This window comes from Pseudonocardia yunnanensis, assembly GCF_039534065.1.
Taxonomy (GTDB): domain Bacteria; phylum Actinomycetota; class Actinomycetes; order Mycobacteriales; family Pseudonocardiaceae; genus Pseudonocardia; species Pseudonocardia yunnanensis.
The window spans coordinates 174,283-402,370 of record NZ_BAAAUS010000006.1 but is presented as its reverse complement, the minus strand read 5'-3'; the positions used below and the strand labels follow the sequence as shown (position 1 = coordinate 402,370).

The 228,088-nt window shown below is 70.8% G+C and carries 211 protein-coding genes, 2 tRNA genes and 1 riboswitch (2 of these 214 running past the window's edge); of the genes, 115 read left to right on the top strand and 98 right to left on the bottom strand.

The features are described 5' to 3' along the window. On the top strand, positions 1–1,118 hold the 3' portion of the coding sequence (dnaB, locus tag ABD743_RS08120; RefSeq protein ID WP_344720749.1) for a replicative DNA helicase. 292 nt of this gene lie to the left of the window's left edge; the window shows 1,118 of its 1,410 coding nt (coding positions 293–1,410); its start codon lies beyond the left edge, outside the window; it ends in the stop codon at positions 1,116–1,118. 45 nt (positions 1,119–1,163) lie between these two features. On the opposite strand, the gene ABD743_RS08115 is transcribed toward dnaB, so the two are convergent. The 5 genes from ABD743_RS08115 to ABD743_RS08095 all read right to left on the bottom strand — a co-directional run bounded on the left by ABD743_RS08115 (position 1,164) and on the right by ABD743_RS08095 (position 5,715). Beyond that, a complete protein-coding gene (locus tag ABD743_RS08115) occupies positions 1,164–2,375 on the bottom strand; it encodes a cytochrome P450 (protein WP_344720350.1) in 1,212 nt (403 codons plus the stop codon). A gap of 80 nt (positions 2,376–2,455) precedes the next feature. After that, the gene (locus tag ABD743_RS08110) at positions 2,456–3,286 is read right to left on the bottom strand and encodes an ABC transporter permease (protein WP_344720348.1); all 831 of its coding nucleotides are present in this window, start codon (positions 3,284–3,286) and stop codon (positions 2,456–2,458) included. Next, complete coding sequence (locus ABD743_RS08105) at positions 3,283–4,242, bottom strand: ATP-binding cassette domain-containing protein (RefSeq protein WP_344720346.1); 960 nt, start codon at positions 4,240–4,242, stop codon at positions 3,283–3,285. The genes ABD743_RS08110 and ABD743_RS08105 overlap by 4 nt, the downstream gene beginning before the upstream one ends. Positions 4,243–4,271: 29 nt before the next feature. Then, positions 4,272–5,114, bottom strand: coding sequence for a DUF4097 family beta strand repeat-containing protein (locus ABD743_RS08100; protein WP_344720344.1), 843 nt, complete (start codon positions 5,112–5,114; stop codon positions 4,272–4,274). A gap of 70 nt (positions 5,115–5,184) precedes the next feature. After that, positions 5,185–5,715, bottom strand: coding sequence for a YlcI/YnfO family protein (locus ABD743_RS08095; protein WP_344720342.1), 531 nt, complete (start codon positions 5,713–5,715; stop codon positions 5,185–5,187). 208 nt (positions 5,716–5,923) lie between these two features. On the opposite strand from ABD743_RS08095, the gene ABD743_RS08090 reads away from it, so the two are divergent. Together ABD743_RS08090 and ABD743_RS08085 are read left to right on the top strand one after the other, a co-directional pair. Beyond that, positions 5,924–6,541 (top strand): TetR/AcrR family transcriptional regulator, encoded by a 618-nt coding sequence (locus ABD743_RS08090; protein WP_344720340.1) that lies wholly within the window; start codon positions 5,924–5,926, stop codon positions 6,539–6,541. Positions 6,542–6,617: 76 nt separating this feature from the next. Continuing rightward, positions 6,618–7,286, top strand: coding sequence for a biliverdin-producing heme oxygenase (locus tag ABD743_RS08085; RefSeq protein WP_344720338.1), 669 nt, complete (start codon positions 6,618–6,620; stop codon positions 7,284–7,286). 56 nt (positions 7,287–7,342) lie between these two features. Here ABD743_RS08085 and ABD743_RS08080 read toward each other — a convergent pair whose 3' ends face one another. Further along, positions 7,343–8,017, bottom strand: a complete 675-nt coding sequence (locus ABD743_RS08080; RefSeq protein WP_344720336.1) for a TetR/AcrR family transcriptional regulator C-terminal domain-containing protein — start codon at positions 8,015–8,017, stop codon at positions 7,343–7,345. Between the two features lie 93 nt (positions 8,018–8,110). Here ABD743_RS08080 and ABD743_RS08075 point away from each other — a divergent pair, with 93 nt between their 5' ends. The 3 genes from ABD743_RS08075 (at position 8,111) to ABD743_RS44405 (ending at position 9,386) form a co-directional block, all read left to right on the top strand. Next, positions 8,111–8,848, top strand: coding sequence for an NAD(P)-dependent oxidoreductase (locus ABD743_RS08075; RefSeq protein WP_344720334.1), 738 nt, complete (start codon positions 8,111–8,113; stop codon positions 8,846–8,848). A gap of 65 nt (positions 8,849–8,913) precedes the next feature. After that, positions 8,914–9,261 (top strand): DUF418 domain-containing protein, encoded by a 348-nt coding sequence (locus tag ABD743_RS08070; protein WP_344720332.1) that lies wholly within the window; start codon positions 8,914–8,916, stop codon positions 9,259–9,261. Beyond that, the gene (locus tag ABD743_RS44405; protein ID WP_379659029.1) at positions 9,189–9,386 is read left to right on the top strand and encodes a DUF418 domain-containing protein; all 198 of its coding nucleotides are present in this window, start codon (positions 9,189–9,191) and stop codon (positions 9,384–9,386) included. The genes ABD743_RS08070 and ABD743_RS44405 overlap by 73 nt, the downstream gene beginning before the upstream one ends. 170 nt (positions 9,387–9,556) lie before the next feature. On the opposite strand, the gene ABD743_RS08065 is transcribed toward ABD743_RS44405, so the two are convergent. From ABD743_RS08065 to ABD743_RS08050, 4 genes are all read right to left on the bottom strand, one after another. Next, on the bottom strand, positions 9,557–11,803 hold the full coding sequence (locus ABD743_RS08065) for a UvrD-helicase domain-containing protein (protein ID WP_344720330.1): 2,247 nt from the start codon (positions 11,801–11,803) through the stop codon (positions 9,557–9,559). Between the two features lie 410 nt (positions 11,804–12,213). Then, on the bottom strand, positions 12,214–12,987 hold the full coding sequence (gene pcaD, locus ABD743_RS08060) for a 3-oxoadipate enol-lactonase (protein ID WP_344720328.1): 774 nt from the start codon (positions 12,985–12,987) through the stop codon (positions 12,214–12,216). Beyond that, positions 12,984–13,784, bottom strand: coding sequence for a CoA-transferase subunit beta (locus ABD743_RS08055; protein ID WP_344720326.1), 801 nt, complete (start codon positions 13,782–13,784; stop codon positions 12,984–12,986). Before ABD743_RS08055 ends, pcaD begins: the two co-directional genes overlap by 4 nt. After that, complete coding sequence (locus ABD743_RS08050; protein ID WP_344720325.1) at positions 13,781–14,590, bottom strand: CoA transferase subunit A; 810 nt, start codon at positions 14,588–14,590, stop codon at positions 13,781–13,783. The genes ABD743_RS08055 and ABD743_RS08050 overlap by 4 nt, the downstream gene beginning before the upstream one ends. 146 nt (positions 14,591–14,736) lie before the next feature. Between ABD743_RS08050 and ABD743_RS08045 the strand changes: the two genes are divergently transcribed. From ABD743_RS08045 to ABD743_RS08035, 3 genes are all read left to right on the top strand, one after another. Further along, positions 14,737–15,108, top strand: a complete 372-nt coding sequence (locus tag ABD743_RS08045; RefSeq protein ID WP_344720323.1) for a BlaI/MecI/CopY family transcriptional regulator — start codon at positions 14,737–14,739, stop codon at positions 15,106–15,108. Beyond that, on the top strand, positions 15,105–16,067 hold the full coding sequence (locus ABD743_RS08040) for a M56 family metallopeptidase (RefSeq protein ID WP_344720321.1): 963 nt from the start codon (positions 15,105–15,107) through the stop codon (positions 16,065–16,067). The genes ABD743_RS08045 and ABD743_RS08040 overlap by 4 nt, the downstream gene beginning before the upstream one ends. A gap of 74 nt (positions 16,068–16,141) precedes the next feature. Then, a complete protein-coding gene (locus ABD743_RS08035) occupies positions 16,142–17,005 on the top strand; it encodes an aldo/keto reductase (RefSeq protein WP_344720319.1) in 864 nt (287 codons plus the stop codon). Positions 17,006–17,221: 216 nt separating this feature from the next. Here ABD743_RS08035 and ABD743_RS08030 read toward each other — a convergent pair whose 3' ends face one another. Further along, positions 17,222–18,715, bottom strand: coding sequence for an SDR family oxidoreductase (locus tag ABD743_RS08030; RefSeq protein WP_344720317.1), 1,494 nt, complete (start codon positions 18,713–18,715; stop codon positions 17,222–17,224). Between the two features lie 128 nt (positions 18,716–18,843). Here ABD743_RS08030 and ABD743_RS08025 point away from each other — a divergent pair, with 128 nt between their 5' ends. From ABD743_RS08025 to ABD743_RS08010, 4 genes are all read left to right on the top strand, one after another. Next, positions 18,844–19,542 carry a hypothetical protein gene (locus tag ABD743_RS08025; RefSeq protein WP_344720315.1) on the top strand — a complete coding sequence of 233 codons (699 nt, stop codon included), beginning with the start codon at positions 18,844–18,846 and terminating at the stop codon, positions 19,540–19,542. A gap of 485 nt (positions 19,543–20,027) precedes the next feature. Continuing rightward, positions 20,028–20,993, top strand: a complete 966-nt coding sequence (locus ABD743_RS08020) for a hypothetical protein (RefSeq protein ID WP_344720313.1) — start codon at positions 20,028–20,030, stop codon at positions 20,991–20,993. A 165-nt stretch (positions 20,994–21,158) separates the two neighbouring features. After that, on the top strand, positions 21,159–21,518 hold the full coding sequence (locus ABD743_RS08015) for a hypothetical protein (RefSeq protein ID WP_241036589.1): 360 nt from the start codon (positions 21,159–21,161) through the stop codon (positions 21,516–21,518). A gap of 304 nt (positions 21,519–21,822) precedes the next feature. Next, on the top strand, positions 21,823–23,241 hold the full coding sequence (locus ABD743_RS08010; RefSeq protein ID WP_344720311.1) for an MFS transporter: 1,419 nt from the start codon (positions 21,823–21,825) through the stop codon (positions 23,239–23,241). Positions 23,242–23,488: 247 nt separating this feature from the next. Here the strand turns inward: ABD743_RS08010 and ABD743_RS08005 are convergent, their stop codons facing one another. Together ABD743_RS08005 and ABD743_RS08000 are read right to left on the bottom strand one after the other, a co-directional pair. Further along, on the bottom strand, positions 23,489–24,814 hold the full coding sequence (locus ABD743_RS08005; protein ID WP_344720309.1) for an amidohydrolase family protein: 1,326 nt from the start codon (positions 24,812–24,814) through the stop codon (positions 23,489–23,491). Further along, the gene (locus ABD743_RS08000) at positions 24,811–25,419 is read right to left on the bottom strand and encodes an NYN domain-containing protein (protein WP_344720307.1); all 609 of its coding nucleotides are present in this window, start codon (positions 25,417–25,419) and stop codon (positions 24,811–24,813) included. The genes ABD743_RS08005 and ABD743_RS08000 overlap by 4 nt, the downstream gene beginning before the upstream one ends. Before the next feature lie 189 nt (positions 25,420–25,608). Between ABD743_RS08000 and paaI the strand changes: the two genes are divergently transcribed. Then, positions 25,609–26,040 (top strand): hydroxyphenylacetyl-CoA thioesterase PaaI, encoded by a 432-nt coding sequence (gene paaI, locus ABD743_RS07995; protein ID WP_417715879.1) that lies wholly within the window; start codon positions 25,609–25,611, stop codon positions 26,038–26,040. Positions 26,041–26,055: 15 nt separating this feature from the next. Here the strand turns inward: paaI and ABD743_RS07990 are convergent, their stop codons facing one another. The 4 genes from ABD743_RS07990 to ABD743_RS07975 all read right to left on the bottom strand — a co-directional run bounded on the left by ABD743_RS07990 (position 26,056) and on the right by ABD743_RS07975 (position 29,860). Continuing rightward, positions 26,056–27,129 (bottom strand): nitric oxide synthase oxygenase, encoded by a 1,074-nt coding sequence (locus ABD743_RS07990; RefSeq protein WP_344720305.1) that lies wholly within the window; start codon positions 27,127–27,129, stop codon positions 26,056–26,058. A 153-nt stretch (positions 27,130–27,282) separates the two neighbouring features. Then, on the bottom strand, positions 27,283–28,032 hold the full coding sequence (gene trmB / locus ABD743_RS07985; protein WP_379659008.1) for a tRNA (guanosine(46)-N7)-methyltransferase TrmB: 750 nt from the start codon (positions 28,030–28,032) through the stop codon (positions 27,283–27,285). Further along, a complete protein-coding gene (locus ABD743_RS07980) occupies positions 28,025–29,095 on the bottom strand; it encodes a glycosyltransferase family 2 protein (RefSeq protein ID WP_344720303.1) in 1,071 nt (356 codons plus the stop codon). The genes trmB and ABD743_RS07980 overlap by 8 nt, the downstream gene beginning before the upstream one ends. A gap of 36 nt (positions 29,096–29,131) precedes the next feature. Next, positions 29,132–29,860: a glycosyltransferase family 2 protein gene (locus ABD743_RS07975; RefSeq protein WP_344720301.1), complete on the bottom strand. Its 729-nt coding sequence runs from the start codon at positions 29,858–29,860 to the stop codon at positions 29,132–29,134. A 314-nt stretch (positions 29,861–30,174) separates the two neighbouring features. On the opposite strand from ABD743_RS07975, the gene ABD743_RS07970 reads away from it, so the two are divergent. The 6 genes from ABD743_RS07970 to ABD743_RS07945 all read left to right on the top strand — a co-directional run bounded on the left by ABD743_RS07970 (position 30,175) and on the right by ABD743_RS07945 (position 36,688). Next, a complete protein-coding gene (locus ABD743_RS07970) occupies positions 30,175–32,085 on the top strand; it encodes a DUF2339 domain-containing protein (protein WP_344720299.1) in 1,911 nt (636 codons plus the stop codon). A 76-nt stretch (positions 32,086–32,161) separates the two neighbouring features. After that, on the top strand, positions 32,162–32,956 hold the full coding sequence (locus tag ABD743_RS07965) for a hypothetical protein (RefSeq protein ID WP_344720298.1): 795 nt from the start codon (positions 32,162–32,164) through the stop codon (positions 32,954–32,956). Beyond that, positions 32,949–33,287, top strand: coding sequence for a hypothetical protein (locus ABD743_RS07960; RefSeq protein ID WP_344720296.1), 339 nt, complete (start codon positions 32,949–32,951; stop codon positions 33,285–33,287). The genes ABD743_RS07965 and ABD743_RS07960 overlap by 8 nt, the downstream gene beginning before the upstream one ends. A 44-nt stretch (positions 33,288–33,331) precedes the next feature. After that, positions 33,332–34,843, top strand: a complete 1,512-nt coding sequence (locus tag ABD743_RS07955) for a TldD/PmbA family protein (protein ID WP_344720295.1) — start codon at positions 33,332–33,334, stop codon at positions 34,841–34,843. Further along, complete coding sequence (locus tag ABD743_RS07950) at positions 34,840–36,255, top strand: metallopeptidase TldD-related protein (protein ID WP_344720293.1); 1,416 nt, start codon at positions 34,840–34,842, stop codon at positions 36,253–36,255. Before ABD743_RS07955 ends, ABD743_RS07950 begins: the two co-directional genes overlap by 4 nt. Before the next feature lie 136 nt (positions 36,256–36,391). Continuing rightward, positions 36,392–36,688, top strand: a complete 297-nt coding sequence (locus ABD743_RS07945; protein WP_344720291.1) for a hypothetical protein — start codon at positions 36,392–36,394, stop codon at positions 36,686–36,688. A gap of 121 nt (positions 36,689–36,809) precedes the next feature. Here ABD743_RS07945 and ABD743_RS07940 read toward each other — a convergent pair whose 3' ends face one another. Further along, complete coding sequence (locus ABD743_RS07940) at positions 36,810–37,355, bottom strand: TetR/AcrR family transcriptional regulator (RefSeq protein ID WP_344720290.1); 546 nt, start codon at positions 37,353–37,355, stop codon at positions 36,810–36,812. Between the two features lie 146 nt (positions 37,356–37,501). Between ABD743_RS07940 and ABD743_RS07935 the strand changes: the two genes are divergently transcribed. Beyond that, positions 37,502–39,043 carry an MFS transporter gene (locus ABD743_RS07935; protein ID WP_344720288.1) on the top strand — a complete coding sequence of 514 codons (1,542 nt, stop codon included), beginning with the start codon at positions 37,502–37,504 and terminating at the stop codon, positions 39,041–39,043. An 18-nt stretch (positions 39,044–39,061) separates the two neighbouring features. Here ABD743_RS07935 and ABD743_RS07930 read toward each other — a convergent pair whose 3' ends face one another. Further along, positions 39,062–39,511 (bottom strand): hypothetical protein, encoded by a 450-nt coding sequence (locus tag ABD743_RS07930; protein WP_344720286.1) that lies wholly within the window; start codon positions 39,509–39,511, stop codon positions 39,062–39,064. A 444-nt stretch (positions 39,512–39,955) separates the two neighbouring features. Between ABD743_RS07930 and ABD743_RS07925 the strand changes: the two genes are divergently transcribed. The 4 genes from ABD743_RS07925 (at position 39,956) to ABD743_RS07910 (ending at position 45,964) form a co-directional block, all read left to right on the top strand. Then, positions 39,956–41,782 (top strand): phosphoenolpyruvate carboxykinase (GTP), encoded by a 1,827-nt coding sequence (locus ABD743_RS07925; protein ID WP_344720284.1) that lies wholly within the window; start codon positions 39,956–39,958, stop codon positions 41,780–41,782. Between the two features lie 96 nt (positions 41,783–41,878). Beyond that, positions 41,879–42,169 (top strand): DUF3311 domain-containing protein, encoded by a 291-nt coding sequence (locus ABD743_RS07920; protein WP_344720282.1) that lies wholly within the window; start codon positions 41,879–41,881, stop codon positions 42,167–42,169. After that, entirely contained in the window at positions 42,169–43,824 is a 1,656-nt protein-coding gene (gene mctP, locus ABD743_RS07915) for a monocarboxylate uptake permease MctP (protein WP_344720744.1), read from the top strand. The genes ABD743_RS07920 and mctP overlap by 1 nt, the downstream gene beginning before the upstream one ends. A gap of 262 nt (positions 43,825–44,086) precedes the next feature. After that, positions 44,087–45,964, top strand: coding sequence for a hypothetical protein (locus ABD743_RS07910; RefSeq protein ID WP_344720280.1), 1,878 nt, complete (start codon positions 44,087–44,089; stop codon positions 45,962–45,964). Positions 45,965–45,998: 34 nt separating this feature from the next. Here the strand turns inward: ABD743_RS07910 and ABD743_RS07905 are convergent, their stop codons facing one another. Next, positions 45,999–46,304, bottom strand: coding sequence for a DUF3024 domain-containing protein (locus ABD743_RS07905; protein WP_344720278.1), 306 nt, complete (start codon positions 46,302–46,304; stop codon positions 45,999–46,001). 40 nt (positions 46,305–46,344) lie between these two features. Here ABD743_RS07905 and ABD743_RS07900 point away from each other — a divergent pair, with 40 nt between their 5' ends. The 4 genes from ABD743_RS07900 (at position 46,345) to ABD743_RS07885 (ending at position 49,089) form a co-directional block, all read left to right on the top strand. After that, complete coding sequence (locus tag ABD743_RS07900; RefSeq protein WP_344720276.1) at positions 46,345–46,932, top strand: peroxidase-related enzyme; 588 nt, start codon at positions 46,345–46,347, stop codon at positions 46,930–46,932. A 71-nt stretch (positions 46,933–47,003) separates the two neighbouring features. Further along, complete coding sequence (locus ABD743_RS07895; RefSeq protein WP_344720274.1) at positions 47,004–48,110, top strand: glycosyltransferase; 1,107 nt, start codon at positions 47,004–47,006, stop codon at positions 48,108–48,110. Further along, positions 48,089–48,586 (top strand): acyltransferase, encoded by a 498-nt coding sequence (locus tag ABD743_RS07890; RefSeq protein WP_344720272.1) that lies wholly within the window; start codon positions 48,089–48,091, stop codon positions 48,584–48,586. Before ABD743_RS07895 ends, ABD743_RS07890 begins: the two co-directional genes overlap by 22 nt. Beyond that, a complete protein-coding gene (locus ABD743_RS07885) occupies positions 48,583–49,089 on the top strand; it encodes a class I SAM-dependent methyltransferase (RefSeq protein WP_344720270.1) in 507 nt (168 codons plus the stop codon). The genes ABD743_RS07890 and ABD743_RS07885 overlap by 4 nt, the downstream gene beginning before the upstream one ends. 10 nt (positions 49,090–49,099) lie before the next feature. Here the strand turns inward: ABD743_RS07885 and ABD743_RS07880 are convergent, their stop codons facing one another. Further along, positions 49,100–49,615: a hypothetical protein gene (locus tag ABD743_RS07880; RefSeq protein WP_344720268.1), complete on the bottom strand. Its 516-nt coding sequence runs from the start codon at positions 49,613–49,615 to the stop codon at positions 49,100–49,102. Between the two features lie 138 nt (positions 49,616–49,753). Here ABD743_RS07880 and ABD743_RS07875 point away from each other — a divergent pair, with 138 nt between their 5' ends. The 3 genes from ABD743_RS07875 to ABD743_RS07865 all read left to right on the top strand — a co-directional run bounded on the left by ABD743_RS07875 (position 49,754) and on the right by ABD743_RS07865 (position 56,147). Beyond that, on the top strand, positions 49,754–51,328 hold the full coding sequence (locus ABD743_RS07875; RefSeq protein ID WP_344720266.1) for a helix-turn-helix transcriptional regulator: 1,575 nt from the start codon (positions 49,754–49,756) through the stop codon (positions 51,326–51,328). 147 nt (positions 51,329–51,475) lie between these two features. Further along, the gene (locus ABD743_RS07870) at positions 51,476–53,788 is read left to right on the top strand and encodes an ATP-binding protein (protein WP_344720264.1); all 2,313 of its coding nucleotides are present in this window, start codon (positions 51,476–51,478) and stop codon (positions 53,786–53,788) included. Between the two features lie 79 nt (positions 53,789–53,867). Then, positions 53,868–56,147, top strand: coding sequence for a helix-turn-helix transcriptional regulator (locus ABD743_RS07865; protein ID WP_344720263.1), 2,280 nt, complete (start codon positions 53,868–53,870; stop codon positions 56,145–56,147). Between the two features lie 164 nt (positions 56,148–56,311). Here the strand turns inward: ABD743_RS07865 and ABD743_RS07860 are convergent, their stop codons facing one another. From ABD743_RS07860 to ABD743_RS07845, 4 genes are all read right to left on the bottom strand, one after another. Further along, positions 56,312–57,076: an amino acid ABC transporter ATP-binding protein gene (locus tag ABD743_RS07860; RefSeq protein ID WP_344720261.1), complete on the bottom strand. Its 765-nt coding sequence runs from the start codon at positions 57,074–57,076 to the stop codon at positions 56,312–56,314. 4 nt (positions 57,077–57,080) lie between these two features. Next, complete coding sequence (locus tag ABD743_RS07855; protein WP_344720259.1) at positions 57,081–57,995, bottom strand: amino acid ABC transporter permease; 915 nt, start codon at positions 57,993–57,995, stop codon at positions 57,081–57,083. A gap of 7 nt (positions 57,996–58,002) precedes the next feature. Then, positions 58,003–58,182 carry a hypothetical protein gene (locus ABD743_RS07850; protein WP_344720257.1) on the bottom strand — a complete coding sequence of 60 codons (180 nt, stop codon included), beginning with the start codon at positions 58,180–58,182 and terminating at the stop codon, positions 58,003–58,005. Between the two features lie 104 nt (positions 58,183–58,286). Next, positions 58,287–59,201, bottom strand: a complete 915-nt coding sequence (locus tag ABD743_RS07845; RefSeq protein WP_344720255.1) for an ABC transporter substrate-binding protein — start codon at positions 59,199–59,201, stop codon at positions 58,287–58,289. Positions 59,202–59,412: 211 nt separating this feature from the next. Here ABD743_RS07845 and ABD743_RS07840 point away from each other — a divergent pair, with 211 nt between their 5' ends. The 5 genes from ABD743_RS07840 (at position 59,413) to ABD743_RS07820 (ending at position 64,115) form a co-directional block, all read left to right on the top strand. Beyond that, positions 59,413–59,733: an antitoxin gene (locus ABD743_RS07840; RefSeq protein ID WP_344720253.1), complete on the top strand. Its 321-nt coding sequence runs from the start codon at positions 59,413–59,415 to the stop codon at positions 59,731–59,733. A gap of 208 nt (positions 59,734–59,941) precedes the next feature. Beyond that, positions 59,942–61,189 carry a pyruvate dehydrogenase (acetyl-transferring) E1 component subunit alpha gene (pdhA, locus tag ABD743_RS07835; protein ID WP_344720251.1) on the top strand — a complete coding sequence of 416 codons (1,248 nt, stop codon included), beginning with the start codon at positions 59,942–59,944 and terminating at the stop codon, positions 61,187–61,189. 1 nt (position 61,190) lies between these two features. Beyond that, positions 61,191–62,165 carry an alpha-ketoacid dehydrogenase subunit beta gene (locus tag ABD743_RS07830; protein WP_344720249.1) on the top strand — a complete coding sequence of 325 codons (975 nt, stop codon included), beginning with the start codon at positions 61,191–61,193 and terminating at the stop codon, positions 62,163–62,165. 5 nt (positions 62,166–62,170) lie between these two features. Further along, positions 62,171–63,538 carry a dihydrolipoamide acetyltransferase family protein gene (locus ABD743_RS07825; protein ID WP_344720743.1) on the top strand — a complete coding sequence of 456 codons (1,368 nt, stop codon included), beginning with the start codon at positions 62,171–62,173 and terminating at the stop codon, positions 63,536–63,538. Positions 63,539–63,617: 79 nt separating this feature from the next. Next, positions 63,618–64,115, top strand: coding sequence for an FxsA family protein (locus ABD743_RS07820; protein WP_344720247.1), 498 nt, complete (start codon positions 63,618–63,620; stop codon positions 64,113–64,115). Here the strand turns inward: ABD743_RS07820 and ABD743_RS07815 are convergent. Both ABD743_RS07815 and ABD743_RS07810 read right to left on the bottom strand, forming a co-directional pair. Beyond that, positions 64,112–64,675: an Rv1733c family protein gene (locus ABD743_RS07815; protein WP_344720245.1), complete on the bottom strand. Its 564-nt coding sequence runs from the start codon at positions 64,673–64,675 to the stop codon at positions 64,112–64,114. The genes ABD743_RS07820 and ABD743_RS07815 overlap by 4 nt on opposite strands. 79 nt (positions 64,676–64,754) lie before the next feature. Further along, complete coding sequence (locus ABD743_RS07810; RefSeq protein WP_344720243.1) at positions 64,755–65,384, bottom strand: SIMPL domain-containing protein; 630 nt, start codon at positions 65,382–65,384, stop codon at positions 64,755–64,757. A gap of 99 nt (positions 65,385–65,483) precedes the next feature. On the opposite strand from ABD743_RS07810, the gene ABD743_RS07805 reads away from it, so the two are divergent. The 5 genes from ABD743_RS07805 to ABD743_RS07785 all read left to right on the top strand — a co-directional run bounded on the left by ABD743_RS07805 (position 65,484) and on the right by ABD743_RS07785 (position 71,366). After that, positions 65,484–66,317: a DUF1206 domain-containing protein gene (locus ABD743_RS07805; RefSeq protein ID WP_344720241.1), complete on the top strand. Its 834-nt coding sequence runs from the start codon at positions 65,484–65,486 to the stop codon at positions 66,315–66,317. Positions 66,318–66,442: 125 nt separating this feature from the next. Next, positions 66,443–67,633, top strand: a complete 1,191-nt coding sequence (locus ABD743_RS07800; RefSeq protein ID WP_344720239.1) for an AAA family ATPase — start codon at positions 66,443–66,445, stop codon at positions 67,631–67,633. Positions 67,634–67,841: 208 nt separating this feature from the next. Further along, entirely contained in the window at positions 67,842–68,159 is a 318-nt protein-coding gene (locus ABD743_RS07795; RefSeq protein ID WP_344720237.1) for a GroES family chaperonin, read from the top strand. Between the two features lie 51 nt (positions 68,160–68,210). Continuing rightward, entirely contained in the window at positions 68,211–70,838 is a 2,628-nt protein-coding gene (locus ABD743_RS07790; protein ID WP_344720235.1) for a VanW family protein, read from the top strand. 99 nt (positions 70,839–70,937) lie between these two features. Then, complete coding sequence (locus ABD743_RS07785; RefSeq protein ID WP_344720233.1) at positions 70,938–71,366, top strand: CBS domain-containing protein; 429 nt, start codon at positions 70,938–70,940, stop codon at positions 71,364–71,366. Positions 71,367–71,438: 72 nt separating this feature from the next. Here the strand turns inward: ABD743_RS07785 and ABD743_RS07780 are convergent, their stop codons facing one another. Further along, positions 71,439–73,289 (bottom strand): acyl-CoA dehydrogenase, encoded by a 1,851-nt coding sequence (locus tag ABD743_RS07780; RefSeq protein ID WP_344720231.1) that lies wholly within the window; start codon positions 73,287–73,289, stop codon positions 71,439–71,441. 192 nt (positions 73,290–73,481) lie between these two features. Here ABD743_RS07780 and ABD743_RS07775 point away from each other — a divergent pair, with 192 nt between their 5' ends. Continuing rightward, positions 73,482–74,519 carry a peptidoglycan recognition protein family protein gene (locus ABD743_RS07775; protein WP_344720229.1) on the top strand — a complete coding sequence of 346 codons (1,038 nt, stop codon included), beginning with the start codon at positions 73,482–73,484 and terminating at the stop codon, positions 74,517–74,519. A 30-nt stretch (positions 74,520–74,549) separates the two neighbouring features. On the opposite strand, the gene ABD743_RS07770 is transcribed toward ABD743_RS07775, so the two are convergent. After that, positions 74,550–75,437 carry a sugar phosphate nucleotidyltransferase gene (locus ABD743_RS07770; protein WP_344720227.1) on the bottom strand — a complete coding sequence of 296 codons (888 nt, stop codon included), beginning with the start codon at positions 75,435–75,437 and terminating at the stop codon, positions 74,550–74,552. A 217-nt stretch (positions 75,438–75,654) separates the two neighbouring features. On the opposite strand from ABD743_RS07770, the gene ABD743_RS07765 reads away from it, so the two are divergent. Beyond that, entirely contained in the window at positions 75,655–78,360 is a 2,706-nt protein-coding gene (locus ABD743_RS07765; protein WP_344720225.1) for a helix-turn-helix transcriptional regulator, read from the top strand. A 22-nt stretch (positions 78,361–78,382) separates the two neighbouring features. Here ABD743_RS07765 and ABD743_RS07760 read toward each other — a convergent pair whose 3' ends face one another. From ABD743_RS07760 to ABD743_RS07745, 4 genes are all read right to left on the bottom strand, one after another. After that, on the bottom strand, positions 78,383–79,870 hold the full coding sequence (locus ABD743_RS07760) for a dynamin family protein (RefSeq protein WP_344720223.1): 1,488 nt from the start codon (positions 79,868–79,870) through the stop codon (positions 78,383–78,385). Next, positions 79,867–81,714 (bottom strand): dynamin family protein, encoded by a 1,848-nt coding sequence (locus ABD743_RS07755; RefSeq protein WP_344720221.1) that lies wholly within the window; start codon positions 81,712–81,714, stop codon positions 79,867–79,869. The genes ABD743_RS07760 and ABD743_RS07755 overlap by 4 nt, the downstream gene beginning before the upstream one ends. Before the next feature lie 168 nt (positions 81,715–81,882). Then, positions 81,883–82,746, bottom strand: a complete 864-nt coding sequence (locus ABD743_RS07750) for an IniB N-terminal domain-containing protein (protein WP_344720220.1) — start codon at positions 82,744–82,746, stop codon at positions 81,883–81,885. Positions 82,747–83,251: 505 nt separating this feature from the next. Then, complete coding sequence (locus ABD743_RS07745; RefSeq protein ID WP_344720219.1) at positions 83,252–84,184, bottom strand: IniB N-terminal domain-containing protein; 933 nt, start codon at positions 84,182–84,184, stop codon at positions 83,252–83,254. Positions 84,185–84,477: 293 nt separating this feature from the next. Here ABD743_RS07745 and ABD743_RS07740 point away from each other — a divergent pair, with 293 nt between their 5' ends. The 6 genes from ABD743_RS07740 (at position 84,478) to ABD743_RS07715 (ending at position 89,408) form a co-directional block, all read left to right on the top strand. After that, positions 84,478–86,529, top strand: a complete 2,052-nt coding sequence (locus ABD743_RS07740) for an Hsp70 family protein (protein WP_344720217.1) — start codon at positions 84,478–84,480, stop codon at positions 86,527–86,529. A 187-nt stretch (positions 86,530–86,716) separates the two neighbouring features. Next, positions 86,717–86,989, top strand: a complete 273-nt coding sequence (locus tag ABD743_RS07735) for a hypothetical protein (protein WP_344720215.1) — start codon at positions 86,717–86,719, stop codon at positions 86,987–86,989. 33 nt (positions 86,990–87,022) lie between these two features. Next, on the top strand, positions 87,023–87,502 hold the full coding sequence (locus tag ABD743_RS07730) for a GNAT family N-acetyltransferase (protein WP_344720213.1): 480 nt from the start codon (positions 87,023–87,025) through the stop codon (positions 87,500–87,502). 48 nt (positions 87,503–87,550) lie between these two features. Then, positions 87,551–88,369: a hypothetical protein gene (locus tag ABD743_RS07725; RefSeq protein WP_344720212.1), complete on the top strand. Its 819-nt coding sequence runs from the start codon at positions 87,551–87,553 to the stop codon at positions 88,367–88,369. Between the two features lie 28 nt (positions 88,370–88,397). Next, the gene (locus ABD743_RS07720) at positions 88,398–88,781 is read left to right on the top strand and encodes an MmcQ/YjbR family DNA-binding protein (protein WP_379659003.1); all 384 of its coding nucleotides are present in this window, start codon (positions 88,398–88,400) and stop codon (positions 88,779–88,781) included. 387 nt (positions 88,782–89,168) lie between these two features. Further along, a complete protein-coding gene (locus ABD743_RS07715; protein WP_344720210.1) occupies positions 89,169–89,408 on the top strand; it encodes a hypothetical protein in 240 nt (79 codons plus the stop codon). A gap of 85 nt (positions 89,409–89,493) precedes the next feature. Here ABD743_RS07715 and ABD743_RS07710 read toward each other — a convergent pair whose 3' ends face one another. Further along, complete coding sequence (locus tag ABD743_RS07710) at positions 89,494–90,402, bottom strand: LysR family transcriptional regulator (protein WP_344720207.1); 909 nt, start codon at positions 90,400–90,402, stop codon at positions 89,494–89,496. 71 nt (positions 90,403–90,473) lie between these two features. Here ABD743_RS07710 and ABD743_RS07705 point away from each other — a divergent pair, with 71 nt between their 5' ends. Then, complete coding sequence (locus ABD743_RS07705) at positions 90,474–90,968, top strand: cupin domain-containing protein (RefSeq protein WP_344720205.1); 495 nt, start codon at positions 90,474–90,476, stop codon at positions 90,966–90,968. A gap of 43 nt (positions 90,969–91,011) precedes the next feature. Next, positions 91,012–92,214 (top strand): DNA polymerase IV, encoded by a 1,203-nt coding sequence (gene dinB, locus ABD743_RS07700; RefSeq protein ID WP_344720203.1) that lies wholly within the window; start codon positions 91,012–91,014, stop codon positions 92,212–92,214. Positions 92,215–92,238: 24 nt separating this feature from the next. On the opposite strand, the gene ABD743_RS07695 is transcribed toward dinB, so the two are convergent. From ABD743_RS07695 to ABD743_RS07680, 4 genes are all read right to left on the bottom strand, one after another. Beyond that, complete coding sequence (locus tag ABD743_RS07695; protein ID WP_344720201.1) at positions 92,239–92,625, bottom strand: hypothetical protein; 387 nt, start codon at positions 92,623–92,625, stop codon at positions 92,239–92,241. Positions 92,626–92,812: 187 nt separating this feature from the next. Beyond that, on the bottom strand, positions 92,813–93,379 hold the full coding sequence (locus ABD743_RS07690) for a dienelactone hydrolase family protein (RefSeq protein WP_344720199.1): 567 nt from the start codon (positions 93,377–93,379) through the stop codon (positions 92,813–92,815). A 106-nt stretch (positions 93,380–93,485) separates the two neighbouring features. Then, a complete protein-coding gene (locus ABD743_RS07685; RefSeq protein ID WP_344720197.1) occupies positions 93,486–93,770 on the bottom strand; it encodes a phosphoribosyltransferase family protein in 285 nt (94 codons plus the stop codon). 259 nt (positions 93,771–94,029) lie between these two features. Continuing rightward, a tRNA-Gly gene (locus ABD743_RS07680) sits at positions 94,030–94,103 on the bottom strand. 185 nt (positions 94,104–94,288) lie between these two features. On the opposite strand from ABD743_RS07680, the gene ABD743_RS07675 reads away from it, so the two are divergent. Next, a complete protein-coding gene (locus ABD743_RS07675) occupies positions 94,289–95,437 on the top strand; it encodes a UDP-N-acetylglucosamine 2-epimerase (RefSeq protein ID WP_344720195.1) in 1,149 nt (382 codons plus the stop codon). Positions 95,438–95,460: 23 nt separating this feature from the next. Beyond that, the gene (gene dcd / locus ABD743_RS07670) at positions 95,461–96,042 is read left to right on the top strand and encodes a dCTP deaminase (protein ID WP_344720193.1); all 582 of its coding nucleotides are present in this window, start codon (positions 95,461–95,463) and stop codon (positions 96,040–96,042) included. A gap of 19 nt (positions 96,043–96,061) precedes the next feature. Here dcd and ABD743_RS07665 read toward each other — a convergent pair whose 3' ends face one another. Together ABD743_RS07665 and ABD743_RS07660 are read right to left on the bottom strand one after the other, a co-directional pair. Next, complete coding sequence (locus ABD743_RS07665) at positions 96,062–96,847, bottom strand: ABC transporter permease (protein ID WP_344720191.1); 786 nt, start codon at positions 96,845–96,847, stop codon at positions 96,062–96,064. Continuing rightward, complete coding sequence (locus ABD743_RS07660) at positions 96,844–97,794, bottom strand: ABC transporter ATP-binding protein (RefSeq protein WP_344720189.1); 951 nt, start codon at positions 97,792–97,794, stop codon at positions 96,844–96,846. The genes ABD743_RS07665 and ABD743_RS07660 overlap by 4 nt, the downstream gene beginning before the upstream one ends. Positions 97,795–97,932: 138 nt before the next feature. On the opposite strand from ABD743_RS07660, the gene ABD743_RS07655 reads away from it, so the two are divergent. Both ABD743_RS07655 and ABD743_RS07650 read left to right on the top strand, forming a co-directional pair. Continuing rightward, positions 97,933–99,129 carry a sensor histidine kinase gene (locus tag ABD743_RS07655; RefSeq protein WP_344720187.1) on the top strand — a complete coding sequence of 399 codons (1,197 nt, stop codon included), beginning with the start codon at positions 97,933–97,935 and terminating at the stop codon, positions 99,127–99,129. Continuing rightward, positions 99,126–99,773: a response regulator gene (locus tag ABD743_RS07650; protein ID WP_344720185.1), complete on the top strand. Its 648-nt coding sequence runs from the start codon at positions 99,126–99,128 to the stop codon at positions 99,771–99,773. The genes ABD743_RS07655 and ABD743_RS07650 overlap by 4 nt, the downstream gene beginning before the upstream one ends. A 4-nt stretch (positions 99,774–99,777) precedes the next feature. Here the strand turns inward: ABD743_RS07650 and ABD743_RS07645 are convergent, their stop codons facing one another. Next, on the bottom strand, positions 99,778–100,422 hold the full coding sequence (locus ABD743_RS07645; protein ID WP_344720183.1) for a class I SAM-dependent methyltransferase: 645 nt from the start codon (positions 100,420–100,422) through the stop codon (positions 99,778–99,780). A gap of 124 nt (positions 100,423–100,546) precedes the next feature. Here ABD743_RS07645 and ABD743_RS07640 point away from each other — a divergent pair, with 124 nt between their 5' ends. Together ABD743_RS07640 and ABD743_RS07635 are read left to right on the top strand one after the other, a co-directional pair. Next, positions 100,547–101,455, top strand: coding sequence for a helix-turn-helix transcriptional regulator (locus ABD743_RS07640; RefSeq protein WP_344720182.1), 909 nt, complete (start codon positions 100,547–100,549; stop codon positions 101,453–101,455). Positions 101,456–101,507: 52 nt separating this feature from the next. Further along, positions 101,508–102,410, top strand: a complete 903-nt coding sequence (locus ABD743_RS07635; RefSeq protein ID WP_344720180.1) for a hypothetical protein — start codon at positions 101,508–101,510, stop codon at positions 102,408–102,410. 24 nt (positions 102,411–102,434) lie between these two features. On the opposite strand, the gene ABD743_RS07630 is transcribed toward ABD743_RS07635, so the two are convergent. Beyond that, the gene (locus tag ABD743_RS07630) at positions 102,435–104,762 is read right to left on the bottom strand and encodes a (Fe-S)-binding protein (RefSeq protein WP_344720178.1); all 2,328 of its coding nucleotides are present in this window, start codon (positions 104,760–104,762) and stop codon (positions 102,435–102,437) included. A gap of 432 nt (positions 104,763–105,194) precedes the next feature. Between ABD743_RS07630 and ABD743_RS07625 the strand changes: the two genes are divergently transcribed. From ABD743_RS07625 to ABD743_RS07575, 11 genes are all read left to right on the top strand, one after another. After that, positions 105,195–105,458, top strand: coding sequence for a hypothetical protein (locus ABD743_RS07625; protein WP_241036657.1), 264 nt, complete (start codon positions 105,195–105,197; stop codon positions 105,456–105,458). Between the two features lie 4 nt (positions 105,459–105,462). Further along, positions 105,463–105,948 carry a hypothetical protein gene (locus ABD743_RS07620; RefSeq protein WP_344720176.1) on the top strand — a complete coding sequence of 162 codons (486 nt, stop codon included), beginning with the start codon at positions 105,463–105,465 and terminating at the stop codon, positions 105,946–105,948. Next, positions 105,935–108,952, top strand: a complete 3,018-nt coding sequence (locus ABD743_RS07615; RefSeq protein WP_344720174.1) for an ATP-binding protein — start codon at positions 105,935–105,937, stop codon at positions 108,950–108,952. The genes ABD743_RS07620 and ABD743_RS07615 overlap by 14 nt, the downstream gene beginning before the upstream one ends. Continuing rightward, positions 108,952–110,871: a hypothetical protein gene (locus tag ABD743_RS07610; RefSeq protein WP_344720172.1), complete on the top strand. Its 1,920-nt coding sequence runs from the start codon at positions 108,952–108,954 to the stop codon at positions 110,869–110,871. The genes ABD743_RS07615 and ABD743_RS07610 overlap by 1 nt, the downstream gene beginning before the upstream one ends. After that, positions 110,861–111,481: a hypothetical protein gene (locus ABD743_RS07605; RefSeq protein WP_344720171.1), complete on the top strand. Its 621-nt coding sequence runs from the start codon at positions 110,861–110,863 to the stop codon at positions 111,479–111,481. Before ABD743_RS07610 ends, ABD743_RS07605 begins: the two co-directional genes overlap by 11 nt. A 16-nt stretch (positions 111,482–111,497) precedes the next feature. Beyond that, the gene (locus tag ABD743_RS07600; RefSeq protein WP_344720170.1) at positions 111,498–112,490 is read left to right on the top strand and encodes a C40 family peptidase; all 993 of its coding nucleotides are present in this window, start codon (positions 111,498–111,500) and stop codon (positions 112,488–112,490) included. Positions 112,491–112,527: 37 nt separating this feature from the next. After that, complete coding sequence (locus ABD743_RS07595) at positions 112,528–112,956, top strand: hypothetical protein (RefSeq protein ID WP_344720169.1); 429 nt, start codon at positions 112,528–112,530, stop codon at positions 112,954–112,956. A 167-nt stretch (positions 112,957–113,123) separates the two neighbouring features. Beyond that, positions 113,124–114,983, top strand: coding sequence for a molecular chaperone DnaK (dnaK, locus tag ABD743_RS07590; RefSeq protein ID WP_344720740.1), 1,860 nt, complete (start codon positions 113,124–113,126; stop codon positions 114,981–114,983). Continuing rightward, positions 114,980–115,654 (top strand): nucleotide exchange factor GrpE, encoded by a 675-nt coding sequence (gene grpE, locus ABD743_RS07585; RefSeq protein WP_344720168.1) that lies wholly within the window; start codon positions 114,980–114,982, stop codon positions 115,652–115,654. Before dnaK ends, grpE begins: the two co-directional genes overlap by 4 nt. 19 nt (positions 115,655–115,673) lie before the next feature. Continuing rightward, entirely contained in the window at positions 115,674–116,879 is a 1,206-nt protein-coding gene (locus ABD743_RS07580) for a DnaJ C-terminal domain-containing protein (RefSeq protein WP_344720167.1), read from the top strand. After that, a complete protein-coding gene (locus ABD743_RS07575; RefSeq protein WP_344720166.1) occupies positions 116,876–117,334 on the top strand; it encodes a heat shock protein transcriptional repressor HspR in 459 nt (152 codons plus the stop codon). Before ABD743_RS07580 ends, ABD743_RS07575 begins: the two co-directional genes overlap by 4 nt. 77 nt (positions 117,335–117,411) lie before the next feature. Here the strand turns inward: ABD743_RS07575 and ABD743_RS07570 are convergent, their stop codons facing one another. The 3 genes from ABD743_RS07570 to ABD743_RS07560 form a co-directional block, all read right to left on the bottom strand. Next, complete coding sequence (locus ABD743_RS07570) at positions 117,412–118,584, bottom strand: globin domain-containing protein (RefSeq protein ID WP_344720165.1); 1,173 nt, start codon at positions 118,582–118,584, stop codon at positions 117,412–117,414. Between the two features lie 231 nt (positions 118,585–118,815). Then, the gene (locus tag ABD743_RS07565) at positions 118,816–119,838 is read right to left on the bottom strand and encodes a tetratricopeptide repeat protein (protein ID WP_344720164.1); all 1,023 of its coding nucleotides are present in this window, start codon (positions 119,836–119,838) and stop codon (positions 118,816–118,818) included. Next, entirely contained in the window at positions 119,835–121,103 is a 1,269-nt protein-coding gene (locus ABD743_RS07560) for an AAA family ATPase (RefSeq protein WP_344720163.1), read from the bottom strand. Before ABD743_RS07560 ends, ABD743_RS07565 begins: the two co-directional genes overlap by 4 nt. A 125-nt stretch (positions 121,104–121,228) precedes the next feature. Here ABD743_RS07560 and clpB point away from each other — a divergent pair, with 125 nt between their 5' ends. Both clpB and ABD743_RS07550 read left to right on the top strand, forming a co-directional pair. Next, complete coding sequence (gene clpB / locus ABD743_RS07555) at positions 121,229–123,841, top strand: ATP-dependent chaperone ClpB (RefSeq protein WP_344720162.1); 2,613 nt, start codon at positions 121,229–121,231, stop codon at positions 123,839–123,841. 173 nt (positions 123,842–124,014) lie between these two features. Then, positions 124,015–124,491, top strand: coding sequence for a cupin domain-containing protein (locus ABD743_RS07550; protein WP_344720161.1), 477 nt, complete (start codon positions 124,015–124,017; stop codon positions 124,489–124,491). Positions 124,492–124,503: 12 nt separating this feature from the next. On the opposite strand, the gene ABD743_RS07545 is transcribed toward ABD743_RS07550, so the two are convergent. Further along, complete coding sequence (locus ABD743_RS07545) at positions 124,504–125,748, bottom strand: flavin-dependent oxidoreductase (RefSeq protein ID WP_344720160.1); 1,245 nt, start codon at positions 125,746–125,748, stop codon at positions 124,504–124,506. 193 nt (positions 125,749–125,941) lie between these two features. On the opposite strand from ABD743_RS07545, the gene ABD743_RS07540 reads away from it, so the two are divergent. From ABD743_RS07540 to pyrE, 3 genes are read left to right on the top strand one after another with little or no spacing between them, the layout of a single operon-like run. Next, positions 125,942–126,592 carry a type III secretion system chaperone family protein gene (locus ABD743_RS07540; RefSeq protein WP_344720159.1) on the top strand — a complete coding sequence of 217 codons (651 nt, stop codon included), beginning with the start codon at positions 125,942–125,944 and terminating at the stop codon, positions 126,590–126,592. Between the two features lie 54 nt (positions 126,593–126,646). After that, positions 126,647–127,414 (top strand): SDR family NAD(P)-dependent oxidoreductase, encoded by a 768-nt coding sequence (locus tag ABD743_RS07535; protein ID WP_344720158.1) that lies wholly within the window; start codon positions 126,647–126,649, stop codon positions 127,412–127,414. Positions 127,415–127,446: 32 nt separating this feature from the next. Beyond that, positions 127,447–128,016 (top strand): orotate phosphoribosyltransferase, encoded by a 570-nt coding sequence (gene pyrE / locus ABD743_RS07530; protein WP_344720157.1) that lies wholly within the window; start codon positions 127,447–127,449, stop codon positions 128,014–128,016. 92 nt (positions 128,017–128,108) lie between these two features. On the opposite strand, the gene ABD743_RS07525 is transcribed toward pyrE, so the two are convergent. From ABD743_RS07525 to ABD743_RS07515, 3 genes are all read right to left on the bottom strand, one after another. Continuing rightward, a complete protein-coding gene (locus tag ABD743_RS07525) occupies positions 128,109–129,113 on the bottom strand; it encodes a hypothetical protein (RefSeq protein ID WP_344720156.1) in 1,005 nt (334 codons plus the stop codon). A 120-nt stretch (positions 129,114–129,233) separates the two neighbouring features. Beyond that, a complete protein-coding gene (locus ABD743_RS07520; protein ID WP_344720155.1) occupies positions 129,234–130,436 on the bottom strand; it encodes a DUF4142 domain-containing protein in 1,203 nt (400 codons plus the stop codon). An 18-nt stretch (positions 130,437–130,454) separates the two neighbouring features. Next, a complete protein-coding gene (locus ABD743_RS07515) occupies positions 130,455–131,783 on the bottom strand; it encodes a ferredoxin reductase family protein (RefSeq protein ID WP_344720154.1) in 1,329 nt (442 codons plus the stop codon). Positions 131,784–132,473: 690 nt separating this feature from the next. On the opposite strand from ABD743_RS07515, the gene ABD743_RS07510 reads away from it, so the two are divergent. Further along, positions 132,474–133,163: a TrmH family RNA methyltransferase gene (locus tag ABD743_RS07510; RefSeq protein ID WP_379659028.1), complete on the top strand. Its 690-nt coding sequence runs from the start codon at positions 132,474–132,476 to the stop codon at positions 133,161–133,163. 76 nt (positions 133,164–133,239) lie between these two features. After that, positions 133,240–133,929: an HAD family hydrolase gene (locus ABD743_RS07505; RefSeq protein ID WP_344720153.1), complete on the top strand. Its 690-nt coding sequence runs from the start codon at positions 133,240–133,242 to the stop codon at positions 133,927–133,929. A gap of 12 nt (positions 133,930–133,941) precedes the next feature. On the opposite strand, the gene ABD743_RS07500 is transcribed toward ABD743_RS07505, so the two are convergent. From ABD743_RS07500 to ABD743_RS07490, 3 genes are read right to left on the bottom strand one after another with little or no spacing between them, the layout of a single operon-like run. Next, positions 133,942–134,328, bottom strand: coding sequence for a hypothetical protein (locus ABD743_RS07500; RefSeq protein WP_344720152.1), 387 nt, complete (start codon positions 134,326–134,328; stop codon positions 133,942–133,944). Continuing rightward, entirely contained in the window at positions 134,325–134,963 is a 639-nt protein-coding gene (locus ABD743_RS07495; protein WP_344720151.1) for a DJ-1/PfpI family protein, read from the bottom strand. The genes ABD743_RS07500 and ABD743_RS07495 overlap by 4 nt, the downstream gene beginning before the upstream one ends. A 2-nt stretch (positions 134,964–134,965) precedes the next feature. Continuing rightward, complete coding sequence (locus tag ABD743_RS07490) at positions 134,966–135,961, bottom strand: GlxA family transcriptional regulator (protein ID WP_344720150.1); 996 nt, start codon at positions 135,959–135,961, stop codon at positions 134,966–134,968. A gap of 78 nt (positions 135,962–136,039) precedes the next feature. Here ABD743_RS07490 and ABD743_RS07485 point away from each other — a divergent pair, with 78 nt between their 5' ends. Continuing rightward, positions 136,040–137,107, top strand: coding sequence for a glycoside hydrolase family 76 protein (locus ABD743_RS07485; protein WP_344720149.1), 1,068 nt, complete (start codon positions 136,040–136,042; stop codon positions 137,105–137,107). Positions 137,108–137,128: 21 nt separating this feature from the next. Here the strand turns inward: ABD743_RS07485 and ABD743_RS07480 are convergent, their stop codons facing one another. The 4 genes from ABD743_RS07480 to ABD743_RS07465 form a co-directional block, all read right to left on the bottom strand. Continuing rightward, positions 137,129–137,842: a DedA family protein gene (locus ABD743_RS07480; RefSeq protein WP_344720148.1), complete on the bottom strand. Its 714-nt coding sequence runs from the start codon at positions 137,840–137,842 to the stop codon at positions 137,129–137,131. Positions 137,843–137,933: 91 nt separating this feature from the next. Then, complete coding sequence (locus ABD743_RS07475) at positions 137,934–138,578, bottom strand: DedA family protein (RefSeq protein WP_344720147.1); 645 nt, start codon at positions 138,576–138,578, stop codon at positions 137,934–137,936. Between the two features lie 28 nt (positions 138,579–138,606). Continuing rightward, the gene (locus ABD743_RS07470; protein ID WP_344720146.1) at positions 138,607–138,831 is read right to left on the bottom strand and encodes a hypothetical protein; all 225 of its coding nucleotides are present in this window, start codon (positions 138,829–138,831) and stop codon (positions 138,607–138,609) included. Positions 138,832–138,836: 5 nt separating this feature from the next. After that, on the bottom strand, positions 138,837–139,421 hold the full coding sequence (locus ABD743_RS07465) for an RNA polymerase sigma factor (protein WP_344720145.1): 585 nt from the start codon (positions 139,419–139,421) through the stop codon (positions 138,837–138,839). Positions 139,422–139,526: 105 nt separating this feature from the next. On the opposite strand from ABD743_RS07465, the gene fbaA reads away from it, so the two are divergent. From fbaA to ABD743_RS07445, 4 genes are all read left to right on the top strand, one after another. Next, the gene (gene fbaA / locus ABD743_RS07460; protein WP_344720144.1) at positions 139,527–140,558 is read left to right on the top strand and encodes a class II fructose-bisphosphate aldolase; all 1,032 of its coding nucleotides are present in this window, start codon (positions 139,527–139,529) and stop codon (positions 140,556–140,558) included. A gap of 80 nt (positions 140,559–140,638) precedes the next feature. After that, a complete protein-coding gene (locus ABD743_RS07455) occupies positions 140,639–141,052 on the top strand; it encodes a DUF3151 domain-containing protein (protein WP_344720143.1) in 414 nt (137 codons plus the stop codon). Positions 141,053–141,055: 3 nt separating this feature from the next. Continuing rightward, positions 141,056–142,159, top strand: a complete 1,104-nt coding sequence (locus tag ABD743_RS07450; RefSeq protein WP_344720142.1) for an FUSC family protein — start codon at positions 141,056–141,058, stop codon at positions 142,157–142,159. A 217-nt stretch (positions 142,160–142,376) separates the two neighbouring features. Further along, the gene (locus ABD743_RS07445) at positions 142,377–143,039 is read left to right on the top strand and encodes a lysophospholipid acyltransferase family protein (RefSeq protein ID WP_344720141.1); all 663 of its coding nucleotides are present in this window, start codon (positions 142,377–142,379) and stop codon (positions 143,037–143,039) included. On the opposite strand, the gene ABD743_RS07440 is transcribed toward ABD743_RS07445, so the two are convergent. The 7 genes from ABD743_RS07440 to ABD743_RS07410 are packed head-to-tail and all read right to left on the bottom strand — an operon-like array spanning position 143,015 to position 148,442. Then, positions 143,015–143,845, bottom strand: a complete 831-nt coding sequence (locus tag ABD743_RS07440; protein WP_344720140.1) for an urease accessory protein UreD — start codon at positions 143,843–143,845, stop codon at positions 143,015–143,017. The genes ABD743_RS07445 and ABD743_RS07440 overlap by 25 nt on opposite strands. A gap of 4 nt (positions 143,846–143,849) precedes the next feature. Continuing rightward, positions 143,850–144,557 (bottom strand): urease accessory protein UreG, encoded by a 708-nt coding sequence (gene ureG / locus ABD743_RS07435; RefSeq protein WP_344720139.1) that lies wholly within the window; start codon positions 144,555–144,557, stop codon positions 143,850–143,852. 20 nt (positions 144,558–144,577) lie between these two features. After that, a complete protein-coding gene (locus ABD743_RS07430; RefSeq protein ID WP_344720138.1) occupies positions 144,578–145,261 on the bottom strand; it encodes an urease accessory protein UreF in 684 nt (227 codons plus the stop codon). Further along, entirely contained in the window at positions 145,261–146,979 is a 1,719-nt protein-coding gene (locus ABD743_RS07425) for an urease subunit alpha (protein ID WP_344720136.1), read from the bottom strand. The genes ABD743_RS07430 and ABD743_RS07425 overlap by 1 nt, the downstream gene beginning before the upstream one ends. Further along, entirely contained in the window at positions 146,976–147,350 is a 375-nt protein-coding gene (locus ABD743_RS07420; protein WP_344720134.1) for an urease subunit beta, read from the bottom strand. The genes ABD743_RS07425 and ABD743_RS07420 overlap by 4 nt, the downstream gene beginning before the upstream one ends. Position 147,351: 1 nt before the next feature. Further along, entirely contained in the window at positions 147,352–147,654 is a 303-nt protein-coding gene (locus tag ABD743_RS07415; protein WP_241036697.1) for an urease subunit gamma, read from the bottom strand. Positions 147,655–147,677: 23 nt separating this feature from the next. Next, on the bottom strand, positions 147,678–148,442 hold the full coding sequence (locus ABD743_RS07410; protein ID WP_344720132.1) for a hypothetical protein: 765 nt from the start codon (positions 148,440–148,442) through the stop codon (positions 147,678–147,680). Positions 148,443–148,495: 53 nt separating this feature from the next. On the opposite strand from ABD743_RS07410, the gene ABD743_RS07405 reads away from it, so the two are divergent. Further along, positions 148,496–149,776: an adenylosuccinate synthase gene (locus ABD743_RS07405; protein WP_344720130.1), complete on the top strand. Its 1,281-nt coding sequence runs from the start codon at positions 148,496–148,498 to the stop codon at positions 149,774–149,776. A gap of 305 nt (positions 149,777–150,081) precedes the next feature. Here ABD743_RS07405 and ABD743_RS07400 read toward each other — a convergent pair whose 3' ends face one another. From ABD743_RS07400 to nth, 5 genes are all read right to left on the bottom strand, one after another. After that, the gene (locus ABD743_RS07400) at positions 150,082–150,576 is read right to left on the bottom strand and encodes a universal stress protein (RefSeq protein WP_344720128.1); all 495 of its coding nucleotides are present in this window, start codon (positions 150,574–150,576) and stop codon (positions 150,082–150,084) included. 242 nt (positions 150,577–150,818) lie between these two features. After that, a riboswitch (Fluoride riboswitch) is annotated at positions 150,819–150,881 on the bottom strand. Between the two features lie 94 nt (positions 150,882–150,975). Continuing rightward, positions 150,976–152,172, bottom strand: a complete 1,197-nt coding sequence (locus ABD743_RS07395; protein ID WP_344720126.1) for a MarP family serine protease — start codon at positions 152,170–152,172, stop codon at positions 150,976–150,978. Positions 152,173–152,370: 198 nt separating this feature from the next. Next, complete coding sequence (locus ABD743_RS07390) at positions 152,371–153,069, bottom strand: NUDIX hydrolase (protein ID WP_344720738.1); 699 nt, start codon at positions 153,067–153,069, stop codon at positions 152,371–152,373. Beyond that, positions 153,060–153,722: a TlpA family protein disulfide reductase gene (locus tag ABD743_RS07385; RefSeq protein ID WP_344720124.1), complete on the bottom strand. Its 663-nt coding sequence runs from the start codon at positions 153,720–153,722 to the stop codon at positions 153,060–153,062. The genes ABD743_RS07390 and ABD743_RS07385 overlap by 10 nt, the downstream gene beginning before the upstream one ends. Before the next feature lie 49 nt (positions 153,723–153,771). Beyond that, positions 153,772–154,596 (bottom strand): endonuclease III, encoded by an 825-nt coding sequence (gene nth / locus ABD743_RS07380; RefSeq protein WP_379659002.1) that lies wholly within the window; start codon positions 154,594–154,596, stop codon positions 153,772–153,774. A gap of 164 nt (positions 154,597–154,760) precedes the next feature. On the opposite strand from nth, the gene ABD743_RS07375 reads away from it, so the two are divergent. From ABD743_RS07375 to ABD743_RS07365, 3 genes are all read left to right on the top strand, one after another. Next, a complete protein-coding gene (locus tag ABD743_RS07375) occupies positions 154,761–155,012 on the top strand; it encodes a hypothetical protein (protein ID WP_241036703.1) in 252 nt (83 codons plus the stop codon). Positions 155,013–155,193: 181 nt separating this feature from the next. Then, entirely contained in the window at positions 155,194–155,868 is a 675-nt protein-coding gene (locus ABD743_RS07370) for a Crp/Fnr family transcriptional regulator (RefSeq protein ID WP_241036704.1), read from the top strand. A gap of 105 nt (positions 155,869–155,973) precedes the next feature. Further along, on the top strand, positions 155,974–157,254 hold the full coding sequence (locus ABD743_RS07365; protein ID WP_344720122.1) for an MFS transporter: 1,281 nt from the start codon (positions 155,974–155,976) through the stop codon (positions 157,252–157,254). 8 nt (positions 157,255–157,262) lie between these two features. Here ABD743_RS07365 and ABD743_RS07360 read toward each other — a convergent pair whose 3' ends face one another. Both ABD743_RS07360 and ABD743_RS07355 read right to left on the bottom strand, forming a co-directional pair. Next, positions 157,263–158,054 (bottom strand): MBL fold metallo-hydrolase, encoded by a 792-nt coding sequence (locus ABD743_RS07360; protein ID WP_344720120.1) that lies wholly within the window; start codon positions 158,052–158,054, stop codon positions 157,263–157,265. After that, a complete protein-coding gene (locus tag ABD743_RS07355; protein ID WP_344720118.1) occupies positions 158,051–158,860 on the bottom strand; it encodes an NUDIX hydrolase in 810 nt (269 codons plus the stop codon). Before ABD743_RS07355 ends, ABD743_RS07360 begins: the two co-directional genes overlap by 4 nt. 29 nt (positions 158,861–158,889) lie before the next feature. On the opposite strand from ABD743_RS07355, the gene ABD743_RS07350 reads away from it, so the two are divergent. Beyond that, positions 158,890–159,789: a Gfo/Idh/MocA family protein gene (locus ABD743_RS07350; RefSeq protein ID WP_379659001.1), complete on the top strand. Its 900-nt coding sequence runs from the start codon at positions 158,890–158,892 to the stop codon at positions 159,787–159,789. Positions 159,790–159,798: 9 nt separating this feature from the next. On the opposite strand, the gene ABD743_RS07345 is transcribed toward ABD743_RS07350, so the two are convergent. The 4 genes from ABD743_RS07345 to sp36 form a co-directional block, all read right to left on the bottom strand. After that, the gene (locus tag ABD743_RS07345) at positions 159,799–163,185 is read right to left on the bottom strand and encodes a hypothetical protein (RefSeq protein WP_344720114.1); all 3,387 of its coding nucleotides are present in this window, start codon (positions 163,183–163,185) and stop codon (positions 159,799–159,801) included. A 93-nt stretch (positions 163,186–163,278) separates the two neighbouring features. Then, on the bottom strand, positions 163,279–163,866 hold the full coding sequence (locus ABD743_RS07340) for a hypothetical protein (protein WP_344720113.1): 588 nt from the start codon (positions 163,864–163,866) through the stop codon (positions 163,279–163,281). After that, a complete protein-coding gene (locus tag ABD743_RS07335) occupies positions 163,863–164,327 on the bottom strand; it encodes a RidA family protein (protein WP_344720111.1) in 465 nt (154 codons plus the stop codon). Before ABD743_RS07335 ends, ABD743_RS07340 begins: the two co-directional genes overlap by 4 nt. Before the next feature lie 4 nt (positions 164,328–164,331). Beyond that, positions 164,332–164,511, bottom strand: coding sequence for a Sp36 family protein (gene sp36, locus ABD743_RS07330; RefSeq protein WP_241036712.1), 180 nt, complete (start codon positions 164,509–164,511; stop codon positions 164,332–164,334). A gap of 73 nt (positions 164,512–164,584) precedes the next feature. On the opposite strand from sp36, the gene bagA reads away from it, so the two are divergent. After that, on the top strand, positions 164,585–165,613 hold the full coding sequence (bagA, locus tag ABD743_RS07325; protein ID WP_344720109.1) for an ATPase BagA: 1,029 nt from the start codon (positions 164,585–164,587) through the stop codon (positions 165,611–165,613). Beyond that, complete coding sequence (gene bagB, locus ABD743_RS07320; RefSeq protein WP_344720107.1) at positions 165,610–166,782, top strand: ATPase BagB; 1,173 nt, start codon at positions 165,610–165,612, stop codon at positions 166,780–166,782. Before bagA ends, bagB begins: the two co-directional genes overlap by 4 nt. A gap of 7 nt (positions 166,783–166,789) precedes the next feature. Here the strand turns inward: bagB and ABD743_RS07315 are convergent, their stop codons facing one another. Continuing rightward, complete coding sequence (locus ABD743_RS07315; protein WP_344720106.1) at positions 166,790–167,140, bottom strand: WhiB family transcriptional regulator; 351 nt, start codon at positions 167,138–167,140, stop codon at positions 166,790–166,792. 150 nt (positions 167,141–167,290) lie between these two features. Between ABD743_RS07315 and ABD743_RS07310 the strand changes: the two genes are divergently transcribed. The 5 genes from ABD743_RS07310 to ABD743_RS07290 all read left to right on the top strand — a co-directional run bounded on the left by ABD743_RS07310 (position 167,291) and on the right by ABD743_RS07290 (position 176,386). Continuing rightward, positions 167,291–169,729: a penicillin-binding protein gene (locus ABD743_RS07310; protein ID WP_379659000.1), complete on the top strand. Its 2,439-nt coding sequence runs from the start codon at positions 167,291–167,293 to the stop codon at positions 169,727–169,729. 93 nt (positions 169,730–169,822) lie between these two features. Then, positions 169,823–170,146: a hypothetical protein gene (locus tag ABD743_RS07305; protein ID WP_344720102.1), complete on the top strand. Its 324-nt coding sequence runs from the start codon at positions 169,823–169,825 to the stop codon at positions 170,144–170,146. A gap of 205 nt (positions 170,147–170,351) precedes the next feature. Then, complete coding sequence (locus ABD743_RS07300; RefSeq protein WP_344720100.1) at positions 170,352–172,379, top strand: bifunctional MFS transporter/dTMP kinase; 2,028 nt, start codon at positions 170,352–170,354, stop codon at positions 172,377–172,379. Positions 172,380–172,389: 10 nt separating this feature from the next. Continuing rightward, positions 172,390–173,541 (top strand): DNA polymerase III subunit delta', encoded by a 1,152-nt coding sequence (locus ABD743_RS07295; RefSeq protein ID WP_344720098.1) that lies wholly within the window; start codon positions 172,390–172,392, stop codon positions 173,539–173,541. Positions 173,542–173,575: 34 nt separating this feature from the next. After that, on the top strand, positions 173,576–176,386 hold the full coding sequence (locus ABD743_RS07290; RefSeq protein ID WP_344720096.1) for a LuxR C-terminal-related transcriptional regulator: 2,811 nt from the start codon (positions 173,576–173,578) through the stop codon (positions 176,384–176,386). A gap of 379 nt (positions 176,387–176,765) precedes the next feature. On the opposite strand, the gene ABD743_RS07285 is transcribed toward ABD743_RS07290, so the two are convergent. Further along, the gene (locus ABD743_RS07285) at positions 176,766–177,494 is read right to left on the bottom strand and encodes a class I SAM-dependent methyltransferase (protein WP_344720094.1); all 729 of its coding nucleotides are present in this window, start codon (positions 177,492–177,494) and stop codon (positions 176,766–176,768) included. Between the two features lie 132 nt (positions 177,495–177,626). Between ABD743_RS07285 and ABD743_RS07280 the strand changes: the two genes are divergently transcribed. Beyond that, positions 177,627–177,703, top strand: a tRNA-Thr gene (locus ABD743_RS07280). A 303-nt stretch (positions 177,704–178,006) separates the two neighbouring features. Here ABD743_RS07280 and ABD743_RS07275 read toward each other — a convergent pair. Next, on the bottom strand, positions 178,007–178,270 hold the full coding sequence (locus tag ABD743_RS07275) for a hypothetical protein (RefSeq protein WP_344720092.1): 264 nt from the start codon (positions 178,268–178,270) through the stop codon (positions 178,007–178,009). Between the two features lie 223 nt (positions 178,271–178,493). On the opposite strand from ABD743_RS07275, the gene ABD743_RS07270 reads away from it, so the two are divergent. Beyond that, positions 178,494–179,240 (top strand): bestrophin-like domain, encoded by a 747-nt coding sequence (locus ABD743_RS07270; protein WP_344720090.1) that lies wholly within the window; start codon positions 178,494–178,496, stop codon positions 179,238–179,240. Here the strand turns inward: ABD743_RS07270 and ABD743_RS07265 are convergent. Further along, positions 179,222–179,869: a TetR/AcrR family transcriptional regulator gene (locus tag ABD743_RS07265; protein WP_344720088.1), complete on the bottom strand. Its 648-nt coding sequence runs from the start codon at positions 179,867–179,869 to the stop codon at positions 179,222–179,224. The two genes, ABD743_RS07270 and ABD743_RS07265, sit on opposite strands and share 19 nt — an antisense overlap. A gap of 80 nt (positions 179,870–179,949) precedes the next feature. On the opposite strand from ABD743_RS07265, the gene ABD743_RS07260 reads away from it, so the two are divergent. Then, the gene (locus ABD743_RS07260) at positions 179,950–180,414 is read left to right on the top strand and encodes a nuclear transport factor 2 family protein (protein ID WP_344720086.1); all 465 of its coding nucleotides are present in this window, start codon (positions 179,950–179,952) and stop codon (positions 180,412–180,414) included. Here the strand turns inward: ABD743_RS07260 and ABD743_RS07255 are convergent. Together ABD743_RS07255 and ABD743_RS07250 are read right to left on the bottom strand one after the other, a co-directional pair. After that, on the bottom strand, positions 180,411–182,105 hold the full coding sequence (locus ABD743_RS07255) for an esterase-like activity of phytase family protein (RefSeq protein ID WP_344720084.1): 1,695 nt from the start codon (positions 182,103–182,105) through the stop codon (positions 180,411–180,413). The two genes, ABD743_RS07260 and ABD743_RS07255, sit on opposite strands and share 4 nt — an antisense overlap. Positions 182,106–182,563: 458 nt before the next feature. Continuing rightward, positions 182,564–183,238: a PhzF family phenazine biosynthesis protein gene (locus tag ABD743_RS07250; protein ID WP_344720082.1), complete on the bottom strand. Its 675-nt coding sequence runs from the start codon at positions 183,236–183,238 to the stop codon at positions 182,564–182,566. A gap of 128 nt (positions 183,239–183,366) precedes the next feature. Between ABD743_RS07250 and ABD743_RS07245 the strand changes: the two genes are divergently transcribed. Next, positions 183,367–185,400 (top strand): sensor histidine kinase, encoded by a 2,034-nt coding sequence (locus ABD743_RS07245; RefSeq protein WP_344720080.1) that lies wholly within the window; start codon positions 183,367–183,369, stop codon positions 185,398–185,400. Here ABD743_RS07245 and ABD743_RS07240 read toward each other — a convergent pair. Next, positions 185,344–186,939 (bottom strand): FAD-dependent monooxygenase, encoded by a 1,596-nt coding sequence (locus ABD743_RS07240; protein ID WP_344720078.1) that lies wholly within the window; start codon positions 186,937–186,939, stop codon positions 185,344–185,346. The genes ABD743_RS07245 and ABD743_RS07240 overlap by 57 nt on opposite strands. Before the next feature lie 81 nt (positions 186,940–187,020). Further along, positions 187,021–187,647 (bottom strand): acyl-CoA-like ligand-binding transcription factor, encoded by a 627-nt coding sequence (locus ABD743_RS07235; RefSeq protein WP_344720075.1) that lies wholly within the window; start codon positions 187,645–187,647, stop codon positions 187,021–187,023. 220 nt (positions 187,648–187,867) lie between these two features. Between ABD743_RS07235 and ABD743_RS07230 the strand changes: the two genes are divergently transcribed. From ABD743_RS07230 to ABD743_RS07205, 6 genes are all read left to right on the top strand, one after another. Continuing rightward, positions 187,868–189,163, top strand: a complete 1,296-nt coding sequence (locus ABD743_RS07230; RefSeq protein ID WP_344720073.1) for an MFS transporter — start codon at positions 187,868–187,870, stop codon at positions 189,161–189,163. Between the two features lie 60 nt (positions 189,164–189,223). Next, on the top strand, positions 189,224–191,581 hold the full coding sequence (locus ABD743_RS07225; protein ID WP_344720071.1) for a xanthine dehydrogenase family protein molybdopterin-binding subunit: 2,358 nt from the start codon (positions 189,224–189,226) through the stop codon (positions 191,579–191,581). After that, the gene (locus ABD743_RS07220) at positions 191,578–192,489 is read left to right on the top strand and encodes an FAD binding domain-containing protein (RefSeq protein WP_344720069.1); all 912 of its coding nucleotides are present in this window, start codon (positions 191,578–191,580) and stop codon (positions 192,487–192,489) included. Before ABD743_RS07225 ends, ABD743_RS07220 begins: the two co-directional genes overlap by 4 nt. Beyond that, positions 192,486–192,983, top strand: coding sequence for a (2Fe-2S)-binding protein (locus ABD743_RS07215; protein ID WP_344720067.1), 498 nt, complete (start codon positions 192,486–192,488; stop codon positions 192,981–192,983). Before ABD743_RS07220 ends, ABD743_RS07215 begins: the two co-directional genes overlap by 4 nt. A gap of 279 nt (positions 192,984–193,262) precedes the next feature. Next, a complete protein-coding gene (locus tag ABD743_RS07210; RefSeq protein ID WP_344720065.1) occupies positions 193,263–194,714 on the top strand; it encodes an MFS transporter in 1,452 nt (483 codons plus the stop codon). 1,016 nt (positions 194,715–195,730) lie between these two features. Next, positions 195,731–198,481 carry a Pls/PosA family non-ribosomal peptide synthetase gene (locus ABD743_RS07205; RefSeq protein ID WP_344720063.1) on the top strand — a complete coding sequence of 917 codons (2,751 nt, stop codon included), beginning with the start codon at positions 195,731–195,733 and terminating at the stop codon, positions 198,479–198,481. A 6-nt stretch (positions 198,482–198,487) separates the two neighbouring features. Here ABD743_RS07205 and ABD743_RS07200 read toward each other — a convergent pair whose 3' ends face one another. Beyond that, entirely contained in the window at positions 198,488–199,762 is a 1,275-nt protein-coding gene (locus tag ABD743_RS07200) for an MFS transporter (RefSeq protein WP_344720061.1), read from the bottom strand. 416 nt (positions 199,763–200,178) lie between these two features. Here ABD743_RS07200 and ABD743_RS07195 point away from each other — a divergent pair, with 416 nt between their 5' ends. Then, positions 200,179–201,105 carry a LysR family transcriptional regulator gene (locus tag ABD743_RS07195; RefSeq protein ID WP_344720059.1) on the top strand — a complete coding sequence of 309 codons (927 nt, stop codon included), beginning with the start codon at positions 200,179–200,181 and terminating at the stop codon, positions 201,103–201,105. 474 nt (positions 201,106–201,579) lie between these two features. Here the strand turns inward: ABD743_RS07195 and ABD743_RS07190 are convergent, their stop codons facing one another. Together ABD743_RS07190 and ABD743_RS07185 are read right to left on the bottom strand one after the other, a co-directional pair. Beyond that, positions 201,580–202,758, bottom strand: coding sequence for a serine hydrolase domain-containing protein (locus ABD743_RS07190; RefSeq protein ID WP_344720058.1), 1,179 nt, complete (start codon positions 202,756–202,758; stop codon positions 201,580–201,582). Between the two features lie 40 nt (positions 202,759–202,798). After that, complete coding sequence (locus ABD743_RS07185; protein WP_344720056.1) at positions 202,799–203,176, bottom strand: hypothetical protein; 378 nt, start codon at positions 203,174–203,176, stop codon at positions 202,799–202,801. A 223-nt stretch (positions 203,177–203,399) separates the two neighbouring features. On the opposite strand from ABD743_RS07185, the gene ABD743_RS07180 reads away from it, so the two are divergent. Further along, on the top strand, positions 203,400–204,020 hold the full coding sequence (locus ABD743_RS07180) for a hypothetical protein (RefSeq protein WP_344720054.1): 621 nt from the start codon (positions 203,400–203,402) through the stop codon (positions 204,018–204,020). Between the two features lie 12 nt (positions 204,021–204,032). On the opposite strand, the gene ABD743_RS07175 is transcribed toward ABD743_RS07180, so the two are convergent. Then, a complete protein-coding gene (locus ABD743_RS07175; RefSeq protein WP_344720052.1) occupies positions 204,033–204,863 on the bottom strand; it encodes an MBL fold metallo-hydrolase in 831 nt (276 codons plus the stop codon). A gap of 98 nt (positions 204,864–204,961) precedes the next feature. Between ABD743_RS07175 and ABD743_RS07170 the strand changes: the two genes are divergently transcribed. Further along, positions 204,962–206,404 carry a carboxylesterase/lipase family protein gene (locus ABD743_RS07170; protein ID WP_344720050.1) on the top strand — a complete coding sequence of 481 codons (1,443 nt, stop codon included), beginning with the start codon at positions 204,962–204,964 and terminating at the stop codon, positions 206,402–206,404. 94 nt (positions 206,405–206,498) lie between these two features. Here the strand turns inward: ABD743_RS07170 and ABD743_RS07165 are convergent, their stop codons facing one another. The 3 genes from ABD743_RS07165 to ABD743_RS07155 all read right to left on the bottom strand — a co-directional run bounded on the left by ABD743_RS07165 (position 206,499) and on the right by ABD743_RS07155 (position 208,740). After that, positions 206,499–207,176: a cysteine hydrolase family protein gene (locus tag ABD743_RS07165; RefSeq protein WP_344720049.1), complete on the bottom strand. Its 678-nt coding sequence runs from the start codon at positions 207,174–207,176 to the stop codon at positions 206,499–206,501. A 105-nt stretch (positions 207,177–207,281) separates the two neighbouring features. Further along, positions 207,282–208,064 carry a class I SAM-dependent methyltransferase gene (locus tag ABD743_RS07160; RefSeq protein ID WP_344720047.1) on the bottom strand — a complete coding sequence of 261 codons (783 nt, stop codon included), beginning with the start codon at positions 208,062–208,064 and terminating at the stop codon, positions 207,282–207,284. A 25-nt stretch (positions 208,065–208,089) separates the two neighbouring features. Next, positions 208,090–208,740, bottom strand: coding sequence for a TetR/AcrR family transcriptional regulator (locus tag ABD743_RS07155; RefSeq protein ID WP_344720045.1), 651 nt, complete (start codon positions 208,738–208,740; stop codon positions 208,090–208,092). A 98-nt stretch (positions 208,741–208,838) separates the two neighbouring features. Here ABD743_RS07155 and ABD743_RS07150 point away from each other — a divergent pair, with 98 nt between their 5' ends. The 3 genes from ABD743_RS07150 to ABD743_RS07140 all read left to right on the top strand — a co-directional run bounded on the left by ABD743_RS07150 (position 208,839) and on the right by ABD743_RS07140 (position 211,899). Next, positions 208,839–210,044: a cytochrome P450 gene (locus tag ABD743_RS07150; RefSeq protein ID WP_344720043.1), complete on the top strand. Its 1,206-nt coding sequence runs from the start codon at positions 208,839–208,841 to the stop codon at positions 210,042–210,044. A 104-nt stretch (positions 210,045–210,148) separates the two neighbouring features. Beyond that, positions 210,149–211,111, top strand: coding sequence for an ATP-binding cassette domain-containing protein (locus ABD743_RS07145; RefSeq protein WP_344720041.1), 963 nt, complete (start codon positions 210,149–210,151; stop codon positions 211,109–211,111). After that, entirely contained in the window at positions 211,108–211,899 is a 792-nt protein-coding gene (locus tag ABD743_RS07140; RefSeq protein WP_344720039.1) for an ABC transporter permease, read from the top strand. The genes ABD743_RS07145 and ABD743_RS07140 overlap by 4 nt, the downstream gene beginning before the upstream one ends. A gap of 7 nt (positions 211,900–211,906) precedes the next feature. Here ABD743_RS07140 and ABD743_RS07135 read toward each other — a convergent pair whose 3' ends face one another. Continuing rightward, complete coding sequence (locus tag ABD743_RS07135; protein WP_344720037.1) at positions 211,907–212,827, bottom strand: SDR family NAD(P)-dependent oxidoreductase; 921 nt, start codon at positions 212,825–212,827, stop codon at positions 211,907–211,909. Positions 212,828–212,936: 109 nt separating this feature from the next. Here ABD743_RS07135 and ABD743_RS07130 point away from each other — a divergent pair, with 109 nt between their 5' ends. Further along, entirely contained in the window at positions 212,937–213,803 is an 867-nt protein-coding gene (locus tag ABD743_RS07130; RefSeq protein WP_344720035.1) for a helix-turn-helix domain-containing protein, read from the top strand. A gap of 5 nt (positions 213,804–213,808) precedes the next feature. On the opposite strand, the gene ABD743_RS07125 is transcribed toward ABD743_RS07130, so the two are convergent. Both ABD743_RS07125 and ABD743_RS07120 read right to left on the bottom strand, forming a co-directional pair. After that, complete coding sequence (locus ABD743_RS07125; protein ID WP_344720735.1) at positions 213,809–216,943, bottom strand: ATP-binding protein; 3,135 nt, start codon at positions 216,941–216,943, stop codon at positions 213,809–213,811. Positions 216,944–216,975: 32 nt separating this feature from the next. Further along, complete coding sequence (locus ABD743_RS07120; protein WP_344720033.1) at positions 216,976–217,737, bottom strand: MerR family DNA-binding transcriptional regulator; 762 nt, start codon at positions 217,735–217,737, stop codon at positions 216,976–216,978. A 144-nt stretch (positions 217,738–217,881) separates the two neighbouring features. Here ABD743_RS07120 and ABD743_RS07115 point away from each other — a divergent pair, with 144 nt between their 5' ends. Then, positions 217,882–218,340 carry a DUF6194 family protein gene (locus ABD743_RS07115; RefSeq protein WP_344720031.1) on the top strand — a complete coding sequence of 153 codons (459 nt, stop codon included), beginning with the start codon at positions 217,882–217,884 and terminating at the stop codon, positions 218,338–218,340. Positions 218,341–218,368: 28 nt separating this feature from the next. Here ABD743_RS07115 and ABD743_RS07110 read toward each other — a convergent pair whose 3' ends face one another. After that, a complete protein-coding gene (locus tag ABD743_RS07110; RefSeq protein ID WP_344720029.1) occupies positions 218,369–219,256 on the bottom strand; it encodes an AraC family transcriptional regulator in 888 nt (295 codons plus the stop codon). A 197-nt stretch (positions 219,257–219,453) separates the two neighbouring features. Here ABD743_RS07110 and ABD743_RS07105 point away from each other — a divergent pair, with 197 nt between their 5' ends. Further along, complete coding sequence (locus tag ABD743_RS07105) at positions 219,454–220,212, top strand: SDR family NAD(P)-dependent oxidoreductase (RefSeq protein ID WP_344720027.1); 759 nt, start codon at positions 219,454–219,456, stop codon at positions 220,210–220,212. A 21-nt stretch (positions 220,213–220,233) separates the two neighbouring features. Here the strand turns inward: ABD743_RS07105 and ABD743_RS07100 are convergent, their stop codons facing one another. The 3 genes from ABD743_RS07100 to ABD743_RS07090 form a co-directional block, all read right to left on the bottom strand. Beyond that, entirely contained in the window at positions 220,234–220,512 is a 279-nt protein-coding gene (locus ABD743_RS07100; protein ID WP_344720026.1) for a hypothetical protein, read from the bottom strand. 90 nt (positions 220,513–220,602) lie between these two features. Beyond that, on the bottom strand, positions 220,603–221,244 hold the full coding sequence (locus tag ABD743_RS07095; protein WP_344720025.1) for a class F sortase: 642 nt from the start codon (positions 221,242–221,244) through the stop codon (positions 220,603–220,605). 3 nt (positions 221,245–221,247) lie between these two features. After that, a complete protein-coding gene (locus ABD743_RS07090; RefSeq protein ID WP_344720023.1) occupies positions 221,248–221,706 on the bottom strand; it encodes an excalibur calcium-binding domain-containing protein in 459 nt (152 codons plus the stop codon). Positions 221,707–221,929: 223 nt separating this feature from the next. Here ABD743_RS07090 and ABD743_RS07085 point away from each other — a divergent pair, with 223 nt between their 5' ends. After that, a complete protein-coding gene (locus ABD743_RS07085) occupies positions 221,930–222,937 on the top strand; it encodes an alpha/beta hydrolase (RefSeq protein ID WP_344720021.1) in 1,008 nt (335 codons plus the stop codon). Here the strand turns inward: ABD743_RS07085 and ABD743_RS07080 are convergent. Continuing rightward, positions 222,930–223,691 (bottom strand): class I SAM-dependent methyltransferase, encoded by a 762-nt coding sequence (locus ABD743_RS07080; RefSeq protein ID WP_344720019.1) that lies wholly within the window; start codon positions 223,689–223,691, stop codon positions 222,930–222,932. The two genes, ABD743_RS07085 and ABD743_RS07080, sit on opposite strands and share 8 nt — an antisense overlap. 43 nt (positions 223,692–223,734) lie before the next feature. Here ABD743_RS07080 and ABD743_RS07075 point away from each other — a divergent pair, with 43 nt between their 5' ends. Beyond that, a complete protein-coding gene (locus tag ABD743_RS07075) occupies positions 223,735–224,121 on the top strand; it encodes a YybH family protein (protein WP_344720017.1) in 387 nt (128 codons plus the stop codon). 17 nt (positions 224,122–224,138) lie between these two features. On the opposite strand, the gene ABD743_RS07070 is transcribed toward ABD743_RS07075, so the two are convergent. Further along, complete coding sequence (locus ABD743_RS07070; protein WP_344720015.1) at positions 224,139–227,567, bottom strand: ATP-binding cassette domain-containing protein; 3,429 nt, start codon at positions 227,565–227,567, stop codon at positions 224,139–224,141. 117 nt (positions 227,568–227,684) lie between these two features. Between ABD743_RS07070 and ABD743_RS07065 the strand changes: the two genes are divergently transcribed. Beyond that, positions 227,685–228,088 carry the start of an alpha/beta fold hydrolase gene (locus tag ABD743_RS07065; RefSeq protein WP_344720013.1) on the top strand. The gene runs 643 nt beyond the window's last position, so only the first 404 of its 1,047 coding nucleotides appear in the window; the start codon lies at positions 227,685–227,687; its stop codon lies beyond the right edge, outside the window.

The window sequence follows — 228,088 nt, the reverse complement described above, 5'->3', positions numbered from 1 at the left end:
TGCAGCGCCGGGGCGAGCTGATCCGTCTCGGCGGCGCCCCGTATCTCCACACGCTGATCGCCACGGTGCCCACCGCAGCCAACGCCGCGTACTACGCCGAGATCGTCGCCGAGAAGGCCATCCTGCGGCGCCTCGTGGAGGCGGGCACACGCATCGTGCAGCTCGGCTACCACGGCGCCGACGGAGCCGAGGTCAACGAGGTCGTCGACCGCGCCCAGGCGGCCATCTACGAGGTCACCGAGCGCAGCACCAGCGAGGACTACGTGGCGCTGGAGGAGCTCCTCCAGCCCACGATGGACGAGATCGACGCCATCGCCTCCCGAGGCGGCGTCGCTCTCGGTGTGCCCACGGGGTTCGCCGACCTCGACGCAGCCACCAACGGGCTCCACCCCGGGCAGATGATCGTGGTGGCCGCGCGGCCCGGTCTCGGGAAGTCGACGCTCGGCCTCGACTTCGCGCGCTCCTGCTCGGTCGCGCACGGCCTCACCAGCGCGGTGTTCTCGCTGGAGATGAGCAAGTCCGAGATCGTCATGCGGCTGCTGTCGGCAGAGGCCCGCATCCGGCTCGCCGACATGCGCGCCGGGCGGATGAGCGACGACGACTGGACGCGCATGGCTCGGCGGATGAGCGAGATCAGCGAGGCGCCGATCTTCATCGACGACTCGCCCAACCTCACGCTGATGGAGATCCGTGCCAAGGCGCGCCGTCTCAAGCAGCGCAACGACCTCAAGCTCGTGATTCTCGACTACCTGCAGCTCATGACATCGGGCCGCAAGGTCGAGTCGCGCCAGCAGGAGGTGTCGGAGTTCTCCCGGCAGATCAAGCTGCTGGCCAAGGAGCTCGAGGTGCCGGTGGTGGCGATCAGTCAGCTGAACCGTGGTCCCGAGCAGCGCACCGACAAGCGCCCCATGCTGTCCGACCTGCGTGAGTCGGGCTCGATCGAGCAGGACGCCGACATGGTCATCCTGCTCCACCGCCCCGACGCGTTCGAGCGCGACGACCCCCGGGCCGGCGAGGCCGACCTGATCCTCGCCAAGCACCGTAACGGCCCCACGAGCACGATCACCGTGGCCCACCAGCTCCACTACAGCCGTTTCGCCGACCTGGCCCACGGCTGAGTCCCGAGAAATCGGCTGTAGGTCTGGCCCGTCACTGGCTCGCGGTCACACGTCCCAGGTGACCGGGAGGCTCTTCACCCCGTAGATGTCCGCGGTCTCCGGGCGCAGGCCGACCTCTTCAGCCGGTACGGCCAGGCGCAGCGTGGGGAAGCGGTTGACCAGTGCGGGGAACGCGACCTGCATCTCGACGCGGGCCAGTTGCTGACCCAGGCACTGGTGGATGCCGTGGCCGAAGGCCAGGTGCCCGCCGCCCTGCCTGTGGAGGTCGAGCACGTGGGGATCGTCGAAACGCTCGGGGTCGCGGTTGGCCGTGTTGATCGACAGGATGACCGTCGTGCCGGATTCGATGGTCTGGCCGCCCAACTCGACGTCCTCCAGTGCTGTCCGCATGAACGTCTTCGCGACGCTCAGGTACCGCAGCAGCTCCTCCACGGCCCGGTCGGCGAGCGCGGGATCGGCGCGCAGCGCGGCCAGCTGCGCCGGGTTGCGCAGTAGCGCAAAGGTGCCCAGCGCCAGCATGTTCGCGGTGGTATCGAGCCCGGCCGCCAGCAGGGTCAGGCTGATCCCCCTCAGCTCGTCATCGGTCAGATCGCTGCCCGTGAGGTCGCTGAGCACGTCGTCGGTGGGGTGCGCGCGCTTGCTGGCCACCAGTTCCGCGAGGTACTGCTGGGTCGCGGTGTAGGCCGCGATCAGGTCCTCGTCGCTCGTCTCCCCGTTCATGAACTTGTCGATGTTCTCCTGGAAGGAGTCCCGTTCCTGGTACGGCACCCCCAGCAGCTCACAGATCATGATCGCGGGGATGGGCTTGGCGAATGCGGTCACCAGGTCCGCCGGCGGCCCGGCCTTCTCCATGGCGTCCAGGTGGTCGGCGGTGATCTGCTCGACGCGCTCGGTGAGCAGGCGCATCCGCCGGACGGTGAACTTGCCCACCAGCGGTTTGCGATAGCGGCTGTGCTGCGGCTCGTCCGTGAGAAGGAACTCGCCGGGCGACGCCGGAGGGACCTCGATGAGGTCGCCGTAGTCGATGAGCGGGTGGTGGCGCATGAGCTCTTTGCGCGAGCTGAACCGCGAGTCGGCCAGGACCGACCGGACCAGGTCGTATCCGGTGATCAGCCAGCCCTGGTGCCCGTCAGGGAAGGGGTAGCGGCTGATGGGGCCGTGCCGGTGGGCGTCGATCAGCTCTGTCGGCGGGTCGAAGGGGCAGCCGGACTGACGCGCCGCCGGCAGCGTCGTGACGGTGTGGAGGGATTTACTCATGGCCATTCCTCGTCTCGCGATAGTTCGTTCAGAATTTCTGTCTTTGATGGCAGGCCGGACCGGGAATTTGGTTCATGCTGCTAGCGCGAGTACTCGCGGTTGAACAGCTTCTTCGACCAGAGGTAGCCGCCCAGGGCGATCAGCGCGCACCAGACGAGCGCGATCCAGGCGTTGTTCCCGATCGGCTTGGCCATCAGCAGGCCGCGCAGGGTTTCGATGATCGGCGTGAACGGCTGGTACTCGGCGAACCAGCGCAGCCCGTCGGGCATGGAGTCGGTGGGGACGAACCCGCTGCCGAGGAAGGGAAGCAGAACCAGCGGCATGGGCAGATTGCTCGCGGTCTCGACGCTTTTGCTGACCTGGCCGAGCGCGACGGACAACCAGACGAGCGCGAACGTCACCACCACGAGGAAACCGGCCGTGGCCAGCCACGCGCCCAGCCCCGCGGCGGGCCGGAATCCGACCAGCAATGCCACGCCGATCACGATCGCCAGGCTGAGCATCGCTTGGATCACGCTGCCGAGAACGTGCCCGGTCAATACCGAGACACGGGCGATGTGCATGGTGCGGAACCGGGCGATGATGCCTTCGGTCATGTCCATGGCGATCGAGATCGCGGTGCCCTGGACCGTGGCCGTCACGGTCATCAGGATGATCGCGGGCACCACGTAGTTGACGTACTCGGACCGCCCTCCCGTGCCACCGCCGAGACCGGCGCCCAGCGTGCCGCCGAATACGTAGACGAACAGCAGCAGGAAGATGATCGGCATCCCGATGAGCGTCACGGTCATCGACGGATACCGCAGCATGTGGGTGAGGTTGCGGCGCAACATCGTCATCGAGTCGCGCAGCGGGTAGGAACGCATACTCGCCGCGGCGGGGCGCGTGAGGGCGTGGGCCGGGGCGCTCATCGGGTGGCCACCTTCTCCTTGTTCGGGTTGCCGGTGAGGGCGAGGAAGACGTCGTCGAGATCAGGGGTGTGCACGGACAGCTCGGCGACCTCGATACCCCGGTGGTCGAGCCGATCGAGCAGGGTCTTGAGTGAGCGGACTCCGCCGTCGCTCGGCACCCGCAGGGCGAGCGCGTCGTTGTCGCGTGAGGCATGGTCCAGCAGGTGTACGGCCGAATCGAGGCTGTGCTGGTCGGTGAACCGTAGGCGGATGTGGCCGCCGGGGATGCGGCGCTTGAGTTCGTCCGCGGTTCCCTCGGCGACCAGCCGGCCGTGGTCGAGGACCGCGATCCGGTCGGCCAGCTCGTCGGCCTCGTCCAGGTACTGCGTGGTCAGGAAGATGGTGACGCCGCCGGCTACCAGGTCGCGGACGATCTGCCACATGGCCCGGCGGCTGCGTGGGTCCAGTCCGGTGGTCGGCTCGTCGAGGAAGATCACCTGCGGGCTCCCGACCAGGGTCATCGCGAGGTCGAGCCGCCGCCGCATACCCCCGGAATAGGTGGATGCCGGTTTCCTGCCTGCCTCGACCAGGTCGAACTGGTCGAGGAGCTGGGCGGCGCGGCGCCGGCCCTCGCCTCGGGGCAGGTGGTGCAGATCCGCCATCAGCAGCAGGTTCTCCTCGCCGGTGAGCAGGTTGTCCACCGCCGAGAACTGACCGGTGACACCGATCGCGGCGCGCACCGCGTCGGATTCGGTCGCCAGATCGTGGCCGGCGACTCGGACGGCACCGGCGTCGGCACTGATCAAAGTGGACAGAATCTTGACCGTGGTGGTCTTCCCGGCGCCGTTCGCGCCCAGCAGTGAGAAGACCGTTCCCCTCGGCACGTCGAGGTCGAGACCGTCGAGCACGACGTGGTCGCCGAACGACTTGCGCAGCCCGGTCACGGCGATCGCCGACTGGAATTGCGTGCTGGTCATGGATTTCCGTTCGCAAAGGTCGGAGGCGGTCAGGAGCGGCGGATCGTGACGTCGCCGTAGGACGTGCGTGCGCGCACCTCGACGGTCTCGTCGGACTCTCCCGGCCGGCCGGCGGTTTCCAGTTGGTTGCGCACATGCCCGAACCCGGTGTTCACGTCGAGCCAAGCGGCGGTGCCCTCGGCGATGCCGATCTCGACGTCGCCCGCGGCAGTGCCGAGGGCGACCGTGCCGCGGACCACTTCGCCGATGCGGATACCGCCGTTGGCCGTTTTCGCTTCGACACCGGCGCCGGCCCGGTCGATGGAGATCTCGCCGTTGGCCGTACGCACCCGCACGTCGGCGGCAACCGCGTCGATCACGATGTCGCCGTTGGAGCTCTTGACGACCGCAGTTCCCTCGATGTTGCCGAGCCGGACCTTGCCGGTTCCGGTGGAGAGCTCAGCGTTGCCCGCGACGCCGTCCACGGTGAGGTGACCGGCGCCCGTGTTCAGGCGCAGCGGGCCGGTCCGCTCCAGCTGGGCGTTCCCGGCACCGGTCTTGAACCGGCACTCGCCGAGCCGGCCCGCGCTGTGGAAGTCACCCGCCTGAATCTCGGCGGACACCTGGGAACCGGTGGGCAGTTCGATGGACACGTCGACCGATCTGGTCTTGCGGGAGAAGTCGAAAACGCGCTTGGGACCGGTGACCTGGAGAGTGCCGTTGGTGTAGTCGACGCGGACTTGCTGCGCGGCCTTGACGTCGGACTCGTCGGACTTGTCACTGGGCCGCACCTCGACGAGCGTGTCGGTCCGGTCGCTCGCGGTGATCTGCACGTCGGCGACGCCGAGTTCGATCGTGACGGAAATCGGTTCGGGCGTCTCGAAATTGGGCATGGTTGTCCCCTCATCATGAGTCGGTAGGGCGTCCCTGCAGGTCAGGGACGTGTGATGGAAAGCGGTGCGGCTAGCGCACCCAGCCGGTGAAGCGCTGCTGGCTGCGTTTGCCGCCGTGTGGCTCGGGGTGTTCGTCGCGGCCGGTCGGCCGCAGTGCCGCGGCGGCGGCCCGGACCAGCCAGGCGTTGACCGAGCGCCCCTCCTTGGCGGCGGCCTCTTCGACCGCTGCCTTGAGCTGCTCCGGCAGGCGCACGTTGATCCGTGTGGTGGGGCCGTCCTCGGCGATCGGTGGACCGCTGTCCGCCCCGCCGTCCACCGCTGCCGGGCCATCATCGGTCGCGTCCTGGAGTGGCTGCGCGGCCGGCGAGGTCACGACGAAGTCCGGATCACGCCCGCGCAGGCGCAGCTCCACCGAACCTGGGGCCAGGTCACGGGTGATCTCGTCCGTGGCGGCCGAGAGCGCTTCCAGCAGTGTCATCCGGATCGCGGACTCGAGTGAGCCGGTGAGGCGCTCGACCACCGCACGTGCCTCGTCACCGCCGGCTTCGGCAAGCGTGGCGAACTCACGTCCGAGGTTGCCCACATACGAGGTCAAGTCCATGGCATCACTGTGGCACACAGTTGGCACCATCGGCAAGCCAACTTGGCTCAGATCGAGCGTCGGGTGGCACCACCTGGCACTCTTGGAGGAAGACGCAGCCATGATGAACCGACGGCGTGGCGGCACTCCTGAGTTGCCTTCGTCAGGGTCTGATCGAGGCGCGTCCCCTAAGTTGGCTTTCACCGGCACGGGCGGAGGGAGGTGCGCGATGCCGAAGATCATCGGCGGCTCGCTGCATGCCCACCGCCAGCAGGTGCGGGCACGGGTCTTCGAGGTGCTGCGCACCCAGCTCTACGAGCGGGGGTTCGACGCGGTCACCCTCGCCGGGGTGGCGGCGGAGGCCGGCCTCGGACGTACCGCGATGTACAACCACTTCCCCGACAAGGAAAGCCTGCTCGTCGCCTTCGTCGAGGCCGAGGCGACCCGCTACGTCGACTGGCTGCGCGAGGCCGTCGACGCGGTTCCCGACCCGGTTGCCAAGCTCGCCACGTTCGTGCGGCTGCAGTTGCGCGTGCTCGCCGAGTACCACCTCCCGCCGGGCACCGCGCTGGCGTCCGCGCTCGCCCCGGCCGCGTACCGGCGGATCAGTGCGCACGCCGACCCGATCACAGAGCAGCTACGCGAGATCCTCGACGCCGGCCGGCGCGCGGGGCGGCTGCCCGACGAGGATCCGGACATCCTGCTCCCGATGATCACTGCGGCGCTGGCCAGTCGTCAGGTCGTCGACGTGCCGCCTGAGCAGCTGGATCAGGCCATCGAAGCCGCCGTCCGGTTCGTGCTGCGAGCAGTCGGAGCGAGCGAGGTCGAGGAGGGGACAGCGAAATAAGGGTCGCCTTACTCGCGGTGATGACCTAAGCTCTTTCTGACAAGGTGTCAGATCGTTGCCCCGAGGAGACGCCCCTATGCCGGTGACCACGGACCTCGTCGCGGCCCCGTTCTCCGCGACGCTGCGCGCCTCCACCAGGATCGTCCACGAGCGCGCCAACCACTCCGGCTACATGAACGCGCTGTTGGGCAAGGAGCTCACGCTGGCCGGCTACACCCAGCTCGCGATCCAGTACTACTTCGTCTACCAGGCGATCGAGCACGTCAGCGACACCATGGCCGGCGACGACATCGGTCGCGAGTTCGTCTTCGACGAGCTGCGCAGGCTGCCGAAGCTCGAGGCCGACATGGCGTTTCTCGTCGGGCCGGACTGGCGCGAAACGATCCGCCCGCTCCCCGCCACCGAGTCGTACGTGCGACGCATTCACGAGGCGTCGGGGTGGGCAGGCGGCTATGTCGCCCACCACTACACCCGCTATCTCGGCGACATCGCGGGCGGCCAGATCATCCGCCGGTTGCTGGCCACGACCTACGGCGTCGTCGACGAGGGCGCGCGGTTCTACCACTTCGACGAGATCGGCAGTGCCCCCGCGTTCCGCGACCGCTACCGCGCCAAGCTCGACGCCGCCCCGTGGAACGAGGCCGACCGAACCAGGGTCGTCGACGAGACGCTCGTCGCGTTCGAGTGCAACGTCGCGATGTTCGCCGAGCTCGCCGAGGACATGCATCGGTACCAGGCGGCGTAAGCCTGGCTCCCCACTGCGCGAGTCGAAACGAAACGGCGGGGCTTGTCCACGATCCGCTACGCCTCGTCGGGCTGCAACGCGTTGAGGATCATGGATAGGCCGAGATCGAACTCGCTCGCGTAGTCATAGTCCGGTCGACGGGTGTACTCGGTCAAGACCTCCGTGAGGTTCGGGTAGGCGTCGGCCGGCAGGTCCCGCGCGATCCCCTCCGCAACTTCGCCGAATTCGACAGGCCCCGTGAACGGCAGGCTCAGCTCCTGAAGGACGAATCCGTACAGGTAACTGTCGATCACCGTGAATGCATGCACGGCCATCGCGACCGAGAAGCCGCCCGCCCGCAGGGCGCCCAGCACGGCGTCGTGGTGGCGCAAGGTCGCAGGGCCGGGCCGCCTGCGTGAGTCCATCAGGCCGACCGCCCAGTGATGGCGTTGAAGCGCCGCGCGCACTGAAGCGGCACGGTCGCGCATGGCCTCTCTCCAGTCAGTGGTCGAGGCGGGCAGGTCGATCTCGCCGAACACCGAGTCGACCATCCCGTCGAGGACGTCCTCACGGCTGCTCACGTGGTTGTAGAGCGACATCGCCTGGACGCCGAGCCGGGCGGCGATCGCCCGCATCGACACCCCGGTCTCACCCGCCTCGTCGGCCAGCGCGATCGCCGCGGCGACGACCATGTCCCGGCTGAGCGGTGGCCGCTTCGCTCTCGTGTGGCGGCCGATGTTGCGCTCACCCAACGGATGCCTCCCCCGACTGCTACTTGACCGACTTACGCCGTAAGTCTAACTTACTTACGCTGTAAGTCTGGTTGACGACGCAGGAGTGCGAACATGTGCAGCAACAGAATGCGACCCGCAAAGATTTGCATCATCGGCGCCTCGGGAAAGCTCGGGCAGTACATGGTCGGCCACGCTCTCGAGCGCGGCTACGAAGTCGTCGGCGTCTGTCGCGAACGCAGCGTCGGCAAGCTCGCTGCGTTCGCGGACCGGATCACGATCGTCCCCGGCCGCACGAACGATCCGGAGGTGATCCGTGCGGCGGTCGCGGGCTGCGACGGCGTGCTGACCGTGCTGGTCCCGTGGGGCGTGCAGCAGTACTCGTCGGGCACCGCGCAGGCGGTACTCGACCACGCCGAGCCCGACGCGCGCCTGGTCTTCTCGTGCGGCTGGCACATCACCCGCGACGGCAAGGACCGGTACTCCTGGAGGTTCACGACGACCGTCCGGATCGTCAGCCTGCTCGCGCGCCTCGTGCGCGCGGTCGAGATCGACGACCAGGTCGAAGCATGCCGGCGGATCTTCGCCAGCGACCGGCGGTGGACCGTCGTTCGCGGTAGCGACCTCGAGGAGGGCGAGAGCCAGGGCCTTCCCGTGTGGAGCCGCCACGTCGGCGACCCAATCCTGAAGAGCAACCTGACACGGCGCGTGGACTTCGCGCTGTTCATGGTGGAGGCGCTCACCGACGACACCCTTGTCCGTGAGGCACCGGCAATCGTCGGGCGCCTATCGCCCAGCGCTCTGGTCCGCGCCGGCGATGGTCCTTCCCCCGAGGCCGGGACAACGCAGTGACGACGCTCGGCCATTCGTCTCTCTTAGAGAGTCGCGCCATCGCACCGGACCTCGCGCGTGGGCTCATGCTGCTGCTCATCGCCCTGGCGAACGTGTCCTGGTTCCTTTACGGAACACCCACCACCGGCGTCACCGCTCTCCGTCCTGATGCGACCGATCTCGATGCGGCATGGCAGATCATCGCGATGATCGCGATCGACGGACGTAGCTACCCGCTCTTCGCGTTCCTCTTCGGATACGGCATCTGGCAGCTCTACGTACGGCAGCAGATGGCCGGCCGCGACGAGAGGACTGCGCGGCGCCTGATCCGGTCACGGCACCACTCCTCTGTGCCTGGGGAATCGGCCTCGGCGGCATTCGGGACCAGTGGCAGGCCGCGCTCCTGGCGGCAGCGACGTGGCTCGTGTCGATAGGTTTCGCCGTGGTCTTCGACCGCGCCGGCAAGCGTGGCCCGGCAGAACAATTGCTTCGTGCCCTCGCCTATCGCGGCGGGAGCCCGCCCGCGTCTCGCGCCGCTTCCTCCAGTCTGGGTCGTTGAGCAGGCCAGGCGCTCAGCGTCGAGGCATTCCTCCGCCGAGGTGGCGAGACTTCGACCGTAAGCGCACCTGGTTCGCTTTCCTGTGGGCTGGATATCGGAAGGGGCCGGAATCCGCTCTCCGCGGCGGGATCCGGCCCCTTTCGCGTATCCGCGCCGGGCTTCACAACCGATCAGACGTGCAGCAGCCCCAGCCGTCGGGTGGCGCGGGTGATGGAGACGTACAGGTCGGCGGGGTTCTGCGCGCGGATCCGTTCCGGATCGACGATGACGACGGCGTCGAACTCGAGGCCTTTCGCCGACACCGGTGTGTGCGCAATGGCCTGCATGTCGCCGAGGTCGGGGAGGCCTGCGAGATCGGCGGCGATCACCGCCAGAGTTCCCCGACCCAGCTCCGCGGCCTCCTCCTCGACGGCCGCACGCACCTCGGCGGCGAGGTCGGCGGCCGGCACGGTGCGCTGCCACGGCTTCTCGCCCGTCGACCGAACCGATTCGGGCGCCTGGCGTTCAGGGGCGAACTCCGCCAGCACGCCGGCTGCCAGTTCCATGATCTCGGACGGGGTCCGGTAGTTGACCGTGAGCGTCCGGTAGATCCACCGGGAGTCGAGGTGCGGACCGAGCACGTCGGCCCACGCCTGCGCTCCCGCCGGGGCGCTGCGCTGTGCGAGGTCACCGACGGCGGTGATCGAACGGGAGGGGCATCGGCGCAGCAGTACGTGCCAGTCCATGGCGGAGAGCTCCTGCGCCTCGTCCACGACGATGTGCCCGAACCGCCAGTCGCGGTCGGCCGCAGCCCGCTCGGCGACGCTCATGAGGTGCTCCGGCACATGACGGGCGGCGAGCACGTCCGCGGTGACGAAGTCGGTGGGGCGCAGCTCGTCGGGGTCCTCTCCGGCGATCTGGCGGTCGGCCGACTCGAGGATGGTCAGCACCTCCGCGGCGTATGCGCTGTCCGGTTCGCCCCGCTGCTCCTGCGGTTCCTGCGACGGTCCGAGCAGCTCGGCAAGCTCGTCGAGCAGCGGGGCGTCCGCCACGGTCCAGCTGCCGCCTTCGCGGTACAGCTCGGAGACGTCGATGTCACCACCGGCGGCGGCCAGCCGTCCCCGTGACGCGTAGAGATCGGTGAGTACCTGCTCCGGGGTGAGCGCCGGCCAGAGCCGCTCGACCGCCGCATGGAAGTCGAGGTGCGCGCGCAGGTCGTCGCGTAGCTCTTGGCGCAACTCGGCCGTCACCTGCGCCGCACTGGCAGGCGCCAGCTCCGGGAGATCGCCGAGCTCACGCAGGATCTCGGCGAGCTCCGGTGGGTCTTCGAGGTCCTGGTTCAGACGCTCGACGCCCTGCTGGACGAGCAAGCTGCCGAGCGTGTCGCGGAACGTCGTCCGCGCCGCGTTGTGTGGCAGCCCGGTCGCACGAGCGCGCGCCCGGGCCTCTGCCGCCGTCGCATCGTCGATCTCGACGGTCACGTCCTCGAGATCGATCGCGATCGGCGCTCCGGGTAGTTCCTGTCTGTCGGCGGCGGCGCGGCGCATCACGTCCACCATCACGAGATCGCCTTTGAGGCAAGCCACGCCGTCCGGGTCGACGGCGGTCGCCACGACACCGTGGCGCAGCCGGCCCGGCGTCGTGAACACGACCGCGGACTCGCCCAGCGCAGGCAGCACACCCCCGACGTAGCGGATGAAACCTGCGCTCGGGCCGACCACCAGCACGCCGCTGCGTGCCAGCCGCTCGCGGTGCGTGTAGAGCAGGTAGGCGGCCCTGTGCAGCGCGACCGCCGTCTTCCCGGTTCCCGGTCCGCCCTCGATGACGACGGTGCCGGAGAGCGGCAGCCGGATGATCGCGTCCTGCTCGGCCTGGATCGTCGTCACGATGTCGCGCATCGTCGAACCGCGAGGCGCCTTCAGAGCGGCGAGCAGTGCCGGATCGGAGGCAGACCCCGAATCGGCTTCGGTCGCCGCGCGACCGTCCAACACGTCGTCGTGGAAATCCGCGACACGCTCGCGCGGCGCCGTGCCGGCGAGCTGGAAATGGCGCCGTCTGGTCACGCCGAGCGGTGTGGCCAACGTGGCGCAGTAGAACGGCTGCGCGGCAGGAGCGCGCCAGTCGATGAGTGCGCTTTCGCCGTCACTCGGGTCGGTGAGCCCTATCCGGCCGATGTAGCTCGTCGACCCTCCGGTGTGGTCGAGCCGGCCGAAGCACAATCCGGAACGGGCGGCTGTCAGCGTGGTCACCCGCTCCGACCAGCGATGTACGGAGACATCCCGCTCCCAGCGGGCGCTGAACTCGTCGCCCGTCGGCGCGGCGAGCATGCCTTTCGCCTGTTCACTAGCCGCTTCGAGCTCGGTGGCCAGCAGCGCATGCAGCGTGCGTAGTCGGGCGGTCTCCGCCTCGAGCTCGCGTTCGAAAGAGGGTCTTCCCACGGCTTCCCCGCCCATGATAGAATTAAGTTGTAGAGGAGCGTTCTTATTCTCGAATGGCACCCTTGAGAATAACCTTTTCGCACGTTTCCGTGCAAAGCCGCTCGTCCGGTCCGGTCCGTGCAAGGACTACATCGCCGTTTCCCACGACGCCGTTGCCCGACGTACGCCGCTGACCTGACCCCGCTACCTCAGGCCGAGCCGATCGACGCACGCCGGCAGATCACCGCGGTCGAACATCTCTCGGGCACCCCTGCGACGCGCCGCGGCAGCCACGTACGCCCCGGCGCGTTCGCGCAAGGTGCCCGCCCGCTACTTCCCCGCTCTCACACCAGAGACAGCGTCCTGCGAGAGCGAGCGCCTCGCGACCAGCGTCGTGAAAAACCTGTGTGCTGGTCGCGAGGTCGGGCCCGTCAGCGTCCCGCGTTCTCGGCGATCAGCGGTGTGGCCTCGTCGGCCCGCTCGATGGTTGCGAGGTGTCCACCCTCCAGCACCTCCAGCCGCGCGCCGGGTATGCCGTCGACGATCGTGCGGGCATGCGGTTCGACGGGGGTGGACAGGTCTGCCGAGCCGGCGATCACCAGCGTGGGCACGGAGATCGCGGGGAGCCGGTCGCGGTGGTCCCACACCTCGAGCGCCTGGCAGCTGGCCAGGTAGCCCTCGTCGGACGTGCCCGCAACCATGGCAACCGCCTCCGCGACGGCGTCGGGGTGCTCGGCCGCCCACCCCGGCGTGAACCAGCGGGAGACCACGGTCTCGGCGATCGGGGCCGTGCCCCCGTCGGCGACCGCCTTGATCCGGTCGGCCCAGATCGACGAGTCCGGGAAGTTCGACGACGTGCAGCACAGGGTGAGGCTGGTGAGCCGCTGCGGCGCCTCGGAGCCGAGGTACATCCCGACCATGCCGCCCATCGACAGACCGCACCACGCCACCTGCTCGAGGCCCAGGTCGTCGAGCAGGGCGATCACGTCGCCTGCGAGGTCGGCGATCCGGTAGGGCCCGGGAGGCACGGGCGACCCGCCGTGACCCCGGTGGTCGATGCGGATCACCCGGAAGCGCTCCGTCAGCGGCCCGACCTGCGGACGCCACATCTCCAATGTCGAGCCGAGCGACCCCGACAGCACGATGACCGGCGCGTCGCGCGGTCCTTCGTCGACGTGGTGCAGCCGTACCGGACTTTCCGTCATGACTCTCCCGATCCCACCGTGCGCAACGAGCGCAACGTCGTCAATTCCGTGTCGCTGGGCGGCGCCGTGATCATCAGATCCGCCGACACCTGTAGTGGCCAACCCGTCTCCGACCGCACCTGCTCGACGGTGATGCCGTGATGGAGGGCCGCGAGCACCAGCTCTGCGGTGTCCGGGTCGGGTTCGAGGACGCCGAGGTCGGTGATCACCCGGACGGGCCCCGCTCCGCGCAGTCCCAGGATCTGGCGGTCGAGTGGACCACTCCCGTACCCGACGGACGTCACGAAGTCCACCTGCTCGACGAAGGCGCGCAGGCGGTGGCGCATCACGACGATCACCTCGCGGCAGGACGCTGCGATCTCGGGTGCGCCACCTGATCCGGGCAGCCGCACGTCCGGCTCGTCGTACTCGCCGATCACCGTGGTGTTGATGTTGCCGAAGCGGTCGAGCTGGGCGCCGGAGAGGAACCCGACGTCGATCCGCCCGGGCTGCAGCCAGTAGTTGAAGATCTCGGGCACGCTGACGACGGACAGCGCCGACTCGGCGAGGATGCCGTCGCCGATCGAGAGCGGCAGCTCGTCGGGCCGGGTGTCGAGGGTGCCCGACTCGTAGATCAGCACGAGGTTGGGTGCGTGGAGGCGGCGCGCCAGGTTGGCCGCCGTGGACGGCAGGCCGATCCCCACGAAGCACGCCTGCCCGTCTCGCAGGGATCGGGCGGCGGCGATGCTCATCATCTCGTCGGCGGACCACGTGACGGTGGTGCTCGGCTCCGTCACCCGGTCGGTCGTGCCGGTCATGCCGCCTCCTCCTCCAGCGTGCGCAGCCAGCGGGTGAACGCCTCGCGATCGCGACTGATCGCGTCCCAGTTGCGGTAGGCGGCGTTGTCGCGGTCGTAGTAGCCGTACGCGTACGACGGCGCGGCGCCTCCCGGCGCCACCGCCACCGCATCGAGCACCCAGTGCGGGAGGATCACCGCCCCGGGAATCGGCGTCAGCTCGTCGACGATCTCCTCGACGGTGGCCAGGGAGCGCTTCGCGGCGAGGACCGCCTCCTTCTGCACCCCGGTGATGCCCCACAGCTGGACGTTGCCGGCCTGGTCGGCGCGCTGGGCGTGCACCACCGTGACGTCCGGGTTGAGCGCGGCCACGGCGGCCAGACGCTCGCCCGTGAAGGGGCACTCCACAGTGGAGATGGTCTCGGTGTGGGTGGGCAGGTCGGTGCCGGCGTAGCCGCGCAGCACGGCGAACGGCAGACCCGATGCGCCGGCGACGTAGCGGTTGGCCATTCCGGCGTGGCTGTGCTCCTCGATCTGAAGGGGCGCGGGCCAACCGGTGGCGAGGGCGTCGCGCATCCTGTGCAACGAGCCGACGCCGGGGTTGCCGCCCCAGGAGAACACCAGCTTGGCCGCGCAGCCTGCGCCGATGAGCTGGTCGTAGATCAGGTCCGGAGTCATCCGGACGAGGGTGAGGTCTCGGCGTCCTTGCCGGATGATCTCGTGTCCGGCGGCGAACGGGATGAGATGTGTGAAGCCCTCGAGCGCGACGGTGTCCCCGTCGTGCACAAGTTCGGACACAGCCTGCGGCAATGACACGATCTTGGCCACGTGGAAACGCTAGTGCGCACAGCCGGGCCGGGCAATCGAAGACCGGGTGGCCGGCGTCCCCCCGTCGGGTGGCCAAAGGTGCGGCGTTCCGCCGGGGGCCGCATCGGGCCCCGAGACCCTTATGCTGCTGCTCGGGGGGAGGACACGTGCGAGGTCTCGGTGAGCTCGAAGCTGCGGTCATGGACGTCCTCTGGTCGTCGCCCGAATCGCACCGGGTACGCGACGTCCTCGAGGAGCTGGCCCCGCAGCGCAAGCTCGCCTACACCACCGTCATGACCGTGTTGGACAACCTGCACCGCAAGGGTTGGGTCCAGCGCGAGATGGACGGTCGCGCCTACCGCTACCGGCCCAGTGCCACCCGCGAGGAGGTCACCGCCCGCGCGCTGCGTGATCTGCTGGATGCGTCCAACGACGTCGAGACGGTGTTGCTGCATTTCGCACGTTCGGTCTCCGAGAGGGAGTCCGCGGTCCTGCGCGACGCGCTCGGTGAGGCGCCCGACGGCGCTGACGGGCGATGACGATAGCCCTCGCGCTGCTCCTCGGTTCCGCGATCGTCGCACTGACCGCACCGGTGTTGCTGCGTCATCTCGGAGCCCGAGCGGTCGACCCGGTGGCCGTCATCGTCTGCTGGGTGCTCGCGGTGCTCGGCGTCTCGATCACCGTGTGCGTCGGCCTGGCGATCATGGCGATGCCGGGGTACGCGGCCGACACCCCGTTCGTGTACCTCGTGGGGCGGCGCTGGTGGTCGGCCGTGCAGGACGCCCCCCACTTCGCCGCCTACAACGCCGCGGCATGGGCCGCCGTCGTGGTCCTGGCTGTGGCCGGGCTGCGGCTCACCTGGGTGGCGGTGCGGCACGGACGGGCAAGGCGCGCCCTGGTCCGTGACCGGCTCGACGTGCTGCGCATGCTCGGCACCACCGTCCCCTGTCGCGAGGGTGGTCCGACCACGTTGTGGGTGCGTTCGGAGCGCGGCCTCGCGTTCAGCCTCGCCGGCAGGCCGGGCACGATCGTGGTCACCGACGGGTTGCACAGGCAGCTCTCGCCCGACGGCATCGCTGCCGTCCTCGCCCATGAGCGGGCCCATCTGCGCGGGCGGCACCACATGATCACCGCCTGGGCCGAGGTGGTCTCCGTCGCGTTCCCGTTCGTCGTGCTGTTCCGGGCCGCCTCGCCGGCGCTCCGGGATCAGGTCGAGATCGCTGCCGACATCGCCGCCGCACGCTCGTCGGGACGCGAGGCGTTGCGCGCCGCGCTGCTGGACGTCACCGGATCCGGGACGCCGGGAGTCGCGCTCGCGATGGCTCGCGACGCGGTCGCCCTGCGGCTGCGCTACCTGGCCGTCGTCGCCGAACCGCCCTCCCTCCTCGGCACGCTCTCGCGCTGCGGGACGCTCGGCGTGCTGTTCGCGGTCACTCCGCTGCTGGCCGCCGCGGTGCTGCTGTGGGTCACGTCCGCCCTGGCCACCGCATTGCCGTGAGATCCCGGTGACATCGGGCGAGGCGCCGGTCACGAACTGCGGCGCCCGGTTCGTCACGGTGCGATCGTGACGACGTGGTCACTCTTCATGACATCGGTCCCGAACTCAGTACGCGCTTCATGCTGCCGACCGGGCCGGTGGAGCGCCTCGGCTACGGCACCATGAGCCTCACCGGTCCCGGCGTCTGGGGGCCTCCGGCCGACCCGGACGCCGCCATTGCCGTGCTCCGCAGAGCGGCCGAGCTCGGCGTCGATTTCTTCGACTCCGCCGACTCCTACGGTCCCGAGGTCACCGATGACCTCGTGCGCCGAGCGTTGCATCCCTACGAGGGCATCACGGTCGCCACCAAGGCCGGCTTCCTGCGGACCGGCCCGAACAAGTGGCACCCTTGCGGCCGCCCGGAGTACCTGCGCCAGCAGTGCGAACTGAGTCTGCGCAGGCTCGGTGTCGAGCGGATCGACCTGTTCCAGCTGCACCGGATCGACCCGTGGGTGCCTGCTGACGAGCAGTTCGGCGTGCTCGCCGACCTGCAGGCGGAGGGCAAGATCGCCGCAGTCGGGCTGTCCGCGGTCGACGTCGAGCAGATCGAACGCGCCACAGCCGTGGTGGATGTGGCGACCGTGCAGAACCACTACAACCTGCTCGACCGCTCGAGCGACGCCGTCCTGCGGTACTGCACCGAGCTCGGCATCGGCTTCATCCCGTACGGCCCGATCAGCAAGGGCGAACTGGCCGCGTCCGACAGCCCGGTGACCGAGATCGCCCGCCGCCTCGGCGCCACCGCGTCGCAGGTGTCGCTGGCGTGGCTGCTGCAGCGGTCCTCGGTGATGCTCCCGATTCCCGGCACGAGCAGCGTGCAGCACCTGGAGGAGAACGTCGGGGCGCGAAGCCTGCAGCTCGACCAGGAGTCGGTCCAGAAGCTGGACGACGCCGCCTGACACCCACCCCCGCGAGTCGCCCGGAACCTCCGCGCGAGTCGCTCCGATCCGGAGCCCGAGTCGCCCGGATCCGGCCCGTGAGTTGCCCAGCGTTGTGCCCAGGTCCGCCTCGAAGAACCCGCGAGTCGCCCGAAATCCGGCCGCGAGTCGCCGGAGAGCAGACCGCGAATCTCCAGGCTCTGCCTGATCCATCCCCGAGTCCGTGCCGATCGATCGCTACGCGATGTCGGCCGCTTTGTCGTGACGATTCTGCTGCCCGAGGCGCTCGGCGGTACGGGTGATGTTGCGGACCATGCCGCCGAACACGATGCCGTGGAACGGTGCCACCGACCACCAGTAGAGGTGGCCGGTCAACCCGCGCGGGATGAACACCGCCCGCTGCCCGTACGAGGAGCCGCCCGGCACCGGACGCACGACCATCTCGAGCCACGCGCGCCCCGGCACCTTCATCTCGGCACGCAGCCGCAGCATCCGGCCGTCGGCGCCGTCACGGAGCTGCTCGACCCGCCACCAGTCCAGGGCGTCGCCGGTCTGCAGACGGTCGGGATCACGCCTGCCGCGGCGTAGCCCGACGCCGCCGACGATGCGGTCCATCCACCCCCGCACGGCCCAGGCCAGCGGGAACGAGTACCAGCCACGCTCACCGCCGATACCGGTGACCACCTCCCACAGTGCATCGGGATCGGCGGTGCCGGCGTGCTCGCGCTCGTCGAGATAGACGGTGCCGCCGGACCACCGCGGATCGGTCGGCAACGGGTCCGACGGCATGTCGCCCACCGCCGCGCCCGACCACCTGGTCTCGACGTCCCCACCGGAGATCTTCGCCAGCGCCAGCTGGACGGCCCGGTCGTAGCCGGTGCGGCCCTCCGGAGGATCGGGCACGTACTCGCGAATGTCCTGCTCGGAACACACCACCTCGTGCACGAGCGACTCGATGAGCGGCCCCGCGATGCTCTTCGGCACCGGCGTCACGACGTTCACCCAGTGCGCCGAAAGGTGTGGAGTCAGCACCGGCACGGGGACGATGCGCCGCGACGGCAGCCCGGCCACCGCGGCGTAGCGCTGCATCATGTCGAGGTAGGTGAGCACCTCGGGGCCGCCGATGTCGAAGATCCGGTTGACCTCAGGCGGGAGCGTGGCCGCTCCGATGAGGTAGCGCAGCACATCCCGTACCGCAATGGGCTGGATCCGGTTGTGCACCCAGCGCGGCGTCACCATCACCGGCAGGCGCTCGGTCAGGTAGCGCAGCATCTCGAAGCTCGCGGAACCCGATCCGAGGATCACCGCCGCCTGCAGCACCGCGGTCGGCACGCCGCTGCGCAGGAGGATCTCGCCCACCTCGGCGCGCGACGCGAGGTGCTCCGACAGCGGGCCGTCGGGATGCAGCCCGCCGAGATAGACGATCCGGCGTACGCCGGCGTCCCTCGCGGCCTGCGCGGTGATGAGAGCAGCGCGGCGGTCGGTGGCGGCGAACTCACGGTCCGAGAGCGAGTGCACCAGGTAGTAGAGGACGTCCACCCCCTCACACGCTGCACGGATGCTCGCAGGGTCCAGCAGGTCCCCGCTCACGATCTCGGCGCGCTGTGCCCACGGCACGTCCCGCAGCTTGTCCGGATCGCGCACCAGGCACCGCACGGGGCCGGCATCGACCAATCGCGCGGCGAGCCGGCCGCCGATGTACCCGGTCGCCCCGGTGACGAGGTAGCGCATCCCCCGATGCTCCCGGCCCGCCCCGGATCTCGCGACTCGACCAGTCGCCGTCGCTCGTCCATCCCGCTCGTTCACTCCATCGTGATAGACATCCCCGCGAATACGACGATCATGGGGAGGCCGCCGCGGTGGTAGAGGATGCGGCGGCGCTGCTCGTCGATGCGCTGGCAGCCGGGCGCGAGCTCGATCTCGCCGGAGCGGCCCTGCCGGCAACGACCCTGGCGGCCGTGCTCACGGACACGCCGCCACCGGGAGCCCCGGCGTTGCGGCTGCGGCGGGCCCACATCACCGGCCTCCTGCGGCTCACCGGCGCCGAGGTCACGATGCCCGTCGAGCTGCGGGGGTGCGTTTTCGCCCAGACTCCCGACCTGCGGATGGCACGCTTCGCCGGTCTCGCGCTCACGGGGTGCCGGCTGCCCGGGCTCCGAGCGGGCAACGTGCGAGTGGCCGCCGACCTGCTGCTCGACGACGGGTTCACTGCAGCCGGACCGGTGCATCTCACCGACGCGCAGATCGGCGGGTCGCTCCGGTTGTCGGCAGGCCGCCTGCGGGGCGCCGGTGGCCGTGCGCTGATCGCCGACCGGATCGTGGTCGAAGGCACCTTCTACGCGCGGCGGCTGCGCAGCAGCGGCGAGCTCCGGCTGCCCGGAGCGCGGATCACCGGCAACCTCGACTTCGGCGGCGCCGACCTCAGCAGCCCCACCGGGGACGCGTTGGACGCCACAGGCATCACGGTGGGCGGCAGTCTCCTCGCCGGTCGTCACAACGCCGGGCCGGATGTGGCGTTCTGCGCGTCGGGTCGGGTCCTGCTCCCGGGTGGGCGGTGATCTGGTGTTCTCCGGGGCTCGGATCGAGCGTGGCGCCGCGGCCGCGGTCGCCGACCTGGTGCCGGCGCCGGGGGAGAGCCGGATGCCGGTCGTCCCCGGCGGGATCGTCGACGGCGCGGCCTGCCTGGTGGCCGACCGCATCCGGGTGGAGGGGAACCTCGAGCTCGACGACGGGAGCCGCACCGACGGCACGGTGCGGCTGCCCAACGCCGTCGTCGGGGGATACCTGCGGCTCTCGGGTGCCCGGCTGGCCGGGCCGGCGGGCGCGTCGGAGTTCGGGATCGCGCTGCTCGGCGACGGGATGGACGTCGGCGGTGACCTCGAGGGACGTGACAACGGGCGCGGTCCGCTCATCTGTGCCGGGCAGCTGCGGCTGGTGGACGCCCACGTGCGGGGAAGCGCGAGCCTGTCCGGGATCGAGCTGGCCGCCCCGGGGCGGGTATGCGCTGCTCGCCGATCGGCTGCGGATCGGCGGCGAGCTCTACATGCGCCGGCTGCACTGCGCGGGCACCGTCCGGCTGCAGAACGCCGAGATCGGAGCCACCCTCGACTGCACGGCCGCGCGGCTCGAGCAGCCCCGGCTGCGGCCCGACGGCACCGCACGTCCGTCCCTCGACGCCCGTGCCGCGACCGTCGGCAAGGACATGGTCTGTTCCGAGGGATTCCTGGCCGCAGGTGGCGTTCGGCTGCGGCGCATGGAAGTGGGCAAGTCGGTGCAGTTCGTCGACGCCACCTTGGGAACTCTGCCGTCCACCGTCATTCCCTATGCCCTCAACGCCTATGGGTTGGTGACCGGCGAGCTCATCGTCCGACCGGCCGCGCCGCCCAGTGGAAGAGTGCGCCTGACCCAGGCTCAGGTCGGCACCTTCACCGATTCCGCTCCGTTATGGGCGGCCGTTGGTGGCATCGATCTGGACGATTTCGATTACCAGAAAATGAATGACACACGTGTGATTGACATCCGTACGCGGCTACGCTGGCTCAAACAGGTGATGCCCGACTACGCTCCGGGACCATACGAGCAGTTGGCGGCCGCGTACCGGCGCGCGGGCGACGAGGAGCTCTCCGAGCGAGTGCTCATGGAAAGGCAGAGCCGGCGTTCCGCAGAGGCCGGCGTCGCCGGGCGGATCTGGGGCGTGCTCCAGCGCTGGACGGTCGGATTCGGCTATCAGCCCTGGTTGGCGGTCTGCTGGCTCGTCCTGTTCGCGGTTCTCGGCGGCACCTGGTTCGCGATGCACCCGCCGCCTCCGGTCGACGAGGGACAAAACCCCGTTTTCAATCCCTGGCTCTTCGCCGCCGACACGCTCCTCCCGATCGTGAACCTCGGGCAGGACGGGTACTGGCGGTTGGACGGGGCATCCCAGTGGATAGCGAGTTCATTGGTGGCCGCGGGGTGGATCCTCGCCACAACGGCTGCAGCGGGCGCAGCACGAATACTCAAGCGAGTGTGAGCGGGGGCAAAGACCACCCGAACGAGCGGAACCGGGCCGCGGAGCTGTAACGGTCGCTCCGAACCCGTTTCCACGCCCGAGTGTCCCCGTTGTGGGTGTTAGTACGCCGAAAGCCGCACCAAGGCAGCACCATGGTGGCGCACAGGATCATGACGGAGGTGACGCGTGTCCCCAGCGACCCGCTACTCGACGACCGACGACGACTGGAGCCCGGCAACGGGTAGGCATGCCTTCGACGAGGACGCGGAGCTGACGCCGATCTTCCATGCGCTCACGCGTGGCGGCTGGCGAGCCCGCCAGCACGAGCCCGCTGCTCCGACCCCGCCGCCCCGTGTCCCCGACCCCGTCGAAGCTTTTCGCCGGGATCCGCTGACCGCGCCGATTCCCGTCGTGAAGGACGTCGCTCCCGCGATCCCGGCCTCGCGGGTCGGCCCGGGAGCACATTCGGTGCCGGCGGCGCGACACGAACTGACCGACGAGGGTCGGCACCACCGCAGGCGTAAGGCGATCAGCTCGCACTGGTGAGATCTGTGCGCCTCGAGCGCATGGACCAGCGGCCGCTGGGGAGTGGCCGTGCACGACGGCAGTAACTGCACTACTGCCTCTGACGAGGGCCGGGGTCACGTTGGGACCTCGGCACCGGGATCCCGGCCCTCAGCAGCACTACCCCGATTCCGCCTGACGGTCGGGTGTCAACGCATGACCCGATGACACAATGCGCTATGGGGCGGGCGATATTCAGGGCCGGCCTTGGTGGGCATCGTGATCTCGGCGCCGGGCGCGCCGGGTTTCGGAGTGCGCCCGATGGAGCCGAGACAATGGGGCGGCGATGGATCGCCACACAACTCCTCATAGCAAGTTCCAGCGACACAAGGAGGCCGCTGCGGAACGCGCCGGCCGGAAAGACGCGACCGTCGGGTTCGCGGCGATCTGCTTCGCCTATTTCGCGATCATCCTCGACGGCAGCGTCCTCAACGTCGCCATCCCGTCGATCCGGAACAGCCTGAACGGCTCCATGGCCGAGGCCCAGTGGGTGCTCAACGGCTACACGCTCGCCCTTGCCGCGCTGCTCCTGACCGGGGGCGTGATGGGCGACAGGATCGGCCTGCGCCGCAGCCTGCTGTGGGGAACGGCGGTGTTCACGCTGGCCTCGGCCGCCTGCGCCGTGGCCCCGACCGTCGAACTGCTCATCGTGGCTCGAGTCGTGCAGGGCATCGGCGCCGCGGCACTGCTGCCCGCCACGCTGGCGCTGGTCCCCCACCTGTTCACGGAGCCCACCGAACGATCGCGCGCCACGATCGTCTGGGTCGCTACCGGCGGGATCGCCGTGGCCGTCGGTCCGCTGGTCGGAGGGCTACTGATCGACGCACTCGGTTGGCGAAGCGTGTTTCTGATCAACGTTCCGGTCGGCATCATCAGCATGGCGCTCGTGCTGTGGCGCGTCACCGCCCCACCGCCCCACGTGAGCAGGATCGATCACGCCGGTCAGCTCGCAGCCGCGGCCGCGCTGGCTCTGCTGACGGCCGGACTGATCCTGGGCGGATCGGCCGGTTGGTCGTCACCGGCGACGATCGGCCTGCTGCTGGGCGGGATCGCAGCCGGCGCGGGATTCTGGGTGGTGGAGTGTCACTCGACCCACCCCATGCTGCCGCCGGCGTTCGTCAAGAATCAGATCCGCTCCACGGCGTTGGCCAGCGCCGCTCTGATGGGCTTCCTCTTCTACGGAACGTTGTTCGTCATGTCGCTCTACTTCCAGGACGTTCGCCTCTGGCCTGCAGGCCAAGCGGGTGTGGCGCTGATCCCGCTGACAGTGGGCACGTGCATCGGGCCGCTGATCCTGTACCGGCCGCTGGCCAACCGCTTCGGCCATCGGGTGATGCTTCTCGCCGGTTTCTGCTGCTGTTTGCTGGGCGTCCTGGCACTCGGCCGGGCACAGCCGAGCACCTCCTACCCGACCCTGGCCGTCGGCCTGTTCCTGGTCGGCATCGCGAGCACGATCGCCTTCTCGGCCCTGACCTCGCTGCTGCTCTCGAACATCGCGGACCACCAGAGCGGTCTCGCTTCCGGCGCCCAGAACACCACTCGCCAGACGGGCGCCCTCATCGCGGTGTCGATCCTGGGTTCCGTCCTGAACGCACCGGACATGGCGGCTCGTGTCTGGCCGGCGTTCGCCGTGCTGGCCGGAGCGAACCTCGTGGCCATCCTGATGAGCGCGGCTGCCCTTCGCGCACGGCAGCCTGCCGGATGAACTCCCGGGACGCGAGCACCGCGACTCGCCGTCCGCAGTCGGCCAGTCGCCCGTATTGCGTGCGAGTCGTCCCATCTTCAGGGCGAGTCGACTCCGGGAGCCGCCGCCATGCTGTGGAGAGTCGTGGGAACTGTTTGTCCTGACGACAGCCCCGAGCTCGAAAGTTATCCACAAGGAAGCCCAGTTATCCACAGCTAGCCGTCAGCTCGCCGACTGTGCTCACACCCCGGCACGCGGGGTGTTCGGGTCAGGCGTGCAGGCGGGCTGCCACTGTGCGCAGTTCGGCTGTGGCAGCGGCCCGGTCCACGCGCGTCGGCTCCCGGTCGGAGAGCACCTGCTCCCCTGCAACCCAGACATCCCGGACGAGTCGGGAGCCCCCGGCCCACACCAGGTTCGACAGCAGCTGGGCGTCGTCCTCGGGGCTGACGAACGTGGAGTCGCTGAGGTCGACGTGCACCAGGTCGGCCCATCGGCCCGGTTCCAGCGCGCCGAGGTCGTCGCGCCCGATCGCGGCCGCGCCGTCCCGCGTGGCCATGAGCAGCAGCTCAGCTGCAGTGAGCGCAGCTGCGTCGCCGCTGCTGACGCGGGCGAGCAGTCCGGCGAGCCGGGCCTCGGCCCACAGATCGAGATCGTCGCCGGACGCCGGCCCGTCGGTGCCGAGCCCCACGCGGATGCCGGCGCGTCGCAGCAACGACACGCGCGCGATCCCGGCGGCGAGCTTGGCGTTGGAGCCGGGGCAGTGGGCGACGGCCGTGCCGCGCGCGGCCAACAGCTCGACGTCCTGGTCGGAGAGTTGCACGGCGTGGGCGGCCAGCACCCGGCCGTCGAGCATGCCGACGCGGTCGAGCAGCGCGGGCACCGAGCCGTACGCCTCGCGCTGGGCGAGGTCCTCCTCGGCGGCCTCCGCCACGTGGATGTGCACGAGCGCTCCACGCTCGCGCGCATGCTCACCCACCGACTCGAGCGCCTCGGGCGGCAGGGTGTAGGCGGCGTGTGGTCCGTAGCCGAGCTCGACGCGCTCACCGGGGCCTGACCGCAACCCGTCGGCGTCGATCCGCGCCGACACCTCGTCGCGCATCTCCTCCCACGAACCCAGCCGGTCCCAGCCCGGCGCGGCGATGATGCCAGGGGTGAGGACGACGCGGGATCCCACCGTGGTGACGGCGTCGATCACCGCGTCGGTGAAGAAGTACATCTCGACGCTGGTGGTGCAGCCGGTGCGGAGCAGCTCGACGCAGCCCGCGGTCATCCCCACCCGAACGTCGGACGCCTCGAGCTTGCCCTCGGCAGGCCACATCACCTCCTGCAACCAGCGCATCAGCGGCAGGTCGCCACCCATCCCCCGCAGCAGCGACATCGGGGTGTGGGCGTGGGTGTTGACGAGCCCGGGGAGGAGAGCGCCGGGCAGGGCGCGCACCGGTGCGTCGGTGGGCGGGGCCGAGGACCGTGGACCGACGTGGGTGATCCGCCCCGTGGCGTCGATGTCGACGACACCGTCACGAAGCACGGTGCAGGCGGGGTCGCACGGCAGCACGACCGGCGCGGTGAACCGTGCTGCGAGTGCCGTGGTCATCGTCGCGCCTCCAGCAGCGAGCGCAGTGAACGGAACGGCGGCAGCCAAGCACCGCCCTCCGGCAGCGAGTCGAGCGTGATGCGCGGCAGGGGCTCGCGGAACACGCCCTCGATGTCTTCCAGGTCGATGAACTCGATGACTTCCGAGGTGAGTGCGAAACTCGCGTGCTCGCGGAACCCGATGACCGTGACGTTGGTGCCGAGCTTCTCGAGATCCTCGAGCGGCTCCCGGAACGCCCTTCCGTCGCCGGACGCCACGACGACGTGGCGGAGCGCGCCCTCCTCGGCCCGGAGCCGGATGTGGGCGAGCATGTCTTCGTCGACGTCGGAATCTTCCGTGACCTTCGGCTTTGCGAACACGGCGAAGCCCACGTTGCGCAATGCCTCGACCCACGGCCGGACGACCTCGGTGCTCCCCGGTACCACGTTGGTGAAGACGGTGGCTTCGGCGATCGCATCCGGTCCGGCCAGATCCAGCAGCCAGCGGCCCACCGCGTCGAAACGCGGCCGGAAGGTCGCCGTCGGTCGCGCGCCGAGCAACGAGCCGAGGCTCATATCCATGTTGGGCGCGTCCCAGACCAGCATCACGCGCGGGGCCGAACCCATGGGGATAGCCGCCGTCACGAGCGTCGGGCCGGGGAGCAGAGCGGGGTCATGACCCGACCCTAGCCCTGTGTGAGCGATAGCATTCGCGGCGATGGACGAGAGCCGGGACGCCCTGATCCTGCGACATGGCGCCCACCGGCGACGCCGACTTGTCCGGGTCGCGGCTCGGCCGACCGGCGGATCGTCGCGGTGACAGACGACACATCCGAGGCGGTCGCTGCTCGCGCCGCCGAGGCGATGCATCGGGCCGACGCGGCCGGCCGTGAGGCCGGGATAAGTCTGCTGGACGTGGGGCCTGGCCGTGCTGTGGTCGGCATGACGGTGCAGGCTCGCCACGTGAACGGCCACGGCATCTGCCACGGCGGATACCTGTTCTTCCTCGCCGACGCAGCCCTCGCATACGCGTCGAACAGCTACGGCGTCTCGGCCGTCGCCTCGGGTGCCGACATCGCGTTCCTGCGGCCGGTGCCCCTCGGAGCAGAGCTCGTGGCCGAAGCGATGGAACGTGCGCGCACCGGCCGGTCCGGCCTCTACGACGTCACCGTGCGTCACGGGGAACTGGCGGTGGCGGAGTTCCGTGGCCGCACCCGGCAGGTGCCGGGTCTGCCTCCGCCGAGCTGAGCGGGTGCGCGCGCCTCAGGGCTGGAGAAAGGCCGGGCGCGTGGTGGGGTCGGGCTCGTCGTAGTAGCGGTGGTAGACGGGGGTGAGCCCACCCGAGACGGGAGGCACGATCCAGCTCCAGTCGGCAGGGCAACGCCGCCCGGCGCTCTCCTCGCGGGCCACGTGGGTGAGGAAGCGTCGTGACTCGGAGTGGTGGTCGGCCATCGTCACCCCGGCCTCGTCGAAGGAATGCTGCACCGCCCGCACCATCTCGACCAGCGCGCGGTCGCGCCACAGGGTGCGTTCGGAGCTGGTGTCCAGGCCGAGGCGTTCCGCGATGACCGGCAGCAGGTTGTAGCGGTCGGCGTCGACGAGGTTGCGGGCACCGATCTCGGTGCCGAGGTACCAGCCGTTGAATGGAGCGGCCGGGTAGGTCACGCCGCCGATGTCGAGCGGCATGTTGCTGATCGCGGGCACCGCGTGCCAACGCAGCCGAAGGTCGGCCAGCCACTCGTGGTCGGGGTGGGAGAGCGGCACCTCCAGCACGGCGTCGGCCGGGAGGTCGAAGATCTCCGGCTCGGTGTCGCCACCCGAGATGACCAGCGGTAGCACGTCGAATCGCCCGGGTGGCTCCGGGCGCTGCCATCCCAGGGCGACCGCGTGGTCGGTGAAGTCGGCGTACCGACCGTCGCCACGGACCTCCCCGTTGGGTAGGCGGTGGCCGGCATAGCGCACGAGTTGGTCGTTATGGATGCGCGGTCCGGGCTGGTCCGGCCGGTCGGGGGCGAAGACGGTGATCGTGGAACGAATCCGGCCGCCACGGGTGGCCTCGTGCAGGTGCTCGACGCACTGCGCGGCAACGTCGGCCGGTTTGGTGACGTCCCGCCGGTCACGGACGCGCAGGCTGTTCCAGTACAGCCGACCGATGCAGCGCGCCGAGTTGCGCCAGGCCACGCGTGCGCCGAACGTCAACTCCTCGACGGTGTGGGTGTAGCTGCCGGTTGTCTCGATCTCGTGGCGGATCTGCCACAACCGATGATCGAACCTGGTGGTGGGCGAGGTCTCGGCATAGAACTGGTCGAGGAACTCCTGCGCCTCCGCGAGGTCCACGGAACCCCTCGCCGGTCGGCGGTTGGCGCGGGAGCTCTGTGGCTCGCGGGGAGCAGGAACAGCAGCGTTCGTTGCAACGAGCGATGACACTCGGCGTCTGGCCTTTCACTCGCCCGACACCCCTGGGGAGCGGGGTGCGTCCTTCCTACCCGGTCACGCTCTGTGGCCAGAGGGTGGCTCGGTGGAGAGGCGACGGTACACGAGGTCGTGAACGGCGCGACCTTCGTGAACGGCGCGTTGCTCGAATTTCGTGACGGGTCGCCATTCCGGTCGTGGTGTCCATCCGTCGGGCTCCCCGGACGCGGTGTTCTCGAGGAGGGGCTCGCCGTCGCAGACCTCGCGCATCTGGACGGCGTAGTCGTCCCAGTCGGTGGCCATGTGGAGCGTGCCGCCCGGCTCGAGCCGCGAGGCCGCCAGAGCAGCGAAGTCCGGTTGCACGAGCCGCCGCTTGCGATGCCTGCGCTTCGGCCAGGGATCCGGGAAGAAGACCCGGATCGCGATCAGCGAGGCAGGTGGCACGCACTGGCGCAACAGCGCAACGGCGTCCCCGCGCAGCAGAGCGACGTTCGTCAGATCGGCCTCGGCGAGCCGCATCAGCAGCTGCGCGAGGCCGGGCTCGAACACCTCGACCGCCAGGTGGTCGACGTCGGGAGCGGCTGCAGCGAGTGCCGCCGTCGACTCCCCCATTCCGGACCCGATCTCCAGCACCAGCGGGGCGGTCCGGCCGAACCAGGCAGGTGGATCGAACGGCTCGGCCCCGCTCAGCAGATCCTCGACGTCCCGGCCGCGGGTCTGCCACCACCGCTCCCAGGCGTGCTGCTGACCTTCGGTGAGGCGGCTGCGGTGGTGGACGAAACTGTGGATCGGCGGGTGCTGCACCCCGGCGGTCCCGACCTCAGCCACCCGCGTTCGGGTGGGTGGCGGGCGCAACCGCTCCGTCGCCCTGCGCGGCGGGCAGCCGCACACCGTCGGTGGCACCGGGCAGCTTGCCCCGCATGTAGCCGGCACCGGTCCAGGCGAGCGCGGCGACGACGGCCGCGGCCGAGGTGATGTTCCGCTGCCGTAGCTCCCGCAACACGGCCCCGGGCAGCACCTTGGCGACGTAGCTGCGCTCGGTGGAGAGAGCGTCGTCGCTGCCCACGAGCTTGGAGACGGCCGCCTTGGACAGCCCCTCAGCCCAGCTGCGCCTGCGCAGGTAGGCCCACTCGACGCGGTCCTCGCTCACCCGGTGGTCGACGATCGCGCGCGGCTCGAAGACGATCCGGATCTTCTCGCCTGCCCGCTGGTAGGCCTGTCGGGCACGGATGCAGAGCTCGGTCTCCTCGCAGCCGAGCGGGTTCTTGCCGATCCGCCCGATGTCCTCCGCGAATCCCCCGACGCGCTCGAACACCTCCCGGCGGAACGACATGTTGCAGCCCATCAGGTTGCGCACCTCGGCCTGCTCGGTGGGCTGGCCGGTGTACGTGCAGCCGACGATCCAGTCGAGCTCGCCGGTCGCGTCGCCGTTCCACGGCTCGGCACCGGGCAGGACGGTCGGACGCGCAGTGCGGACGAAGGCCCGCCCAGCCGGCCAGCGTGGGTGGGCGACCCCGCCCACCGCGACGACCGTGGGATCGCTGTAGGGCGCGAGCAGCGCGGCGAGCCACCCCGGCCGGGCCGCGGCGTCGTCGTCGAGGAAGACGATCACGCTGCCGGTGGCCTCGGCGATCGCGGTGTTGCGGGCGCCGGACAGGCCCTGCTTGTGCGCGTTCGGCAGAACCCGCACCCCGCGAGGGGCGAAGGCCTGCTGAGCCCGCGACAGGAGCGCAGCGTTGTGGTCGACGATCACCACTGTCTCGACCGCGCTGATCTCCTGCGCGCTGATCTCCTGCGCAGCGACCGATTCGACAGCGGCGACGATGTCGTCCCAGCGTTTCTCGGTGTACACGCAGATCACGACGGATGCCGTGACGGCGGTCGTACTCACGGGGCGGTCTCCTTCACGAATGGTGACCGCTCGTGTCTAGCGGCGGTCGAACTTGCGTCGGTCGGCACGCCGGTGCTCGGCCAGCAGCGTACGCAACACCCGCGTGCCATCGGCCCACGTGCGGAGGTTGGTCTCGCCGAACATCCGCTGCCGCTCGATCGAGGGCACCTCGGTGATCTTCAGCCCGGCTGCGGCGATCCGGCAGTTGAGCACCGTCTCGATCTCGAAACCGTCGCCCCACAGCATTCCGTCCGGCGGCGGCGGAGCGTCCACCGGGGGGAGCTCGAGGACCGGCAGCAGGTCGGCCCAGAAGGCGTTGTAGCCGTAGCAGAGGTCGGTGTACGTGGTGCCGAAGAGCGCGTTCGCGACCCCGTTGAGCCCTGCGTTCCCGGTCTTACGCAGCAGGGTGATGTCGTCGCTGCCGCCGCCGGTGGTGAACCGGCTGCCCTTGGCGAAGTCGGCGCCCGCGACCAGGGCCGAGACGAAGGCAGGGATCTCGGCGGGATCGGCGGAGCCGTCGGCGTCGAACATCACGATGATGTCGCCGGTGGCCGCCCCGAACCCGCAGGCCATCGCGTTGCCCTTGCCCTTGCGGGTCTGGGTGATCGTGCGTACCGACGGCAGGACGCGCTTGGCGGCCTCGATGGAGCCGTCGGTGGAGTTGCCGTCGACGACGATGATCTCGTGGACCGCAGGGCGGACCGCGGCGATCACCGGCAGGATGATCTCCAGGTTGCGCGCCTCGTTGCGCGTCGGCACCACCACGGAGACGGACGGGAACCGCGAGCGGTTCGGTTGAGGACGAGGCCGGGGTCGGCGCAGCGCTCGCGGCCGACGAGCCGTCTCGTGGAGTGGCGTATGCGGCGCCGCCCCAGCGGGGACGGCTGGGCGGGCAGGTGAAACGGCGCTCACACAACCTCCAGACAAGTCCGCTCGATCCGGTTAACGAGACCGGGTCGAGTGGGTTGCGGGTGATCGGACACGAACCCCCCGGATGGGGGAACGTGATGAACTTGTGACCGGAACCTGGTAGTGGTACGGACCCCGTTACGCACGGTGTGCCTCCATCCTTTCTCGGCATGAGCACCGAAACCAGGGATCCCTACATCGCTCTGTCGAGGGAACTTGCCTGGTTGGGACGCAGGATCGATGCGATCGGCACGGAGCTGCTGCAGCTGCGCGCTGCTGCCGCTCCGGTCGGTTCCGGAGCGGCGCCGGCCGTGGAGGCGCCACAATCGTCACAATCAGGAGACGTGCGTTCGGTGGAGCAGGTTGCGTCGAATGTCGACCCTGTCACTCCTGCGATACCGGATTCGCCCTTCGACAGTGTCGTTCTGCCACCCCGCGAGACCGGTCCGGCCGCATCTACCGGCCCGTTCTCACAGCCGGTAGCACCGCCCCGGCCGCGATGGTCGATCTCCGGGGCGCGGCTGCTCGCGTGGGTCGGCAGCGGCGTCACCCTGCTCGGGATCGTCATGCTGCTCGTGCTGGCCGCGTCCCGCGGCTGGTTCTCACCGCCCGCGCGGGTCGCCGCGGGCGCGGTGCTCGGCGTGGCGCTGGTCGCCATCGCGCTGCGGCTGCACCGCCGCGAAAGCGCCCGAACGGGTGCCCTCGCGCTGGCGGCGACGGGCTTCGCGACTCTCTACCTGGTGGTCGCTGCGGCGACGGCGCTGTACGGCTACCTCCCGGACGTGCCGGCGCTGCTGGTCGAGCTGGTGGTGGCCGCCGCCGGACTCGGCCTTGCCGATCGGTGGCGGTCACAGCTGCTCGCCGTCGGGGTGGTCGTCGGGGCAGCCCTGCTGGCACCGGTGATCGTCAGGGACTGGCTGCTGGTGGCACTCGTGCTGGCCCTGCAGCTGACCGCGCTGCGGATCGTGGTGCGCAGGCAGTGGTCCGTGCTCATGCTCGTTGCAGCGGCCGGACCGGTGCTCTTCGGATCGGGGGTGGGCGCCCTGGTCGCCGTGAACGGGGAGGACGCCGCCACGGTCGCGGTCGTACTCGCCTGCCTTGCCGTCGGCCTCGGCACCGCGGTACCCGCCGCGCAGCGGCTCCCGCGCGAGCCGGTTGCCGGACTGGTCGCGGCCACGCCCGTCCCGGTGCTCGCCACGGGAGCCGCCCTCGGTGACTGGGGCGGTGCCGCTGTCGCCGCCGTGGCCGCGCTGGCCCTGGCCGGGTTCGCCGTGGTGCCCGGCCTGGACCGGCTGTTGCGGACGGTGGCGGTCACCGCGGCGACCGTCGCTCTCTTCCAGGCGACGCTGGTGGCGATGGAGGGGGCCGCTGCCACCACGGCGCTGCTCGGCCAGGCGGTGGTGGCAGCCGTGGTGGCGGCCGTGCTGCGCACGCGGACGCCACTGATCATCGCGATGGCCTACGGGACGGTCGGGGCGCTGATGGCGCTCGCGCAGGACGCTCCCCTCGTAGCGGTCGTGCGGTTCCCGGCATCCCCGTACGACGAGGCGGGCACGAGCTCTCTCCTCGTCGGTGCCGGGGTCTCGGCCCTCGTGCTGGTGCTCGCGGTGGCGCTGCTCGTGGCGGGCGGGAGGGTCGGCCTGATCCGGCCCGATCCGGAGTCGGCACCGATGTGGGTACCGATCGGGCTCGTCGGCCTGTACGGCGCGACGTCGCTGGTGGTCACCGTCGCGCTGCTGGCGTCGTACGACCGGGCCGGTTTCACCGCGGGCCACGCCGTCGTCACGGTGTCCTGGACGGTCGCCGCACTCGTGCTGCTGGCCCGCGGGATCAGCAGGTCGGCGCTGCGGATCACCGGACTCGTGCTGGTCGTCGCGGCGGTCGCGAAGCTGGTGCTGTTCGACCTCGTGGCGCTCGACGGGCTGGCCAGGGTGGCCGCCTTCCTCGGCGCGGGTCTCGTCCTGCTGGCGGCGGGCACCCGCTACGCAAGGCTCGTGGCGGAGGCCGAGACGAGGCCCGGCCGGCAACCGGAGCAGGGAGACGACCAGACGGTCGGGGACGTCCCGGCGGATCCACGCTGACGCCCGCCCGTTCGCGATCGCACACCGCTGGGCCCGTTCGGGCCCGCCGCGGGGGAGGCGCTGCGACCCTGGCGAAATGCCCGATCGGTACGTCGACGCCGTCCGAGCCCGCCGCGCCGAGCTGCGCGCAGAGCGCAGCCTGCTCACCGGCGACCACCGGGCCGAGCTGCGCAGCTGCCTCGCCCTGAGCCGGATCGCCGCATCCGCCCGGTCCGGAGAGGCGTTCGCCTGCCTCGCACGGGAGGCAGCCGATCACGTCGAGGCCGCCGACCGCACCGCGAGGCAACGGCTCCCCGCGCTCCTCGCCGCGGCCGTCCACACGCTCGCGGTGGAGGTCCACGACGGTTGGGCGAGCGCTCTGCGTCCGGCGCTGCGCCGGATCGCGGCGGAGCGCGAACTCTCGGTGGATCTGCACTGGCCCCGGCTGCCGGCACCGCTGCTCCCGGTCGTGCCGACGGTGGCCCCGATCCCGGCTGTCCGTCCCAGGTCGCTGCTCGCGGGCGCGGCCGCCGGGGCGGCGGTCTGGCGGCTCGCGCTGTTTCCGCTGGCCGTGCTCCCGCTGCTCGGGTTGCCCGCACTGGCCGGGCCGGCGCTGGCCCCGGTCGCGATCGCCGCGGGAGTGGCGGCCCTGGTGGCCACGGCTCGGGCCCGGCGCACGGCCATCGAACGTGCCCGGCTGCGCCGCCACATCGATCAGTCGCTCGCCACGGCGGCCCTTGCGGTCGACGCCGACCTCGGACGGCGGCTCGTCGAGCTCGAGCGTGCCGTGGTCCCGGTTCTCGACGCCGCGGTGCTCCGGCGCCGCGCAGCGGTCGACGCCGAGCTGGCCCTGCTGGCTCCTGCGCCCGCCGAGGGGGCGTCTCGTGGCTGAGAACCTGATGCCCCGGCCCCGTCATCCCGCGCTCGTGCCCGACGACGACCCTGTCGACGCTGGCGCCGGCCCCGCTCTCTCCACCAGCCGTTTCGACGTCTCCCACGGGATCGACACCGACGGCGACAGCCGCGCCGACACGGTGGCCACCAGCGACGGTGTCGATCTCGTCCTGCTCACCGATCTCGACGGCGACGGTTTCGCCGACCGGATCCTGCGGATCGGACCGGACGCCGTGGTGCGGGAGCAGGCACCGGGCCCGGCGTCGGGGGCGGCCTCCGCGGTCGCCGACGGTCTGCGCAACGGAGCCGAGGTGGGGTACGAACCGTGAGGTCGATACGGCGGGCTTCACCGAGGGGCAAGTAGGTTTCCGACATGCCCGTTGATCGCATCGACCCGGAGTTCCGGGCCCTGCCGCTGGCTGCTCTGGCCGACGCCGCGCTGAGCAGAGGGCGTGAGCTGGGTGCGCAGCACACCGACCTGCGGGTCGAGCGGATCGTGTCGCAGTCGATCGACCTGCGCGACGGCACGGTCACCGGCGTCGTCGACAGCACCACCGTGGGGCTCGCGGTGCGCGTCATCGTCGACGGGGTGTGGGGCTTCGCGTCCCACGTCGAGCTCACGCCGGAGCGGGCCGCCGCCACTGCCGAACGCGCGGTGGCCGTGGCACGCACGCTCGCCCCGGTGGCGATCGAGAGGGTCGAGCGGGCCGACGAGCCGGCCTACCCCGACGCCGTCTGGGTGTCGGACTACGGCGTCGACCCGTTCACCGTGCCCACGCGGGAGAAAATGGAGCTACTCACCGAGTGGTCGCAGCGGTTGCTCGCCTCCGACGGCGTCGACCACGTGCAGGCCGCGGTCGCACAGGTGCGGGAGAACAAGTTCTACGCCGACACCGCGGGCACCACGACCATCCAGCAGCGGGTCCGGATCGGCCCGTCGGTCACGGCCACCGCCGTGGACCGCGCGGCGGGTGGCTTCGAGACGATGAGCGCCCTCGCACCCCCGGCCGGCCGGGGCTGGGAGTACCTCACCGGCGACGGCTGGGACTGGGACGGTGAGATCGGTCGGATCCCCGAGCTGCTCGCGGAGAAGACCAAGGCGCCGTCGGTACAGGCCGGCGCCTACGACCTCGTGATCGACCCGACGAACCTGTGGCTCACGATCCACGAGTCCGTCGGGCACGCCACGGAGTACGACAGGGCGATCGGCTACGAGGCCGCCTACGCCGGCACCAGCTTCGCCACCCCCGACCAGCTCGGAAGCCTCCGCTACGGCTCCGAGCACATGCACGTCACCGGCGACCGCACCGTGCCGCACGGCTTGGCCACGATCGGCTTCGACGACGACGGGGTCGCCACCGGCGAGTGGGATCTCGTGCGCGACGGCGTCCTCGTCGGCTACCAGCTCGACCGGACGTTCGCGCCCCGGCTGGGGCTCGCCCGATCGAACGGCTGTGCCTTCGCCGACTCCCCGCACCACGTGCCGATCCAGCGCATGGCCAATGTGTCGCTGCGCCCCGACCCGGCCCGCGACACCACCACCGACGAGCTGATCGCCGGCGTCGACCGCGGTATCTACGTCGTCGGCGACAAGTCCTGGTCGATCGACATGCAGCGGTACAACTTCCAGTTCACCGGCCAGCGCTTCTACCGGATCGAGGGCGGGAAGCTCGCGGGCCAGCTGCGCGACGTGGCCTACCAGGCCACCACCACCGACTTCTGGGGTTCGCTCGATGCGGTTGGCGGCCCTTCCACATGGCTGCTGCACGGCGCGATGAACTGCGGCAAGGCCCAGCCCGGTCAGATAGCGGCGGTCAGTCACGGCTGCCCGTCGGCGCGGTTCCGTGGCGTCACCGTGCTCAACACCCAGGAGGAGGGCCAGTGATCCCGACGAGGCCGAGCGGCGTCACGGCATCGGTGCTCGCGCCGCAGGAGGTCGTGGAACGGGCGCTGGCCGCAGGCGCACATCTACCCGGCTGCGCCGTGCTGGTGCAGGAGACGAGCGAGGCGGTGCTGCGCTGGGCCAACTCCACGATGACCACCAACGGGCACACCACGTCGGGCCAGGTCACGGTGATCGCGTTCGTCGCGGTCGAGGGCGGCACGGCGGCCGGTGTCGTCAGCTCCAGCGCCGCCGTCACCGATGCCGCCCAGCTCGAGGAGCTGGTGCGCGGGGCGGAGGCCGCGGCCCGCGACGCCGGAGCGGCGCGCGACGCCATGCCCCTCGTCGAACCGAACAGCCACGATCCGGCCTGGGACGAGCCCGCCGCCGAGACGTCGATCGGGGTGTTCGGGTCGTTCGTCGAGGGTCTGTCGGAGGTCCTGGCGGGGCCGCTGCGCCAATACGGCTTCGCCAGCCACGAGCTGACCACGATCTGGCTCGGCACCTCCACCGGAGTACGTCGGCGCTGGGTGCAGCCCACCGGGTCGGTCGAGCTCAACGCGAAGACGCCGGACCTCACGGGGTCGGCCTGGACGGGTGCTTCCACAGCCGACTTCACCGACGTCGACGTGGTGGATCTCGCCGCCGCGGCGGCCCGCAGGCTGGAGTGGGGGAAGCGGCGCGTCACGCTGACGGCGGGTCGGTACGAGACGCTGCTGCCGCCGTCGGCGGTCTCCGACCTGATGATCTACCTCGCGTGGTCGATGGAGGGGCGCCCCGCGCAGGAGGGCCGCAGCGCCCTCGCCGGGCCGGACGGACCCCGGGTCGGTGAACGGTTGACCGACCTGCCGCTCACCCTGTTCAGCGACCCGGTGTCGCCAGGGCTGGAGTACGAGCCGTTCCTGACCGCCACCCGCTCCGGTGAGGGGATCAGCGTCTTCGACAACGGCGCTCCCACCCGGCGGGTGGACTGGGTCGACCGGGGTGCGATCCGCGAACTGAGCTACTCGCGCGCCGAGGCCGCCGAGTTCGGCACGACGTTCACCCCGGCCGGGGGCAACCTCCTGCTCCACGGCGGCTCGGAGGCATCGATCACGGACATGGTCGGGCGCACCGGGCGGGGCCTGCTGCTCACCTGCCTCTGGTACATCCGCGAGGTCGACCCCACCACGCTGCTGCTCACCGGCCTCACCCGCGACGGCGTCTACCTGGTGGAGGACGGCGAGGTGGTGGGCGAGGTGGACCACAACTTCCGGTTCAACTACTCGCCGCTCGACGTGCTGCGCCGCACGTCCGAGGTCGGGGCCACAGAGCGCACGCTGCCCCGGGAGTGGAAGGACTGGTTCACCCGTGCGGCGATGCCGCCGGTACGGGTTCCCGAGTTCAACATGTCCTCTGTTTCGCTGGGCCGGTGAGGGTGTCATCTGACCTCGACGGGCGACCGGAGGACGCTCCACGGGGTGGCCCCTCGAACCTCCGGGTGCTGGATGCCGTTGACTCAGAGGTGCGCCGAGGTCGTCGCTTTGTCATTGCTGCAAGGGGGGCCTACGGATGTCTTTCGAGGTGGTGAGCGTGTACACGCTGCTCGTCGGGGATGCTGGAGGCCCTCCGACGGTCAGCGTGCACACCACGGCCGACGACGCTTGGCGGGCGCTGGACGCGGAGGTGCGCAGGCGGTGCCGGATGCGCCCGCGGCCGCGGCGCAGGATGGACGCCGATGCAGCCACCCGGCTCGCCGACGCCTGGCGGGCCGGTGAGCCCGATTCACGGTTTTGGAACGTGGCCGTGCACCGGTTGCCGGTCCCGTTGCCCGAGATCGCGCGCTCGGCGGTTCCCGCATCGCGGTGACGCACCGGCAGGATGAGGCCCCGCGGCCTCAGGAGTGCCTGGAGGGGCGGTGGCTGCGCCCGGTGGTCACCGAGCTCCCGCCGGCCTGATCACCGAGCCGGCTCCCGAGCGGTAGCCCTGGTCAGCCGTTGCCGGCGGCGAGGAAGCGGCGCATCCGCTCCAGCAGATCCTCCACGCCCAGCCCGCTCGGTAACGGGGTGCCGGTGAGCGTGCGCAGGTAGAGCCCGTCGCCCACGAGCTGGGCCAGCCATGCGAGCAACGGGTCGTCGAGCTCGTCGCGCAGCGCCGCGTAGGCGTCGGCATCCACCGCGGCCAACGTGTCGCGGGCGGCCTGGCCGGAGACGGTGTTGTCGGCGAGCCGCAGCACGGCGAGGTAGGTGCGTGTCATGCCGCCCTGCACGCCGCCGCCAGGCGCGGACGTGCGCACGTAGTACGCGACAGCACCGTCGGGGGCGGTGCGGATGGCCTGCGCGTCGGCCGCGCTGCGCTCCCGGAGCCGGTCGAGGAGCCCGCCGGCGAGCGCGTCCTTCGACGCGAAGTGGTAGAGCAACCCGCCCTTGGACACCGAGGCCGCCGCGGCCACGGCGTCGAGCGTGACGGCCGCGGCGCCGTGCTCGATCAGCAACGTCTCGTACGCGTCCAGCACACGATCGCGGGCGCTCGCCATCGACCGAGTGTAGAAGGCGGGGTGGTCTTGGCCACGTCGCCCACGGCAAGGGAACAACCAGGGGAACTGTACCGTCTAGACGGTATATTAACGCGTAGCCCCCCGATCATCGCGCCCCACTGACGGGCCCTTCCCCCGAGGACCACGTGACTGTTCTTGCCCCTGCCCGCCTCCCGCTCGCCCCGACCCGTGCAGGTCGCCGCGCGTGGGTCGGCCTGGCCGTCCTGCTCCTGCCCACCCTGCTGGTGTCCCTCGACAACACGGTGCTGGGCTTCGCCCTGCCCGCGATCAGCGCTGCGCTGACCCCGTCGGCGTCGCAGCTGCTGTGGGTCGTCGACATCTATCCCTTGGTGCTAGCGGGTCTGCTCGTCACGATGGGCACGCTCGGCGACCGGATCGGGCACCGCCGGATGCTCATGCTCGGCGTCGCGGGGTTCGGCAGCGTCTCCGTGGTGGCTGCGTTCGCACCCGACGCCATGTATCTCGTCGGAGCCCGCGCTCTGCTCGGGTTCTTCGGCGCCATGCTGATGCCGGCCTCGCTCGCCCTGCTCCGCGAGCTGTTCACCGACCGGGCGGAGCGGCGGCTGGCCGTCGCGATCTGGGCCACCGGTTTCGCAGCAGGCGCGGCACTCGGCCCGATCCTGGGCGGGTTGCTGCTCCAGCACTTCTGGTGGGGCGCGGTGTTCCTCGTGAACGTGCCGCCGATGATGCTGTTGCTCGGGCTCGCCGCCCTGATGCTGCCCGAGTCCAGGGCGCAGGCCCCCGGACGGCTCGACCTGCTGGGCGTGCTGCTGTCGCTGCTGACCATGGTGCCGGGCGTGCTGGCGATCACGCTCCTCACCGAGGAGGGCTTCAGCGCGACGATGCTGCTCTTCCTGGCGGTCGGCGTGGGGTCGGGGATCCTGTTCGTGCGGCGGGCCCGCGCGCGGCTCGCGGCGGGCGAGGAGCCGCTGCTCGACGTCTCGCTGTTCGCGTCGCCCGTGCTGCGGGCGTCCGCCCTGGCCAACGCGACCACGATGTTCGCCCTGACCGGCCTGCTCTTCTTCGCCGCCCAGTTCCTGCTGCTCGTGCGCGGACTCTCGCCGATCGACGCAGGGCTGGTGCTGCTGCCAGGGTTCCTCGTGACGATCATCGCGGGGCTGTTGGCCGCGCGACTCGGCCGCGTCTTCCCGCTGCGAGTGCTCGTGCCGACCGGGCTCGGGCTCGCCGCGATCGGGTTCCTCCTGTGCACCCTCCTCGGCGGCCCCACGTCGGTCGGCCTGCTGGTCGTGGCGTCCGTGCTGATCGGAGGCGGGATCGGACTCTCGGAGACGATCACCAACGACGCGATCCTCTCGGCGGCCCCTCCCGAGCGCGCAGGCTCGGCGTCCGCGGTGTCGGAGACGGCCTACGAGATCGGGGCCGTGCTCGGCACCGCCGTGCTCGGTGGCGTGCTCACGGCCGTGTACCGCGCGGTCGTGCAGGTGCCCTTCGGCGCCTCACCGGCCGACGCGCACGCGGCGGGGGAGACCCTCGGCGGTGCAGTGGCCACGGCGGCGAGGCTCCCCGGCGCCGAAGGCATTGCGTTGCTGGCATCGGCACGTGCGGCGTTCGTGACCGCGATCGACGTCACGGCGCTGGTCGGGGCCGGCACGCTCGTGGCGGTGGCGCTGGTCGTGCTTCTCGGCCTGCGCAACCGGATGCGCTGAGGGCCGGCTGCCCGCGTGTCACTGACTCGGCGTTGCGGGGGGCGCAGGCGGGGCCTGTGCAGCGGCGCCCTGTGCCGGGGCGGAGCCCATGCTCCGCTCGGCCAGCCGCTCCTGGACGTGCTCGGAGATCTGGTCGGCCCGCCGCCGCTCCCGGACGCGGATGAGGACCAGCATGGAGACGCCGTACGCGATGCCGAGGACCAGCAGCACCACGCCGAGCCGCGCGACCAGCGTCTGGAAGGGGTCGTCGTTACCGACGATGTTCACGACGGAGATGATCGCCAGCACACCGAGCGTGATGAGGTGGAACAGCACCGAGAGCAGCAGGTTGACCGAGCGCGTGACCTTCTCGTCCTGGAAGACCTCTTGCAGGAACGGCTCCCCGGCCGTCACCAGGAGCCGCCCGACGCCGAACGTCAGAGCGATCGACACTACGAGCAGGGTGATGTACATGCCGGTGTCGGTCATCGGGTCCTCCCCCTCGGACGGTGACCGGAACCTTACGCGGAGTACGCAGGCCCGACCACCGGAAGCGTGCCACGAACATGGAGTGCCCAGAGGCCGTTCAGGTGATGCGGAGCACTGGGAAGTGGGGGATGTGGCGGTCGTCTCGGTGATCGTCGGAGTGACCGGCGAAAGCCGTCACGCCCTGTCGACAACTCACTGGTCACCAGGGCCAGTAGCAGGCGCAACGCAGGCGTCGCTCATTACCGCTGGAAAGCGTTTCCTGGTCTTCTGAATCGATTACATGATCGGTCCTGTGAGTCAATCGACAGCTGCTAGCGGTGGGGGAAACCGGACACCGGCGGTACCGTCACTTTCTATCTTTGACCTGCACACCCGGCCGAGCAACGGATCGGGTGCGCGCAGCATTCCCGGGGACCGGGCGTCCCGGCGAGGAGCGAGGAAAACATGACAGCGATGACCGTGTCAGGGATCGACGAAGCGCCGACCGACAACGCGCGCCTGCTGTCGTGGGTACGTGAGGTCGCCGAACTCACCAACCCGGACCGCGTCGTCTGGTGTGACGGCTCGGACGAGGAGTGGGACCGCATGACTGCGCGCCTCGTCGAGGCCGGGACGTTCGTGAAGCTCAACGAGGAGAAGAAACCGAACTCCTACTGGGCCGCGTCCGACCCGGACGACGTGGCCCGTGTCGAGGAGCGCACCTTCATCTGCTCGGCGCGTGAGGTCGACGCCGGTCCCACCAACAACTGGATGGACCCGGCCGAGATGAAGGCCACGATGACCGAGCTCTACCGCGGTTGCATGCGCGGTCGAACGATGTACGTCATCCCGTTCTGCATGGGTCCCCTCGACGCCGACGAGCCGTTCCTCGGTGTGGAGATCACCGACTCCGAGTACGTCGTGGTCTCGATGCGCATCATGACGCGCATGGGCAGCGCAGTGCTGCCGCTGTTCGACGGCCCGGCCGGCGACAAGTTCGTTCCGGCGCTGCACTCGGTGGGTGCGCCTCTCGAGCCCGGCCAGAAGGACGTTGCGTGGCCGTGTAACGAGACCAAGTACATCACCCACTTCCCGGAGACCCGTGAGATCTGGAGCTACGGCTCCGGATACGGCGGTAACGCGCTGCTGGGCAAGAAGTGCTACGCGCTGCGGATCGCCTCGGTCATGGCCCGTGATGAGGGCTGGATGGCCGAGCACATGCTGATCCTCAAGCTCATCAGCCCCGAGGACAAGGCGTACTACGTGGCGGCGGCATTCCCGTCGGCATGCGGAAAGACGAACCTCGCGATGCTGCAGCCGACCGTGCCCGGATGGCGTGCCGAGACCGTCGGCGACGACATCGCATGGATGCGTTTCGGCGAGGACGGCCGCCTCTACGCGGTGAACCCCGAGTTCGGATTCTTCGGTGTGGCGCCGGGCACCAACTGGAAGACCAACCCCAACGCGATGCGCACCATCGAGAAGGGGAACTCGCTGTTCACCAACGTCGCTCGCACCGATGACGGAGACGTCTGGTGGGAGGGGCTCGAGGGCGACCCGCAGCATCTGACGTCGTGGCTCGGTGAGGACTGGACGCCTGACTCGGACAAGCCGGCTGCCCACCCGAACTCCCGCTACACCACGCCGATCTCGCAGTGCCCCGTCGTTGCGCCGGAGTGGCAGGACCCGAAGGGTGTGCCGATCTCGGCCATCCTGTTCGGTGGCCGCCGCAAGACCACCGTCCCGCTCGTCACGGAGGCGCGTGACTGGCAGCACGGCACGTTCATGGGCGCCACGATGTCGAGTGAGAAGACCGCAGCCGCCAAGGGCGGTCTCGGCCAGGTCCGCCGCGACCCGATGGCGATGCTGCCGTTCCTCGGCTACAACGTCGGCAACTACTTCCAGCACTGGGTGAACATCGGCAAGGGTGCCGACGCCGACAAGCTGCCGCGGATCTTCTACGTCAACTGGTTCCGTCGCGGTGAGGACGGCCAGTTCCTGTGGCCGGGCTTCGGGGAGAACTCCCGCGTCCTCAAGTGGGCGATCGAGCGCATCACCGGCACTGCGGCGGCCACCGAGACGGCGATCGGCTACGTGCCCACCGCCGACCAGCTCGACCTCGAGGGCCTCGACGCCCCGCTGGCCGACATCGAGGCGGCGCTGGCCGTCGACCCCGAGGACTGGAAGGCCGAGATCCCGCTCATCGAGGAGTGGTTCGAGGTGATCGGGGACAAGCTCCCGAGCTCGATGCGTGACGAGCTCGAGGCCCTGAAGCTGCGCCTGGGCATGTGAGGCGTCCGGCGGGCCGCGGGTTTGTGAGTATCGCCATGCGGCCCGCCGGATCAGGCACTCATACGATCGCGGGATATCTGCGATCGGGGGGCTTGTGTGCCTATTTCGAAATATTCGAAAGTCAATAGTGGTGGTTCGTACGGTTTGCGCTGGAACGCCTGGAACCTCTTGTTGGTGGTGCCGTTCCTGATCCTGGTCACGCCGTGGATCAACAGCGTGGAGCCGCGGTTTCTCGGGTTGCCGTTCTTCTACTGGATCCAGCTGGCCTGGGTGCCGGTGAGCGTGGCAATGGTCGCGATCGTGCATGTACGCACCCGTGGCGGCCGTGCGCCGAGCGTCCCCGCTGCGAATGACGTGGATGTGCTGGATGCGGGGTCCGGCCGGTGATCCGGGTGCCCGAGCTGATCGTGTTCGCGGTGTTGTTCGTGGCGGTGTCGGCGCTGGGGTTCGTCGCCGCCGGGTGGCGGCGCGGGCCGACGCTGGATCATCTGGAGGAGTGGGGGCTGGGCGGGCGCCGGTTCGGCTCCTGGATCACCTGGTTCCTCATCGGCGGTGACCTCTACACCGCCTACACCTTCGTCGCGGTGCCCGCGTTGCTGTTCGGCGCAGGCGCCGCAGGGTTCTTCGCACTCCCGTACGCCGTGATCGCCTACCCGCTGGTGTTCCTGCCGCTGCTGCGGATGTGGTCGGTGTCGCGGGTCAACGGCTACCTCACCCCCGCCGACTTCGTCCGCGGTCGCTACTCCAGCCCACTGCTGGCCCTGTTGGTGGCCATCACCGGGCTGGTCGCGACGATGCCCTACATCGCGCTGCAACTGGCCGGGCTGGAAGCCGTGTTGCGCACGATGGGCCTCAATGCCGGCGGGTTGCTCGGGCACCTGCCGCTGCTGGTGGCGTTCCTGATCCTGGCCGCCTACACCAACCAGTCCGGGCTGCGTGCCCCTGCCCTCATCGCCTTCGTCAAGGACATCCTGATCTACATCGTGGTGCTGGTCGCCGTGGTCTACCTGCCGCTGCGGCTGGGCGGCTGGGCGGCCATCTTCGACGCCGCGGACGCCAAGTTCACGGCCACCCCCAGCCCCGCCGACGGGATCGTCCTGGGCGCGAACAACCAACTGCAGTACGTCACCCTCGCGCTCGGCTCCGCGCTGGCCCTGTTCCTCTATCCCCACGCCATGACCGGGGTGCTGGCCTCCCGCGGCCGCGACGTGATCCGCCGCAACATGGTGGCCCTGCCCGCCTACTCGTTCGTGCTGGGCCTGATCATGCTGCTGGGCTTCGTCGCGATCGCCGCCCACGTACAGCCCATCACCAACGCCGCCACCGGCCGCCCTGACACCAACACCATCATCCCGATGCTGTTCGCCGACCAGTTCGGCCCCGTGTTCACCGGCGTGGCCTTCGCCGCGATCGGCATCGGTGCCCTGGTGCCCGCCGCGATCATGTCCATCGCCGCGGCCAACCTGTGGACCCGCAACATCTACAAGGAGTACCTGCGCCGCGACGCCACTCCGCACCAGGAGGCCAAGCAGGCCAAGCTCGCGTCGCTCGTGGTCAAGGTCGGCGCCGTGCTGTGCATCGTGCTCATCGACCCGCAGTTCTCCGTCGACCTGCAACTCATCGGCGGCGTGATCATCCTGCAGACCCTGCCCGCCGTCGCGATCGCGCTCTACACCCGCTGGCTGCACCGCTGGGCACTGGTGACCGGCTGGGTCATCGGCATGGCCTACGCCCTCTACCTGCTCTGGATCATCCCCAACCCGGCCACCGGCAGCGCCCACTTCGGCGGCTCCGCCCTCCCGCTCGACCGACTGCCGGTGTTCGGCTGGCACCCCTTCGCCGGCTCGCAGCTGCAGATCTTCGTCGGGTTCGTCGCCCTGGCCGTCAACGTCGTGGTCTCCGTAGTGGCGACGCTCGTGCTGCGGGCCGCCCACGTCCCCGAAGGCGAGGACCGCACCACCGACGCCGACTACCACGCCGACTCCGACTCCGACGATCTCCCGGAGCTGGTGCCGACACCGGCCGCAGTGGCCGGCCGATGAACGTCAGGCGGCTGCCGATCGACGGGTCATGACCGTTCGGCCGCGAAAAGTGGCCGTTCCTCGGCCGTGGGAGCGGACAGGACGCCACTTACCGGACGCTCGGCATATTTCACTCGACCGGGTGACCGGACACCGCCCAGGGTGAACCGTTCGGTTGCCCACCGATTGCTCCGCGTGCCCTGTGAGGTGCAACATCCCTCACGGCGCTCGCGATACGAGGGGTGACCGTCGCTGCTCGGCGCCGGCAGTCGGAGGTGACCACGTGCTGGATGTCGGACCGGCGAACCCGAACGGCGAGGATCACGACCTCGCCGTCTTCGTCGATCGCCTGGCCGCAGCGGGGTCGGATCCGGCCACTGCGTCGGCCAAGGAACAGATTCGCCGAACCATCGAGGCGGGCGCGTCCCCACCCGGGCTGCGCAGGCTCGCCGAGGCCCTCGCGGCGTCCGTCGGGGAGCTTCCACCTCCGCAGCGCCACCCCGCAGAGGATTCGCGGTCGATCGTCGCGGCGATGCGGGACAACACCCTCGTGATCCTCGAGGAGTTCGACCCCGCTGCTGTGGCGGGCGCTGTCGCGGCCCTGCTCGCCGACGGCAGGCGCGTGGTCGTCACAGCCACCGACGCCATCGAGCTCGGAGCGGTTCGCACCGCGATGCCTGCGGATGCCGCGTCGCGGGCTCTCGACGGGCTGCCCCCGCTCACCCCGGCCGAGATGCGTGAGCTACGCAGGTTGCTGGCCACCTCCACCCCCGAGCGACGCGCCCGGGCCGCCCAGGAGCTCCCGGACGACGGGCTGCTGCCCGCGCCGCACGAGGTCGCGGCGCTGTGTGCGCAGGCCGACTGGAACAACTCGGTCAGCAACCGGGCGTCCATGGTCCCCGCGCTGCTGTCGAACCTCGACCCCGAGCGGCGCAACGCCGTCACGTCGGTGGCTCGCTGCGTGAGCCGGTCGCTCGGTGCCCTGCCGCCCCGCACCGAGCAGACCTGGCTGCGGGGGTTGCTGTCGCATCTCATCTACGGCCAGAACCGCGCGCCGTTCGACCGGATGCTGGAGGACACCGCCCAGGCCGTCGCGGTCCTGGACCGGGCCCGCTACCTGCCGCCCGTGTCGTTCTCCGCCACGCCGCCGCCCGGGGCGTTGGACGTACTACGCCGGTATCGGGAGTACCTCGAGTCCGGAGGCCGGGCCCGCTCCTATTTCCGCAACTCGGTGCAGCGGGAGGTGCGGGCGGTCCTCGCGCCGGCCCGGGTGGGCCCGCGTGCCCCGGAGACCGCCGACGACGTCCAGCGCGTCATCGAGCACCTCGAGCTCGGAGAACGGCGTCATCGCATCCACCTCGGGTGCATGGAGCTGGGCCTGCCCACGCCACGCAACGAGAGCGAGCTGTCCGAGCTGGCCGAGGGACTGGTGAAGGTGGCGGCGGCCGCCCGTTCGGTCGGGGCCCTGCGCCACGACGTGCTGTTCCTCGCGCCCGACTCGCCGCTGTCGGTGCCCGACGTCGAGAGCGCCGAGGAGATCGCCGGCGCGATCCTCGAGTACGCCGACCACGGCGGGGCCATCATGGCCGAGCGCCGGCTGGACTCCATCGCCGGCGAGCTGGCCGCCCGGGGCGGCCCCGACCAGCCACCCGAGTACGAGCACGCCGTCGTCGCATTGCGCAAGCGCGACGCCAACGCGTATGCAGCAGCCTTCGACGCTCTCGCGGGCGCCCGCCGCGATGTGCACGACGAGAACCTCCAGGCGACGCTGCTCCAGCGGCTGGGTGCCGGTGCGCCGGAGCTCGCCGAGGCCTGGACGGCGCTGGCCCAGGACGACCCTGCGACGCTCGGCGTGGCCTCGTTCCTTCCGGTGGAGGCGCTGCTGTCGGCGGTCCCGCCCGCCGACAGCGCCGATGTCGTGCTGGTGCTGGACGCGGCGGAGCTCGGGGTCGAGCGGTTGCTGCTCACTGCGGTAGCCCCCCGGATGGTCGCGGTGGTCGCACCGGACGAGCAGCCGAGCGACACCCCTTCGCTGCTCAGCGTGCTGCGGCGGGCGTCGGCATTGGTGATCCGCCGCGAGAGCAACGGTGGTGGAGGCCGGGTCGTTCCCTTGAACGGCGGGAACCGCAAGACGGCTCCGGCCAGTTGGGCCGCGACCTGAGCTCGAACGTCGGCCGGAGCGGCGCTGCCTGCACTCAGCCGCGCACCTGCTCCAGAAGTGCGATCGGATCGTCGCCTGCCGTCTCGCGTTGCCAGCCGTCGGCGATCGGCCGATAGAGCACCCAGCCGCCGGGTTCCTCGTCGTTCACGCGCAGCAGGGCGATCGGCGTGGCCGACCAGGCGGCGGTGAGCTCAGGGTAGGCGGGCGGTCGACGATCGAGGATCGTGATCTCGTCGCCCTGGATCGTGTAGCCGATCTGCCACTGCTCGCGCTCGGCCTCGGGCACACGGTCGGCGCACCAATGGGACAGGAGGGTGCGGATCTCCTCGGACACGGGCATGAGCGCATCGTGGCGGTTCCGGGGGCTACCGTCGAGGGCTATGGATGCTGCGCCGCACCCCGTGAGCCGGTTCGGCCACGTCGAGCTCGAGGACATGCCCGCCGACCTGCGCCGACGCATCGAGGTGATCACCGAGAAGTCCGGGTTCGTGCCGAACGTCTTCCGGGCGCTCGCCCGCAGACCGGCCGAGCTTCGCGCGTTCCTCGACTACCACGACGCCCTGATGGACTCCGACGACGGGCTGAGCAGGGCGGAGCGCGAACTGGTGGTGGTGGCCACCTCGGGTGCCAACCACTGCACCTACTGCGTGGTCGCGCACGGCGCCATCCTCCGGGTGCGGGCGAAGGACGCGGAGATCGCCGACCGCGTGGCCACGAACCCCTGGGGGGTCGAGCTGAGCCCGCGCGAACGCGCCATCGTGGACCTGGCGCTGCTGATCGCCACCGACTCCGCGTCGCTCACCGACGCCGAGCTCGACGACGCCCGGATGGCAGGCCTTTCCGAGGACGAGATCTGGGACGTCGGGGCGATCACGGCGCTGTTCGCGATGTCCAACCGGCTGGCCCATCTCACGGCCCTTCGACCGAACCCCGAGTTCTACCTCATGGGCAGGCTGCCGAGATCGTAGAACGCCTCCGTGCAGTCTTCGTGCAACCAGCAGGTCATGCGGTGGTGATGCAACCCAGGGACGATGCGCGAATGTCGAACCTCGTCGGGAAGCGGGTGGCGATCGTCTCCTACCGCCTCGGAATGGCCGATGGCGTGTCGGTCACGGCGAGCCAGTGGGCTGCGGGTTTCCGGCGTATCGGGATGCGGGTGCGGCTGGTCGCCGGGGACGGGTGCCCCGACGTGCTCGTGCCCGGCCTCGCGCTGGATGCCGCGAAACCGCCGTCGCGACGGTCGCTGGACGCGGCGTTGCAGGACGCCGACGTGGTCGTGGCCGACAACGTGTGCTCGCTGCCGGTGAACCAGGCGGCGGGTGAGGCGGTGGCCGAGTACCTGCGGGGCCGCCGGGCCATCCTGCGTCACCACGACCTGCCGTGGGAGCGCGAACGGTTCGCCTCGGTGACGACGTGGCCCCCGGACGACCCGTCGTGGCGCCACGTCACGGTCAACGAGATGGCTCGCCTCTCCCTGGCCGACCGGCGCAGCATCTCGGCCACCACCGTCTACCACGGGTTCGACGAGGTGCCTCGACCCGAGGAGCGCGACGCCGTGCGGGCCCGGCTCGAAGTCGGCGCAGGCCCGCTGGTGCTGCAGCCGACCCGCGCGATCGCCCGTAAGAACGTCGACGTCGGGCTGGCGCTCGCCGAGTCGCTCGGCGGCACCTTCTGGCTCACCGGCCCGGCCGAGGACGGGTTCGCGGACGAGCTCGCCCGGCTCTTGCGGAGGGCCCGGATCCCCGTGCGGCGCGGGCTCCCGCCGGGTGCCGACATGGCCGCGGCCTACGCGGCGTGCGACGCCGTGGTGCTCCCGTCGTCGTGGGAGGGCTTCGGGCTGCCGCTGATCGAGTCGGCGCTGCACCGAAAGCCGCTCGCGGTGGGCGACTTCCCGGTGGCCGAGGAGCTCGCCGCGTTCGGGTTCCGCTGGTTCCGGGCCGCTGACCCCGAGCCGCTGCGCGCCTGGTTGGCCGACCCGGACCTATCGCTTCTCGACCACAACGAGGCCGTCGCGAGCAAGCACTTCGGGCTCGACGCACTCTCCACGAGACTCGAACTGCTGCTGTCCGGTGCGCCCGTGTGCCACCATTCCGACACCGACGAGGATGCCGGAGGGCAAATCGCATGCGACTGCTTGACCGCCTGATCACCCGCGCCCTGCGCGGTCCGCTGGATGCACTGGTTGCGGAACAGGTGGCCCGACAGGTCCAGGAACTGAAGCTGGACGCGCTGTACTCCTGCCGCTGGCACGGCGACCGCTCGCGGCTGCACATCCCGGACACCGCGGTGGTCAACAACGCGCTGTTCAACATGTCCGGAGGCACGATCACGATCGGCGAGTACGCCTTCTTCGGCCACGACGTCGCGGTCCTCACCGGCACCCACGACATCGAGCAGTTCGGCCGCGCCAGGCAGTTGGCCTTCCCCCGGTCCGGCCGCGACGTGGTGATCGGTGACGGGGTCTGGCTCGCCAGCGACGTCCTCGTGCTCGGTCCGGTCACCATCGGCGAGCACGCCGTTGTGGCGGGCGGGTCGCTGGTGCGTGAGGACGTCGAGCCCTACACGGTTGTGGCGGGGCGCCCGGCGAAGGTCATCAAGAAGATCACCCCGCCCACCGCATGAGGCTGGAGATCGGCGCAGGGGAGAAGCCGCACCCCGATTACGACCTGCACGTCGACCTGCTCGCGCTCCCGGACATCGAGGTCCGCTGCGCGATCGACCGCCTGCCGTTCGCGTCGGGCTCGCTCGACGCACTGCGTGCCAACCACGTGCTCGAGCACCAGAGCTACGAGCTCATCCCCGAGACGGTGCGGGAGTGGGCTCGCGTACTGCGCCCCGGCGCGAAGATCGACATCGGCGTCCCGGACGCGCGGTTCATCGCCACCCAGTGGGTCGAGGGCACGATCGACACCGCGGAGGCGAACTACTGGATGCTCGGCGGCCACTCCGAGCGCGAGGCCCACAAGGGCGTGGACGAACGCGGCGTCCCGCTGTGGATCTGGAACGCCCACCACACCATGTTCGACGCCGATTCGCTGCGGGCGGCCGTCGCCCCGTTCTTCGTCGTCGAGGAGCTGTTCACCTACGACATCCGCAACCTGAGGTTGTACGCACGCAAGCCCTGACCGGCACCTACTACGTCGACTTCGTCGAGTCCGCGCCCTCCTGCTCCGGGGCGCGCTCGGCGACCGCGAGCCAGACTCCACAGAGGCCGGAGACGAACAGCAGGCCGGTGACGATGCCCTCGATCTGCAGCGGCGTGAGCCGGGTGGCGCCGGGCGGGACGAACGCGGCGGCCACCACGAGGGCATAGAGCAGCGGGTCCACCACCGAGAGCTTCCGGACGGTGATGCGCCCGGCCTGGCCCCCGCCGCGCTGCAGGTAGCGCACCGACTCGACCAGTCCGATCAATCCACCCAGCACGAACGTGATCCGCCAGATGAGCCCGCCGTCGTTCACCGACGCCAGCAGCGAGGCGAGGCCCATCACGCCGGGCAGGAAGAACTTCAGAGTCACGTGCAGGGTGGTGGAGTGCCGCTCCGGGTCGGTGCGCCACCCACCGTGAGCGAACTGCATGACTGCGAACCAGATCGCGAGCAGCGTGAGGCTCATGCTGCTGAGGGTCTGGTAGAACGTGGTCGCCGGGTCCATGTCAGCCCTTTCGGGAGGGTGCGGCGGCGTCGATGCTGTGTGGCCCAGCAGGGTGAGCGGTATCGGGGAGACCCCGCGACCTCGCGGTATTTGGGTACCGTCGCCCCACGAGCGGGGGTTCCTGACCAGGGGTGACGCATGCCGAGGTCGGAAGGGGAGCTCGCCGGGCGGGCGCTGGAGCTGACCCGGCTCGACCACGCGTGGGGCAGAGCTGTGCGTGGCGGCGTCGTCGTGGAGCTGGTCGGCGAGCCGGGGATCGGCAAGAGCGCCCTGCTCGGCGTCCACACCGAGCGGGTGCGCGCCGACGGCGGGCTCGTGCTCGTCGGTCGCGGCGCCGAGTGCGCGCAGAAGAGCCCGTACGCACCGCTCGCCGAGGCGCTGGGCGCCCACCTGCCCTCGGCAGGCCTGGCGCCGTTCCCGCGTCCGCACGCGGTCGTCGGGTCGCTGCTCGAGCGGCTCGCCGCGAGGCGGCCCGCGGTGCTCGCGCTCGACGACCTCCAGTGGGCGGATCGGGCGTCCGTCGAGTTGCTGGGGCATCTGCTCCGCGCGCCGCCCCGCGCGCCCGTGCTGCTCGTGCTCGCCCGCCGGCCGCTCCCCCGGCAGGAGCGGCTCGCCGCCGCGCTGGCCGAAGCAACGGCATCCGGGCTCGTCGAACGGGTCGAGCTCGGTCCGCTCGACGACCGGGCGGCCACGCGGCTCGTCGCCCCGTCGGCCCGGCTGATGGCGCGGCGTGACGCGCTGGTGCGCCGATGCGGTGGTAACCCGTTCCTCCTGCTCCACGTGGCGCGCCACGGCGGAGGCGTCCCGGGGGCGGTGGTGGACCTGGTGGTCGAGGAGATCGAGCAGCTCGGTCAGGAGGCTCGATGCCTGCTGCAGGGCGCGGCTGTCGTGGGTGACCCGTTCGACCTCGACCTGGCGGCCGTGGCGGCGGGCAGCCCCGTGCGGCCCCCGATCGACGAGCTCGTCGATGCCGGCCTCGTCCGTCCGGCCGACGCGAGCCGTGCGTTCCGGTTCCGGCACCCGCTGCTGCACCGGATCGTCCGCGACCACACCGGGCCCGGGTGGAGCGCCGGCGCGCACGCGAGAGCCGCCGGTGCGCTGGCACGTGCCGGGGCGCCGCCGGTCGCGCTGGCCCCGCATGTCGCACAGTCGGCCCGGCCGGGTGACCGCACGTCCGCCGGGCTGCTCATCCGCGCCGCCGACGGCATCGCGGCGCGTGTGCCCGGCGATGCCGCACAGTGGTACGCCGATGCGCTGCGCCTGTTGCCCCAGGTCACCACCGCCGAGCGGGTCGTTCTGCTCACGCGGCGGGCCTTCGCCCTCGAGAGCGCCGGCCGGCCGGGCGCCGCCCGGGCCACCGTCCAGGATGTCCTCGGCCTGGCGGCTACCGGCAGGAGCGCTGCTGGAACCCCTCCCACGACCCACCGCGGGACCGCGCCGGGCTGCCGGGGCTCCGTCCACGCTCCCGAGGGCGCCAGGATCGTCGTGCGTCGCGTGCTGGGGCCGCAGGCGCGCCGGCGAGTACGGGACGAGTTGACCGACCGGGAGCAGGTGGTAGCCGCGCTCGTCTCCGAGGGCCGGACGAACCGGGAGATCGGCGAGGCACTGCATCTGGCCGAGAAGACCGTGGAGCGCTACGTCTCCCGGGTGCTCGGGAAGCTCGGTGCCCGCACCCGCGCCGCCGTCGGCGGTCTCCTCGTCCCGTTGCGGTGAGGGGGTGCGGTCGTGTCGGAGTCGCAGGGGTACCGCGTAGGGGTTATCCCGGATGGTCCCGCGAGTGCGGTCGGGACAGGCTGCAGGTGGCCCGCTCCGAGGGGGTGTGCGGGCCGTTCGGAACCACGACGGGGAGGACCCGCCACGATGGTCGGGCGTGAGGTCGAACAGGCTTTCGCCGACGTCGTCGTGGCTGAGGTCGCTGCCGGCTCGTCGCATGCCCTCGTGGTGTGCGGCGAGCCCGGCATCGGCAAGACCCTGCTGCTGGAGCATCTGGCGGGGAGCGCCGAGGCTGCGGGTTTCCTCGTGGTGGTCGGTCGGGTCGGCCGGGACGGGCCGGCGCCGTACTTTGCGGCGCCGTCCGCCAGCGGGGCACCGCTGCTCGTCGTCGTGGACGACGTTCACCGGGCCGACCCGGCCGCCGTCGAGCTCGTCGACCGCATGCTGCGCCACCCGCCCGGTGACCGGGTGCTCTTCGGTATGGGGCTGCGGCCGCAGTACGCCCCGCGCGGGCTGTTGCGGGCACTACGGGCCGCCGAACGGGCAGGCACGCTGTCGACGGTCGAGCTCGGGCCCCTGCCCGCCGACCAGGCCGATGCATTGCTCGATGGCCGTCTCCCCGATCCCGAACGGGCCCGCATCCGCGAGGAGAGCGGAGGCAACCCGTTCTATCTGCACGAGCTCGCACGCTCGGCGGCTGCGCCGTCCGACGGACCGGACGGTGCCGGGCCGGGAGTGCCGAGCGGCATCGTCGCGTCCTTGCGCGAGGAGCTGGGCGCGCTGCCGGCCTCCGCAACGCGGCTGCTCTCCGCTGCTGCCGCCGTCGGGGATCCGTTCGAGATCGGACGGGCCGCGGCCGCTGCCGCACTGCCGGAGGGGGAGGCGCTCGACCTGCTCGACGAGCTGTGCAGCCGCGACCTCGTGCGTGCGACCGGGGTACCACGGTGCTTCACGTTCCGGCGCCCGGTGTTGCGGCGTGCGGCGTACAGGTCGACCGGCCCGGGACGGTGTGCCGACGCACGCGCCCGTATCTCTCCCGCTGAGCCGGAATCCGCGGGCGTCGGCGGGCACACGTGCCAGGGACCGGAGGCGGTGCGGCTGCTCACCGCGGCTCTGGACGCCGTTCCCGACACCGACTCGGCCACCGCCACCCTGCTGCGGCTGGCGATCGGTACGGCTCACCTCCGGGCTGCCGATCACGAGCAGGCACGGAGCTGGGCGAGCCGGGCCCGCGGCGCGACCGGCACGGACCCGATACTGCAGGGGGCGGCGGCTGCGCTGCTGGCCGGAGCGGCCGGCCGGGCAGGCTCCGTTGCCGAGACCGGCGCGGCCGCCGACGAGGCGGCCGCACTGCTCGATCCTCTCCCGGACGACGTCCTCACCACCCAAATCGATGCCTTGCTCCTGCTCGGCTGGAGCGAGACCACGATCGAGCGGCCCGACCCCGCATGCGTTCACCTGCGCCGGGCGATCGCCCTCGCCGAGCAGACCGGCCAGGTCCACCTGCTGCCTGAGGCGCGCTCCGCCCTCGCCGTTGCATTGACCTGGACGGGCGCGCTGGCCGAGGCAGCGCGCAGCGGTGACGCGGCCATCGCCGGTTCGCGGTCGACGGGTGCACCCGAGAGCCGCCTGCGCGCGCTGTGGAGCCGCTGCGCCACCGCGATCGTCGCCGGGGACCTGCCCGGGGCGGCGCGGCTGTGCCGGCGAGCGCGCGGTCTGCCCGGGACCACCGCCGAGATCGCTGCCACCACCGCGGAGGTGCGGCTCGTGGCAGGCGACCACGACGCGGGGCTCGCGGCGTTGCGGGAGGCCGGAGGCGGGGCGGAGCTCCCGCGGATCGCCCGGAGCCGGCGGCCTTACTGGTTCGCGCTGCTCACCGAAGCCGAGATCCGCTCGGGGCGCCGGGCCGACGCCACGGTCTGGGCCGAGCGGGCCGAGGAGGCGGCGGCCGGTCTCGGTCTCGCCGGCCGCACCGGGTGGGCGCTGCGTGCGGCAGCGGCCGTCCGCAACGCCCACCGCGAGCACGCGCGGGCGGCCTGCCTGGCACTGCGGTCCGCCGAGCTGCTCGACGGCGCGGGCAACCCGGTCGAGGCTGCTCGCTCCCGCACGCTCGCCGGCATCGCGCTGGGGGCCGCCGGGCAGAGGTCCCGCGCGACGGCCGAGCTGGGCGAGGCGGCCGATGTGCTGGCTCGATGCGGGGCCGCCGGGCTCGGTGCACAGGCAACCGCCCTGCTGCGGGGGATCCGCAGCGGTGGAAACGGAAGCACCGCCCGCGACGTGCTGAGCCCCCGCGAGCACCAGATCGCCCTGATGGTCGCGACCGGCCGCACCAACCGTGAGATCGCCGAGGAGCTGATGCTCTCGGTCAAGACCGTCGAGACACATCTCGGGCGGGCTTTCGGCAAGTTGGGTGTCCCGACCCGGGCGGCTCTCGCCGCGCAGGTCAGGGCCGGGACCTGAACGGTCGGGGATTCCACCGAGCGGGTCACGGGGCCTGCGTCACATGGTCCGGGCCGGGCCGCTGTGGAAGCATCCGGCCGTGGCCAGGACGACCGGGGCCGCCTCCGCGTGGCAGGTCGTGCCCGAGGACGGCGTCCACAACCTGCCCTTCGACCTCACGCGCTTCGTCGGGCGCGGCGCGGAGGTTGCCGCAGTCACCGCTGCGCTCGCCGAGCAGCGGTTGATCACGCTGACCGGGCCCGGCGGCTGTGGCAAGACGCGGCTCGCCACCCGTGTCGCCGCGGAGACGCTCGGCCGGTTCCCGGAGGGTTGCTGGTTCGTCGACCTGGCCGCAACGGGCGACGCCGACCTCGTCCCGCAGCTCGTCGCGCAGGCCCTCGCCGTGCGCGAGCAGCCCGGCGTCCCACTGCCGGACGTGTTCACGGGTGCCCTGCGCGAGCGCACACTGCTCCTCCTGCTGGACAACTGCGAGCACGTTGTCGAAGCCGCCGCGGCGCTGGTCCACGGGCTGCTGGCCGGGTGCCCGCACGTGCGTGTGCTCGCGACCAGCAGGCGGTCGCTCGGCCTGCCGGGTGAGATCGTCTGGCGGGTGCCGCCGTTGGTGCACGGCGACGCGGTGCGGCTGTTCATCGAGCGAGCCCGCAACCGGTTGCCCACCTTCTCGCTGACACCCACCACGTCACAGGCGATCGGCGAGATCTGCCGGGGACTCGACGGTCTCCCGCTGGCCATCGAGCTCGCCACCGCCAGGATCACCGTCCTCGCCGCTCCGGAGATCGCCGCGATGCTGTCCGACCAGCTCGAACTCCTCGCGGGCGGCGATCGCGGCGTCGAGCCTCGCCACCGCAGCCTGGAGGCGGCGCTGCGCTGGAGCCACGACCTGCTCGACGATCCACAACGGCTGTTCTTCGCGCGGCTGTCGGTGTTCTCGGGCTGGTGGGGGTTGGACGCCGCAGCGGCCGCCGCCCCGGCCGACCAGCGCCCGCTCGACCTGCTGACCGTGCTGGTGGACCAGTCACTGGTGGTGGCGGAGGCAGGCGCTGGGGCCAGCGGGACCACCCGGTATCGGATGCTCGAGCCGGTCCGCCAGTTCGGGCTCGCGCTCCTGGACGAGCAGGACGCGCTGGCCGCTGCGCTGGCCGCGCACGCCGCGTGCGTCCTCGCCCTCACCGGGCAGGCGGCTGCGGGCCTCCAGGGCCCCGAGCAGCTGGACTGGTTGCGCCGCCTCGACGACGCCGAGCCGGACCTGCGCGGAGCGGCCACGACGCTGGCGCAGACCGGCGACGGGGAGCGCCTCGCGCGGCTCGGCTGGAACGTGTGGCTGTTCTGGTGGTTGCGCGGCCGTTTCAGTGAGGGGCGCCAGGCGATGGAGCAGGCCCTCGCCGTTCCGTTGTCGCCGCAGGCCCGGGCGCGAGCGACGTACGTGGCCGGCACGATGGCCTGCGGGCAGGCCGACTACCGGACGGCCGCAGACCTGCTCGAATCCAGTATCCGGTTCGCCCACGGTGTGGGCGACACCGCTGTCGAGACCTACGCGCTGAGCAGCGCCGGGTTCGCCGCGATCGGCCTCGAGGAGCAGGAGCGGGGCGTCGAGCTGCTCGAGCGGGGGGTCGGGCTGGCGCTGTCCTGCGGGCAGCAATGGGCGGCGTCGTTCATGTCGTGCTTCCTCGGCACGGTCGCCCGGCGCGAGGGCAGGCTCGACCGGGCGGAGGAGCAGGGGCGCAGGGCACTCGACCTGGCCGGGTCGGTGGGTGACCGGGAGGGCGCGGCGATGGCGTCGCACCTGCTCGCGGGCGTGGCCATGGACGCCGGGCGCGATGCCGACGCCGCCGCCCACTTCCGGGAGGGGCTGCGACTGGCCGCCGAGGTGGGTGACGCGCCGAACGTGGCCTTCTGCCTGCAAGGGCTCGCCACGGTGGACGCCGACGTGCCGCGCGCGGTCCGGCTCTTCTCGGCCGCGGAGGCGCTGCTGTCGCGCGTCGACGCGGGTGGTTACGTCTCCGCACCCGACCAGGAGGGGATGCGCCAAGCGGTCGCCTCGGCGAGGGCCGGACTCGGCGAGGCGGCGTTCGCTTCGGCCTGGGCGAGCGGCCAGGACCTGTCCCCCGGGGAGGTGCTGGCGCTGGCGCTCGACCGCGGCCCCGCGCAGGAAGGCACGGATCCCGACGGGCTCACCGCACGCGAGGCCGAGGTGCTCGACCTCATCGCAGGCGGCCGGGCGAACAAGCAGATCGCGTCCGAACTGTCGATCAGCGTGTCCACGGTGGAGCAGCATGTCACGCGGATCTACTCCAAGATCGGCGCCAGGGGCCGGGCCGACGCCACCGTGCACGCGCTGCGCCGCAGCGCCCGCCGCTGATTAGGAGCGCGCTGAACAACTCGGCCCTACTGCGCGGCGCCCAGGCGGCGCCCTCGCGGCGTTGTCGTCGGGCCCGATACAACAGCGGTATCGGCCCCTCCTCCGCCTTGCGATGCCACCACCTGGATCACCGCTCGCTACGGGCGGAGTTGCTCAGCACCCTCCTACAGCACCTTCGACAGGAACGCCTGCGTGCGCTGGTGCCGTGGGTTGGTGAGTACCTGGCGCGGATCGCCTGCCTCGACGATGCGGCCCTCGTCCATGAACACCAGTGTGTCGCCGACCTCGCGGGCGAACCCCATCTCGTGGGTCACCACGACCATCGTCATGCCCTCGCGGGCGAGACCGCGCATCACGTCGAGCACCTCGCCGACGAGCTCGGGGTCCAGCGCCGAGGTGGGCTCGTCGAACAGCATGAGCCGCGGGCTCATCGCCAGCGCCCGTGCGATCGCCACCCGCTGCTGTTGCCCTCCGGAGAGCTGGGAGGGGTAGGAGTCGTACTTCTCCGAGAGCCCGACGCGGTCCAGCAGCGCCATCGCGCGCTCCCGGGCCTGCCGCTTCGGCTCCCGGCGGACGGTGCGCGGCGCCTCCATGACGTTCTCGGCTGCGGTCTTGTGCGGGAACAGGTTGAACCGCTGGAACACCATGCCGATGTCGCGCCGCTGCCGCGCCACCTCCGACTCGCGCAGCTCGTGGAGCTTGCCGCCGGACTCGCGGTAGCCGATGAGCTGGCCGCTCACCCGCATGGCGCCGGCGTCGATGCGTTCGAGGTGGTTGATGCAGCGCAGGAACGTGGACTTGCCCGATCCGGACGGGCCGATGACGCAGGCGACCTCGCCGGGCATGACGGTCATGTCGATGCCGCGGAGCACCTCGACGTGTCCGAAGCTCTTGTGGACCTCGATCGCTTCGACCATGGGTGTGGTCATGTCGTCACCGTGCCTGCTCGGGGGCCCGCCACGACAACAGCCGTGAGCCCGTGGGACCGCGACTCGTGCCCCGCCCGTAGTGGCGCTCGATGAAGCCCTGCCCGATCGAGAGCAGCGACGTCAGTGCCAGGTACCAGGCGGCGGCCACGATGAGCAGCGGGATCGTCTGGAAGTTGGTGGAGTAGATCCGCTGCACCGAGGTGAGCAGCTCGAAGTAGCCGATCACGACCACCAGCGAGGTGGTCTTCAGCATCGAGATGGTCTCGTTGCCGGTGGGCGGGATGATCACCCTCATGGCCTGGGGCAGCACGATCCGCCGCAGCGTCTGGGCCCGGGACATGCCCAGCGCGCCCGCCGCCTCCGACTGGCCATGGTCCACCGACTGCAGCCCGCCGCGCACGATCTCGGCCATGTAGGCCGCCTCGTTGAGGCCGAGGCCGAGCAGGCATGCCGCGAACTGGTTGATCAGCTGGTTCGTGTCGAACGAGATGAACTCCGGGCCGAACGGGATGCCCAGCGCGAGCCGCGGGTAGAGCGCGGCCAGGAAGTTCCAGAACAGCAGCTGCGCGATCAGCGGTGTGCCGCGGAACAGCCAGATGTAGACGGCCGAGACGCTGGAGAGCACCGGGTTCGGCGACAGCCGCATGATCGCGAGCGCGATGCCGCCGACGATGCCGATCGCCATCGACAGAACGGTCAGCACGAGCGTGTTGCTCAGGCCGTTCAGCACCGGTGGGGAGAAGAGGTACTCCCCGACCACCGGCCAGCGGAAGCCAGGGTTGGTGAGGATCGTGTTGACGAGCATCGCCGCCAGCACGGCCAGCACGGCGACCGCGAGCCAGCGGCCGGGGTGCCGGACGGGCACGGCCTTGATCGGCGGCGGCCGCCGCGTCGTCTCGACGGGCGAAGAGGTGGTCACTGCGAGATCAGCTCCGGATCTCGGAAGTGGGTATCGCGCCGTTGGACACGTTCCACTTCTCGAGGATCGTCTTGTAGGTTCCGTCGGTCATCACGGACTTCACAGCACCCCGCACGGCTTGTGCGGACTGCCCGTGGTTCTCGGCCAGGATGATGCCGTACCGCGCTGTGTCCCTCGGGTCCCCCACCACTCCGACGGTTCGCGGACGGAACCGTGACGAATACAGCCGGTAACGAACAGGTGGCGTACACGGTGACCTCCGGTACCTGACGGAGCACGGCCGCGGCGTGATCAGCTGCTGATCTCGGAAGTGGGTATCGCGCCGTTGGACACGTTCCACTTCTCGAGGATCGTCTTGTAGGTCCCGTCGGCGATCAGGGACTGCAGGGCACCCTGCACGGCCCGGGCGAACTGCCCCTGGTTCTTGCCCAGGATGATGCCGTAGGGCGCTGTGTCCCACGGTTCCCCGATCACCTCGACGGCTCCGCTGGTGGTGGTGACGGCGTAGGAGGCGACCGGCGAGTCGGCCAGCATCGCGGCGATGCGGTTCGACGTCAGCGCGAGTGTCACGTCGGTCTGCTGTTGCAGCTCGGTGACCTGGATCGCCGCCTTGCCGGCATCGGTGCAGGCCTTGCTGCGCGCAGCGATGTCGTCAACCTGCACGGTGCCTGCCTGCACGCCGACCCCGCGGCCGCACAGGTTGTCGGCCGTGATGCCGTCCGGGTTGCCGGCCTTCACCGCCAGGCTGGTGCCTGCCGAGAAGTAGCTGACCATGTCCACGGTCTGGACGCGCTCGTCGTTGATCGTGAACGAGGAGATGCCCAGCTCGTAGCGGGCACCTTCGATGCCCGGGATGATCCCGGAGAACGCGCTGTTCTGGAACTCCGGAGTGAGCCCCAGCTTCTGGGCCACGGCCGTGCCGAGGTCCACGTCCATCCCGATGATGGTGGTGCCGTCCTGGGCGGTGAACTCGTTGGGGGGATACGACGCATCCGTGCCGAACACGAGCCGGCCGTCGCTCGCGACCGAGGCGGGCACCATCGCCGCGAGCGCGTTGTCCTTCGGCGCGGCCGGGAGAGCGCCTGCGGTCACCGAGTCGGCGGATGTGCCACCGCTGCCGTCCCCGCTGGCGCCGCAGCCGGCGAGGACCACGGTCAGCGCAGCAGCGGCGAGCACAGTCGGTAACGAACGAGTGGTGGCGTGCACGATGACCTCCGATACCTGACGGGGAGCTACGCCGGGATGCTGCCATTTCACCCACGTATGGGCACTCACGGATTGGTCACTGTTGTGTGACGTCACGCTCCGTGACGCCTTGCGGATGCCAGGTGAGCGACGGCGCTAGGCTGGGTACAAGGACAACAGGGACAGCGTCGACGCGCTGTCCGCGGTCGCACCACAACCACGGAGGAGCGCAATGCCGCTGTTCAGAAAGCTGGCCACGCTGGCCACGGTCGCGGAGGTCGCGCGCCGCTACGCCAAGAGCAACCCGGAACAGGCGGCCAAGTTCGTCGACCAGGCTGCCCAGTTCGTCGACAAGCAGACGAAGGGCAAGTACTCGGGCCAGATCAGCGGCGTCGCCCAGAAGGCGAAGGGCCTTGCCGGCATCCGGCAGACCCCCGGTGCCGGCGGCAACGGGTACAACCCCGCTTACGAGCGCCCTGCGAACTTCAACCGGCCCCCCGGCAGCACCACGCCGCAGCCCGGCCAGTCGTACCCGGGAACACCGGAGCGCTGACAGCCGACTGCAGGTCCGACAACGGCACGTCCCCGGCCGGGGGACGTGCCGTTTGTGCATGCGGACGTTGCTCCCGCTCGCCGGGGCGATCGTGCCAGGATTGCGCCAGCGCCCGGATGCGGCGCCCTCACCCGGGCGTCGGGTTCGAACACGCGCCCGCCCCGTGCCGCCACGAGCGGTTGCGGGTCCCGAGCACGAGGAGGCAACCGTGACCGTCCCGCATGAGTGGGTACCGCCCGCCACCCTGAGCGCCGAGCAGCACCCGAGCCGCGAGCAGGTGCTGGCCGGCCTGAAGGGCACCGACGAGGGCGACCCCGATCTCGTCCAACTCCTGACGCCCGAGGGCGAGCGGGTGCCCGACCCCCGCTTCGACCGCTACGCCACCGACCTCGACGTCGCCGCCCTGCGCGGGCTCTACCGCGACATGGTGCTGGTGCGCCGCTTCGACCGCGAGGCCAACGCGCTGCAGCGACAGGGCCAGCTCGGCATCTGGGTGCCGCTGCTCGGGCAGGAGGCCGCGCAGATCGGCGCGGGCCGCGCACTGCAGCCCCAGGACATGGCGTTCCCGTCCTACCGGGAGCACGGGGTGGCCTGGACCAGGGGAATCGATCCCACCGAGCTGCTCGGGATCTTCCGCGGCACCGACCATGGCGGCTGGGACCCGAAGGCCACCCGGTTCCACCTCTACACGATCGTCATCGGCAACCAGTGCCTCAACGCCGCCGGCTACGCGATGGGCCAGCGGTTCGAGGGCCGGGTCGGCAACGCGGTCGGCGAGGGGACCGACGTCGGATCGGTCAACGAGGCCACGATCTGCTTCTTCGGCGACGGCGCCACGAGCCAGGGCGACGTCCACGAGGGCTTCGTGTGGGCCGCGGTCTACGACGCCCCGGTGGTCTTCTACTGCCAGAACAACCAGTGGGCGATCTCGGAGCCCACCGAGCGTCAGTCCAGGGTGCCGCTCTACAAGCGGGCCGGTGGATACGGCTTCCCCGGTATCAGGGTCGACGGCAACGACGTGCTCGCCTGCCTGGCCGTCACCCGCTGGGCGCTGGAGGAGTGCCGCAGCGGCAACGGGCCGGTGCTCATCGAGGCGTTCACCTACCGCATGGACGCGCACACCACGTCGGACGATCCATCGCGCTACCGGTTGGCCGACGAGCTGGAGCTGTGGAAGCTCAAGGACCCGATCGAGCGGGTGCGGGTCAACCTGGTCCGCGAGCACGGTGTCGGGCAGGAGTTCTTCGCCGAGGTGCAGGCCGAGTCCGACGAGCTGGCCGCCCGGTTCCGCGAGTTCTGCCTGCAGATGCCCCCGCCCGCTCCTGACCGGATGTTCTCGGAGGTCTACGCGGGAGGCTCCCCCACGATCGACGCCCAGCGGGAGGAGTTCCTCGCCTACCACGAGTCGTTCGAGCCCGAGGGATCCCTCTCCGGCGCGAGCGGGGAAGGGGCCTGAGATGACCGTTCTCACGTTGGCCAAGGCGCTGAACGACGGTCTACGCGCGGCGATGGAGCGCGACCCGAAGGTTCTCGTGATGGGCGAGGACGTCGGCAAGCTGGGCGGCGTCTTCCGGGTCACCGACGGGCTGCAGAAGGACTTCGGCGAGCAGCGCGTACTCGACACGCCGCTGGCGGAGTCGGGGATCATCGGCACCGCCGTCGGCCTCGCGATCCGGGGCTTCCGGCCGGTGTGCGAGATCCAGTTCGACGGGTTCGTCTTCCCCGGGTTCGACCAGATCAGCTCCCAGCTCGCGAAGCTGCACTTCCGTTCGCAGGGCAAGGTGCGGATGCCGGTGGTGGTGCGCATCCCGTTCGGCGGAGGCATCGGTGCGGTCGAGCACCACAGTGAGTCGCCGGAGTCGTTCTTCGCCCACATCGCGGGGCTGAAGGTCGTGGCGTGCTCCAACCCGGTGGACGCCTACTGGATGATCCAGCAGGCCATCGCCTCCGACGACCCCATCATCTTCTTCGAGCCGAAGCGGCGGTACTGGGAGAAGGCCGAGGTCGACCTCGACGCCACGCCGCTACCGCTCTTCGCCTCACGGGTGGCCCGATCCGGTTCGACGCTGACGCTCGCGGGTTACGGCCCGGTGATGCGCACGTGCCTGGAGGCCGCCACGGCTGCCGAGGCAGATGGCCATGACATCGAGGTGATCGACCTGCGCACGCTGTCGCCGTTGGATCTCGGTCCTGTCGTCGAGTCCGTCCGCCGTACCGGGCGGCTGGTCGTCGTCTCGGAGGCTCCGTCGGAATCCTCGATCACCGCAGAGGTGGCAGCGAGGGTGCAGGAGTTGTGCTTCCACTCCCTGGAGGCGCCGGTCATCCGGGTCGCGGGATTCGACACCCCCTACCCACCGTCGAAGTGCGAGGAGGACTACCTCCCCGATCTCGACCGGGTTCTGGACGCCGTCGACCGCTCATTGGCCTGGTGACGGGGATGCGTCGTGAGTTCGCCATGCCGGACGTCGGCGAGGGGCTGACCGAGGCCGAGGTCGTCACCTGGCACGTCGCCCCCGGCGACACCGTCTCCGTCAACCAGGTCATCGTGGAGATCGAGACGGCCAAGGCCGCGGTCGAGCTGCCGAGCCCGTACGCGGGCACGGTGGGCGCGCTGCTGGTCGAGCCGGGGCAGACCGTCCCCGTCGGGGCTCCGATCATCGCGATCGAGACCGCCGAGGCAGGCGCCCCCGCCGCCGCACCGCCGGCCGCCGACACCGAGGAGGCAGGCGCGAAGATCGGAGAGGCGGGAGCGGACGGCCGTATCGCCACGCTCGTCGGCTACGGCCCCCGGCCGGGCTCGGTCCAGCGCCGTCCCCGCCGCGCCCCCGCCTCCGCACCCCCCGCACCCCCGAAGCCGGACGAGCGGCGCGCTGGTCCGGACCTGCCGGGCGAGAGTGCCGTCGGTACGAAGGAGGGTGCGCGGAACGGGACGAGCGCGGGGCCGGTTCCGCTCGCCAAGCCCCCGGTCCGCAAGCTCGCGAAGGACCTCGGCGTGGACCTACGGTCCCTCGCCGGTTCCGGTGCCGGTGGCGTGATCACGCGGGAGGACGTCACGGCCGCCGCTGCCGCGCCCGCCGCGCCCGTGTCCGCCCCCACACCCTCGGCCGGTGGGGTGCGGCGCGAGCCGATCCGTGGGGTCCGCAAGGCCACCGCGGCGGCGATGGTGAGCAGCGCATTCACCGCACCCCACGTCACCGAGTTCCTGGCCGTCGACATCACCGAGACCATGGCGCTGCGCGACCGGCTGCGTGGCACGCGGGAGTACGCCGAGGTCAAGCTGACGCCGCTGGCGTTCGTCGCCAAGGCGGTGTGCCTCGCGGCCCGGCGCACCCCGGAGGTCAACGCGTCCTGGGACGAAGCGGCGGGCGAGATCGTCTACTACGACCGGGTGCAGCTCGGGATCGCGGCGGCCACTCCGCGGGGGCTGATCGTCCCCAAGATGCGCGACGCCGACACGCTCACCCTGCGGGAGCTTGCCGCGGCGCTGGGCGAGCTCACCGCCACGGCACGGGCCGGCCGGACACTCCCGGCCGACCTCGTCGGTGGCACCTTCACGATCACGAACGTGGGGGTCTTCGGCGTCGACACGGGCACCCCGATCCTGAACCCGGGTGAGGCGGCGATCCTCGCCGTGGGGGCCATCAAGCCGATGCCGTGGGTGGTCGAGGGCGAACTGGCGGTCCGTACGGTCTGCCAGCTCGCGCTGTCGTTCGACCACCGGCTGGTCGACGGCGAGCAGGGGTCGCGGTTCCTCGCCGACGTCGGCGCTCTGCTCACCGATCCGTCGCTCGCTCTCACCTGGTGAACGGCCCCCCGGCCAGGGCGGATGTTTCACTCGGGTGACCGATCCGTGACCACGAGGTCGGGAGCACGGAGGCCATCTCGTGCGTTACTACGGTATGGCGTTCGTCCTCCTGTACCTCGTCGTCGAGATCGTTGCGCTCATCGCGCTGTGGTCGGTGATCGGGTTGGGCTGGACGCTGCTCGTCCTGGTGGTCGGATCGATCCTCGGTCTGTGGCTCGCCCGCCGGGAGGGACTGCGTGCGGCGCAGGCGATCGGTGATGCGATGGCCAACCGCAAGGTGCCCACAGCGGAAGTCACCGACGGGATGCTCATCGCCGCGGGTGGCGTGCTGCTCTTCGTCCCGGGCCTGGTCACCGACGTGGCGGGGCTGCTGCTCCTGCTTCCGCCCACCAGGTCACTCGTGCGCCGCCGGCTCGTGAAGGCCGCGGAGCGGCGCTCGCCGGGGTTGAAGACAGCCCGCATCCGCTCGCAGGGCACGGTCGTGGACGGCGACGTGGTCGAGGAGCCGCGCCCGTCCGACGGGCCGTTGGTGATCGAGGGCGGCACGGTGCCGTCGCCGGGCGAGCCGCGGAGCTAGGCGCGGCCGCTCCACTCCGGCTCGACCCTGGCCCAGCCGGTCTCCCAGTCCTCGGCGTCGATGGCGTCGAGCCGCGACCGGCACAGCGACACCGCCAGCGCGAGCACCGCCCAGCAGGCGAGCAGGGTGCTGAGCCCGGCCACCAGCCCGGCACGGAGTGGGTCGGCGGTGCCGACGCGGGCATCGACCACGGCGCCACCGGCGTCCACCGCGACGGGCACGTGATCGCCCTTGGCGAGCCCGGCCACCACCGGCAGCTGACCGGTGTGCTGCGCGCCGCCCGGCGCCGTCCAGCGCGCTCGTGTGGTCAGGGTGGAGTTCAGCATCGCCACCTCGGGCAGCGGCGACGGTTCGAGTAGTTCGGCCGCCACGAGCGTGGTGCCCGGCGGGGGCGCAGGCACCACCTGTTGCGCTGCAGCGGCTCCGCCGACCAGCACGGCCACAGCGATCGCCAGCAGCCCCAGCACGATCTGTGCGTGGCGCAGCGCCCGGCGTCCGCGGTCGGTTACACGAAAGAGTGATGGTTCTTGATCGTCGTCACGCGGAGTGGGGACATCCACGGGCGACATTGTCGGGTATGCACCCGATCAGCCGCGGGCGCCACCCCGTCGTGTCGCGCCGACCGGTCGAACGGGCACGTCAGGTGACGAGTGTCCAGCTGATCGTGCAGTGCGCCGTGACCCGTACCGGCTCCGGTTCGAGCCCGAGCTCCCGGACGTCGGGGCCACCCATCGAGTCACGCGCCGCCAGCGCGACGGGACCGCCGTGGGTGGGTGCGTCCGACAGCCGGCGCAGTGCACCCAGTCGGCCGCCGAGGGCCTCCGCGTAACCCTCCGCTCGCTGTCGTGCGTCCTCGACCGCCCGGCGCTGGGCCTCCCGCTGCGCGACGGCCGGGTCGGCGAGGATCCATCGCGGGCCGTGCACGCCGGTCGGCTCGGCGCCGACGATCGCCGAGAGCACTCCCTCCAACCCGGCGGGGTCGGTCAGCGTCAGGTCGAGGTCCTCCCCGGCCCGGCAGCCGATCACGCGGTCGGTCTGCCATTCGTCGTGCACCCAGAACCGGCGGTTGCGGACGATGAGCCCTGGCAGCCCCAGCGCGGGTTCCGCGGCCGCCATCCGGCGGCCGAGCTCGCGGACGGCGTCGCTGCGGCTCTCGGCGAAGCCGGTGAAGGTCACGTTCAGCTCGGCCCGGTCGCCGAGCTGCTCGAACCAGCCGGTGCCCTCGGTCACGATCTCGGGGCCGTTCGGGTCGATCGGCGTTTCGGTCACAACGACAGGAAACCAGATCGCCTTCTCTTCGCCTATCTAGCGATGATTCAAGAATCCCGAAGAGTATGAGATCGAGTGCGGCTGGATAATCGACGGCCCATGGCCCCTCCCCTCACGCGCTTGCGCAGCCTCGTGCGCGAAGGCCGGTCCGACGCACCGGGCCACCTCGTGGACGTTCTCGGGCGGATCGGGCTCGTCGGGTACGGGGTGGTGCACCTGTTCGTGGCGTGGCTCGCGCTGCAGGTCGCCTTCGGTGTGCCGGACGCCCCGGCCGACGCCGAGGGAGCCGTCGGCACGATCGCCCGCACGCCGGGAGGGCTGGTCGCACTCGCGGTGGCCGCTGTCGGGCTGGTGGCGTTCGCGCTGTGGCAGGTCACCGCGGCTGCGATCGGCTTCAGATGGGTCGACGGGGGCGAGCGCGTACGCAAGCGCGTCGGGGCCGTGGCGAAGGCGATCGCGATGTCGGCGCTCGCCGTCGTCATCGCCGACTACCTGCTGGACCTCGGCTCCGCCGGGGGGACGACCGCGCAGGCGGTGGCGGCAGGCGTGCTCGGGCTACCGGCGGGGCGGGTGCTGCTGGGGCTCGGTGCCGGCACGATCCTGGTGATCGCGGGGGCCATGGCCTACACGGGGCTCCGACGAACGTTCATGGGCGACCTCGACGTGCGCCGCCTCGGCCCGATCGCGCGGCAGACGATCGAGTTGCTCGGTGCGGTCGGTCATCTCGCACGTGCGCTCGCCCTCGGCGTGGTCGGCGTGCTGGCCGGCAGCGCCGCGCTGTTCGCCGACCCCGGGAGGGCCGGTGGGCTCGACGCGGCCCTGCGCACGCTGAGCGCCACGGCATCGGGCTCGTCGTTGCTGGTGGTGGTGGCCGTCGGGTTCGCCGCGTTCGGGCTGTTCTGCCTGGCCGACGCGGGCACCCGACGAGCTTGATCGGCTTCTCTATCGCTTTCTAGCGATCCACGGAGAGAGCTATATACGAACCGATTCGCGACACGCCATCGGGTTCGATAGCCGCTTCTAGGATCCGGGCAAGATTCGTGGATACCGTCCGATGCGTGGATCCCGTGCGCAACCCGTTCGCTCCTGGCGCCGGCCAGCGCCCGCCCGAGCTCGCCGGGCGCGACCGTGAGGTCGACGCGTTCGAGATCGTGCTCGAACGGGTGTCCCGCGGACGCCCCGAGCGCAGCCTGGTGCTCACCGGACTGCGCGGGGTCGGGAAGACCGTTCTACTCGGTGAGCTGCGTTCGATGGCGGTGCGTGCCGGATGGGGCGCCGGAAAGATCGAGGCCCGCCCCGACGCAGACCTGCGCAGGCCGCTGTCCGCCGCGCTGCACCGGGCGATCCGGGATCTCGCCATGCGGCACAGCGCCCCCGACCGCGTGGACGAGGTGCTGGGCGTCCTCAAGGCGTTCGCCATGCGTTCCGCGCCGGACGGGGCGAAGCTGCGCGACCGGTGGCAGCCCGGCATCGACGTGCCCGTGAAGGCGGGACGCGCCGACTCCGGGGACATCGAGATCGACCTCGTCGAACTGTTCACCGAGGTGGCGGAGCTGGCCGCGGACGTCGAGACCGGTGTCGCGATCCTCATCGACGAGATGCAGGACCTGCGACCCGACGACGTGTCGGCGCTCTGCGCCGCCTGTCATGAGCTGTCCCAGTCGCGGGCACCGCTCGTGGTGGTGGGCGCCGGGCTGCCGCACCTGCCCGCGGTGCTCTCGGCGTCCAAGTCCTACTCGGAGCGGCTGTTCAAGTACGTGCGGATCGGCCAGCTCGACCGTCCGGACGCCGACTTCGCCCTGCTCGCGCCCGCCGAGCGAGAGGACGCCTCCTTCGACACCGACGCCCTCGACGCCCTGTTCGAGGCCTCCAGCGGCTACCCCTACTTCGTGCAGGCCTACGGCAAGGCCGCGTGGGACGCCGCGACGCGCAGCCCGATCAGCGCGGCCGACGTGAAGCTGGCGGCTCCGGAGGCCGAGGCGGAGCTCGCCGTCGGGTTCTTCGGCTCGCGCTACGAGCGCGCCACGCCCGCCGAGCGGGAGTACCTGCGGGCCATGGCCGACATCACGGAGGGCCGGGACGACCCGGTGCCCACCGCCCGGATCGCCGAACACCTCGCCCGACGGGCCTCGTCGCTGTCGCCCGCCCGGGACAGCCTGCTGAAGAAGGGGCTCGTCTTCTCCGCCCAGCGCGGCCAGATCGCGTTCACCGTGCCGCACTTCGGGCGTTTCCTCCTCACTCAGGCGTGAGCTGGTGACCCGAACGGGTGAAAGGCGAGGATTACGAGGAGTGAAGTAACGCCCCGCCCTTCCGGTTCGATTCCCAGTACGACCCCGCGGTGCTGTCGGACCCCCGACCTGACAGCACTGCGGGGTCTTCTCGTTCCAGTGCGGTGCGCGTGCCCGATCTGCGAGGTCAGCGACGGCCACGCCGGGCAGAGGTCGTAGCATCTGGCCGGTGCAGGACCCGAAGCTCGAGATCCAGATGCTGCACGACCGTGTGATGGTCAAGCCGGAGACGAACGGTGAACGGCGCAGTGGCGCCGGCATCGTGATTCCGGCAACCGCCGAGGTCGCCAAACGTCTGGTGTGGGGAGAGGTGTTCGGCGTGGGGGCGAATGTCCGCACCGTCAAGGTCGGTGATCGGGTGCTGTTCGCCCGTGACGACCAGTACGAGGTCGACGTGCAGGGGACGACGTACCTGGTGCTGCGGGAACGTGAGTTGCACGCCGTCGCGACCGAGCGCACCGAGCACGGTACGGGGCTCTACCTGTGACGAACCGGGCCTCGTGAGGTTCGGTCCGAGTTTCGAGGGGAAAAGGACTTCATGCCCGAGCGGCAGTCCTCGCCCGGCGAGGTGACGTCCCGTCCCGACATGGACGGGACGGAGAACGAGAACGGCCAGGTGCCGGAGGCGCAGGAGCGCGCGTCCGGCACCAACGGGGGAACGGAAAGCGCAGTCACCGTGGGCGAGCAGGTGGCCGGACAGATCGACGCATCGCCGCCGGCGACCGAGCCCGGTCCCGTCGAGCCCACGGCCGACGCGCCGACCGGTGCCGAGCCCGTACTGGACGCCACCGCCGCTGTCGAGATCGCCCAGCCCGCAACCGAGGCCACCGGCGGCGCAGTTGTGCCGCCCGCGCAGAATCCCGCCGCCCGCCCCGCGGAGCAGACGCCGTCCGGCCCGCCCGCCGAGGGCACCCGGGCCGCGCCGCGCCCCAGGCCGCGCCCGCACCAGGAGCCCGACGGTCCCGACGCCGACGAGAGCCCGACCGTCCGCACTGCCGTCGGCGGCTCCGCGCCCGGTGACGACGAGGCTCCTACCGACCGCACGCCGCTCGCCGCTGCCAACGCTCCCGCCACCGCACCCACGCGCGACCAGCCCCGAGCGGGCGCTCCGGCTCTCGCCGGGCGGAATGCGGGAGGCCCGGCGCAGGGCGAGGCGCCGACCACGGCCGTCCGCGCCGGGGGCACCGCTCCGGCCACCGCCGGCCGCTCCGCGTCGACCGCCTGGTTCAACCCGGTCGACCAGGAAGCCACCCAGATGATCCCGCGGGCCGTCGCGCCGGCCGCTCCCGCGCCGATCCCTCCTGCGCCGGCCCCTGCAGCGCCCCCACAGCCGGCGGAGCCCGCCACCGAGCGCATTCCGCTCGTGCCCCCGGTCGGTAGCGCCACCGCCTTCCTGGCCCCCTCCGTCGACGCCACCACCACCTCGATCGCGTCCCCTCCGATGCCCCCGCCCACCGGCGGTCCGGGCCCGCAGGCGGCCGCCCCCGGCGAGCCTCCCGTGCGCAAGCGCAAGCGCCGGATCCTTCTGCTCACCGGCATGGTCGGCGCGCTGGCCCTGCTCTACGTCGGTGACCTGGTGATCAACTCCGGATCGATGCCCCGTGGGGTCACGGTCGCGGGCGTGCGGGTGGGCGGCCTCGGTCTCGACGAGGCCGAGCAGCGGCTGCACAGCGAGATCGATCCCCGCACGCAGCAACCGATCCAGGTCAGCGTCGGGGAGGCCCGCAGCGAGATCGATCCTGCCGCTGCCGGCCTGGCCATCGACTGGGACGCCACGCTGGCCGAGGCCGAGTCGCAGCCGCTCAACCCGATCACCCGCATCACGTCGTTCTTCAGCGAGCGCGAGGTCGGTGTCGTCACGAGGAGCGACGGCGAGGCGCTCAACGCGGCGCTGGAGGAGCTGTCGCCGATCGTCGACAAGGCGCCGGTCGAGGGCTCGGTGCGGTTCGACGGCACCGAGCCGGTCCCGGTCGACCCGGTGCCGGGCCAGAAGCTCGACGTGCCCGCGGCGGCCGGCGTGCTGCAGAACGAATGGGCCGTAGGCCTGCCGGTGGCCCTTCCGCTCACCGTGCTCCCGCCGTCCACCAGCCCCGAGGACGTCGTCGCCGCGATCGACCAGGTCGCCCGCCCCGCCGTGTCGGGACCGGTCGAGATGATCGGAGAGGGCGGCACCACCGGCACCGTCACGCCGGAGGTCATCGCGTCGGCCCTGACGTTCCGCGCTGATGCTGGCAACCTCGTGCCGGAGATCAACGCCGCTGCCATCACCGATGCGCTCAAGCCGCAGCTGGCGGAGTCGGAGCGTCCGGGTCGCGATGCGTCGCTCGACTTCTCCTCCGGCAGGCCGGTCGTCGTCCCCTCGCAGGACGGTCGCGGGGTCGACTACGAGGCCAGCCTCGCGCCCCTGCTCGACGTGCTCACCGGCACGGGTGAGCGCGAGATCACCGCTGTCTACGGCGACCAGCCGGCCGAGCTCACCACCGAGGAACTGAACGCGCTCGGCATCACCGGTGTGATCGGCGAGTTCACCACCGGCGGTTTCGCCGCCGACTCCGGGCGCAACATCAAGCGGGCTGCGGAGCAGATCAACGGGATGATCGTGAAGCCCGGGGAGACGTTCAGCCTCAACCAGGCCACGGAGCCGCGCGACGCGAGCCACGGTTACGTCGAGGCAGGCATCATCTCCGACGGCCACGCCTCGCGCGGCATCGGCGGCGGTGTCTCCCAGGTGGCCACCACGCTCTACAACGCGTCGTACTTCGCGGGCATGGCCAACGTGGCGCACAAGGAACACAGCTTCTACATCAGCCGCTACCCCGCCGGTCGCGAGGCCACCGTCTTCGAGGGCTCCATCGACCTGAAGTTCCGCAACGACAACCCGACCGGTGTGATGATCCAGACGGTGTGGACGCCGAGCTCGCTCACCGTTCGGCTCTACGGCACGAAGGTCTACGAGGTGACGTCCACTCCGGGTCCGCGCACCAACCCGACGGCCCCCACCACCGTGACGATCCCGGCCGGCGAACCGTGCAGCCCGAGCCAGGGCGCGCCCGGGTTCACCATCACCGACACCCGCACACTGCGCAACATCAGCACGGGCGAGGCACGCCACGAGACCCGCACGGTGCGGTACAACCCGTCGCCGATCGTCGTCTGTGGGCCGTGAGCCGAGGGGTGCTCAGCGATCTTTCTCGGGCGTCAGGTCTTTCGCGATCCAGCTCACATTCGTACCCTCGGTCAAAGCCGAAGGGAACGGAGGCTCGACATGCGTATCGCGGACGTGCTGCGGAGCAAGGGCAGTGACGTGGCGACGGTCGACCCGAGCGTCACTGTCGCCGAGCTGATCTCCCAACTGGCCACCCACAACGTGGGGGCGCTGCCCGTCGTCGACGGCGGGGAGCTGGTCGGAATCGTCTCCGAGCGTGATGTCGTGCGCAGGCTCGACGTCGCCGGGCCGGGGCTGCTGGAGGTCAGGGTCGGCGACATCATGATCACCGGGGTCACCACCTGTGCTCCCGGCGACAGCGTGGCGGACATCGCGGCCGTGATGACCAACCGCCGGTTCCGGCACCTACCGGTGGTGGTCGAGGGTCAGTTGGCCGGGATCGTGAGCATCGGCGACCTGGTCAAGGCGCGGATCGACCTGCTCGAGTCCGAACGCGAACAGCTGCAGAGCTACATCGCGGCCGGATAGCCGGCGGGCGTACTCAACGGGCAGGGCCGAGGGCGAATGCCGCCCCCGGCCCTGCCGTCACTGCTCCTGGGTTCAGAAGCCTGCTTCGGACAGCTCCATCAGCGAGTTGTCGGCCGTCTCGACCACCACGCGCTGGGCCGTGAGCAGCGGGAGCACGGTCTTGGCGAAGAACCGGGCCACAGCCACCTTCCCCTCGTAGAAGGCGGCGTCCTTGACCGGACCGGCCCCGTCCTGACTCAGCGCCGTGAGCGCAACCTCGGCCTGGCGCAACAGCAGCCAGCCGATGAGCAGGTCGCCCACGGCCATCAGCAGCCGGACGGTGTGCTGCCCGACCTTGTAGGTGCTCGACGGGTCCTGCGCGGAGGCCATCAGGTATCCCGTCAGGGCCGCGAGCATGCCCTGGACGTCGGCGAGGGCCACACCGAGCAGCGCCCGCTCCTCCTTGAGCCTCCCGTTGCCCGCCTCCGCGTCGAGGAAGGCCTGGATCTCGCCGGCGACGTGCCCGATCGCCTGCCCGTTGTCCCGCACGATCTTGCGGAAGAGGAAGTCGAGCGACTGGATCGCGGTTGTGCCCTCGTACAGCGAGTCGATCTTGGCGTCGCGGATGTACTGCTCGATGGGGTAGTCCTGCAGGTAACCCGAGCCGCCCAGCGTCTGCAGTGAAAGCAGCAGCTGTTCGGTGGCGCGCTCCGACCCGACCCCCTTGACGATCGGGAGCAGCAGGTCGTTCACCTTCTCGGCGAGCGTGACGTCCTCGCCAGCGGCCTGCCCGATGCGGATACGGTCCTGGTAGGTGGCCGTGTAGGTGTACACGGCGCGCAGCCCCTCGGCGTACGCCTTCTGCAGCATGAGGATGCGGCGGACGTCCGGGTGGTGGGTGATCGTGACGCGCGGGGCGGCCTTGTCGAGCATCCTCGGCAGGTCGGCACCCTGGACGCGTTCCTTCGCGTACTCCAGCGCGGCGAGGTAGCCCGCCGACAGCGTGCCGATGGCCTTGGTGCCCACCATCATCCGCGCGTACTCGATCACCTCGAACATCTGCGCGATGCCGTCGTGCACGTCGCCGAGCAGCCAGCCCTTCGCGGGGACGCCGTGCTGGCCGAACGTGAGCTCGCAGGTGGTGGAGGCCTTGAGGCCCATCTTGTGCTCGACGTTCGTGACGAAGGCGCCGTTGCGCTCGCCGGGCTCACCGGTCTCGGAGTCGAAGAGGAACTTCGGCACGAGGAAGAGCGACAGGCCCTTCGTGCCGGCTCGTGGCGCGATCCCCGGACCCTCGGGGCGGGCCAGCACGAGATGCATGATGTTCTCGGTGAGGTCGTGCTCCGCCGAGGTGATGAAGCGCTTCACGCCCTCGACGTGCCAGCTCCCGTCGGCCTGCTGCACCGCCTTGGTGCGCCCGGCGCCCACGTCGGATCCCGCGTCGGGCTCGGTCAGCACCATCGTGGCGCCCCAGCCGCGGTCGATCATCAGCTCGGCCCAGCGCTTCTGCTCGTCGGTGCCGTTGCGGTGGACCACGGCCGCGAAGCTGGGGCCGGCCAGGTACATGAACGCCGCGGCGTTCGAGCCGAGGATGAGCTCGGCCGCGGCCCACTGCACGGTGGGCGGGATGCCGTAGCCGCCGAGCTCGGTGGGCAGGCCCAGCCGCCACCACTCGCCGTCCCAGAGCACCTTGTAGGCGTCCCTGAGCGACTGCGGCAGCGTGACGGTGTGGGTAGCCGGGTCGAAGACGGGCGGGTTGCGGTCGGCGTCGGCGAACGACTCGGCCAGCGGCCCCGTGGCCACGGCGTTCAGCTCCTTGAGCACCCCTCGGACGGTGTCGATGTCGACCCCGTCGAACGGCGCGGTGTCCAGCCGGTCCTGCACTCGGAACACCTCGAACAGGTTGAACTCGAGATCGCGCAGGTTGCTCCTGAAGTGGCCCATGTCCGGGACTCCTCACCACTGACTACTCGCCGGTAACAACGAGCATATTACCCACGGGTAACAGGGACAAGGCACCCAGAGGCCCCAGCCCGCTTCACACCTTCGAGTCCATCGGTTGTGCCTTCCGCGCGCTGTGACGCATGGTCTCGGTGAGGCGAATGAGAACAATGCGACGGTCGTGACGGAGGCGATGTGGCTCGGGATTACGTGTCCCGCCGGGGATTCATCATCGGTGGGCTGGCCGTTGTCGCCACTACCGGCGCCCTGGTGACCACCGGCAACGCCTGGGCCGGCGAGCCGGAGATCATCGACTGCGACGGATGGGGGGCCCGTCCGAACAGCGACATCGTGCCGATCTGGAACCAGCGACCGGTCAAGATTCTCGTTCATCACACGGCCACCCCCAACCAGGCCGACGTGAGCCGCGAAGCGGCCGACCGGCTCGCCCGCGGTATCCAGAACTTCCACATGGACAACCGCGGATGGCTCGACACCGGACAGCACTTCACGATCAGCCGCGGCGGTTACGTGCTCGAGGGCAGGCACCGCAGCCTCGAGGTGCTGGAGCGAGGCGAGCGCCAGGTCGAGGGGGCGCACTGCACGGGGCAGAACGTCGTGGCCATCGGCATCGAGAACGAGGGCACCTACACCGCGGTCGGTCCGCCGACCGTGCTCTGGAACCGGTTGCGTGACATGTGCGCCTACATCTGCAACCAGTACGACATCGAGCCGACCGAGATCTTCGGGCACCGCGACTTCAAGGACACGGCCTGCCCGGGTGACGTCCTCTACGGCATGTTGCCGCAACTGCGCAGCGAGGTCGCGGGCGTGCTCGGGCAGCATCTCACCACCCGGGTCGCGATGAAGGAGTCGTGGCCGTTGCTGCGGGTGGCCGACCAAGGGCCTGCGGTGGCCGCCGCACAGCATCTTCTACGGGACGCGGGCATGACCGACGTGCAGCCGAGCGGGAGCTTCGACCGCACGACCTCCGATGCCGTGCGTCAGTTCCAGACGGTCCACCGCACGGAGGAGGTCAACGGCATGATCGGCGGCGAGTCCTGGCCGCTGCTCGTGCGCGCCGTGGCGCCGGGTGAGGACGGGGAGGCGGCCCGGGCGGCGCGCGTCCTGGTCGAGGCCCAGGCCGATCCCGTCGGCCCCGGTGCTGTGTCCCTCGTCGGAGCCGAGGACTGGCGCAGGCTCCTCTCGACTCCCACGTCGCTGGTGCGTTGACGCGCTGCGCGCGTCAACGCCGCCGGGGCGTCACCAGCCGCGGGATCCTTCCTCCCACAGTTTCCAGGGGGCCTTGCCCGTGGCCCAGTGCTTGTTGAGCCATTCGTAGTCCTTGTAGGTGTCCATCGCGGCCCAGAAGCCTTCGTGTTTGTTCACCGTGAGCTGCTGGTTGCGGGCGAGTTTCTGCAGCGGTGAGGCTTCGAGGAACAGATCCTCGTCGTCGTCGAGATAGTCGTCGAGGAAAGATCTCTCGAACACGAAGTACCCGCCGCTGACCCAGCCGTCGACATGCGTGGGCTTCTCGTTGAACTCCGAGACGACGTTCCCCACGACCTGCATCTCGCCGAACTTCGATGTCGGGTGCACCCCCGTGACCGTGCCGACGCGGCCACCTTTCGCATGAACAGCTGCCAGATTCGCGATGTCCACGGCGCTCACGCCGTCTCCGTAGGTCACCATGAATCGAGGCGTGTCGATGTAGTGGCGAATGCGACGCAATCGGGCGCCGGTTCCGGCCGCGAGTCCGGTCTCGGCAAAAGTGATCTCCCAGTTCTCGTCGGCAACGCCGTTGCGAAACTGCGGCTGATGGTCGCCCGTGGACAGCGACAGCGTGAAGTCGGACATGTGGGCGCGATAGTCGAGGAAGAACCGCTTGATCTCCCAGCCCTTGTAGCCGAGGCACAGCACGAAGCGGCGGTAGCCGTAGTGGCTGTAGAGCTTCATGATGTGCCAGAGGATCGGGCGGCCGCCGATCTCGACCATGCCCTTCGGTAGCCGTTCGCTGGCTTCGCGAATACGTGTGCCCTGCCCTCCGCAGAGTACGACGACCGGAATGTCCGTTTCTTCGTGCACTGCGTGCTTCCCTCCGCCGCGCCGGCCGCCGATGTCCGTTTTGGGGACGTCGCCGAGAACGACCACTTGATAGTGCAGAGATCATGATTGGGCAACAGCTGCCCTTGTGACCATCTCCACCCCTCGATCGTGGGTCGAGGACTTGCCTGACTCCGGATGGCGGCACCCGCTGACCCGATCGGCGGACATTCCTCCTGTTCACGGCGGTGGCCCGTGGAGACGCTCGCCACTCTCGGTAGGCTCCCGGGCGCCCATCGAACAGACGCACGACGGGGGTCAGCTGGTGTCGACGCGAACTCAGCCGGTCCAGGGGCTCGCGTCGGAGGGTGCGGTGGCAGGCGCACCGGTGGCCCGGCGGCTCGTGCGCGAGGCGGCCGCCGCGGGCGCAGGGGTGCGCAGGGTGGACATCATCGCCACGGGCGGCCACGGCAAGACCGTGCTCCTCGAGGCGATGTCAGGAGCCTTCCGGGACGCCGGCGTCGCCGTCCGGCACGACGTGCCGGCGCCCGGTGACCCTCTCGCGCCCGACACGGCACTACTGGTGGACGACACCCATCTGCTGAGCCCGGCCGAGCTGGACCGACTCGCTGAGGTGGCTGCGGCTCCGCACGGCTACGTCGTGGTCGCCCACCGGCCGTGGCCGCGCCCCGCGGGCACCGCTGCCCTCGGCGCGACGCTGGCCGTGAGCCGGCCCCCGGTGGTGCTCGACGCGCTCGACCGCGCCGGCGTGTCCGTCCGGGCCGGTCTGCTCCTCGGCAGCCGGCCCGGCACGCCCGAGCACGCGCCCGCAGAGCTCGTCGACCAGGTACTCGTCCAGACGGCCGGGTCACCGGCGCTGGTCGATCGGCTGCTGACCGCCCTCGTCGAGCAGGCCGGTCCGGACCGCACCCGGATCGGCACGCCGAGCCGGCCGCCCGCGGGGCTGCTGGCGCAGCTCGGCTACGCGGTGCAGAGCCTCGGGCCAGGGGTTCGCGGGCTCCTGCTGGCCCGCGCGCTCGGTGCGTCCCTGGAGGCCGAGGTCCTCGTCCCGCTCCTCGGCCTGCCGGACGGTGACGGCGCGGCGCAGCTCGACGAGTTCGTGGAGGCCGCGCGCGCAGCCGGCCTGCTGACCGCCGACGGCATGGCGGTGCCGCTGGTCTCGGCGGCGGTGTTGGCGCATACGCCACAGGCGTCGCACGTGGAGATGCGGCGGGCGCTGGCCGAGATCGAGCTGAACCGCGGGGGCAACGTCCTCGCCGCCGCCCGTGGGCTCCTCGCCGCGGGTGCGAGCGGAGCGAGGGTGGCGGCGGTGTTCACCGCAGCCGCGGAGGAGGCATTGCGGACGGGCGCCCCTGCAGCCGGCGAGTACTTCGAAGCCGCGGTCCGTGCGGGCTCGCCCGCTCTGGAGCTCGCGGCGCGCCGGGCCGAGGCGGCGATGCTGGCCGGTGATCTCGACCTGGCCCTCGCCCAGGCCGACCAGGTGCTCTCGGACCCTGGCCAGGCGCCACCGGCGGACGCCGTCCGGGCCGGCACTGTGGCAGCGGCCGTTCTCGCCCGCCGGGGCATGCTCGCTCGCAGCGCGGAGCTGTACCGCTGGATGGGCAGCGCCTCGATGGGCAGCGCAGCCGTGCTGTCGGTGCCGGCGTTGATCGGCACCGGCGCGCTCGACGAGGCGCGCGAGGTGCTGCGCGGCCCGGCCCGGGCACCCGGCGCCCCGCCCCGTCCGCCGACGCTGCTCGCCGGCGCCGAGGAGCTGATGGCCAAGGGCGTGTACGACTCGGTCGCCGGTTCGCCGACCGCGGCGTTGTCCCAGCTGACCCGCGCGGCGTCGCTGTTGGAGTCGTCGAACCGCGCGGCGCTGCTTCCCGACACCCCGGCAGCGCTGGCCGCGCTCGTCGCGGTGCACTGCGGGGAGCTCGACGTCGCGCAGTCGGTACTGGAGCGGGCGGTGCGGGTGGGTCTGGGCGGCCGCAGCGCAGCCACCCGTCACCGGTTACTGCTCGGCTGGATCGCGCTCTTCCGCGGTGCCACCACGGCCGCGAGGTCGGCGCTCACCGCGGTGTCGCCACCCGGCGCTCAGCTCGAGCCTCGCGACGAGTTCCTCGCCGCTGCCCTGGAGGTGGCGCTGACCCGCCGCACCGGCGACCTCGCGTCGCTGATGCCCGCGTGGGGGCGCGCTCGCGAGGCGATCGTGCGTCACCCCGTCGACCTGTTCGTGCTGCAGCAGCTCGGCGAGCTGTCGATCGCCGCCACGCGGCTGCGTGAGCCGAGCTGGGTACGTCCTCACCTCGACGAAGCGGCGGAGCTGCTCGCAAGCCTGGGGGATCCCGGGTTGTGGGCGGCGCCGCTGGCATGGTCGGGCCTGCAGGCGGCGATCCTCGCCGAGAGCCGTGAGGCCGCGATGCGGCACGCCGCTGCGCTGGAGGCAGCGGCGGGTGCGAGTAGGTACACCGCGGCGATGGCGACCGCCGCCCCGCACTGGGTGCGGCTGCTGGACTCAGAGGTGGACGCCACAGCGGTCGAGGCAGCGGCCCGCGGTCTGCACGCCGTGGGGCTCGCCTGGGAGGGCGGAAAGCTGGCGGGGCAGGCTGCGATCCGCACGCGCGACCGTAAGGCGATGAGCACGCTGCTCAGCTGCGCCCGCGCGCTGCAGAGCAGCGGATCCGCCGGCCGAGCAGGGGCGGAGCCGGACATCGTTGTGGATGCCGACACCGACACAGGTCCGGCCGGCATCCCGGTGACGGTGCTGACGACCCGGAGCGGATCGCACCCGGCCGATGCCGACGCCTCGTCCAGCCCTGGAGACGACGGCCCGTTGAGCGAGCGCGAGCGGGAGGTCGCCGCGCTCGTGCTCGAAGGGCTGACCTACAAGGAGATCGGCGAGCAGCTCTTCATCTCGGCGAAGACCGTGGAGCACCACGTGGCCCGGATGCGCCAGCGGCTCGGCTCAGGGAGCAGGGGGGAGCTGTTCGCCCACCTGCGCCAGATCGTCGGCACGCCCGAGACCTGACCCGCGCTGCGGTTGGTCCTCCTCAGCGGCGCAGGCCGGCGAGGATTCCCTCGCAGCTGCGGACCACCAGCCGTGCCATGTCCGACACGGCGCGGCCTGACATCGGACTCTCGGCCCGCCGTTGCCAGCGGGCCACGGCGTCCAGCGCGGCACTCCACAGCTCGTCAGGCCCGGCGTCGGGTTCGAGCCCGAGACGGGCTGCGGCCGACCCGCCGTCCCCGCCGAGCAGTCGCTCGGCCTCCTGCAGGGCCTCGGTGGGCATCTTTATCGCACCGGAGCGCAGCGTGGACAGCAGCCGCAGCTCGGCGAACTCGTGTGCGCCCGCGAGGATCCTTTCCACCTCCGCCACCAGCGGCGCCGCTGCCGGGCGCGGCTCCCTGGTCAGCACGAGATCCACGGCCAGCAGCGCAGAGCGGGCCTTGAGCAGGTCGCGGCGCTCGCTGAACTGGGTGGTGAGCACGCTGCGCAGCTCGTCGAGGCCGCTGCGCTTGACCAGCTCGGAGGCGATGGCGTTGGGGTCGGTCACGCCCTGCCGGATCAGCGTGGTGGACAGCCGCACGCCGAACAGCCCGAAGCGCTCCATGAGCCGGGCGCGCGCGTCGGCGTCGGGCCCGGTCGTCCCGTCGGGGAGGTCGGTGCGGGAGAACCGGTCGACCGAGAGCAGCATCCCGTCGAGGTCGGATCGGGGGAGCTCGGCGAGGGCCGTGAGCGCGGCGAACTCGTCCTGGCGCATGGTGCGGCCGGTCTGGGCGAGCAGCCCCGCCACCGCGACGACGGTCTGGCACAGCCCGCGGATCTTCTCGTCGGCCCGGTAGCGTCGCGCGATCCGCCGCGCGGAGCTCAGTGCGTCCAGTCGCCCGACGCCGATCTCGTCGGCCCGGGACAGGACGCCGATCGTGTTGATCGGCGTTGCCTTGGCCACGCCCTGGTCGAAGAACGACTCGAGGAACCGCACGTCGGTGGCGTGCAGGTGCCGCATCAGGTAGATCACCGCGTCGGCCTGGCTGGGCGAGTCGTCGGGCGTGAGGAAGGCACCAGCCCGAGCCGAGGTATCGCTGGAGAGCGACGCGATACCGGGCGTGTCGATGAGGGTGTGGGTGCGCAGGCTCTGCGACGGCCACTGCACCTCGAGCTTGTCCACATCCTCGACACGCGTGCCCTGCAGGTCGAACTTCAGGGCACCGCTGGCCCGGCTGATCGTCAGCTGCCGTGGTGGCGTGTCGCGCGGGAACATCGTCACCTTCGGGATCTGGGCGTCCAGGTACCAGGTGACGATGCGCGTGCACTCGCCCGCGTCGGTGGGGGCGATCTCCTCGCCGACGAGTGCGTTGAGCAGTGTGGACTTTCCGGCCTTGACCTTGCCGGCGATCGCGACCCGCAGCGGTTCGTCGAAGCGGTTCAGGTTGTACTGCAGCCAGCCGACGGCCTGCGGGCTGTCGTGGTACGCGTCGATCGTGCGCCGCAGCAGCACCCGGACGACGGACCCGAGATGGGGAGCGGGAGCGGTCACGACGAGGTCCCCGAGCCCGTCCGCGCCTTGACCGAGGCCTTTGCAGGGGCGGACACGTTCTTCGCCAGCGAGCGCGCTCTGGTGGCGAGACCGTCGATGCGTTCCAGCTCGGCCTTCAGGTCGCGGATCCGCCGCTCGCGCTCGGAGCTGGTGGTCTTCACGGCGTTCTGAGCCGCCATCACGGACGCGGCCAGCGATGTACTCATCTCCTCGGCGATGGCGCTGAAGTGGTCGCGCAGCTGGCGCTGGGTGCGCCGCAGCATGTCGCGGGAGTCCTTGCCGACCTGGAAGGTCACCTCGTCGATGTGCTTGCGCACGGCCTGCTTCCCGTCCGACCGCCGCTTCAGCAGCTGCCGCTTGCCTTCGTCACGCACGGTCTTGAGGCCAAGCGCGATGCCCGCCGGCGCCCCCGCGAAGATGGGTAGGCCCATGAATGCGCCGAGCATGCCGAACATCAGCATTCCGCTGTAGCCGCCCCGCAGACCGGTCAGAAGCTTCTGGCCGACACCGAACTTCTCCACCTCCGGCTGCACGAGCGGGTTGACCTTCCCGGCCATCCCCTCGTCGTCGAACCGCAGCTCGGGCATGGCGATGTCGGCGCCGGCGGCGAAGTGGTCGGCCACCTGACCGGAGAGCCAGCGGGCGCGCTCGGCGGCCCAGACGAAGTTCGCCGACGCCGCGGAGGACACCTGCTGGTGGAACCACTCGGAGAACTGCTCCCAGATCACAGCGGGGTCGGCGTCGTCGATGAGCTGCTCGGCCTCGCGCGTGATCGTGCGCAGGCGGTCGCGCAGGTCGTAGTCGATGTCGGACTGCAGGTCGGCGACCCCGTCGTTCAGCGTGATCTGCCAGCGCGACGAGCGCTGCTTGAGCTCGTCGGCGTGGGCCTTCGCGCGGGTCAGCTGGCCGACGAGGGACTCCATCCGCTCGGGATCCTGCTGGACCTCGAGCTCGGCCTTCATCCCCGCCGAGAGCTGCTCGGAGACGGACAGCACGTCGTGGCTGGTGGAGCGCCGGTCCAGGTCGTCGGACTGGGCGACGACCTTGTTGAGCAGGAAGTCCACCAGCTGCCGGAACCCCGACTCGTCCATGAGCGCGGCGTCCTGCGTCTTGGCGGCGTGCAGCCGCAGCATGGACGACACGGGGAACATCTCGGCCTGGATCCCGGCGTTCCCGAGGTGGCCGCGGTCGAGCTCCATGATGCGGCGCCAGTGCGGGTAGAGATCCGTCTTGGTGAGCACGCACGCGACGTTGGGGCACAGCTTCATCGCGGCTTCCAAGAACTCCAGCTCCGGACCGGTGTACTCCTGGGCCGCGTCGGAGACCAGCAGCACCGCGTCGGCGCTCGGCAGCGCCGACATCGTGGCGGCGCCGTGCGCGGAACCCAGGCCGCCGACACCAGGGGTGTCGACGAGCACGAGCCCACCGGCCAGCAGCTTGCGCGGCAGTCCGACCTCGGCGTAGCTCAGCATCGCCTTGTTGCCCGGGTTGCCGGCTTCGGAGACGTATTCGGCGAGCCGGGCGGCCGGCACCTCCATGCGCTCCGGTGGCCTGTCGTCGCCGCTCTCCCGGACCAGTGCGGCGGTGGTGGTCTCCGCGTGCTTCACGACGGTTGGCACGGCCGTGGCGATGTCGTCGTCGACGGGGCACACGGGAGCGTTGACGAGCGCGTTGACCAGCTGGCTCTTGCCCTGCTTGAACTCTCCGACGATGAGCACGCGCACGTCGGGGTCGACGAGCCGCTGTCGCGTCTGGAGTAACCGGCCACCGAGGTCGGGGCGGTCGTAGGCGGTGGTCGCCTTCAGAGCGAGGTCGACCAGTTCGACCGCTGCGGGTACCGCCACGGCGTCCCTGCCTCCTCAATGCTGCACGTGCAGGCCAGAGCCTGCTTCGTCTCCAGGACGACACCGGCCCCGCCACCTCGGAGAATCCCGTGGAGTGGCGGGGCCGGTGGTCACATCACCTGGAGATTACCCCGGCAGGGGACAGCCTCCGGCGGCCGGTGAACCTCGTCAGTGGTCGACCGCGACGTCGTTGTGGCTCTGGACGTCGTTGTGCGTGGTGTCGTGCGAGTCGGTGTCGACATTGGTGTCGGTCTCGTTGAAGGAACCCGACGTGGCGTCGTTGTCCTGGTTGAACGAGTCGTCGAACTCGGTGTTGGTCTCGGTGGTCGTGGTGGTGTCGTTGAACGAGCCGTCGATGTCCTGCTCGCCGGTGGCGTCGCCGCCGACGGCGAGCGCGCCGCCGTCGCTGACGTTCACGTCCTCGAGGGAGGTGCTGTTGGCGTCACCGTCGCCGAAGGACGTGGTGTTGTCGTCGCCGTTGACGACGTCGTTGCCGTCGCCCACCACGTTGCCGTCGCCGCTGACGTTGCCGTCGCCGACCTGGTTGTCGTCGCCGGTGACGATGTTGGAGTCCTCGATGTCGTCGCCGGCCGCGACGGCGCCGTCGCCGGTGGCGGCGGTGGAGTCGATGTCGATCTCCTGGTCGAAGTCGCCGCCGCCGGTGTCGATCTGCTGGTTCACCGAGTTGTCGATGATCGTGTCGCGGTCGTCGACGTAGTTGTTGGTGATGTAGGTGTTCAGGTAGCGGACCGTGGCCTCGTGGTCGCTCTCACCCTCGTGCTTCTCGGGCGCGGGCGGCGGGGGAACGTGGACGTGGTTGCCGCCGGAGTGGTTGGAGCCGGTGTTGTACTCCCGGTCGAAGTCCGCGTCCTGGTTGTCGTTGAGCAGCATGAGCGCGTCGCGGACGTCGTCGGGCGAGATGTCGCCGCAGGGGGCGAGGTAGCCGTTGGGGTCATCCTTGAAGGCGGCCATGGCCTCGGGGTCGCGGAAGAGGTTGAGCAGCAGATCGAGCAGCGAGGTCGAGGTGGTCATCTCGGATCATCTCCCAAGTGGTTCGGCGGGTTGCCGGTCGTCCCGGCGTTGCGGAGAAAGTTAGGGCGCTGCGCCGTTCGGGCCATCGGGGATCGTCCAGGGTCCTGATCCCCCATCCGTGCGGGGATCCGAGGCGCGGGTGCTAGGGGATCGGGGGATTAGGGGATCGTCCCCCTGGGCGGGGAGGGGAAGCTTCTCATGCGTGCGCTCGGTAGCGGGGACTAGTCGAAGCCGGCTCGGGGATGCGCGAACGGCGTAAGCGATACCGGCGAACGGGCTACACCGCGTAGCGCCATCGGTGGGACTCCCCCGACGGCCATCTGCGAGCCGCTAGGGAATTGCTTCGGGGTCCCCCCACGGTTCGCGCTGCACCCGAGAACTTGACCGGTTCGGACGCTGCGGGGCGATCCGCAGAGCCGGAAGACGGGAACGGCCCCGCCCCTGCAGGTGCAGGAGCGGGGCCGCCTCGCCGATCGGGGGAGTCGATCGGGATTGAGGAGAGAGCTCAGTGCTCGATGTCCACGGTGTTGTGGCTGTTCGAGTCGTTGTGCGTGGTGTCGTGCGAGTCCGAGTCGATGTCCGTGTCGGTGTCGTTGTGCGAGTTCGACGTGGCGTCGTTGTCCTCGTTGAACGAGTCCTCGAAGTGGGTGTTGTTCGTGGTCGTCGTCTCGGTCTCGTTGAACGAGTCCTCGGCGTTGTACGAGCCGTCGGCGTCGCCGCCGACCGAGATCGCGCCGCCGCCGCCGACCTGGACGTCCTCGAAGGAGGCGTTGTTGGCGTCGCCGTCACCGAAGGCCGTGGTGTTGTTGTCGCCGTTGACGACGTTGTTGTCGTCGCCCGCCACGTTGTTGTCGCCACGGACGTTGCCGTCGCCGACCTGGTTGTCGTCGCCGGACACGATGTTGGAGTCCTCGATGTCCCCGCCGGCGGCCACGGCGCCGTCGCCGGTGGCGACCACCGAGTCGACGTCGATGTCCTGGTCGAAGTCGCCGCCGTGCGTGTCGATCTGCTGGTTCGTCGAGTTGTCGACGATCGTGTCGCGGTCGTTGACGAAGTTGTTGGTGATGTAGCGGTTGATGGTCTCGACCGCGGCCCGGTGGTCGTCGCTGCCGTGGTCGTCGTCGTGGTCACGGCCGCCGTCACGGCCGCCGTCGCGGTCGTCGTCGCGGTCGTTGTCACGGCCGTGGTCACGGTCGTTGTCGTCGTCGTTACGCGACGAGTGGCTCGGGCCGTCCCAGCCGGTGTTGTGGTCCCGGTCGAAGTCGGCGGTCTGGTTGTCCTCGAGCAGAACGAGGGCGTCCCGCACGTCCGCGGGGCTCAGGTCGTCGAGTCCGTAGTACTTGAGGGCGGCGTTGGGGTCCTCGGCGTACCAGTCGCGGGCCTGCTCGTTGGTCAGCAGCTCGCGCAGGAACTCCAGCAGCGACATGTGCTCAGCCATGGTGATCGTCTCCGATGTTCGTGTGCGGATCGTCGAGTCGGTCGGGGCCGACCGGCGTTGACGCAGAAGTTAGGAGCGGGGTGCCGCCGGGCCATCGGGGATCAGCCAGAGTTCGCCGACCCCTCCGGTAGGGGGTAGTTCGGTTGGCTGTGGGGGGTTTCGGTAAACACACATGGGATCCGGTCCGTTTCGATACGTGACACGATCAGGAGCTAACGGACCAGCTTGTTACTGCGATTGCGAGAGGTGAGGACCGATCCGGCTACTGCCGGACCGGCTGTGAGGGGAGCACGATGAGCTACCAGCTCGGTATCGATCTCGGGACGACGTACACCGCTGCTGCCGTGTGCCGTTCCCAGGATCGGGGCTGGGTCGAGCCGGAGGTCGTCACCCTCGGCACCAGGAGCGCCATCGTCCCTTCGGTGATGTTCGTTGCCCCCGACGGCTCGGTCGTGGTGGGTGAGGCCGCGGAGCGCCGCGCCCTGACCGACCCCGCCCGCGTCGTGCGCGAGTTCAAGCGCCGGATCGGCGACCCCACGCCGATCGTCGTGGCCGGGCAGGCCTGGGCCCCCGAGGAGCTGGCCGCTCGGCTGGTGCGGTGGGTCGTCGACCGCGTCGCCGAACGCGAGGGCGGCCCCGCCGACCGTATCGCCGTCACCCACCCCGCGTCGTGGGGTGCGCACAAGCTGGATCTGTTCACTGCCGCGCTCGCCGTCGAGGGCGTCACGGCCACGTTCCTGGCAGAGCCACAGGCCGCTGCCCTGCACTACGCCGCTGCCGAGCGGGTCCCCGCCGGCGCAGCGATCGCCGTGTACGACCTGGGCGGTGGCACGTTCGACGCCGCGGTCGTCCGCAAGGGCGACCCCGCGATCGCTCCGACCACGGCGGGATTCGGGCTGCTCGGCCGTCCGGAGGGCCTGGAGCGGCTCGGCGGCGTCGACTTCGACGATGCCGTCTTCGAACACGTCTACTCGGGCCTCCCGGAGGCGTTCGCCGACCTGGACGAGACCGATCCGGCGGTGCTGGCCGCCGTGGCGCGGGTCCGGCGCGAGTGCACGGAGGCCAAGGAGGCCCTGAGCAGCGACACGGACGTCTCCATCCCGGTGCTCATGCCCGCCGGGCGTGGTTCGGTACGGCTGCACCGCAGCGAGTTCGAGGCCATGATCCGGCCGCAGGTCGAGGAGACGGTCTCCGCATTGCGCGCGGCGGTGGCCTCCGCGGGCCTTTCTCCCGAAGAGCTCTCGGCCGTGTTGCTGGTGGGCGGTTCGTCGCGGGTCCCGCTGGTCGCGCAGCTGGTGTCCGAGCAGCTCGGCAGGCCGGTCGCCGTCGACGCCGACCCGAAGAACGCCATCGCCAAGGGCGCCGCATTGGCGATCTCCCCCACCCCCACGGCGTCCTGGCCGGGTGTCGCGATCGAGCCCGTTCCCCCGGGCTTCGTGCCGTCGCCGAGGCCACCGGCGTTCGCGGAGGGCACCACAGGCACCTCGGACCGGATCCCGGTGCTGGCGTCGGCGGGGGGCGCACTTGCGGCCCCACCTGCGAGGCCCGCGCTGCGGTCTCTCGCGCCGTCGTACGAGGTCGGCCCCGACGGTGTGCCGCGCGAGTCCGCCGTGTCCCTGCTCCCGGACACCGGCAGGCAGCTGCTGGCCCCGCCGGCCTGGCAGCATCAGAAGAAGGCGGAGCGCCCGGTCGGGCTGCTGGTCGGGATCGGTGGGTTGCTGGCTTCCGCTGCCGTCATTGCCGCGGTCATGTTGTGGCCCACCACGCCCTCCGCCGCCGAGGTCGGCGCGAACAAGCCGAGCGACGCCGTGTCCACCCTCGCGCCCATCCCCGGCTCCGTGCCGGCGGCGCCCGAGCCCGCCCCCGATGATTCCGGCGCCAGGAACGGCGACGGAGGCGGTGGCGCGGCCCCCGATGGAGCGCCGGCGCGCGGTGGCGCCGCCCCCGGTGGAGCGCCGGCACGCGGTGGCGCGGCGCCGACGCCGTCCGCCGTCACCGGCCCACCACCGGGCAGCGGCACGACCACGGATCCGTCGCCGGTGACCACCACGACGGGGAACGCGACCAGCACCACCACGCGCGCCACCACCACGACCAACAGCACGCCGACCACTACCAACACGACCCCGACCACCACCACCACGACCCGGACCACCACCACCAACACGACGCCGACCACCACCACCACCACCAACACCAACACGAACCAGGGCGGTGGCACCCCGGGTGGCAACACGGCGCCGGGCGGAAGTTCGGTGGCGACCCTCGGTTCCGCCCCTCCCGCCGGCCCCGGTCCGGCTTTCTCCCCGGCAGGGTCGATCACAGAGGGATCCCCGACGGTCTGACCAGGCCGGCCGGGCTTTCGCCCGGGCCTCGCGCCGGTCGTCGATCCGCCGGGCGAGCGGCTGTGCTCGCTCGCCCGCCTTCACTCGTGTCGCTGTGGCACAGCCCCGTCACATATGAGCAGGCTTCGGCGATGTAGGTGGGGTGTGGCGCCGACAGTGGGCGCCGGGGGGAATAGGGAGATCTGTCGTGGTGAGGTTGGGCGGGGCGGTCATCGCCATGGAACTGGCGGCTTTGGGCGTCGCGTACGTGGGGTTCGGCTGGCTGGTGCTGCTGGTGGGTGTCCCGGTGGTGCTGGGGACGGTGTTGGTACTGGCGTTCGTCGGGATGTCGGAGAAGCCTCGGCAGTTGCTGCACGAGCACCGCGCGCAGCGGTGGGATCCGCGTCAGGCGGTGGCGGGTGGCCTCATGAGCGGGTTCTTCACACCGGTGCCCAGTGGGGAGGACCGCTCGGGGCGTTGACCGGGTTCCGGTCGCGGGCGGCAGACTGACGGTGTGTTCATCCGGCCCGCCCGTGCGGAGGAGGCCGGCGCCCTTGCGGCGCTGGCCGTCCGTTCCAAGGGGTACTGGCCGTACCCGGCGGCGTTCCTGAAGCGCTTCGAGCGCACGCTTGCGCTCACGCCCGAGGTGGTGGCGGCGAACGACGTGTTCGTGGCCGAACGTGACGGTGTGGTCAGCGGGTTCTACGTCCTGCTGCACCGCGATGATCTGGCCGTGCTCGACGACCTGTGGCTCGAGCCGGTCGAGATCGGCCGCGGCTGCGGGCGGGCACTCTTCGAGCACGCGGCGGCCCGGGCGGCTGCGCGGGGCGCGCGTGTCCTCGAGTGGGAGGCCGAGCCGTACGCCGTGGGGTTCTACGAGCGCATGGGCGGCGAGACGGTCGCCTGGGTGGACTCGCCGCTCGGCCGGCGGCTCCCGGTGATGCGCCTGGGGCTGGCGGAATGCGCGCCGGAAGGCGGCGCAACCACCCCCTAGTGGCGGGTCGGACGAGCGTCGGCCCTGCGGGGGCGGCATGCTGGCAACGTGCTGGTCGGGATCCTGCTCGCGACGGCCGCGATGGTCCTGAACAGTTTCGGCGCGCTACTCCAGGCCGAGGGCGCCCGGCGGGCCACCCGCAAGCGGCCCGCTTTCCTCCAGCCTCGGTTCGTCGCCGGGGTCGCGGTGGACTTCGTCGCGTGGGGGTGCGCCGTGCTGGCGCTCAGGGTGCTGCCGGTGTTCGCGGTGCAGGCCATCATCGGTGGCACCATCGCCATGACCGCCGTCATCAATGCCCGGATGATCGGGGTGCGGCTGCCCCTCGATATCCGGGTGGCCGTCGGGGTGTGTCTCACGGGTCTGGTGCTGGTGGCCGCCAGCGCGGGCACCGAGCAGCCGCCGCTCCGCCCGCGTGGGGTGGACGTCGTCCTGCTCGTCTCGCTGCTGCTGCTGGCCGTCGCCGTGCTGGTGCTGCGGCAGGGCAAGCACGCGTGGCCGCTCGCCCTGCTCTCGGGCCTCGGGTTCGGCGGCACGGCACTGTCGGTGCGGGCAGCCCACGTCCAGACCGGGGAGGGGCTCGACCTGGCGCTGCTGCTCGGCCAACCGGCCACCTACCTGGTGGCCGGGTTCTGGCTGGTCGGGATGACCGGCTACACCGCCGCGCTGTCACGGGGTGACGTCGGTGCGGTCACCGCCGTGTTCACGGTGACCGAGGTGCTCGTACCGGGGATGGTCGGGATCTGGCTGCTGGGAGACCCTGTTCGTCCCGGCTGGGCGTGGGTGCTCGCGGTGGGTCTGGCGATGGCGCTGGCCGGCACCGTGGTGATCGCGAAGGCACCACCGCTGCGGCCGCCCCGCGTCCGCTGAGCGTCACCCGCCCGGTTCCGATTCGTCCATGACGGGAGGGTGCGCGGCACGCCAGGATGTGCCCGTGCTGAGCTGGGACGACGTCGTGACGATCGCGAGTGGGCTGCCGGAGGTCGAGCAGTCGACCTCCTACGGCACGCCATCCCTCAAAGTGAAGGGCAAGTCGTTCGCACGCCTCCGCACGGAGGCCGAGGGCGGGCTGACGCTGATGTGTCAGCTCGACGAGAAAGAAGCGCTGCTCGCTTCCGGCGACCCCGCGTTCTACACGACCCCGCACTACGACGGGTACGGCTCGATCCTCGTCGACCTGGAGAAGGTGTCCCGCCAGCAGCTGACCGAGCTGATCGAGGACGCATGGCGCGAGCGGGCTCCGGTGCGTCTGCGCAATGCGTTCGACGCCGAGCGCCGCTGACGGGTTCGGCAGGCACGGCTCGGACCGCCCGCCGAGCCACCCTGGACCGTCTTCCGGCACCACGGCGCACCGATGAGGACCTCGAGCGACGACTTGTCGAGCAGAGCCTCGGCGAGTTCGGCGAGCTCCTCGTCGTCGATCAGGCCCGCTCCTACCACCTGGGTGACAGGCTGGACCTTGGGGAGGCGATCGCCGACGCGATCGCCGACGTCGTCCAAGACGGCGTGGTCGATGTGGAGGAAATCCATCGAGGCCACCGTTGGGGTGCCCTCATCTGCACCATCTGCGGCGACCAGCTGCACTCTGGTCCACACCACGGGTGTCCGAGAACCTCGCCCGCCAGATCTACCGGTTCGCCGACCGCCACCTGCATGAGGAGAAGATGGGATGAGCAACCAGGAGATCACGCTGGTCGTCGACCACCGCCTCACCGATGCCGAGCTCGACGCCCTGTTCGAAGCGGGCGCCGACGACACCGCACCGGAGCTGCGAGCCGACCGGACCGCCATCCACTTCGACCGTGAGGCCGAGATGCTTGCTGACGCGCTCCAGAGCGCGCTCGCCGACGTCACCCGCGCAGGCCTGAAGGTCATTGCTGTCCAGGCGGGGGACGTCGCCGCCGCCTGAACCGGCACGTGCAAGTCCGAAGGCCCTGGACCACCAGGTCAAAGGCCCTCCGTACGTGACGTCGCGAGAACACGGGCAGGACGCGCTACCCCCGAGCGGGGCCGCTGGACGGGCCGGCCTGCGTCCGGGCGCGCTCGGCGAACTCGCGCACCCGTGCCGTCCGCCCCGTGCGACGCCACACCAGGGCCCACCGCACGTCCGGCGCGTTCCGGAACGGCACGAACGCGATGGTCGGCCGCGCGAAGTACTGCCTCGCGTGCGCCGCGAGCGGGCAGACTCCCTCGCCGGCGGCGATCACCGCGAGCAGTTCCTGGAACGTCGCGAGCGGGCGCCCGCGCCGCACCGGCTGTCCGCTCGGCGTCGTCCACGGTTCCGGCGGCTCCACCCAGTAGGGCGGTGCCGGGCGCGCTGCCCGGAACACCGTGTCGCGCGCGAGGTCGTCGAGCGTCACGGAGTCGAGCCGGGCGAACGGATGCCGCGCCGGCACCGCCAGCACCATCGGTTCGGTGAGGACGACCGGGCCGGTGGCGAGATCCGGCTCGGCGACGGGCAGGAGCGTGACCAGCACGTCCACCTCGCCCGCGCGGAGCAGACCGAAGGGGTCGCCGAAGTCGGCCTCCCGGATCTCCACCTCGCCTTCGGCGGCACCGGAGCGGTAGGTGTCGAGCACGCCGGCGATGAGGTCGGCCACGCCCGGTGCCTCGAACCCCACCCGCAGGACCCCGCCCGTGCCGCGGCCGGCGTCGGTCGCCCTGTCCACGGCGTCGACGATCTGCCGGTACGCGGGCGCGAGGTCGTCGCGCAACCGGGCGCCGATCGGGGTGGGTGCCACGCGGCGGCTGGTCCGGTCGAAGAGCGGGGCGCCCACCTGCCGCTCCAGCTTCTTGATCGTCTGACTGATGCGGGCCTGGGAAACGTGCAACCGCTCGGCGGTGCGGCCGAAGTGGAGTTCCTCGGCGAGCGCGAGGAAGATCTCGATCTCCCGGAGCTCCATAACGTCGAGGTTATCGTTCGAGGTCACTTCCGTCGTTGTGCGCGGCGTCGCCGACGGCGATCGTCGTTGACATGAACACCGACACCACCACGAACGCTTCGCTGCTCGTCCGGGCCTCCGAGGCCGAGACGCTCACCGGCGACCCCGGCGGCACGATCGCCCTGCTCGCCGACTCCGCCACCACGGGTGGGGCGATCACCTGCAACAGATCGACCTTCAGGGCAGGCGCCGACGGCGCTCCGCCGCATTTCCACACCCGCGCCTCCGAGCTGTTCGTCGTGCTCAGCGGGAGTCTCCAGGTGCTCGTCGACGACCGCGTCCACGTCCTCGGCCAGGGCGACGCCCTGCTCGTCCCGCCGCGCGTGCCGCACGCCTTCGGCGCCGTGGCCGGTGTCGACGCGGACGTGTTGTTCGTCTTCACCCCTGGCATGGACCGGTTCGACTACTACCGCCTGCTCGACCGCGTCCACCGCGGCGAAGCCGACCCGCGGGAGATCGGAGAGTCGCAGGAACGTTTCGACAACCACTACGTGGACAGCCCCCTCTGGCGTGAAACCCGCTCCTGAACGGGTGCGGTCGTTCGCTCCGGCCGGACATCGATGCGAACATATGTTCGTGTCCGGCGAGGGGACGATCCTGCATGCCGATCTGGACGCGTTCTATGCGTCGGTCGAACAACGTGACGATCCCCGGCTGCGTGGGCGGCCGGTGATCGTCGGCGGCGGTGTGGTGCTGGCCGCGAGCTACGAGGCCAAGGCCCACGGAGTCCGCACGGCGATGGGTGGCGCCCAGGCCCGGTCGTTGTGCCCGCAGGCCATCGTCGTGCCGCCCCGGATGTCGGCCTACTCCGCTGCGAGCAAGGCGGTGTTCGAGGTCTTTCGCAGCACCACTCCGCTGGTGGAGGGGCTCTCGATCGACGAGGCGTTCCTCGACGTCGGCGGTCTCCGGCGGATCGCGGGGTCGCCGAGCGGGATCGCGGCACGGCTGCGCGCAGAGGTACGCGAGCGAGTCGGACTGCCCATCACCGTGGGGGTGGCGAGGACGAAGTTCCTCGCCAAGGTGGCGAGCGGGGTGGCCAAGCCCGACGGCCTGCTCGTCGTGCCGATCGGCGACGAGCTCGGGTTCCTGCACCCGCTCGCGGTGGAGCGGCTGTGGGGCGTGGGCAAGGTGACGGCCGCCAAGCTGCACGAACACGGCATCACCACGGTCGGGGAGGTCGCCGAGATCCCCGAGCGGATCCTGGTGTCGCTGCTCGGTCCGGCGCTCGGTCGCCATCTGCACGCCCTTGCCCACAACCGCGACCCGCGGCCGGTGCAGGTCGGGCGCAGGCGTCGGTCGATCGGTGCGCAACGCGCGATGGGGCGTCGCGCACCGAACACCCCGGAGGCTGTCGACGCTGTGGTCGTCGCGCTGGTGGACCGGATCGCGCGGCGGCTGCGGTCGGCCGAGCGGGTCGGCCGCACGGTCATGCTCCGCCTGCGATTCGCCGACTACTCCCGGGCCTCGCGATCCCACACCCTGTCCCAGGCGACGTGCTCCACCGACGCGATTCTCACTGCGGTGCGGGCGGTCACGGCCCGGGCCATGCCGGTGATCGAGGAACGAGGCCTGACCCTGGTCGGGGTGGCGATCGGCAACCTCGACGACGATGACGCCGTGCAGCTCGTGCTGCCGTTCGACGAGGTGGCCGGCACCGCGCTCGACGCCGTGCTCGACACCGTCCACGATCGCTTCGGATCGACGGCGGTCACCCGCGCGGTGCTGCTCGGCCGCGATCCGGGCCTGACCGTTCCGATCCCCCCGGACTCGTGAGACCCGGCCGCGGGCCGGCGTGTGTCAGCGACGGTGGTTGTCGCCGATGAAGATCGACTTGGTCTTTCCGAAACCGAGCTTGGTCAGGTTGGCCTCGTTCTTGTCGACCACGAGGGACTTGCCCCTCTTGCAGTCGGACCCGGTCCAGAACGTCAGGGTGCCGTCGAAGTGCTGGAGGGACCCGGTGGTCGGCAGCGTCACGGTGATGCATTCCCCGCCGTCGCCGCCGATGCCCTGTGAGCCCTTGGGCTCGGAGAAGTTGATGCCGGAGTCGAGGATCCCGCCGGCAGGGGCGGCTACGGGGTGGGCGACGGGGGTGGCCGGCGCTGCCTGGGCGACACCGACCCCGCCGAGGGCTGCGGCGCCGACGGCACCGAGTGCAGCAAGGGACAGAGCGAATTTGCGCAGCATGGTTCCCCCATGTTTTGTGTGGTTCCCGGCACTCTCGGAGCCGGGCATCGCACACACGGATTCGGGGGTTTGCTCGGTTCGACAGCGAGATGCAACGGCCGTCACAGTCGCACGGTTTCCGTAGAACTACTGGGACACAGGGTGTATGGGCCGGAATCGAACCCGCGTATTCGGCGCGGCAACCACATCAGCCACTGGGTGCTGCGGCGGGGACGAGGTGCTCGGTGAACCAGGCGAGTGCGGCCGTGGCGGCCGCCTCGAGCGTGCCCGGTTCTCCGAACAGGTGGGTGGCGCCCGGGATGACGACGAGCCGGCTCTCACAGCGCATCGAGGTCTCCGCCCGCCGGTTGCGTTCGAGCGTCTTCGTGTCCTGCCCGCCGACGATCAGCAGCGTCGGTGCTCGCACCTCGCCCAGCCGCGGCTCGGCCAGGTCCGGCCGTCCGCCACGGGACACCACCGCCGCGATGTCCGCGTCTGCCGCGGCGGCCCACAGCGCTGCCGCGGCACCCGTGCTCGCGCCGACGTAGCCCACGGGAAGGCCGGCGAACTCGGGTCGGCGCTGCACCCAGCCGGTCACCTCGGCGAGCCTGCCGGCCAGCAGTTCGACGTCGAACACCTTGGCCCGGCGCGGCTCCTCCTGCGTGGTCAGCAGATCGAACAGCAGCGTCGCCAGTCGGGCCCGCTGCAGGACCCCGGCCACGTACCCGTTGCGCGGGCTGTGCCGGCTGCTGCCGCTGCCGTGCGCGAACACCACGACGCCGGCGGCCCCCTCCGGAACGGTGAGGCACCCTTGAGCCGAACCTCCCCCACGGGAATCTCGACCTCGTCGTCGCTCAGCGGCTCGTCATCGCCGGCCGCGCTCACCGCGGCTGGTTCCTCGCGCGCCGCACTCCGTAACAAGTCCACGACCTGCTCGTCGGAGATCTGACGGACGTCGTCGTACGTTCGCGTCGATCGGGCCGGACCGGCATGCCCAACTTGCCGACGATGATCACATCCAGCGGCGCATCGAGCGCCTTGGCCACCTCGAACGCGACCGGCACCCCACCCCTCGGCAGGCCCAGCACAACAACGTCCTCGCCCCGCAGGTGACGCAACCTGCCGGCCAGCCGACGCCCCGCATCCATGCGATCGGTGAACGGCATGGCGCCCTCCCTGGAGATCGAGTCTTCGGGCGGCGACCTGGTCCACGGTAGGGGCATCGGGCCGTGCTCGCCGACCAGGTGACCAGGCGAGATCACCTTCTTGCAACCGCGAGGGCAGGTTGAACGACGTCACCAAGATCGCCGCACGTGCGCTGGCGCCGACGTGCCGAATGGCCGGGAAATGGTGTGGATCCTGCCAAGAAGGGGGCAGAACAAAGGCCCAGGTGCGGTGGAATAGGCCGCATCTAGGCCTTACTCATGGAGCGGATGACGGGAATCGAACCCGCGTATTCAGCTTGGGAAGCTGATGTTCTACCATTGAACTACATCCGCAGAGTGATAGGGGAGAGCTTAGCACTTCACGCTGCGTAACGAGCAAGGCCAGGTCGGTCCCCCAAGAGGGTGGTTCTCATCCTCGCGATCCGGTTACTGGGATCAGGGCTCGACGGCCGGTAGCCGTCCAGTCACACTGCTGGAGCCCCGTAAGGCCAGCTCCCCCGGCCGCGAAGGACCCGAGCATGACCGAGCTCGAACCGCCCCTGGGTTCGCTCCCGATCCAGGATCACGACCACGACATACTCCTGATCGCAGGCAGCCGCCCGGAGGTCGCCCGCCTGGCGCCGGTTGCCACCGCGTTCGCCGACACCGACCGGATCCGAGCTCTCACCGTCGCCACCGGACCGGACCCGATGACGGTCCACGAGGCGTTCGAGTCGCTGGGGGTGCCCGCCGACGTCACGCAGTTGCTGCGCGAGCCTCCCGACCCGCAGCCGGCTGCGATCGCGTCCCTGCTGATGACGCGCCTCGACGAGCTGCTGGTCGACCTCGACCCCTCCGCCGTCATGGTCTACGGCGGCGGGATGACCCCCGTGGTGGCGGCGCAGGTCGCCTTCTGGCGGCAGATCCCGGTCGTGCACCTGCAGGCCGGTGTCGCGGGCGACGATCTGCTGTGCCCGTTCCCGCAGGAGGCCAACCGGCGCGTGATCGGTCAGCTCGCGTCGCTCTTCCTCACCACCACCGGCGACGCCACACTGGGCAGCCCGGTCGGACCCAACGCCATCTCGGTGGGCGACACCCTGGCCGCCAACCCCCGCCCCGCTGATCTCCGGTTCGCGCGGCTGCTGCGCCGCGTGTCGGCCGGCGGTCCGCAGGTGGTCCTCGTCGGCCTGGACCGTCCCGGCTCGCTCGGCGTGCTCGCCGGCCTGCCCGACCTGCTCGACCGCGAACCCGACATCGAGATCGTCGTCTACGGCGAGCTCGCGAGCCACGGCGCGGCCTACCCGCTGCTGAACCACCCGCGGGCCATCGTGGTGCGTAACCTCCCGCTTGCGGAGCTGGTGTGGCTCATCGCGGCCAGCGCTGTGCTGGTCTCCGACGATCCCGAACTGGTTGCCGATGCTCCCGGCCTCGGCACGCCTGCGGTGCTGGTCGACGGGCCGCACATCCCGGAGCCCGGCGACTCGATCCGCAGCATCCTCAGCCCCAAGGTCATGACCACGGTGCGGCAGGTGCTCGCGGCACCGAAGACGCTGCCCCCACCGTCCGACGGGTTCGAGGCCGCCCGCGTCGAGCAGGCCGTCGCGTGGATGTTCGGGTTGTGCTCGTCCCCGATACTCACGTCCTTCTCGTCGTCGCTGGACGACCCGGCCACCAACACCGAGGTCTGATCCGGCGCAGATACGCTGGCCATGTGCTGCTGTCGGACGGTGACCTGCGCAAGGAGCTCGAGGCGGGACGTCTCGTGCTCGATCCGTGGGATCCAGACATGCTCCAGCCGTCGAGCATCGACGTGCGGCTGGACCGATTCTTCCGGGTGTTCCAGAACTCCTGGTACACCCACATCGACCCTGCGCAGCAGCAGGACGAGCTGACCACGCCGGTCGAGCCCGACGGCGACGAGCCGTTCGTGCTGCACCCCGGAGAGTTCGTGCTGGGCTCGACGTTCGAGTCGGTGTCCCTTCCCGACGACCTGGCCGGGCGGCTGGAGGGCAAGTCGAGCCTCGGGCGCCTCGGCCTGCTCACCCACTCCACCGCAGGCTTCATCGACCCCGGCTTCACCGGGCACATCACGCTCGAGCTGTCGAACGTGGCGAACCTGCCGATCACGCTCTGGCCCGGGATGAAGATCGGGCAGCTGTGCCTGTTCCGGCTGTCGAGCCCAGCCGAGCGGCCCTACGGCAGCGAGGGCGTCGGCTCCCGCTACCAGGGGCAGCGGGGGCCGACGCCCTCGCGGGCGCACCGGAACTTCCACCGGGCCGACACCCGGCGCTGAGGCGGCGCGACCACCGCGGTCAGTGCCGTGGGTCCCAGCGGAACCTGCGCGCGGCGAACATCCCGAACACGGTGGGCCAGACCACGAGCGCCACGAGCGGAGGCAGGATCGCCGGCAGGCCCGCTGCTCCCGCCGACCAGGCGTCACCTGTCATGGCGAGCTGGGTCAGGTCGCCCACCGCTGCGCCCGGCACGACCATCAAGGCGGGCCACCAACCGTCCGCGGGCGCGATCGCCGTGACCACCCCGACGCCGAGCATCAGGAACATCAGCGGCAGTGTCGTGATCTGTGCCCGTTCCGGCGAGGGCGTGACCACGCTGGTCGCCAGCGCCGCCGCGACGACGAGGGCCACCCCGCCCAGCAGCGCGAGCACCAGCGGCAGGGGATCGCTCGGCAGCGGCGTCCCGGTCACCACGTTGACCACCGCGAAGACCGCCAGCTGGAAGAGAGCGAGCACGACGCTCGGCGCCAGGGTCGCCGCGAGCAGGCCGCGGTCGGACAGGCCGCTGATCCGCATCCGCTTGAGCACGCGGGTGTGCCGCCGAACAACAAGTGTCTGTGTGGCCGTGAGATACAACCCCATCGTCAGGGCGACGGCGAGCTGCAGCGTGATGCTGACGGCCTGTCGCGCCGGGTCGCCGCCGGACTCGAACTGGAAGCTCCAGAACACGCCCAAGGCCACCGGCAGCGCGACGGAGGACACAGCCACCGTCTTGTTGCGCAGGATCAGCCGGGTCTCGGTGATCGCCAGTGCGAGAGCCCTGCTCGTGGGCGTCGTCGTGGCGGCCGCCATCGCGGTGGTCATGCCCGGTCCTCCGTCTCGGTCCGTACGGCGTGGTAGATGTCGGCCAATGAGGCGGGCGCGGCGCGCAGGTCGGGCAGCCGCACCCCTCGAGCGGCTGCCCAGGTCAGGAACTGGGTCAGGTCTCCCTGCAGGTCGTCGGTGCGGATCTCCAGCCGGTCGCCGTTGCGCCGAGCCGCCCCCCGCAGCTCGGGCAGGTCGACCACGGCCTCCGGCAGCGTGACGGAGAAGCGTGCGGGCTGGGCGGCCACGATCTCGGCCAGCGTTCCGGCGACGGCCACACGGCCCTCGTGCATGATCGCGATGCGATCGGCGAGCGCCTCGGCCTCCTCGAGGTAGTGCGTGGTGAGCACGATGGTGCGGCCCGCGTCCTGCAGCTCCTGGATGGCGTCCCAGGTGCGCCTGCGCGACTCCGGGTCGAGTCCGGTGGTCGGTTCGTCGAGGACCACCAGCTCCGGCGAGCCCCACACCGCCATCGCGAGGTCGAGCCTGCGCTTCTCACCACCGGAGAGCTTCCCGACGGGCACATCGGCGCGGCCGGTCAGCTCGAAACGGTCGAGCAGCCGCCCTGGCCGGTCCGGCCGGTCGACGAGGCGCTGCCAGAGCACCAGCGTCTCCCGCACCGTCAGCTCCTCGACGAAGCCGCCCTCCTGCAGCTGCACACCCATCCGCCGGCGCAGCGCCGCTCGTTCGGTCGCCGGGTCGAGTCCCAGGACCGAGACGGTGCCTGCGCTGCGGGTGCCGAACCCCTCCAGCACCTCCAGGGTGGTGGTCTTGCCGGCGCCGTTCGTGCCGAGCAGCGCGAAGACCTCACCGCGCCGCACGTCCAGATCGATTCCTCGCACGGCCTCGAAGTCGCCGTACCGGACGCGCAGGCCGCGTACCGACACGGCCGTCATCTGCTCCGATGGCGCCACCGCCCGTCCGGCCCGAAATGTCGTCTCTGTCATGAGATCCACTGTCCCGAGGCGGGGGACGGTGCCGGTAGTGGCGATCAGCATCGGTCGGGCTGACAGTGCGCAGCGGCCTCGATGACAGCTGTCATCAACTTCGGGCGTTGGTCTCGATACGTCCGATACGTTCGGGCCGTGGAGATCTCGCAGCCGCTGCCCGGAGCGGAGGAGCGCACCGTCCGCGCCGCCCGCCGCTTCGGCCGGATCGGGCTGTTGATGACCATCGCCTGGCTGCTCGTGGTGCCGATGTCGATGACGCTGACCGGCTGGCCGCCCGCCGGGTACACCGCATCGCTGCTGGCCCTCTTCGTCGTCGCGCTGTGCCTGCACGTGTGGCGGATCCGCGAGCTGACGAAGTCACTCGGCAGGCAGGCGCCCGCCTGGTTCATGATCGTTGCGGCGGCCGTCGGGCTGGCCGTGTCGCTCGTGGCGCTCGCGGGGAGCCCGGTCGGGTTCTTCTGGGCGCTGGTCAGCGGGGTACTGCTCGGCGACATCGTCGGGGGCTTGCGGGCCCGCTGGACCGTCGTCTGGGTACTCGGTGCGGTCGGCGTGCTGTTCGGGTCCGGTTACCTGGTGATGCTCCAGGCCTTCGGCGAGGCGCAGGAGCGGTCGTCGTCCGTTCTGTTCTACGTCGCCGGACTCGCCGCGTTCTTCGTCGGCTCGATGTGGACCCTCGACTTCGAGCGGCTCTGGTGGCTCAAGGCGGTCACCGACCTGGACGACTCGCGGCGCATCGCCGCCGAGCTCGCCACGGCCCGCGAGCGGCTGCGACTGGCCGACGACCTGCACGACATCCTCGGTCACGCGCTGGAGGTCGTGGCGTTCAAGAGCGAGCTGGCGTCGAGGCTGCAGGTGGCCGATCCGGAACGTGCCCGCTCGGAGATGGAGGAGGTGCAGCGGGTGGCCCGCGAGTCGCTGAGCGAGGTGCGCGCTCTGGTGCGCGACACGCGTTCGACCGACCTCGTCACGGAGCTGGCGGGGGCCCGGGCGGTGCTCGAGTCTGCGGGGGTCACGCTGGTGGTCCGGGGCGACCCCACCGCGCTCGGACCGACCGCGCGCAACGTGCTGGGCCGGGTGTTGCGGGAGGCGATGACGAACGTGCTGCGCCACGCCCAGCCGAACCACTGCACGATCGAGATCGACGTCACCGACGGACACGCTCGGCTGCGCGTGGAGAACGACGGTGCTCTGCCTGCCGAGGGCGCGCCGCCGGGCACGGGCCTGAACGCGCTGGGCCGGTACCTCGACGAGCACGCCGGCCGGCTCGACGCCGGGCCCGGCCCCGACGGCACCTTCCACGTCGACGCGGTGCTGCCCGGGGCCGCACGGTGACCACGGAGAGCGCCCCCGGACGTCCCGCTGACCCCGCTCGGATCCGGCTCGTGCTGGCCGACGACGAGTCCCTCACCCGGGGCGCGGTGAGCGCTCTGCTGGGCCTGGAGCCCGATCTCGTCGTCGTCGGCGAGGCCGCCACCGGGGACGAGGCCATCGCCCGCGTGCAGCAGCACCACCCCGACGTCGCCGTGCTGGACGTCGAGATGCCGGGCCGGGACGGATCCGAGGTGGCCCAGTGGATAGCGGCCAACCAACCGTCGACGCGCTGCATCATCCTCACCCGCCATGCCCGGCCGGGCGTGCTGCGCCGCGCGCTCGTCGCGGGCGCGGCGGGCTTCGTCACGAAGAGCGCTCCCGCCAGCGTGCTCGCCGACGTCATCCGCCGGGTGCACGGCGGTGGCCGCTACGTCGACCCCGAGCTCGCCATGACGGCGCTGATGACGGAGGAGTGCCCCCTCACCGGGCGCGAGCTCGAGGTGCTGCGCGCCGTCGACGGGCCCGGCACGGCCGCCGACATCGCGCGGCGCGTGCACCTCTCGCCCGGCACCGTGCGCAACTACCTGTCGTCGGCGATGCAGAAGCTCGGCGTCGGGACCCGCATGGAAGCGGTGGAACGGGCGCGCGACCGCGGCTGGCTCTGACTAGTCACCTGGTGGCGCGGTAGAAGCCGACACCGAGCCTGCCGCGGCCGCATTCGGCCACGTCCGTCAGACCGGCCTCGCGCATCCGCGTGGGGACCTGGTCCCCCACGTTGCCGTGCAGCCGTCTGTTCCGGCCCACCCATCGGCTGAACAAGCCGTGGGGCTCCCCGGCGAAGTCGACGAGGTGCAGGCGCCCGCCCGGTCGCAGCACACGCCGCACTTCGGTCAGGGCGCGCTCCTTCACGGCCTCGTCGAGGTGGTGGAACATCAGGGCGGACAGCACCCGGTCGACGCTGCCGTCCGGATAGGGCAGCTCTCCGGCACTCCCGAGGTCCCACTGGACGTCGAGCCCGTCACGAGCGGCCTTCCGCCGGGCGCGGCCGAGCGCGAGCGGGTCGGGGTCGAGCCCGGCGACATTCGCCTGCGGGTGCCGGCGCTTGACGAGCAGCGCGAGGTTGCCCGTGCCGGTGCCGATCTCCAGCACCTGATGGCCCGGTGCGATCCCGGCCTGGTCGGCCAGCCTGCGGTGCATGGACCGCACGCCCAGCAGCCGGGTGAAGGGGTCGTAGAGGGGCAGCAGCCCGTCGTGCCCCATCGCGGGGAGGTAGCTGTGTCCGTGCCCCCTGTGTAGCGGTGCAGGCTCGCTCATGGTGATGCCCCCTGATTCATGCGACGATCCTTCGGTGTCCTCCCCGAGTCTGAAACGAGATCCACCTGCAGCCAAGGACGGTTCTTCGGGAGCAGTAGCACGATCTTCGGCACCATCGACAGCTGTGGTCGGCACGGTGGGCCAGGGCGTCCCTCTCTACGCCTACGTCCGGCTACCCGGAGTGCCGCCCGTCAGCGTGCTGCGCTGGGGTGAGGTGCTGCGCCACGACGTGCAGGAGCGCTTGCGTCCCCACGCGCACGACTTCCTCGCGCTCATCTACGTGGAGCGCGGAGGTGGTTCCTTCCGCGTGGACGGCCGCGAGTGGCCGCTCGGCACCGGTGACCTGTTCCTGGTGGCGCCCGGTGAGGTGGTGACTCCCGGCGAGGGCACCGACGGCGAGCACGGCGCGGCCTGGGCGGTGTTCTTCCCCCCGGACGTGGTCGAGCCGAGCCTTCCCGGCGCCTTCCTCTCCTGGCGTGCGCACCCCCTGCTCTTCCCATTCGTGCGGGGCGTGGTGGGTGGTGCGCAGCGGCTCCACGTGCCCTCCGCCGAGCGCGCAGGGTTCTCCGAGCGCCTGGCCGCGCTGGAGCGTGAGCTCCGTGAGCGGCATGACGGCTACAACGAGGCCGTTCTGGCGCATCTCACGCTCGTGCTCGTGGCCGTCTCCCGGCTGGCCGCCGACGTTTCCGGTGACCTCATGCTGCGGGACGAGCCGATGCTCGCCGCGGTCTTCGACGTCATCGAGGAGAGCTATCGGCGTCCCATCTCGTTGAGCGACGTCGCGCGCGCCGTCGGCCTCACACCCGGCCACCTCACCACCGTGGTCGGACGGAAGACGGGCCGCACCGTCCAGCAGTGGATCACCGAGCGACGGATGAGGGAGGCGCGCCGTCTCCTCGCGGAGACCGACCTCACCGTCGAGGCGATCGGCGCCAGGATCGGCTACCGCGACGCCAGCTACTTCATCAAGCGGTTCCGGCGCAGCCACGGCTCCGCACCGCAGGAGTGGCGCCGAGCGGGCCGCAGCAGCTGACTCAGCGCGATTGCTGGGACACGGACAGTCCGAGCAGTAGATTCCGATACCGATGGATCCGCGACGTCCCACCCCGCCTCCGTGGCTGCCCGCGGCGCGTCCGCAGGTTCCCCCACCGGCCGCCTCCGAGCCCCCGCCGCCCGCTCCGCCTCCCGGGCCGCCCGCCCGTCCGCGGTTCGACTGGCGTCGGCTCGCCCGCTCGCGGCGAGGTGCTGCCGGCCTCGCCATCCTCGCCGCTGCCCTGCTGCTGTGGCCGTTTTCGGGACTGTCGTGGATCCCCTGGCTGGCGGGGCTCGGAGCACTCATCGTCCTGCGGATACTGCGGCTGGACGGGCTGCTGCGCGGATGGGACCTGCCCCTCGCGGGCCTGGTGGTCGTCGTCGGGCTGATGATGAGCACCGGCCCCTGGGCATGGGCGCTCGCGGCGAGCATCGGGGTGCTGATCGCGGGGCTCGTTCGGCTGCCGGCCTGGCGGCTGGCGGCGGCGGGTGGGGTGCTGTGCCTGATCACCGGCGTCGGTTTCGCGGTGACCAATCTTGCGCAACAGCAGCAGGCCGCTGCGTCGTACGAGGTGACGCAACAGCTGAACAGAGCTGATCAGGGGGCGCCGCGGCCGCAGAGTGTGCTGCCGTCGTTGCTCAACCGGATCGCCATGGGCAGTCCGGGCGCCGTGTGCGACAACCTGCTGAGCGAGCCGGCCCGCACGCCCTTTGCCGCTTCCGTCGGACAGCCCGACTGTGCTGCCGCGGTCATGGCGCTCGCGGCTCGCGTGTCGGACCGCATCCGGTATGCCCAGGCCGAGATCCCCTCGGTGCCCACCGCCACGGGGATCGAAGCCGACGCGTGCAACATGAGCTGGGGTTCGGGTGCGCAGGCAGGGCCGCAGATCGGCCACTTCACCATCGGCCCCGTGGCGCCGTCGCGCTACGTCGTGACCGGCTTCCGTCCCTGCTGAGACCGGTCACGACGTAGCGGCTGGTCAGTCCCCGCCCGAGCCGGACTCCTGCGAGGCGGCGCCCTCGGGTCGCGCGCTCTTCGGCTCGGCGCCGTTGGTGGCGCCGTCCGCCGAGTTGTGGGGCGAGCCCGCGCCGACGGCGTCCACCGAACCGTTGGTGTCGGCGGCCGTCGCGTCGCCACGCCGAACCGAAGCGAGCAACATCTGGGAGACGTCGAGGATCTCGACGCCCGCGCCCTTGTCCTCGCTCTGGCGCTGGGTCAGGCCGTCGGAGAACATCACGCGGCAGAACGGGCAGCCGGTGGCGATCTTCTCCGCGCCGGTGCCGAGCGCCTCGTCCACGCGTTCGAGGTTGACGCGCTTCCCGATCTTCTCCTCCATCCACATGCGGGCGCCGCCTGCGCCGCAGCAGAAGGACCGGTCGGCGTGCCGGGGCATCTCGTTGAGCTTCACGCCCGCGGCTCCGACGAGCTCGCGCGGCTCCTCGTAGATCTCGTTGTGGCGGCCCAGGTAGCACGGGTCGTGGTAGGTGACGTCGGTCATCGCCCCGTCGGGCGCGGCGACCGGGACGAGCTTGCCCTCGCGCACCAGCTTGTTGAGCAGCTGCGTGTGGTGCACCACCTCGTAGTGCCCGTCGAGCTGCGGGTACTCGCGGCCGAGGGTGTTGAGGCAGTGCGGGCAGGTGGTGACGATCTTCCGGGTGCCCGGCTCGCGGCCCTCGAACACCGCGTTGAGGACCTCGACGTTCTGCTGGGCGAGCATCTGGAACAGGAACTCGTTGCCCGAGCGGCGGGCTGGGTCGCCGGTGCAGCTCTCTTCCGGCCCGAGCACGACGTACCCGACGTCGGCCCGGTGGAGCAGTTCCGCGGTGGCCCGCACCGTCTTCTTGGCGTTGTCGTCGAACGCGCCTGCACAGCCGACCCAGAACAGGTACTCGGTGTCGGCGGACAGCTCGCCGTCGAAGACCGGCACCTCGAAGTCGAGGCTCTTGGTCCAGTCGAGCCGGTCCTTGGCGTTCTGACCCCAGGGGTTGCCCTTGTTCTCCAGGTTGCGGAACAGCACGCCGAGCTCGGACGGGAACTCCGACTCGATGAGCACCTGGTTGCGGCGCATGTCGACGATGTGGTCGACGTGCTCGATGTCCACCGGGCACTGCTCGACGCACGCGCCGCACGTGGTGCAGGACCACAGCACGTCCGGGTCGATGACGCCACCCTGTTCCAGCGTGCCGACCAGCGGGCGCAGCGCCTGCTCGGGACCGGAGCCGGGCACGCGGGGGAAGCCCGCCTCGGGGACGGCGTGTCCCTTCTCCTCACCGGCGAGCTCCAGCGACCCGCCCTCGGGCACCTCCTTGCCGCCGATGATGTACGGCGCCTTGGCGAGCAGGTGGTCGCGCAGGTCCATGATCACGAGCTTCGGCGAGAGCGGCTTGCCGGTGTTCCACGCCGGGCACTGGCTCTGGCAGCGACCGCACTCGGTGCAGGTCGCGAAGTCGAGCATGCCCTTCCAGGTGAAGTCCTCGATCTTGCCGCGGCCGAACACGTCGTCCTCGCCAGGGTCCTCGAAGTCGATCGGCTTGCCGTTCGAGGTCATGACGGGCAGCGGGCCCAGCGCCTTGGGCAGGCGCTTGGCCGAGACGTTGATCGGCGCAATGAAGATGTGCAGGTGCTTGCTGTAGGCGATGATCACCGTGAAGGCGAGCATCACGCCGATGTGCAGCAGCAACCCGACGCTCTCGATCACCTCGAGCGTGCCCGTGGACAGCCCGCCGAACAGGTGGCCGACGCCGATCGATACGAACGCCCCCGAGGTGTAGGGGAAGACGCCGAGTGCGGAGGACGCGCCGCGGAAGAAGAACAGCGTCCACAGCACGTTGAAGATCATGAAGAGGATCAGCCACGCGCCGCCGGTGTGGGAGCCGTAGAACCGGGAGGCCCGCGCCTCACGCTCCGGGGCGTTGCGCAGCCGGATCACCGAGAAGACGACGAGGGAGATCAGTGCGGCGGCGGCGATGAAGTCCTGCAGGAACCCGAGCACCGGCGAACGTCCGATGAGCGGGATGTGGAAGTCGTGGTCGAACAGCGCCCCGTACGCCTCGATGTAGACAGTGATCAAGATCACAAAAGCCCAGAACGTGAAGAAGTGGGCCAATCCGGGCACCGACCACCGCAGCAGCTTGCGCTGCCCGAACACCTCGACGAGCTGGGCCCGCAGCCGCGCGCCGAGCTCGTCCTTGCGGTCGTGTGCCGGCTGGCCGGACATGATCAGGCGATAGAGCCAGAACGCCCGACGGCCGGACACCGCCAGGGCGGCCACTGTCATGGCCAGTCCGATGACCAGTCTGACAACCACAGTCTTCCTCCCAGGGCCGGCGCGGCGAGCGGGGGCCGCGGGCCGCCCGCGAGCAGGGTAGACCGCTGGCCCCTACTTGCCACCGGGAACGATAGGGCCGATCAGGGCCAACTTACCGGCCGGTAACGGCTTGTGCGATCCACCACGTGATGACCCGAAACTGCTGCTCGCCGTGCCCGTTTCTGATGGACCATCACTCGATCGGTACAGATAGTCGGACCACCAACAAAGCCCTGGTCAGTCACCCTGTCGGCGGTGTCGGTGGCACTTGGTGCAACCTCATGACCGCCGTGCGGGCGACCTACTATGCTCCGGCTGGTCAGCATGGTCTACTCAACGCGGGATAGCTGAGCCCACACGTTCGGGTATCCACGAGCTCGGGGGGTCTGGTACCGGCAGCCTCGGGTGGGTACCGCCGCAAGGAGGAGCCGTATGACCGGACCAGAGGTGCTTGCGCTGTATGCGCAGGAGAGCCTGAGCACCACCGGTCTTCAGGGGTGGATCCAGAACAATATCGTCCCACTCGTACTGCTCGCCATCGCAATCATCCTTCTATGGATCGGTGGGCGGGGCGACAACGCCGGCGTGGCGCGGCGCAGTGTCGGGCTTCTGATCGGTCTGGTCGCGCTCGGCATCGCCGTCTCGGGTAACGGCCCGCAGATCGGTAATTTCCTCGCAAGCCTTCTCGTCGGGTGACCAGTTGCTCGTTCGCACCGACGACGAGATCTACCGCGTCGACTCCGTCTGGCTCGGTCCGCCGCGGGCCACGTTCCCGTGGCGTGCGCGCTACGTCAGCTACGGCGTCGGCCTCCTCGTCATGATCGGCGTCATGTTCCTGCAGCGGCGGGTCGGCATCGGGCTCGACTTCTTCTCCGTCGCGTGGGCGCTCGTGATCACCATCGTCATCACTCGTTTCATCGGCAAGCGCATCAACTACGAACGACCCCTCGGGCAGGTTGTGGAGCTCTTCCGTCACGAGATCACCGGACCGCGGGCGCGCACGGCCATCGGGGGTGGCGAGGTTCGCTCCGACCACGTGCGGGTCGGTCCGATCGTCCGGCCTCGCAAGTCGTCGGCGGACCGCGGTTCCCGGCAGTCGGGCCGGACCACGGGCCGGACCACCGGCCGCGCGAAGGGCCGTGCAGCGGCCGGGCGTGGGAAGGGACGGGCACGTGGCGCGACGTGACGCCCGTCGTGACAGGAGTCCCCTGGAGAGACAGCGCGGCAGGCGTCGCGGACGTGCGCTCGCGGGCGAGTCGGGTCTGCCCAAGTACGTGCCCGAGATCGCGCTGCGGTCGATCGAGGGACACCTGACGCGCACCGGCACCCAGGTGATGGCCTGGTACCGGCTCTCGGCCCAGGCCTGGAGTTTCCGCAGCGACTCCCAGCGCGAGGTGCTGATCCGGCAGATCGCTGCGCAGCTCGGGGAGCTACAGGGCCGCTGGCTGCACCTGCGCGTCACCACACGGCCCTACCCCGTGCACATGTGGGCGGAGTCGTTCGACCACAACGCGATGGGCCGCCTGCCCGACGTCGCCGGTGCCCTGGGCTGGGACGGGTTCCTCGAGGGTGAACAGCGGCACCTCATGGGACTGTCGATGTCGGACAAGGAGGTCTTCCTCGGCATCGAGGTCTCCGGACGAGGGATGCTCGATCGCTGGGTGGAGCGCGCCGCGCCGGTGCTGGGCAAGGTCGCGCCCGCCGCGGTGCGTGCCGAGCTCGCCGCGCTGGCCACCGAGGTCGGCCACCTCGACTCGCTCGTGGCGGGAAGCGGGCTGGACGCCGTGCCTGCCTCGGCCGACGACATCGCGTGGCTCATGCATCGCTCGTGTTCGCTGGGTCTGCCCGCTCCGCGCACCCTCTCGGTGGTGCCCGGCGGTGTCACGCGCTGGGAGACCGAGGACCTCGCCGCGTTCACCGACGGCGTCGAGATGTACCAGGAGCCCTACGCGCCCACGGTCCGGGTGATCGGCCGGCTACGCACGCAGACCGTCTCCCGCAACGTCGCGGTGCTGTCGCTCGGGTTGATGGAGGGGCTGCGCATCCCCGAGGTCGACGACCCGTGGATGCAGCATTCCGACCGGCTCCCGTTCCCGGTGGACTGGTCGGCGCGGATCTACGTCCGGCGCCCCGAGGAGGTGGCCGGCGAGCTGCAGCGTCAGATGGGCAAGGTCCGCAGCCAGATCCGGCACTACACACACGACCACGACCTCGATCCGCCGATGTCGCTGGCCCGCCAGGCCGACCGCGTGCTGGAGGTCGAGGACGAGCTGACCACCGGGCTCACCCAGCTCAACACCCGCCTCTACGGCTGGTGGCGGATCGCCGTGGCGGGCAAGGACGAGGCGGAGGCGGTGAGCCGGGCGCAGCAGGTGCTCGACGTCTACCGGCCGAAGGTGCAGATCGAGCACCCGGAGGCGCAGTACCGCTTCGCCCGCGAGTTCATCCCCGGCGAGCCGCTCGCGTCCACCGCCTACCGGCGGCGCGGTTCGGTCACGTGGGCGGCGTCCGCCGTTCCCGCGGCCACCGCGTCGGTCGGCGACCGGCGCGGCATCATGATCGGCGAGACCTGCACGGCCACCCGGCGTCCGGTGGCGTGGGATCCCTGGCTCGCGCAGGAGGTGCGCCGGGCCTCGGGCCTCACCGCCGTGGTCGGCGGGCTGGGATCGGGCAAGTCCTTCCTCACCGGACTGATCGTCTACAAGACACTGCGGTCCGGTGCACGGTGGACGGTGCTCGACCCGTCGGGCCCGCTCGCCGAGCTCACCCGGCTACCCGAGCTCGCCCCGTTCTCCCGGCACATCAACCTGCTCCGCGCCGACCCCGGCATTCTCAACCCGTACCGGGTGGTCGCCGAACCACGCGCCGACCACTTCGCCGACGAGGAGGACCCCGAGCGGGCGTGGCGCCGTGAGCGCTCCCTCGCCGCGGCCACGAGGCGACGGCTCGTCCTGGACGTGCTCACAGGGCTGCTGCCCTACGACGTGGCGCGGATTCCACACACCCGCATCGTGCTGCTCCGCGCGGTGCGGGAGGTCGGTGGCGCCACCGACCGGCACCCGGGCCAGGTGATCGACACGCTGCGCAGGCACGCGCGCGAGGGCGAGGAGCACGCCGGGGTGGTGGCCGACTTCCTGGAGGAGCGCCGCGAGCTTCCCCAGGCGGCGCTGCTGTTCCCCGACACCTCCCGCGACGACCCGTGGCAGGCCGAGCGGGACTACCGCCTCACCGTCCTCACCATGCAGGGGATGACGCTGCCCCGGCCGGGCAGTCCACGGGAGGAGTGGACCGACGGTGAGTCCCTCGCCGTCGAGCTGCTCAACCTGGCGTCCTGGCTCACCCAGCGCACGATCTACGACGCCGACCGCAACCTCCGCAAGGGAGTGGCGCTCGACGAGACCCACTTCCTGTCCCAGGTGCCCACGGGCAAGGTGCTCATCGACCGGCTCGCCCGCGACTCCCGGAAGTTCAACGTCCGCGCGTTGTTCGCCTCCCAGCTCGCCGGCGACCTTCTGCGGGTGTCCGGGTTCGCCTCGCTCGTCAACGCCGTGTTCGTCGGGCGTACCGACGACGAGGAGGCACAGGGCGAGGCATTGCGCCTGCTGAAGGTGCCCACGGGCGTGGGGTACGAGCAGATGCTCGGCACGCTGTCGCCCCGGCCCCGCCACGACGACCGGCCCGACGACACGCCGCGCCAGTTCATCTTCGCCGACGGGCACGGTGGCGTGGAGAAGATCCGGATCGACCTCGAGGCACCGCACCTCGAACACGTCCGTGAGGCTCTCGACACCAACCCCGACGCCAGCAGGGTGAACACCCGAGCCGTGTCGGGCCGCACCGCCGCCGCGGTCCGCGCTCCCGACGAGCCCGCTCCCCGCGGCCCCGCCGTGCCGTCCCACATGCTCCGCTCCGCTCCCGGGCGCGAACGTGACCACGTGATGCTCGGCGACGACCTCGATGACGAGTTCGCCGACATCGACGATCCTGACGACCTGCTCACGGTGAACCGGCCGGACACCGGCTCCACTCGTGGTGCGGTCAACGAACTCCTCGACGACGAGGAACTCGATCTTCTCGGCGACGCCGACAGCGGCGGCGACGACCGACGCCCCACCGACGACAACGGCGGCGGACATTCCGCGAGCCAGGGCCAGGAGCGTGTCCGGGCGGTCGGGGAGGCCCGTCGGTGATGCCCGGGGGGCCTCCACCGGTCGCAGCCTGGCTGCCGGTGGCGCTGGTGCTGGGCGCAGCCGTTCTGGTCGACCTTCGACGCCGGCGCCGTCGCAGGCGTGGTGACGTCCGGCCGCGTCGCCGGGTGGCCCTCGGGATCGTCGTCGGTCTCGTCGCGGGCTCGGTGCTGATCGGGTCGCCTGCCTTCGCGCAGTCGCTGGACTGCAAGGAGTCGCCCGAGCCGGACCGCCCTGGCACCGGACTGGTCGGTTCGCTCGATCCGCCGACCTACGGGGTGGGTGAGCCCGGCAGCGTCTACGACGAGGTCGGGTACGCCGGCCTCGTCTGGCACAACTACGACCTCGGCTGCGCAGGCGCGGTCGTCAACCCGGCCACCAGCACCGACACCTGGCTGGGCAACCAGACCTTCAACGTCGCGAAGTTCCTCGTCGCCGGGGTCAACTGGGCCCACTATCTGATCGCCGACGGCGGAGAGGTGCTCGCCCCGCTCGACCAGCTGATCAGCGATGGCACCCGTGCGATGTACCAAGCCGTGTTCACCACGTTCATCGGCCCGGTGCTGCTGATCCTCGCGGTGCTGCTGCTCGTGCTCGCGCTGCGCGGGGACCTCGCAAGGCAGACGCAGCGCGCCGGGTTCGCGGCGCTCGCCCTCCTCATCGGCTCGGCGGCGTACCTCGCTCCGGTCGACTGGGCGAAGGCGGCCGACCCCCTGCTGCTCAACGGGGTCACCGACATGCAGCAGGGCTTCCTCGGCCAGGTCGGGCTCGGCGATCGGGACACCCTGCCGACCGTGCTGGTCGACCAGGTGATCTACCAGAACTGGCTGCGCGGCGAGTTCGGCTCCCCCGAGGTGCCGCAGGCGAAGGAGCTGGGGCGCGACCTGCTGCGCGCGCAGACGTTCACGAAGCCCGAGGTCGCCGAAGGCCGCGACACGGTGCAGCTCGCCGAGCAGAAGAAGGCCGACTTCGCCGCGCTCGCAGGTCGCATGGGCGACCGGTACTCCTATTTCCAGGGCACGTCCGGGAGCCGCATCGGGGCCGGGCTCCTGGCGGTGGTGCAGGCGCTGTGCATCGCGCTGTTCCAGCTGCTGTCCAAGGTGCTCGTGCTGGTCGCGATGCTGTTGCTGCGGCTTCTGGTGATGACCGCGCCCGCGGTCGCCGTGGTGGCCGTGCTCAAGCCCGACATCCTCCCGGCGGTGCTGCGCGTCGCAGGCGCGGCGATCGTCAACACCCTGGTCGTGGGGGCGCTGGCCGGGCTCCACGCGCTGCTGGTGGTGTCGCTGTTCCGTCCCGGCAGCGGCGTCGATCTCTGGCTCGGGCTGCTCGTCACGGGCGTGGTCACGGTGGTCCTCTGGGCCGTGGCCCGGCCGTTCCGGCGGCTCGTGTCGATGGTGTCGCTCACCCGCGACCAGTTCGGCGGGATCGTGCCGGGGGCGGGCTCCGGGCCGATGTCCCGGGTCTGGCTGCGCATGCGCGGCGGCCCCACCGAGGACCGGCAGTCCCGGTGGTGGAACGAGCGACGCGATGCGGCGTCGGCCTACCCGTATCCCGACGGCGGGCGGCCGGAGGCCGAGCCGGGCATCCGGATCCCCACCCAGCAGGGCGCCCGGCCGGCGCGCAGGCGAGCGGAGTCCGACGCGCCGCCTGCTCCCCTGCTCGTTCCGGCGGCCCGTCGCCCGGCACTCCCCGCCGGGCCCAGCGGTGCGCGCGCCGGTGGGTCGAGGCCGAGCTGGGCCGATCCCGGTGAGGTCGACGACCGCGTGATCTACCGCCGCCCGGACTCCGTGCCGCTGCGCCCGGGCGGAGCGCGTCCGGTGCAGGCCGAACTGGTCGACGGCGTCCCGGTGTACCGCATCTACCGGCCGCGTTCGGCGCCGGCGGCCTACAGCCCGAGCGGCGGGACCAGCCGTGCCGATTAGGTCGCCGCGCGGACGGGCTGCTGCCTACCGCGGGATCTGGCAGTGGCCACTTCAGTCCCCGGCCCGGCTCGTGATCACGGTGATCGTGGTCGTCGCGGTGGCAGGCGGGGTCAGCTTCGGTGTCACCTCGCTGGCCGGCCGCTCGCCCGAGCGAGGCCTGCTCACCGGCCCGGAGTCCCCTTCGAACCCGGCTTCCTCGGCGCCACGGCTCCCGGGATCGCCTGCCGTCCCGCTGACGCCGGCCCCGACGGCGCTACCGCCCGTGCCGGAACTCGAGCCGAAGAACCTGCCGCTGTCGCAAGCCCCGGCGGCCGCCCTCTCGGTGGCGGCCCGCTGGTCCGCCGCGTGGGTGCGGCCACCGGCCGGCACCACCGCCGACGAGTGGCTCGACGGGCTGCGGTCCACCACGACCGACGAGTACCTCGGGGTGCTCAGCGGCGTCGACCCCGGCAACATCCCGGCCACCCGGGTCACGGGGGAGCCGCGCGCGGTGCGGGTCTCCCCGCGTTCGGTGCAGGTCGAGGTGCCCACGGACGCGCTCACGCTGCTCGTCCTCGTGGTCGACACCGACACCGAGGGCTGGCGGGTCGCCGGCTACGACCGGACCTGAGGGCCGTGGACCGGCGATGAACCTGCTCCGGCCGCTGCGGCTCCTCATCCCGTTCGTCGCGATTGCGGCCGCACTGGGGTTGTTCCTCGGAGTCGGGTTCGTCCTGTTCAGCACGGGGAGCGGGGCCGGCCGCTCGCAGTCGTACGGGCCCTGTGACGCCGGGCTCGCCGGGGGCAGCTCCGGAATCCGGGCGAGCAACCTGAGCGACGAGCAGCGGCGCAACGCCGCGATCATCATCCAGACCGCCCGGAACATGGGTGCCCCGCCGCGGGCCTGGCTCGTCGCGCTCGCCACGGCGATGCAGGAGTCCACCCTGCGCAACATCAACTACGGCGACCGGGACTCGCTCGGACTCTTCCAGCAGCGGCCCTCGCAGGGGTGGGGAGCGCCGAGCCAGATCACCGACCCCGTCTACAGCACCACGATCTTCATCCAGCGCCTCCTCGCCGTGCCCGGATGGGCCGACATGCCGGTGACGGTGGCGGCGCAGATCGTGCAGCGCTCGGCCTTCCCCGACGCGTACGCCAAGTGGGAGGGCCTGGCCTCCGATCTCGTCCAGCAGCTTGCTGACGTGAGCGATCCGGCCGGGTGCGGGCAGACGGCGATGCTCCCCCAGGGAGCTGCCGGGGCGGCGATCGCCTTCGCCCTCGACGAGGTCGGGAAGCCCTACGTGTGGGGCGCCACCGGGCCGAACACGTACGACTGCTCCGGCCTGATGTTGCGCGCCTTCCAGTCGGCCGGGATCAACCTCCCGAGGGTGTCGCGTCAGCAGTTCTACGCGGGCGGCCACGTCCCCGTCTCGCAGGCACAGCCGGGGGATCTGCTCTTCTACGCCACCGATCCGTCCGATCCGTCCACCATCCACCACGTGATGCTGTACATGGGCAACGGACAGATGGTGGAGGCGCCGTACACCGGGCAATCAGTGCGGGTGCAGCCCGTGCCGTGGAACTATTCGGAGCTCGTGCCGCTGGCAACTCGCCCGGGTACATCACCGAACCGCGCTTAGGGTCCTGACCGGCGTCCGCGTAAGAGCAGGAGTAGCAATGCCACCCGAACCCTCCGTCCCGGCATCCACGACCCCGCTGCAGGATTACCTCGATCGGCCTGCCCGTGGCGCCAACGACGACTACCTGGTGGTGCCGCGTTCGCTCGCCCAGTCGATGCCGTTGCGGTGGCAGCAGGTGTTCGTGGGGCTGCTCGCCGACCTGCACGACGCCTACGGGGACCTGCCATGGCCCGACTACCTCGTCGTGGCGAGCCGCTGGGAGCTGCTGGTCGACCTGGACGAGGAGCAGCTCGCGGCCGCGGGCTACGTGGCCGACCTCGGCCCGGACGGGGAGCTGGAGTACCGCGACAGCGCAGACCAGGTGGTGCCCGACCCGGAGAACCACCGCGTGCTCGCACCGGTCACCGATCCGCTGCCCCCGGCCTCCGCAGGCCGGATCGAACCGCGCCCTGCCGAGGCCCTGTAGGAGCTGCCGGTCGCCTCCGCGCGACGGAGCGGGAACACCCGCGCCGGGAACCGCGTTGGACGGAACGAGCAAGTTGAGCGGGACCGACTCAAGGGCGCATCGCAGGCCCGGTCGGTACCGTGGAAGACTTGAGCGAACCGAACTCAAGCTACTCGGAGGCAATCACCATGGCTCGTGCGGTCGGCATCGACCTCGGGACCACCAACTCCGTCGTCGCCGTCCTCGAAGGTGGCGAGCCGACGGTCATCGCCAACTCGGAGGGCGCCCGGACCACTCCGTCCGTGGTCGCTTTCGCCCGCAACGGCGAGGTGCTCGTCGGGCAGTCGGCGAAGAACCAGGCCGTGACGAACGTCGACCGGACGATCCGGTCGGTCAAGCGTCACATCGGCACCAACTGGACCACGCCGGACATCGACGGCAAGAAGTACTCCGCGCAGGAGATCAGCGCGCGCGTGCTGCAGAAGCTCAAGCGCGACGCCGAGTCGTACCTGGGCGAGACGATCACCGACGCGGTCATCACCGTCCCCGCCTACTTCGAGGACGCCCAGCGCCAGGCCACCAAGGAGGCCGGCCAGATCGCGGGCCTCAACGTCCTGCGGATCGTCAACGAGCCCACCGCTGCCGCTCTGGCATATGGGCTCGACAAGGGCGAGAAGGAGCAGACCATCCTGGTCTTCGACCTCGGTGGCGGCACGTTCGACGTCTCGCTGCTGGAGATCGGCGAGGGCGTCGTCGAGGTGAAGGCCACCAACGGCGACAACCACCTCGGTGGTGACGACTGGGACGAGCGGATCATCACCTGGCTCGTCGACAAGTTCAAGAACAGCCAGGGCATCGACCTGACCAAGGACAAGATGGCGATGCAGCGGCTGCGTGAGGCCGCTGAGAAGGCCAAGATCGAGCTGTCGAGCCAGTCGACGGCCACGATCAACCTGCCCTACATCACGGTCGACGCCGACAAGAACCCGCTGTTCCTCGACGAGACGCTGTCGCGGGCCGAGTTCCAGCGCATCACCTCCGACCTGCTCGACCGCACCCGTGCGCCGTTCAACCAGGTCGTGAAGGACGCCGGCATCTCCGTCGGCGACATCGACCACGTCGTGCTCGTGGGTGGTTCCACCCGCATGCCGGCCGTCACCGAGCTGGTGAAGGAGCTCACCGGCGGCAAGGAGCCCAACAAGGGCGTCAACCCGGACGAGGTCGTCGCCGTCGGCGCCGCCCTGCAGGCCGGTGTGCTGCGCGGTGAGGTCAAGGACGTCCTGCTGCTCGACGTCACCCCGCTGTCCCTGGGCATCGAGACCAAGGGTGGCGTGATGACCAAGCTCATCGAGCGCAACACCACGATCCCCACCAAGCGGTCGGAGATCTTCACGACGGCCGACGACAACCAGCCGTCCGTGCAGATCCAGGTGTTCCAGGGCGAGCGCGAGATCGCGTCCTACAACAAGAAGCTCGGCATGTTCGAGCTGACCGGCCTGCCGCCGGCCCCGCGTGGCGTGCCGCAGATCGAGGTCTCCTTCGACATCGACGCCAACGGCATCGTCAACGTGTCCGCGAAGGACCTGGGCACCGGCAAGAGCCAGGCCATGACGATCACCGGCGGGTCCGCCCTGGGCAAGGACGAGATCGACCGGATGATGCGTGAGGCCGAGCAGCACGCCGAGGAGGACAAGAAGCGCCGCGAGGAGGCCGAGGTCCGCAACCAGGCCGAGTCGCTCGTCTACCAGACGGAGAAGTTCGTCAAGGAGAACGAGGAGAAGCTCCCGAGCGACGTCAAGGACAGCGTCAACGCTGCTCTCGGTGAGGCGCAGGCCGCGCTGAAGGGCACCGACACCGACGCGATCAAGTCGTCGATGGAGAAGCTCGCCACCGAGTCCCAGAAGATGGGTGCCGCGCTGTATCAGCAGCCGGGTGCCGAGGGTGCCGCCACTCCGGGCGCCGACGGCGGCCAGGCCCAGGGCAGCAGCAGCGCCGACGACGACGTCGTGGACGCCGAGATCGTCGACGAGGACAAGGACAAGAAGTGACCGAACGCGACCACCGCAACGAGCGCAGCGAGAACGGCGCAGAGGGCGAGCGGGTCGTGGTCCGGAACCGGCGCCGGATCGACCCGGTGACCGGTGAGGTGCGCGTCCCGGCCGAGGAGTCGGCCGGGACCGCCCCGGAGGCACCGGCACCGGACACCGCGGCCGACGCCCTCGCGGCTGCGGAGCTCGCCGCCCAGGTCGCCGAGCGCACCGCCGACCTGCAGCGGGTCAGCGCGGAGTACGCCAACTACCGGCGGCGTGTCGACCGCGATCGCGAGAGCGTGCTCGTCGGCGCGCGCGTGCAGTTCGTCTCCGAACTGCTCACCGTGCTCGACGACCTGGACCGCGCCGAAGCGCACGGCGATCTCACCGGCCCGTTCAAGGCCGTTGCCGACAAGCTCGTCGCCGTCGTGCAGAAGCTCGGGCTGGAGCCGTTCGGGCTGGAGGGTGATCCCTTCGACCCGTCGATCCACGAGGCCGTGCAGCACGAGGGCGGTGGGTCCGGCGGACCGACCGTCACGGTGGTCTCGGCGGTTCTCCGCCCCGGCTACCGCATCGCCGACCGCGTACTGCGGCCCGCGATGGTGGCGGTCACCGACCGCCCGGACGACGGCACCACCCAGCCTCCGCTGACCACCACAACTGAACCCGGCCCCGCTGAGGGGCTCTGAAAGACGCGAAGGAGGCGGAGTGACCCAGCGCGACTGGATCGAGAAGGACTTCTACCGCGAGCTGGGCGTCACCTCCGGCGCGTCCGCGGACGACATCAAGAAGGCGTACCGGAAGCTTGCGCGTGAGCTCCACCCGGATGCCAATCCCGGTGACGCCAACGCCGAGGCGCGGTTCAAGACCGTGTCCGAGGCGTACGGGGTGCTGTCCGACGAGAAGAAGCGCCGTGAGTACGACGAGACGCGTGCGCTCTTCGCCGGTGGCGGCGGCTACGGAGCCGGCGGGGGCTTCCCCGGCGGCGGCTTCGGTGGCGGCGCGGCCGGCCAGGGCTTCGATCTGAACGACCTGTTCGGCCGGGCCGGTGCCGGGTCCGCCGGCGCAGGCGGGGCCGGCGGGCTCGGCGACATCCTCGGTGGGATCTTCGGAAACCGCGCCGGGGCCGGCACCACCACGGGCCCTCGGGCGCAGCGTGGTGCCGACGTCGAGAGCGAGCTGCGTATCGACTTCAACGACGCCGTCCGCGGTGCGGAGGTGCAGCTGCGGCTGTCGTCGCCGGGCCGGTGTGAACGGTGCGGTGGCACCGGTGCAAGGCCGGGCAGCACGCCACGGCAGTGCCCCACCTGTGGTGGCGTCGGCCTGGTCAGCCGTAGCCAGGGCGCGTTCGCGTTCTCCGAGCCGTGCCGCGACTGCCGTGGCACTGGTCGGATCATCGACGACCCGTGCCCCGAGTGCGGGGGCGACGGTGTCAGCACCCGCACCCGCCTGCTCACCGTCCGGGTTCCGGCCGGTGTGGCCGACGGGCAGCAGATCCGGCTCAAGGGGCAGGGCGAACCGGGCCGGGGTGGTGCACCTGCCGGTGACCTGTACGTGAAGGTGCACGTCACGCCCCACCGGCTCTTCGGGCGGTCGGAGCGCAACTCCGATGACCTGACGCTGACGGTGCCGGTCACCTACCCCGAGGTGGCGCTCGGCAGCACGCTGACCGTGCCCACGCTCGGCTCCACCGTGTCGCTCAGGATTCCCCCGGGCACCTCGAGCGGGCGCACGTTCCGGGTGCGCGGGCGCGGTGTGAAACGCAAGAGCGGAAAGACCGGTGACCTGCTCGTCACGGTCGAGGTGGCCGTGCCGAAATCGCTCGACGACGGTGCCACCGAGGCGTTGCAGGCCTACGCCGAGGCCACCAAGTCGTTCGACCCGCGCGCCGATCTGCTCGGGAGCGGGTCGTGAGCACCACCCCCGGCGGCCCGGCGCTACCCCCGGGCGCCAACCCGGACAGCCCCATCTTCGTCATCTCGGTGGCGGCGGAGCTGGCCGGGCTGCACGCCCAGACGCTGCGCAGCTACGACCGGCTGGGGCTCGTGAGCCCCGGCCGGTCGGCGGGCGGCGGGCGGCGCTACTCGGTTCGTGACATCGCTCTGCTCCGCGAGGTTCAGCGGCTCTCCCAGGAGGAGGGCGTGAACCTCGCGGGCATCAAGCGGATCATCGAGCTGGAGCAGCTCGTCGACGATCTGCGCTCCCGTCTGGACGAGCTGACACATGAGCTGATGGCCGCCCACGCCGCGGCGGAGCAGGCAGCAGCGAGCGTGCATGCCTCGTACCGACGGGACCTGGTGCCGGTGGACCGCCGCCAGGCCTTGGTGGTGTGGCGGCCGAAACCGCGCCGCGAAGAGAAGCAGAGCTGACCGCACATACCTCTTGACCACCGCACAGACGTCCTGACGTGTGCGCGGTGGCCAAGACGTGTGCGTGGTGGGCCGGATCAGTCCATCGTGAACGGGTCGTACCGGATGCGGTCCAGGGGTGTGCCCGCCACCAGCATCCGGGACACCGTGGCGCGGATCATGGCCGGTGACCCACAGACCAGCACGTCGTGGTCGGCCCACGCTCCGTAGCGCGTGACGACGTCGGCCAGGGTGCCCCGCTCGGCGCCCGAGCCGCCCTCGTCCTTCTCGACGACGGGGATCACGTCGAGCCAGGTGTTGCTGAAGGAGAGCCGTCGCAGGCTGGGGAAGTCGTACAGGTCGTCCCACGTGCGGCCGCCCACGAACACCTGCGTGCGAGGCTGCTCAGGGCGCGTGGACAGGTCCTCGAGCAGGGACTTGATCGGAGCCATGCCGGTGCCGCCCGTGACCATCAGGAGGTCACGTCCGGTGCCGGCTTCGACGTGCATGCGACCCATCGGCGGCCCGATCCGCCAGGTGTCGCCTATCCGGGAGTGGGCGACGATCGCCCGGCTCACCCATCCGCCGTCGACGGCGCGGACGTGGAACTCGAGGGTGCCGTCGGTCCTCGGAGCGTTGGCCGGGGACAGGTAGCGCCACAGGCGTGGCCGTTGGGGCGTCTCCACGCTCAGGTACTGGCCCGCCCGGTACGGGATCGGCTCGCTGGTCTGCAGCGTGATCACGGCGAGGTCCCAGCCGACGCGTCGGTGGTCGACCACCCGCCCGAGCCAGGACGCCGGGCCTCGCTCGGCCTGTGCGGCACTGATCATGGCGTTCGCGACGATTCCGTAGGCCTCGGACCAGGCCTTCTGGACCTCCGGCGTCCAGGCAGCGCCGGCGTGGTGGCTGATGGTGCCGAGCAGCGATGCCCCCACTGCGTCGTAGTGCTGGGCGAGCACCCCGAACTTGCGGTGGTCACGTCCGAGCTGCTCGAGGAAGGGCGTGAGGTCGTCGGGCTGGTCGACCATCTGGACGACGTGCACGAGCGCCCGCAGCAGGCGGCTGCGCTGCACCTCCATGTTGACCGGGAAAAGGTCGCGGGTCTGCGGCGCGATCTGGAACAGCGTGGCGTAGAAGTACCGCCCGAGGTCGTCCATGTGCGGCTCGACCAGCGCGAAGCTGGACCGGATGAGCTCGACCATTCCGGACTGCTCGCTGCGGGGCGCACCGACGCTGGGGAGGTCGGCAGCGAGCAACTGTTCAGCGGTCATGGATGGCCGACTCTTCCTGCTCGATGATCGGGGGGCGAGGGAGGGGGGTCCCTGGCCGAGGCAGCCTAACGCTCCGACAGCGCCTTGGAGACCCTCCGTGCCTGGACCAGATCGTGTGGTGGCCGAAATGCCTCGTCCCCACCGCCGACCGTTCGGCGCACGGTCATTCGGGCCGTGCCACCCGGACGTGCAATGACGCCGAGCGGGCGGGTCCGCCGGTGGTGGCCGGGATCAGCCGTTGCGCAACCGGCGCACCGTTCTCACGACGATCGCCAGGCCGCCCAGCAGACCCAGCACCAGCCACACCAGCGCAGCGAACACCCCGACCCCGGTGATCAGGACCACGGCGAGAAGCAACACGCAGGCAGCGACGGCCGCGTACGTGAGGCGCAGCGGTCCGTCCCCCTGCAGTGCTGCCCGGACCACGGGCCGGGTCTGCTTGGGGAGGTCCCGGACGGTCCACCACGTCAGTCCGCCCGCGATCGCCAAGGTGACGGCCGCGGCGATGCGGCCCGACCACGTCGAGTCGAGGGGATCCTCGCCGCCGGCGGCGATGACCGCCACGGTGGCCAGCCCGAGCAGCATCCGCAGCCTCCAGGACAACTGCCAGAGCACCGCCGTGATGGTCCGCATGACCTTGGGCATCCCGGGCGCGAGCATGCCGGCGTCGATGAGCCCGCGCAGAGCCTGCGCGGGGCGGTGCCGACTGGCGTCGAGTACGGCCAGGTCGTGCCTGGCCACGGCGTGCTGCGGATCGAGCCGGAGCACCTCCTCGTACGCCTGGCGGGCCGTCTCCCGGTCACCGAGGTCGCTGGTGACATCGGCGAGCAGGAAATGCGATGCCGGGGAGTTCGGAGCGAGCTGCACGACCCGCTGGGCCGCCTGTGCCGCCTCGGGCAGCCGCCCGGCCTGCTTCAACACCTCGGCGTACATCGTGGCGCCCGGGGTCTCCTCCGGGGCGAGTGTCACCGCCCGGTACGCGGCCTCGATGGCCTCCTCGTGCCTGCCGAGTCCGGAGAGGAGCGCGGCCCGCACCACGTGGGGCCGATCGAACTCCGGAGCGGCGGCCGCCGCTGCTTCGGCCGCGGCCAGCCCGTCGACGAGCCGCCCGGACTCGTACAGCACGGCCGCCAGCCCCAGGAGCAGCCCGGGATCGTTCGGGGAGGCGGCGAGTGCCTCGCGCGCGGCCCGCTCGGCGTCGTCGAACCGGCCGAGGAGGCGCAGCTGTTCCACGCGGTCGAACGCGGTCGTCACAGCTTCTTGTGCTTTCGTAGGTAGGCCGAGAGGTCGTCGTAGTCGCCGTCGGAGTTGGAGAACGCGACGACGTTGCGGGCCGTGGCGAACCACGCTCCGGTGCTCGGCCGGACCTCCTTCACGGCCGCCTCCAGATCCTTCGTGGTCAGCGCGTGCAGCCGGCCGATCTGCATGGATAGGGCGAGGGCCCGCTCGGCTGCCGTGGTGCAGACGTGCGCGACGTCGGCCCCGGAGAAGTGCTCGGTGAGCCGGACGATCCGGTCGAGGTCGACCTCGGCCACAGGGCGGTCGCGCAGGTGGTAGCGCAGGATCGCGGCGCGTGCAGGCGCGTCCGGCGGCAGGACGAGCACCATGCGGTCGAACCGGCCGGGGCGGCGCAGGGCGCTGTCGATGTCCCACGGGTGGTTGGTCGCACCGAGGGTGAAGACGCCGTCGTTGTTCCCGCCCAGGGAGTCCATCTCGCTCAGCATCTGGTTGACCGTGTTGCGCATGCTGCTGGCGTGGCTGAGTTGCGAGCGCTTCTGGCCGAGGGCGTCGAGCTCGTCGAAGAACAGCACGCAAGGAGCGCGGCGCCGGGCCTCGGCGAAGATCCGGGCCATGTTGCGCTCGCTCTGACCGGTGTACATCTCGAGGACGTCGGAGATGCCGACGGTGAAGAAGTTCGCCCCGAGCTCGCCGGCGACAGCACGGGCGATGAAGGTCTTTCCGCAGCCGGGAGGCCCGTACAGGAGGAGGCCGCCCGTGAGGGTCTTGCCGAAGGCCTTCGCGAGCTCCGGGTTGCGCATGGGTCCGAGGAAGGCGAGCTCCAGGCGCTGCTTGACGTCCTCCATGCCGCCCACGTCGGCCAGCCGGATGCCGGGTTGCTCGATATCCTCGACGACCGGTGACGACTCGCCGTGGGCGAGCACCGGCTCCGGGGTGCCGGCGACCTCCTCCTCGGCGTGCGTCCAGTCGTAGCCCTGCAGCCGGTGCTGCCCCGTTCTGTCGGGGGCCGGTGGCGCCACGGGGGCCGGTTCGGCAGGCGGGGGCGCGGCGGCGACGTCCGGGGTGGGGGGCGCTGTGATCCCGCTGGTCAGTCGTTGCAGGAGGCCCATCGCGTCGGTGTTGGACGCGTCGCGGGCCAGTACCTGGATGCAGTGCTGCAGAGCTTCGGCGCTCCGGCCTCTTTCGGACAGCAGCCCGGCCACATGCAGCCGGAGCGGAACGTCGTCAGGGGCGGAGGTCACCGCAGTGAGCAAGCTGGTCAGGAGCACATCGTCAGACATCGGCCGGAAGTATCGCCGAGGCAGGGGTCCGGCTTTGCCTTGAGCGGAACAGACTCAACTTTCCTTACGTTCTTCCAAGCGACGGGCACGATGGTGCCCAGGCGACGATGCAGGAGGTACAGGGGATGGACTCTTTCAACCCCACCACCAAGGCGCAGCAGGCCATCTCGGCCGCCGTGCAGGCTGCTGCGCTCGCCGGCAACCCCGATGTCGGCCCGACGCACCTGTTGGGAGCTCTGCTCGCCCAGGGTGACGGGATCGCGGTGCCGCTGCTCACGGCGGTGGGTGCTGATCCGGCGGCCGTGCGGGGTGAGCTCGCGCAGCTCGGCAACCGCCTGCCCTCGGCGGCAGGTGCCACGGTGAGCGCCCCGCAGCTGTCCCGCGATGCCATCGCGGCGATCACCGCTGCTCAGCAACTAGCCACGGAGATGGGCGACGAGTACGTCTCCACCGAGCACCTTCTGTTCGGGCTGGCGTCTGCGCCTAGCCAGGTCTCCGACCTGCTGCGCCGTCACGGAGCCACGCCGGAGGCGCTGCGCGAGGCGTTCAGCAAGGTCCGCGGCAGCTCGCGGGTGACGAGCCCCGACCCCGAGGGCACCTACCAGGCCCTGGAGAAGTACGGCGTCGACCTCACCGAGCGGGCCCGCAAGGGCGAGCTGGATCCGGTGATCGGGCGCGACACCGAGATCCGCCGCGTCGTGCAGGTGCTGTCGCGGCGCACCAAGAACAACCCGGTGCTCATCGGTGAGCCCGGCGTCGGCAAGACGGCGATCGTCGAGGGGCTCGCCCAGCGGATCGTGGCGGGCGACGTCCCCGAGTCGCTGCGCGGCAAGCGTGTCGTGGCGCTCGACCTCGGGTCGATGGTCGCCGGCGCGAAGTACCGCGGTGAGTTCGAGGAGCGGCTGAAGGCCGTCCTGAAGGAGATCACCGACTCCGCGGGCCAGGTCATCACGTTCATCGACGAGCTCCACACGATCGTCGGCGCGGGTGCCACCGGCGAGGGCGCGATGGATGCCGGCAACATGATCAAGCCGATGCTGGCCCGTGGTGAGCTGCGGATGGTCGGCGCCACCACGCTCGACGAGTACCGGCAGCGCATCGAGAAGGACCCCGCGCTGGAGCGCCGCTTCCAGCAGGTGCTGGTGGGCGAGCCCAGTGTGGAGGACACCATCGGCATCCTGCGCGGGCTCAAGGAGCGCTACGAGGTGCACCACGGCGTGCGGATCACCGACGCCGCGCTGGTGGCCGCGGCCACGCTGTCCGACCGGTACATCACCGCCCGGTTCCTCCCCGACAAGGCGATCGACCTCGTCGACGAGGCTGCATCGCGGTTGCGCATGGAGATCGACTCCCGTCCCGTGGAGATCGACACGGTCGAGCGCGCCGTGCGTCGGCTGGAGATCGAGGAGATGGCGCTGGAGAAGGAGTCCGACGCCCCGTCCGTCGAGCGGCTGGCTGCGCTGCGTGCCGAGCTCGCCGAGCAGCGCGAGAAGCTGTCCGCGCTCACCGCGCGCTGGCAGAACGAGCGCGGCGCCATCGAGTCGGTGCGTGAGCTCAAGGAGCAGCTCGAGGCCCTGCGCGGGGAGTCGGAGCGCGCCGAGCGCGACGGCGATCTCGGCAAGGCGGCTGAGCTGCGCTACGGGAAGATCCCGGGCCTGGAGAAGCAGCTCGCCGAGGCCACGGCCGTCACCGCGCCCGACGCCGACGTGATGCTCAAGGAGGAGGTCGGCCCGGACGACGTCGCCGACGTCGTCTCCGCCTGGACCGGTATCCCCGCGGGACGCATGCTCGAGGGCGAGACGGCCAAGCTGCTGCGCATGGAGGACGAGCTCGGCAAGCGGGTGGTCGGCCAAGCCGAGGCCGTGCGTGCTGTGTCCGACGCCGTGCGCCGGGCGCGGGCGGGGATCGCCGACGAGAACCGGCCCACCGGATCGTTCCTGTTCCTCGGCCCCACCGGCGTGGGCAAGACCGAGCTGGCGAAGGCGCTCGCCGAGTTCTTGTTCGACGACGAGCGGGCGATGGTCCGCATCGACATGAGCGAGTACTCGGAGAAGCACAGCGTCGCCCGGCTCGTCGGTGCCCCGCCCGGCTACGTGGGCTACGACCAGGGTGGCCAGCTCACCGAGGCCGTGCGGCGCCGTCCGTACACGGTGGTGCTGTTCGACGAGGTCGAGAAGGCGCACCCGGACGTCTTCGACACGCTGTTGCAGGTGCTCGACGACGGCCGCCTGACCGACGGTCAGGGCCGCACCGTCGACTTCCGCAACACGATCCTCGTGCTCACGTCCAACCTGGGCACGCAGGCGATCTCCGACCCGTCGCTCGACGATCGGGGCCGCAAGGACGCCGTGATGGCGATCGTGCAGCGGCACTTCAAGCCGGAGTTCCTCAACCGGCTCGACGACGTGGTGGTGTTCCACGCGCTGTCCACGGAGGAGCTCACGCACATCGTCGACATCCAGCTCGACGTGCTGCGTCGCCGGCTGGCGAAGCGGCGGCTCACGCTGGAGGTCTCCGACGCGGGCCGTGAATGGCTGGCCATGAACGGTTTCGACCCCGTCTACGGGGCGCGGCCGCTGCGGCGGCTCGTGCAGTCGGCGATCGGTGACGCGCTCGCGAAGGAGTTGCTGTCCGGCGACATCCGCGAGGGCGACACCGTGCGCGTCGACCTCGACCCCACTGCGAGCGGTGGCATGGGTGGGCTGATCGTCGGCCGGGCGATGCCCGCCACGATCTGATCGAGCTGCCTGACGAACGGGGAGGGTGCCGGGTCGGTCCACATCGGACCGGCCCAGCACTCTCCCCGTTGTGCCCGAAGTTCTCGCCATCGGGGCCTCGTGCCTTGCGTGCGGTACGGATCTGCTGTGACATCGCACGGACGCGGACACGGAGATCACGACCTGGAGGGGACATGACCGGCGAGGAGATCGTGCTCGGCCCGCTGCCCAAGGGCATCACGCTCGCGAGCGAGGGCATGAACAAGAAGGTGTGGAACGTGCTCGGCCACACCTACTCGATGAAGGCCGCGAGCGAGTCGAGCTTCGCGTTCGAGACCTACGACCCGCCCGGCACCGGCGTGCCCCCGCACGTGCACCCCACCCAGGACGAGCACATCTACGTGCTCGAGGGAGTGTTCACGCTCTACCTCGACGGCCAGTGGGAGACCGCGGGGCCCGGCGACACCGTGCGGATGCCGAGGAACCTCCCTCACGCGTACTACAACCGCGGCGAGGTGCCGACGCGAGGACTCTTCTGGGTCAGCCCCGCCGGGCGTCTCGCGGCGTTGTTCGACAACCTGCACAACCTCGAGGACCCGGCCGAGGTCGTGCGGCTCTCCGCGCAGCACGACGTGAACTTCCTGCCGCCTGGTTCGGTGGAAGGCGCCTGAGGCTCAGTCCGCTCATGACGGGCGGTTCACCTGCTCGCTCGACGACCCGGATGCCCGTGCGTAGCCGCTGACCACGGCGTCGAGCTCCTCGGGGGTGATCACGTCCTCGAGCCGGGAGAACCCATGAGGAGCCCGGCGTTCGACCTCGTCGATCACGCCTTCGGGCCCGCCGACCCGGTTGCGCAGCACCACCTCGCTGGTGGTGGGAAGGCGGTCCTCCTCGTACGCCTTCAGCGCGCGGACGGGGTCGGCGTGCTCGACGAGGTGGCTGCTGATGCTCGTGGCGTCGAGGATCGCCTGGCCGGCTCCGTTGGAACCCATCGGATACATCGGGTGGGCGGCATCGCCCAGGAGCGTCACGCGGCCACTGGTCCAGTAGGGCAGAGGGTCCCGGTCGCACATCGGGAACTCGAAGCACTCCGGCGTCGCGCGGATGAGACCTTTGTGGTCGACGTGCGGAACGCGGAAGCGATCGAGATGCTCCGCGAGCTCGTCCAGATCGGCAGGACGAGACCAGTCCTGACGACGGGGCGGTGGGTCACCGGCCTGGCCGGTCAGTACGCAGACCGCCCAGTTGGTGAGCTTCGTGCCCGGGCTCTGCCCCTCCGCGATCGGGTAGATCACCAGCTTCGCCGCGGTGCCGCCGGCGATGATCATCGAGCGTCCGGTGCCGAACTCGGGCCAGTCCGTGGCTCCGCGCCACATCAGCACACCGTTCCAGCGGGGTGGCCCCTCATCGGGGAAGAGGCCGGCTCGCAGTGCCGAGTGGATGCCGTCGGCGCCCACGAGCACGTCGCCCCGGACCATTCCCAGTGCGTCTCCGCCGAGGTCGACGAACTGCGCACGCACTCCGTCCGCGTCCTGCTCGAACCCGACCAGCCGGTGGCCGGTCCGCACCGCGTCGGGACCGAGCCGCTCATGCACCGCCTTCAGCAGCACACCCTGCAGCCTGCCCCGGTGGTAGGAGAGCTGCGGAAACGCGAACCCGGCCGCCGTGCCGCACGGTCTACGGAGAATCTCCTGCCCGAGCCGGTGGTTGTAGGACAGCTCCCTGATCCGGATCCCCGCCGCGTCCAGCCGGTCGAGGAGCCCGAGCGCGGCCAGCTCCTTCACCGCGTGCGGCAATGCGTTGATGCCGACCCCGAGCTCGCGGATCTGCTCGCTCTGGTCGTAGACCGTGCAGTCGATGCCCTCATGGTGCAGCCGAAGAGCGGTGGTGAGACCCCCGATGCCCGCTCCCACGATGATGACCCGCATGACGGTTCCCCCCCGTCGTACCGATCTCCCCAGGATGGACCAGATAGGCGCTTCACACCATCTGCCCGACTCGGATCGCCGTCAACGAGTCGGTGGAAGGCACCCCGCGCCCGTTCACCCAGGAGGCTGTACCGGCGACATCAGGTGATCGGGCGTCCGCGCAGATCGAGGACCATCGGTCTAGGCTCCGGCCGTGGGACTCTCACCGACGGTGTGGTTCGTCATCGCCGTGATCGCGTTGGTGCTCGGCGCCGGCCTGGTGTTCGCCGACCGTCGGGGTGGGCCGGGCGGCGCCAAGGACCGGAAGCGCTGGGCTGCCACGCACGACTGGGAGTACCTCGACACCGATCCCGTGCTGCCGAGCCGGTGGCGCTACGGGACGATCCACCAGGGTGGGCCCGGTGTGGCCCGCAACCTCATGAGTGGTGACGTGCCCACCCCCGAGGGGCCGCGGCACGCCTACGTGTTCGACCACGAGCAGGCAGGCCGGCTCAACTCCGTGCTGGTGGCGGTGCAGGTGCAGGAACAGCTGCCCGCCGCCGTGGAACTGCGGCTCCCGTCGGCCCCGCTTCCCGACGACGCCGGCCTCGACCTGCTGGAGCCCGTGGGCGAGCGGTACGCCTTCGTCTCCGACCCCGACGTCGTGCGGCACCTCATCACGCCGCGCCTGGCGAAGGCCAGCGACCTCGTCGGCGACGACGTCGAGCTGCTGTGGGCGGAGGAGTCCTGGGTGCTCGCCACCGCCCCGCTGGGGGCCAGCTCGGAACGCGTGCAGGAGCTGCTCGCCGACCTCGCCGAGGTGGCCGCCGTGCTCGAGCAGTCGCTCCGGGTCAAGCGGCGCTGACCTGCCACGACACCGCCGGGGTGGCGGCAGGGTCCTCCTCAGTAGGCTCCGTTCGTGCCCATCGCGCTCATCACCGGAGCCACCTCTGGCATCGGGGCCGCATTCGCATCCCGCCTGGCACGTGACGGCCGGGACCTCGTACTCGTCGCGCGGAACCGCGAACGCCTGGAGGCCGCCGCGGTCGGACACCGGGCCGCCGGCGTCGCCGTCGAGGTGCTGCCCGCCGATCTGTCCGTCGACGAGGAGCGCGCCCGGGTTGTGGCGCGGCTGTCGAGCGCGGATGCCGCACCCGTCGACCTGCTGATCAACAACGCCGGCTACACGACCGGTGGCCTGCTCGACGTGGACAGCGCGGCCTTACGACGCCAGCTCGAGGTCAATGTGGCGTCCGTGCTCGAGCTGACCGTGGCGGCCCTGCCCGGCATGATCGACAGGAGCCGCGGTGCGGTGATCAACGTGTCGAGCATCAGCGGGTTCCTGCCCGGGAACTCGCAGTACAGCGCGGACAAGGCGTGGGTCACGGCCTTCACCGAAGCGGTGGCGGCCAAGGTCGCCGCCACCGGCGTGCGCGCGATCGCGCTCTGTCCCGGCTATGTCCGCACGGAGTTCCACGAGCGTGCCGGACTGGACGTCGGCGGCCGGAAGGGCCTGTTCTGGCTCGACGCGGACCGCGTGGTCGAGGAGTGCCTGGCGGATCTTGCGAGGGGAAAGGTCGTGTCGGTACCGAGCCCGCAATACAAGATCATCACCGCCTTGGTGGACCTGTTGCCCCGGCCGCTGGTCCGGCAACTGGTCAATTTCGGCACGCGGGACCGCAAGTGAGCGTGCCCGCGCCGCTTGTGAAGGATGACGGCATGAACCCAGACACCGAGCGGGAGGAGCTGGCGGCCCTGGTCCGCGAGCTTGGCGTGGTGCACGGCCGCGTCACTCTGTCCTCGGGCGCCGAGGCCGACTACTACGTCGATCTGCGACGCGCCACCCTCGAACACCGGGCCGCGCCGCTGGTCGGCAGGCTCCTACGGGTGCTCACCGCCGACTGGGAGTACTCGGCTGTCGGCGGCTTGACCCTCGGCGCCGACCCGGTGGCCGATGCCGTTCTGCACGCCGCGGCGGCCGAGCGGGCGGCGCTGCCCGACACCCCGCCCGTCGACGCGTTCGTCGTGCGGAAGGACACCAAGCAGCACGGCATGCAGCGCCTCATCGAAGGACCGGACATCGCCGGGCGCAGCGTTCTCGTCGTGGAGGACACCTCGACCACCGGGGCCTCCGTGCTCACCGCGGTGCGGGCGGTACGCGATGCCGGGGCCACCGTGGTCGGCGTCGCCACGGTGGTGGACCGGGACACCGGCGCGCGCCAGGCGATCGAGGACGAAGGCGTTCCGTATCGAGCGCTGCTCGGGTTGGCCGATCTCGGCCTGGGCTGAGCCCCGGTTCTCCCCGTACGACCGAACGCGTGCGGCCGGCCGGGGTTCGCCCGGCACAGCCACACGCGTTCCGTGCGACGGCCCTGGTGGGGTTACTCCACCGTGATGCGCACTGCGTCGAAGGCGGGGGTCTGGTCCGCCCGCTGCATCATCGGGATGCGGTGGGAGCCGTCTCCCGCCCACACCGCGCACTGGGCGGTGCCGGCGGTCGGCATCCCTGTCACGGTGATCTTCACGGTGTCGGGTTCGGCGCCACCACCGTTGTCCTGCGTGGCGAGGAAGAACTCCGGCGCGGGTGCCGCGTCTGGCGCGGTGTCGGTGGTTTCGAGCATCCGGCAGGCGGTGTGGAAGTGCCCGCGCTGCAGGCCGTCCTCGTTGAGGAACGAGCTCTCGAGGTAGTAGCCACCCGCTGCGGCGCCGAGGAACCGGTCGCGCACCAGGTTGCGGGTGCTCACGGAGATCGTGAACTTCTCCTTGGCCTTGACGCTGCGGGGTGAGTCCGTGATGAGCAGCGACGGGCTCTTGTCCTCGGATGCCACCTCACCGAACGCCGTGCTCACGCAGCGCGGGGCGAGCTGGAAGCCGTCGTGGGGCTGGAGCTTGCTCTCCGTGCAGTCCCTGCCCAGCACGTCGAGCCCGTTGTTCTCGGCGGGCGGCTGCTCGTCGCCGTTGTCCCCGCCGCCTTGGCCGTTGCCGTCCTGGCCGTTGTCGCCTTGGCCGTTGTCGCCGTTATTATCGCCGTTGTTGTTGCCGTTGTTGTCGCCGCCTTGGCCGTTGTCACCCTGGCCGTTGTCGCCGTTGTCGGCTCCGTTGTTGTCGCCGCCCTGGCCGTTGTCGTTCTGGCCGTTGTTTCCGTCTTGGCCGCCGTTTCCGCCGTTGTCGTCGCCGGCGCCTTCCGAATTGTTGTCATCGGGGGCCTGCCCCGGGTTGCCGCCGTGGCTGTTGTGACCGCCCTCGGCGCTGTGGCTGCCGTGGCCCGAACTGCCGGCTGCCGGCTGCGACACGCTGCCGTTGCCTGGGGACGCGTACGCGTAGTCGCAGGCGGTGGGGAGGACGGTCACCACCAGGGCGGCCGCAGAGATCGCGAGCTTACGCACCGTGCTCCGGTGTCGTTCGCTTCTGGACGGGGACATGAAGCTCCGTTCGGGGTCGGGGAGCGGGAACCGAAGAGCCGAGTGGCCACTCCGGCTGGGATCCGGCGGCTTGGGAGCGTTGAGCTAGCGCCGGGAATGGCGGGACTTGGCGGACTTGGAACGGCCGCCGCTGCGATGGGATCCGCTGTCGGACACGGCGCGGTGGGATCCGGTGCCGGAGACAGCGCGCTGCGAGCCGGTATCGGAGGCAGTCCGGTGGGATCCCGTGTCGGAGACGGTCCGGTGGGATCCGGTGTCGGCGACCGTGCGGTAGGAACCGGTGTCGGAGACCGTGCGATGGGATCCGGTGTCGGACACCCCTCGGCGGGACCCGCTGTCGGAGACCCACCGATGTGACCCGGTTTCGGCGACGGTGCGGTGGGGGCCCGTGTCCGAGACGCTGCGGGTCGATCCGGCGGTGGAGTAGGTCGAGGTGTCTGCGGCGAGCCCGGCGCCGACGGGCGACTCCAGGTGGGAGTAGCGGGGGCCGGAGATCGCCGCGACGGCCGTGAGCTCGGGGAGGGGCGCCGCGGCAGGTGCCGGGCTGCGCTGCGGCACGGTGACCCTGCTCCGCTTCCCGGCGTTGCGGTTCCGCACGGCGGCGAACGCGGCGATGGCCGCGAGGAGCGCGGCGACGAACACCAGGATCGGCACGATGAGATCGCTGGTCTGGGTGCCACCGGAGAGCAGGCCCGGCGACGCCTCCGGGAGCGCCGCGTAGTCCACCAGACCCGTGCCCTCGAGATATCCGATGTGCCGGCTGACGAACGCGTTGGCCGTCTCGGCGAACTGACGCACCAGTTCGTTGCGGGTGGTGGCCCGCACCTGAGCGATGATCGGCAGCACTGTGCCGTGCGCGTCGCGCAGCCGCTGGACGAACACCCGGTCGTAGTCGGAGCCCGTCTGCTGCGAGATCTCGTTCATCCAGCCGACCTGCTGGTCGCTGGGGCTGCTCGGCAGCAGCACACCGAGCTGGTTGGCCGTCTTACGGACCTCCGCGTCGAGGTTGGCGTGCTCCTCGGAGATCTTCCGTCCGGCTTCCTGCACCTCGGGGGAGCTCGCCTGCGTCTCCGCCTGCTGACCCGTCGGCCCTTCCCAGAGGCCGGCGAGCCTCACCTTGACGAGCAGGTCGCGGTCGGCCGGTCCCAACGGTCCCCATTGGGTCTGGGTCCAGCCGCCGGTGCCGGGAGACCCGGCTGCCCACGATTGGTACACCGATGCGGACACGGCGAGGATCACGGCGACGATCACGGCGCGGCGAAGCAAGCGGGGGATACTGCGGAGCATCGGAGCCTTCCTGATGGTTCACACGAAGTCGAACTGTTCGGTGTGCACGCGGGCCGGTGCCACACCGAGGGTGTCGAGAGCGCTCAGGGCGTCCGTGACCAACGCAGGCGGGCCACAGATGAAGAAGTCGAGATCGTCGGGGTGCTGCCCTTCGGGAAGCACCATCGAGAGCAGGCCGGCACCGATGTCGCCGGTGTAGCCGTCCCAGCCGTCGTGCGGACGGCGCAGCACCTCGGTGACCACGAGATCGAGGTGGGACCGCAGCTCCGCGAGCTCCTCGCGGAACAGCAGGTCTTCCGGTGAGCTGGCCACGACGACCAGCCGATACGGCCGCGGATCCCCCCGGTGCGCGGCCGTGCGGAGCATGCTCATCATCGGCGTGATCCCGACGCCGCCGGCGATCATCACGAAGCCGGCCCCCGCGCCGATGTCGTTGGTGAAGGCGCCGTGCGGGCCGTCCACCCAGACCGGGGAGCCCGGCGGGAGGCGGCGCAACGCGCGGGTGAAGTCCCCGGCGTGGCGGATCGTGAACTCGGTGGTGTCCATGTGGGCGCTGGAGGCGATCGTGAAGGGGTGCTCCTCGGCGGTCACCGACCGATCCAGCCGGATCCAGGCGAACTGGCCGGGCGCGAAGGCCCATGAGTTCACCGGCGGACCGTGCCGTTTGCGCCGAGGCTCCAGCACGAGCGTGCTCACCGTCGAGTTCTCGCGGCGCACCTCCCGGACCAGGAACTCGGTGGAGGTGTCGAACATCGGGCGCCACGCCCAGCGGTAACCGAGGATTCCGACCACGATCGCCGCGAGCAGTCCGAAGACGGTGCCGGTCGCCGGCATGGCCACGAGGTGGTCGAGCCACCACACATGCAACGCCGACAGCGTGATCACCGCGACCGCCAGCACCACGTGGAGCCACCGCCACAGCTCGTAGCGAAGCCCCGTCCGCCCGCGCAGGGCGACGAGCCCGACGAGAGCGGCGAGTGCGACGGTCGCCCCGACCGCGGCACGTGCCCGGGCGGGGGCGGTCTCGAAGTTCAGTAGCGCGACGTTGGCCGGGTCCGCGGCGACGACGCAGGCGAGATGGACGAATACCAGCGTCGCCGTGACCACGCCGAGGAACCGGTGGATGTCGATCACGCTCTCGATGCCGAACGCACGGTTCAGGGACCGGAGCCGGGACGGCAGGACTGCCGCCGACACCAGCGCGGAGAGCGCCAGCAATCCGGTCACGACGGAGAGGTGATCCCACAGCGGCTCGTTGGGTGCGATCGCGAGCCACATGAGGGAGGGTGCGACGACGATGAGGCCGAAGACGCTCAGCCACGCCGTGCGCACCATCCGTTGATCCATGGGCGGGACGGTAGGAGGCGGCCTCAGGTTCAGGTTGCGAAGCTGAGAACGCAGTGGGCCGGAAGCGGCTGCCGGCGCGACGAGTGGTCGCGGTATTGCTCCGAATGTCCTAATACTTGGGGCCGAATGCCGCGTAACGCCCTCAGGTCCGGCTGCGATCTTGCCTCGCAAACCGCCGTTCGCCACTCGCCGCTGGCGGCCCACCGCACGGGGACGGACGTCGGGGACGAACGGGACCACCGGCACGACGGACGGATCTCGCCCCAACCGCCAGCAGCCGAACCCGGCGAGTCGCCCGTTCCTCGCACCGCTTGCGGCTCCCCCCACAACACGCGAGTCGCCCGTATTCAGTTCGAGAGTCGCCCGACTTCTGGGCGCGAGTCGTGTGGATCAGTGGGGGCGACCCGTGCCCCGGTGCGCGAGCCGCCCGTTCGCACACTACGAGCAGCCCGCCCCCGGCGCAGTGTTCGCGACGCAATCGTTGCCCTCCGGCACATCGAGCAACGGCCGAACCCGGGCACGGGCGGAGCGGGGGATCATTCGGTCATGAGCGAGGACGAGACGGAGCCGGCCGAGGACGGGCCCGGACCAGCACGCCGCGGCGCGGCGACGCGGGGCAGACGGCTCGTCGACTCCGAACGGGCACCTCACGCTCGGGACAAGGGCCACTCGCAGAAGGGCGGCGGCCGGGTGGCTCGGGCGGAGGAAGCCGACAGCGATCGTGAAGGGGGTGGCGGGCCCAGCGAGTGGCAGGTGCCGGGACAGGTCGGGGTCGGGCCGTGGCCGGGCGACCGGGCGGCCTGGCCGCGGGACGAGCGCTACGACCCTGACCTGCTCGAACACGGCGACGCACGCAACGTCGCCGATGCCTATCGCTACTGGCGCCGTGAAGCCGTGGCCGCCGACCTCGCCCGGCGCGCGCATCCGTTCCACGTGGCGATCGAGAACTTCGGCCACGACCACAACATCGGCACGGTGGTGCGCACCGCCAACGCGTTCGGCGCGGCGGGCGTACACATCGTCGGACGGCGGCGCTGGAACCGGCGCGGCGCGATGGTGACCGACCGCTACCTGCAGGTGCACCACCACGACGACATCGCCGGCCTGATGACGTTCGCGACGCAGCACGGGCTCGTCGTGGTCGCCGTGGACAACACCCCCGGCGCACTGCGGCTCGAGACCGCGGACCTGCCGCGCAACTGCCTGCTGCTGTTCGGCCAGGAAGGCCCAGGCGTGACCGGCGAGGCGCACGCGGCGGCCGCGATGACGGTGTCGATCGCCCAGTTCGGCAGCACCCGTTCGATCAACGCGGGCGTGGCCGCAGGCATCGCGATGCACGCCTGGATCCGCCAGCACGCGGACTTGTCGGACGCGTGGTGAACGAGCCCGGCAAGCGGCGAACGAGCCCGGCCGAAAACCGGCTGGAGATCGGTCGTGAGGTACCTAGACTCCGCCCGTGACCAGCCGCCAGACGCTCCTCTTCGACGCCGACGACACGTTGTGGGAGAACAACGTCCTGTTCGAGCGGGTGATCGATGCGTACCTCGACTGGCTGGCACACCCGACCCTCGACCGGGCGGCCACCCGCGCGGTGCTGGACGAGGTGGAGCGGGCCAACGTCGTCGTCCACGGGTACGGCAGCGCAAGCTTCCTGCGCAGCCTCGGCGACACCTTCCAGCGGCTCAACGAACGCCCTGCCACCACGGCCGAGGCGCGCCGGATCGAGGAGCTGGCCGGCGCCCTGGTCAACCACGAGGTGGAGCTCGTGCCAGGGGTGGCCGAGACGCTCACCGAGCTCGGCGAGCGTCATGACCTCCGCCTGCTCACCAAGGGTGACCAAGCCGAGCAGCAGCGCAAGATCGACGCCTCCAACCTTGCGCACCACTTCCGCAGCGTGCACATCGTGGCCGAGAAGCGGGAGGCGACCTACCGCGAGCTCGTCGCCGAGCAGGAGCTCGTCCCGGCCACCACGTGGATGATCGGGAACTCGCCGCGGTCGGACATCCTCCCGGCCCGTGCGGCCGGCCTCGGGGCGGTGTTCATCCCGAACCAGTACACATGGGTGCTCGAGCACGACGAGCTCGACCTCGACGATGACGGCGTGCTGCACCTGCAGCGGTTCACCGAGCTGGTCGAGCACTTCTGATCTGAAGAGCTGTCAGCAGAGGTACTCGGACGGCCTGCGGAGCATGGCGAGGAGCATCGCCGGCAGCATCAGCACGTGGCCGAGGACGACCACCGCGTCGACCGACAGCCAGCCTGCCCAGAACGGCGGGAGCAGCACCACGAACGGCACGTACATCGCCAGGCCCATCTCTGCGATGGCCACCCACCGGTGCCGGCGCACGGCCATCCACAGGGCCATGCCCAGCGTCATGTTCGTGGCCATGACGAGAAGGTGCAGCTCGGTGCTTCCGTGCAGGTCGGGCCAGAGCGGCCCGAACACCACCATCCCGACGACCATCGCGAGCAGCATCTCGACGAAATGGCGCCAGAAGCGGCGGTCGGCCAGCGCCGCCCTCCTGGCCTGCGTCGGCATGGTCATGACCGGGCCCGTCGGTACTCGTTCGCCCGCTCCATCACGGCCGAGCCGACCCGGCTGGGGTGCCCCGCGTCGAACGGGGGCTGCGGGTCGTACTCGATGAGCATCTGCGCCGCCTGCGCCGCCACGTCGTCGACGAGCACCTCGACGAGCCGGATGGCCATGTCGATGCCGGACGACACGCCCGCCGCGGTGATCAGGCGCTCGGGCAGGTGCTCGACCACCCGTTGCGTCACCGGCACGGCACCGAGCTTCTCCAGGTGCTCCATGGCCCCCCAGTAGGTGGTGGCGGTGAGCCCGTCGAGAAGCCCCGCCGCGGCGAGGACGAGTGAGCCCGTGCAGACCGACGTGGTGAATCGGGTGCGCGGGTGGACCGTGCGCAGCCAGTCGAGGTGGGCTCCCCCGTTGAGCAGGTCACGTGAGCCGGGTCCACCCGGCACCACAACGATGTCCGGCGACTGCACCTCGGCGAACGTCTTGTCGACCGTGAGGCCGAGGATGCCGGTGTCGGCGCGGACCTCGCCGCGGTGCTCGCCGACGAACACGACGTCGTGCTCCGGCACGGTCTGCAGCACCTCGTAGGGCCCGATCGCGTCGAGCGCGGTCAGGCGGGGGAACAGCATGATGGCGACCTGCATGGTCACGTCCTTCCGTCGATGGGCGCGGTGGTGGCGAAGTGCCGTCGGTACTGGTCGGGCGCCACGCCGATACGGCGCAGGAACGCACGTCGCATCGTCTCCGCGGTGCCGAAGCCCGCACGCGCCGCGGCGACGGTGACGAGCACCGGTTCGGACTCCAGCAGCCGCTTGGCGGCGTCGACGCGCACCTGCTCGACGTAGTCGCCCGGCGACCGCCCGAGGGCGCGGGTGAACTCGCGGCTGAAGTGGCGCTCGCTCATGCCCACGCGTGCTGCGAGTACCGGCACCCGCAGGTCGGCTGCCGGGTCGCTGTGGATCAGGTCCTGCGCGGCCCGGACCGAGGGCTGGCGCGCCGGCGGCGACCAGACGGGGCCGGCGAACTGGCTCTGCCCACCCGGTCTGCGGAGGAAGACCACGAGCTCGCGCGCGACGTACTGTGCGATCTCGGCTCCGTGGTCGGCCTCGACGAGCGCAAGAGCCAGGTCGACACCGGCGGTGACGCCCGCGGCCGTCCAGATGCGGCCCTGCTGCAGGTAGATGGGGTCGGGTCGCACGTCGACGGCCGGGTACTTGGCGGCGAGCGTCGGCGCGTAGCGCCAGTGGGTGGTGGCAGAGAGGCCGTCGAGCAGGCCGGCGGCTGCGAGCGCGAACGCCCCTGTGCACACCGAGACGACCCGTTCGGCGCGCGGGGCGGCGCGGCGGAGCCACTCGACCAGCGGGTGGTCGGACGTCATGACGCGCGACCCACCGCCGCCCGGCACCAGCAGTGTGCCGATCTCACCCGTCTCCGGGAGCGGGCCGTCCGGGCACATACGCATCCCGCTGTCGGACGTGACGGTTCCCGGGCTCTCTGCGACCAGGCTGACGCGGTAGCCCGCCTTCTCCGACCCGAGGTGGTCGAGTAGCCGCGTGGCACCCATCAACACCTCGTGCGGGCCCGTGGCGTCCAGCGGCTGGATGCCGTCGAAGACGGGGATGACCACCTGGTGGCTGGGCATGTACTCACGGTGGCCGCACGACGCTATGGCGTCAACGACACGAACCCCACGCATTCGGCCATCGGGCAGACTGGCTCGGTGGCTGCCGCTGAGGTCGACTGGTCGGAACGGGCGGGCATCGCCGAGCGGGCGGTCGTCCGCCGCCACCTACGACGGCTCGCCGGGGTGGTGCCGGGCACCCGCATCGGGCGCGTTCGGTGGCCGAGACCGGTGCCATCGCCTCCCACGCCGTGGCACTACTGGTGGCAGGCGCACCTCCTGGACTGCATGGTCGACGCGCAGCTGCGCTCACCCGAGCGGCGTCGGGCCCGCGCGATCGCGGCGCTGGTCCGCGGCATCCGGCTGCACAACACGGGTTCCTGGCTCAACCGGTACTACGACGACGTCGCCTGGCTCGGCCTGGCGGTGCAACGCGCCGGGCTCCTCGCCGGCCGCCCCGGCCTTCCGGCTCTCGCCGCGATCATCAACCGGCTGCACGAGGGGTGGACGGAGGGCGCGGGCGGCGGCATCTGGTGGCGCCGCGACGACGACTTCAAGGCCGCGCCTGCGAACGGCCCGGCGGCGATCCTGCTCGCCCGTGACGGCCAGTCGGCGTTCGCCGCGGCGATCTGCGACTGGATGGCGGAGACGTTGATCGACCCGGACTCCGGGCTCGTCCGGGACGGGGTGCGGGTGGCCTCGGACGGCAGCATCCGCGCCGTCGAGCCGTACATCTACACCTACTGCCAGGGCGTGTATCTCGGCGCGTGTGTCGAGCTGATCGAACGCGACTGCCACCACCGCTTCACGGACAGGGCGATGGCGATCGTCGACGCGATGACCCACCGGCTCGCTGATTCCCGCGGCGTGCTGCCCGGGTCGGGCGGGGGCGACGGTGGTCTCTTCGCCGGCATCACCGCGCGCTACCTGACGGATGCCGCACTGCGCGTGCCGGAGCTTGCCGGTCCCGCGGCACGGATCGTGCGGTCGAGCGCGACGGCCGTGTGGGACGGCCGGGCGGAGGTCCGCGGTGGACCGGTCTTCTCCGCGGAATGGAGCAGGCCCGCCTTCCCACCCCACCCGGGGGTGCCGGAGGCCGACCTCTCGGTGCAGCTCTCGGGATGGATGCTGATGGAAGCCGCGGCACGGCTGCAGCGAGGCGGCTGAGCCGCTCCCAGCACTCGAGCCTCACCCGGTGTCGCGGAGGCCCTCCTCCTGATCCTCATCCTCGGGTTCACCGTCCGCCGGAGTCGCCGGCGTGTCATCGATCGGGCGGCGCATCTCCTGGCGGTAACGGAAGAGCCCGTAGCCGGTACCGACCACGAAGAACGCGATCGCGACGAGAGCCGCGGCGTCCTTGAGCCACGGAACGACGTCGAGCAGCCCCGCGCCGTAGTACCCGAGCATGATCAGCGTGGGAACCCAGCACACCGCGCCGACGGCGTTGGCGAGGATGTAGCGCCGGTTGTCCATGCGGGCGGCGCCGGCGATCATCGGCGCGAGGGTGCGTACCCAGGGCACCCAGCGGGCCACGACGATGGCCCAGAACCCCCAGCGGTCGAAGAAGGCGCTGGCCCGTGCGAGGTTGGCGCGGTTGAGGATGCGCCCGTTGCGGCGCGCGAGCATCCGCGTGCCCGCGTAGCGGCCGATGAGATAACCCACCTGGTTTCCGGCCACGGCGACGCCGGTGGCCACCACCCCGAGCGTCCAGGCGCTGGCCTCGTGGTCGCCCTGCGCGAGCACCACTCCGGCTGCGAGCAGCAGCGTGTCGCCGGGCAGGAACATCCCGATGATGAGCGCGCATTCGAAGAAGACGAAGACGAGCACGACCACCCACACCGTGACCGGTCCGGCCTGGGTGAGGGGCCCGAGGGCGTGGTACACGGTGGGCGCAGTGCTCACAGCACTCCAGGGTAGGTACCCCTGGGCTCGCCCGGGCGCTGAGCGGTGTTACCACCAGCGATGTCGCCCGGCGTGGTGTCACCCGGGGGTGTTACCGGGCGTGTGCCCCTGGGGTGCGGCGGGCGCGCAGCACCTCGATGATGATCGGCACGATCGACACCAACACGATGGCGATGAGCATCAGTTCGATGTTGTTACGCACGACCTCGAACTGGCCGAGCCAGAAGCCCAGCACGGTGACGCCCGCCGCCCACGCGACGCCGCCGATGAGTGAGTAGCCGAGGTAGCGCTTCGGCTCCATCCGGCCGACGCCCGCCATCACGGTGATGAAGGTGCGCACGACCGGCACGAACCGGCCGAGCACGATGGCGCGGTTGCCGTACTTGTCGAAGAACTCCTGCGTCTTGCGCACGTGCTGCGGCTTGAACAACCGGGACTTGGGCCTGTCGAACACCGCGGGACCGGCGGCGCGTCCGACCCAGTAGCCCGTGGCGTTGCCGGCGAAGGCCGCGACCACGAGGATCAGGCAGACCAGCCACAGCGGGGTCTGGATCGACCCCTGCGCCACGAACAGGCCACCGGTGAAGAGCAGGGAGTCGCCGGGCAGGAAGAACCCGAGCAGCAGCCCGCACTCGGCGAAGACGATGAGGGCGAGCCCGACCAGCGCCCACGGGCCGAGCCAGGAGATGATCGTATCCGGCTGGAGCCACTCGGGGCCGAGCGCGAGCGCAGTCACGGAAGGGAACGGTACCGGGCAGCTGTGGTCAGCCCAGGGCGGGGAGGAGCCCAGGCACCAGTAGCGACAACAGCGCAAGCGCGACGCCCAGCACCACGCCGCCGAGCAGCGCGATCAGCAGCGCCTTGCGTGCTCCTGTGTCGGATGCGGAGGTCGCCCGCGCCGTGCGGGGCACTCCGGGGCGACCCGCTCCCGATGCTCTGGCCCGCAGCGCCTCGGCGACGCGTCGCTCGGAATCGTCGCTCGTGCTCACAGGCATCATCGTGCCCCACCGCCGCTCATCACGCGCGCGACGGCCTCGAGGGCTCGGCTCGCCGTCGACTTCACCGTGCCGCGGCTGATGCCGGTGGATTCGGCGATCTCGGCCTCCGACAGCCCGCCGTAGTACCGCAGCACCAGCACCTCACGTTGCCGTGGCGGCAAGGTGGAGAGCGCGTCCACCACGGCCTGGTGCTCGGCCGACAGCATCGCCAGCGACTCCGCCGAGCGGGCGTTGACCTGGTGCGGCGGAACGTAGTCGCGCGCGGTGCGCCTGCGGCGCAGCACCGAGCGTGAGCCGTTCACCACAGCCGTGCGCAGGTAGCCGACGGCCGCGGCCTCGTCACGTAGCCCTGACCAGTGCCGATGCAGACCGGTGAACGCCTCCTGGACGACGTCCTCCGCTGTGCTCGGATCGTCCACCAGCAGCACGGCGAGCCGCACCATCCGCATCCGGTGGTCGCGGTAGAGGTCCGAGAGGGTGCGCGGCGTACCGGGGGCCGGAGCCGGCTCCCGGCTGGTGTCGATGCGGCGCAACCTGCTCAGCGTCTGCTCGACGGCGTTCTCCCCACCGTCGCGGATCATGCGACTCAGCCTAGTAGTGCGTACCTTCTCCGCTGACGGGGCCGTCGTCCTTGCATTGCGGGATACTGCGGCTGCAAACAACGAGGACGTCGAGGAGGCCCGACCGTGCCGATCGCCACCCCCGAGAAGTACAACGAGATGTTGGACAAGGCCAAGAACGGTGAGTACGCCTACCCGGCGATCAACGTGACGAGCACCGAGACGTTGAACGCCGCGCTGCGGGGCTTCGCCGAGGCGGAGAGCGACGGGATCGTCCAGATCTCCACTGGCGGGGCCGAGTTCCTCTCCGGCACGGCTGTCAAGGACATGGTGACCGGCGCCGTCGGACTCGCCGAGTTCGCGCACGTCGTCGCCGCGAAGTACCCGGTCAACGTCGCGCTGCACACCGACCACTGCCCCAAGGACAAGCTCGACACCTATGTGCGGCCGCTGATCGCGATCAGCCAGGAGCGCGTGGCCCGCGGGGAGAACCCGCTGTTCCAGTCGCACATGTGGGACGGGTCCGCCACCGAGCTGCACGAGAACCTGCGGATCGCCGCTGAGCTGCTCGACCAGGCCGTCAAGGCCAAGATCATCCTCGAGGTCGAGATCGGGGTGGTCGGTGGCGAGGAGGACGGCGTCGCCAACGAGATCAACGAGAAGCTCTACACCGCCCCTGGCGACTACGAGGACACGGTGGACGCGCTCGGTGCGGGCGAGAAGGGCCGCTACCTGCTGGCCGCCACGTTCGGCAACGTGCACGGCGTCTACAAGCCCGGCAACGTCAAGCTGCGCCCCGAGATCCTCAAGCAGGGCCAGGAGGTGGCCACCCGCAAGCTCGGGTTGGCCGATGGTTCCAAGCCGCTCGACCTGGTCTTCCACGGCGGCTCGGGCTCGCTGCTCGAGGAGATCCACGAGGCGCTGAGCTACGGCGTGGTCAAGATGAACGTCGACACCGACACGCAGTACGCCTTCACCCGCCCGATCGTGGGCCACATGTTCAACAACTACGACGGCGTGCTCAAGATCGACGGTGAGGTCGGCAACAAGAAGGCCTACGACCCCCGCTCGTACCTGAAGGCGGCCGAGGTCGGGATGTCCGATCGCGTCGTCGTCGCCTGCGAGAACCTGCGGTCGACGGGCCAGACCCTCCGCTGACCGACCCTCGGCAGCCGGGTGGGCCGGCTGTCCCGGCACTCGGGATCCGGACACGGCCGGGAAGGCGGCAAGATGCTGGCATGACGCTGCACGGCAACCTGCTCGGACCTGAGCCCACCCTGCTGCCCGTCGACCCGGCCGCCGCGGAGCTCGATCGCGGCGTCACGCCGGAGGAGGTCGCGGCCGCATACCCGACGTCGTCACTGGCATGGGCGGTGCTCGCCGAGCGTGCTCTCGAGAACGCGCTGACGATCACCGCCTACGCATACGCACGCACCGGCTACCACCGTGGCCTCGACCAGCTCCGTCGTTCCGGCTGGAAGGGCTTCGGCCCGGTTCCGTGGTCGCACGAGCCCAACCGGGGCTTCCTGCGGGCACTGGCCACGCTGCAACGGGCCGCTGCCCTCATCGGCGAGACCGATGAGGCGGAGCGTTGCCTGGCCTTCCTCACCGACTCCGATCCCGCTGCCCCGGCCGCACTCGGCCTGGGCTGACCCTTGCCAGCGGGGGTCCGGCTGGACCGGCTGGGCGTCCGGCTCCGGCGCGGCACCCACCGGCTGCGGGCCTCCGCGATTCCGATCACACAGTGCGCGGTGGCGGCGGGGCTGGCCTGGTTCGTGGCCCACGACCTGATCGGTCACCAGCGGCCGTTCTTCGCGCCGATCGCGGCCGTGATCAGCCTCGGCGTGTCGCTGGGCAACAGGCTGCGCCGCGTCGTCGAGCTGGTTCTCGGGGTGAGCCTCGGCGTGCTGGTGGGCGACCTGCTGATCTCCGCGATCGGGAGCGGTGCCTGGCAGATCGTCCTGGTGGTCGGGCTCGCGATGGCCATCGCGGTGTTCGCCGACGGCGCCACGCTGCTCGTCGGCCAGGCGGCGTCGTCCGCGGTGCTGGTGGCGACCCTGCTGCCACCCGGTCAGCAGGGCGGGATCGATCGCTGTATCGACGCGCTGGTCGGCGGCGCGGTCGGCGTGCTGGTCGTGGCCGTCCTGCCGACGGATCCGGTGGGCCCGGTCCGTCGCCAGGCACGTGCCCTGCTCGACGAGCTGGCCACCGTGCTCGACCTGATCGCGGACGCGCTGCGCAACCGCGACTCGGGTGCGGCCGCCCCGGCCCTGGAACGGGCGCGCGCCAGCCAGCCGCTCATCGACGAGCTGCGTGCCGCTCTGCGCGCGGGGCAGGAGATCACCGCGGTCGCACCTCTGCACCGCCGCCGTCGCCGGGTCCTCGGCCGGTTCGCGGAGCTCGCCGAGCGGGCCGACTACGCGATGCGCAACGCCCGCGTGCTCGGCCGCCGTGTCTACGTCGCCCTGGAGAACGACGAGCCCGTCACGCCGGAGCTGCCCGACCTCCTGGGCGAGCTCTCCTCGGCCGTCCGGGCGCTGACCGACCAGCTGGGGCGTGAGGGCGACCGGGAACGCGCCCGTGAGCCGGTGCTGGACGTCGTCCGGCACTCGTCGGCGCTGTCGGACGAGTGGACCGGTGGGCCGTCGGAGCAGGTGATCGTGGCGCAGCTGCGCTCGATCGCGCTGGACCTGCTGCAGGCCACCGGCATGACCCGCGCCGAGGCCCGCGAGGCGATGCGGCACCAGCCCCAGTCGTGACGGACCGACGGACCTGACGGGGCCGTGAGCGAGGAGTATCGACTGCGCTCGGCGCCACCGGGACGCCGTGCGAGCTGTCCCCGGGCGGGGCGGCCGGGTAGGTACAGAACGTGATCGGACCGGTCTCATGTCGGCGATATGGGCGCCATCCGGGTGATCGTGGGTCCCAATTGCCGCGTTGCGGGAACCTGTCGTCCACAGCCGACGTTCTCGGCGCGTGCATCTGGTCGTTCGCTGGCTCCTCGCACCGTTCGTCCGATTCCTCTACCGCCCGGTCGTGCACGGTGCGGAGCGGGTCCCTCGCTTCGGTCCGGTGATCATCGCGGCCAACCACCGGGCCGCTGTCGACACCGCCGTGATCGCGCTGACCGCAGGTCGTTCCGTCTCGTTCCTCGGCAAGGCCGAGTACTTCACCGCCACCGGGCTACGCGGACGTGCGTTCGCGTCGTTCCTCTCGGCGCTGGGCTACGTCCCCGTCGACCGTGCCAACGCCAAGGCCGGGCTCGCGGCGCTGGAGGCTGCCCGCACCGTGCTCGACGACGGTGGCGCGTTCGCGATCTACCCCGAAGGAACGCGCTCCCTCGACGGCCGGCTGCACCGCGGCCACACGGGCGTGGCCACGCTTGCGCTGAGCACGGGTGCTCCCGTCGTCCCGGTCGCGTTGATCGGCACCGAGCGGGTGCAGCCCGTCGGCGCCCGCTTCCCGCGCCTGCGCCGTGTGACGGTCCACTTCGGCGAGCCGCTCGACTTCTCCCGCTACGAGGGGCTGGAGGGCTCGGGCATGATCCGCCGCGCGGTGACCGACGAGATCATGGACGCGATCGCCGGACTGTCCCACCAGGAGTACGTCGACACCTACCACGAGCGCCCGGCGGCCTGATCTTGCGAGCCGGAGTGCTCCGGCTCCGCCGAGGCCAGCGCGGTCACCATCGCCGCGGCCCAGCCGGGGTGGCCGGCGACGGCGAGGGCGAGGCCCCGCTGCGCCGTCACCGCGTCGGGTCCCACGGACGTGGCGAGCGATCCACGGCAGGCGAGCGGGGTGAGCGACCACCACGGACCGGCCAGGCCGGGGTGGGGGTCCTCGCCCCACACCAGCACCTCGGTGGCCAGCACGCGACGCTCGGCGAGGTGGGCCGCGGAGGCGTGCAGGGCAGGGTCGCCGAGCTCCTGCTCCTGCACCAGCAGCGGGCGGCCTGCTGCGACGTCGACCACCCGTGTGAGCCCGCGGAAACGGCCCGATGCCTCGCCGCTGCGGCCTGCGACCAGCACCTCGCGGCAGCGCATCCGGGCTCCGGCGCCCAGCTCGGCGTGCAGTTCGGTGCGGTGGTCTGCGCGCCGGGTGACGATGGTGGGCTCCGGCAGATACTGGACGCCCGCCCCGTCGCCGATCCGTAGCCGGACGACGAGCCGGCTGCTCGTTCCCGCGCCCTGTCCCGGCAGCGCGACCGTGGCGGCCACCCCGGTGAGCACGACGTCCGCTCCCGGCCCGACGACGACCTCGAGCTCCACGTCGTCACCGCCGAGCGGCGTGGTGGCCGAGCCGACCATGTGGACGGTGGCGGCCGGGGAGCGGGACGCGGCGGCGCCCCGCCGGGGCAGCAGTGTCAGCGGGGGCTGTGACAGCAGGTCGCGGATGACACTGCGTTCGCCGTCCTTCTCGACGACGATCCGGGCTCTGGCCAGCACGGCGTCAGGCGGCGGGAACCCGCACGGCGGCGAGCTGGGCGAGCACCCACTCGGTGACGTCGGAGGCGGCCGGGTCGGTCACCAGGGACTGTGCGATCACCGGCAGCTCGCCGCGCATGCGGTGCGCATCGGCGGTCATCACCGCGAGGTCGGCGCCGACGTACGGGGCGAGGTCGACCTTGTTGATCACCAGCAGGTCGGCGGTGGTGACGCCGGGACCGCCCTTGCGTGGCACCTTGTCCCCGCCCGCCACGTCGACGACGAAGATCTGCCGGTCGATCAGGCCGCGGCTGAACACCGCCGTCAGGTTGTCGCCGCCGCTCTCCACGAGCACCAGGTCCAGATCGCCGAAGCGTTCCTCCAGCAGTTCGACGGCGTCGAGGTTGGCCGTGATGTCGTCGCGGATCGCCGTGTGCGGGCAGCAACCGGTCTGCACGGCCTCGATGCGGTCGGGGGTGAGCACCCCGGCTCGACGCAGGAAGTCGGCGTCCTCGGTGGTGTAGATGTCGTTGGTCACCACACCGAGGCGCAGCTTCGGCCCGAGCGTGCGGGCGAGGGCTGCGACCAGCGCGGTCTTGCCGCTGCCGACCGGACCGCCGATGCCGATCCGCACCGCCCGCCCGGACGGGGTCGGCGCGACGTGTGGGTCGGGCTCGGTGGCCGTCGGATCCAGCGAGTGCCCGTGACCGTGGCCATGACCATTAGTGCTCATGTTCACTCCGCAAGCTTCGTTCAGGAGACAAAGAGACGCACCTGCTCTCCGTTGTGGTGGACGTGGGCCTGGGCCATGAGGTCGAGGACCGGCGCGCCCGGTGCGGGCAGCCGGTCGGACGGCAGCGTCGCTGCGTGCGCGGCCTGCGCCACGACGGCGTCGAGCACGGGGCGCAGCGCGACGATCGCAGCGTTCACCGCCAGCGGGTCGAGCCCGAGCAGCCGCACCGCCGCCGAGGCCGGGCCGCTGATCGCGAGGTACGCCACGCACCGGGCGGCCTCGGCCGGAGTGCCGCCGTCGATGCCGACGACGGCCCCGACCAGCAGCGCGTGATGGGGGCGCGGCGCCACGGCGCAGAGGGCGTCGAGCGCGGGCGAGGGCCAGGAGAGCCGGGCAGCGCGCAGAGCGGCCCGGCCCTGCGCACGTGACGCGTCGCGCTGGGCCGCAGCGGGTGTGCGAGCGTCCAGTTCGGCGTCGAGCGCCGCCCAGTCCGCGGCCGGGCGCGACGCCGCCACCACCGCGGCCGCCGCGAACGCGGCACCGACGAGCCCCGCTGTGCGCAGGCGCCCGGACAGGAACGACCCCAGCTCGGGCAGACCGGTGAGCAGCCCACGGGACACCGCTTCCTCGAGCCCGCCCGAGTGGGCGTGCCCGCCGCCCGGGAACCGGGCGTCGGAAAGGGTGAGGGCGGCCAGGCTCGCCATCAGAAGAGGAAGTAGCGCTGGGCCATCGGCAGCTCGTCGACCGGTGCAGGCTCGATGAGCTCACCGTCGATGCGCACGGCGAAGGAGTCGGGGTCCACCCGCACGTCGGGCATGGCGTCGTTGCCGATCATGTGGTTCTTGGTGATGGTGCGGGTGTCGGCCACGGGCACCGGGCATTTCGCCAGTCCGAGCCGTTCGAGCGTGCCGAACTCCATTGCCGCGCGCGCCACGAAGTTCACGCTGGTGGCGGCGGCGACGGCGGGTGCGGCGCCGAACATCGGGCGGGGCAGCACGGGTTGTGGGGACGGGATCGAGGCGTTGGCATCGCCCATCTGGGCCCAGGCGATGAACCCACCCTTGAGCACCAGGTGGGGGCGCACCCCGAAGAACTTGGGGTCCCACAGCACCAGGTCGGCGAGCTTGCCGACCTCGACCGAGCCGATCTCGTGGGCCATGCCGTGAGCGATGGCCGGGTTGATCGTGTACTTCGCGACGTAGCGGCGTGCGCGCAGGTTGTCCGCGCGTCCGTCGCCGGGTAGTGCGCCGCGGGCGGCTTTCATCACGTGCGCGGTCTGCCAGGTGCGGATGATCACCTCGCCGATGCGGCCCATCGCTTGGGAGTCCGAGCTCATCATCGAGATCGCGCCCATGTCGTGCAGCACGTCCTCGGCGGCGATCGTGGTGGGCCGGATGCGGCTCTCGGCGAAGGCGAGGTCCTCGGGCACGTTCGGGTTGAGGTGGTGGCAGCAGATGAGCATGTCGAGGTGCTCGTCGATCGTGTTGACCGTGTGCGGCCGGGTGGGGTTCGTCGAGGACGGCAGGATGTTGGTGCGCCCGACGATCTCGATGATGTCCGGGGCGTGCCCACCGCCTGCGCCCTCGGTGTGGAAGGCGCTGATCGAACGGCCGGCGATCGCGTCGAGCGTGGACTGCACGAAGCCGGCCTCGTTCAGCGTGTCGGTGTGGATGGCCACCTGCACGCCGGAGGCGTCGGCCACCCGGAGGCTGGCGTCGATCGCGGCGGGGGTGGTGCCCCAGTCCTCGTGCAGCTTGAACCCGCCCGCTCCGGCGCGTAGCTGCTCCCACAACGCATCGGTGCTGGTGGTGTTGCCCTTGCCCATCAGCAGCACGTTGATCGGCAGGTGGTCCATCGCCTGCAGCATCCGCCCGATCGAGTACGGACCGGGCGTCACGGTGGTGGCCTTGGTGCCCTCGGCGGGCCCGGTGCCGCCGCCCGCGAGCGTGGTGAGCCCGGTGGAGAGCGCGGTGTCGACCAACTGCGGGCAGACGAAGTGGACGTGCGGATCGATCCCACCGGCGGTGAGGATCATCCCGTTGCCCGCGATCACCTCGGTGGACGGTCCGATCACCAGCGTGTCGTCGACACCGTCCATCGTGTCGGGGTTGCCGGCCTTGCCGATCCCGGCGATCCGCCCGTCGCGGATGCCGACGTCGGCCTTCACCACACCCCAGTGGTCCAGCACCACGACACCGGTGATGACGACGTCCGGGGCGCCTTCCGCACTGGTGCGCTGTGACTGGCCCATCGACTCGCGGATCATCTTGCCGCCGCCGAAGACCACCTCGTCGCCCGACGCGGCGCCACGGCTGAGGTCGTCGGTGACCTCGATCAGCAGGTTGGTGTCGGCCAGCCGGATCCGATCGCCCACGGTGGGGCCGAACAGATCCACATAGCGGGAACGCTCGATCGACGTCACGGCTGACTCCCGTAGGTGAGGGGACCGGGTTCGTGGCCGCGTTCGTCCAGGGCGCCGGCGAACTCGACGCGCAGGCCGTGGACGACGCGCGCGCCGGCCAGCGGCACCAGCGTCACCTCCCGCTCCACCCCCGGCTCGAACCGGACGGCGGTGCCGGCCGGAATGTCCAGATGCCGGCCCCATGCCGCGGCCCGGTCGAATTCCAACCCGAGGTTGGCGGCCGCGAAATGAAAGTGCGACCCGACCTGTACCGGTCGATCTGCCGCATTCGTCACCACCAGGGTGATCCGATCGCGCCCCGGATTGAGCGCTATGTCCCCTTCGCCCAGAATGATCTCGCCGGGGCCGCCCGGCGCGCCTCCGCCCGCCACGTCAGGCGATCGGATCGTGGACGGTGACGAGCTTCGTGCCGTCGGGGAAGGTGGCCTCGACCTGCACCCGATCCAGCATCTGCCCCACCCCGTCCAGCACCTCGTCACGGGTCAGGACCTTGCGGCCGCTCGACATCAGCTCACTGACACTGCGACCGTCCCGCGCGCCCTCCAGGACGTGATCTGTGATCAGAGCGACCGCTTCGGGGTAATTCATCCGCAGGCCACGGGCACGGCGGGAGCGCGCGACGTCCGCTGCGACGTGGACGAGCAGCTTGTCGCGCTCCTGGGGAGACAGGTGCATTCAGCCAGTTTTGACCGAGAATGTTAACGGGATGGATCAACGATGTTTCGTGACTTCCCCGCAGTCACCCGTAAGGGACGCACAAGCAACCAGTCCTGCGTGTGGCGGTACCACGTCCAGCGCGGCACCTGGCGCGGATGGGCCACACCGTCGTTGATGACGGTGGCCGGCTCGCAGCCCACCTGCACCGCCCGGCCCAGTGCCGAGCCCCGGCCGTGTGGAGCCCTCGGTGCCACCGCGCGCTCGCGCCCGTCCGGGGTCCGTCCGGTCCATCCGGCGCGCACGGCGATGCCGGCCGGGCCCGGCGTGACCACCAGCCGCCGTGTCCTGCCGCGGAGCACCAGAACCGAATCGCAGTAGCACTCGCCTGCGAGGTCGTGGATCTCCGCACGCCCGACGAGCACGCCACCGGCGTCGTCGCGGACCAGGGGAACCGGCGACGCCGCACCGGTGAGCGCGAGGCGCAGGGCGTTCTCCCCCGTCGGGAGGCCCCACGCGGCGGTCGCCGCCGACCGGGCGGTGGGCAGGTAGGCCACCTCGACGCCCAGCCGGTCGGTGCGCAGCAGCCGTGTCAGCACGGCCGCGAGGTCGGAGTCGGTGCCCGCCACGACCACTCGTTGCGGCTCGTGTTCGGCGAGCACGGGGTCGACAGCGGTTCTGTCCGGTCTCGTGGGCAGGGCGACTTCGGGCACCCCGGCCACCAGACCACTACTGTTGACCCCGAGCGGACGTGCCTGCCCGTCATCCGAGCAGGTCAGCAGCACCACTGTGGAATCGATCGTGCTCACGGGATCGGTTACCCTCCCCGCCGCGGTGATGGGCATAGGACTGGAGTTTTCACATGCCGGCGATCGTGCTGATCGGCGCCCAGTGGGGCGACGAAGGCAAAGGCAAGGCCACCGACCTCCTCGGGGGGCAGGTGCAATGGGTGGTGCGCTACCAGGGCGGCAACAACGCCGGCCATACAGTAGTGCTGCCCGACGGACAGGACTTCGCCCTGCACCTCATCCCATCCGGGATCCTCACGCCAGGCCTGCGCAACGTCATCGGCAATGGCGTGGTGGTTGACCCTGGGGTGCTGCTCGACGAGCTCTCCGGCCTCGAGGCCCGCGGTGTGGACACCAGCAACCTGCTGATCAGCGCGGATGCGCACCTGATCATGCCGTACCACGTGGCCATCGACAAAGTCACCGAGCGGTTCCTGGGCAAGGCCAAGATCGGCACCACGGGCCGGGGTATCGGTCCCGCCTACCAGGACAAGGTCGCGCGCGTGGGCGTTCGGGTGGCCGACGTCCTCGACGAGAAGATCCTGCACCAGAAGGTGGAGGCGGCCCTGGAGTTCAAGAACCAGGTGCTGGTCAAGGTCTACAACCGCCGCGCGCTCGACGTCGACGAGGTGGTGGACACGGTGCTCGCTCACGGCCGCCGGTTCGCCGACCGGATCGCCGACACCCGCCTGCTGCTCAACCAGGCGCTCGAGGCCGGCGAGACGATCCTGCTGGAGGGTTCGCAGGGCACCCTGCTCGACGTCGACCACGGCACCTACCCCTTCGTCACCAGCTCGAACCCCACTGCGGGTGGCGCGGCGGTGGGCTCGGGCATCGGCCCCAACCGCATCACCCGGGTCATCGGGATCCTCAAGGCCTACACCACGCGTGTCGGCTCCGGTCCGTTCCCCACCGAGTTGCTCGACGCGATGGGTGAGCAGCTGCGCAAGGCGGGCGGCGAGGTCGGTGTCACCACCGGGCGGCCGCGCCGCTGCGGCTGGTTCGACGCCGTGATCGGCCGCTACGCGGCACGGGTCAACGGGATCACCGACTTCTTCCTCACCAAGCTCGACGTGCTCTCCGGGCTGGAGAAGGTGCCGATCTGCGTGGGCTACGAGGTCGACGGGAAGCGGATCGACGAGATGCCGATGACGCAGACCGACGTGCACCATGCCCTGCCCGTCTACGAGGAGCTCCCGGGCTGGTTCGAGGACCTCTCGGGGTGCCGCACGTTCGAGGAGCTCCCGGCGGCGGCGCGCGACTACGTGCACCGCATCGAGGAGCTCACCGGCGCGCCTGTCAGCGCGATCGGCGTGGGCCCCGGCCGCGACCAGACGATCACGCGCGACGTCTGAGCAGACCCTGTTTTAGCTGGTCAGCGGACCACGCTGCCGCACCGTTCGTCGCCACGTCCCGCCGAGCGGGCGGCGGGCGGCGATCGAGCCGTTGGTGCGGGGAGTGGCCGGCGTTACGGGGGCGCGCGTCCGCGGGATTCGTGGACGACCGGCGCCTTCGTCCGGTAGGTCGGGACTGGCGGGCCGTTGGTGCGGGGCGGGCTCGGGGCCTCGGCTCGAGAGAGCGCGCGTCGGACGGCGACCACGTCGCACCCGCCTCCTCTGAGGCCCGAGGCGCGCGGTCAGGAGATGTCGATATTGCTGTTTCAGTTGAGTTGTCCAGGCGGGACGACGAGAACTGGGCGGTGTTGGTGTTCGATCAGGGCGTGTGAGACCGAGGGTTGGATGAGGCGGGAAAGGGCGGCTCGGAGTCCTTCGCCGCGGGTGCCGACGACGATCAGGAGTGCGTTGTGTTCGTCGGCTGCGGCGGCGAGCGCCCTGACCGGGTTGCCTCGGCAGGATTGGTAGGTCCATGGGAGGCCGGTTCGGGTGAGGGCCGCTTCGACCTGGTGACGCTCGTCGACGAGGGTTTGTTCGCCCTGCTCCTCCCAGTCGGCGGAATCGGGGTCGACGGGGTAGTCGTCGAGGACCACGGCGTGGACGACGTGTAGTTGAGCCCCGAGTCGGCGTCCGAGTTCTGCGGCGACGGCGAGGGCGTTGTCGCTCGCGGTGTCGCGGCAGTGTCCGACGATGAGGGTGTTGGCCGGATTCTTGCTCGATGTGGCGAGCACTCTCTCGGGTTGTTCAAGCAAGGCGGTCATGTCCGTCGCTCCTGTTGTCGTGCTCCACCAATTGTGTTGGGTGAGCAACTCGGATCGTTGTCGTGCGGCTCTTCCGTCGGGTGGACGGCAGGCGGGACGGCGGGGTGGCGGTCTTCCGGGCAGCGGTGCGCGCATCCACGCTGTGATCCGGCGACGAAGGGAGACGGCGAGCCCTAGTGCTGCGGGCCGGGCCGGGAAGGTGGGGAACTCTTGCTGTCATGTCCTACCTCCAGAGTCGAACCCTGTTGGTAGGAGCTATCAGCCCGGGTGGGCGGTCAACGGCGAGCCCCATCGCCTGTGACCCACATCATAAACCTTGCCGGGCCTTCGTGTGCACTTCTCGCAGCAATCTCTCCCGCGAGGTGCGACAGCTGGCGAGCGAACGGGCGGCTATGCGGTTCAGGCCGCGCAGTTGCCCGTGTTCACTTCGCTGCGCAGCCCGGATGCGGCCTGCACGACGTGCGACACCTGGTCGACGGTGAGGACGAACCCGGTCTCCTGGTCGTCGAGTGCGGCGCCGAAGACCACACCGATCACGGTGCCGTCGGGTGCCACGAGCGGGCCGCCGGAGTTGCCCGAGCGGACCACGGCCCGCACCGTGTAGACCTCGCGGGTGACCTCGCCGTCGTCGTAGATGTCGGGGCCCTTCAGGTTGATCATCGACCGGATCTTCGCCGGCGTGGCGGTGAACGGCCCGTCCAGCGGGTAGCCGAGCACCACGGCGTCGTCGCCCGGCTTGGCCGGCTGCGGGTCGAACGTCAGCGGCTTCGCGTCCAGGTCGGGCACTCGCAGCACCGCGAGGTCGACACGGGGGTCGTAGGACACCACCTCGGCGCTGAGCTCGACCGTGCGGCCGCGCCTGTTCACCACCTCGACGCCGGTCTCGGACGTACCCGCGACGACGTGGGCGTTCGTGAGCACGAGCTGAGGTCCGATCACGAACCCCGTGCCTTCGAGCTGGCGCGCACACGACGGCGCACGACCCCGGATCTTGAGGACGCTGCCGCTCAGGTCCTCGATCACCGGGCTCTGCGCGAGAGCCGGATCGGGCGGGCCGACCTCCGTGATCGGCGTCTCCGCGAACGGGCTGAGCACGTCGGGGAAGCCGGAGTTGTTGAGCAGTTGCCGCAGCTCCGCGGGCAGCGCCTTGGCTCCGGCCGGCATCACCGAGTCGACGGCGCGGAGCACCTCCGACCCGCGGACGCCCGAGGCGAGGCCGGGGAAGCTGGCCGACGCCAGCGGCAGCGCGACCAGCCAGGCCGCGATCACCACGGTGACGGCCTGCAGCACAGAGCCCAGCGTGGAGTCGACCTGCAGCGAGCGATGGCCGGTGATCCGGTCGCGGATGCGGCGCCCGAAGAAGACGCCGGTGGTCTCGCCGAGGGCCACCAGCAGCACCACCACGACAACACTGACGATGACTCGCGTGGTGGGCGCCTCCACACCCGCGGCCAGCAAGGGCGCCAGCCGGACCCCGAGCACCGCCCCCGTGAGCACCCCGACGAACGACAGCAGAGCCACCGCCATGCCGTGGCGCCAGCCGGAGACGGCCGCGATCAGCGCCAGCCCCAGAACGACCGCGTCCACCCAACTCATCGCACGACCTCGCTGCGCTCGGTCGGCGCTTCGCGGAGGCGCTGTGTCGATGATTCGCTCGCATGCTCGCTCATGGGCACGACGCCGCTGCGCTCGGTCGGCGCTTCGCGGAGGCGCTGTGTCGATGATTCGCTCGCACGCTCGCTCATCGCACGACCTCGCTCTGCGCGCCCAGCCCAGCCCCCCGGGGCCCCGCGCTCATGATCCTGCGACCTCCTGCCGACCGGCCCGTGCCGCCGACCACGCTGCGCCCAAATCGTCCACCCGTGCGGTGTCCCAAGGGCGCGCCCAGCCCCCCAGATCCAACAGGGCGGACAATAAGCCCCCCGTGAACCCCCACACCAGCAACCCCGCTACGACGAACGCGGGGCTGCTGGTACCGGAGGGATTACGCACCGTGATTCTGTTGGCGGGCTCGGCCAGATCGACGAGTGGCACGCGCACCACGGCGGCGGTCTCCGCCGCGTCGACCGCGTGCACGGCGACGGGGCGTTCCCAGTGCGCGAGCACCGGGGTGACGACGAAACCCGATGGCGGGATGAACAGTTCGGGGAGCACGGCCAGCGGAACGACCCCTTCGGGTTCCACACCGGTCTCCTCCTCGGCCTCTCGCAGCGCCGTGGCGACCTCATCGCGGTCGTGCGGGTCAGCACTGCCGCCCGGGAACGCCACCTGGCCGGCGTGGGTGCGTAGGGAGCTGGCCCGCTCGACGAGCAGCACGTCGGGACCGTGCACCTGGTCCTCACCGAAGAGCACCAGCACGGCGGCCCGGCGGGCACCGGCGCGGGGCGGGATGCGGTGGTGGCTCAGCGTCTCCGCGTCGGCTTCGCCCACCCGCCGGAGCAGAGGTGAGAGCCATTCCGGTGCGCGCTCCGGCTGCAGCCGCGTCACGACGATCCCTTCGACAGCCGGTCCACAGCGGCCGCGACCTCGTCGGTGCTGCGGAAGGGGATGGGTGGATCGACCATGACGACGCTGCCGTCGGCGCGCACGATGTAGGACACGGGCAGCGCGGGTGGGATGCCGAGGGCGCCCCGGAGCGCGCCGTCCGGGTCGGTGACCGAGGGCAGCGTGACCTCGGTGTCGCGCAGGAGCGCCAGCGCGGCCCGGGGGTCGTCGCGCTCGTCGATGCCCAGCACGGGAACGGCGCCCGGCCGGGCCGCGTACTCGGCGAGGACCGGCAGCTCGGCGCGGCACGGCCCGCACCAGGACGCCCAGACGTTGATGAGAGCCGGACGCCCGGCGAGCGCGGCGCCGACGTCGACGTGGCCCGGTGCGCCGAGACACGGGACGGTGACACCGGCCAGCGGGCCGGCGGCCGGAGCGCCGCTGCCCGAGGGGCACGGCTCGATGCGTGCGGCGGCACGCAGCGGAGCGAGCTCGGAGTCGGGCACGGAGACCGACTGAGGCGCGGTGGGCGGCTCCCCGGCGGTGGAGGGCTCGGACGCGCTGCGCGGCCACAGCGCGAACACGGCTCCCGCGGCGAGCAGAACGACGACCAGGGTGGTGACCAGCTCTGATCGCCGGACCTTGAGCTGCTCACGGCTCACCGCCGCGCCTCCCGGCCGCAACGGTGGGGCCGGCCCCGGACGAGCGAAGTCACGGCGCGTCCTGGTCCTCGCCGCCGGCCGCGGGCGCGGGCGCCTCGTCGTCGGGGATGCCGACCATGGCAAGCAGGTGCGGCCGCGACGGTCCCTTGAGGAGTGCGGCGGCCTTGATCGGATCGGTGGGGCCCGTGCCGTAGGCGGGACAGTCGTCGGCGAGTGTGCAGGCGCCGCACGCGGGCTTACGCGCGTGGCAGACGCGGCGGCCGTGGAAGATCACGCGGTGGGAGACCATCGTCCAGTCGCGCTTGGGCACGAGCGCACCGACGGCGTGCTCGACCTTGACCGGATCCTCTTCCTCCGTCCAGCCCCAGCGCCGGACGAGCCGGCCGAAGTGGGTGTCGACGGTGATGCCCGGTACGTCGAAGGCGTTGCCCAGGATCACGTTGGCCGTCTTGCGGCCGATCCCAGGGAGGGCGACCAGTTCGGGGAGGGTGTTCGGCAGCACGCCGTCGTGCTTCTCGACGACGGCGGCACCGAGCCCGATGAGCGAGTTGGCCTTGTTCCGGAAGAAGCCGGTGCTGTGGATCATCTCTTCGAGCTCGGCGCGGTCGGCCTTGGCGTAGTCGAGCGCCGTGGAGTACCGCCTGAACAAGGCTGGCGTGACCGAGTTGACGAGCTTGTCGGTGCTCTGCGCGGACAGGATCGTGGCGACGGCCAGTTCCAGCGGCGTGGTGAAGTCGAGCTCGCAATGCGCGTCGGGATGGGTGGCGGCGAGGGTGCGAAGCATCCGGCCGACCCGCCGGGCCCGGCCTAGAGACGGCTCGCCGTCGGCCACCCGTTTGGCGAGGCGCGCAGCGTTCCGCGCAGCGGTGGTCACGCTTCGAGCGTACGGCGCCACACCGACAAGAGGCGAAGGTGCTGGTCGGTCAGCGGTCATCACGGACCGTGACTGGCGAATGTTACGAGACGATATCGACACGCCGACGTGCTCACCCCCTGCCCGACGGTCGTCATCACTCGTGCGGGAACATCAGCGTCGTCATGACTGCCTGGTTGTCAGTCCTCGTGCCGCTGCTGGTGATGTTCTTCGCGCTCGGGATGGAGCGTGTGGAGTCGAAGCTGCGTGAGGCCACTCTGCGCCCGGAGGAGCTCGAAGAGCTCCTCGAACGACCGCGCCCGGACGAGGTTCGGGCCCTTTTCAGGCAGGGCACGGGCCGTGCGCTCGAGCTGTTCCGGCTACGCAACCGGCGCGGCCGGGGGCCCCGCCCACCCAAGCGCAGCAAGGCGGCATGACCGGGCTCCGGGGGAGCCCTCAAGACCGGTCGAACCGCACTGAACTGGGCTTATACGTGATGAAATCGCCCCATGGTGGCCACTGGAGAGCGGTCGCGGCGGCACGCACCAAACGCACACCCCCTAGACTGGCGCGCCAGTGGTCCGCCGCGGCTGAGCGGCCGGAACGAGGGGCGGTGCAGTGGACGAGGTTCTGATCCGCGCGGGGATCTTCCAGGGAGTGGAGCCCCACGCGGCTGACGCTCTGGCTCAAGCGCTGGAGCCGGCGGAGTTTCCGCGTGGACATGTCATCTTCGCGGAAGGTGAGCCGGGAGATCGGCTTTACATCGTCGGCAGCGGCAAGGTGAAGATCGGACGGAAGTCTCCGGACGGTCGCGAGAACCTGTTGATGGTGGCCGGGCCGTCCGACATGTTCGGCGAACTCTCGATCTTCGACCCGGGGCCGCGTACATCGTCGGCCACCGCGGTCACCGAGGTTCGGACGTACACGATGGACCGCGCGGCGTTGCGGGAGTGGATCGGGAAGCGACCCGAGATCGCCGAGCAGCTGCTCCGGGTGCTCGCCCGGCGGTTGCGGCGCACCAACAACATGCTCGCCGACCTGATCTTCACGGACGTGCCTGGCCGGGTGGCGAAGTCGTTGCTGCAGCTGGCGCGGCAGTTCGGGTCGCAGGAGTCGGGCCTGTTGAGGGTCACCCACGACCTCACCCAGGAAGAGATCGCGCAGCTCGTCGGCGCGAGCCGCGAGACGGTGAACAAGGCGCTGGCCGACTTCGCCCACCGGGGCTGGCTGCGGCTCGAGGGCAAGAGCGTGCTGATTCTCGAGCCCGAGCGGCTCGCTCGTCGGGCCAGGTAGCGCACCGGCCTCCGTCGGTTCGGCTCTGCTCGACCTGACCGGGACCTGACGCCTGGTAAGTCGCCAATCGGCACTGCGGTAAAGAACTGGTACGCACGTACCAAAATGTGTCACGCTTCTGGCGTGTCCTCATCGTCCGCATCGCTCTCCGACTACCGCGTCGTCCTGACGTCCCCCGGCGCCCCGGGCCCCGTGCTCGCCTCCGTGGTCGGCCGTCTGCCGATCGCGATGATCGGCCTGGCCACGCTGCTCTACGTGCAGCGCGCAACCGGCTCGTTCGCGGCTGCCGGTCTCGTCTCGGCGGGCGTGCTGGTCGGCGAGGGGACGGGCGCGGTCCTGCAGGGCCGCTTCATGGACCGGCGCGGGGCGACGAGGCCGTTGATCCTGGCCGCGGTGCTGTTCGGGCTGGCGGTCGCCGCTCTGGCTGCCGCGGTCGAGGCCGATCAGCCACTACCGGTGCTCGTGGCGCTCGCGGTGGTCGCCGGGCTCGTGCAGCCCGCCCTACCGGGAGCCTCCAGGGCGCTGTGGGCCGACCTCGTGCCGCCTGGCCCTCTGCGCTCCACCGCTTACGGATACGAGGCGATCAGCCTCGAGGTCTTCTTCATCCTCGGTCCCGCAATCGCCGCGTTCCTCGTGGCCGCGCCGTGGCCAGGCACCGGCTTGGCGGTGGCGGCCGCGGCCATGGTTGTGGGCACCGTCGGTTTCGCACTCACCCCCGCTGTGCGCGCCCGGTCGGCCAGAGCGGCGCACGGCGGTTCACCCGCTGTCGGAGCCCCGTCGCCGGGGCTGCTCGGCGCCCTGGCGGAGCCGGGGATGCGCACGGTGGCGCTCGCGTCGCTCGGGTTCGGGCTCGTCGTCGGCACGGTCGAGGTCGGCGTGCCTGCGGTCACGGCCGCGGCCGGCTCGGCCGCGATGGGTGGCGTGCTGCTGTCGGCATGGTCGGTCATGTCGGTGCTTGCCGGCGTGCTCTACGGGCTACGGCCGTGGCCGCGCCCGTTGCACCTGCGGATGCCGGTGCTGCTGGGCGTCTTCGCGGTGTTCGTCGCCGCCATGGCGCTGACCGGGCCGACGGGGTCGCTGGCCGTGCTCGTGGTGGCGATGCTCCTGGCCGGAGCTGTGATCACCCCGCAGGTCACCGCCCACTCGATGGCCGTCGACGTCGCGGCGCCGGCTGAGACGGCGACGGAGGCGTTCGGCTGGGTGATCACCGCTGCGACGATCGGGATCGCGGCCGGGCAGTCGGTGGCAGGCATCGTGGTGGAGGAAGCGGGCCCTCCTGCGGCGTTCCTGGCCGGTGGCGTGGCAGGCGCGGTGCTGGCCGTGGTGCTGTGGCTGCGCCGGGGCACGCTCGCCACCACGCCCGCTGCGGTCCCCGTGGTCGCCTGACGGCGTCCTCAGCGCTCCGCGCGCAGGTAGTCCAGCTGCGCCCGCACCGACAACTCCGCCGCCGGCCAGAGCGTCCTGTCCACGTCGGTGTAGACCACCTCCACCACCTGTCGTGCCGACGCGTCGGGGCCGAGCTTCCCGAGTGCGGTGCGGACCTGGTCGAGCCGCTGTTCGCGGTGGGCCAGATAGGCCGCAGCCGCGGCCGGGGCGTCCGGGAGTTCCGGTCCGTGCCCGGGCAGCACCGTGGTGCCGGCGGGCAGCTCACTCAGCAGCCGGAGCGAATCCAGGTACGGACCCAGGGCCCCGTCGGGGTGCGCGATCACGGTGGTGCCACGGCCCAGGATCGTGTCGCCCGTGAGCACGGCGGGTCCTGCAGAGGGACCGTGGAGCAGGAACGAGAGGGAGTCCGACGTGTGGCCCGGCGTGCCGACCACGCGCAGCTCGACTCCGGCGCCTGCCACCACGTCGCCGTCCCCGAGAGCCTCCGACTCCAGCACGAGCGAGGGGTCGAGGGCCCGTACCGGCGCTCCGGTGAGCTCGGCGAAGCGGCGTGCTCCTGCGGCGTGGTCGGGGTGGCGGTGCGTGAGCAGGACGAGTGCCACCGGACCGTGCGCGGCGACCCGGCGCAGATGCTCCTCATCCTCCTCACCAGGGTCGACGACCAGACACTCCTCCACGTCAGGAGCCCGCAGCACCCACGTGTTCGTGCCCTCCAACGTCATCGGCGAGGGGTTCTCCGCCAGCAGCACCGACGCCAGCGCGGTGACGGGCCGCAGCTCGCCGTACGCCGGGTGGCTCATGCGCTCCCTCCGGGAGCGATGCGTTCGATGTCGATCTCGAAGTCGGGGTCGCCCGGCAGTACGACGACGACCTTCTCACCATCGGGGCGCACCACCGGGGTCACCGGCTGCACCACGCGCTCGTCGGCGGCCGCGAGGACCGATGCACTGTCGGGGTGCTCGGCGATCTCCTGCAGCGTGCGGACCGTGGGGGCCATCAGCTCGATCTCGCCGCGTTGCCAGTGCTCCAGCGCCTCGGCCGGGTGCCACCACGTGGCCTCGACGGCCTCGGTGGTGTGGGCGTCGGCCTCCTGGCCCTCCGGGACGAGCGCCACGAAGAACACCGTGTCGTACCGGCGCGGCACCGCGGGGGGAGTGACCCAGCGCGCCCACGGACGGAGCAGGTCGGCGCGCAGCACGAGGCCGGTCTCGGTGAGCATCTCGGCGAGCGTCCGCTGCCGGGCGACCAGGTCGGCCCGGTAGCGCTCCACGTCTGCGGGTAGCTCGGGCGCGGCCAGCAGCACGCCGCACTCCTCGAAGGTCTCCCGCACCGCGGCCTGCACGAAAGCCCCTGCAAGCTCGGCGTCACAGCTGAGCCGCTCGGCCCACCAGCTCGGATCCGGTCCGGCCCACGACGGCAGCACGGCGCGGTCCGCTGCGGCGACACCCCCGCCGGGGAAGACCGTCATGCTGCTGGCGAAGGCCATCTCGGGCACCCGCCGTTGCAGGAAGACCTGTAGCGGGGTGCGCCCGGGCGGAGCGGCGGGGGCGTCACGCACGAGCAGCACGGTTGCCGCAGGCCTCGGGACGACGGGCTCAGAGGGCATGAACGGACAGTAACCCGCGGCCGGGCAGGATGTGTGGTGTGGATCAGCTGCGAGTGGGTCTTGTCGGTGGTGGCCCGTGGGCCCGCAACGTGCACGGGCCCGGACTCGCGGCACACCCCTCCACGGAGATCACGGCGGTCTGGACCCGCAGGCCGGAGGTGGCTGACGAGCTCGCTGCCGAGTTCGGGGGCCGTGCGTGCGACCGGCTCGACGACCTCCTCGACGACGTCGACGTGGTCGCCTTCGCCGTCCCGCCGCAGGTGCAGGGCGAGCTGGCCGTCCGGGCCGCCGCGGCGGGCAGGCACATGATCTGTGAGAAGCCGCTCGCCGGATCGGTCGAGGATGCGCGAGCGGTGGTGAGCGCCGTGCAGCGAGCGGGTGTCCACTCCTCGATGGTGCTGACGCTCCGGCATTCTCCCGCGGTGCGCGAGTGGCTCGCGGGCATGCCGTCTGCCCCAGCGGGCCCGGACACGGTGGCCTCGGCGCGCTGGCTCTCAGGAGCGCTGCTCGGCGGCCCGTACTCCGCATCGTCCTGGCGTATGGAGCACGGCGCGCTGCTCGACCTGAGCCCGCACGTGATCGATCTCCTCGAAGCCGCCGTGGGCCCGGTCGCGTCGATCGACTGGGCGCACCACGACGAGCCCGACCTGTGGCGGTACGGCCTCGTGCACGAGGGCGGGGCCCACAGCACCGTGACGATGTCGATGCGACTGCCCATCGATCCGACGGAGACCGAGTTCGCGGTGTTCGGTCCGGGCGCGTCCCACCGGCTCGCCGGCCGCACCGCCGATGCGTCCACCTGTTACGCGGCGCTGCTCGACGAACTCGTGGCTGCCGTCGCCGGAACGGGGCCGGCGCCGGCACTGGGCGTCGAGAGGGGCCTGCGGCTGCAGGAGCTCATCGAGCAGGTGCGCGCCGCCGCCGGATGACGGGCGGCGTCAGCCTGCCAGGTCGGGCGGATCCCTCCGGGGGTTGCCGTTGCCGCCGGAGCCGTTGCCGTTCGACCCGCCCGGTGCCGATCCGTTGGCGATGCCGGCCCGGCGGATGACCCGCGGCCTGGTGCCGCCCTGGAGCTCGGCCTGGAGCCGGGCGAGCAGATCGCGATCGGAGTCGCTGAGCCGCGCCAACGACTCCGGCCGCAGCCCGAGTTCGGCACTAGCAGCGTCGGGCAGCGGCGTGGGTGCCGGAGCGGCCTGAACGGACGGCTCCGGCCGGGGTGCGGGTTCCGGCTCGCTCGGCTCGGCGGGAGGCTCCGCGATGCCCGTGCCCTCGCCGATCTGTTCGTCGGCGTACCGGTGCCGGGCGGGACGCCGGGGTGCCGGTCTCGGCTCGCGCGATGGCAGCTCGTCGTCGTAACGGGCGGCTGCTTGGCCCGGCCGAGGGGGGCCGACGCGCCGTTCGGGCACGTCCTCGGACGTCGGCTCCGGCGCGTCGGGGCGCCGGGGCGGTTTGTCTGCCAGTGCCGACGGCGCCATCGCCCACGATCCCGACAGCCACTCGGAGGACCACTCGTCGTCGCCGCGAGCCGGCTCACGGTCGTCGTCGCCCGGCGTCGGCGTCTTGCCCGCAGCACCGCGCGGGTGGTCCTCACCGATCGTGGGGTCGAGCAGGGGCTCCAGCAGCGGCTCACGAAGCGGCCCGCTCAGCGGATCGTTCAGCGCGTCGAAGGCGGGTGTCTGACCGAGCGAGCGGAAGATGTCGTCGTCCCGCGGGTCCTGAGGCGATGGGCGGGGCGGTTCCGCTGCGTCGGCGACCCGCTGCGGCAGCTCGGTGCGGTGCTCCTCCGCGGGCGGTCCACCCGCCTGCCCGTTGACAGGGCCCTGCGTGCCGGCGGGCGGGACGCTCTCGCCGCGGCGGGGCAACGGGCCCGGTGCAGGCGCGGGAGGGCGGTTGATCGGGGTGACGGTGGGACGCGGGGGTTGTGGTGCAGGCGTTGGCCGCGGTGGCCGGTCTCCCCGGATCGGGAGCGAGTCGGACGGCGGAAGGTCCTCCTCCTGCGGGTCGCTGAACAGCGGGTTCTGCTCCGCCGGTTGTCGTGCCCCCGTGCCACCCGGTTCCGGGTGTGCTCCGGCGTCCTCGGCCCCGAGTCGTGCTGCGGTGTCGCCGGCGTCGGTAGGACGCTCTCCGAGCCGTGCCGCGCCGTCCCCCGCGCCACCTGCGCGATCGTCCGCTCCGGGCTGCTCGGTGTCGCTACGGGTGCCGAGCCACGCAGCGGTGTCGCTCCCACCGGGCGCGTGGTCGTGGGTTGTCTGGTCACCGGGTGCGGGCGGCGGTGTGGCGTCGTCGCCTGTGCCGTCGGCTGCCGCGGGTCGTGCTGCGGTGTCGGCGGAGTCGCCTGCGCGGTCGTCGACTTCGGGCTGCGCCGGCTGATCGCCGGCCCCGGGCCGTGTCTCGACGTCGCCGGTGCTGATCGCTCGATCGCCCGCCGGTGGCTGCGCCGTGTGGTCGCGAGTGGCCGGTCGTGCTGCGGTGTCGCCAGGGCCGGTGCGCTCGTCGGCGCCGGGCGGTGGCGTCTGCTTGCGGGGACCAGGCCGTCCCTCGGCTATCGACCGTTCCAGGAGGGCCTCGAGTCGTGCTGCGGTGTCCCCTGCGCCGGCCATGCGGCCGCGAGCGTCGGGTCGTGGTGCGGCGTCTCTGTCGCCGCCTGCGGGGTCGCCCTTTCCCGGCCGCGTGGTGGGGTCGTGGGCGCCCATGCGTGGTGCGGTGTCAGCGGTGCCGGTCGGTGGCTCACCGGCTGCGGGCTGTGCGGCCTGGTCGCCGCGGGCGTCGAGACGTGCCGCGGTGTCGCCGGTGCCGTTGGCGGCGGGCGAGGAGCCGTTGCCCGGGGCACCGGTGTGGCCACGGGTGCCCGGCCACGCTCCGGTGTCGCCGGTGCCGGTCATGTGGTCGGTTCCGCGCCGTGCTGCGGGATCGCCTGCCACGGGTCGCCCTGCGGGCTCACGCGCTTCGAGCCACGACGGGCCGCCGCGGGTGCCGTCACGTCGCGGAAGGTCTGCCGGCCGCGCCCCGGGGTCCACTGCTCGGAGCCGTGCTGCGGTGTCACCGTCGGCGGGTCGCGCGGGGTTGTCGCCTGGTGCGGGCCGCCCTGCGGGATCGCCGGCCTCGCGGCGTGCTCCGGTGTCGCCGACGCCTGCCCGTCCAGCGGCCCCGTCGGTGCGAGGTCGTGCTGTCGGGTTGCGGGGCGCGGGGCGCGCCGCGGTGTCGGCGCCTCCCAGCCATGCTGCGATTTCGCCGGTTACTGAGCGTGCTCTGGTGCTGGCGCCTCCGAGCCACGCCGCACCTTCGCCCGGTGCGGGCGGTGTCTTCGGCTTGGCTGCTGGGCGTGTTCTGGTGTCGGCGCCTCCGAGCCACGCTGCGCCGTCGCCCGGTGCGGGGCGTGCTGCCGGCTCGACGGCTCCGGCTCGCGCGGCGGGGTCGTCGGCGCCGCGGGGCTGGACGGCCGGCAGCGAATCGGTGCCTGCCTCCGATGACCCGGACTCGGCCGCCGCCGCGGGCCTGCGGTGCGGAAGCGGGCCGGCAGGCGCTGATTGGCGTGGGTCGGCAGGAGCGGCCGGCCGCGGGTCGGAGACGCCGGCTCGGGGCGGGGTGCCCAGGAGGCCTGCGACGTCGGCCTGCGGGGGTGCCAGCGGGTGCCGGGCCTGACGCGCTTCGGGGGACACAGGCGCACCAGGGGTGGGCGCAGGACGCTCGGAGAGCCAACCGGGAAGCTCCGCGGCGCGCTCGTTCTCGTCGTCCCATCGGATCGGACGGGCGCGGCGCAGGGCGGCGGCGTGGTACGCGGGCAGGGGCACGCCCGCGATGAGGACCTCCACCGAGGCGGGAACGCCGGCCCGATCGAGGATGACGGCGAGCTGGTACGCCAGCACGTCGGTGGCCCGTGCTCCGGGCTGCGCCTCCACGAGCACCACCGGATGCGGCAGGGGACCAGGAGCGGAACCGGCGGGTGTCAGGCGACGGGCTACGAGCACCCGGCAGCCCTGCAGCTGCCGGGCGGGCACGGCCAGCAGGGCCGCGGCCACGACGTCGTCGGACGGACCGGGCTCGAACCGGTGCTCCGAGCTCTCCTCGGGGCGTGCCGGGGGAAGCGTGGCATCGGGGTCGAGGTCGGTGCGGGCGGAGCGGGCAGCGGCGACGAGTGCGGAGCGCACCGGCTGGGGGAGAACGGCGCCTGCGGCCACCAGGCTCGCGGTCAGGATCTCGACGGCGTGGGCGTCCTCGCCCACGGCGACCAGCTCACGTGCCCAGGCCAACAGGTCGTCGTCCACCCGGCCGGCCAACGACAGCAGCAGGTCGTGCGTCGTCTCCGGTGACGTCTCGTGCTCCACTCGGCCTCCCTCCCGTACGCCGGTCCGAGCCGACTGCCATGCGACGCCCTGGCACCGCCGAGTGTCAGTCCCCGCCCGTCACGCGCCGGTTGGTCACGCCCCCACGAGCGCGGACGGGCAGTGCCAGAGCGACGCCGACCCAATGATGGCGGCCTGGTGGTATGCCGGTGGCTCTCCGTGCGGCGGGAGTACCTCCACACACGGTGTGCGGTCGCCCTGTGCCCGCAGCACGCGCTGAAGGGTTCCGGTGAGAACCCACGGCCGTTCGCCGCCGGACACGATGACGACACGCTGCCTGGCGCGACCGCCGGTGCGCCACGCGTGGCGCAGCTCCACGCAGCCGGGGTGGCCGCGGACCACGGCGAGCACGCTCAGCGCGGCCTGGTCCGGCCCGTCGGGAGCCTCGAAGGCGGCGACGAGATCGTCGGGGGCGTGGGCGGGAAGCACGGCGTCGAGCAAGCGGCGCGACGCGCCCCACTCACCGGCGGCGGCACCGAGCATGTCGCGCTCGTCATCGGTGAGGCCCACACGGTGGCGTAGTAGCTCTCGCGGGAGGGTGGCACTCAATGCGGACCGGCCGCTGTCGGCGAGCCAGTCGCGCATCCGCCACAGCAGGTCGTCTGGCAGCCTCCCGGCCAGCCGGACCAGGAGATCGTGGCACGCCTGGTCGGCCGCGCTCACGGCCCTGACACCTCGACGACCAGCTCCACCTCGACCGGAACACCGAGCGGCAGCTCGGCCACGCCCACGGCCGACCGTGCATGCCTGCCCGCCTCGCCGAAGATCTCGCCGAGCACGTCGGACGCCCCGTTGATGACGCCCGGCTGCCCGGTGAACCCGGGAGCGGAGGCCACGAACCCGACGACCTTCACCACCCCGGTGACGGCGTCGATCCCCACCAGGGCGTCCACCGCCGCGAGGGCGTTGAGCGCGCAGATCCGGGCGAGGCGGTAGGCCTCCTCGGGGTCGATCTCCGCGCCGACCTTGCCCGTGCCCGCCGGCTTGCCGTCGACGAAAGGCACCTGGCCGGAGGTGAACACCAGTGAGCCCGAGCGGCGTGCCGGGATGTAGGACCCGGCCGGAGCTGCGACGGACGGGAGCGCGATGTCGAGCTCGCGCAGACGATCGCTGGTGGTCGCCATGCCGTCAGCCCCTCACCGGTCGCTTGAACCAGGCGACGAGCTGCTCGGGACTGGCGCCGGTGGTGACGGCCACCAGCTCCCAGCCGTCCCGGCCGAAGTTGTTGAGGATCGCCTGCGTGCTGTGGATCAGCACCGGAGCGGTGAGGTATTCCCATGTCGTGACCGAGGACCCTGGGCTGCTCATGAATGGTCACTGTAGCCAGCGCCTCATCCCGTTCGAGCGGCCGGGCGGACGCAGGCTCCGTAACCTGACAGACGTGACGTCTTCCCACTGGCCCGCTGCGCTGTCGGCGGCCCGCCTGCACGTCGTCTCCGGGAAGGGAGGCACGGGCAAGACCACGGTGGCAGCCGCGCTGGCGCTGGCGTTGGCGAGCGGTGGCCGGCGCACACTGCTCATCGAAGTGGAGGGGCGCCAAGGCATCGCCCAGCTGTTCGACACGCCCCCGCTGCCCTACGAGGAGCGCAAGATCGCGGTGGCGCCCGGCGGCGGGGAGGTCAGGGCGCTCGCGGTGGACGCCGAGGCGGCGTTGCTGGAGTACTTCGAGCTGTTCTACCGGCTGGGAATGGCAGGGCGCACGCTGCGCCGCATGGGTGCCATCGAGTTCGCCACCACGCTGGCTCCCGGCTTGCGCGACGTGCTGCTCACGGGCAAGGCCAAGGAGTGCGTGAACCGCCGCGGGCCCGACGGCAGGCCGGCGTACGACGCGGTGGTGCTCGACGCCCCGCCCACGGGCCGGGTGGTGAGCTTCCTCGACGTCACCAAGGCGATGGCCGACCTGGCGAAGAGCGGGCCGATCCACAGCCAGGCCGCGGGTGTGGTGAAGGTGCTGCACTCGGACCTGACCGCGGTCCACCTGGTGACGCTTCTGGAGGACCTGCCGGTGACCGAGACGCTCGAGACCGTCGACGAGCTGTCCGCTGCCGGTTTCCCGACGGGAGCGTTGATCGTCAACCGGGTACGGCCGCAGTGGCTGCCGGACCGTTCGGTCGCCGCTGCAGCGAACGGGCGCGTCGACGCCGAGCGCATCCGCGCCGGCTTGTCGACGGCCGGGCTCGACCTTCCCGCGGACGTGATCGACGGGCTGGTCGCGGAGACCGTCGACCACGCGGTACGGGTGCACTCGGAGGGCCTCGCCCTCGCGCGGCTGGACGAGGGGCCACCGCTGCCGCGGCTCGAGCTACCGCAGCTCGTGGAGGGCGTCGACCTGGGCTCGATCTACGAGCTGGCGGAGACGCTCGTCGAGCAGGGCGTGTCGGTGCCTGCGCTGAGCGGGGCCACCTCATGAGCCCGCGTGTTCCTGATCCGTTGGAGATCGACGCGCTGCTCGACGACCGCGACACCCGCGTGATCGTCTGCTGCGGCTCCGGCGGCGTCGGCAAGACCACCACGTCGGCGGCGCTGGCGCTGCGGGCCGCGCAGCGCGGCAGGCGCACGGTGGTGCTCACGATCGACCCGGCCCGGCGGCTGGCGCAGGCGCTCGGCCTGGAGGCCCTCGACAACGAGCCGCACCGCGTGGCCGGTGTGGACGGTCCGGGCGAGCTGCACGCGATGATGCTCGACATGCGCCGGACCTTCGACGAGATGGTCTACGCGCACGCCGAGCCGGGACGCGCAGAGTCGATCATCGAGAATCCCTTCTACCAGACCATCTCCTCGTCCTTCTCCGGCACGCAGGAGTACATGGCGATGGAGAAGCTGGGCCAGCTCGCGGCCACCGGTGAGTGGGACCTCATCGTGGTGGACACCCCGCCGTCCCGCTCCGCGCTGGACTTCCTGGACGCGCCCCAGCGCATGTCGAACTTCCTCGACGGCCGGATGATCCGGCTGCTCTCGGCCCCGGCCCGCGCCGGAGGCCGAGGCCTACGCAAGATCGTCGGGGCAGGCTTCACGCTGTTCGCCAAGGCGGTCTCCACGATCCTGGGCGGCCAACTGCTGGCCGACGCCTCGGCGTTCGTGCAGGCGTTCGACACGATGTTCGGCGGGTTCCGCGAGCGCGCCACGGCCACCTACGCGCTGCTGCGCTCGCCCGGCACCGCGTTCCTGGTGGTGGCTGCGCCGGAACCCGACGCACTGCGCGAGGCCGCCTACTTCGTGGACCGGCTCTCCGCCGACGACATGCCGCTCGGCGGCCTGGTGCTCAACCGCACCCACCCGGTGCTGGCCCAGCTGTCGGCGACGAAGGCACGTGCCGTGGCCGAGGGCCTGCGCGGCGCGCCGCTGGCTGCCGCGGTGCTCCGGCTGCACGCCGACCGGGTGGACCTCGCCGAGCGGGAGGACCGGCTGCTCTCCCGCTTCACCAGCGCCCACCCGGCCGTGGCCGTCACCAAGGTGCCGGTGGTGGCGGGAGACGTGTCCGACCTCGACGGGCTGCGTGAGATCGGCGCACGCCTTGCCGCGGGCGACCGGGAGCCGGCAGCCGCCGCCTCTGCGCGACGGCTGCGCTCGGCCCGGTAGCCGACGCTCAGGCCGACTCCTCCAGCTGCTCGTACTCCCGCTCGCCCACGGCGAGTGAGTCGACCGGCTCCTCCGCCACGGACGAGTAGTGGGCCGTGCGGGCATCGGCGAGCAGATCGGCCCACGAGCGCACCCCGGGGCGGGCGCGGAGCAGCGCGCGCCTCTCGCGTTCGGTCATCCCGCCCCACACACCGAACTCGATGCGCTGGTCGAGGGCATGCGCCAGGCACTCGGTGCGGACCGGGCACGTACGGCAGAACTGCCGTGCCTCCCGCTGCCGGGCCCCGGTCACGAACAACCCCTCGGCGTCGACCGTGCGGCACCGTGCTGCCACCCGCCAGTTCCAGCGACCCGCCATGGCTCCTGATCCCCCTTCTGGAGTCGTGATCGTCACGACCGGCACAGACGGATTCTGGAAGCCTCTGGTTCCGTGGGTAACCGAGCAAAAGTACTCAAATCAGCTGAAGGGTGACCTGACGGTAGGAGCACACTCTCCCGCGTACCCTCAATGCCCGTGAGCCCCCGGCATCCGCTCCTGCGGCCCGCAGCCATGTTGCTCGGACTCTGCGTGCTCGCGGGGCTGGTCGTGGCGGGTATGGCCTTCCCCCTCGCCGCCGGGATCGGGGTCACGTCGAGCGACGTGGGAGACAGCGTCAACACGGTCTCCACCGATCTGGTCGACCAGCCCCTGCCGCAGACCACCACGGTCACCGACTCGGCGGGCGTACCCATCGCCCGGTTCTTCGAGCAGAACCAGAACCGGCATGCCGTCAAGGCCGAGGAGATCTCGCCCGCCATGAAGGCGGCGATCGTCGCGATCGAGGACCGGCGCTTCTACCAGCACCAGGGCGTGGACTGGCAGGGCACGATGCGCGCCCTCATCGCGAACTCCGCGTCCGGCGACGTCGTGCAGGGCGCGTCCACGCTCACGCAGCAGTACGTGAAGAACTACATGCTCTACGTCGAGGCCGAGACCGAGACCGAGCGGCTCAAGGCCACGGAGCAGACCCCGGCCCGCAAGCTCAAGGAAGCGCAGATCGCGCTGCAGATGGAGCGGGCGCTGAGCAAGGAGGAGATCCTCACCCGTTACCTGAACATCGTCTCGTTCGGCAACGGAGCCTCGGGGATCGACTCGGCCGCACGCACGTACTTCAACACCACTCCCGACCAGCTCACCGTGCCGCAGGCGGCGCTGCTCGCGGGCATGGTGAACAGCACCACCGCGTTCGACCCGGTCAGCAAGCCGGCGGCCGCGCTCGAGCGGCGCAACATCGTCATCCAGCAGATGCGCGACCAGCAGATGATCGACGAGACGCAGATGCAGGCAGCGCTCGCCGCGCCGCTCGGCGTGGTCACTCCGTTGATCTCCCAGCCCAACGGCTGCATCGGGGCCGGTGACGCCGGGTTCTTCTGCAAGTACGTGGCCGAGTACCTCACCGAGGCCGGCTTCTCCCAGGAGCAGCTCAACCGCGGCGGCTACACGATCAAGAGCACCCTCGACCGCAACGTGCTGGAGAAGGTGAAGGCGTCCCTGGTCGCGGAGGTGCCTCCGCAGCAGGCCAACGTCGCCAACGTCATGTCGGTGGTGCAGCCGGGGCAGGACAAGCACCGCGTGCTCGGCATGGCGTCGAGCCGCACGTTCGGCCTGGACGCCGAGGCGGAGGAGACGAGCTACGGGCTGCCCTACGAGCCCGTCAACCTCGGCGCCGGGTCGACCTACAAGATCTTCACCGCTTCCACGGCCCTGGAGAAGGGGCTGGGCATCAACTACCAGCTCGCCGTGCCGCCGAGCGGGTACGCGTCGCCGATCTACGTCGACGGCAACGGGCGTCCGCTCCCCGTGCAGAACGCGAGCAGCGGGCTCCCGGAGCGCCTGTCGCTCACCGACGCCCTCGCTCTCTCCCCCAACACGGCGTTCATCAAGCTGGAGGAGTTCACCGGGGTGCCCGACGTCGTCGACATGGCGGTGCGGCTGGGCATGCGCTCGCTGGCCACCACCCCGTTCGTCGACCCGTCCACCGGACGCCCCACCGACCGCTCGATCGCCGAGGTCACCAAGGCGCAGAAGCAGGCATCGTTCACGCTCGGGGTGAGCCCGACGAGCGTGCTGGAGCTGTCCAACGTGGGCGCCACCCTCGCCAGCGGCGGCATGTGGTGCCCGCCCAGCCCGATCGAGTCCATCACCGACCAGGCCGGCAACCCCGTGCCCCTCACCGAGGCCCCCTGCCAGCAGGTCGTCGACCCGGGCCTGGCCAACGCGATGATGAACGCGCTGAGCCACGACGACATCAACGGCACGTCAGCGGGAGCCGCGCGTCAGGTCGGGTGGAACCGCCCGATGGCGGGCAAGACCGGCACCACGCAGCAGCACAAGTCGGCGGCGTTCGTCGGCGTCGTCCCGCAGATGTCCGGCGCGGTCATCACGTTCGACAACTCCAACTCGCCCCGGCCGCTCTGCGACGGCGCAGGTTCGCCGTTCGCTTGCCGCAGCGGCAACATCTTCGGCGGCAAGACCCCGGCCGAGACGTGGTTCGGTGCGATGACACCCCTGCTCCAGGGCCAGCCCGTGGTCCCGTTGCCACCCGTGGAGCAGCGGTACCTGGAGGGTGGCGCGGAGTCCCGCGTCCCCGACGTCGTGGGCCGTAGCCAGAACGACGCCCGCGGCGCGCTGGAGCGGGCCGGCTGGACGGTCTCGACGCGCACGGTCGACAACGCGGCGGCGCGCGGCACGGTGGTCGGGCAGAGCCCGCGCGGCACCGCCCTTCCCGGCGAGACCATCGTGCTGAGCGTCAGCAGTGGAACCGTGCCGCCTCCGCCCGCCGCTCCGGGCGGTCCGCCGCAGGCCGGACAGCCTCCGGGCGGCGATCAGCCGCCCGGCGACGAGGGGGGCGGCAACGGTGGTGGCGATGGCGGCGGCGGTGACGGAGGTGACGGCGACGGCGGCTGATCGGGTGGCGTGCCGGCCCGACCGTGTGGTGACCGGTCATCGGCGTGCCGGACGCGAGGTCATTTCCCGGTCCCGGGCCTAACATCCGCCACCATGACGGCGGAGGCAGGTGACGAGCAGGTCCAGCCGCGCGGCTCCGCCGCCGGCTCGTCCGTTCCGAGCCCTGGCGGTCGGGCCGCTCCGGCCTCGCCGCACGGCGCAGGCGCGCCGCGTAGTCCCTCGCAGCCCGGTCGTCCACCCGGGGCGGCAGGGACGGACCAGCCCGAGGCCCGCCCGCCCGTCGTCGACGAGTTGGCCGTGCTGGGGTTCTCCCGGCACCTGCGGAGCCGGATCGGAACGCGCCTGTTCACCTGGTTCTTCGTTCTGGTGTTCGCACTGATCATCGTCCAGCTGATCTCCTCGCTGCTCGATCCGTAGCTCCGGTTGCGAGCGGCACCACCCCGCGTAAGCGCTGAGAAGGTGCTGTGAGTGGCGTGCCCGGATGCGGGCCGTGTCGGTCAGCCGGGCTACCCTGGGCGATCGACGGCGGTCCCTGGTTCCGCCGAGGCCGGCCCCGGTGCGCGGCCGCCCGGCGAGGAGGTGAGGAGCGATCGCCCCCGAGTCTGCTCCGCCAGAAGCACGCATGCAGGCGTTGTCGCCACCCACCTCACATCGTGTGCGCAGCGTGCTGGCGATCCCCGCGTTCCGCCGGTTGTGGCTGGTCACGTCCGTCGCAGCCACGTGCGACTGGCTGAGCCTGCTGGCGCTGTCCGCACTGGCCACCCAGCTCACCAGCGGTTACCAGGCGCAGAGCTTCGCCCTGGGTGGCGTGGTGGCCACCAAGCTGCTGCCTGCGCTGGTACTCGGGCCGCTGGCGGGTGCGCTCGCCGACAAGTTCGACCGGCGCGTCGTCATGGTCGTCTGCGACCTGCTCCGGTTCGGGCTCTTCGTGTCGATCTTCCTCATCGGCTCCCTGTGGTGGCTGTTCGCCGCCACGTTCCTCATCGAGATCTGCGCGCTGTTCTGGATTCCCTCGAAGGACGCCTCGGTCCCCAACCTGCTCCGGCGCCCCGACCAGGTCGAGACGGCCAACCAGCTCGCACTCGTCATGACCTACGGCGTCGCGGTGATCACGGCGTCCGGCTTGTTCTCCGTGCTCTCGAGCATCGGCCGGGTGCTGGGCACCTCGGCGCTCTCGATGGTGTTCGTGGCGCTGGTCCTGAGCGGAGTCGCCTACCTGATCATCGCGCTCACGGTCTGGTTCCGCATTCCCGAGATATCCGGCCGGGCCACCTCCAACCGGGAGGTCGCGCCCGGCGTGCTCGCCATGATGCGCGACGGGTTCACGTTCGTCGTGCGAACGCCGATGATCCGGGGGCTGGTCGTCGGCATCGTCGGTGCGTTCGCGGCCGGTGGCACCGTGGTCGGCTCGGCCACGCTCTACGCCGCGAGCCTCGGCGGCGGCAACGCGGCCTACGGCGTGCTGTTCGCCGCCGTGTTCATCGGGCTGGCGATCGGAATGGGCGCAGCGCCGCAGATGGCTCGCCGTCTGCCGCACAACCGGTTGTTCGGGGCCGCGATCGTGGCCGCCGGGCTGGCGCTCGTGCTGGTGGCCCTCGCCCCACACCTGTTCGTGGCGATCGTGGCGGTCATGCTCGTCGGCGGTTTCGCCGGCATCGCGTTCCTCACCGGTCTCACGATCATCGGTTCGCAGGTGGCCGACGAGGTCCGCGGCCGGATCGTGGCGTTCGTGCAGTCGATCGTCCGCCTGACGCTGCTCGGATCGATGGCGGTGGTGCCGCTGTTCGTCGGTCTGGTCAGCGCCCGGCGCGTCGAGGTGCTCGGCTATCCCTTCCTCATCGACGGCACCCGGATCGTCATGCTGGCCGGAGGCCTCGTCGCCGCGGGTGTCGGGATGCTCGCCTACCGGCAGATGGACGACCGGCGCACCGAGCCCATGCTCCCCGACCTGCTCGCCGCTGTCCGCCGAGGTCATCCCCGGTCGGGGTCCGGCATGCTGATCGCCGTCGAGGGTGCTCCCGCGGAAGCCACCACCGAGCAGGCCGCCCGCCTGGCCGCGCGGCTGCGGCAGGAGGGGCACGTCGTCGTCGCGATCGACGACGGCGAGCGCGACCGCGAGCGCTGGGCGGCCGCCACCCGTGAGGCGGCGCTGTCGGGTGTGCGAGCGAAGGTGCTCGCCGCCGCGGCCGTGCGGGCCGACCAGGTCGAGCGGGTCATCCGGCCGGCCCTGGAGAGCGGTGCCGTCGTGATCGTCGACCGCTTCCTGATGAGTCCGCTCGTGCAGTTCGGCGTGGCGGCCGACCGGGCCGAGGCCGAGCTCGACGCCGGCGAGCTGGAGAACCTGGCCGCGTGGGCCACCGGCAGGCTCCGAGCCGACGTGTCCGTCCTGCTCGACCGGGCCCCCACCGAGCCCGATTCACCGGTGCGCGGCATCTCCGGCGAGGAGCACCTGCGCGTGCAGCGGCTGCTCACCGGGCTGGCGGCCGCCGAGCCGCACCGTTACGTCGTCATCGACGCCGACGGGTCGTCCGACGAGGTGGCCGATCGCGTCCACAGTGGCATTCGGCCGTTCCTGCCACGGCGGCCCGCAGCCCCCACTGTCGACGACGCGGTCGCGGAGTCTCCCGCCCCGGCCCCCAGCGCGCCATAAGCTGGTCGCCATGACGGTGTGGGACGAGGTGGTCGGTCAGCCGTCGGCCGTCGCCGAGCTGAGCGCTGCCGCCGAGAACCCCGCCGCGATGACTCACGCGTGGCTGTTCACCGGTCCACCCGGCTCCGGACGTTCGGTGGCGGCCCGGGCCTTCGCGGCTGCGCTGCAGTGCCCGTTCCACGGGTGTGGCCAGTGCCCGTCCTGCCACACGGTGATGGCGAGCACCCACTCCGACGTGCGGGAGGTCGTCCCGGAGGGGTTGTCGATCTCGGTGCGGTCGGTACGGCAGCTCGTGCAGTCCGCCGCCCGTCGTCCCGTCAGCGGGCGCTACCAGATCCTGATCATCACCGACGCCGACCGGCTCACCGAGAACGCGGCCAACGCCCTCCTCAAGTCCATCGAGGAGCCACCCGACCAGACGATCTTCCTGCTGTGTGCGCCGTCCGACCATCCGGAGGACGTCCCGATCACCATCCGCTCCCGCTGCCGGCCGGTGCCGCTGCACACCCCGTCACCCGAGGCCATCGCCGAGGTGCTGGCGCGCCGCGACGGGATCGACCCGGAGACCGCCACCTGGGCGGCGTCGGTGGCGGGTGGCCACGTCGGCAGGGCCCGCCGGCTCGCCCGCGACGCCGAGGCGCGCACCTACCGCGAGACGGTGCTGTCGCTGCCGCTGCGGATCCGTGGGCTGGGCGATGCGTTCGCCCACGCCGGTGATCTGGTGCGCAACGCCAAGGCCGAGGCCACGGAGCTCAGTGAGTCCCGGGATGCCGCGGAGCGGGAGGAGTTGGCCGTCGCCATGGGCGCCGGCGGCGTCGGCAAGGGGGTTGCCGCCGCCGCACGCGGGGCGAAGGCGGCGGAGAGGGACCTGGAGCGTCAGCAGAAGTCGCGCAACACCCGCAACCAGCGCGACGCGATCGATCGCGCGCTGATCGACCTGGCCGGCTTCTTCCGCGACACGCTCGTGGCCGGCAGCGGCGCGCAGGTCACCTTGACCAACCCCGACCGCGACGCCGACATCCGTCGGGCGGCAAGCCAATGGTCACCCGAGTCGGTGCTGCGCAGGCTGGAGGCCGTGCTGGCGTGCCGCACGGCGCTCGACCAGAACGTCAAGCCGGAGATCGCCGTCGAGGCGATGATGACCGCCCTGCAGCGGGGCTGATCCACACCTCGCGCGTCCGGGCAGAATCTCCTGCGTGAAGCAGGAAGGGGTGGCCGAGGCGTCCGTCTCTGTTCGCGAGGCCGAGGTGCTCGCCGCGGTCGGAGAGCACCTCACCAACGCCGAGATCGCCGCCCGCCTGTTCATCTCGATCCGCACCGTCGAGAGCCACGTGTCGTCCCTGCTGCGCAAGTTCGGGGTGAGCGACCGGCGCGCCCTGTCGCTGCTCGCCGCGGAGAGGTCCCGCGAACCGGTGTCACCGGCCGGGCCCGCGTCCCGGCGGATCGCCCCGTTGCCGTCGCCGCTCACGTCGTTCGTCGGCCGGAGGAGCGAGCGAGCAGAGCTCGCGGCTGCCCTCCGCGAACCCCGGCTCGTCACCGCTGTCGGGCCCGGCGGGGTCGGGAAGACGCGGCTCGCGCTGGCGGTGGCCGCCGATGTGAGCGAGCGGTTCGCCGACGGCGTGTGGTACGCCGACCTGGTCCCGGTGACCGACTCCCGTTTGGTCGCGTCGGCCGTCGCCGGGGCGATCGGGCTCGGGGAGCAGCAGCGACGCTCGGCGCAGGACACGGTGCTCGCCTGGGCGGCGGACCGCCAGGCCCTGTTCGTGCTGGACAACTGCGAGCACCTGGTCGACGGGGTCGCGCTGTTCGTGGAGGAGCTTCTGGCGCGCAGCCCCGGGCTCGTGGTGCTCGCGACGAGCCGCGCGCGGCTGCTGCTGCCGTTCGAGCGGGTCTTCCCGGTGGTAGGGATGTCCGTCCAGGCCGGGGACGATGCCGAGGGCGGCGACGCGACCACGCTCTTCGAGGAACGGGCGACCGCCGCCGGCTTCCCGATCACCGCCGCGGACCGGAGCGGGATCGTGCGGATCTGCCGCGGACTCGACGGCGTGCCGTTGGCGATCGAGCTGGCGGCGGCCCGGCTGCCCTCGCTGGGTGTGGACGGGCTCGAGGCGGGCCTTGCCGACCGGCTACAGCTGCTGACCGGCGGGCGCCGCGTCGACAGCAGGCACAGTTCTCTGCGGTCGATGCTGGACTGGAGCTACGCCCTGCTCGACGAGCAGGCGCAGGCCGTGCTGCGCCGAATCGCCGTGTTCGCCGGGGCGTTCCGCGCCGAGGACGCGGCGGCGGTGGTGGGATGGCCTCCGGTGACCGCCCGCGAGATCGGCGCGCAGCTCGCCGCGCTCGCCGACCACAGCCTGCTGGTGCCGACGACGGCGACCGACGGCACGCGCTACCGGGCGCTCGAGGCCGTGCGCCAGTACGGCGCCGAGCTTCTCGAGGACACCGGGGAGCTCGTCGAGACCCGGACGCGACATCTGCGGTGGTCGCAGGGCGCGGGCACGGCTCTGCTCGCCGTCGCCGACGTCGACAGTGTCGGGTGGCGGACGAGCTTCGACCGGCTCGGTGACGAGCTGAGGTCCGCTCTCGGCTGGTCGGCGCCCCGCCCGGAACACCGTCGGGTCGCCTACGAGGGGAAGAGGCTGCTCGCGGCCCTGTGCTATCGCCGCGGCCTGCCGGGCGAGTCGCAGTGGCGCTACGAGCAGGCGGCCGGGTTGGCCCCGGACGACATGCATGCCGCCACCGAGCTGCGCATGGCGGCGGGTGCGGCGGAGGCACACCTGGCGGGGGACGACACCGTCCGGTTGCGCCGTGCCGCGGCTGCCGCAGCTCTGCGCGCGGGTGAGCCCGAGCGTGCAGGGCAGGAGCTGGCACAGGCGGCCGAGCTGATGAACCGGGGACCAGGGGCCATGTCCCGTCCGCCGCAGCCGGACGTTGCGCGTGCGCTACTGGATGAGGCCCGGAGTTACGTCCACGGCGACCTCGTCGCGCAGGCCCGGCTGGCCACGGCCGAGGCGTTCGCGATCCCGGAGACCGATGTGCAGGCTCCGCGGGTGGCCGACCGTGCGCTGGAACTCGCCAGGCGATCCGGTGATCGGCTGGCGGAAAGCGCGGCGCTGGACCGGCTCACCACCGTGCAGCTGGCCAAGGGCGACGGGCGTGCGGCGTTGGGGAGCGCGCTGCGGCGCATCGATCTGCTGGCCGCGGTGACGCTCGACGCCGGTGCGGGCTTCGAGCTGCCCGACGCGCACATCATGGCGGTCGAGTCGGCGATCGCGGCCGGTGATCTGCGTGAGGCGAAGCGGATCGCCGAGCGTGTCCGGGACCTTCCCCTGCACCGCGAAGTCGGCCACGTCGCGGTTGCGCGGCTGATGATCGTGTGCGCGCTGGACGGTGACTGGGACAGCGTGGTGGCGGCGGGCGCACGCTTCCGCGAGGGTTGGGAGCGAGCGGGGCGACCGCGCGTCCCCACGCTTCGCCGCGCCGTCCAGGCCGTGGCCACGGTGCACGGTCTGCGCGGTGAGGCCGATGACCGCGCCGCGTGGATGGGTATCTTCAGCGCACTCGAGCCCCGGGATCGGCCGGAGCACGACAAGAATCCCCGCGCGTTCTTCGACGCCCTTCTGTTGCTCCACCGCGACCAGCCCGACCGGGCGCTGCGCGTGCTCGCCACCTCGCCGCACGGGATCCAAGGCTGGTACCAAGCCATCTGGCGACCCTGGTACGTGGCCCTGTGGGTGGAAGCAGCGGTGCTCGCCGACGTGCCGGACGTGGCCGAGCGGATGTCGAGCGCCCGCCCGTTCATCGCCGACAACCCGGTCGCGGCAGCGCTCGTCGACCGCGCTGCCGCGCTCGGCGCGGGCGATCGCGATGGCGTGCTCGCTGCTGCCCGCGCCCTGGACGCCGCCGGGTGCCGCTACCAGTGGGCGCGCAGCCTCGTCCTCGCCGGCGGAGCCGACCGCGAACGGGGAGTTTCGGCGCTGCGCGCGATGGGCGCCACGGTCGTCTGACGACGGTACGTACGGAACGGACACGGACCAGGAGATCCGTGTCCGTTCCGTACCGGACACGGATGTTCGGGCGCCCCCGGAAGTCGATCGTGGGACTCGTCAACCAGCACCGGAACAGAGGACGTGACCACAGTGCTTCCCCTGAGCTTCCCCGCCTCAGAGATCGCGAACGACCGCCGACGTGTCCTGCTCGCGGAGGCCGACGCGCACCGGCTCGCCCGTACGGCCGCGCGGGCACACACCTCCCGGAGGGACCGCCCGAGCCGGCTCGCGAGCTTGTCGGCCCTCATCCGACGTGGCCGATCGAGCGGCGCCGCGCGGTGCGGGGTCGTCTCTGGTGGAGCCGTCGTCGAGTAGCCCGACTACGACGCGCCTGTGGTCAGGCTCCTGCCCGCAGGGACGGCATCGTGAAGAAGATCATCGGGTTGTCGCCCGCTCCGCGGATCGGGGCGAGACCCAGCTCGTCGCGCAACGCGTTGAGTGCCTTGTAGTCGGCGCGCGACCTGGCCCGCGACGGGGTGAAGAACGGAACGTCCTTCTCGCCCAGCCATCGCACCACGACCTTGCCCTCGTGCATCGGCAGGGTGGTGCGGAAGTGGAAGACGTCGTGGACGCTCACCGGGATGCCGGCCGGCACGCGTGGGAACAGGTTGTCGAGGTACCACCGCGCGAAGCTGCCGTTGTGGGCGGCGTCGACGAACAGGTAGCCGGTGTCGGCAGGCACCCGGGCGAGGGTCTCCCTGATGTCGCCCTTCACGAACGTCCACCGGCCCTCGGCAAGGTCCTCCGGCACGTTGCGCACCACGTTGTCGATGATGTCGAAGCTGTGCAGGTGCCCCGACCCGTTGTCCCGCAGGGCGCTGAGGATCCACGTGGTCGACCACCCGTGGAACGTCCCGAGCTCCATCACGGACGCGGGCCGGGTGGCGCGCAGCAACAGGTAGGTGATCTCCGCTTCGAGGTCGTCGAGCTGGGGCGTCATGGTCGCCTTCATCGAATCGGCGTACTCCCGCTGAGCCTTCCCGACCGCAGCGAGCTCGCCTGCGAACTCTTTGTAGAGCTCGAAGATGTACCCCAGGTCGATCAACCTCAACTGACGGTCCTCCATGTGGATCTCTCCTGCCGCAAGACGAGCGGCCACTCTATCGAGTGACCGGCGATCTGCTGGACAGGGCGATCAGCAGGGGACCGTGGTCGCAGGACGTCCGGAGGCGGTCGCTACACTGGCTGCGCACCATCGGCCGCCTTAGCTCAGTCGGTTAGAGCGACGCACTCGTAATGCGTAGGTCTGGGGTTCGACTCCCCAAGGCGGCTCCACAATCCACCTGCACCTTTCGGCTCGGCGGGGATCCGTGCCTTCCCGCCCATAAACGCCCGTTCCCATCCGAGCAGCTGTCTCGCGGGTCATCTGCATGCCCATGGCGCCGAACTCGTCGGCGAGCTGGAGCAGTGCACGGACAGCGTTCGGCTCAAGATCCCGTCGCTCGACAAGGCCGAGGAGCTCGTCATCGGCATCCGAAATGCACCTGTTCGGGTGATTTGACGGTGTGAGGCTTGCCTCGACCGGGCAGCACTGAGTCACCGAGCGACCTCATTCCGTCACCGATTCCGGCCTCACGGTCACACGACGGGAGGAAGAACATGGCGATCAGTCCCGATCAGGGTTCCGCCGGCGGGGGCAACGCGGCGACCATCACCGGCACGAACCTCGGCGGCGCGATCGCAGTGCGCTTCGACGGCCGGCCGGCCGTTCGGCGGCACGCCGGCCACGTTCGCCGTGCTGTCCCCCACGCGGATCGCCGCCGCCGCCCCGGCCCGGGGAATCCTGGGTGCGGTCCAGATCGCCGTCACGACGACGGGCGGCAGCGCGACCGCACCCGGCACCTTTGTGTACATCCTGTGACGGGCCGTCGGACGCGAGCGGCCGGCTGACGGCCCTGCTCGGACCTCGCACCACGGACCAGACTCGCCACCCACACGTCTACCGATGCTTCCGCGCCGGTCAGGGGCCCGCCATTGTGGACTCTCGCCAAGCAGGAGTCAGCGATGCGGGGAGTGTGGGGCCGTGAGCGGCTGGATCGTGAACAACGTTCCGTCCATGTTGCTCTTGGCCGCGCTCGTGGTTGGCGTCGCCGCCGGGACGGTAGCCGTCCTGGCGTACGTCCGGCATCGATTCCCTGGACTCGCGGAAGGTGGGCACAACGACGTCGCGAAGGTCGGCTTCTCCGTTGTCGGGCCTGTTTACGGATTCATGATCGGTTTCATCGTGGTTGTGATGTGGGGCCAGATCAACGCGGCGGACGAGGTCGTGCGGACCGAGGGAGCCACGGCGGTACAGATGGCCAGGGACCTCAGGTATTTCGAAGAGGCTGACAGCGACCGCATCCGGCAGAGCCTGTTGGAGTACGAACGTGCGGCTGTAGCCGAGTGGCCCCAAGCCGCGAGTGGTCGCAGCACGCCGGAGGCGGAGAACGCACTGGCGCGTCTGTACACCGCGTACGAGAGCGTCCAACCGCGCGACGACCGGCAGCGGGCCGTTCTCGCCAACTCGCTGGCTTCACTGGACCAGTTGAGTCTGTCGCGCACAGAACGAATCGTCATGGCGGTGACCAACGCCGGCCCGTCGTGGTCCTTGTGGTGGGTGATTTTCCTGCTCAGCGGATTGGTTCTCGGGTTCACGGTCATCTACGGTGAGACGCGGGCTCGCATGCACTACGCGATGGTCGCGGCGGTCAGCGTGCTCGTTGCCGTCAACTTGTTCCTCGTCTTGGAGTTGGCCCATCCATTCCTCGGCGAGCTGGGTACGTCGCCCGAGGCGCTGCGGGAAGCGATGAACTACCTCGCACCCCAATAGCTCACGCTGCCGGAAGCCAGTCCGTTCATGAGGAGGGCGAGCAAGCGGTCGGCCAGAGCTGAGCTGTCGGGGGCGTCCTGGGCGGCCCAGGCGATGGCTCCGACCATCTTGAGCACGTCCGCTTCGTCCGCATCGGCTACCACCGCCCCTGAACGCCGCGCACGCGCCAGCAACGCGGCCTCCACCTCGAACAGCTCCGCATGCCACGTCGATGCCAGGCCGTTCCCGCGGTCGAGCGCCGAGTTCATCACCGCGGCCGCCAGACCTCGGTAGGTCAAGGCATGCATGAGCGCAGCACGCAACCACGTGGACAACGCACCGAACTCGTCGTCGGCCGTCAGTAGCCCGCGACCGAGGCTGACCAACTCGGCTATCTGCTCGGCGAGTACCGCCTCGATGAGATCCAGTCGAGTGGGGAAATGTCGATACAGCGTTCCGCTGGCCACCCCTGCCCGCCGCGCGATCTCATCCAGGGAAGCGTCCACTCCGAACGCGGCGAACGCAATCTTCGCCTGCTCGACCAACTGCTCGTAGTTTCGCCGTGCGTCTGCACGCCGCGGACGCCCGGCGCGCGACGGCGACTCGTGTCCTGCCAGCGCGATCACCACATCCTTGCTAACCGGGGACACGGTCCGCTACCGTGCCGAATTAACCGGACTACGCCTCACTTTACTGGCATGACGTGGTCAGAGGATGGAGGGCTGCCCGAGTGTCGCAGCAAGCGACTGGTGCGCACGAGGTGCTGGAGCGTCTCCGCCGGGCCGCTGTCAACCAGTCCGTCGACGACATGAGCCGCCTGTACGCAGTCGACGCGATCCATGAATTCCCGTTCACGGCCCCAGGCTTTCCGTCTCGGCTCGAGGGCCGGGACGACATCGTGAACTGGATAGCCGCAGGGTGGAAGGCGAACACCTTGACGTATGAGCGTTACCGCGTTCTCGCCACCTATGACACCGACGATCCGGAAACGATCATCGTCGAGCAGGAAGCCATCGGGACCAGCGCATCCACCGGCGCGTTCGCGCTTCCCAACATCGTTGTGCTGACCGTGCGCAACGGGCAGATCGTCCGTCTGCGCGACTACGTCAACGTCCTGGCAGCTGCAGCCGCCATCGGACGCGAGGCCCGGACGCCGTCGGAGGCGTCCGGGCCGTTGTCGACCTCAGATGGCTAGCCGACGGTGATCGTCGTGGTGGCCGTGCTGGTTGCCGCGGCACTGCCGTTCAGCTTGGTCATATCGATACGCAGGAATTCGCCGTTGTCCTGCTGGCCGGTCGCCGGGCTGACCTTCATCTCGAGCTTGTACGGCGGATTCGGCGTCGCATCGGAGATATCGGAGATGCCGAAGTCGTTGTCGTTGCTGATGATCAGCGTCTTTCCGCCGTCCGGTGTGGCGACGCCCTCGACCTTGTCGTGGGAGAAGAAGCGGCTGTAGCCGTCGACCGGGTTGGGGTCCAACGACGCCAGCAGGCCGTCCACGTCGAGGTACTGCGACTCGGCGACAGGCTTGATCCCGTGGCTCTGGTAGGTACTCAGCGCGTCCGCAGTCGTCAGCGGCTTCTCCTCGGACGAGAGCGAGAGCGCCTCGATCGTCTTGCCGCCGACGAGCAGGCCCTTCGCCGCGTCGTAGGTCGCACCGGGCACGTTCGCCGACGGACCGACGTCGGTCGCGCCGCTCAGGTCGATCTTCCAGAGTCGCTTGTAGCCGTCCGCCTTCGGGAATTTGGAGTCGCGCTCGTCGACGAGGAACGTCGTGTCCGACAGCGCGGTGATCTCGCTGTTGGCAGTGCTGTTCGAGTCGGGATCGTGCAGCAGATAGAGGTACTCGTGGAGTGCATGCGTCTGCAGGTCGTAGGTGACGATCCGCGTCGGCGCGATCTTCGTCGCGTCTTCTCCGTCGAGGTCGGACTGCTGGAGCCCGGACTGCATCAGGCCGACGAGGGTCTTGCCGTCCGGGGTGACGGTCAGGCCCTCCATGCCGCGGTTGGCCACGCGGTTGAGCAGCTCCTTGGGGAGCGTTCCGTCTTTCGGTGAGAGGCGCTGGATCGTGCGGCCGCTTGCATCGAAGTGCGTGATGAACGGGCCGTACTCGTCCGAGACCCAGAACGTGCCGTCGGGCATCGCGACGAGGCCCTCGGGGTCGTAGCCGTTCGGGTCGGCCGGGAGAACGTGGCCGTTGAGATCCTCGGTCGTCTCGCCCGTCGGGTTGTCGGTGTTGACCCGGCCCGAGTACGGGTGGCCGGAGTGGTCGGTGAGCGGGATCTCGCGGATCAGCGTCGCCCGACCCCCCGAATCCAGCTTGAACTCGCCGATCGCCGGGTCGAAGTCGGGGATCGGTTCAATGGCGTCTCCGTTGTCAGCGGCGACGTTGGGGCCGCGATCCTCGAGTCCGTAGACCTCGTCGGAGTGGCCCGGCACCAGCGTCACCGCTGAGCCGAACGAGCCTGCATTCAGCTGCAGGTTGCCGTACTTGCCCATGGCCGGGACGTGGTCGGAGTAGAGCGAGACGGCATTGCTGACCGTGTAGGTGAAGCTGTCATGCCCCGTGAATCCGGCGGCGGGGACGTATTTGAACGAGCCGTCGGGGTTCAGCTGCAGCGAGCCGTGCTGCGGCTCGGAGTGCACCAGCAGCTGAACGCTGCCGGCGCCGTCGCCTGCAAGCAGGCCATGGGCGGCGTCGACGGTGAGCGCGCCGCCGACCCTGGTCGAGTAGGTGTCGTTAACGGCGGCGTTCGCGGGCTCGGTGGCTGCATGGGCCTGACCCGGCGTCAGCGGCCCGGCGAGGGCCGCGGCGGCTAGGACAAGGGTCGTGGCGGCAGCGCGCCGGGCGAGACGTCGGGGCGTGGTGGGGTGCGACGCTGGCATTGGGTCTCCTTGGCGGGGGCGAGCAACGCCAAGAAAGCATGGGCGCCTCGCGCGAGAGATGTGATCGGCCCGTTGTCAACATGAGATCTGCATGTGATGGGGAGCAGTCGGAGCTGAATTCGGATCTTCAGGTAACCTACTAGATCGAGAACCGGCAGGGCGATGTCAGTGGTATACCGCACAATAGAAGAGGTGCTTTAGTTCCGTCAAACGGCCATTCGCGATCGGCCGGCAAGCGCACTCCGGGCGGTTCGCCCGGAGTGCGCCCATTGTTCGTAAGTTCTTCTCGATCTTTTTGCCGGCCTGGCGGCCCATTGCACCCGCGTGCTCGATGACCTTGCGCGCGATGATCGCGGGATACTGATCTTTCAAGCGGTGGGCGACGGCCTTGCGGTCGGAGAATGGTGGTCAACAGTGTTGTTCCGATCGGGCCGGACGTTTCGGTTCCAGCCGGCGGGTCACGAGCTTGCGGAGGGCTCCTCGACCAGCGTGACACGGCCCCCGACGGCAATCGTGCCGTCCGGCTGCAGCTGTGTGCGGATCTCGGACCCGACGCCTTGATGCACTGTCAGCGACCGCCCCAGTTCGGCGGTGAGTTGGAGCGCCGCTGCGCCCGTGGCCTCGTCCTCCACGATCGCGTCGCCGCGGCGTGGGAAGGCTCTGGCCCGAACGGCGCCGGCAGCCTCGTCCATCCATGCCCACGTGTACAGGAAGCCTGTGCCGGCAGGAGGGCCGGGTAGGGCGTCGATATCGGCGGGCGACGCGTACTGGTGTGTGGTCCGACCTGTGACCCACTCCGGCCGGCCCGACACCCAGCTGAACTCGCCGTCGGGCCAGGTCGGCACGGCGCCTGCCCCGGAGTGGATCACGTCGCACGCCCCGAACCGTGCGCGCAGCAGCCAGGACACCCCCACCAGCGGATGTCCGGCGAACGGCAACCGGATACTCGGCGTGTAGATGTCGACGACGCCGCGTTGGACGTCATCGATGAATACCGTCTCGCTGTATCCGAGCTCAGCCGCTCGTTGCTGCCGCGCCGCAGGGTCGGTGTCACCACCGATGATCACCGCGAGCCGATTTCCGGCTGTATGTCCAGGACCGCAGAAGACGTCGACGACCACGAGTTCAGGCATGCCCTCATCGCAGCACAACGAGCTGTGTCAGCCGATCAACGTCGAACCCGTCGGCCGCCCGGCAATGTGTCCTCCGGCGACTGTGCTGGTCAGGGACGGGACCACCTCGCTACGGGTAACCTGATTCCGTGGCCCCATGGGAGCGGGCCCGCTGGCTCCCGCTCGGCGCGGAGATCGTGCTGGCGTTCATGACGGGCGCCGGCACATTTGTGCTGGGAGCCGTAGTTCTCGCGAACATCGATTCCGACGTCGTCGCCGCGCTCCTGGGCGCTGTTTGTCTCGTCGCCCTGACCGCGGTCGCGCGGTTCACGAGCGTGGCGTACGCGGTCCCGGTCGGAATGGCGGGCATGCTCGCCTTCGACTGGTTCTACCTTCCCCCGACGCATCCGCTGGAGTTCCCGGACACCGCCAACCTCGTGGACCTCATCGTCTACCTGGTCGTGGCGGTTTTCTTGGGCGAGATAGCGGCGCATGCAGCCCGCCGCGCCCTGGCTGCCGAGCGCGCTCACGCAGACATCGCCGACGAGCAGGCGGCGCTTCGCCGGGTGGCGACCCTCGTCGCCAAGGGTGCACCCGCCGATGAGCTCTTCGCTGCGGTGGCGGCGGAGGCCGGCAACCTGCTCGACGTGCACGGCATCCGGATCGCCCGATTCGAGGACGTGACGGAGCTCGTACATGTGGCGGAGTGGAGCAAGCCCGGATGCGCTCCCACCCCTTACGACCGCGCCAAGATCGAGGGAACGAGTGTGTCGGGCCAAGTGCTCAGCACGGGACGTGCCGCACGCATCGACAACTACGAGGACATTGCGGTGCGGGCGCCGTTCGCTCGTGATGCCGATCTGAAGTCGGTCGTCGGCGCTCCGGTCGTCGTCGAAGGACGCCGATGGGGCGTTCTGATCGCCTGGTCCGTGAGCGGCCCGCTCCCGGCCGACACGGAAGGCCGGTTGACCGGCTTCAGCGAGCTCGTCGGCACTGCGATCGCCAACGCGCAGGCCCGGATGGAACTGCGGAACTTCGCCGAGGAGCAGGCAGCGCTGCGGCGGGTGGCGACGCTGGTGGCAGGCGGAGCGGATCCGGCTGAGACGTTCGGCTTCGTCGCCGCCGAGGTCGGCCGGTTGTTCGGCGCCGACCTCGCGGTGGTGTTCCGGTACGAGCCGGATCGCACCGGCACGGTCGTCGGGCTGTGGAACGGGCCGGGCGTGGAGTTTCCCTGCACTACGCGGCTGGGTGTGACGGGGGTCGGCCCGGCGGCGACGGTGCTGGAAACCGGCCGACCGATGCGAACGGACCGGTTCGAGGGTCCTGAGGGGTCGATCGCGGGCTGCTTTGCGCATCTCGGTGCCCGGTCCGGGGCGGGCGCGCCGATCACCGTCGAGGGCCGGCTGTGGGGGGTGATGATCGCTGCGTCGCACGCGGAGCCGCTCCCGTCGGGTGCCGAGCTGCGGCTGGCGGCTTTCACCGAGCTGGTGGCCACCGCCCTGGCCGACGCCGACGCCCAGGCCGCTCTCACCAATTCGCGGGCGCGGATCGTGGCCGCCGCCGACACCGCCCGCCGCCGCATCGAGCGCGACCTGCACGACGGCGCCCAGCAACGCCTCGTCGCCCTAGCCCTGCACCTGCGTGGCGCCGTGCAACAGGCGGTACCCCCCGGTGCCGACCACCTGACCGCGGAGCTGGATCGGGTGGTCGCCGAGCTGGGCGAGGTGCTCGACGACCTGCGGGAGCTCGCCCGCGGTCTCCACCCCGCCGCCCTCGCCGAGGGCGGCCTGCGACCTGCGCTGAAAATGCTGGCCCGCCGCTCGGCCGTTCCGGTCAGTCTCGACGTCCGTGTCGACGGCCGATTGCTCGAACCGATCGAGCTCGCGGCCTACTACGCCGTTTCCGAGGCGCTCACCAACACGGCCAAGCACGCGGACGCCTCCGGCGTCGACGTCAGGATGGAGACCGACAACGGGGTCCTGCACCTGAGCGTCCGCGACGACGGGCGCGGTGGCGCCCGTGCCGGCGGCGGGTCGGGTCTCATCGGCATCAAGGACCGCGTCGAGGCACTCGGCGGCAGACTCTCGCTGCACAGCCCGCCCGGCGCGGGCACGACCCTGCAGGTTTCACTGCCACTCGTCACGCCGAACGGTGCGGGGTCGAGCTCCCGGCCGGCCGAATGACGCGGGGATGCCTGCTGTCGGCGCTCCGAACCATCGGGTGAGCGCGGTTCGGAGCGTCTCGCGGTCGGGCTCGTGGTCGGAGGACGCCCAGGCGACGTAGCCGTCGGGGCGGATCAGCAGCGCCGTGGGCCCGTCGGCCACCCGGCCCTCGACCAGGTCGACGCGGTCGTTCCATCCCTCGACCGCGTTCCCCAGGGTGCCGGAGAAGTCGAGCAGCACCGGCCGCGCCGCCTTCATCAGCTCAGCCGCCTTCTCCCCGCCCTCGGTCGGTTCGAGGTCCGGAGCCCAGCGGCCGACCAGGGGATGGGGGTCGGGGAGGCCCCAGTCGTAGCGGATGTCGGCGCCGGACATGAGGTCGGCGATGTGCCGGACGACCCGCTCCTCGCCCAGCAGTTCGGCGAACAGCTCGCGTAGAGCGGTGATCTCGGCGCCCGGCGAGATCAGCGCGGACTGGGCCTGGGTGTGCATCACCACCCGCTCGCTGACCGGTCGCCGCTCGCTCTCGTAGGTGTCGAGCAGGTCATCGGGCGCCCAGCCGCGCACGGTGCCGGCGAGCTTCCAGCCGAGGTTCACCGCGTCCTGGAGCCCCAGGTTCAGCCCGGGGCCCCCGATGGCGGAGTGCACGTGTGCCGCGTCTCCGAGCAGTAGTACGCGGCCCGCGCGGAACGACTCGGCGAGCCTGGTGTTGCCGCCGGTGAGGCGTCGGAGAAGGTGCGGCCCGTTCCCCTCGGGAGGGCTGAGTGGGATGTCCGCGCCGAGCACCCGCCGGATACTGGCCCGCATCTCGTCGAGGCTCATCGGCCCGGCCTGCTCGTCGGCGGGTCGGTTCCACTCGAGTGTCGTGACCAGCGGCGGGCCTTCCGCGAACGGCGCGTGGACGAACACGCCGTGGTCGGTGCGGAAGTGGAAGAACGGCGGGACGTGGACGTCGCCGGCGCGCACTCCGCCGGTGACCGGGTCGAGCACGGACGCGGGCAGGCTCACGTGCGTCGACCGCGACACCGTGTCCTCGCGGGTCACGCCCGGGAAGCCGATCCCGGCGAGCTTGCGCACCGTGCTGTGCCCGCCGTCGGCGCCTACGAGGAAGCGCGCCCGCAGCTCCTGGATCCCTGCCGGGCCGTTCACCTCGACCGTCACCCCGTCACCGTCCTGGGCCAGCGCGGTCACGTCGTGGCCGTAGCGCAGGTCCACCCCCAGCTCACGGGCGTGCTCTTCCAGGCGTCGGACGAGCTCGCGCTGGGGAAGGCCGAGGATGGTCAACGGGTTGTCGGGCAGCTGGTCCAGTAGCAGCGGCAGCCCGCCGAACACGAACCGCGGCGCCGGGATCGGCGGCCCCGGCATTCCGCTCAGCCGTTCGTAGAGGCCGCGCCGGTGGAGCATGCGCACGACCTGCCCGACCAACCCGTTGGCTCGGTGCTCGTGGCTGCGTCCGGGCAGCCGCTCCACCACCACCGGGCGGACCCCGGCCAGCCGCAGCTCGCAGGCCAGCAGGAGCCCGTTCGGCCCTCCACCTGCGATGATGACGTCCATTGTGGACATGACGGTGCTCCTCACCTGGCGACGGAAACGGACACGACGAACCGGCCCAGGCGCTCCTGGGCGTAGAGGGTCAGGGACGGATCAGGGCTGGGAAAGGCCGCCGGCCAGCCGGTCGAGCGACTCGCGCAGTACATGCTGGAACGGCACCGGCGGGTCGGCGTTGACCCACTGGTCCATCGCCACCCGCACCGCGGCCCACGCGGTGGCGGCGACGAGTCGTGGGTAGAGGTCGCGGGCGTCGGTGCCGGTTCGTTCGGCGACCGCAGCCGCGAGTTCGTGCTCGGTGGCTGCGTGGGCCTTGAGGAACTCGCCCTGCAGCGAGGGGTGCTCCATCATCAGCCGGACGCCCTGGGTCCACGCCGGATCGGGCGTCCGGTCCCCGGGCCCCTGCTGATCGTGGTGGATCTGCGCGAGCACCGCCTCCACGATCGCCTCCCACAACGGCTCGTCCGCAGGCCGGGCGCGCAGCAGTGCCGCGGTCTGCTTCGCCCGGTCGGTCTGCCGGGCCGCGAGGGCCTCCGGGATGCTCGAGAAGTAGTTGTTGAACGTCCGGTGCGACACCCCCGCCTCGGCGGCGATGTCCATCGCCGTGACGTTCGCGAGCCCGCGCTCGACGGTGAGACGGATCGCGGCCCAGCTCAGCGCCGTGCGCGTCTCCTGCCGCTTGCGCTCCCGCAGGCCGACGCGAGCGTCGCTGTCCGGTTCCATGCCGCCGACCATACAGAATCCTGCGCCTGACGCAAAGATGCGTGAGACGCAAAATTTGACGGCAACTCGGGCGGGGTTGACGGCGTTGACCCCGCTGATCACGGCGCTGACAATCAGCGGGTGATCGTGCTGACGCGATCTCCACCGTGGACCGCCCGATCACTCGGAAGCTCCATCGGTCAACGTCAGCGAGGTCGATTTGTCCGGAGCACGAGAGTCCATGCGCGGGCCGGCGTGGTTGCCGCGCGCCCACCCGCTGTCCTGGGTGACGCTCGCGATCACGACGTGCGCGATCCTGATGACGGCGGTGGACGGCGGGATCCTCCCGGCCGTTCTGCCCGCCATCCAGGAGGAGTTCGAGCTCAACTCGACCCAGGCCGGACTGATCAACTCGGTGTTCTTCGCCGGGCTGATCGTGGGGGCGCTGATGTTCGGGTGGGTCTCCGACCGGATCGGCACCGGATACCGCCGGACCTGGACCTGGAACGTGGCGATGCTGATCGGCATCCTCGGGGGTGCCCTGACGTTCGGCTTCGCGGGCAGCTTCGTGGCGTTCCTGCTGCTGCGCATCCCCATGGGGATCAGCCGGGGCGGATCGGAGCCGGTCAACGTCGCACTGGTCAGCGAGTGGTGGCCCAAGGAGCACCGGGGATTCGCCGTGGGCGTACACCACACCGGCTTTCCGTTCGGACAGTTCCTCACCGGTGCGCTCATCGCCGTCGTTCTCGGCGTGGCCGGGTGGCGAGAGGCGTTCCTGCTGATCCCGCTGCTCGGCATCCCGATCATCGTGGCGCAGACGTTTCTCGGCACCAGGCGTAATCAGCAGCGGGTCTACGACTGGATCGACCGCCGCGGTCTCACACGCCCGCTCCCGGAGCTCTCCGTCCGCCACACCGGGTCGGCCCTCGCTCCCGTCCGTGAGGCGTTGAGCAACGCGAACGTCCGCTGGTCGGTCGTTCTGATCTTCCTCTTCCTCTGGGCGGAGGCCGGGGCCGTCACGTTCCTGACGGGGCAGTTGGTGGACCAGGGCATGAGCCTCGCCCTGGCGGCCCTGCTCTCCGGGGCCTCCGGGCTGACGGGATGGATCGGCCAGGTGGTGTGGGGTGCGTGGTCCGACCACGCAGGCCGGAAGTTCGCCATCCGGTTCCTCGTCATCGGGTGGGCCGTGACGTTGCTGGCGATGATCTTCATCTCGAGCCCGGCGAGCGCATGGATCGTCCTGCTCGCATGGGGTCTGTTCCGCAACGCGCCCTTCCCGGTGGTCTACGCGCTGCTCATCGACTCGGTACCGCGGTCGGCCGGCACGGCGATGGGCATCATGATCGGCATCGCGCTGGGACTGTCGGGGGTGCTCGCCGCCGCCGTTTCCGGGTGGATCATCGACGGGTTCGGGTTCCCGGTGCACTACGTCGTGCTGGCCGTGATCTGCCTGCTCGGCCTGATCCCGCTCGCCATGATCACGGAGACGGTGGGCGCCGGGCGGAGAGCCGGACAGGACGGGATCAAGACGGGCTGACGACACGACCCGCCGGCTGACGACCGCCTCGCCCCGGCGGAGAGGCCTAGGCTGAAACGAGTGAGCGAGCCCCCTGAGAGCCGTACACCCGTCCAGCCTCCGGTGTCGCCGCCCCCTACGTCCAACCACGTTCCCGATGCAGCGCAGTCGTGGGTTCTGGGGAGACGGGAGGACGCCCGGCTGATCACCGGTGCGGGCCGCTACGTCGGTGACCTCGACGTCGCCGACTGCCTCGACGTCACATTCGTGCGCAGCAGGGTCGCGCACGGCCGGCTGCTCCGCGTCGACACGCGCGCGGCGGCCGCGGTCGACGGGGTGCTCGGCGCGTGGAGCGCGTCGGACATGGGCGCCGAGCTGCCGTACGTGCCCCCGTTCCTCCCCACCGGCGGACCCGACACGAGACGGATTCCCGCGCTGGCGGCCGACCGGGTGCGGTACGTCGGGGAGCCGGTGGCCGTCGTCCTCGGTGCCGACCGCTACGTCGCGGAGGACGGTGCCGACGCCGTGCGGGTGGACATCGACCCGTTGCCCGCGCTCGTCGATCCCGGCGAGGCCGCCGCGTCCTCCACCTGGCTCTTCGACGGGGTCGACAACGTCGCCTCCGACGTGGAGTTCGGCGATCCCGTTCCCGACGAGGTGTGGCAGCAGGCTCACGTCGTCGTCGAGGGCATCTACCGCCAGCCGCGGCTCGCGCCCACCCCGATGGAGCCCCGGGCGATCCTCGCTGTGCCCGAGACGGACGGGCGCGTGACGGTCTGGGTCTCGCACCAGTCGCCTCATCGGTTGCGTCGGGACCTGTCCACGGCACTGGAACTGGACGCCGAGCGGATCAGAGTGCGGGTGCCGGACAGCGGCGGCGCCTTCGGCGCGAAGAGCGCCACGTTCCCCGAGTACCTGTCCGTGGTGCGGCTGGCGCTGCAGTTCGGCCGGCCGGTCCGGTGGCTCGAGGACCGCGCCGAGACACTGTCGGGCGCCACGCACGGGCGGGGTCAGAACCAGCGGGTGCGCCTCGCCGCCGACGCGAACGGCCGGATGCTCGCGTTGTCGCTCGACGTCGACGCCGACATCGGCGGTTACCCGCTCGCCGGGTTCGTCGCGGGCGAGACCGGGCAGGCCGCGGGTGGTGTGTACCGCACCCCGATGGTCCACGCCCGGATCCGCACGGTGGTCACCAACACGACGCCCACCGCGCCGTACCGCGGCGCGGGACGCCCCGAGCAGGTCTACGCGGTGGAACGCACCGTCGACCTTCTCGCCCGCAGGCTGGACATCGATCCGGCGGAGCTGCGGCGACGCAACTTCATCCCGCCGGAGGCGTTCCCGTACGAGTCACCGACCGGCCGGCGCTACGACAGCGGGCAGTACGAGTTGGTGCTGGACAGGGCGCTGGAGCTGGTCGACTACGCGTATTGGCGGGAGGAGCAGCAGCGGCGTCGCTGGTCGGGCAGCGAGTGGCCGCTCGGCATCGGGATCTGCAGCTTCGCCGAGCGTTCGGGGCTCGAACAGAAGCCCATGGCGAACGAGTGGGCCGCCCTCGACGTCGAGCCCGACGGGAGCGTCACCGCACGCATCGGCACCTGCTCCACAGGCCAGAGCCACGAGACCGTCTTCCCCGAGCTCGTGGCGCGCACCCTCGGCATCCCCGCGCACAACGTGTCGCTCGTCCAGGCGGACACCGACGAGGTGCCACAGGGCATCGGTACCTTCGGGAGCCGGTCGATGCAGGTCGGCGGGGCGGCCCTGCACCAGGCAGCGCGGGACCTGATCGCGGAGGCGAAGCAGCGCGCCGCCGAGCTGGCAGGCGGCGACGCCGACTACGCGAACGGCGTCGTCAGCATCGGGAAGCGCAGCTGGACGCTCGGGGAGCTGGCGAACGCCTCGCCCGAACCGCTGCGGGTCGAGGGCGTCTACGACGGCCCGGCCGCCTTCCCGTTCGGCGCGTACGTGGCTGTGGTCGAGGTCGACCGGGAGCTGGGCAACGTGCGCGTGCTGCGCCTCGTCGCGGTGGACGACTGCGGCGTGGCGATCGACCACCAGATCGTGGAGGACCAGACGCGCGGGGGCATCGTGCAGGGGATCGGGCAGGCGCTCTACGAGGAGATGCCCTTCGACGACGAGGGCAGGCCGCAGGCCGACAACCTGCTCGACTACCTGCTGCCGACGATCGGCGAGCTGCCGCCGCTCACCCTCGACACCACTGTCACCCCCAACCCGAACAGCGCGCTGGGTGCCAAGGGCGCGGGCGAGGCCGGATGCATCGGCACGCCCCCCGCGATCGTCAACGCCGTGATCGACGCGCTGGGACCGCCGGCCACGGGTGCCGGGACCCCGGAGACGGACATCGGCGGCGTCCAGCTGCCACTGACACCGGAGGCGTGCTGGATGGCGAGCGGCCGGCAGGGGGTGGGCGTGCGATGAAACCCGCATCGTTCGACTACGTGGCACCGACCGCGCTCCCCGACGCCGTTGCTGCTCTCGCCGAGCGGCCCGAGACGGCCCGCGTGCTGGCCGGTGGCCAGAGCCTGGTGCTGGAGATGCACTACCGCCGCGAGCGGCCCGCCCTGCTCGTCGACATCAACAACGTGCGCGGCCTGGACGCGATCACGGTGGACGGTGACGCGCTGCGCGTCGGCGCTCTCGCCCGGCACCGTGCCTTCGAGACGCCGAGCGTGGCCCCGGGGGCTCTGGGCCGGCTGCTGAGCAGGGTGAGTCCGTTCATCGCGCACCCGCCGGTCCGTGCACGCGGCACCATGGCCGGCAGCCTGGCGTGGGCCAACCCCGCGTCCGAATGGTGCGCCACGTCCGTCGCCCTCGACGCCGCGATCGAACTGACCGGGCCCGCCGGCAGCCGCACGGTGTCGGCCGGTGACTACTTCCTCGGACCTTTCCGGACGGCCCGACAGCCGGACGAGATCCTGACGTCCGTGCGGCTGCCGCTGCTGCCCGGGTCCGTCGGGGAGGCGGACGCGGTCGGCGTCGGCTTCCGCGAGCAGCACCGCACGCACGCCAGCTTCGCCCAGGTCGCGGTTGTGGCGGTGCTGACCCTGCGGCACGGCGTGATCACCGGCGCCCGGCTCGGGCTGGCCGGGGCGGCCGATCGCCCGATGCGTGCGCACGACGCTGAGCGCCATCTGGTCGGCCGGCAGGCCGAGCCGGGCGTCTTCGCCCGGGCCGCCGAGCTCACCGTGGCCGCGGCTGCTCCGCTTCCGGAGCCGCATGCCGGGGTCGAGTACAAGCGGCAGGCGATCGGTGTGCTCGTCCGGCGCGCGCTGACGCAGGCACGTGAGGACAGCGAGGTAAACGGCGAGAGGCGGGCGGAACGATGACAGGGCGCACTCGGATACGCCTCACGGTCAACGAGACCGAGTACGACGTGACGGTCGAGCCGCGGCGCGTTCTGGCCGACGTCCTGCGCGACGACTGCGGCCTCACCGGCACCAAACTCGGCTGCGAGCACGGGGTCTGCGGCTCATGCACCGTCCTGGTGGACGGTGAGGGCGTGCGTTCGTGCCTGATGTTCGCGGTGCAGTGCGCAGGCCGCGACATCCGTACGGTCGAGGGACTGGCGGCCGACGGCCGGCTGCACGCCTTCCAGGAGGCGATCTCGGCCGAGCACGGGCTGCAGTGCGGTTTCTGCACCGCCGGGTTCGTGATGCTGGTGGTCGGGGCCCTGGAGGAGGACCCCGCGATCGTGGAGGACCCCGAGCGTCTCGACGGGCTGCTGAGCTCGAACCTCTGCCGCTGCACCGGCTACGAGGGCATCCGTCGCGCTGTGCTGCGCGCGTACGGCAAGAAGGGCGCGGGCGAGAACGGCGCCTGAGCGTTCTGCTGTTGCTCCTCCGCTCGGCCGAAGAACGAGTCGTCCGAACCGGCTACCAGGCCTGCCCGAAGGAGCAAAGCCGCGAAATCGGACGCTGGTAGTGCCTCTGGTGGACTGTCCAGGGCAGGTCATGCGTTGAGCTGACCCAGGGGGGGTGGACTTCGGGGGCTCGTCGCGGAGGAGGGCACAGCGGTTGATCAGGTCGATCCCCATCGCGGTCGACGGCTCCCCGGGCTCCTTGTTCGTCGTCGGCCACCTGCCGGTGGCCTCGGAGCCCTCATGACGAACCCGGCCTCGTCGAAGGAATCCCGCGAGCTGAGGGACCGCGCAGGCCAGGACCTCGCCTCTTCGCTGGATTGCATCCCGTTCCGGCGGGCTCACGTGTTCATTCTGGTATTGGTCGCGGCCGGCACACTGATCAACGCGATCGAGGAGTACAACGTCGGTCTGGCCGCACCGCTGATCGCGCGCGAGTGGTCGCTGTCCAACGTCCAGGTGGGTCTGCTGACCACTCTGACCTTCGCCGGCATGGCGATCGGGTCGCTGATCGCCGGTGTCACCGCCGACCGCTACGGGCGGCGGGTGACCTACACGTACAACTTCGCGCTCTACACGGTGGGCGCGCTACTCGCTGCGTTCTCCCCGAGTTTCGGCTGGCTGCTCGCCGCCCGGTTCATCGTCGGGATCGGACTCGGCGGGGAGACGAACACGGCGCTCACCCTCGTCGCGGAACTGATGCCCACCAGGTTCCGGGGCGCCGCGGTGGCCACGGTGAACGTCGCGGGCGGCGGCCTGGGAATCTTCGCCTCATCCGCGTTGGCCGCCCTCATGCTCGGCCCGCTGGAGGCGGCGCTGGGCGGGCCCGAGGTCGCGTGGCGCTGGTTGCTCGGGGTGCTGGCCATCCCCGCGCTGCTGGTGTTCGTCTACCGCTGGTTCCTGCCGGAGTCGCCGCGCTACCTGCTCGTGGCGGGCCGGGTCGACGACGTGAACAAGGTGCTCACCAGGCTTGCTACGAACCGGCTGCGCGCTGTGCACGGCATGGAGGCCACCAGATACATCGGCGGGGCGGAAGGCACGCGGCTACCCCGGCAGCGGGTGCGGCTCGCGGAGGTGTTCGAGGGCAGGTTGGCCCGCAACACGGTGGTGATCTGGGTGGTGTCGGCGATGACGTTCGGCGCCCAGGTGGCCGTCACGGTCTTCATGCCGACCCTGCTGGTCTCCCGGGGCCTCGACGTCTCCACAGCGCTCGTCTACACCATGCTCATCAACGTCGGCGGGCTGCTCGGCGCCCTGTTGGCCACCGCGTTCGGTTACTGGTTCAGGCGCCGGGTGGTGCTCGGTTACGGCGCGCTCGTCGCGGTCGTGGTCGCGGTGGCGCTCGCCGGCTCGTCGAGCCTGTTCATGGTGCTCGTGCTGGCCGGCCTGCTGCAGCTGATGTTCATCCTGCTCAACACCACCACCTTCATCTGGGCACCGGAGCTCTACCCGACACGGGTGCGGGCGTTCGGCACCGGCGCGATGGTGACGGTGTTCCTGCTGGCCGCGTCGATTGCCCCGCTGCTGGCCGGGGCTGTCGCCGACGCGATCGGCGCCGGCGGCGTGTTCGTCATGGTCGGGGTGATGTACGTGATCATGGCCGCGACGGTGTGGTTCGGCCCCGAGACCCAGGGGTTGTCGCTGGAAGAGGCCAGCGAGGGGCGGATCGGGGACACCGGTTCCGGCGGTCGCTGAGAAAACCACAGCATGGACGCTCATGCGGAAAGTCGCGCTCTCAACGGTCTGTGGGCCAGACGGGTCTCCCGCTTCCGCCCAGATCGCGTAACGGGGGCAGCGCTTCGTGCGTACCTTCAACTACCGCCGGATGGCCCCTCGCCGGTACGGCAAGGCCTGGCGATCTCCGCCCGGCGCAGTCGATGTCGGATCCTCGCCTCGGCCGATCGTGCGGCCCGCGGCCGACGCGATGGCGGAGGTCGCGCCGATCTCGCCTGATCTCCCGTGGATCTCCTGCGCGTCGGCTACGTAGCGCCACAACGATCCTGACCTGCAGCATCGCCTACGCGTGCGCCCTTGCCGCCTCGACAGGCGTGGCCGCTCATGTCCAGGCCGATGCGGTTGTGCGCACGCGTGGGACGGGACAACGATCAGCACCGCGCCGACAGGATCACCGTGGTCGGCGTCGTAACAGCCCGGTCACGCCGCGTGTGGCATCGATCCCCCGGCGAATGGCGGAGAATATCTGAGATCGATCCGGCGCCTGGCGCACAAAGGCTCCCCCAATTGCCACTACGTGCGGAGCGTGATTGGCCCAGCCTTGGCAAAATGTCGTTCCACTGGGCTTGACCTGCGCTTGACAGCCGGGTGTCGCCCACCACTAATCTGGCTCCGCGCACCAAACGGGTGCGCTCTGGGTGGCGCCAGCGCCGATCATCACGTCATGCGCTGGGGCATGTCAGCATGGCCGAATGTTGGGAGCAAGGCCGGCAATGGATATGGTCGACGATCTGGCCGGGGCGGCATATTCGAACGTCTCCGTGGGGATTCTCGGGACAGGCTCTGGTGGGCCTGTCGATTCGTGGAGCAGTGGCGAATCGAATGAGAGAGTCGGTTTCCCGACCTCGGGTCAGGTTCGACGAGGCCATGGGGAGCCGGGACCGTCCGTTGGTTGAGTAATTCCCTCGCATTTCTCGTGCGTTTCCACTCCAGCAAGTTCTGGTTCGTACCTATTGTGATCTAGGGGGCTCACCCTCGTGGGAGAATATGTCGAGACACCGCTCGGATCCGTAGTTGAATCCTCAATAACGGGAATCCGGCACGAGGCCACCAGTTCGACGGCCGCTGCCGAGCGGAATCTCACCGACGTGCTGGCCGGCATCGTGGGTGTCGAGCGGGTGTCGGCGGACAGCAACTTCTTCGAGGACCTGGGCGCCGACTCCATGGTGATGGCGCAGTTCTGCGCGCGAGTGCGGAAGCGGCCCGAGCTCCCGGACATCTCCATGAAGGACGTCTACGAGCACCCCACGATCCGAGAGCTGGTGAAGGCGCTCGCAGCACCGGCGCCCGCCCCGGTCGAGGAAGAACTCGCGGAGGTACTGGCCGGCGTCGTGGGTGTCGAGCGGGTGTCGGCGGAGAGCAACTTCTTCGAGGACCTGGGCGCCGACTCGATGGTGATGGCGCGATTCTGCGCGAAGGTCAGAAAGCGAGAAGATCTCCCCGCCGTGTCGATGCAGGATATTTATGCGCATCCGACCATCCGCAGTCTGGCGGTAGCGCTCGCGGCGCCGTCCGCCCCTTCTCCTCTCGAGTCTCTGCCCACAGCGGAGTTGGCGGAGGTGCGCCCGGTCGGCACGTTCGGGTACGTCATGTGCGGCGTGGCGCAGTTCCTGGTTCTGGTCGGGTACGCCTATCTCGCCGCGTACATTCTCGAGCGAGGATACGCGTGGCTCTCCACCGCCTCGAGCCTGCTCGACATCTATCTGCGTTCGGCTCTGTTGGGTGCTATCGGTTTCCTGGGCCTGTCCATCCTCCCGATCGTGGCCAAGTGGGTGCTCATCGGGCGGTGGAAGCCGCAACGGATACGGGTGTGGAGTCCGGCATATCTGCGTTTCTGGATCGTCAAGACGTTGACACGGGCGAACCCATTTCTCCTCGTCGCCGGCGGCCGGTCACGCACGAGCGCCAGTTCGCCGCTCTACGTGCTCTACCTGAGGGCCCTCGGGGCGAATGTCGGCCGAGGCGTGACGATCCTCTCCCGGAACCTTCCGGTGTGCACCGATCTGCTCACCATCGGTGACGGAACGGTCATCCGCAAGGACTCGTTCTTCAACTGCTACCGAGCCGAGGCCGGGGTGATCCACACCGGCTCCGTCACCCTTGGAAAGGACGTTTTCGTCGGCGAATCGACAGTGATCGACATCGGGACGTCGATGGGCGATGGTGCCCAGCTCGGCCATACCTCCTCGCTGCATACGGGGCAGGCCGTGCCCGGAGGCGAGCGTTGGCACGGGTCGCCCGCGCAGCGCACCGAGGTGGACTACCGGACGGTCGACCCGGTCGGCTGCACAAGTCTGCGGAGAGGCGTCTATGCCGGCCTTCAGCTACTGGGCGTGCTTTTCGTGGGCCTGCCGCTGCTGGTCGGCGGGGTCGCCATGCTCCTGCTCGAGTTCCCCAACCTCGCGACACTCCTGGACTCCGGGCCGCTGGCCTTCACGAGCACGGTGTTCTACGTCGACGCGCTGATCGGCTCGGCGGTTCTCTTCTTCGGCTCGCTGTTCGTCGGTCTCCTCGTTGTGGTCACCGTCCCGCGCCTGCTCAACCTCGTCGTCCGCCCGGGCAAGGTCTACCCCTTGTACGGCCTGCATTACTGGGTTCATCACACGATCTCGCGGCTGACCAATGTCAGGCTCTTCACGGTTCTCTACGGGGACAGCTCCTACATCGTCAACTATCTGAGCCGCGTCGGGCACGACCTGTCCGAGGTCGAGCAGACCGGATCGAATTTCGGGCTGGATGTGAGGCACGAGAGCCCGTACCTCAGCACGGTCGGCAGCGGGACGATGGTCGCCGATGGGCTGTCGATCATGAATGCCGACTTCTCGAGCTCGTCATTCCGCGTATCGCCGGCGTCCATCGGGGCCCACAACTTTCTCGGGAACAAGATCGCCTATCCCGCGCAAGGCCGGACCGGTGACAACTGTCTCCTCGCCACAAAGGTGATGGTCCCGCTCGACGGGAGGATTCGAGAGGGCGTCGGGCTCCTGGGTTCGCCGAGCTTCGAGATCCCGCGGACGGTGCGGCGCGACACCGGCTTCGATCTCGCGAGCCGGGCCGAACTGCACCGCCGCCTGGCGGCCAAGAACCGCCACAACATCGTCACGATCGGTCTGTTCCTCCTGGCCGGTTGGGTGTATTTCCTCGGGGTGGTCCTGATCGGCATGGCCGGTGTGGACCTCTTCGACGGCTTCGGTGCAGCGGCGATCGCGGCGGGCTCGCTCCTGATCATCGTCTGGACTGTCCTGTACTTCGTGTTGGTCGCACGAGTGGTCACGCCATTGGTGGCGTTGCGGCCCCAGGGCTGCTCGATCTACGACATCGCCTTCTGGCGGCACGAGCGGTTCTGGAAGATGTCCGTGCTGGCGCACTTCCAGATCTTCAACGGCACGCCGTTCAAGAGCATGACCTGGCGCCTGCTGGGCCTGCGGCTGGGAAAGCGCCTGTTCGACGACGGTTGCGACTTCGTGGAGAAGACGCCGGTCACGGTCGGCGATGACGTCACCTTGAACATCGGGACGGTCATCCAGTGCCACTCCCAGGAAGACGGCGCGTTCAAGTCCGACCGCATCACGATCGGGTCCGGCTGCACACTCGGCGTCGGTGCCTTCGTCCACTACGGCACGACGATGGGCGACGGTGCAGTGCTCGAGCCCGACTCCTTCCTCATGAAGGGCGAGGAGGTCCCGCCCCACGAGCGGTGGGGCGGGAATCCGGCTCGCAAGATCTGAGCGGCCTCACCCGGTCTGCTGCCGTGGCGGCACGATCATCCGGCGGGCGTCCACCAGCACGAGCGCGGCGAGTCCGACGAGCGGGAGCAGCGTGAGCTGCACGAGGCCCGCGCCCTGCCAGCCCATGCCGGCCACGAGGCGCGCGAAGATCAGCCCGGACACGGCGGCGGCCACGTAGTAGGCCAGCATGAACAGACCGGCCCCACGTCCGACGTGCTCGGGTCGCACGGCTCGCTGGAGCGCGGTGGTGCAGTTGGTGAACAGCACGCCGCTGGCGAAGGTGCCCATGAGGAAAGCGAGTACGTACTGGGCGGCCGCTCCCTCCGCCAGCTGGTACGCGGCGAGCGCGGTGAGCGACGAGCCGATGAATCCCACGGCCAGGAGCAGACGCTGGTCGACGCGATCGGCCAGCCAGCCCACCGGCAGCGCCATCATGGCCCCGAAGCCGACCAGCGCCGAGGCGAGGGCGGCCTGCCCCGCTCCGAACTCGAGTTCTTCGCGAAGGAACGTCGGGTACAGCCCCAGGAACCCGTAGAAGACGAGTCCTGACACCGCAGATGCCGCTGCCAGAGCAAGAGCGTTGCGGTTGTAGGGGCTCGCGGGGATGTGGTCGTAGGTGGCGGTGTCGGTGGTGTTGTCCCGGCCGGCCACGGCCTCGCTCATGGCCCGGGGCACCGTGACGAGCAGGACGACGGCCATTGCCAGGCCCACAGCGCCGAAGATGAGGAACGGGCTGCGCCAGCCACCTGCGGCCGTGGCCAGGCTCTGCCCGATGAGCGGGCCGAGGAACACGCCCAGGCCGAAGGCGAGACCGATGAAACCAGCGGCGAAGGCGCGGCGGTGGAAGAAGTAGGCGCCGATGATCGCGTAGATGGCCGTTGCCTGCACGCCTTCTCCGACACCACTCACGAGCCGGTACACGGCCATGTCTGCGAAGCCCGCAGCGAGCGGGATGGCTATGGTGCCCAGCGAGTAGACGACCACGCTGATGACGACGATCATCCTGCGGGAGAGCCGGTCGAGCAGATATCCGGCCGGTAGTCCGGTGAGTGCGAGACCCAGGGTGAAACCGGTGGCCAGCAGCCCGGCCTGGTCGAGCGAGAAGCCGAACTCCTCACGGATCTCCGGCAGCAGCGGGTAGAAGACCTGCCGGTCCATCGCGTTGAGCATGTACGACACGCAGAGTGCCGTGAACCCGATGGCGATCGCCGCCGCGGACGTCCGCGCGCTCGGGCCGGAAGAAGTACTCGTCGCGTGCACGCCACCGGTGGGCCGCTCCATTGAAGCTCCTGGTGTCGGTAGGTGTCCGCTGCGCGGACACTCGTCCGGCGACGAGTCGATGTAGCGTGACCGAGGCGCAGGGCGGCGTCAATAGGTCATTTCGGGCGGCGCGGCTTCCGTCCGGCCGGACGCGGACCAGGTGTCGCCGCGTGATGCGTCGGGCTCACCGGTCTGACCGGTCCGACTGTCCGAGGTCGGCCCGGTAACAGCGGCCAGTGCGAAGCCGGCGAATTCGGTTTCACGGAATTACTGATCCGTGTGACGTTCCCGTGAAGTGCCGGGCTCCGCTGTCCGACCTGGCCGGGTAAAGCGTGGGAAATTATTTCCCGGGGCCTCCGCGGAATCAAGCATCACGTTGATTGGGTCGCCTCGGTTTTCGGCGTCGGCGACTTCGTCGACGCGCTAATATCGCGGAGGTGAATAAGCCATCGACGGCTTCGGGTGCCGGGGTCGAGCTGCGGCTGCTGGCCGCACTCGTCGCTGTCGCCGACGAGTCGAGCGTCAGCGCAGCGGCGGTCCGGCTGCATGTGGCGCAGCCGTCATTGAGCCGGCAACTGCGAACCCTCGAGCGGCGTCTCGGCCTGACCTTGTTCGAGCGGTCGGGTCGGCGGCTGCAGGTCACCGCTGCAGGCGAGCAGGTGGTCACCGCTGCCCGGCGTGCCCTGGCTGCAGCGGACGACGTCGTTCACGCCGCCCATCGCGCAGCGGTCGGGCAGGTCGGGCGCCTGAGGATCGCCGTACTGCCCGGCACCTCACCGATGATGCTGGTGGGCGGACTGGCCGCCTTTCGTCGACGCCACCCGGGGGTGGACACGACCGTCACGGAGTTGCCCGACGACGAACAGCATCGTGGCCTGCGCGAGGGACGTATCGACGTCGCTTTCAACGGGATAGTCGCGCCACCGCAGGATCTGGCGCACCGAGTGCTGATGACCGAACCGCTCTGCCTGGTGGTGCCCAGCGGGCACCGGCTGGCCGGAGCGGATCGGGCGACCATCCGAGACCTGGCCGGTGAGCGGGTGGTGTTCTTCGACCGCTCGGTGCAGCCCATCGGGCATCAATGGCTCACCGAGCAGTTGCGCGCGGCCGGTGTGGCCACGGAACTGCAGTCGGCCACGCTGATGAACATCTTCGCCACGGTGGCCGCGGGACTTGCCGTCTCGGTACTGGTTCGCTCGTACAGCTCACTCCTGCAACCGGCCGGCGTCCGCTTCGTGCCCCTGACCGACGTCAGCGCCGACCTCATCATGCTCTGGCGGCCCGGTCCGGAGTCGGCCGTGGTGCGAGAGTTCCGTGAGGAGATGACGCTCGCCAGTCACGACGTGCTCGCGGCCGGCCTCTGACGACGAGTGCGCGTGGTCAGTGCGACGCCGTTTCCGGCACATCGTCGTCGCACCGATCCGGGTGCGAGCGGACCGATCCCGTCGTACGGCACGACGACGGGTCCTGCTCGTGGCGAGTGCCGTCGAAATCGCACCGAAGCCTGGACCCATCTCGATCGGCGCGAGTGTGGCTGTCGCGGTCGGCCACGTCGGCAGAGTGGTGCGACCGGCTCGTGGCAGTGGGATCACAGTCCCCCGTCTGTGTGCGGTGTGACCGCAATGCTCCCGGTGCGGTGACCAGGAGCACCACCACTACCGCAATCAAAGCAAAGGCAAACATTCGCACGCCTGCTCGGCCCCCCTCGTTTTGCTCAGCCTACTGGGGCGGACGCCGAGGATTTATTGTGGTCGAAACCGGTCGACGGCACACTATCGGTGTCGATCAGGTCGAGTCGGAAATGGCGCCGCGGCGGGCCGTGAATTCACCGGGATGGGTCATATGCCCTTCATGGCGGTGCGGACCGCGTCGACCAGGAGTGCGGCCCGGAGGTCCGGTGCGCCTTCGTTGATGTGGTTCATCACGTAGCCGAAGGCGAGTCCGGTTGCGGGGTCGGCGAAGCCGAGCGAACCGCCGATGCCGGGAAATCCGAAAGCGCTCGGGCTGTACCAGAACGTGTCGGGTGTGGGGAGTCCGAGACCGGTGCCGATCCGGACGGGTATGCGCAGGATCCGGTCGATGCCGCTCGCCTGTTGTGCGGTTGCCGCAGCCAGCACGTCGGGTTCGAGGATGCGGTGTCCGTCGACCTCGCCGATGAGTGCGGCGTAGAAGCGAGCAAGGGCACGGGCCGTGCAGATGCCATTGGTCGAGGGCATCTCGGCCCGCTGTTCGTCGGGGTTGTTGTGATCGAGTGCAGGTGTGACGGCTCTGAGCGAGCGGACGGTCAGCGACGTCGGGTCGGCGTAGGCCGCCATCACGTCCCGCACAGCCTCGGGGAGGGCGTCCAGATCGATCCGGGACAGCGCCTCGAAGTCGGGCACGGACGCGATGATCCGGCTCACCCGATGCTGCTCGGACGTCGGCAGCCCGATCCAGAGGTCGAGCCCGAGCGGCGCGGCGATCTCCTCGGCGAGGAAGGTGCCCAGGCTGCGGCCCGACACGCGCCGGACGACCTCGCCGACGAGCCATCCGAAGGTGAGCCCGTGATAGCCGTGCTCGGTGCCCGGCTCCCAGAACGGGCGCTGGGCGGCCAGCGCCGTCACCATCGGCTCCCAGGCGATCGCCTCGGCAGGTGAGATCGGGTGGTCGATCGCGGGCAGCCCGGCCTGGTGGGTGAGCAGCCAGCGCACCGGAATGCGGCCCTTCCCGTTCGCGGCGAACTCGGGCCAGTACTGGGCGACCGGCGCGTCGAGATCCAGTTCTCCGCGCTGCGCCAGCAGGAGCGCGCACGTGGCCGTGACGGCCTTGGTGGTCGAGTAGACGACCTGCAGGGTGTCCCTTTCCCACATACGGTCCTGCTCGGGATCGGCGATGCCGCCCCACAGATCGACGACCTTCCGGCCGTGCAGGTACATGGCGACCGCCGCGCCCACCTCATCGTCTCGCTTCAGGTTTTCTGCGAACGCCTCGCGCACGATCTCGAAACCTGCTGTCGTGCCGCCGCCGATTTCAGGCATGCGTCATCGCCTCTCCTTTCATATGTTTTCTGGGAAAGCTCTAGCTACGCCAATGGTCGACGAGCCAGGCGCAGACGTCGGCCTCGGTCATCTCGGGGAACTCTTCGGCGAACGTGTCGAGCGCCCGCAACGCCTCGTCCCTCGTCAGGCCATGGGCCACTGCTTCTCTGAGGTAATCCTGACGTGAGGCGGGCGGGCGGCCGCCGCCCGCACCGCGGCCGGGTAGGCCTTCGCGCCACTGCACTATCTCGTCCAATCTCGGAGGTCGCCAGCCAGGCGCCCCGTCAATGTCGACATCGGGCTCGGGGAATGGGTGACTCGAATCGCTCGGATAGCGCGAGCGCCACTTGTGCACCGCGTGCCGGCTCACTCCCAGCGCTTCGGCGATGCCGATGACGCCGAGGTAGTGCTCGGTCATGGTGCACCCAACTTTTCCGGCCGGCCTCCTGTGTCGATCTGATGAGTACCACGCTCGTGGCTGAGGACTCGCAGTGGTGGACGAAGAAAACATCGTCTTCGGTCGAGACGAGGTTAACGGAGGAGGGGGAACATCGTCAACGAGAGAGACGATGTTCTGTGAGTACGCGAGCCGCTCGGCGATCACGCCCGGCCCGAGGCGCTCTGTCAGCCACCCTGGTCGCATGAACGACTGGACCGAATGGCACGGCGCCTACGACGACCCGGACAGTCCGCTGTCACAGCGACTTCTCGCCGTGCAGCAGCAGATCCGGCTCGCGCTCGATCGGACGTCACCCGGGCAGGTCCGCCTCCTGTCGCTCTGCGCCGGGCAGGGCCGCGACGTACTGCCGGTTCTGGCGTCACACCCCCGCGGCGCCGACGTCACCGGTCGCCTGGTCGAGCTCGACCCGGACCTCTGCGCCGCGGCTCGCACGGCAGCGCCGGCGTCCGTCGAGGTGGTCGAGGGCGACGCAGGCACCACCGCGGCGTGCCGCGGAGCGGTGCCGGCGGACGTGCTGCTGCTGTGCGGGATCTTCGGCAACATCTCCGACGAGGACATCGCGCGAACGATCGCCGCTGTGCCGGCCCTTCTCGTGGCCGGCGGGACGGTCGTGTGGACGCGCAGCACCCGCGAGCCGGACGTGACCCCACGGCTGCGCTCGTGGTTCTCCGACGCCGGGGTGGCCGAGACGGCGTTCGTTGCCGCGCCGAAGCCCGGATGGGCCGTGGGGGCCGGCGTGCTCAGGGAGGCGTCCGTCCCCCTCGAGCGCGACCGCCGCCTGTTCAGCTTCGTCGAGGCGTAGTCGCGCCGGCGGTCAGGCCGTCTCTGCCGAGAGCTGCAGGTATGCGCGCTCGACGGCCTCCAGTGCGAACCTGCCGAAGTACGGCACGTCCCGCGCGACGTCGACGGCAGGCCTGCCCGTCGCGTATCCGTCTTTCGCGATCTCGGCGAGCCGGGCCAGCTCGTCGCGCTGGCCTTCGACGAAAGCCCGGTCGACCACGGCGCCGTGCCCGGGCACCACCGCGCCGCTGATCAAGGACAACACCGCGTCCATGGTGGCCGGCCAGTCCAGTGGGAACCCGTCGCCGAACTGCGGTGGCGCACCCTGCTCCACCAGGTCACCGGCGAGCAGCAGGTCCGCGTCGGGCACGAGCACGACGAGGTCGTTGTCGGAGTGGCCGCGTCCGAGGTGGCGCAGCCCCACCGGGCGACCGCCGACGTCCAGAGTTGCCGTGTCGTCCACCGGCAGGTCCGGCGGGTCGATACGGGTAGCGGTGAGCTGCGCAACCTTCTCCGCATCGCCTGCGGCCCGGTAGCGCTCGACGAGCCGGAGGCGCATCGCCTCACCACCGTCGGTCAGGGCTTCCACGCAGCGGCGGTGTCCCCAGATGCTCGCGGGTCGGAAGGCCGCGTTGCCGAAGCTGTGGTCGAAATGCACATGGGTGTTGACCACCACCCAGGGGTGCGGGGTGACGGTGCGGACCGCGTCGGTCAGCTCGCGACCCTGCTCCAGGGTCGCCCGCGTGTCGACCACGAGGCACTCGCCGTCGCCGACCACCAGGCCGACATTGAGATCCATGTCGTGGTGGCGTCGCACGTACACGCGGTCGCCGACTTCGCGCCACCTCTCGGTCGCGCCGGTCATCTGGCATTCACGGGCGCACAGTATCCGGAGTGGATGTTCGGATCCGTAACCCTGTGCGGGGTCTGTCGGAGCCGATCATCCAGGACGACACTGCGGTCATGGATCGCGTAGTGATGACGTCGGCGGGCAAGGTTCGTGGACGGGCGGCAGACGGTGTGTCGCGCTTCCTCGGTATTCCGTACGCGGCGGCCCCGCTCGGGCCCTACCGGTTTGCCCCGCCCGCCCCGGCGCCTGCCTGGGACGGCATCCGCGACGCGCTGGAGCACGGCCCGACGGTGCCGGGGCCCGGCTACGCGCCGCCGATGGACCAGATCCTCCCGGCAGTGGTCGTGCCGGGTGAGGAGTGGCTGAACGTCAACGTCTGGGCGCCGGAGAACGCGGAGGGCGCCCCGGTGATGGTGTGGATCCACGGCGGCGCCTTCGTCAACGGTTCGAACTCGCAGCCGACCTACGACGGCACGGCCTTCGCCCGCGACGGCGTGGTGCTGGTGGGCGTGAACTACCGGCTCGGGGCCGAGGGCTTCCTGCTGCTTCCCGGCGGCACGGCCAACGTCGGCCTGCTCGACCAGGTAGCGGCGCTGCGCTGGGTGCAGGACAACATCGCCGCGTTCGGTGGCGACCCCGGCAACGTCACCGTGTTCGGCGAGTCGGCGGGCGCGATGAGCATCGCGGCTCTGCTGGCGATGCCCGCGGCCACGGGGTTGTTCCGGCGGGCCGTTCTGCAGAGCGGCGGGCGCCACCCGGTCCTCTCGGCGGCGACCGCCGTGCGTATCGCGGGCCATGTGGCGGACGAGGTCGGCGTGCCCGTCGAGGGGCTCCGGGAGGTGCCTCCGCAGCGGTTGGTGAAGGCGCAGCAGGAGCTCGCCGTCCAGATGCAGTCGGCGCCCGACCCCGACCGGTGGGGCGAGGCCGCCGTGAACGGGCTGATCTACGAGCCCGTGGTGGACGGCGACGTCCTGCCCGACGTGCCGACGAGCCGCATCGCCGACGGCGTCGAGCTGCTCGTGGGGTCCACAAGGGACGAGTACCGGCTGTTCATCGTGCCGTCCGGTCTGATGGATGGTGCCACCGAGGTGACGCTGCAGGCCGTCGCGGCGAAGTACGGGTTGCCGGTCGGCGCGCTCGACGCGTACCGGGCGGTCCGACCGGGCGCGTCGCCCGGTGTGCTGCTCGCCGACGTCGTGACGGACTGGTTGTTCCGCATCCCGATGCTGCGGATCGCCGAGGCGCACGAGCGCACGTACGTCTACGAGTTCGACTGGGCGTCGGCGGCGTTCGACGGCAAGCTCGGTGCCTGCCACGCGCTCGAGCTGGGGTTCGTCTTCGACAACCTGAGCAGGACGACTGGTCTGACGGGCCAGGAACCGCCGCAGGAGCTGGCCGACGCGATGCACAGGACGTGGGTGTCGTTCGCGACGAGCGGTGATCCGGGGTGGGAGCCCTACGGGCAGGAGCGCAGTGTCCGGCGTTTCGGCACGACGGTCGAGACGGTGCGCGACCCCCGTGGCGACACTCGCACGGTGTGGGAGGGAATCCGCTGACGCCAGGGCGAGCCGCGCGACCGCACACATCAGTTGGACTCCGCGCACATGTCCTGACGTGTGCGCGGAGGCCACGAGGTGTGCGCGGCCGGCCTCACGCGTGAGTCGACTCGCTCCAGTACGCGGGATTGCGGCCGTAGTCAGGTGTGGTGAACGCGCGTTCCCACGTCGCACCGGGGGCGATGAGCTCCTTCCACGGCGCGATCTCGATGTAGAGGACGCGCATGGAATTGAGGGCTGCGACGTGGAGGTCGGGGCCGTCCGTGGAGACCGCATCGTCCGGGACGGCGACCTCGAAGTTGTGGCTGAGCGCCGCACGGGCCGTCGCCTCGACGCAGACGTTGGTCTGGAGACCGGCCACGATCAGGCGGGTCACGGCGAGGTTGTGCAGTAGCGGTTCGAGCTCGGTGTAGTCGAAGAAGCTGGCCCGGCTCTTGTCCAGCACCACGTCGTCGGGGCGGGGTGCGACGGCGTCCATGATCTGCCGGGTCCAGGCCTGTTGGGCCGGCGAGAGCTCAGGTATGCGGTGAGCGCGATGTCGGAGCAAGCGGGCGAAGCGCGGGTTGTTCCCGAGGGGACCGGCCGCACTGCCGACTGCGCGGGAGTAGATGATCGGAAGCCCCTGCTCACGGGCGTTGGCAAGCAGACCGGCGCAGGCGGCGACCGTCTCCTCCAGCCGCCAGATCGGTGGCCAGCCCAACGCATCACGCATGCCGTCCTCGGCGATGTACGAGTTCTGCATGTCGATCATCAGTACGGCGGTCTGATCCATCGGACGTCCTTCCCGCGGCGGACCGGGGAGCCGGCAACCCTTCACGTCCATGGTGCAGGTCGAGGCTGCCGCGCCGCATGATTCACGTGAAACATTGCGTCCGCGTCAGCCGGGGCGCCGCTGCGCCACGACGAGCAGCGCGTCCAGCTGGTCGAGCTGATCGGCACCGGCGGCCTCGGCGAGTAGGCCGTTGGCCACCACCTCGCCGAGCTCGGACCGCAGGTCGGCGGCGTGCTCGTTCCAGAGCGTGTAGAGCCGCCCGAAGTGCTCGTGATGAAAGGCGTTGATCATCCGCGTCTCCATCGTGAAGCCGGCATCGTCGAGGTGCCGCTCCCACGTGCCTGCGGATCCCGGCGCCTGTGCCCGGCTCTGTGCGGCCGTGAAGACGAGACGTCCGCCCACCCGCAGGATGCGGTGGATCTCGCGCAGTGCGGCGTCGAGGTCCGGGGCGAACGGCAGCGCGTCGACGCTCACCACGGCGTCGGCCGTGGCGGGCTCCAGCCCGGTGGAGCTGAACTCGGCCACACGGAACGAGGCCCGGTCGTCGGCGAGGAACTGCGGTGCCCGCGACCTCGCCAGCTCGATCGCGACCGGGCTGATGTCGATGCCGACCAGGCGGGCGGACAGCGCTCTGGCCAGCCACAGGCCCGGGCCGCCGCGGCCACATCCGAGATCCACCACCGTGCCGCCCGGTCTCAACCGGAGACCGGCGACGAACTGCCCGAGCAGCCACCAGCAGCACGAGCTGAAGGGGTCGACCTCCTCCGGGTACTGCCCGCCCATCGCCTCGGCCCAGAGTTTCCGCACGAGGCGGCTGTCGTGCAGCGCCCGGAACGCCTGGTCGTACCCGTCCGTCCCCGTGGCCGGTGTCGTCGATGTGTCGCTCATCACCGGAGGCTCCCACGTCGCGGCACTAGGTGAGCAGGCCGCTGAGCATCCGCCGGAGGATCTCCGGGAATGGGTCCTCGGTGGGCGGCGAGGGGAACTCCAACGCTGCGAGGTGCGGATGCTTCCCCTCCGCGGCCACGTGCGCGACATATCGGCGCGCGCCGGCGAAGCGGTCGGTCGGTGACCGCTCGTTCTGGGCGACCGACGCGACCACGGCGTTGAGCATCGCGAAGGCGATGAGCTTGTCGCCGTCGCTGACCGGGCGATCGGCGAGCACGGCGAGGACGTGCTCGATCACCTCGATCGCGTTGGGGCCGACGACCGGGTGGCTGATGGCCAGGTCGGCCATCCAGGGGTGCCGGCGGTAGATCTCCCGTGCCTGCAGGCCGACCTCGACGAGATCGCCGAGCCAGTCGCCGCTCGGTGCGCTGAGCTCGTACTCCCCGGAGACGTGGTCGGCCATGAGATCGATCAGGTCGTCCCGGGTGTCGACGTAGCGGTAGAGCGAACCCGCGCCGGTGCCGATCTCGGCCGCGACCTGGCGCATGGACACCGCGTCGAGGCCGGCGCGGTCGGCGAGCCGGACGGCTGCCTCGGTGATCTCGGCCCTGCTGCGCTGCGCCGGACGTCCCACGCCGGACTTCTCGGGGCGCAGCCAGATCACCTCCGACTCCATCGCACCTCCTCTGTCGATCGTTTGCGAACACCGTACTCGATCGGATACGTTTGCGAACGATGTTAGCAAACATCGATCGCAAACTTGAGGAGCAGCTCATGACCACTCCGGCCACTCACCTTCCCGGTGACCTGGCACCCGACCTCACCGACGACACGGTCGTGTTCGACTGGCTGGCCACGATGCGCGAGGAGCACCCCGTCTGGGCCGATCGGTACGGCGTGTTCCACGTCTTCCGGCATGACGACGTGCTGGCAGCTCTGCGGGACACGGCGACCTTCTCCTCCGAGATGACCCGGGCCGTCGAGGGGGCGGCCCCCACGCCGGGGATGCTCACCCAGATCGACCCTCCCCAGCACCACGCGCTCCGGAAGGTCATGAGCTCGGCGTTCACCCCGCGCTCGATCGCCGCGCTCGAACCGCGCATCCAGGAGATCACCCGCAGCCTCCTCGACAGGACCGGCGAGCGGTTCGACCTCGTCGACGCCCTCGCCTTTCCGCTGCCCGTCACCGTCATCGCCGAGCTGCTCGGCCTGCCGCCTGCCGATCACGCCCGGTTCCGGGAGTGGACCGACCAGCTGTTCGATGTGCAGTTGGGCGACCCCCGTGACCCGGAGATCGGAGTGCGCCTCGCCGAGGTGTTCGCGCCGGTGGACGCCTACTTCCGCGACCAGGTCCGGCATCGCCTCGTCGACCCGGGCGACGATCTGATCTCCCGCCTCGTCACCGCCGAGGTCGACGGCCGCGCCCTCGACGAGACCGAGGCATCGAACTTCGCGCTCAGCCTGTTGCTGGCCGGGCACATCACCACCACGACCCTGCTCGGAAGCATCGTCCGGACGTTCAGCGAGCACCCGCACCTGTGGGACGACCTGCGCGCCGCTCCCGAGCGCGTGCCCGACGCGATCGAGGAGGTGCTGCGGCTGCGCCCACCGTTCGCCCAGCTGCCGCGGATCACCACCGTCGACACCCGGCTCGCCGGTCGCACCATCCCGGCCGGTGCCACGGTCACCCTCTGGGTCCTCTCCGCCAACCACGACCCCAGCGCCCACGACGATCCCGAGCGCTTCGATCTCGACCGCGGCATCCGGGGACCGAACCAACTCTCCTTCGGCCACGGGGTCCACTTCTGCATCGGCGCGCCGCTGGCCCGGCTCGAAGCCCGGGCCGCCGTCCACGGGCTACTCGGCCGCTTCCAGCGGCTGGTCGTCGAGCTGGACCCTGGCCGACCGCACGGAGGCCTGCAGCCGTTCGGGCAGATCGCCTACGGGACCCGGCGTCTCCCGGTGCTCGCCGTGTCGTGAGGGGCGAAAGTCGCTGAAACCGGAGTGAAACCGCCGTGAATGCGGTGGGCCGCACGCTCCTCGTGGTCGTGGCAGCCAGCGCCACAGGACAACGCGAGGAAGCAATGACACCCACATCGTTCCCGGCCGCGATCGCGGCCACGGGACTACGCAAATCGTTCGGCGACAAGCTCGTGCTCGACGGCATCGACGTGCACGTTCCGGCGGGGACGATCTTCTCGCTGCTCGGCCCGAACGGTGCAGGGAAGACCACCACCGTCCAGATCCTCTCGACGCTCGTCACCGCCGACGCCGGGGAGATCCGCATCGCGGGTCACGATCTCGCCCGCGATCCCGACGCCGTGCGCGCCGCGATCGGCGTGACCGGGCAGTTCTCCGCAGTGGACAACCTCCTCACCGGCGAGGAGAACCTCCTCCTGATGGCCGACCTGCACCATCTGGAACGGCGGGAGGGCCGGCGCCGCAGCCGGGAGCTGCTGGAGCGGTTCGACCTGACAGAGGCGGCCGGGCAGGCGCCTGCCACCTACTCCGGAGGCATGCGGCGCAAGCTCGACCTGGCGATGACGCTGGTCGGCGATCCGCGAGTGATCTTCCTCGACGAGCCGACCACCGGCCTCGACCCGCGTACCCGCCGCACGATGTGGGAGATCATCCGTGAGCTCGTCGCCGGCGGTGTGACGATCTTCCTGACCACCCAGTACCTCGAAGAGGCCGACCAGCTCGCCGACCGGATCGCGCTCCTCGACAACGGACGGCTGGTGGCCGAGGGCACCCCTGCCGAGCTCAAGCGGATGGTGCCCGGCGGACACGTCAGCCTGCGGTTCACCGACCCCGCGCGGCTCGCAGCGGCCGCCCTGGTGTTTCCCGGCTCCACTCGTGACGACGACGCCTTCACCCTGCAGGTCGCGAGCGACGGCGGCGTCCGCTCGCTGCGTGCCCTGCTCGACCACCTCGACAGGGCGGGCGTCGAGGCGGACGAGCTGACCGTGCACACCCCCGATCTCGACGACGTCTTCCTGTCCCTCACCGGCCGTCCGGCCGAGCAGCAGAAGGAGCTGGCCCGATGACCACCATGTCCTACGCAGTCCGTGACTCACGGACGATGCTGCGGCGCAACGTCCGGCGGATGGTCCGCTACCCGTCGCTGACGCTGATGCTCGTCGGTATGCCCGTCGTCTTCCTGCTGCTGTTCGTCTACGTCTTCGGCGGGACGCTCGGTGCGGGGCTCGGGGGCCCGACGGGCGGCCGGGCCGACTACATCGCCTACGTCGTGCCCGGGATCATCGTGATGACCGTGGCCGCGGCGGCCCAGGGCACCGCGATCTCGGTGGCGATGGACATGACCGAGGGCATCATCGCCCGGTTCCGCACGATGGCGATCTCGAAGGCGTCGGTCCTCACCGGTCACGTGGTCGGCAGCATGATCCAGACGCTGTTCGCCATGGTGGTGGTGATCGCGATCGCGCTCCTCGTCGGATTCCGCCCGACCGCAGGTCTGCTCGGATGGCTCGGGGTGGCCGGTCTGCTGGTGCTGTTCACGCTCGCGCTCACCTGGCTCTCGGTGACGCTGGGCCTGGGCGCGAAGAGCGTCGAGACGGCGAGCAACACACCCATGTTCCTGGTGCTCCTGCCCTTCCTGGGCAGCGGTTTCGTCCCGACCGACTCGATGCCGGTGGTGCTGCGCTGGTTCGCCGAGTACCAGCCGTTCACCCCGGTCATCGAGACCCTGCGCGGCCTGCTGATGGGAACCGCGATCGGCAACAGCGGGGTGCTCGCGATCGGCTGGTGCGTCGTGATCGGCCTGTTCAGCTACCTGCGGGCACGGCGGCTCTTCAACCGTGAACAGGTCAGGTAGGGCGAGGTCAGGACACCATCTCCGTTGCGACCGTCCACAGTCGCTCGGCGTTGGCCGGATCCAGGGCGAAGGGAGCGACCCCGCCACTCAACCCGGCGGGTCGCTCCTCGAGCACCGGAGCCTCGTTGCAGTCCTCGAAATAGCGTCCACCCACCCCGGAAAGGAGTGGCGATGCGGCCAGCAACACCGAGGTCGCCGCTCCCTGGGCGGGGTTCTTGCGGCGCTCGGGCGGGGTCCGCAGTCCGCCTGTGTGCTTCTGGAGGTTGGTGGCGATGGCGCCGGGATGCAGGGCGTTGGCCCGGATGCCGTCACCGGACCATCGCCGGTCTGCCTCGACCGCCAGCAGCACGTCGGCCGTCTTCGACTCTCCGTACGCCCCGATGGGGTCGTAGAAGCGGAAGCGATGGTCGAGATCGTCGAAGATCACCGGGTAGGCCATGTGGGCGCTCGAGCTGAGCGAGACGATGCGGGCGCCCCCGGCCCGTGCGAGTGCGTCGCGCAGCCCGACGGTCAGGGCGAAGTGCCCGAGGAAGTTGACGGCGAACTGCATCTCCCGGCCCTGCGGGGAGCGGGTGAGCTCCGGCAGCGCCATGATTCCGGCGTTGTTGACGAGCATGTGCAGCGGTCCGTGCCAGCTGTCGACGAACTCACGGACCGAGCCGAGATCGGCGAGATCGAGACGGGCGACGTCGACGTCGGCGTTACCCGTCGCCTCGGAGATCCGGGCGGCGGTCTCCTTCCCCGCACCGACGTTGCGCACGCCCAGCACGACCGCGGCACCGGCCCGGGCGAGCGCGAGAGAGGTCTCGATGCCGACGCCCGAGGTGGCACCGGTGACCACGGCACGGGTGCCGGACAGGTCCACGCCGGCCAACACCTCGCCGGCGGTCGAGGCGAATCCGAAGGTGGTCCGAAACAGTGTGGTCATGGCGTCGGACGATGGACCCGAACCCTCCGCGACGGTGAGTCCCTCAGGCCACTAGTACCAGCAGGAACAGGACGCGGCGCTCAATGGCTTCTAGCCTGGCGGTGTGGTGATGAGCAGCAAACTCGGTGAGTACCTGCGGGTACGCCGTGAGCGGCTGCGCCCGGACGAGGTAGGGCTGCCCGTGGGGGCCCGCCGGCGGGTTCCCGGTCTGCGACGGGAAGAGGTGGCGCTGCTCGCCGGGATCAGCGCCGAGTACTACCTGCGCCTCGAGCAGGGCCGGGACCGCCACCCGTCCGAGCAGGTCCTCGACGGTCTCGCCCGCGCACTGCAGCTCGACGCCGACGCGGAGACCTACCTGCACGAACTCGCCAGCTCCGGGCGGACACGCCGGCGTAGACCTCCCCGGCCGGAGCGGGTCAGCCCGAGCGTCCAGAGCTTGATCGACAACTGGACCACCACCCCGGCGCTCGTCCAGGGTCGTCTCATGACGGTGCTGGCCGCCAACGCGATGGCCGTGGCGCTCTCCCCGTTCTTCGCGCCGGGTGTCAACCCGCTGCGTGCGGCGTTCCTCGAACCGGAGATGCGCGAGTTCTATCGCGACTGGGACGAGATGACCGCCAAGACCGTCGCATACCTGCGGTCGATCGTCGGGGCCGGTGTCGACGACCCGAGGCTCGCCGAGCTGATCGGCGAACTCAGCCTGAGCAGCGAACGATTCCGGATGCTGTGGGCTCGCCAGGACGTCCGCCTCAGGACGAGCGGGGTCACCGGACTCCTGCATCCTCAGGTCGGCCCGCTCGATCTCCACTACGAGAAGCTCGCGCTGCCGAGCGCGCCCGACCAGATGCTGATCACGTACCACGCGGAGCCGGGGTCCCCGTCCTACGAACGGCTCCAGCTGCTTGCGCACCTGATGAAGCCGCCGTCAGCCCGCACACGGGTTGCGACCGCAACGCCGGTTCCCGACGAGCGGTAGCGAGATCAGGGCCGTTCCGCCAGCACGCGGAGGGCGGTGGCCTGCAGTTCGTCGCGATCCAGCCCCGCGAACGCCGCCACCGCATCGGCGTACCCCGCCGCGTCGGCCTGCTCGGCCGCGGTGCGGGCTCGAACGGAGGACATCGTCGGCTGGAAGGTGCGGACGAAGTGGAACCGTTCCGCGAGAGCGACCAACCGCACCCCGGACGCCGTGGCGTCGCGGTCGCCGCTCCGCCTGCCGCGGTCGATGTCCACCATGCCCAGGGCGAGCAGGAGCGCTCCGTGGACTGCAAGTTCCACGTAGTACGTCGGCTGCGGATCGGTGCGGTGGGCGAGCATCGTCGTGAGCGTTCGCGGCAGCTCGGCGGTGATCTCCTCGACGAGATCGAGCCTGCCGTGCTGGGCATGGGCGACGACGGTGGTGGCGAGGATCTCGGCCAGCCACGGTCCCAGTCCGATCGGCTCGCCCCCGGCCTCCCGCAGTCGCTCGACCGTGCAGCGCCAGAGCTCCAGGCCGGCGTCGACCTCGCCTCGCATGAGCAGAATCTCCGCGTGCGTTGCGAGGTCCTCCCGGAAGGGCGGGGCCGCCTCTTCCGTCATGTCGGAGCTCGCCTCCTTCCACGAGCGCTCCGCCTCGTCGACGTCCCCGAGCTGCAGGTCCGCGATCACCCGGGACCACCGGATACCGTCCTCGAACAGTCCCAGCTCCTCCAGGAGCTTGGCCTCCTCCAGGTGGTGGCGGACCTCGGGTGCGCGCTCCTCCTGCATGAGCAGCTCGCACAGCCGGGCGTGAGCCATTGCCCGCAGCCACGGGGTCGCCGGACCATCGAAGGCGACGAGCATCCCTTCGGCGGCCGCGATGGCACCGGGCCGATCGCCCTCGTGGTCGCGGAGGTAGGCGGCGACGCCGCTTGCGATACCGGCGAGACACGGCTCGGGATCCGCGCAGAATGCATCGAGCACCGTGTGGTCCGCCAGCTGCCGGGCCTGCAGCAACAACGCCGCGACGGCACGCGCCGGCGTGTCCGGTCGGGCGGGCGGAAGCCGGCGCAGGACGACCAGCGGGCGTACCGCGCGAAGTCCCTCCATCATGAACGTGCCCGCGGCGGAGATCGCCGCGGCGGTCCGCGTGACCTCGACGAGCTCGGGCGCCGGATGGAAGTGCGACAGAATCCAGCTGGTCTCCTCGGTCAGCGCCGTCAGCCGACCGTGGTTCGACTCGACGAGCCACAGCACGGCCAGCACGGCCGCGGCAGCGGCGACGGTGGCGCCGTCGTCGCGGGCCAGCCCGAGCCGTATCGCCTGCAGCAGGTTGTCCTGCTCCGTGCGGATCCGGGCCGCCGCGCCGATGGGGTCGGCTCCGAACGGCGATTCGTGCTGGGCAACGCCGAAGTCGCAGGCCCAGGCAAGGAACCTGGTGACCGCGTGAGCGTCCTCATCGGCCTCCTCGCGGCGGGCCGCGCTGAACTCACGCACCGTCTCGAGCATCCGGAAACGCGTGCCCATGGCCGTGTCCACGACCTTGAGCAGAGATTGCTCCACCAGGTCTTCCAGGACGGTGAGGGCGTCGTCGTCGTCCAGGAGATGCTGCGCGGCCTCGGCGCCGAATCCGTCGGGGAAGATCGACAGGGTCCGCATCGCGGCCTGAGCTGCGGGATCGAGGAGGTTCCAGCTCCAGCCGACCACGGCGTGCAGGGTGCGGTGCCGTTGCGGTGCGTCCCTGGGGCCGCCACGCAGCAACGCGAAGCGGTCCTCGAGCCGCCCGGCGATCTGCGCGACCGACAGCACCCGCACCCGGGCCGCGGCGAGCTCAACGGCGAGCGGCAGCCCGTCGAGGTGCCGGCACAGCTCCGTCACGGCCTCGGCAGGCAGGTCGACGCCGGGCCGCGCGGCCCGTGCGCGGCGACGGAACAGCTCGACCGTCGTCGGCAGGTCCAGCTCCGGCAGCGCGTACACCGATTCCGACGAGAGGCCGAGCGGCGCGCGGCTCGTGGTGAGGACGCGCAGCTCGCCGGTCATCGCCACCAACGTCTGCACGAGCTCCGCGGCTCCGTCGAGGACGTGCTCGCAGTTGTCCAGTACCAGCAGCGTGGGGCCGGTCCCGAGCGACGTGAGCAGGCTGCTGAGGAGGTCAGGGTGGAGGGCGTGATAGCCGAGTGCGCGCCGCCGGGTCTCGTCGGCCTCGAGTGCCGATGCGACCTCGGCCGCGACGTCGTCGTCCGACGTGACACCGGCGAGCCCGACGACGTGCACGACTCGCTGCTCCGCCCGCCGGCTCACGACGTTCGCGAGCCTGGTCTTGCCCAGTCCGCCCGGCCCGACGATCGACGTGACCCGGGACGTGCGGATCAGGGCCTGCACCGCGGTGACGTCGTCGTCACGGCCGAGCAGCGGGTTGGGTTCGTGGACGACACCGCGGCGGACCTGGGGTGCCGCGCCCTGCAGGAGCTGGTCGTACAGCGCTTGCAGCGGCGCCCCGGGATCGCTGCCGAGCTCGTCGCGCAGCCCGCGGCGGTAGGCGTCGTACCTGGTCAGAGCGGCCGACGGACCCGCCGTCGCCGCTTCGCAGCGCAGCAGCTCGAGCAGCACCTCCTCGTCACGCGGCTGCTCCCGCAGGAGACCGGTCAGGCCGTCGAGCGCCTCGGCGTGGCGACCCAGCCGGGAGAGTGCCAGTGCACGGGTCCGCGCCAGCGACCGGTGAGCCGGGATGAGTTCCGTGCGCAGGGCCGACACCGGGTCGGCCGGCACACCGTCGCCTGCGCCGTCCCACAGGCCGAGCCCCGCCTGCGCCTCTGCGAGTGCCGTGGCGTGGTCGCCGTCGCGGGAGTGCTGGGCGGACGCCGCCGCGTGGAGCCGGACGGCCGAAGCGTCGACCTGCTCCTCACCGAGGGAGAGCCGGTAGCCGGTGGGCGTGCTGAGGATGACCTCCGTACCCAGCTGCGCACGGGCGCGGGAGACGAGTACCTGGAGCGCCTTGGTCGGGTTCTCGGGCTGCTCCTCGGGCCAGAGTCCGTTCACGAGACGGGAGGTGCTGGAGCCCGTGCGCAGATCGTCGGCGAGCAGCGCGATCAGGGCTCGGATCCGCGGGCTGCTGATCTCCTGACCGCGGAACGCCACCCGCGACAGAAGGATCAGCTCCATGGTCACCGGCACAGGTTAGAGGCCGGACCGGGTCATTGCGGCGGCCCGGTGAGTCGCTGTGCGTCGCCGCTCTCGTGGTCGAGATAGGCCAACAGCGCGGCCGAGCCCTGCAGGCGTCTCCTGCTGGCCTGCTGGATCTCCTTGTCGCGGCGGGCGAGTTCGGCCAGCGCGCGGGTGGTGCTGCCGGTGGCCCGCATCGTCTCGACGACGGGGTGCACGATCGCGAAGGGGACGTTGCCGCGGCGCAGGACCGCGATGAGGTGCGCCGTGCGCTGCTCTGCCGGCTCGAAGATCCGGTAGCCGGTGGCCTTGTCGCGGATGGGATACAGCAGGCCGCGCTGCTCCCACAGCCGGAGCACGGGCGGGCGCACCCCGATGGCGCGGGCGAGCTGTCCGATGAGCGCGTTCCGGCGCGACGACGGCGGCGGATCGGCGGTCGCCGCGGCGGCGAACGCCTCGGCGGCCGCCGCGATGCCGGCCCGCTCCCGCGTGAGATCGGCGTGCCCGGCATCGACGGCAGCAAGCGCGCCAGCGACGTCACCTTCGTGAACCGCGTTCATGATGATGCGGGCTCGCTCCCAACCGTGGCCCGCCGCGACCTGCCGAACCGCCACGAGTGCCTCGGCGTGCCGCGCGGTGAAGATCCGGTAGCCGCTCGCGGTGCGCTCCACGGGTGGCAGGAGACCGGTGTCGATGTAGTTGCGCACCTGCTGGGGCGAGACTCCCGCCATCCGGGCCAGCTCCACCAGACGCCACCGGCCCTCCGGTTCTCCCGCTGATCGAGCGCTGACCACGCGGTGAGCATATGGGCTGTCCTCGCAGTTGAGGGTTTTCCGCGTAGCGCAGTGCACTGTCCTGTGGTTTTCGTGGCGAAGTCTCAATAAGCAATTGAATGAGAGAATTGAAGCTGTACCGGTTGGACGTTGAAAGGATTCCGAGTGGACGCCGATGCGATGGCCGCGTATGTCGTGGACGGCTTCGAGGGTGTGGTCGAGGTCCGGGCATCCGGAGACTCGTTCTTCATGTACGACCCGCGCGACCAGCCGGACGACCGGCGCTTCCCGTTCGCCACGATCGTCACGGGCGATCGGTACGACCAGGTCTCCGAACTCGACCGGCCGTCGGCGTACCGGCTGAACATCGGACTGCCGAAGGCCGAGTACGTGGCGCGCTTCGGTGCTCCGCCCTCCCGCCGCGACGGTGCGGGCCCTCTCGAGCAGTCGTTCGACTACACCGCGATGGACCAGGTGATGCCGCATCCCGTCTACGGGGCGCAGTACTGGGTATGTGTGTTGAACCCTGGGGAGCACACGCTGGGCCTCGTGCAGGAACTGCTCACCGTCGCCCACGCTTTCGCGGTGCGTAAGCACGAGAATCGCCACTCCCACGCGGAATGACCTCCGCTCGACCTCATGTGGTCCGGTTTCAGATCGAGGTGCGCAGGCGCGTGGCGTCGTGGCTCGGCGGCGTGCCGAAGCGGCGACGGTATTCGCGGCTGAACTGTGAGGGGCTGTCGTATCCGACGGTGTAGGCGACGCCGGCGATGTCGTCGGGACGTACGACGAGGAGCAGGCGGGCTTCGTGCAGGCGGATCTGCTTCTGGAACTGGATCGGGCTCATCGAGGTGACCGCATGGAAGCTGCGATGGAAGGCCGACGAGCTCATTTGTGACAGGCGGGCGAGGTCGTCGACACGGATCGTCTCGGCGTAGTGGTCCCGAATCCAGCGGACGGCCCGGTTGACGTGGGTGAGGCTGCTGTCGGCGAGGCCGAGCTGGCGGACGGTGGCACCTTGTTCTCCGGTGATCAGCAGCCAGAGGATCTCGCGTTCGATCATCGGGGCGAGCATGGGCAGGTCACGGGGTCGATCGAGCAGCCGCAACATGCGCACGGCGGCATCGATGAGCTCGAACGACGCGTTGCTGACCGCGATACCCGGCGGGGCCGCGGCAGCGCGGTGGCCGCGTGGCAACTGACCCGCGGCAGGGTCCAGGAGCAGCTCCGCGATGACGGACGGGCGCAGCGTGAGCCCGAATCCGAGTGCGGGTTCCGTGGGGCTGGCCTCGGTGAACTGGCCGGTGACCGGAAGGTCGACGGAGGCTACGAGATACTGCCCCGCGCGGTAGTCGAGGACCCGATCGCCGAGCACAAGGCGCTTCGCTCCCTGTGCGATGAGCGCCAGCACGGTGCCGGACGTGGAGGCGGTCGGCGCGGCAGGCTCCTCCGCCACCGACACGAGCACGCCGTCGATCGCCGTGGTCTCGTCCTCGCGCGCGTGCCGGGTGATGAGCGCGCGCAACTCGTCCAGGAGCATGGGTCGATCCAAGCACCGACCCGTGGCAACGCCCAGCCTGCTTCTGGCGACAAAAGCAGGATTGTGCAAGAGCCCGGGAGGATTGCCCTACAGCTTTCCGCGCCTGCGCTGCTTCGCTTGACGAGCAGCGCCGCTGCGATCGAGACCCCGGAAATCCGGGCCGAAGGCGGCGCATCCATCAAGCGGAGAGGCACATCATGTCCATCGCAATCGTCACCGGCGCCAGCTCAGGCATCGGGCAGGGCGCGGCCATACAGCTGGCCAAGCGTGGCTTCGGCGTCATCCTCACCTACGGCAGGAACAAGGAAGGCGGCCTGGAGACCGTGGCCGAGATCGAGAAGCTCGGCGGCACGGCCGTCGCGCTCCCGCTGGACGTCGGCGAGAGCCACAGCTTTCCGATGTTCAAGGACGCCGTGACAGAGGCTCTCGCCGAGACCTGGGGTGCCAGGACCTTCACCTCACTGGTGAACAACGCCGGCTTCGGGCAGATGTGCATGTTCGAGGACACGACCGAGGAACTGTTCGACGCCTTCATGCGCGTCAGCCTCAAAGGTCCGTACTTCCTCACCCAGGCGCTTCTTCCGCTGCTGGAGGACAACGGCGCCATCGTCAACACGACGAGCACCAGCGCGCTCGTCACCGGCGTCGAGCCCGGGTATTCGGCCTATGCGTCGATGAAGGGCGGTCTCACGGTGCTCACCCGGTACATGGCCAAGGAGTTCAGCACCCGCGGCATCCGCGTCAACTCGGTCGCGCCCGGCCCGACGCGCACCCGCCTCGCCGATGACGCGTTCACGAAGTACCCCGAGGTGATCCCGCAGCTCGCTGCGCAGACCGCGCTCGGTCGCGTCGGCGATGCCGAAGACGTCGGCATGGTCATCGCCATGCTGCTCTCGGAGGAGGGCCGCTGGATCACCGGTCAGGACATCGCGGTGTCCGGCGGCCACAACCTCTAGCCCCTGCCGAACTACCCAGATCTACGACTTGGGAGCGGCATCGAGCGCGTCACATGCGGCTTCGGCGCGAGCAATTGCTGCTTCCACGCCTTTCAGCGCCGCCTGCAGCTCCTTGTAATGGCTCGCGTGCGACTTGTGCTTTTCCAGCAACTTGCCGAGCTGATCAAAACGCCACGTAACGAGTTCCTTGAACGCCTTTTGGGCGTCCGCTACCTGGGATCTCGCCTGTTTGAGACTCCGCCGTGCGCGGGCTGAGGCCTTGCGGGTCTCCCGCTGGATGGTCTCCTCGTCAACAGCCACAGCATTCCCCCCGTGCTCGAACCGGAATGACCCTGTTGATCACTACCGAGCGGCGCGGCCGGGACGCTGATACATCCGCGTCCCGGACGGTCAGGCCGAGCTCACGAGGGCCGCGTAGACGACGATGTTGTCGCGGTAGCTGCGGGCCTCGCGGTCGAGGTCGCCGCCGCAGGTGATCAGGCGCAGTTCGGCGCCCGGCACGTCGCCGTACACCTCCTGGGCGGGGAAGCGGTCCTTCGGGTACTGCGCGACCCGCTGCACCTCGAACGTCGCGCTCGACCCGTCGGCCCTGTCGACGATCACGTCGTCGCCGGGTTCGAGCCGGTGGAGGTCGAAGAAGACGCCCTTCTCGTGGTTCCAGTCGACGTGAGCGGCGAGAACGGCGGGTCCGCGTTCACCCGGGCTCGGGGATTGCGTGTACCAGCCGACCGTGGTGCCGTCGGCGGGAACCTCCATCGTCCTGTCGGCCTGCAGACCGAGGTCGATCAGGCCGCCGGCGTCGACGTCGATCGCCGGGATGCGCAGCCGGTCGGGGTGCGATGCGGCGAGCACGGGTCTCACGGAACCCGGCGCCGCTGCGGCCGCATCCACGGTCGCGCCGGGCGCGGGCGACGGGGCGGGATCCGGATCGACGGTGCCGCCGCAGCCGGCCAGCAGGAGGAGTGTCAGCGCCACCATCCCCGCCAGTCGGCGCGCGGCCCGGCGGGGGTGATGGTGCGTGCGGTCGGGCATGCGTCAGCGGGACCGGTGCGCGCGCAGGCCGGTGGCCGCCGCGGCCGTGGCGACCGTGACCAGACCGGCGAGGGCGATCAGGGCCGCGCCGTCGACCGGCTCTCCGACTGTCGAGCCGTCGCCGGTGTCGACACCACCCTCGGGCACGACACGCACCTGATTGACGGTGGTGTCGACGGGGGCCTCCTCGGCGTCGTCGTCGCTGGGGGCGGGAGCAGCGGTGGTGGTCGGCGCTGCGCTGGTGGTCGGCTCGCCGAACTCGCTCTCGCAGGCGATGCCGTCGTCGTCGGAGTCGAGGCGCTCGGGGTCGCCGGGCTGGGAGTCCAACGCCTCCTGGGCCTCGGCCTGGCTGGCGAAGTCAGGGCAGTCGCGATCGCCCTGCTGCGCATTGGCGATGCCGGCAAAGGGGAGCGTGGCGCCCGCCGCGAGGACAGCGGCGACAGCGACGTTGCGAAAACGCATGGAGTTGGGCCCCAAACTGGGTAGAAGGGAAGGTCGGCGCGCGATTCGGGGTCGCGCGGGAGGCTCATCGGCGCAATAAGGACACTCGTTACAAAGAGAGACGAACTGCTTACATGACGTAGCGAATGGAGTAGTTCGATGCGTGCAAACAGCGCAATATCGTCATGTTGCTGGAAACCGCAGCCCGGCGACGATCACGCCGAATCCGTTGAGGGAGCTGGACATGTCGAAGATCCACCCCCCGTTCGATCCCGACGTGGCCGCGGCGCTGGTGGCGATCAACGGGGTACTGCCCTCGTCCATCACTCCGGAGCTGATCGGCCGGCTGCGCGAGGTGACGGAAGCGGGCCACACGCTGAGCCTGGAGGAGATCCGGAGGCACGTACACGCAGATGAGATGACTGTCCCCGGGCCGGCAGGCGATGCGGAGGTGCCCCTGCTCGTCATGCGCCCGCACGGCAGCGACCCCGCCGTCCGGCTGCCCGGCCTGTACTTCATCCACGGTGGTGGGATGGTCGCCGGCACCAACCGCACCGGCGTGGACTGGGCACTGGCGTGGATGGCGGAGATCTCGATGGCGGTGGTCAGCGTCGACTACCGCCTCGCGCCGGAACATCCCCACCCGGCGCCCGTCGAGGACTGCTACGCGGGGCTGGAATGGGTGGGCAGCCACGTCGGCGAGCTCGGTATCGATCCCGACCGGCTGGTGATCGCCGGGGGCAGCGCCGGCGGCGGGCTCGCCGCCGCCATGGCGCTCCTCGCCCGCGATCGGGGAGGCCCCGGCGTCAGAGCTCAGATGCTGATCTGCCCCATGCTCGACGATCGCGCGATCACTCCGTCGAGCACCGAGCTCGTCGGTGAAGGCGTCTGGGACAGCATCTCCAATGCCACGGGCTGGTCGGCCCTGCTCGGCCCCGCCGCCGGCGGACCCGGTGTCTCCCCGTACGCAGCGCCGGCACGCGCCACCGACCTCTCCGGACTGCCGACGGCGTTCGTCGAGGCCGGGGCCGTCGAGACCTTCCGCGACGAGTCCGTCGACTACGCGTCGCGCATCTGGCAGGCAGGCGGGCAGGCCGAGCTGCACATCTGGCCCGGCGGCTGCCACGGTTTCGACGAGGTCATCCCCGAGGCGCCGTTGGCGCGCGAGGCCCGCGCCGCCAGGCTCAACTGGTTGCGCCGCGTCCTCTCCGAGGATCACCGCGCTGCCGCACTCCGACCGGGCGTCAGGTGATCACGAGGCGGTAGCCGACGTCGAGGGCGTCCCGTTCGAGGAGGTCGTGGTGTCGCCGCTGCCAACGTCCGCCTGCCAGGTCGTCCGTCAGGTGTTGCATTGCCGCGTCGACGACTTCGGGCGGGAGAGCGGCGATACCGGAAGACGCCGCGCGGACGGCCGGGTCGAGATAGGCGTGGGGGCGTCGCCAGTGCGCGGCGAGGAATCGGTCCGCACAGTCTGCGGGGACCGGTACGGGCCGGACTTCGACCTCCGCGTGATGGCGGGAGAGCCCGGCGGTGACGACGCCGATGGCGGCGGCGGTGGCCTCGCGTCGGCCGATCTCGGGCAGGTACTCGCTGATCAACCAGAACGACCTCGACATCATGGCCGGATCCCAGGTGAGCACGACCTGGCGCCGGGAGACCCTGACGAGCTCGTCGAGGCCTTTCTCCGCATCGGGCCAGTGATGGACGGTGAGGATCGCGAGCCCGACATCCACTGCATTGTCGGCGAGCGGAATTGCCTCCGCCGTCGCTCGTACGGCCGGGGCCGCGCCGGGCGGACGTTGCGCGAGCATGGTCACCGAGGGCTCCACAGCGAGCACCCGACGGCCGACGGGTTCGTAGGAGCCGGTTCCCGCGCCGACGTTCACGACGGTGGTGGCGTCGCCCAGCGCGTTGTCGATCAGGGTCTGGATTTGGGGGTCCGTGCGGCGTTGAAGACCGTAACCCTTGCCGAACGTCTGGTAGGGATCGTTGATCGCCGTCGTCACGCACCCAGCCTCGCAGGGTTTGCTGCGATACGCTATCGAGGTCATGACGACTTCTCATGACGATCCCGCTCACCTCGTGGCCACATTCCTGGCCGCATTCAACGACGGTGACGCCGCCGTTCTCGAGCAGGCGTACGAGCCTCATGGCGTGCTGATTCCTCGCCCCGGCTTTCCGGTGACCGGTCCTGAGCGGTCGGCTGCGAATGCCTACCTGCTCGACATGGCACTGCCCATGAATGCGCGGCTGAGGCACGTCTACGTCGCCGGCGACATCGCACTGCTCATCGTCGACTGGTCCCTACGCGGCACCGCGCCGGATGGCACCGCGGTCGATCTCCACGGCACGGCCACGGACGTCGCCCGTCGCGGCGCTGACGGCGTCTGGCGGTACGTGATCGACAATCCGTTCGGGACGGCGATGCCGTCCTGATCAGGAGTTCGCCGGGGTCAGCCCGCGAGGTGCGCCCACTGGCCGGAGAGCTGGGACCAGGGGCCGGTCGCGGCCACCCGTCCCTCCTCCAGGATGACGACGCAGTCGGCGCGGGACAGGGCGGACTGTTTGGAGCTGCAGCCCACGACCGTCACTCCACGCCGGCGCAGGGCGTCCCACAGCTCCACCTCGGTACGGGCGTCGAGCGCGGACGAGACGTCGTCGGCGATCAGGAGTTCCGCCTCGGTGGCCAGTGCCCGGGCCAGCGCCAGCCGCTGGACCTGGCCGCCGGAGAGGCGCACCCCGCGGTGGCCGACCAACGCGCCGTGGCCTCCGGCGTCGTCCACATCGGGCTGTAGCCGGGCGTCCGCGACGGCGTCCTGGAACTGGCGGTCGTGGCCGAGCGCGATGTTGTCGGCGAAGGACCCCGACAGCACCCGTGGCACCTGGCCGACGTAGGCGACCTGCCCCGGGCGGAGGAAGAGCTGCGGGTCGTCGATCTCGACGTCGTTCCACCGGATGCTGCCCTCGTGGTCGACGAGCCCGGCGAGGCTTGCCAGCAAGCTGGACTTGCCCGAGCCCACCCGGCCCGTCAGCAGCACGAGGGAGCCGGCATCGATGTCGAGGGTGACGCCGTCGGTGCCGACCGTGCCGTCGTCGTGGACGGCGGTCACGCCCTCCAGGCTGAGCCGCTTCAACGGCACCCGGCCGGCGACGGGCGGTGCCGGTGCCGTGCCGGAGGCGAAGTCCACGCCCGGCGGCAAGGTCATCAGGTCGGCGCCTCCTGACAGGTCCGTCGCCGCGTTGAGCCAGCGCCGGGCCACGGGCACCTCGGTCACCGCGGCGCCGAACACCGTGCCGAACCAGGCCGAGCCGGCCACCGCGGTGCTCACCAGCAGCGCGGTGGCCAGGCCCCACACCCCGGTCAGGTGCGCGGTCCACGCCACCACCACACCCAGCTGGACCAGCAGGCCGGGCACGCCGTCGAGCAGCGTGCGCACCCGGTTCTCACGCACCACCGCGGTGACACGGCCTGCGTCGACGTGAGCCAGGTGAGCCTGCACCGCAGACGTCGCCGCGGCGAGCTTCACCGTGCGGGCCGCGTCCAGGGCAGAGACCAGTGACGTGCCGAAGCGGGCGCGGGCATCCCCGGCCTCGCGGCCCGCCGATCCGGCCAGGGGAGCACCCAGCGCCGAGACCGCCGCGGACACCACCAGGACCCCACCGATCACCGCTCCGGCGAGCAGACTCTGCCCGACGAGGGCGGTGACCAGCACGATGAGCACCCCGTTGATCACGTCGACCCATCGGTCGGCGTAGATCACCAACCGGTCCGAGTCGAGCGCGCGGGCGACGACCTCCCCCGGAGGCGTGCGGACGAGACGACGTTGCATCGTCTGGCCGCGCATCACGGCGAGGCGCATGCGCAGCGTCACCGCCCCCCACCACAGCGGGTAGGTGCGGAAGGCCAGCGCGATGGCCACCGGGGCCAACAGCAGCGACACCGTGAGCGCACCGGCTGTGACCCACGGCGTGGAGCCCTGCCCCAGGGAGGTGACCACCAGGCCCCACAGCCACCCCGTGACCGCGCCGTAGCACCCCAGCAGCGAGGAGGCGAGGAACCCGAACGCACCAACCACACCCCAGCGCGGATAGGCGCGCAGCATCGCCAGAACGGTGCGGGTCAAGCCGGGCGGGACGGGCGCGGGTGGCGGCGGGCGTTCCCGGCGCTCACCGCGGCTGACCAGAACCCCGGCGTCGGCGGCAGGCTCGGTCTCCCCGGAGGCGGCCAGCAGCTCGCGGAACGGCCCGGGCTCGGCGGCCAGGCGGGCGCGAGGGCCCTGCTGGACGACGCGCCCCCGGTCGAGCACCGCCACGGAGTCGCAGCGCCGCGTGGTGGACAGCCTGTGGGCGATGACGATGCCGGTGCGGCCGGTGAGCAGCCGGTCGGCGGCCCGGGTGACGAGGCGCTCGGTCTGTGGGTCCATCCGCGCCGTGGCTTCGTCGAGGACCACGACCGCGACGTCGCGGACCAGCAGCCGGGCGAACGCGACGAGCTGCTCCTCGCCCGCCGACAACGTGCTGCCGCCGGTTCCCAACCGCGTGTCGAGGCCATGTGGGAGGGACTGGACCCACTCGGTCAGCCCGAGGGCTTCGACGGCCCCCTCGACGTCGGCGCGCCGGACGTCCCTGAACAGGGTGATGTTCTCCTCGAGCGTGGCGGCGAGGATCTCGGTGCGCTGCGTGACCACGCCGACCGCCCGCCGCAGATCTTCGATCGCCGTGGCCGAGACGTCCTGACCGGCGACGAACACGGTGCCGGGTGGCGGCTCCATCGCCCGCGACAGCAGCTTGGCCAGTGTGGACTTGCCGGCCCCGGTGCGTCCCACCAGCGCGCAGGTCGTTCCTGCGGCAACCGTGAGGTCGACCGAGCGCAGGGCGAAGCCCCCGGGGTAGCCGACGGTCAGGTCCCGGAACTCCACCGCTGCCGGCCCGGCCGGTACGGGCGCGCCACCGACGGGTTCCTGGGGAGCGGACAGCAGCCCGCCGATCCGCTGCAGCGCGCCCAGGCCGGCCTGCACTTCCGGCAGGTGGTTGGTGACCTGGTTGAGCTGCCCGGCGAAGGTCGTGACCAGCAGCCAGAGGGTGACAAGCTCGGCCACTCCGAGCCGACCCGCACCGACCAGCGCGGCGCCGCTCACCGCGAGTGCGGCCAGCGCGGCGTGCACCACGAGGCCGGTGCGCAGGCCGACCTGGGTGGAGGCGGAGCACGTGGCGGCGACGCGGAGCAGCACCTGCTGTGCCAGCCGCACGTACTGGCGCACGACGTGCGGCTGGCCGAGGGAGGAGCGCACATCGTCCCGACCGGCGATGGCCTCCTCCAGCTGGGCCGAGTGGTCGGACCACGCGGCTTCCTCGGCGTCCTTGCGATCGGCCACGACCCGGGTGAGCTTTCGCACCACGACCACGGCGAGCAGCCCCACCACCGGGAACCCGATCCAGGCAGGCCACCACGCGAGCCCGGCGACCACCCAGGCCAGCACCGATCGCAGCGCGGCGCGGCCCAGCTGCCATCCGGTGCGGCGCAGCAGGACGCCGACCTGACGGGCGTCGTCGTCGACGCGGTCGAGCACCTCGCCCACGGCGAGCTCCTCCAGCGCCGGCAGCGGCTGGTGGAGAGCGGTGTGCAGCAGGTCGGCGCGAAGCCGGCCTTCGGCACGCCCGACGACCCCGGAGAAGGCGGTGCGCCCTGCGGTGTCGAGCAGGCTGGATCCGACCAACAGGCAGGCGAGCAGCCCGACCAGCCAGGTGGTGGGGCCTGCGGCCACCTGGCCGGCCACGACGGCGGCCAGCGTCTCGGCGGCGGCCGCGACGATGGCCACGGCAACGGCGGCGGCCGACATCGGTCCGGCCAGACGTCGCCAGGTGAGCGGCTGAACGCGCACGTTCCTCCGCCCTTCGCACCGTCCGGCCCCACCGAGGCCGCTGATGATGTCCGGGTCGGAACGCTAGCGTCCGTGCACCGTTGTCCGCTTCGGGTTTTCCGGCGGGATACTCCTCCGGTGGAGGCTGGTCCCGACCTGGACTACGCACGCACCAGCGACGGCGTGACGATCGCCTACCAGGTGCTCGGCCGGGGGCCGGCGGTCGTGTGGCTGCCGTCGCTGGGCAACCTGCGCGCCCAGTGGCGGGTGCCGGTGCTGCGGGCCGCCTACGAGCACCTCGCGCGGTCGATGACCCTGGTGCTGTACGACGGGCGTGGCATGGGCAGCTCCGACCGCCGGATCGACCCGAACGAGTTGGGCCTCGACGCGCACCTACGTGATCTGGACGCGGTGGTCACCGCGGCCGGGCTCGAGACCACGGCGCTGCTGGGCTACTACCACTCCGCGGCGACCGCCATCGCGTTCGCGGCCGAGCATCCGCGGCGCGTCACGAGAATGGTTCTCTTCGGCGGCGCGGCCCG

Excerpts from the sequence above, each read along its gene's own strand:
- ABD743_RS07875 (WP_344720266.1), top strand. The coding sequence starts at position 49,754 with ATGCCGAGGTCGGAAGGGGAGCTCGCCGGGCGGGCGCTGGAGCTGACC.
- ABD743_RS08040 (WP_344720321.1), top strand. The coding sequence starts at position 15,105 with ATGACGATAGCCCTCGCGCTGCTCCTCGGTTCCGCGATCGTCGCACTG.
- ABD743_RS07750 (WP_344720220.1), bottom strand. The coding sequence starts at position 82,746 with ATGACCACCTCGACCTCGCTGCTCGATCTGCTGCTCAACCTCTTCCGC.
- ABD743_RS07430 (WP_344720138.1), bottom strand. The coding sequence starts at position 145,261 with ATGGCGAGCCTGGCCGCCCTCACCCTTTCCGACGCCCGGTTCCCGGGC.
- ABD743_RS08115 (WP_344720350.1), bottom strand. The coding sequence starts at position 2,375 with ATGAGTAAATCCCTCCACACCGTCACGACGCTGCCGGCGGCGCGTCAG.
- ABD743_RS07570 (WP_344720165.1), bottom strand. The coding sequence starts at position 118,584 with ATGACCGCTGAACAGTTGCTCGCTGCCGACCTCCCCAGCGTCGGTGCG.
- ABD743_RS07075 (WP_344720017.1), top strand. The coding sequence starts at position 223,735 with ATGACGACTTCTCATGACGATCCCGCTCACCTCGTGGCCACATTCCTG.
- ABD743_RS07940 (WP_344720290.1), bottom strand. The coding sequence starts at position 37,355 with ATGGCGAGCGCCCGCGATCGTGTGCTGGACGCGTACGAGACGTTGCTG.
- ABD743_RS07105 (WP_344720027.1), top strand. The coding sequence starts at position 219,454 with ATGTCCATCGCAATCGTCACCGGCGCCAGCTCAGGCATCGGGCAGGGC.
- ABD743_RS07360 (WP_344720120.1), bottom strand. The coding sequence starts at position 158,054 with ATGAGCCACCCGGCGTACGGCGAGCTGCGGCCCGTCACCGCGCTGGCG.
- ABD743_RS07305 (WP_344720102.1), top strand. The coding sequence starts at position 169,823 with ATGACGGCGGAGGCAGGTGACGAGCAGGTCCAGCCGCGCGGCTCCGCC.
- ABD743_RS07335 (WP_344720111.1), bottom strand. The coding sequence starts at position 164,327 with ATGGCGACCACCAGCGATCGTCTGCGCGAGCTCGACATCGCGCTCCCG.
- ABD743_RS07955 (WP_344720295.1), top strand. The coding sequence starts at position 33,332 with ATGCCCGTTGATCGCATCGACCCGGAGTTCCGGGCCCTGCCGCTGGCT.
- ABD743_RS08110 (WP_344720348.1), bottom strand. The coding sequence starts at position 3,286 with ATGAGCGCCCCGGCCCACGCCCTCACGCGCCCCGCCGCGGCGAGTATG.
- ABD743_RS07135 (WP_344720037.1), bottom strand. The coding sequence starts at position 212,827 with ATGACCACACTGTTTCGGACCACCTTCGGATTCGCCTCGACCGCCGGC.
- ABD743_RS08075 (WP_344720334.1), top strand. The coding sequence starts at position 8,111 with ATGTGCAGCAACAGAATGCGACCCGCAAAGATTTGCATCATCGGCGCC.
- ABD743_RS08030 (WP_344720317.1), bottom strand. The coding sequence starts at position 18,715 with ATGCGCTACCTCGTCACCGGGGCGACCGGGTACATCGGCGGCCGGCTC.
- ABD743_RS07500 (WP_344720152.1), bottom strand. The coding sequence starts at position 134,328 with ATGACCATGCCGACGCAGGCCAGGAGGGCGGCGCTGGCCGACCGCCGC.
- pyrE (WP_344720157.1), top strand. The coding sequence starts at position 127,447 with ATGAACCCAGACACCGAGCGGGAGGAGCTGGCGGCCCTGGTCCGCGAG.
- ABD743_RS07495 (WP_344720151.1), bottom strand. The coding sequence starts at position 134,963 with ATGCAGGTCGCCATCATGCTGTTCCCCCGCCTGACCGCGCTCGACGCG.
- ABD743_RS07560 (WP_344720163.1), bottom strand. The coding sequence starts at position 121,103 with ATGTCTGACGATGTGCTCCTGACCAGCTTGCTCACTGCGGTGACCTCC.
- ABD743_RS07405 (WP_344720130.1), top strand. The coding sequence starts at position 148,496 with ATGCCGGCGATCGTGCTGATCGGCGCCCAGTGGGGCGACGAAGGCAAA.
- ABD743_RS07745 (WP_344720219.1), bottom strand. The coding sequence starts at position 84,184 with ATGGCTGAGCACATGTCGCTGCTGGAGTTCCTGCGCGAGCTGCTGACC.
- ABD743_RS07180 (WP_344720054.1), top strand. The coding sequence starts at position 203,400 with ATGAACGACTGGACCGAATGGCACGGCGCCTACGACGACCCGGACAGT.
- ABD743_RS07095 (WP_344720025.1), bottom strand. The coding sequence starts at position 221,244 with ATGCCCGACCGCACGCACCATCACCCCCGCCGGGCCGCGCGCCGACTG.
- ABD743_RS07945 (WP_344720291.1), top strand. The coding sequence starts at position 36,392 with ATGTCTTTCGAGGTGGTGAGCGTGTACACGCTGCTCGTCGGGGATGCT.
- ABD743_RS07395 (WP_344720126.1), bottom strand. The coding sequence starts at position 152,172 with ATGAGTTGGGTGGACGCGGTCGTTCTGGGGCTGGCGCTGATCGCGGCC.
- ABD743_RS07970 (WP_344720299.1), top strand. The coding sequence starts at position 30,175 with ATGAGCACCGAAACCAGGGATCCCTACATCGCTCTGTCGAGGGAACTT.
- ABD743_RS07415 (WP_241036697.1), bottom strand. The coding sequence starts at position 147,654 with ATGCACCTGTCTCCCCAGGAGCGCGACAAGCTGCTCGTCCACGTCGCA.
- ABD743_RS07515 (WP_344720154.1), bottom strand. The coding sequence starts at position 131,783 with ATGGATCAACGGATGGTGCGCACGGCGTGGCTGAGCGTCTTCGGCCTC.
- ABD743_RS07520 (WP_344720155.1), bottom strand. The coding sequence starts at position 130,436 with ATGCTCCGCAGTATCCCCCGCTTGCTTCGCCGCGCCGTGATCGTCGCC.
- ABD743_RS07300 (WP_344720100.1), top strand. The coding sequence starts at position 170,352 with ATGCAGGCGTTGTCGCCACCCACCTCACATCGTGTGCGCAGCGTGCTG.
- ABD743_RS07890 (WP_344720272.1), top strand. The coding sequence starts at position 48,089 with ATGCGACTGCTTGACCGCCTGATCACCCGCGCCCTGCGCGGTCCGCTG.
- ABD743_RS07255 (WP_344720084.1), bottom strand. The coding sequence starts at position 182,105 with ATGCCAGCGTCGCACCCCACCACGCCCCGACGTCTCGCCCGGCGCGCT.
- ABD743_RS07840 (WP_344720253.1), top strand. The coding sequence starts at position 59,413 with ATGCCGCTGTTCAGAAAGCTGGCCACGCTGGCCACGGTCGCGGAGGTC.
- ABD743_RS07365 (WP_344720122.1), top strand. The coding sequence starts at position 155,974 with ATGTGTCACGCTTCTGGCGTGTCCTCATCGTCCGCATCGCTCTCCGAC.
- ABD743_RS07140 (WP_344720039.1), top strand. The coding sequence starts at position 211,108 with ATGACCACCATGTCCTACGCAGTCCGTGACTCACGGACGATGCTGCGG.
- dnaK (WP_344720740.1), top strand. The coding sequence starts at position 113,124 with ATGGCTCGTGCGGTCGGCATCGACCTCGGGACCACCAACTCCGTCGTC.
- ABD743_RS07785 (WP_344720233.1), top strand. The coding sequence starts at position 70,938 with ATGCGTATCGCGGACGTGCTGCGGAGCAAGGGCAGTGACGTGGCGACG.
- ABD743_RS08105 (WP_344720346.1), bottom strand. The coding sequence starts at position 4,242 with ATGACCAGCACGCAATTCCAGTCGGCGATCGCCGTGACCGGGCTGCGC.
- ABD743_RS07545 (WP_344720160.1), bottom strand. The coding sequence starts at position 125,748 with ATGCGGGTCATCATCGTGGGAGCGGGCATCGGGGGTCTCACCACCGCT.
- ABD743_RS08020 (WP_344720313.1), top strand. The coding sequence starts at position 20,028 with ATGCGCCGGCTGCACTGCGCGGGCACCGTCCGGCTGCAGAACGCCGAG.
- ABD743_RS07825 (WP_344720743.1), top strand. The coding sequence starts at position 62,171 with ATGCGTCGTGAGTTCGCCATGCCGGACGTCGGCGAGGGGCTGACCGAG.
- ABD743_RS07635 (WP_344720180.1), top strand. The coding sequence starts at position 101,508 with ATGGATCCGCGACGTCCCACCCCGCCTCCGTGGCTGCCCGCGGCGCGT.
- ABD743_RS07185 (WP_344720056.1), bottom strand. The coding sequence starts at position 203,176 with ATGACCGAGCACTACCTCGGCGTCATCGGCATCGCCGAAGCGCTGGGA.
- ABD743_RS07230 (WP_344720073.1), top strand. The coding sequence starts at position 187,868 with ATGCGCGGGCCGGCGTGGTTGCCGCGCGCCCACCCGCTGTCCTGGGTG.
- ABD743_RS07465 (WP_344720145.1), bottom strand. The coding sequence starts at position 139,421 with ATGATCCGCGACGGTGGGGAGAACGCCGTCGAGCAGACGCTGAGCAGG.
- ABD743_RS07355 (WP_344720118.1), bottom strand. The coding sequence starts at position 158,860 with ATGCCCTCTGAGCCCGTCGTCCCGAGGCCTGCGGCAACCGTGCTGCTC.
- ABD743_RS07885 (WP_344720270.1), top strand. The coding sequence starts at position 48,583 with ATGAGGCTGGAGATCGGCGCAGGGGAGAAGCCGCACCCCGATTACGAC.
- ABD743_RS07110 (WP_344720029.1), bottom strand. The coding sequence starts at position 219,256 with ATGCTCCTGGACGAGTTGCGCGCGCTCATCACCCGGCACGCGCGCGAG.
- ABD743_RS07830 (WP_344720249.1), top strand. The coding sequence starts at position 61,191 with ATGACCGTTCTCACGTTGGCCAAGGCGCTGAACGACGGTCTACGCGCG.
- ABD743_RS07925 (WP_344720284.1), top strand. The coding sequence starts at position 39,956 with ATGACAGCGATGACCGTGTCAGGGATCGACGAAGCGCCGACCGACAAC.
- ABD743_RS07695 (WP_344720201.1), bottom strand. The coding sequence starts at position 92,625 with ATGCTGCGCAAATTCGCTCTGTCCCTTGCTGCACTCGGTGCCGTCGGC.
- ABD743_RS07125 (WP_344720735.1), bottom strand. The coding sequence starts at position 216,943 with ATGGAGCTGATCCTTCTGTCGCGGGTGGCGTTCCGCGGTCAGGAGATC.
- ABD743_RS07130 (WP_344720035.1), top strand. The coding sequence starts at position 212,937 with ATGAGCAGCAAACTCGGTGAGTACCTGCGGGTACGCCGTGAGCGGCTG.
- ABD743_RS08005 (WP_344720309.1), bottom strand. The coding sequence starts at position 24,814 with ATGACCACGGCACTCGCAGCACGGTTCACCGCGCCGGTCGTGCTGCCG.
- ABD743_RS07905 (WP_344720278.1), bottom strand. The coding sequence starts at position 46,304 with ATGCCCGTGTCCGAGGAGATCCGCACCCTCCTGTCCCATTGGTGCGCC.
- ABD743_RS07660 (WP_344720189.1), bottom strand. The coding sequence starts at position 97,794 with ATGACAGAGACGACATTTCGGGCCGGACGGGCGGTGGCGCCATCGGAG.
- ABD743_RS07210 (WP_344720065.1), top strand. The coding sequence starts at position 193,263 with ATGACGAACCCGGCCTCGTCGAAGGAATCCCGCGAGCTGAGGGACCGC.
- ABD743_RS07240 (WP_344720078.1), bottom strand. The coding sequence starts at position 186,939 with ATGTCCACAATGGACGTCATCATCGCAGGTGGAGGGCCGAACGGGCTC.
- ABD743_RS07170 (WP_344720050.1), top strand. The coding sequence starts at position 204,962 with ATGGATCGCGTAGTGATGACGTCGGCGGGCAAGGTTCGTGGACGGGCG.
- ABD743_RS07790 (WP_344720235.1), top strand. The coding sequence starts at position 68,211 with ATGCCCGAGCGGCAGTCCTCGCCCGGCGAGGTGACGTCCCGTCCCGAC.
- ABD743_RS08055 (WP_344720326.1), bottom strand. The coding sequence starts at position 13,784 with ATGACCGGCACGACCGACCGGGTGACGGAGCCGAGCACCACCGTCACG.
- ABD743_RS07150 (WP_344720043.1), top strand. The coding sequence starts at position 208,839 with ATGACCACTCCGGCCACTCACCTTCCCGGTGACCTGGCACCCGACCTC.
- dinB (WP_344720203.1), top strand. The coding sequence starts at position 91,012 with ATGTTCGTGTCCGGCGAGGGGACGATCCTGCATGCCGATCTGGACGCG.
- ABD743_RS07315 (WP_344720106.1), bottom strand. The coding sequence starts at position 167,140 with ATGGCGGGTCGCTGGAACTGGCGGGTGGCAGCACGGTGCCGCACGGTC.
- ABD743_RS07200 (WP_344720061.1), bottom strand. The coding sequence starts at position 199,762 with ATGGAGCGGCCCACCGGTGGCGTGCACGCGACGAGTACTTCTTCCGGC.
- ureG (WP_344720139.1), bottom strand. The coding sequence starts at position 144,557 with ATGAGCACTAATGGTCATGGCCACGGTCACGGGCACTCGCTGGATCCG.
- pcaD (WP_344720328.1), bottom strand. The coding sequence starts at position 12,987 with ATGACGGAAAGTCCGGTACGGCTGCACCACGTCGACGAAGGACCGCGC.
- ABD743_RS07685 (WP_344720197.1), bottom strand. The coding sequence starts at position 93,770 with ATGCCGTTCACCGATCGCATGGATGCGGGGCGTCGGCTGGCCGGCAGG.
- ABD743_RS07870 (WP_344720264.1), top strand. The coding sequence starts at position 51,476 with ATGGTCGGGCGTGAGGTCGAACAGGCTTTCGCCGACGTCGTCGTGGCT.
- ABD743_RS07780 (WP_344720231.1), bottom strand. The coding sequence starts at position 73,289 with ATGGGCCACTTCAGGAGCAACCTGCGCGATCTCGAGTTCAACCTGTTC.
- ABD743_RS07860 (WP_344720261.1), bottom strand. The coding sequence starts at position 57,076 with ATGACCACACCCATGGTCGAAGCGATCGAGGTCCACAAGAGCTTCGGA.
- ABD743_RS07215 (WP_344720067.1), top strand. The coding sequence starts at position 192,486 with ATGACAGGGCGCACTCGGATACGCCTCACGGTCAACGAGACCGAGTAC.
- ABD743_RS07715 (WP_344720210.1), top strand. The coding sequence starts at position 89,169 with ATGAGCAACCAGGAGATCACGCTGGTCGTCGACCACCGCCTCACCGAT.
- bagB (WP_344720107.1), top strand. The coding sequence starts at position 165,610 with ATGAGCCCGCGTGTTCCTGATCCGTTGGAGATCGACGCGCTGCTCGAC.
- ABD743_RS07455 (WP_344720143.1), top strand. The coding sequence starts at position 140,639 with ATGACGCTGCACGGCAACCTGCTCGGACCTGAGCCCACCCTGCTGCCC.
- ABD743_RS07295 (WP_344720098.1), top strand. The coding sequence starts at position 172,390 with ATGACGGTGTGGGACGAGGTGGTCGGTCAGCCGTCGGCCGTCGCCGAG.
- ABD743_RS08100 (WP_344720344.1), bottom strand. The coding sequence starts at position 5,114 with ATGCCCAATTTCGAGACGCCCGAACCGATTTCCGTCACGATCGAACTC.
- ABD743_RS07175 (WP_344720052.1), bottom strand. The coding sequence starts at position 204,863 with ATGACCGGCGCGACCGAGAGGTGGCGCGAAGTCGGCGACCGCGTGTAC.
- ABD743_RS07720 (WP_379659003.1), top strand. The coding sequence starts at position 88,398 with ATGACGGGAGGGTGCGCGGCACGCCAGGATGTGCCCGTGCTGAGCTGG.
- ABD743_RS07165 (WP_344720049.1), bottom strand. The coding sequence starts at position 207,176 with ATGGATCAGACCGCCGTACTGATGATCGACATGCAGAACTCGTACATC.
- ABD743_RS07310 (WP_379659000.1), top strand. The coding sequence starts at position 167,291 with ATGCCCGTGAGCCCCCGGCATCCGCTCCTGCGGCCCGCAGCCATGTTG.
- ABD743_RS07145 (WP_344720041.1), top strand. The coding sequence starts at position 210,149 with ATGACACCCACATCGTTCCCGGCCGCGATCGCGGCCACGGGACTACGC.
- ABD743_RS07880 (WP_344720268.1), bottom strand. The coding sequence starts at position 49,615 with ATGGACCCGGCGACCACGTTCTACCAGACCCTCAGCAGCATGAGCCTC.
- ABD743_RS08085 (WP_344720338.1), top strand. The coding sequence starts at position 6,618 with ATGCCGGTGACCACGGACCTCGTCGCGGCCCCGTTCTCCGCGACGCTG.
- ABD743_RS07235 (WP_344720075.1), bottom strand. The coding sequence starts at position 187,647 with ATGGAACCGGACAGCGACGCTCGCGTCGGCCTGCGGGAGCGCAAGCGG.
- ABD743_RS07900 (WP_344720276.1), top strand. The coding sequence starts at position 46,345 with ATGGATGCTGCGCCGCACCCCGTGAGCCGGTTCGGCCACGTCGAGCTC.
- ABD743_RS07090 (WP_344720023.1), bottom strand. The coding sequence starts at position 221,706 with ATGCGTTTTCGCAACGTCGCTGTCGCCGCTGTCCTCGCGGCGGGCGCC.
- ABD743_RS08095 (WP_344720342.1), bottom strand. The coding sequence starts at position 5,715 with ATGGACTTGACCTCGTATGTGGGCAACCTCGGACGTGAGTTCGCCACG.
- ABD743_RS07965 (WP_344720298.1), top strand. The coding sequence starts at position 32,162 with ATGCCCGATCGGTACGTCGACGCCGTCCGAGCCCGCCGCGCCGAGCTG.
- ABD743_RS07930 (WP_344720286.1), bottom strand. The coding sequence starts at position 39,511 with ATGACCGACACCGGCATGTACATCACCCTGCTCGTAGTGTCGATCGCT.
- ABD743_RS07250 (WP_344720082.1), bottom strand. The coding sequence starts at position 183,238 with ATGCCTGAACTCGTGGTCGTCGACGTCTTCTGCGGTCCTGGACATACA.
- ABD743_RS07665 (WP_344720191.1), bottom strand. The coding sequence starts at position 96,847 with ATGACCACCGCGATGGCGGCCGCCACGACGACGCCCACGAGCAGGGCT.
- ABD743_RS08090 (WP_344720340.1), top strand. The coding sequence starts at position 5,924 with ATGCCGAAGATCATCGGCGGCTCGCTGCATGCCCACCGCCAGCAGGTG.
- ABD743_RS07610 (WP_344720172.1), top strand. The coding sequence starts at position 108,952 with ATGCCCGGGGGGCCTCCACCGGTCGCAGCCTGGCTGCCGGTGGCGCTG.
- ABD743_RS07740 (WP_344720217.1), top strand. The coding sequence starts at position 84,478 with ATGAGCTACCAGCTCGGTATCGATCTCGGGACGACGTACACCGCTGCT.
- ABD743_RS07155 (WP_344720045.1), bottom strand. The coding sequence starts at position 208,740 with ATGGAGTCGGAGGTGATCTGGCTGCGCCCCGAGAAGTCCGGCGTGGGA.
- ABD743_RS08010 (WP_344720311.1), top strand. The coding sequence starts at position 21,823 with ATGGATCGCCACACAACTCCTCATAGCAAGTTCCAGCGACACAAGGAG.
- ABD743_RS07705 (WP_344720205.1), top strand. The coding sequence starts at position 90,474 with ATGAACACCGACACCACCACGAACGCTTCGCTGCTCGTCCGGGCCTCC.
- ABD743_RS08000 (WP_344720307.1), bottom strand. The coding sequence starts at position 25,419 with ATGGGTTCGGCCCCGCGCGTGATGCTGGTCTGGGACGCGCCCAACATG.
- ABD743_RS07490 (WP_344720150.1), bottom strand. The coding sequence starts at position 135,961 with ATGCCCAGCCACCAGGTGGTCATCCCCGTCTTCGACGGCATCCAGCCG.
- ABD743_RS07710 (WP_344720207.1), bottom strand. The coding sequence starts at position 90,402 with ATGGAGCTCCGGGAGATCGAGATCTTCCTCGCGCTCGCCGAGGAACTC.
- ABD743_RS07600 (WP_344720170.1), top strand. The coding sequence starts at position 111,498 with ATGAACCTGCTCCGGCCGCTGCGGCTCCTCATCCCGTTCGTCGCGATT.
- ABD743_RS07675 (WP_344720195.1), top strand. The coding sequence starts at position 94,289 with ATGACCGAGCTCGAACCGCCCCTGGGTTCGCTCCCGATCCAGGATCAC.
- ABD743_RS07400 (WP_344720128.1), bottom strand. The coding sequence starts at position 150,576 with ATGACCGCCTTGCTTGAACAACCCGAGAGAGTGCTCGCCACATCGAGC.
- ABD743_RS07550 (WP_344720161.1), top strand. The coding sequence starts at position 124,015 with ATGACCGGCGAGGAGATCGTGCTCGGCCCGCTGCCCAAGGGCATCACG.
- ABD743_RS08070 (WP_344720332.1), top strand. The coding sequence starts at position 8,914 with ATGCTGCTGCTCATCGCCCTGGCGAACGTGTCCTGGTTCCTTTACGGA.
- ABD743_RS07350 (WP_379659001.1), top strand. The coding sequence starts at position 158,890 with ATGTGTGGTGTGGATCAGCTGCGAGTGGGTCTTGTCGGTGGTGGCCCG.
- ABD743_RS07085 (WP_344720021.1), top strand. The coding sequence starts at position 221,930 with ATGTCGAAGATCCACCCCCCGTTCGATCCCGACGTGGCCGCGGCGCTG.
- ABD743_RS07595 (WP_344720169.1), top strand. The coding sequence starts at position 112,528 with ATGCCACCCGAACCCTCCGTCCCGGCATCCACGACCCCGCTGCAGGAT.
- ABD743_RS07805 (WP_344720241.1), top strand. The coding sequence starts at position 65,484 with ATGGCCCCTCCCCTCACGCGCTTGCGCAGCCTCGTGCGCGAAGGCCGG.
- sp36 (WP_241036712.1), bottom strand. The coding sequence starts at position 164,511 with ATGAGCAGCCCAGGGTCCTCGGTCACGACATGGGAATACCTCACCGCT.
- ABD743_RS07625 (WP_241036657.1), top strand. The coding sequence starts at position 105,195 with ATGACCGGACCAGAGGTGCTTGCGCTGTATGCGCAGGAGAGCCTGAGC.
- ABD743_RS07160 (WP_344720047.1), bottom strand. The coding sequence starts at position 208,064 with ATGAGCGACACATCGACGACACCGGCCACGGGGACGGACGGGTACGAC.
- ABD743_RS07220 (WP_344720069.1), top strand. The coding sequence starts at position 191,578 with ATGAAACCCGCATCGTTCGACTACGTGGCACCGACCGCGCTCCCCGAC.
- ABD743_RS07375 (WP_241036703.1), top strand. The coding sequence starts at position 154,761 with ATGACTGCCTGGTTGTCAGTCCTCGTGCCGCTGCTGGTGATGTTCTTC.
- ABD743_RS07895 (WP_344720274.1), top strand. The coding sequence starts at position 47,004 with ATGTCGAACCTCGTCGGGAAGCGGGTGGCGATCGTCTCCTACCGCCTC.
- ABD743_RS07285 (WP_344720094.1), bottom strand. The coding sequence starts at position 177,494 with ATGGAGGACCGTCAGTTGAGGTTGATCGACCTGGGGTACATCTTCGAG.
- ABD743_RS07190 (WP_344720058.1), bottom strand. The coding sequence starts at position 202,758 with ATGCCTGAAATCGGCGGCGGCACGACAGCAGGTTTCGAGATCGTGCGC.
- clpB (WP_344720162.1), top strand. The coding sequence starts at position 121,229 with ATGGACTCTTTCAACCCCACCACCAAGGCGCAGCAGGCCATCTCGGCC.
- ABD743_RS07645 (WP_344720183.1), bottom strand. The coding sequence starts at position 100,422 with ATGAGCGAGCCTGCACCGCTACACAGGGGGCACGGACACAGCTACCTC.